This window comes from Psychrobacillus sp. FSL H8-0484, assembly GCF_038005325.1.
Classification (GTDB): domain Bacteria; phylum Bacillota; class Bacilli; order Bacillales_A; family Planococcaceae; genus Psychrobacillus.
Genome location: NZ_JBBOSZ010000001.1, coordinates 328,187 through 558,872, shown reverse-complemented (window position 1 = coordinate 558,872; position 230,686 = coordinate 328,187). Strand labels below are relative to the sequence as shown.

At 37.2% G+C, this 230,686-nt stretch carries 185 protein-coding genes, 5 tRNA genes, 9 rRNA genes, 1 other RNA gene, 3 pseudogenes and 2 other annotated features (2 of these 205 cut by a window edge); of the genes and pseudogenes, 77 read left to right on the top strand and 126 right to left on the bottom strand.

Annotated features, from left to right (window positions below; all coding sequences use genetic code 11):
* Nucleotides 1-848, top strand: partial view of a methionine biosynthesis PLP-dependent protein gene (locus MHH81_RS02665; protein WP_340917564.1) — the 3' portion only. Its footprint begins 271 nt before the window's first position; 848 of the gene's 1,119 nt are visible here — the last part of the coding sequence; its start codon lies off the left edge, out of view; it ends in the stop codon at nucleotides 846-848.
* A complete protein-coding gene (metC, locus tag MHH81_RS02660) occupies nucleotides 848-2,035 on the top strand; it encodes a cystathionine beta-lyase (RefSeq protein WP_340917562.1) in 1,188 nt (395 codons plus the stop codon). The genes MHH81_RS02665 and metC overlap by 1 nt, the downstream gene beginning before the upstream one ends.
* A 197-nt stretch (nucleotides 2,036-2,232) precedes the next feature.
* Here metC and MHH81_RS02655 read toward each other — a convergent pair whose 3' ends face one another.
* The 6 genes from MHH81_RS02655 to MHH81_RS02630 form a co-directional block, all read right to left on the bottom strand.
* Nucleotides 2,233-3,507 (bottom strand): sensor domain-containing diguanylate cyclase, encoded by a 1,275-nt coding sequence (locus tag MHH81_RS02655; RefSeq protein ID WP_340917560.1) that lies wholly within the window; start codon nucleotides 3,505-3,507, stop codon nucleotides 2,233-2,235.
* A 47-nt stretch (nucleotides 3,508-3,554) separates the two neighbouring features.
* Nucleotides 3,555-4,163 carry a flavin reductase family protein gene (locus MHH81_RS02650; protein WP_340917558.1) on the bottom strand — a complete coding sequence of 203 codons (609 nt, stop codon included), beginning with the start codon at nucleotides 4,161-4,163 and terminating at the stop codon, nucleotides 3,555-3,557.
* A gap of 17 nt (nucleotides 4,164-4,180) precedes the next feature.
* Nucleotides 4,181-5,116 (bottom strand): ring-cleaving dioxygenase, encoded by a 936-nt coding sequence (locus MHH81_RS02645; protein WP_340917556.1) that lies wholly within the window; start codon nucleotides 5,114-5,116, stop codon nucleotides 4,181-4,183.
* A gap of 13 nt (nucleotides 5,117-5,129) precedes the next feature.
* Entirely contained in the window at nucleotides 5,130-5,750 is a 621-nt protein-coding gene (locus MHH81_RS02640; protein WP_340917554.1) for a nitroreductase family protein, read from the bottom strand.
* A 3-nt stretch (nucleotides 5,751-5,753) separates the two neighbouring features.
* On the bottom strand, nucleotides 5,754-6,176 hold the full coding sequence (locus tag MHH81_RS02635; RefSeq protein WP_340917552.1) for a MarR family winged helix-turn-helix transcriptional regulator: 423 nt from the start codon (nucleotides 6,174-6,176) through the stop codon (nucleotides 5,754-5,756).
* A 400-nt stretch (nucleotides 6,177-6,576) separates the two neighbouring features.
* Nucleotides 6,577-7,194 (bottom strand): NADPH-dependent FMN reductase, encoded by a 618-nt coding sequence (locus MHH81_RS02630; RefSeq protein WP_340917550.1) that lies wholly within the window; start codon nucleotides 7,192-7,194, stop codon nucleotides 6,577-6,579.
* Nucleotides 7,195-7,738: 544 nt separating this feature from the next.
* Between MHH81_RS02630 and MHH81_RS02625 the strand changes: the two genes are divergently transcribed.
* On the top strand, nucleotides 7,739-8,473 hold the full coding sequence (locus MHH81_RS02625) for a polysaccharide deacetylase family protein (RefSeq protein ID WP_340917548.1): 735 nt from the start codon (nucleotides 7,739-7,741) through the stop codon (nucleotides 8,471-8,473).
* A gap of 156 nt (nucleotides 8,474-8,629) precedes the next feature.
* Here MHH81_RS02625 and MHH81_RS02620 read toward each other — a convergent pair whose 3' ends face one another.
* The 3 genes from MHH81_RS02620 to dacB all read right to left on the bottom strand — a co-directional run bounded on the left by MHH81_RS02620 (nucleotide 8,630) and on the right by dacB (nucleotide 13,031).
* A complete protein-coding gene (locus MHH81_RS02620) occupies nucleotides 8,630-10,723 on the bottom strand; it encodes an MMPL family transporter (protein ID WP_445678063.1) in 2,094 nt (697 codons plus the stop codon).
* Between the two features lie 107 nt (nucleotides 10,724-10,830).
* On the bottom strand, nucleotides 10,831-11,406 hold the full coding sequence (locus tag MHH81_RS02615) for a TetR/AcrR family transcriptional regulator (RefSeq protein WP_340917546.1): 576 nt from the start codon (nucleotides 11,404-11,406) through the stop codon (nucleotides 10,831-10,833).
* Between the two features lie 140 nt (nucleotides 11,407-11,546).
* A complete protein-coding gene (dacB, locus tag MHH81_RS02610) occupies nucleotides 11,547-13,031 on the bottom strand; it encodes a D-alanyl-D-alanine carboxypeptidase/D-alanyl-D-alanine endopeptidase (RefSeq protein ID WP_340917544.1) in 1,485 nt (494 codons plus the stop codon).
* A gap of 371 nt (nucleotides 13,032-13,402) precedes the next feature.
* On the opposite strand from dacB, the gene MHH81_RS02605 reads away from it, so the two are divergent.
* Entirely contained in the window at nucleotides 13,403-15,649 is a 2,247-nt protein-coding gene (locus MHH81_RS02605) for an S-layer homology domain-containing protein (RefSeq protein ID WP_340917541.1), read from the top strand.
* 97 nt (nucleotides 15,650-15,746) lie between these two features.
* Here MHH81_RS02605 and MHH81_RS02600 read toward each other — a convergent pair whose 3' ends face one another.
* Entirely contained in the window at nucleotides 15,747-17,000 is a 1,254-nt protein-coding gene (locus tag MHH81_RS02600; RefSeq protein ID WP_340917539.1) for an erythromycin esterase family protein, read from the bottom strand.
* A gap of 85 nt (nucleotides 17,001-17,085) precedes the next feature.
* Nucleotides 17,086-17,345, top strand: a binding site (T-box leader).
* A gap of 59 nt (nucleotides 17,346-17,404) precedes the next feature.
* Between MHH81_RS02600 and MHH81_RS02595 the strand changes: the two genes are divergently transcribed.
* On the top strand, nucleotides 17,405-18,628 hold the full coding sequence (locus tag MHH81_RS02595; RefSeq protein WP_340917537.1) for an MFS transporter: 1,224 nt from the start codon (nucleotides 17,405-17,407) through the stop codon (nucleotides 18,626-18,628).
* Nucleotides 18,629-18,867: 239 nt separating this feature from the next.
* On the opposite strand, the gene MHH81_RS02590 is transcribed toward MHH81_RS02595, so the two are convergent.
* A complete protein-coding gene (locus MHH81_RS02590; RefSeq protein ID WP_340917535.1) occupies nucleotides 18,868-19,608 on the bottom strand; it encodes a class I SAM-dependent DNA methyltransferase in 741 nt (246 codons plus the stop codon).
* 141 nt (nucleotides 19,609-19,749) lie between these two features.
* On the opposite strand from MHH81_RS02590, the gene MHH81_RS02585 reads away from it, so the two are divergent.
* Nucleotides 19,750-20,445, top strand: coding sequence for a TVP38/TMEM64 family protein (locus MHH81_RS02585; RefSeq protein WP_340917533.1), 696 nt, complete (start codon nucleotides 19,750-19,752; stop codon nucleotides 20,443-20,445).
* 448 nt (nucleotides 20,446-20,893) lie between these two features.
* Here the strand turns inward: MHH81_RS02585 and MHH81_RS02580 are convergent, their stop codons facing one another.
* Nucleotides 20,894-21,289 carry a VOC family protein gene (locus tag MHH81_RS02580; RefSeq protein ID WP_340917531.1) on the bottom strand — a complete coding sequence of 132 codons (396 nt, stop codon included), beginning with the start codon at nucleotides 21,287-21,289 and terminating at the stop codon, nucleotides 20,894-20,896.
* A gap of 153 nt (nucleotides 21,290-21,442) precedes the next feature.
* Nucleotides 21,443-21,940, bottom strand: coding sequence for a flavin reductase family protein (locus tag MHH81_RS02575; protein WP_340917529.1), 498 nt, complete (start codon nucleotides 21,938-21,940; stop codon nucleotides 21,443-21,445).
* Nucleotides 21,941-22,076: 136 nt separating this feature from the next.
* Here MHH81_RS02575 and MHH81_RS02570 point away from each other — a divergent pair, with 136 nt between their 5' ends.
* The gene (locus MHH81_RS02570) at nucleotides 22,077-22,406 is read left to right on the top strand and encodes a general stress protein (protein WP_340917527.1); all 330 of its coding nucleotides are present in this window, start codon (nucleotides 22,077-22,079) and stop codon (nucleotides 22,404-22,406) included.
* A gap of 276 nt (nucleotides 22,407-22,682) precedes the next feature.
* Here MHH81_RS02570 and MHH81_RS02565 read toward each other — a convergent pair whose 3' ends face one another.
* Complete coding sequence (locus tag MHH81_RS02565) at nucleotides 22,683-24,068, bottom strand: UDP-N-acetylmuramoyl-tripeptide--D-alanyl-D-alanine ligase (protein ID WP_340917524.1); 1,386 nt, start codon at nucleotides 24,066-24,068, stop codon at nucleotides 22,683-22,685.
* A 307-nt stretch (nucleotides 24,069-24,375) separates the two neighbouring features.
* Here MHH81_RS02565 and MHH81_RS02560 point away from each other — a divergent pair, with 307 nt between their 5' ends.
* Nucleotides 24,376-26,520 carry a type IA DNA topoisomerase gene (locus tag MHH81_RS02560; RefSeq protein WP_340917522.1) on the top strand — a complete coding sequence of 715 codons (2,145 nt, stop codon included), beginning with the start codon at nucleotides 24,376-24,378 and terminating at the stop codon, nucleotides 26,518-26,520.
* A 255-nt stretch (nucleotides 26,521-26,775) separates the two neighbouring features.
* On the opposite strand, the gene MHH81_RS02555 is transcribed toward MHH81_RS02560, so the two are convergent.
* From MHH81_RS02555 to MHH81_RS02505, 11 genes are all read right to left on the bottom strand, one after another.
* Nucleotides 26,776-27,594, bottom strand: coding sequence for a M55 family metallopeptidase (locus MHH81_RS02555; RefSeq protein WP_340917520.1), 819 nt, complete (start codon nucleotides 27,592-27,594; stop codon nucleotides 26,776-26,778).
* Nucleotides 27,595-27,686: 92 nt separating this feature from the next.
* Nucleotides 27,687-28,517, bottom strand: a complete 831-nt coding sequence (gene dat, locus MHH81_RS02550) for a D-amino-acid transaminase (protein WP_340917518.1) — start codon at nucleotides 28,515-28,517, stop codon at nucleotides 27,687-27,689.
* A 73-nt stretch (nucleotides 28,518-28,590) separates the two neighbouring features.
* On the bottom strand, nucleotides 28,591-29,595 hold the full coding sequence (locus tag MHH81_RS02545; RefSeq protein ID WP_340917516.1) for a winged-helix domain-containing protein: 1,005 nt from the start codon (nucleotides 29,593-29,595) through the stop codon (nucleotides 28,591-28,593).
* Entirely contained in the window at nucleotides 29,585-30,565 is a 981-nt protein-coding gene (locus tag MHH81_RS02540) for an ABC transporter ATP-binding protein (RefSeq protein WP_340917514.1), read from the bottom strand. Before MHH81_RS02540 ends, MHH81_RS02545 begins: the two co-directional genes overlap by 11 nt.
* A complete protein-coding gene (locus tag MHH81_RS02535; protein WP_340917512.1) occupies nucleotides 30,531-31,544 on the bottom strand; it encodes an ABC transporter ATP-binding protein in 1,014 nt (337 codons plus the stop codon). The genes MHH81_RS02540 and MHH81_RS02535 overlap by 35 nt, the downstream gene beginning before the upstream one ends.
* Nucleotides 31,545-31,567: 23 nt before the next feature.
* The gene (locus tag MHH81_RS02530; protein ID WP_340917509.1) at nucleotides 31,568-32,473 is read right to left on the bottom strand and encodes an ABC transporter permease subunit; all 906 of its coding nucleotides are present in this window, start codon (nucleotides 32,471-32,473) and stop codon (nucleotides 31,568-31,570) included.
* A gap of 11 nt (nucleotides 32,474-32,484) precedes the next feature.
* Nucleotides 32,485-33,405: a glutathione ABC transporter permease GsiC gene (gene gsiC, locus MHH81_RS02525; RefSeq protein ID WP_340917507.1), complete on the bottom strand. Its 921-nt coding sequence runs from the start codon at nucleotides 33,403-33,405 to the stop codon at nucleotides 32,485-32,487.
* A 65-nt stretch (nucleotides 33,406-33,470) separates the two neighbouring features.
* Nucleotides 33,471-35,060, bottom strand: a complete 1,590-nt coding sequence (locus tag MHH81_RS02520) for a glutathione ABC transporter substrate-binding protein (RefSeq protein ID WP_340917504.1) — start codon at nucleotides 35,058-35,060, stop codon at nucleotides 33,471-33,473.
* 13 nt (nucleotides 35,061-35,073) lie between these two features.
* Complete coding sequence (locus MHH81_RS02515) at nucleotides 35,074-36,111, bottom strand: asparaginase (RefSeq protein ID WP_340917502.1); 1,038 nt, start codon at nucleotides 36,109-36,111, stop codon at nucleotides 35,074-35,076.
* Nucleotides 36,112-36,706: 595 nt separating this feature from the next.
* Nucleotides 36,707-37,771, bottom strand: a complete 1,065-nt coding sequence (locus MHH81_RS02510; protein WP_340917500.1) for a DmpA family aminopeptidase — start codon at nucleotides 37,769-37,771, stop codon at nucleotides 36,707-36,709.
* Entirely contained in the window at nucleotides 37,768-39,165 is a 1,398-nt protein-coding gene (locus MHH81_RS02505) for a bifunctional metallophosphatase/5'-nucleotidase (protein WP_340917499.1), read from the bottom strand. Before MHH81_RS02505 ends, MHH81_RS02510 begins: the two co-directional genes overlap by 4 nt.
* Nucleotides 39,166-39,547: 382 nt before the next feature.
* Here MHH81_RS02505 and MHH81_RS02500 point away from each other — a divergent pair, with 382 nt between their 5' ends.
* Nucleotides 39,548-39,997, top strand: coding sequence for a hypothetical protein (locus MHH81_RS02500; protein WP_340917498.1), 450 nt, complete (start codon nucleotides 39,548-39,550; stop codon nucleotides 39,995-39,997).
* Nucleotides 39,998-40,165: 168 nt separating this feature from the next.
* On the opposite strand, the gene MHH81_RS02495 is transcribed toward MHH81_RS02500, so the two are convergent.
* Nucleotides 40,166-40,336, bottom strand: coding sequence for a hypothetical protein (locus MHH81_RS02495; protein WP_340917496.1), 171 nt, complete (start codon nucleotides 40,334-40,336; stop codon nucleotides 40,166-40,168).
* Nucleotides 40,337-40,445: 109 nt separating this feature from the next.
* Nucleotides 40,446-40,644, top strand: a binding site (T-box leader).
* 44 nt (nucleotides 40,645-40,688) lie between these two features.
* On the opposite strand from MHH81_RS02495, the gene argS reads away from it, so the two are divergent.
* Entirely contained in the window at nucleotides 40,689-42,353 is a 1,665-nt protein-coding gene (gene argS / locus MHH81_RS02490; RefSeq protein ID WP_340917494.1) for an arginine--tRNA ligase, read from the top strand.
* A gap of 591 nt (nucleotides 42,354-42,944) precedes the next feature.
* Here argS and MHH81_RS02485 read toward each other — a convergent pair.
* From MHH81_RS02485 to MHH81_RS02460, 6 genes are all read right to left on the bottom strand, one after another.
* Nucleotides 42,945-44,630 (bottom strand): methyl-accepting chemotaxis protein, encoded by a 1,686-nt coding sequence (locus MHH81_RS02485; protein ID WP_340917491.1) that lies wholly within the window; start codon nucleotides 44,628-44,630, stop codon nucleotides 42,945-42,947.
* A gap of 273 nt (nucleotides 44,631-44,903) precedes the next feature.
* Nucleotides 44,904-45,818, bottom strand: a complete 915-nt coding sequence (locus tag MHH81_RS02480) for an exonuclease domain-containing protein (RefSeq protein WP_340917489.1) — start codon at nucleotides 45,816-45,818, stop codon at nucleotides 44,904-44,906.
* Between the two features lie 143 nt (nucleotides 45,819-45,961).
* Nucleotides 45,962-46,390 carry a general stress protein gene (locus tag MHH81_RS02475; RefSeq protein WP_340917487.1) on the bottom strand — a complete coding sequence of 143 codons (429 nt, stop codon included), beginning with the start codon at nucleotides 46,388-46,390 and terminating at the stop codon, nucleotides 45,962-45,964.
* A gap of 122 nt (nucleotides 46,391-46,512) precedes the next feature.
* Complete coding sequence (locus MHH81_RS02470) at nucleotides 46,513-47,511, bottom strand: HAAS signaling domain-containing protein (RefSeq protein WP_340917485.1); 999 nt, start codon at nucleotides 47,509-47,511, stop codon at nucleotides 46,513-46,515.
* The gene (locus tag MHH81_RS02465; protein ID WP_340917482.1) at nucleotides 47,498-47,845 is read right to left on the bottom strand and encodes a PadR family transcriptional regulator; all 348 of its coding nucleotides are present in this window, start codon (nucleotides 47,843-47,845) and stop codon (nucleotides 47,498-47,500) included. The genes MHH81_RS02470 and MHH81_RS02465 overlap by 14 nt, the downstream gene beginning before the upstream one ends.
* 392 nt (nucleotides 47,846-48,237) lie before the next feature.
* On the bottom strand, nucleotides 48,238-48,675 hold the full coding sequence (locus tag MHH81_RS02460; protein WP_340917480.1) for a YusW family protein: 438 nt from the start codon (nucleotides 48,673-48,675) through the stop codon (nucleotides 48,238-48,240).
* Between the two features lie 438 nt (nucleotides 48,676-49,113).
* Here MHH81_RS02460 and MHH81_RS02455 point away from each other — a divergent pair.
* A pseudogene (locus MHH81_RS02455) lies at nucleotides 49,114-50,469 on the top strand (IS3 family transposase).
* Between the two features lie 76 nt (nucleotides 50,470-50,545).
* On the opposite strand, the gene MHH81_RS02450 reads toward MHH81_RS02455, so the two are convergent.
* The 8 genes from MHH81_RS02450 to MHH81_RS02415 all read right to left on the bottom strand — a co-directional run bounded on the left by MHH81_RS02450 (nucleotide 50,546) and on the right by MHH81_RS02415 (nucleotide 58,920).
* The gene (locus MHH81_RS02450; RefSeq protein WP_340917476.1) at nucleotides 50,546-51,544 is read right to left on the bottom strand and encodes a YecA family protein; all 999 of its coding nucleotides are present in this window, start codon (nucleotides 51,542-51,544) and stop codon (nucleotides 50,546-50,548) included.
* Between the two features lie 617 nt (nucleotides 51,545-52,161).
* A complete protein-coding gene (locus MHH81_RS02445) occupies nucleotides 52,162-53,478 on the bottom strand; it encodes a hypothetical protein (protein ID WP_340917474.1) in 1,317 nt (438 codons plus the stop codon).
* Nucleotides 53,475-54,182 (bottom strand): DNA-binding response regulator, encoded by a 708-nt coding sequence (locus MHH81_RS02440; RefSeq protein WP_340917473.1) that lies wholly within the window; start codon nucleotides 54,180-54,182, stop codon nucleotides 53,475-53,477. Before MHH81_RS02440 ends, MHH81_RS02445 begins: the two co-directional genes overlap by 4 nt.
* Before the next feature lie 43 nt (nucleotides 54,183-54,225).
* Nucleotides 54,226-54,978, bottom strand: a complete 753-nt coding sequence (locus tag MHH81_RS02435; RefSeq protein ID WP_340917471.1) for a sensor histidine kinase — start codon at nucleotides 54,976-54,978, stop codon at nucleotides 54,226-54,228.
* Nucleotides 54,979-55,059: 81 nt separating this feature from the next.
* Entirely contained in the window at nucleotides 55,060-56,061 is a 1,002-nt protein-coding gene (locus tag MHH81_RS02430) for an ABC transporter ATP-binding protein (RefSeq protein WP_340917469.1), read from the bottom strand.
* Entirely contained in the window at nucleotides 56,058-57,071 is a 1,014-nt protein-coding gene (locus tag MHH81_RS02425; protein ID WP_340917467.1) for an ABC transporter ATP-binding protein, read from the bottom strand. Before MHH81_RS02425 ends, MHH81_RS02430 begins: the two co-directional genes overlap by 4 nt.
* A gap of 12 nt (nucleotides 57,072-57,083) precedes the next feature.
* On the bottom strand, nucleotides 57,084-58,004 hold the full coding sequence (gene nikB, locus MHH81_RS02420) for a nickel ABC transporter permease (RefSeq protein WP_340917465.1): 921 nt from the start codon (nucleotides 58,002-58,004) through the stop codon (nucleotides 57,084-57,086).
* A gap of 13 nt (nucleotides 58,005-58,017) precedes the next feature.
* Nucleotides 58,018-58,920, bottom strand: coding sequence for an ABC transporter permease (locus tag MHH81_RS02415; RefSeq protein WP_340917463.1), 903 nt, complete (start codon nucleotides 58,918-58,920; stop codon nucleotides 58,018-58,020).
* Between the two features lie 200 nt (nucleotides 58,921-59,120).
* Here MHH81_RS02415 and MHH81_RS02410 point away from each other — a divergent pair, with 200 nt between their 5' ends.
* The 7 genes from MHH81_RS02410 to MHH81_RS02380 all read left to right on the top strand — a co-directional run bounded on the left by MHH81_RS02410 (nucleotide 59,121) and on the right by MHH81_RS02380 (nucleotide 68,144).
* Nucleotides 59,121-60,695 carry a glutathione ABC transporter substrate-binding protein gene (locus MHH81_RS02410; protein ID WP_340917460.1) on the top strand — a complete coding sequence of 525 codons (1,575 nt, stop codon included), beginning with the start codon at nucleotides 59,121-59,123 and terminating at the stop codon, nucleotides 60,693-60,695.
* Nucleotides 60,696-60,758: 63 nt separating this feature from the next.
* On the top strand, nucleotides 60,759-62,000 hold the full coding sequence (locus MHH81_RS02405; RefSeq protein WP_340917458.1) for an amidohydrolase family protein: 1,242 nt from the start codon (nucleotides 60,759-60,761) through the stop codon (nucleotides 61,998-62,000).
* Nucleotides 61,997-63,211: an amidohydrolase gene (locus MHH81_RS02400; RefSeq protein WP_340917456.1), complete on the top strand. Its 1,215-nt coding sequence runs from the start codon at nucleotides 61,997-61,999 to the stop codon at nucleotides 63,209-63,211. Before MHH81_RS02405 ends, MHH81_RS02400 begins: the two co-directional genes overlap by 4 nt.
* Before the next feature lie 462 nt (nucleotides 63,212-63,673).
* Nucleotides 63,674-64,558: a DMT family transporter gene (locus MHH81_RS02395; protein ID WP_340917454.1), complete on the top strand. Its 885-nt coding sequence runs from the start codon at nucleotides 63,674-63,676 to the stop codon at nucleotides 64,556-64,558.
* Between the two features lie 195 nt (nucleotides 64,559-64,753).
* Nucleotides 64,754-65,599, top strand: coding sequence for a class I SAM-dependent methyltransferase (locus MHH81_RS02390; protein ID WP_340917452.1), 846 nt, complete (start codon nucleotides 64,754-64,756; stop codon nucleotides 65,597-65,599).
* 9 nt (nucleotides 65,600-65,608) lie between these two features.
* Nucleotides 65,609-65,914 carry a nucleotide pyrophosphohydrolase gene (locus tag MHH81_RS02385; protein ID WP_340917449.1) on the top strand — a complete coding sequence of 102 codons (306 nt, stop codon included), beginning with the start codon at nucleotides 65,609-65,611 and terminating at the stop codon, nucleotides 65,912-65,914.
* Nucleotides 65,915-66,311: 397 nt separating this feature from the next.
* Complete coding sequence (locus tag MHH81_RS02380; protein ID WP_340917447.1) at nucleotides 66,312-68,144, top strand: DL-endopeptidase inhibitor IseA family protein; 1,833 nt, start codon at nucleotides 66,312-66,314, stop codon at nucleotides 68,142-68,144.
* A 78-nt stretch (nucleotides 68,145-68,222) separates the two neighbouring features.
* Here MHH81_RS02380 and MHH81_RS02375 read toward each other — a convergent pair whose 3' ends face one another.
* A complete protein-coding gene (locus tag MHH81_RS02375) occupies nucleotides 68,223-69,560 on the bottom strand; it encodes a DUF4179 domain-containing protein (RefSeq protein ID WP_340917445.1) in 1,338 nt (445 codons plus the stop codon).
* Nucleotides 69,553-70,074, bottom strand: a complete 522-nt coding sequence (locus tag MHH81_RS02370; RefSeq protein ID WP_340917442.1) for a sigma-70 family RNA polymerase sigma factor — start codon at nucleotides 70,072-70,074, stop codon at nucleotides 69,553-69,555. Before MHH81_RS02370 ends, MHH81_RS02375 begins: the two co-directional genes overlap by 8 nt.
* A 529-nt stretch (nucleotides 70,075-70,603) precedes the next feature.
* Here MHH81_RS02370 and MHH81_RS02365 point away from each other — a divergent pair.
* From MHH81_RS02365 to MHH81_RS02350, 4 genes are all read left to right on the top strand, one after another.
* Nucleotides 70,604-71,038 carry a hypothetical protein gene (locus MHH81_RS02365; RefSeq protein WP_340917440.1) on the top strand — a complete coding sequence of 145 codons (435 nt, stop codon included), beginning with the start codon at nucleotides 70,604-70,606 and terminating at the stop codon, nucleotides 71,036-71,038.
* A 563-nt stretch (nucleotides 71,039-71,601) separates the two neighbouring features.
* Nucleotides 71,602-72,414, top strand: a complete 813-nt coding sequence (locus MHH81_RS02360) for a HAMP domain-containing sensor histidine kinase (RefSeq protein ID WP_340917437.1) — start codon at nucleotides 71,602-71,604, stop codon at nucleotides 72,412-72,414.
* 141 nt (nucleotides 72,415-72,555) lie between these two features.
* The gene (locus MHH81_RS02355) at nucleotides 72,556-73,767 is read left to right on the top strand and encodes an ATP-binding protein (RefSeq protein ID WP_340917435.1); all 1,212 of its coding nucleotides are present in this window, start codon (nucleotides 72,556-72,558) and stop codon (nucleotides 73,765-73,767) included.
* Between the two features lie 123 nt (nucleotides 73,768-73,890).
* Nucleotides 73,891-74,058 (top strand): YfhD family protein, encoded by a 168-nt coding sequence (locus MHH81_RS02350; protein WP_340917433.1) that lies wholly within the window; start codon nucleotides 73,891-73,893, stop codon nucleotides 74,056-74,058.
* Between the two features lie 363 nt (nucleotides 74,059-74,421).
* On the opposite strand, the gene MHH81_RS02345 is transcribed toward MHH81_RS02350, so the two are convergent.
* Genes MHH81_RS02345 through MHH81_RS02335 form a run of 3 tightly spaced genes read right to left on the bottom strand, consistent with a single transcriptional unit; the run spans nucleotide 74,422 to nucleotide 78,100 of the window.
* Complete coding sequence (locus MHH81_RS02345; RefSeq protein ID WP_340917431.1) at nucleotides 74,422-75,534, bottom strand: Ger(x)C family spore germination protein; 1,113 nt, start codon at nucleotides 75,532-75,534, stop codon at nucleotides 74,422-74,424.
* Nucleotides 75,531-76,610, bottom strand: coding sequence for a GerAB/ArcD/ProY family transporter (locus MHH81_RS02340; RefSeq protein WP_340917429.1), 1,080 nt, complete (start codon nucleotides 76,608-76,610; stop codon nucleotides 75,531-75,533). Before MHH81_RS02340 ends, MHH81_RS02345 begins: the two co-directional genes overlap by 4 nt.
* Nucleotides 76,611-76,633: 23 nt before the next feature.
* Entirely contained in the window at nucleotides 76,634-78,100 is a 1,467-nt protein-coding gene (locus MHH81_RS02335) for a spore germination protein (protein WP_340917427.1), read from the bottom strand.
* A 225-nt stretch (nucleotides 78,101-78,325) separates the two neighbouring features.
* Between MHH81_RS02335 and MHH81_RS02330 the strand changes: the two genes are divergently transcribed.
* Nucleotides 78,326-79,141, top strand: a complete 816-nt coding sequence (locus MHH81_RS02330) for an EcsC family protein (protein ID WP_340917425.1) — start codon at nucleotides 78,326-78,328, stop codon at nucleotides 79,139-79,141.
* Between the two features lie 18 nt (nucleotides 79,142-79,159).
* Here MHH81_RS02330 and MHH81_RS02325 read toward each other — a convergent pair whose 3' ends face one another.
* The 3 genes from MHH81_RS02325 to MHH81_RS02315 all read right to left on the bottom strand — a co-directional run bounded on the left by MHH81_RS02325 (nucleotide 79,160) and on the right by MHH81_RS02315 (nucleotide 81,288).
* The gene (locus MHH81_RS02325; protein ID WP_340917423.1) at nucleotides 79,160-79,771 is read right to left on the bottom strand and encodes a protein kinase family protein; all 612 of its coding nucleotides are present in this window, start codon (nucleotides 79,769-79,771) and stop codon (nucleotides 79,160-79,162) included.
* A 144-nt stretch (nucleotides 79,772-79,915) separates the two neighbouring features.
* A complete protein-coding gene (locus MHH81_RS02320) occupies nucleotides 79,916-80,335 on the bottom strand; it encodes a pyridoxamine 5'-phosphate oxidase family protein (RefSeq protein WP_340917421.1) in 420 nt (139 codons plus the stop codon).
* An 80-nt stretch (nucleotides 80,336-80,415) separates the two neighbouring features.
* Nucleotides 80,416-81,288: a patatin-like phospholipase family protein gene (locus MHH81_RS02315; protein WP_340917419.1), complete on the bottom strand. Its 873-nt coding sequence runs from the start codon at nucleotides 81,286-81,288 to the stop codon at nucleotides 80,416-80,418.
* A 242-nt stretch (nucleotides 81,289-81,530) separates the two neighbouring features.
* On the opposite strand from MHH81_RS02315, the gene MHH81_RS02310 reads away from it, so the two are divergent.
* The gene (locus MHH81_RS02310; protein ID WP_340917417.1) at nucleotides 81,531-82,805 is read left to right on the top strand and encodes an Nramp family divalent metal transporter; all 1,275 of its coding nucleotides are present in this window, start codon (nucleotides 81,531-81,533) and stop codon (nucleotides 82,803-82,805) included.
* A 957-nt stretch (nucleotides 82,806-83,762) separates the two neighbouring features.
* Here the strand turns inward: MHH81_RS02310 and MHH81_RS02305 are convergent.
* Both MHH81_RS02305 and MHH81_RS02300 read right to left on the bottom strand, forming a co-directional pair.
* The gene (locus MHH81_RS02305) at nucleotides 83,763-83,942 is read right to left on the bottom strand and encodes a hypothetical protein (protein WP_340917415.1); all 180 of its coding nucleotides are present in this window, start codon (nucleotides 83,940-83,942) and stop codon (nucleotides 83,763-83,765) included.
* A 77-nt stretch (nucleotides 83,943-84,019) separates the two neighbouring features.
* A complete protein-coding gene (locus tag MHH81_RS02300) occupies nucleotides 84,020-85,117 on the bottom strand; it encodes a threonine aldolase family protein (protein WP_340917413.1) in 1,098 nt (365 codons plus the stop codon).
* Between the two features lie 155 nt (nucleotides 85,118-85,272).
* Between MHH81_RS02300 and MHH81_RS02295 the strand changes: the two genes are divergently transcribed.
* Complete coding sequence (locus MHH81_RS02295; protein ID WP_340917411.1) at nucleotides 85,273-86,154, top strand: SDR family oxidoreductase; 882 nt, start codon at nucleotides 85,273-85,275, stop codon at nucleotides 86,152-86,154.
* 150 nt (nucleotides 86,155-86,304) lie between these two features.
* On the opposite strand, the gene MHH81_RS02290 is transcribed toward MHH81_RS02295, so the two are convergent.
* The 3 genes from MHH81_RS02290 to MHH81_RS02280 form a co-directional block, all read right to left on the bottom strand.
* Entirely contained in the window at nucleotides 86,305-87,702 is a 1,398-nt protein-coding gene (locus MHH81_RS02290) for a SpoVR family protein (protein WP_340917410.1), read from the bottom strand.
* A 19-nt stretch (nucleotides 87,703-87,721) separates the two neighbouring features.
* Nucleotides 87,722-88,876 (bottom strand): sporulation protein YhbH, encoded by a 1,155-nt coding sequence (yhbH, locus tag MHH81_RS02285; protein ID WP_340917408.1) that lies wholly within the window; start codon nucleotides 88,874-88,876, stop codon nucleotides 87,722-87,724.
* A 108-nt stretch (nucleotides 88,877-88,984) separates the two neighbouring features.
* Nucleotides 88,985-90,880: a PrkA family serine protein kinase gene (locus tag MHH81_RS02280; protein WP_340917406.1), complete on the bottom strand. Its 1,896-nt coding sequence runs from the start codon at nucleotides 90,878-90,880 to the stop codon at nucleotides 88,985-88,987.
* A gap of 405 nt (nucleotides 90,881-91,285) precedes the next feature.
* On the opposite strand from MHH81_RS02280, the gene MHH81_RS02275 reads away from it, so the two are divergent.
* The gene (locus MHH81_RS02275) at nucleotides 91,286-92,656 is read left to right on the top strand and encodes a C40 family peptidase (protein WP_340917404.1); all 1,371 of its coding nucleotides are present in this window, start codon (nucleotides 91,286-91,288) and stop codon (nucleotides 92,654-92,656) included.
* A gap of 755 nt (nucleotides 92,657-93,411) precedes the next feature.
* Here the strand turns inward: MHH81_RS02275 and MHH81_RS02270 are convergent.
* From MHH81_RS02270 to MHH81_RS02250, 5 genes are all read right to left on the bottom strand, one after another.
* A complete protein-coding gene (locus MHH81_RS02270; RefSeq protein ID WP_340917402.1) occupies nucleotides 93,412-94,800 on the bottom strand; it encodes a UDP-N-acetylmuramoyl-tripeptide--D-alanyl-D-alanine ligase in 1,389 nt (462 codons plus the stop codon).
* Nucleotides 94,801-94,847: 47 nt separating this feature from the next.
* Nucleotides 94,848-95,615 (bottom strand): YheC/YheD family protein, encoded by a 768-nt coding sequence (locus tag MHH81_RS02265; RefSeq protein WP_340917400.1) that lies wholly within the window; start codon nucleotides 95,613-95,615, stop codon nucleotides 94,848-94,850.
* Between the two features lie 24 nt (nucleotides 95,616-95,639).
* Nucleotides 95,640-96,971 carry a YheC/YheD family protein gene (locus MHH81_RS02260; RefSeq protein WP_340917398.1) on the bottom strand — a complete coding sequence of 444 codons (1,332 nt, stop codon included), beginning with the start codon at nucleotides 96,969-96,971 and terminating at the stop codon, nucleotides 95,640-95,642.
* A gap of 123 nt (nucleotides 96,972-97,094) precedes the next feature.
* The gene (locus tag MHH81_RS02255; RefSeq protein ID WP_340917396.1) at nucleotides 97,095-97,535 is read right to left on the bottom strand and encodes a hypothetical protein; all 441 of its coding nucleotides are present in this window, start codon (nucleotides 97,533-97,535) and stop codon (nucleotides 97,095-97,097) included.
* A 125-nt stretch (nucleotides 97,536-97,660) separates the two neighbouring features.
* Nucleotides 97,661-99,034 carry a UDP-N-acetylmuramoyl-tripeptide--D-alanyl-D-alanine ligase gene (locus MHH81_RS02250; protein ID WP_340917394.1) on the bottom strand — a complete coding sequence of 458 codons (1,374 nt, stop codon included), beginning with the start codon at nucleotides 99,032-99,034 and terminating at the stop codon, nucleotides 97,661-97,663.
* Nucleotides 99,035-99,191: 157 nt separating this feature from the next.
* On the opposite strand from MHH81_RS02250, the gene MHH81_RS02245 reads away from it, so the two are divergent.
* Nucleotides 99,192-100,412, top strand: coding sequence for an ATP-grasp domain-containing protein (locus MHH81_RS02245; protein ID WP_340917392.1), 1,221 nt, complete (start codon nucleotides 99,192-99,194; stop codon nucleotides 100,410-100,412).
* Nucleotides 100,413-100,514: 102 nt separating this feature from the next.
* On the opposite strand, the gene MHH81_RS02240 is transcribed toward MHH81_RS02245, so the two are convergent.
* The 4 genes from MHH81_RS02240 to MHH81_RS02225 form a co-directional block, all read right to left on the bottom strand.
* Nucleotides 100,515-102,683, bottom strand: coding sequence for a YheC/YheD family protein (locus MHH81_RS02240; RefSeq protein WP_340917389.1), 2,169 nt, complete (start codon nucleotides 102,681-102,683; stop codon nucleotides 100,515-100,517).
* Nucleotides 102,684-102,822: 139 nt separating this feature from the next.
* Nucleotides 102,823-103,251 (bottom strand): CotY/CotZ family spore coat protein, encoded by a 429-nt coding sequence (locus MHH81_RS02235; protein WP_340917386.1) that lies wholly within the window; start codon nucleotides 103,249-103,251, stop codon nucleotides 102,823-102,825.
* A gap of 99 nt (nucleotides 103,252-103,350) precedes the next feature.
* Entirely contained in the window at nucleotides 103,351-104,574 is a 1,224-nt protein-coding gene (locus MHH81_RS02230) for an ATP-grasp domain-containing protein (RefSeq protein ID WP_340917383.1), read from the bottom strand.
* A 403-nt stretch (nucleotides 104,575-104,977) separates the two neighbouring features.
* Nucleotides 104,978-105,850: a DUF4349 domain-containing protein gene (locus MHH81_RS02225; RefSeq protein ID WP_340917381.1), complete on the bottom strand. Its 873-nt coding sequence runs from the start codon at nucleotides 105,848-105,850 to the stop codon at nucleotides 104,978-104,980.
* 202 nt (nucleotides 105,851-106,052) lie between these two features.
* Between MHH81_RS02225 and hutU the strand changes: the two genes are divergently transcribed.
* The 5 genes from hutU (at nucleotide 106,053) to MHH81_RS02200 (ending at nucleotide 112,288) form a co-directional block, all read left to right on the top strand.
* The gene (hutU, locus tag MHH81_RS02220; RefSeq protein WP_340917379.1) at nucleotides 106,053-107,720 is read left to right on the top strand and encodes a urocanate hydratase; all 1,668 of its coding nucleotides are present in this window, start codon (nucleotides 106,053-106,055) and stop codon (nucleotides 107,718-107,720) included.
* Between the two features lie 2 nt (nucleotides 107,721-107,722).
* The gene (gene hutI, locus MHH81_RS02215) at nucleotides 107,723-108,982 is read left to right on the top strand and encodes an imidazolonepropionase (RefSeq protein WP_340917377.1); all 1,260 of its coding nucleotides are present in this window, start codon (nucleotides 107,723-107,725) and stop codon (nucleotides 108,980-108,982) included.
* A 1-nt stretch (nucleotide 108,983) separates the two neighbouring features.
* Nucleotides 108,984-109,961 carry an agmatinase family protein gene (locus MHH81_RS02210; protein WP_340917375.1) on the top strand — a complete coding sequence of 326 codons (978 nt, stop codon included), beginning with the start codon at nucleotides 108,984-108,986 and terminating at the stop codon, nucleotides 109,959-109,961.
* Nucleotides 109,954-111,462, top strand: coding sequence for a histidine ammonia-lyase (gene hutH / locus MHH81_RS02205; protein WP_340917372.1), 1,509 nt, complete (start codon nucleotides 109,954-109,956; stop codon nucleotides 111,460-111,462). The genes MHH81_RS02210 and hutH overlap by 8 nt, the downstream gene beginning before the upstream one ends.
* A 490-nt stretch (nucleotides 111,463-111,952) precedes the next feature.
* Nucleotides 111,953-112,288: a L,D-transpeptidase gene (locus MHH81_RS02200; protein ID WP_340917370.1), complete on the top strand. Its 336-nt coding sequence runs from the start codon at nucleotides 111,953-111,955 to the stop codon at nucleotides 112,286-112,288.
* A 573-nt stretch (nucleotides 112,289-112,861) separates the two neighbouring features.
* Here the strand turns inward: MHH81_RS02200 and fabF are convergent.
* Complete coding sequence (gene fabF / locus MHH81_RS02195) at nucleotides 112,862-114,097, bottom strand: beta-ketoacyl-ACP synthase II (RefSeq protein WP_340917368.1); 1,236 nt, start codon at nucleotides 114,095-114,097, stop codon at nucleotides 112,862-112,864.
* A gap of 122 nt (nucleotides 114,098-114,219) precedes the next feature.
* On the opposite strand from fabF, the gene MHH81_RS02190 reads away from it, so the two are divergent.
* Both MHH81_RS02190 and MHH81_RS02185 read left to right on the top strand, forming a co-directional pair.
* Nucleotides 114,220-115,065 carry a helix-turn-helix transcriptional regulator gene (locus tag MHH81_RS02190; RefSeq protein WP_340917366.1) on the top strand — a complete coding sequence of 282 codons (846 nt, stop codon included), beginning with the start codon at nucleotides 114,220-114,222 and terminating at the stop codon, nucleotides 115,063-115,065.
* Between the two features lie 330 nt (nucleotides 115,066-115,395).
* Nucleotides 115,396-116,103, top strand: a complete 708-nt coding sequence (locus MHH81_RS02185) for a YwaF family protein (protein ID WP_340917364.1) — start codon at nucleotides 115,396-115,398, stop codon at nucleotides 116,101-116,103.
* 24 nt (nucleotides 116,104-116,127) lie between these two features.
* Here MHH81_RS02185 and MHH81_RS02180 read toward each other — a convergent pair whose 3' ends face one another.
* Nucleotides 116,128-117,075: a hypothetical protein gene (locus tag MHH81_RS02180; protein WP_340917362.1), complete on the bottom strand. Its 948-nt coding sequence runs from the start codon at nucleotides 117,073-117,075 to the stop codon at nucleotides 116,128-116,130.
* 382 nt (nucleotides 117,076-117,457) lie between these two features.
* Between MHH81_RS02180 and MHH81_RS02175 the strand changes: the two genes are divergently transcribed.
* The 4 genes from MHH81_RS02175 (at nucleotide 117,458) to MHH81_RS02160 (ending at nucleotide 119,583) form a co-directional block, all read left to right on the top strand.
* On the top strand, nucleotides 117,458-117,631 hold the full coding sequence (locus MHH81_RS02175; RefSeq protein ID WP_340917360.1) for a hypothetical protein: 174 nt from the start codon (nucleotides 117,458-117,460) through the stop codon (nucleotides 117,629-117,631).
* 551 nt (nucleotides 117,632-118,182) lie between these two features.
* Nucleotides 118,183-118,311, top strand: a complete 129-nt coding sequence (locus tag MHH81_RS02170) for a sporulation histidine kinase inhibitor Sda (protein WP_340917357.1) — start codon at nucleotides 118,183-118,185, stop codon at nucleotides 118,309-118,311.
* 544 nt (nucleotides 118,312-118,855) lie between these two features.
* Entirely contained in the window at nucleotides 118,856-119,305 is a 450-nt protein-coding gene (locus tag MHH81_RS02165; protein WP_340917355.1) for a hypothetical protein, read from the top strand.
* On the top strand, nucleotides 119,293-119,583 hold the full coding sequence (locus MHH81_RS02160; protein WP_340917353.1) for a YxcD family protein: 291 nt from the start codon (nucleotides 119,293-119,295) through the stop codon (nucleotides 119,581-119,583). The genes MHH81_RS02165 and MHH81_RS02160 overlap by 13 nt, the downstream gene beginning before the upstream one ends.
* Before the next feature lie 88 nt (nucleotides 119,584-119,671).
* On the opposite strand, the gene MHH81_RS02155 is transcribed toward MHH81_RS02160, so the two are convergent.
* From MHH81_RS02155 to cax, 3 genes are all read right to left on the bottom strand, one after another.
* Nucleotides 119,672-119,872 (bottom strand): alpha/beta-type small acid-soluble spore protein, encoded by a 201-nt coding sequence (locus tag MHH81_RS02155; protein WP_340917351.1) that lies wholly within the window; start codon nucleotides 119,870-119,872, stop codon nucleotides 119,672-119,674.
* Nucleotides 119,873-120,002: 130 nt separating this feature from the next.
* Nucleotides 120,003-120,797 (bottom strand): VLRF1 family aeRF1-type release factor, encoded by a 795-nt coding sequence (locus MHH81_RS02150; RefSeq protein ID WP_340917350.1) that lies wholly within the window; start codon nucleotides 120,795-120,797, stop codon nucleotides 120,003-120,005.
* Nucleotides 120,798-121,192: 395 nt separating this feature from the next.
* On the bottom strand, nucleotides 121,193-122,245 hold the full coding sequence (cax, locus tag MHH81_RS02145; protein ID WP_340917348.1) for a calcium/proton exchanger: 1,053 nt from the start codon (nucleotides 122,243-122,245) through the stop codon (nucleotides 121,193-121,195).
* Between the two features lie 233 nt (nucleotides 122,246-122,478).
* Between cax and MHH81_RS02140 the strand changes: the two genes are divergently transcribed.
* Nucleotides 122,479-122,781: a YunC family protein gene (locus tag MHH81_RS02140; protein ID WP_340917346.1), complete on the top strand. Its 303-nt coding sequence runs from the start codon at nucleotides 122,479-122,481 to the stop codon at nucleotides 122,779-122,781.
* Nucleotides 122,782-122,847: 66 nt separating this feature from the next.
* Here MHH81_RS02140 and MHH81_RS02135 read toward each other — a convergent pair whose 3' ends face one another.
* Complete coding sequence (locus MHH81_RS02135; protein ID WP_340917344.1) at nucleotides 122,848-123,411, bottom strand: hypothetical protein; 564 nt, start codon at nucleotides 123,409-123,411, stop codon at nucleotides 122,848-122,850.
* Nucleotides 123,412-124,095: 684 nt separating this feature from the next.
* Between MHH81_RS02135 and qoxA the strand changes: the two genes are divergently transcribed.
* The 4 genes from qoxA (at nucleotide 124,096) to qoxD (ending at nucleotide 127,908) form a co-directional block, all read left to right on the top strand.
* Complete coding sequence (gene qoxA, locus MHH81_RS02130) at nucleotides 124,096-125,019, top strand: cytochrome aa3 quinol oxidase subunit II (protein WP_340917342.1); 924 nt, start codon at nucleotides 124,096-124,098, stop codon at nucleotides 125,017-125,019.
* Nucleotides 125,020-125,082: 63 nt separating this feature from the next.
* Nucleotides 125,083-127,032 carry a cytochrome aa3 quinol oxidase subunit I gene (gene qoxB, locus MHH81_RS02125; RefSeq protein WP_340917340.1) on the top strand — a complete coding sequence of 650 codons (1,950 nt, stop codon included), beginning with the start codon at nucleotides 125,083-125,085 and terminating at the stop codon, nucleotides 127,030-127,032.
* On the top strand, nucleotides 127,029-127,625 hold the full coding sequence (qoxC, locus tag MHH81_RS02120) for a cytochrome aa3 quinol oxidase subunit III (protein ID WP_340917338.1): 597 nt from the start codon (nucleotides 127,029-127,031) through the stop codon (nucleotides 127,623-127,625). The genes qoxB and qoxC overlap by 4 nt, the downstream gene beginning before the upstream one ends.
* 1 nt (nucleotide 127,626) lies before the next feature.
* Nucleotides 127,627-127,908 carry a cytochrome aa3 quinol oxidase subunit IV gene (gene qoxD / locus MHH81_RS02115; protein ID WP_340917336.1) on the top strand — a complete coding sequence of 94 codons (282 nt, stop codon included), beginning with the start codon at nucleotides 127,627-127,629 and terminating at the stop codon, nucleotides 127,906-127,908.
* 26 nt (nucleotides 127,909-127,934) lie between these two features.
* Here qoxD and MHH81_RS02110 read toward each other — a convergent pair whose 3' ends face one another.
* The 13 genes from MHH81_RS02110 to ssrS all read right to left on the bottom strand — a co-directional run bounded on the left by MHH81_RS02110 (nucleotide 127,935) and on the right by ssrS (nucleotide 153,264).
* Nucleotides 127,935-128,168, bottom strand: a complete 234-nt coding sequence (locus MHH81_RS02110; RefSeq protein ID WP_340917334.1) for a hypothetical protein — start codon at nucleotides 128,166-128,168, stop codon at nucleotides 127,935-127,937.
* A 137-nt stretch (nucleotides 128,169-128,305) separates the two neighbouring features.
* Complete coding sequence (locus MHH81_RS21270; RefSeq protein ID WP_445678062.1) at nucleotides 128,306-129,709, bottom strand: hypothetical protein; 1,404 nt, start codon at nucleotides 129,707-129,709, stop codon at nucleotides 128,306-128,308.
* A gap of 154 nt (nucleotides 129,710-129,863) precedes the next feature.
* Nucleotides 129,864-134,339, bottom strand: a complete 4,476-nt coding sequence (locus tag MHH81_RS02100) for a S8 family serine peptidase (RefSeq protein ID WP_340917332.1) — start codon at nucleotides 134,337-134,339, stop codon at nucleotides 129,864-129,866.
* A 1,571-nt stretch (nucleotides 134,340-135,910) separates the two neighbouring features.
* A 5S ribosomal RNA gene (gene rrf, locus MHH81_RS02095) occupies nucleotides 135,911-136,026 on the bottom strand.
* A gap of 56 nt (nucleotides 136,027-136,082) precedes the next feature.
* A 23S ribosomal RNA gene (locus tag MHH81_RS02090) occupies nucleotides 136,083-139,011 on the bottom strand.
* A 235-nt stretch (nucleotides 139,012-139,246) separates the two neighbouring features.
* A 16S ribosomal RNA gene (locus MHH81_RS02085) occupies nucleotides 139,247-140,800 on the bottom strand.
* A 1,069-nt stretch (nucleotides 140,801-141,869) separates the two neighbouring features.
* Nucleotides 141,870-141,985, bottom strand: a 5S ribosomal RNA gene (rrf, locus tag MHH81_RS02080).
* Nucleotides 141,986-142,041: 56 nt separating this feature from the next.
* Nucleotides 142,042-144,970 (bottom strand): 23S ribosomal RNA (locus tag MHH81_RS02075).
* Between the two features lie 235 nt (nucleotides 144,971-145,205).
* Nucleotides 145,206-146,759: ribosomal RNA gene (locus tag MHH81_RS02070) — 16S ribosomal RNA — on the bottom strand.
* A gap of 990 nt (nucleotides 146,760-147,749) precedes the next feature.
* Nucleotides 147,750-147,865, bottom strand: a 5S ribosomal RNA gene (rrf, locus tag MHH81_RS02065).
* Between the two features lie 56 nt (nucleotides 147,866-147,921).
* Nucleotides 147,922-150,850: ribosomal RNA gene (locus MHH81_RS02060) — 23S ribosomal RNA — on the bottom strand.
* A 235-nt stretch (nucleotides 150,851-151,085) separates the two neighbouring features.
* A 16S ribosomal RNA gene (locus tag MHH81_RS02055) occupies nucleotides 151,086-152,639 on the bottom strand.
* Together the 16S, 23S and 5S rRNA genes form the textbook arrangement of a ribosomal RNA operon.
* 431 nt (nucleotides 152,640-153,070) lie before the next feature.
* A non-coding RNA gene (ssrS, locus tag MHH81_RS02050) (6S RNA) lies at nucleotides 153,071-153,264 on the bottom strand.
* Between the two features lie 303 nt (nucleotides 153,265-153,567).
* Between ssrS and MHH81_RS02045 the strand changes: the two genes are divergently transcribed.
* Nucleotides 153,568-154,377 carry a S1C family serine protease gene (locus MHH81_RS02045; protein WP_340917330.1) on the top strand — a complete coding sequence of 270 codons (810 nt, stop codon included), beginning with the start codon at nucleotides 153,568-153,570 and terminating at the stop codon, nucleotides 154,375-154,377.
* A 53-nt stretch (nucleotides 154,378-154,430) separates the two neighbouring features.
* Here MHH81_RS02045 and MHH81_RS02040 read toward each other — a convergent pair whose 3' ends face one another.
* The 3 genes from MHH81_RS02040 to MHH81_RS02030 all read right to left on the bottom strand — a co-directional run bounded on the left by MHH81_RS02040 (nucleotide 154,431) and on the right by MHH81_RS02030 (nucleotide 160,023).
* A complete protein-coding gene (locus MHH81_RS02040; RefSeq protein ID WP_340917328.1) occupies nucleotides 154,431-155,183 on the bottom strand; it encodes a hypothetical protein in 753 nt (250 codons plus the stop codon).
* Between the two features lie 33 nt (nucleotides 155,184-155,216).
* The gene (locus MHH81_RS02035; RefSeq protein WP_340917326.1) at nucleotides 155,217-159,029 is read right to left on the bottom strand and encodes a DEAD/DEAH box helicase; all 3,813 of its coding nucleotides are present in this window, start codon (nucleotides 159,027-159,029) and stop codon (nucleotides 155,217-155,219) included.
* A gap of 487 nt (nucleotides 159,030-159,516) precedes the next feature.
* Nucleotides 159,517-160,023 (bottom strand): YhcN/YlaJ family sporulation lipoprotein, encoded by a 507-nt coding sequence (locus tag MHH81_RS02030; RefSeq protein WP_340917324.1) that lies wholly within the window; start codon nucleotides 160,021-160,023, stop codon nucleotides 159,517-159,519.
* 215 nt (nucleotides 160,024-160,238) lie between these two features.
* On the opposite strand from MHH81_RS02030, the gene MHH81_RS02025 reads away from it, so the two are divergent.
* Complete coding sequence (locus tag MHH81_RS02025; RefSeq protein WP_340917322.1) at nucleotides 160,239-160,868, top strand: alpha/beta hydrolase; 630 nt, start codon at nucleotides 160,239-160,241, stop codon at nucleotides 160,866-160,868.
* A 361-nt stretch (nucleotides 160,869-161,229) separates the two neighbouring features.
* Nucleotides 161,230-161,898 carry a hypothetical protein gene (locus MHH81_RS02020; RefSeq protein WP_445678061.1) on the top strand — a complete coding sequence of 223 codons (669 nt, stop codon included), beginning with the start codon at nucleotides 161,230-161,232 and terminating at the stop codon, nucleotides 161,896-161,898.
* A gap of 82 nt (nucleotides 161,899-161,980) precedes the next feature.
* Here MHH81_RS02020 and MHH81_RS02015 read toward each other — a convergent pair whose 3' ends face one another.
* The 6 genes and pseudogenes from MHH81_RS02015 to MHH81_RS01990 all read right to left on the bottom strand — a co-directional run bounded on the left by MHH81_RS02015 (nucleotide 161,981) and on the right by MHH81_RS01990 (nucleotide 166,808).
* A complete protein-coding gene (locus MHH81_RS02015; RefSeq protein ID WP_340917320.1) occupies nucleotides 161,981-162,211 on the bottom strand; it encodes a hypothetical protein in 231 nt (76 codons plus the stop codon).
* A gap of 143 nt (nucleotides 162,212-162,354) precedes the next feature.
* A pseudogene (locus MHH81_RS02010) lies at nucleotides 162,355-162,471 on the bottom strand (sugar ABC transporter ATP-binding protein); the annotation flags it as partial.
* Between the two features lie 32 nt (nucleotides 162,472-162,503).
* A complete protein-coding gene (gene nagB / locus MHH81_RS02005) occupies nucleotides 162,504-163,211 on the bottom strand; it encodes a glucosamine-6-phosphate deaminase (RefSeq protein WP_340925095.1) in 708 nt (235 codons plus the stop codon).
* 10 nt (nucleotides 163,212-163,221) lie between these two features.
* Nucleotides 163,222-164,253, bottom strand: coding sequence for an N-acetylglucosamine-6-phosphate deacetylase (gene nagA, locus MHH81_RS02000; protein WP_340917318.1), 1,032 nt, complete (start codon nucleotides 164,251-164,253; stop codon nucleotides 163,222-163,224).
* Between the two features lie 429 nt (nucleotides 164,254-164,682).
* Entirely contained in the window at nucleotides 164,683-165,339 is a 657-nt protein-coding gene (locus MHH81_RS01995) for a YIP1 family protein (RefSeq protein WP_340917316.1), read from the bottom strand.
* A gap of 257 nt (nucleotides 165,340-165,596) precedes the next feature.
* Nucleotides 165,597-166,808, bottom strand: a complete 1,212-nt coding sequence (locus tag MHH81_RS01990; RefSeq protein ID WP_340917314.1) for a NupC/NupG family nucleoside CNT transporter — start codon at nucleotides 166,806-166,808, stop codon at nucleotides 165,597-165,599.
* A 581-nt stretch (nucleotides 166,809-167,389) separates the two neighbouring features.
* On the opposite strand from MHH81_RS01990, the gene MHH81_RS01985 reads away from it, so the two are divergent.
* The 6 genes from MHH81_RS01985 (at nucleotide 167,390) to MHH81_RS01960 (ending at nucleotide 173,267) form a co-directional block, all read left to right on the top strand.
* Nucleotides 167,390-168,046 carry a PIG-L deacetylase family protein gene (locus MHH81_RS01985; RefSeq protein WP_340917312.1) on the top strand — a complete coding sequence of 219 codons (657 nt, stop codon included), beginning with the start codon at nucleotides 167,390-167,392 and terminating at the stop codon, nucleotides 168,044-168,046.
* Nucleotides 168,043-169,353, top strand: coding sequence for a glycosyltransferase family 4 protein (locus MHH81_RS01980; protein ID WP_340917310.1), 1,311 nt, complete (start codon nucleotides 168,043-168,045; stop codon nucleotides 169,351-169,353). The genes MHH81_RS01985 and MHH81_RS01980 overlap by 4 nt, the downstream gene beginning before the upstream one ends.
* 11 nt (nucleotides 169,354-169,364) lie before the next feature.
* The gene (locus MHH81_RS01975) at nucleotides 169,365-170,543 is read left to right on the top strand and encodes a carboxylate--amine ligase (protein WP_340917308.1); all 1,179 of its coding nucleotides are present in this window, start codon (nucleotides 169,365-169,367) and stop codon (nucleotides 170,541-170,543) included.
* Nucleotides 170,544-170,573: 30 nt separating this feature from the next.
* Complete coding sequence (locus MHH81_RS01970) at nucleotides 170,574-171,644, top strand: phosphotransferase (RefSeq protein WP_340917306.1); 1,071 nt, start codon at nucleotides 170,574-170,576, stop codon at nucleotides 171,642-171,644.
* Nucleotides 171,645-171,756: 112 nt separating this feature from the next.
* Nucleotides 171,757-172,326, top strand: coding sequence for a kinase (locus tag MHH81_RS01965; RefSeq protein WP_340917304.1), 570 nt, complete (start codon nucleotides 171,757-171,759; stop codon nucleotides 172,324-172,326).
* A 320-nt stretch (nucleotides 172,327-172,646) separates the two neighbouring features.
* Nucleotides 172,647-173,267 (top strand): hypothetical protein, encoded by a 621-nt coding sequence (locus MHH81_RS01960; protein ID WP_340917302.1) that lies wholly within the window; start codon nucleotides 172,647-172,649, stop codon nucleotides 173,265-173,267.
* A gap of 429 nt (nucleotides 173,268-173,696) precedes the next feature.
* Here the strand turns inward: MHH81_RS01960 and MHH81_RS01955 are convergent, their stop codons facing one another.
* The 3 genes from MHH81_RS01955 to MHH81_RS01945 form a co-directional block, all read right to left on the bottom strand.
* A complete protein-coding gene (locus MHH81_RS01955; RefSeq protein ID WP_340917300.1) occupies nucleotides 173,697-175,334 on the bottom strand; it encodes a thiamine pyrophosphate-binding protein in 1,638 nt (545 codons plus the stop codon).
* Between the two features lie 220 nt (nucleotides 175,335-175,554).
* The gene (locus MHH81_RS01950) at nucleotides 175,555-178,314 is read right to left on the bottom strand and encodes a bifunctional diguanylate cyclase/phosphodiesterase (RefSeq protein ID WP_340917298.1); all 2,760 of its coding nucleotides are present in this window, start codon (nucleotides 178,312-178,314) and stop codon (nucleotides 175,555-175,557) included.
* A gap of 371 nt (nucleotides 178,315-178,685) precedes the next feature.
* Complete coding sequence (locus MHH81_RS01945) at nucleotides 178,686-179,336, bottom strand: SIMPL domain-containing protein (protein ID WP_340917296.1); 651 nt, start codon at nucleotides 179,334-179,336, stop codon at nucleotides 178,686-178,688.
* Between the two features lie 464 nt (nucleotides 179,337-179,800).
* Here MHH81_RS01945 and MHH81_RS21265 point away from each other — a divergent pair.
* The 5 genes and pseudogenes from MHH81_RS21265 to MHH81_RS01920 all read left to right on the top strand — a co-directional run.
* Nucleotides 179,801-180,198, top strand: a pseudogene (locus tag MHH81_RS21265) (transposase); the annotation flags it as partial.
* Nucleotides 180,199-180,427: 229 nt separating this feature from the next.
* Complete coding sequence (locus tag MHH81_RS01935) at nucleotides 180,428-181,129, top strand: response regulator transcription factor (RefSeq protein ID WP_340917294.1); 702 nt, start codon at nucleotides 180,428-180,430, stop codon at nucleotides 181,127-181,129.
* Entirely contained in the window at nucleotides 181,126-182,481 is a 1,356-nt protein-coding gene (locus MHH81_RS01930) for a sensor histidine kinase (protein WP_340917292.1), read from the top strand. The genes MHH81_RS01935 and MHH81_RS01930 overlap by 4 nt, the downstream gene beginning before the upstream one ends.
* A 70-nt stretch (nucleotides 182,482-182,551) precedes the next feature.
* Entirely contained in the window at nucleotides 182,552-183,277 is a 726-nt protein-coding gene (locus MHH81_RS01925; RefSeq protein WP_340917290.1) for a PepSY domain-containing protein, read from the top strand.
* Between the two features lie 383 nt (nucleotides 183,278-183,660).
* Nucleotides 183,661-184,230, top strand: coding sequence for a PepSY domain-containing protein (locus MHH81_RS01920; RefSeq protein WP_340917288.1), 570 nt, complete (start codon nucleotides 183,661-183,663; stop codon nucleotides 184,228-184,230).
* Between the two features lie 63 nt (nucleotides 184,231-184,293).
* Here the strand turns inward: MHH81_RS01920 and MHH81_RS01915 are convergent, their stop codons facing one another.
* The 6 genes from MHH81_RS01915 to MHH81_RS01890 form a co-directional block, all read right to left on the bottom strand.
* A complete protein-coding gene (locus MHH81_RS01915) occupies nucleotides 184,294-184,770 on the bottom strand; it encodes a DMT family transporter (protein ID WP_340917286.1) in 477 nt (158 codons plus the stop codon).
* A 35-nt stretch (nucleotides 184,771-184,805) separates the two neighbouring features.
* Nucleotides 184,806-185,504, bottom strand: coding sequence for a Crp/Fnr family transcriptional regulator (locus MHH81_RS01910; protein WP_340917284.1), 699 nt, complete (start codon nucleotides 185,502-185,504; stop codon nucleotides 184,806-184,808).
* Nucleotides 185,505-185,554: 50 nt separating this feature from the next.
* Nucleotides 185,555-185,980, bottom strand: a complete 426-nt coding sequence (locus MHH81_RS01905; RefSeq protein ID WP_340917282.1) for a DMT family transporter — start codon at nucleotides 185,978-185,980, stop codon at nucleotides 185,555-185,557.
* A 241-nt stretch (nucleotides 185,981-186,221) separates the two neighbouring features.
* Nucleotides 186,222-186,521 (bottom strand): hypothetical protein, encoded by a 300-nt coding sequence (locus MHH81_RS01900; protein WP_340917280.1) that lies wholly within the window; start codon nucleotides 186,519-186,521, stop codon nucleotides 186,222-186,224.
* A 245-nt stretch (nucleotides 186,522-186,766) separates the two neighbouring features.
* The gene (locus MHH81_RS01895; protein ID WP_340917278.1) at nucleotides 186,767-187,681 is read right to left on the bottom strand and encodes a LysM peptidoglycan-binding domain-containing protein; all 915 of its coding nucleotides are present in this window, start codon (nucleotides 187,679-187,681) and stop codon (nucleotides 186,767-186,769) included.
* Nucleotides 187,682-187,825: 144 nt separating this feature from the next.
* Entirely contained in the window at nucleotides 187,826-188,536 is a 711-nt protein-coding gene (locus MHH81_RS01890) for an alpha/beta fold hydrolase (protein WP_340917276.1), read from the bottom strand.
* 184 nt (nucleotides 188,537-188,720) lie between these two features.
* On the opposite strand from MHH81_RS01890, the gene MHH81_RS01885 reads away from it, so the two are divergent.
* On the top strand, nucleotides 188,721-189,098 hold the full coding sequence (locus MHH81_RS01885) for an SLAP domain-containing protein (RefSeq protein WP_340917274.1): 378 nt from the start codon (nucleotides 188,721-188,723) through the stop codon (nucleotides 189,096-189,098).
* 77 nt (nucleotides 189,099-189,175) lie between these two features.
* Nucleotides 189,176-189,355, top strand: coding sequence for a hypothetical protein (locus MHH81_RS01880; protein WP_340917271.1), 180 nt, complete (start codon nucleotides 189,176-189,178; stop codon nucleotides 189,353-189,355).
* A gap of 168 nt (nucleotides 189,356-189,523) precedes the next feature.
* On the opposite strand, the gene MHH81_RS01875 is transcribed toward MHH81_RS01880, so the two are convergent.
* The 3 genes from MHH81_RS01875 to MHH81_RS01865 all read right to left on the bottom strand — a co-directional run bounded on the left by MHH81_RS01875 (nucleotide 189,524) and on the right by MHH81_RS01865 (nucleotide 194,373).
* Nucleotides 189,524-190,777: an MFS transporter gene (locus MHH81_RS01875; RefSeq protein WP_340917269.1), complete on the bottom strand. Its 1,254-nt coding sequence runs from the start codon at nucleotides 190,775-190,777 to the stop codon at nucleotides 189,524-189,526.
* Nucleotides 190,778-191,279: 502 nt separating this feature from the next.
* A complete protein-coding gene (locus tag MHH81_RS01870) occupies nucleotides 191,280-192,656 on the bottom strand; it encodes an amino acid permease (RefSeq protein WP_340917267.1) in 1,377 nt (458 codons plus the stop codon).
* Between the two features lie 511 nt (nucleotides 192,657-193,167).
* On the bottom strand, nucleotides 193,168-194,373 hold the full coding sequence (locus MHH81_RS01865; protein ID WP_340917265.1) for an EAL-associated domain-containing protein: 1,206 nt from the start codon (nucleotides 194,371-194,373) through the stop codon (nucleotides 193,168-193,170).
* Between the two features lie 838 nt (nucleotides 194,374-195,211).
* Between MHH81_RS01865 and guaD the strand changes: the two genes are divergently transcribed.
* The 3 genes from guaD (at nucleotide 195,212) to MHH81_RS01850 (ending at nucleotide 199,121) form a co-directional block, all read left to right on the top strand.
* Nucleotides 195,212-196,579, top strand: a complete 1,368-nt coding sequence (guaD, locus tag MHH81_RS01860) for a guanine deaminase (RefSeq protein WP_340917262.1) — start codon at nucleotides 195,212-195,214, stop codon at nucleotides 196,577-196,579.
* Between the two features lie 556 nt (nucleotides 196,580-197,135).
* On the top strand, nucleotides 197,136-197,303 hold the full coding sequence (locus tag MHH81_RS01855; protein ID WP_340917260.1) for a hypothetical protein: 168 nt from the start codon (nucleotides 197,136-197,138) through the stop codon (nucleotides 197,301-197,303).
* Between the two features lie 396 nt (nucleotides 197,304-197,699).
* Nucleotides 197,700-199,121 (top strand): aldehyde dehydrogenase family protein, encoded by a 1,422-nt coding sequence (locus MHH81_RS01850; RefSeq protein ID WP_340917258.1) that lies wholly within the window; start codon nucleotides 197,700-197,702, stop codon nucleotides 199,119-199,121.
* 145 nt (nucleotides 199,122-199,266) lie between these two features.
* Here MHH81_RS01850 and MHH81_RS01845 read toward each other — a convergent pair whose 3' ends face one another.
* The 9 genes from MHH81_RS01845 to MHH81_RS01805 all read right to left on the bottom strand — a co-directional run bounded on the left by MHH81_RS01845 (nucleotide 199,267) and on the right by MHH81_RS01805 (nucleotide 208,408).
* On the bottom strand, nucleotides 199,267-199,920 hold the full coding sequence (locus MHH81_RS01845) for a vWA domain-containing protein (protein WP_340917255.1): 654 nt from the start codon (nucleotides 199,918-199,920) through the stop codon (nucleotides 199,267-199,269).
* Nucleotides 199,921-200,012: 92 nt separating this feature from the next.
* On the bottom strand, nucleotides 200,013-201,008 hold the full coding sequence (locus MHH81_RS01840) for a macro domain-containing protein (protein WP_340917253.1): 996 nt from the start codon (nucleotides 201,006-201,008) through the stop codon (nucleotides 200,013-200,015).
* Nucleotides 201,009-201,252: 244 nt separating this feature from the next.
* Entirely contained in the window at nucleotides 201,253-201,921 is a 669-nt protein-coding gene (locus tag MHH81_RS01835; protein WP_340917251.1) for a DUF2238 domain-containing protein, read from the bottom strand.
* A 420-nt stretch (nucleotides 201,922-202,341) separates the two neighbouring features.
* Nucleotides 202,342-204,054 (bottom strand): GMC family oxidoreductase, encoded by a 1,713-nt coding sequence (locus tag MHH81_RS01830; protein ID WP_340917249.1) that lies wholly within the window; start codon nucleotides 204,052-204,054, stop codon nucleotides 202,342-202,344.
* Nucleotides 204,055-204,075: 21 nt separating this feature from the next.
* Nucleotides 204,076-204,819: a gluconate 2-dehydrogenase subunit 3 family protein gene (locus MHH81_RS01825; protein ID WP_340917248.1), complete on the bottom strand. Its 744-nt coding sequence runs from the start codon at nucleotides 204,817-204,819 to the stop codon at nucleotides 204,076-204,078.
* Nucleotides 204,820-205,064: 245 nt separating this feature from the next.
* Nucleotides 205,065-205,268, bottom strand: a complete 204-nt coding sequence (tatA, locus tag MHH81_RS01820; RefSeq protein ID WP_340917246.1) for a twin-arginine translocase TatA/TatE family subunit — start codon at nucleotides 205,266-205,268, stop codon at nucleotides 205,065-205,067.
* Nucleotides 205,269-205,470: 202 nt separating this feature from the next.
* Nucleotides 205,471-206,253 (bottom strand): YqhG family protein, encoded by a 783-nt coding sequence (locus MHH81_RS01815; RefSeq protein ID WP_340917244.1) that lies wholly within the window; start codon nucleotides 206,251-206,253, stop codon nucleotides 205,471-205,473.
* Nucleotides 206,254-206,288: 35 nt separating this feature from the next.
* Complete coding sequence (locus tag MHH81_RS01810; RefSeq protein ID WP_340917243.1) at nucleotides 206,289-207,821, bottom strand: DEAD/DEAH box helicase; 1,533 nt, start codon at nucleotides 207,819-207,821, stop codon at nucleotides 206,289-206,291.
* A gap of 326 nt (nucleotides 207,822-208,147) precedes the next feature.
* Nucleotides 208,148-208,408 (bottom strand): hypothetical protein, encoded by a 261-nt coding sequence (locus tag MHH81_RS01805; RefSeq protein WP_340917240.1) that lies wholly within the window; start codon nucleotides 208,406-208,408, stop codon nucleotides 208,148-208,150.
* 169 nt (nucleotides 208,409-208,577) lie between these two features.
* On the opposite strand from MHH81_RS01805, the gene MHH81_RS01800 reads away from it, so the two are divergent.
* Nucleotides 208,578-208,802: a small, acid-soluble spore protein tlp gene (locus tag MHH81_RS01800; RefSeq protein ID WP_340917238.1), complete on the top strand. Its 225-nt coding sequence runs from the start codon at nucleotides 208,578-208,580 to the stop codon at nucleotides 208,800-208,802.
* 431 nt (nucleotides 208,803-209,233) lie between these two features.
* Here the strand turns inward: MHH81_RS01800 and MHH81_RS01795 are convergent, their stop codons facing one another.
* Complete coding sequence (locus MHH81_RS01795; protein ID WP_340917235.1) at nucleotides 209,234-209,851, bottom strand: FMN-binding negative transcriptional regulator; 618 nt, start codon at nucleotides 209,849-209,851, stop codon at nucleotides 209,234-209,236.
* A 116-nt stretch (nucleotides 209,852-209,967) separates the two neighbouring features.
* Here MHH81_RS01795 and pdxR point away from each other — a divergent pair, with 116 nt between their 5' ends.
* A complete protein-coding gene (pdxR, locus tag MHH81_RS01790; RefSeq protein WP_340917233.1) occupies nucleotides 209,968-211,347 on the top strand; it encodes a MocR-like pyridoxine biosynthesis transcription factor PdxR in 1,380 nt (459 codons plus the stop codon).
* 97 nt (nucleotides 211,348-211,444) lie between these two features.
* On the opposite strand, the gene MHH81_RS01785 is transcribed toward pdxR, so the two are convergent.
* The 8 genes from MHH81_RS01785 to MHH81_RS01750 form a co-directional block, all read right to left on the bottom strand.
* Nucleotides 211,445-212,005 (bottom strand): GNAT family N-acetyltransferase, encoded by a 561-nt coding sequence (locus tag MHH81_RS01785; RefSeq protein WP_340917231.1) that lies wholly within the window; start codon nucleotides 212,003-212,005, stop codon nucleotides 211,445-211,447.
* Nucleotides 212,006-212,131: 126 nt separating this feature from the next.
* The gene (locus MHH81_RS01780) at nucleotides 212,132-212,824 is read right to left on the bottom strand and encodes an ABC transporter permease (protein WP_340917229.1); all 693 of its coding nucleotides are present in this window, start codon (nucleotides 212,822-212,824) and stop codon (nucleotides 212,132-212,134) included.
* Entirely contained in the window at nucleotides 212,808-213,731 is a 924-nt protein-coding gene (locus MHH81_RS01775; protein ID WP_340917227.1) for an ABC transporter ATP-binding protein, read from the bottom strand. The genes MHH81_RS01780 and MHH81_RS01775 overlap by 17 nt, the downstream gene beginning before the upstream one ends.
* A 135-nt stretch (nucleotides 213,732-213,866) precedes the next feature.
* Entirely contained in the window at nucleotides 213,867-214,802 is a 936-nt protein-coding gene (locus MHH81_RS01770; protein ID WP_340917225.1) for a sensor histidine kinase, read from the bottom strand.
* A 3-nt stretch (nucleotides 214,803-214,805) separates the two neighbouring features.
* Nucleotides 214,806-215,501: a response regulator transcription factor gene (locus tag MHH81_RS01765; protein ID WP_340917224.1), complete on the bottom strand. Its 696-nt coding sequence runs from the start codon at nucleotides 215,499-215,501 to the stop codon at nucleotides 214,806-214,808.
* 126 nt (nucleotides 215,502-215,627) lie between these two features.
* On the bottom strand, nucleotides 215,628-215,942 hold the full coding sequence (locus MHH81_RS01760; RefSeq protein WP_340917222.1) for a hypothetical protein: 315 nt from the start codon (nucleotides 215,940-215,942) through the stop codon (nucleotides 215,628-215,630).
* Between the two features lie 187 nt (nucleotides 215,943-216,129).
* A complete protein-coding gene (locus MHH81_RS01755; protein WP_445678122.1) occupies nucleotides 216,130-216,660 on the bottom strand; it encodes a GNAT family N-acetyltransferase in 531 nt (176 codons plus the stop codon).
* A 203-nt stretch (nucleotides 216,661-216,863) separates the two neighbouring features.
* Entirely contained in the window at nucleotides 216,864-217,382 is a 519-nt protein-coding gene (locus MHH81_RS01750; protein WP_340925091.1) for a GNAT family N-acetyltransferase, read from the bottom strand.
* Nucleotides 217,383-217,792: 410 nt separating this feature from the next.
* Here MHH81_RS01750 and MHH81_RS01745 point away from each other — a divergent pair, with 410 nt between their 5' ends.
* Complete coding sequence (locus MHH81_RS01745) at nucleotides 217,793-218,449, top strand: CatB-related O-acetyltransferase (RefSeq protein WP_340917220.1); 657 nt, start codon at nucleotides 217,793-217,795, stop codon at nucleotides 218,447-218,449.
* 260 nt (nucleotides 218,450-218,709) lie between these two features.
* On the opposite strand, the gene MHH81_RS01740 is transcribed toward MHH81_RS01745, so the two are convergent.
* Nucleotides 218,710-219,354 (bottom strand): alpha/beta hydrolase, encoded by a 645-nt coding sequence (locus MHH81_RS01740; RefSeq protein ID WP_340925089.1) that lies wholly within the window; start codon nucleotides 219,352-219,354, stop codon nucleotides 218,710-218,712.
* 552 nt (nucleotides 219,355-219,906) lie between these two features.
* Between MHH81_RS01740 and MHH81_RS01735 the strand changes: the two genes are divergently transcribed.
* The 3 genes from MHH81_RS01735 to MHH81_RS01725 all read left to right on the top strand — a co-directional run bounded on the left by MHH81_RS01735 (nucleotide 219,907) and on the right by MHH81_RS01725 (nucleotide 222,899).
* Nucleotides 219,907-220,788: a permease gene (locus MHH81_RS01735; protein WP_340917218.1), complete on the top strand. Its 882-nt coding sequence runs from the start codon at nucleotides 219,907-219,909 to the stop codon at nucleotides 220,786-220,788.
* Nucleotides 220,789-220,806: 18 nt separating this feature from the next.
* A complete protein-coding gene (locus MHH81_RS01730; RefSeq protein WP_340917217.1) occupies nucleotides 220,807-221,643 on the top strand; it encodes a TIGR03943 family putative permease subunit in 837 nt (278 codons plus the stop codon).
* A 290-nt stretch (nucleotides 221,644-221,933) separates the two neighbouring features.
* A complete protein-coding gene (locus MHH81_RS01725) occupies nucleotides 221,934-222,899 on the top strand; it encodes a CobW family GTP-binding protein (RefSeq protein ID WP_340917215.1) in 966 nt (321 codons plus the stop codon).
* A 124-nt stretch (nucleotides 222,900-223,023) separates the two neighbouring features.
* Here the strand turns inward: MHH81_RS01725 and MHH81_RS01720 are convergent, their stop codons facing one another.
* The gene (locus tag MHH81_RS01720) at nucleotides 223,024-223,191 is read right to left on the bottom strand and encodes a hypothetical protein (RefSeq protein WP_340917213.1); all 168 of its coding nucleotides are present in this window, start codon (nucleotides 223,189-223,191) and stop codon (nucleotides 223,024-223,026) included.
* A 213-nt stretch (nucleotides 223,192-223,404) separates the two neighbouring features.
* On the opposite strand from MHH81_RS01720, the gene MHH81_RS01715 reads away from it, so the two are divergent.
* Entirely contained in the window at nucleotides 223,405-223,626 is a 222-nt protein-coding gene (locus MHH81_RS01715; protein WP_340917211.1) for a TM2 domain-containing protein, read from the top strand.
* A 596-nt stretch (nucleotides 223,627-224,222) separates the two neighbouring features.
* Here the strand turns inward: MHH81_RS01715 and tlp are convergent.
* Entirely contained in the window at nucleotides 224,223-224,462 is a 240-nt protein-coding gene (tlp, locus tag MHH81_RS01710) for a small acid-soluble spore protein Tlp (protein WP_340917209.1), read from the bottom strand.
* Between the two features lie 218 nt (nucleotides 224,463-224,680).
* On the opposite strand from tlp, the gene MHH81_RS01705 reads away from it, so the two are divergent.
* The 6 genes from MHH81_RS01705 to MHH81_RS01680 all read left to right on the top strand — a co-directional run bounded on the left by MHH81_RS01705 (nucleotide 224,681) and on the right by MHH81_RS01680 (nucleotide 226,159).
* The gene (locus MHH81_RS01705) at nucleotides 224,681-225,325 is read left to right on the top strand and encodes a hypothetical protein (RefSeq protein ID WP_340917207.1); all 645 of its coding nucleotides are present in this window, start codon (nucleotides 224,681-224,683) and stop codon (nucleotides 225,323-225,325) included.
* A 230-nt stretch (nucleotides 225,326-225,555) separates the two neighbouring features.
* Nucleotides 225,556-225,648 (top strand) — tRNA-Ser (locus tag MHH81_RS01700).
* Nucleotides 225,649-225,834: 186 nt separating this feature from the next.
* Nucleotides 225,835-225,911 (top strand) — tRNA-Met (locus MHH81_RS01695).
* A gap of 3 nt (nucleotides 225,912-225,914) precedes the next feature.
* Nucleotides 225,915-225,990: transfer RNA gene (locus MHH81_RS01690), tRNA-Asp, on the top strand.
* A gap of 16 nt (nucleotides 225,991-226,006) precedes the next feature.
* A tRNA-Gly gene (locus MHH81_RS01685) sits at nucleotides 226,007-226,080 on the top strand.
* A gap of 5 nt (nucleotides 226,081-226,085) precedes the next feature.
* Nucleotides 226,086-226,159 (top strand) — tRNA-Ile (locus MHH81_RS01680).
* 182 nt (nucleotides 226,160-226,341) lie between these two features.
* On the opposite strand, the gene MHH81_RS01675 is transcribed toward MHH81_RS01680, so the two are convergent.
* On the bottom strand, nucleotides 226,342-226,854 hold the full coding sequence (locus tag MHH81_RS01675; protein WP_340917205.1) for a GNAT family N-acetyltransferase: 513 nt from the start codon (nucleotides 226,852-226,854) through the stop codon (nucleotides 226,342-226,344).
* 365 nt (nucleotides 226,855-227,219) lie between these two features.
* On the opposite strand from MHH81_RS01675, the gene MHH81_RS01670 reads away from it, so the two are divergent.
* Both MHH81_RS01670 and MHH81_RS01665 read left to right on the top strand, forming a co-directional pair.
* Nucleotides 227,220-228,032, top strand: a complete 813-nt coding sequence (locus tag MHH81_RS01670; protein WP_340917203.1) for an aldo/keto reductase — start codon at nucleotides 227,220-227,222, stop codon at nucleotides 228,030-228,032.
* A 175-nt stretch (nucleotides 228,033-228,207) separates the two neighbouring features.
* A complete protein-coding gene (locus MHH81_RS01665) occupies nucleotides 228,208-229,083 on the top strand; it encodes a radical SAM/SPASM domain-containing protein (RefSeq protein WP_340917201.1) in 876 nt (291 codons plus the stop codon).
* A 413-nt stretch (nucleotides 229,084-229,496) separates the two neighbouring features.
* On the opposite strand, the gene MHH81_RS01660 is transcribed toward MHH81_RS01665, so the two are convergent.
* Entirely contained in the window at nucleotides 229,497-230,036 is a 540-nt protein-coding gene (locus MHH81_RS01660; RefSeq protein WP_340917198.1) for a VUT family protein, read from the bottom strand.
* Between the two features lie 45 nt (nucleotides 230,037-230,081).
* Nucleotides 230,082-230,686: the 3' portion of a 7-carboxy-7-deazaguanine synthase QueE gene (gene queE / locus MHH81_RS01655; RefSeq protein ID WP_340917196.1), read on the bottom strand. The gene runs 124 nt beyond the window's last position; only the last 605 of its 729 coding nucleotides appear in the window; its start codon lies beyond the right edge, outside the window; the stop codon is at nucleotides 230,082-230,084.

Below are 230,686 nucleotides of genomic sequence, written 5' to 3'. Positions count from 1 at the left end.
GAGATGAATTAATCGCTCCAGAAGACCTTTATGGCGGGACGTATCGCTTGTTTAATCAGTACGCAAATTCCTACAATATCCATACTACATATGCAAAGTTCGAATCCGTAGAAGAAGTGGAATCGCTACTTACTAAAAATACAAAAGCAATTTTTATTGAATCACCTACAAATCCCTTAATGCAGGAAATTGATATTCATCAATATGCAAAATTAGCTAAACAGCATCATTTATTACTCATTGTAGATAACACATTTTTAACTCCCTACTTACAACGCCCTATTGAACTAGGTGCACACATCGTCATTCATAGTGGTACGAAATATATTGGTGGGCATAACGACGTGCTTGCTGGCCTTGTTGTGACAAGTGGTGCAGAATTAAGTGAAAAGTTATTTGCAAATCATAATGCAGCTGGCGCAGTACTATCTCCATTTGATTCATGGTTATTAATTAGAGGGTTAAAGACACTTCACTTACGAATGAAACAACATGACGCAAATGCAAAAAAAATTGTAAAATTCCTACAAAACGAATCAGCAGTTAAAGATGTTCTTTATCCTGGAAAAGGCGGTATGCTTTCCTTCCGCTTACAAAAAAGTGAGTGGGTTGGGCCTTTCCTAGAAGGACTTCAATTAATCGTCTTCGCCGAAAGTCTTGGTGGAGTTGAAAGCTTCATCACATATCCAGCTACCCAAACGCACGCGGAGATTCCAGAAGAAGAACGTAATGCACGTGGTGTGGATAATAGTCTTTTACGCTTCTCGGTTGGCGTGGAGGAAGCAGAAGATTTAATGACAGATTTGAAACAAGTTTTCACAGCTCTAGAAAGTGAAGTGAAAATATAATGAAGGGCACTAATACACATTTAGAAACTAGCCTAATAACCGCTTCGACACGAGGAGATTTTGAACAAAAAACAGGTGCAGTGAATGTACCGATTTACTTATCGTCTACTTTTCATCAAGAAAATTTCGACAGTTTTGGTCCTTACGACTATAGCCGATCGGGGAATCCTACTAGAGATGCATTAGAAAAAACAATTGCGGAGCTGGAAGGTGGTACAAGAGGATTTGCCTTTGCTTCTGGTCTTGCAGCTATCTCCTCTGCTTTTATGTTGTTATCAGCTGGAGATCATATCGTCATCACGGAAGATGTATATGGTGGTACTTTCCGATTTGTCACGGAAGTATTACCTCGTTTCGGTATTGAGCATACATTTGTGGATTTATCCAATTTAGAAGATGTTAAACACGCAATTAGATCCAATACAAAATTAATATATGTAGAAACTCCATCTAACCCACGCTTAGGGATTACGGATATTTCTAGTATGGTTGATTTAGCAAAAGCACATGATTGTCTTACATTTCTAGACAACACATTTATGACACCGCTCTACCAACGTCCGTTAGATTTTGGCGTAGATATAGTATTACATAGTGCTACAAAATTTCTATCCGGTCATAGTGATATTATTGCCGGACTTGCTGTCACCAATGATGAAGCGTTAGGCAAAAGATTAGCATTTATCCAAAACTCTTTCGGTGCTATTTTGGGAGCACAGGATTCGTATTCTTTAATTCAAGGCATTAAAACAACTAGTGTTCGTTTCGAGAAATCAACGGAATCTGCTAAGAAAATGGTAGACTATTTAGTTAACCATCCATTAGTAGAAGAAGTTTTTTATCCTGGACTACCTACTCATCCAGGAAATGAAATCCATGCAAAACAATCTACAAGTTCTGGAGCAGTGCTTTCCTTCCGTCTACCAGATAAAGCTACAACTAAAGCATTTGTTGACCATGTACAAATCCCAGTATTTGCTGTAAGCCTTGGGGGCGTGGAATCTATTCTTTCTTACCCTGCAACAATGTCCCATGCTGCAATGCCACAGGAAGAACGGGAAAAACGAGGAATTACAGATGGGCTTCTTCGATTCTCTGTAGGTTTAGAACATGTAGATGATTTAATCGCAGATTTCGAGCAAGCACTTCAAGTAGCTACAGAACAAAAACAGAAAGTAAGAAGTTAACATGACAAATCAATTAACTCTAACAGCTCCATTTAAGGCAGATCATGTAGAAAGTTTTCTACGCCCCGAACGTTAGCACTCCCTCGTATTCTAATGTATGTTCCTTGCTTTTTTAAGAAAGAGACACCTGTGGAACTTTAATAGAAATAAAAACCCTAGTAGACCAAATAAATACATATTCGGCCTACTAGGGTTTTTCAAGTACTATGAAATTCGACATGATTACGCTGTTCTTTCGCTTTATAGAGCGCAATATCTGCTTTTTGCATTAATACTTTTGGACTTTCTCCGTCAACTGGATACATTGCAATCCCGATACTAGATGTGGAAAGAAGCTCTTGGTCTTTGATTAAATACGGCTGGCTAAAATGATCGTGCATTCTCTTAACTAAAGCCTCCACTTTGCCCTTATCAATATCTCTTAATAATATAAGAAACTCATCCCCGCCGATTCTTCCTACTACATCCCGATGACGAATGTTTTCTTTCATCCTTTTAGCAAACTGGATAAGTAGGGTATCTCCAATACCGTGACCAAGCGAATCATTTATCTCCTTGAATTTGTCCAAATCAATAAATAGTAATGCAAACATTTCTCCAGATATCTTTGCTTCCTCAATCGCTTTACCCAAGTCTACTAGAAATGTACTTCTATTCACCACTTCTGTCATTGGGTCATGAGTTGCCATATAAGTTAACTGATCTTCATAGTATTTTCTTACGGTAACATCCCGAAGTATAGCTTGAATAACCACTTCATGCTCATACTTAACTGGAATTGCAATGATTTCAACCCAAATTTTCTGTCCATCCAACCGGGCGAGTTGTTCTACTGTTGGTTCCATTTTTAACATTTCTTCCTGCTGGAAAATTTGAATTAAAGTACTTATAGTATCTACATGATGCGGTTCAATGAAATCCAACAGTGACTTTCCAATAATTTGATCAGGTTCATTGGCACCAAACATTTTAACTGCTTCTGGATTAGCAAAGGACATCTTACCACCACTTTGAACTATAATAGCATCTGGAGAATTATCCACTAATGTTTGATAACAGCTCTCCGCCATTCGAAGCATATGTTTTGCCATCTTTTCGTCTGTAATATCCTTATACATGGCTACTGCCAGCACATCACCTTTATTTATCGCACGATAGGATGCTAATATATCCTTTATTGTTCCATTTTTATGCTTCCGCTTTGTTTCAAAATAAGGAATACTCGTTCCACTTCTTAAAATATTGAGATGAACCTCATGCTCTTCCTGAGTGAAATCATCCATGAAAAAAGGAATTCTCGATAGATCTTCTACTTCTTCTATTGTCCAACCTAAAATATCCGTGAAAGCTGGATTTGCTTGAATAATGGAACCATCTGTTTGTAATATAAAAATAGCATCATTTGTATTTTCCCAAATTAATAAGTATTCTTCCAAAGTAGGTTGGGATTTCATTTTAGCAAATTTATTCACTGGATAGTTTACTCCCCTTCCTTTACGACTACATAAAGGTACTTACACTATTCTGGTCTTTCAATAGAAAATATTTCACCTAATTTTGCATAATTAGAGCCTGCTAGGCGGCTTACTGCCTTTAAGGAATCGTGATTAATTCTTCCTTCTTCATAAATAGACTCATCTATATGATAACGAACTATTTTCCCGATAATCAGATCCGTTCCAACTGAATCTCCTTCACCCAATTCTAAAATTTGCTCTAGTTTACATTCGAATCGTACTTTCGCTTCTTTAATACCTGGTACAGAAATACCTTCACTTGGAATAGGTGTAAGGTCCGCTAGTTCTATCTCACTCTCATTAGAAGGAAGTGGTGCTGCCGTAATATTAATCTTTTCCACATTCTCTTCATCTACAATGTGGATAACAAATTCACGTTTTCCTAAAATATTTCGTGTTGTATCCTTTCGTTCACCATTTTTCCGCTGGATTGCGAGTGAAATCATCGGAGGGTTGGACGACACAATATTAAAATAACTAAAAGGAGCGCCATTTATCGTTCCGTCTTCTGCAACACTTGTCACAAATGCAATTGGCCTAGGTATTATATTCCCAGTTAATAATTTATAATTTTCTCGTTCTGTATTATTCTTTGGATCTATTGAAAGCAAAGGTATTCCTCCTTTAGTTAGTCAAAGTTTCTTAGTTTAATCGGAATAAGTGAATCATTTAATCGTTCACGATACTGTTCATATTGAGGTGGTAACATTAAGTTCTCACCCATTGTTTCAAGTGACTCATCATGTGCAAATCCTGGTGGATCCGTTGCAATTTCAAATAAGATTTCTCCGTGCTCTCTAAAGTAGATTGCATTAAAGTAATTTCGATCCTTTACAGGTGTTACATCATATCCATTTTGTCCTACGAATTGTTGCCATTCCAACTGATCAGCGTCATCCTCTGCTCTCCATGCAATATGGTGGACCATCCCTACACCTATTTGTCCTTTTCCACTTGAAGTTGTTTTCACATCAATGACGTTTCCGATATCTGCATATGATTTAAATCGGATTAAGTCACCTTCTTCACCAATTTTTTCTAATCCCATTACTTCTTCTAATAATTCCGCTGTTTTAGCTGGTTGTGCGGAAAATAGTGTAGCCCCACCGAAGCCTTTAATCGCAACTTCTGGAGTAATGTCACCGAACGTCGTGTTGTTTTGATTGCCTTCTTCTCTTTCCACTATTTCTAATCGTAGTCCATGCGTATCTTCAAAAGATAAATATGTTTCACCAAATCGAGTTTCTTTATTAAAACTTACTCCTAGTCTCTCTAATCGTTTTTCCCAAAATGACATTGCACCAACTGGCACAACATACGAAGTTACGCCAACTTGACCGTCACCGATTTTCCCTTGATATGCTCCAACCCATGGAAAGAATGTAATGATTGTACCTGGCTTACCACCTTGATCTCCAAAATAGAGATGGTAGGTTCCTGGATCATCAAAGTTAATTGTTTTCTTCACTAATCTTAAACCTAAAATTCCCGCGTAAAAATCGACGTTTTCCTGTGGATGGCCAACAATCGCTGTAATATGATGTATTCCTGCTGTTTTTTTCATCTACTTTCTCTCCTTATACGTATGATACAAATTCACTGACTGGTTTACGGTAACCTCTAGGCTTTCTGCTTTCTACTTTTTCTTTACCCATGGTAATCATGAGTGCAATTTCAAATTGATCACTTATATTTAATACTGTCTTTACTTTATCTGGGTCAAAACCAATCATTGGACAAGTGTCCCACCCTTTTTCTTTCGCTACAAGCATGAACATCATTGCGGAAAGAGATGCATTTCGAATGGCTTCGTCTCTTTGGAAATTTTCTCCTCTTATTTCATATAAAGAAACTGTATCTTCTACCATCAAATCATATTCTTGCTTGTTAACGATACCTAGCATCAGCAATCCTTCATTAATAGCAGCTGAATTTTTATAAGCTAATTTATCACCTAAAACTAAAACAACTGCCGAAGCGGAATGTACTTTATATTGCCCATTTGCAGCTACTCTTAGCTGTTCCTTTACCTCAGGGTCTGTCACTACTATATACTTAGTATGCTGAAGGTTAAATGCAGATGGGGCAAGCTTCACCATTTCAAATATCTCACTAAATTCTTTCTGTGAAATTGGGTTATCTTTCAAAAAATTAGTTGCCGAACGTCGCTCTTTTATTAACTCTTGAAATTCTGTCAAAACTTACTCCTTCTTTCCTACTCTTTTTAACAGTCCTATTAATACCTTCTTTTCATTATCTGTAATATCTTGAAAGACATTTTCAATTACCTGTTGATGCTTCGGAAAAGTTTCCTCCATAAATTGTTTTCCTTCTTCCGTCATTTGGATATAAACAACTCGACGGTCTTCTATGCAATCCGTTCGTTCCAATAAACCCTTTGCTTCTAATTTATCCATTACATAGGTGATGGATCCCGAATTAATAAGTACCGCATCTGATATCTGTCGAACCGTTTGTTTTCCTTTACTATACAAAGCTTCTAACACTGCAAATTCAGAATTGTACATACCATAATTATTAATATCTTTTTTAATGCGTTCTTGAATTGCTTTCGATGATTTAGTCAGTACTACAAATAATTTTAATGATAAATTTTGACTCACCCTAGCAACTCCTTGTAGTGAATTTACTTTGAATTTAATTATCTTGAATTAAAGATATTATAAAACTAATTTTTAGTGTTGTCAAACTTAAACTTTGGGATGTCTATCTAATTTTCTATTAGACTCTGTTAAACGATAATGTAGTTATAAACGAAAATCCGCTCGCTTTCCGCGGACGAACCGTGGCGAATCCGTTGCTACATGGATGTGGCGAATGTAGGGTATGTTCCTACAAGCCGCTATGGGGTCTTGTTAGCCCGTTTTTCCGCAGGAGTCTCGAAGATTTTCGTCACAAAATTTATTCTTCTAAAAAACAACAGTCTAATTTAACAGGGCCATCTATTAAAAACACACAAAAAAAAGAGACCCGTGAAGATCTCTTCCAAAATTATTCTATTTATTAACGAAGTGTTTTTAAAGCACCACTCCAAGCAAGTAATTGATCTAACATTGTGTTTGCATTACCAGCATGATATTCAGCAGGTTTGAAAACGCTCATATTTTCAAAATCAGCCATTAACGAGAATGTTACCGCTGTGCGTACGTCCGCAACTTGAAGTTCACCTAAGATCAAGCGCATATTTTCATGAGCACGAGTACCACCTAAACTACCGTAACCAACAAAACCTGCTGCTTTATTGTTTACTTCAGGATTTAAGAAATCGAGTGCATTTTTAAGTGCGCCACCAATTGCATGGTTATATTCAGGTGTTACGAAGATATATCCGTCAAATGATGCCATTTTATCAGACCATGCTTTAATAGCTGCGTTTGCTACATCTTGTTTTTCTGCAGGGAGTTCTTGACCAAGGAAAGGCAATTTGTAGCTTGCAAGATCTACTAATTCGTACTCTGCATCATTACGTTTGCCAGCAAAATCGTACATCCAATTTGCAACTGCCTCCGCATTACGTCCTTGACGTACACTTCCGATAACAATACCAATTTTTAGTTTTTCTACTGTCACTGTTTTTTCCTCCTCATTACTTCTACCAAATAATTTATCTAAAAAACCCATGCTTTTTACCACCAATTCTATTATTTTTAATTGATATATCTCACATAGATATATCTTTAATTCAAAATAAATATAAACCATAAGTTATTAAGTTGTCAAACCACCTGCTTCATTTTCTCCGAATAAAATATTTTAAAAGAAGATCAATTTCATAATTCCAATTTACATATAAAAAATACGAACAATACTAATGGAAACTATAGAAATACATATTTTAAGCGAAAAGCTCAAGCGTCGTTTGTGATGTCTTATCTGTTTCACTCATCCCGCCGGAGTCGCCGCCTGCCGCTTCCATCAACGAAGTGATAAATGTCGTATTTTAATGACAAAGTACTATTTATGAAATTAACTCACCTATTATTCTATTTTGGATTTTACAACTTCTCCCTATATCGTTTACTGAAATATGGCGTAAAGTTGGAAAAGGAAATCTCGTAATAAAAGCAACAGTATAATTCCATACGCTTCGGTGAATAATAATTTGAAGGTAAAATAGCTCTAAAACAAGCTTCTGCCAAATTAGCAAGGCCAGGAGGGGTTTTTCATGAAGACTTTAGTAATTAAAGTTTTGATATTAATTATTTTCATTTTTTGTATTGCTTATGCATCCTCAGCAATGGACAAAGGGAGACCCTATTATGAAAAGAAAGGTTATGTCCTTTGGGGTATTAAAACAGATGAAAAAGTCATTGCACTCACCTTTGATGATGGACCCCATAGAGCATATACCCCGCAAATTTTAGATTTACTTGAACAATATAATGCAAAAGCAACCTTCTTTGTTATTGGCGAGCGTGCAGAAAAGTACCAAGATCTAATTTATCAAATGGGACAGGACGGTCATGAAATAGCAAACCACACGTATACACATCCTTTAAAGATCACCCCAGCTAAGCTTGAAGAAGAATTAAAAAAGACCAATGAAATTATTCATGATATAACTGGTACTTATCCAATATTTTATCGTCCTGTAGGTGGTAGCTATAATGATCGCATTATTAATACAGCTATTGATAATGGATATAAAGTAATTATGTGGTCGTGGCATCAGGATACAGAAGACTGGAAAACTCCTGGAGTAAAAAAAATTGTATCTAAAGTATTATCTGGAGCTAAGCCAGGAGATATTGTTCTATTCCATGATGCAGGTGGTGATCGAACGCAAACAGTACAAGCACTTGAGGAAATTCTTCCAGAGCTTCAAAAGCAAGGGTATAGATTTGTTACTATCTCAGAGCTTATAGAAGTCCATACGATGAGTCTAAGTGAAAATAAATAACTATACACAAATCCCGTTATATGTAGTCTGAACAACTCTTCCTAAGCATATCCACTTCTAAAAATATTGCAGGGATGTTACTGGTGCCAGGCACCAGTAACACCCCTGTAATAAAAAAGCTTGGTTATTAGAAATCTCTAATGACCAAGCGATTTTTTATTTTTTATCTTTTTCAAATAAGACAATGAGCGAAGGTAGTAAAATACCGCGGATTAAGAACGTATCCAAGATAATTCCAACTGCCACGATGAACCCAAATACAAACAGTAATTGAATTGGTTGCGTCATTAAAACTGCGAAAGTGGCTGCAAGTAAAATACCTGCGGAAGAAATTACGCCTCCTGTATGAGAAACTGCTATTTCTACTGCTTCTTTTACGGAATGTTTTTCTCTTTCTTCCATGAATCTTGAGATCAATATGATATTGTAATCTATTCCGAGTGCTACTAGGAACACAAATGAGTAAAGTGGAACTCTGTTACTCATTGTATCAATGTCAAAGAATAGGTTTGATAAGAACATCCCAAGACCAAGTGCTGCTAAGAAGGATAATAAGATCGTTCCCATCATATAAATTGGCATTTTAATTGATTTTGTAAGCACAATCAGCAGGATGAAAATAAGAATTGTTTCCAACAACACAATAACAAGTAAATCTCGATCGTTTACGGATCGATCATCTACTTGAACGGCTGTTTCCCCAGCAAAGTAAAGCTCCCCTTCCGCATCACTCTCTTTTACTATTTTGTCCGCGTCTTCCATCATTTGCTCTAAAGCGTTCATTGATTCGATTGAATAAGGACTTTCTTCAAAAGTTAATTGGTACTGAACAGCAAGGCTATCTTCGGAAACTCCCGTTGGACGAACAGAGCTAACTAAGTCTTGCTTCGATAGCTGCTCTAATAAACTAGCCTGGGTTTCCTCGGTAATTTCATTTTTGGATTCAAATAAAACCGTTGTTGGGGCAAGATCACCCTTTTTAAATTTCTCTTCAATAATTTCATATCCTACACGTGAAGGCATATCACTTGGGAAAGATTTCATTGTATCAAACTCGTATTTCATGTTGAACATATTTAACGCAGAAACCACTAAAATAACTAAAATAGAAAGTGCAGAAACAATTGGCTTTCTCACAACAAATGAACCAATTTTGCTCCATAAAGAATTCGATTTTACTTCCTTCTCTCCAAATTTCGGAATACGAGGCCAAAATGACTTACGTCCGAAGAGCGTAAAGAGTGCTGGTATGAATGTTACCGAAGCAAACATAATAACGAACATTGTCGTTCCGAATATTGGTGCAAAGTTTTTGTAATCACCGAATGTCGCAAAGAACAGTACTAGCATGGCAGCAAGAACGGTTCCACCCGCAAAGAATACAGGAATCCCTGTTTCACGCATTGCCCATTTCATGGCATCAAATTTACTTTCATAATGCTTTAATTCTTCCCGATAGCGTGAGAATACAAAAAGGGAGTAATCAATCGTCGCAGCGAACAATAAAATCGACATAATAGAAAGTGATTGACTTGCCAATTCCAATCCACTCGCACCCATAATACCGAGCAACTGATTTACAACCTGATATATAATCCCAGCTGCTAATAGCGGAATTAACGCTAGCAATGGAGAACGATAGATCACTATCAATAATATTAAAATAATACCGACTGTAGATAATAATAAAACAATATCCGCACGTTCAAATAAGTTTGTAGTATCTACTGCAATTCCAGCAGGACCTGTCATATAAACCGCTGAACCTGTCTCATCTGACACAATTTTCTTGATTTCATCTAAAGCTACTTCTAAATCTGCCGTTTCCAATGAATTGACAAAACTTAATGGAATTACTGCCGTTTCTTTGTCCTCCGAGAAAAATCCAGCTAGTGCTTGAGGAGGTAGACTGCTAAATGGGATTACTTCTTTCACCCCTTGAATATTTGCAGCACTTACCTTATCTAGGCTAACTCCAAGTGCTTTTATATCAATTTCGCCGTCTTTCGATTGCAAAACGAGAATTCCCGGAAGGCTTTCTGCGTCTTTAAAATGCTCATCCATGTTCTTTTGAGCTATAACCGATTTAGCATCCTCTGGTAAAGAAGCTACACTCGAAACCTTATGTTCACTTGCCCCTGGTGCAAAAACAGTTAGCAATACTGTTAGGGCTACCCATAATCCTATCGTCAGCCACATACCTTTTCTAGTTGTCACAAAATCTGTTATACGACCTAATATTTTCTTCAAAAATTCCACTCCCCATTTAAATATATACATAGTGACACAACTGTCACTTTGATTAAAAAAAACATAACTGTCATTCATATTATGTTTAATCGTGACAGTTATGTCAATTAGTCTTTATCGAACATTCCATAACTTAATATTTCTTTTATCGAAGTAACCCAATCCGCTTGAGGAATACCGTAATGATTAGGAATGGCAATTATTTGAAAAATCATTCCTAATATTACACTAGTCGGTAAATGACTTTTTATCACTTTTTCTTTTCTACCTAACTCGATAAATCCTTGGAACTGCTCATACATATCAACATGGTATTCGCTTAGCTTTGATTTGTTATTTTCCACTCTTTTTGTTGTATTTCCTGGAATTTGATTGATGATTTCTACTACTTCGTATATGTTACTATGCTCAAAAATAAAATCTATTAAATCATTAAATTGCATTTGGAAATCGCCTGTTTTCTCAAGATTATTAAAATTAGTTAGAAAACGATTCATCTCAAACATAAGAAACTCGGAAATTAGTTCATCTTTATTTTCATAATACTTATATATGCTGCCTCTAGATACTTGTAAGATAGCAGCTAATTTACTAAAAGTGAATGCTTCATACCCCTCACTAATAATCAGTTGTTTCGTCACTTGAAACAGACGCTCATCTGTAAATTTTCGTTCGCGCGCCATCTTCATCACCTCACTACATCATTAAGTATAGTACATGACAACTCATACTTAAAGAATTCCTAGAAAATATTATAAGTCACAAAGGTGTTACTGGTGCCAGGCACCTGTAACACACTTTTGTAATATCACTTCTAACATCATCACTTGTGGTTGGTGATGGTTATAGCAATTTGATCGATGACTGGAATGGTACTTGTTTTGTTATTTTCCGTTAGAACTGTAAAAATTAAGGTTTCACCATTTTTCGTATATGCATAGCCGGCAAGCGATTTAATATTTTCTAAGCTACCTGTTTTCGCCATCACATTACCCTTTGCTGGAGGCATTTTTAATCGATTTCGAAGTGTTCCCCCAATGAATCGATCAGATAATCCAGCGATTGGAAGGCTTTTACTATATGTGCTATACCAAGGTTCAGAGCGGACAACATATAGTAATTGAGACATTTGTTTTGAAGTGATTTTATTGGAATAAGACATTCCCGATGCATCTTCGAAATTCCACTTTCTACTATCCAGTCCAATGGAATCCGCATATTCGCGCATCACTTTTAGACCAGCATCCCAACTACCTTCTCCGTATACAACTTTCCCCATCTCTTTAGCTAATATTTCTGCATGTGTATTATTACTCAACTTCATAAATGGAATGATTAAATCTTTCAAGGGCATGGATTTTCTTGATACTAGAGATTTTGCAGTTTTTGGTGTCTTCCCCTGAACAACTTTTGAAGAAGATTCGAATGTAACACCCTTTTCTGACAATGATTTTTTAAAAACATCCAGCGCATAAAGGGTTGGGTTTGTCACAGATATCCACTCTTTTTTCCCGAAGGTCCCAATTGGTGAGTTTCCTGTAATTATTACTTTATTCGAACCAACTTGACGGGTTATTTTCAACGTATTTTTATATCCTTTAGGAACAGTTTTCGATTTATTGACCACTTGCAATACGTTCGTCTCAGGAGTTAACGTCACTTTAGTAGAATTTCCATTACTAGCAGGTTTCGCTTCCACAATAACAGATCCTGCATCAAAATCTTCATTTGGTGAAAGAGTCAATGCAGAAATTGCTGCTGCATAATAGTAAGGCTCATCCTCTGCTAAAATTCCCGCAGACAATCGAACCGAGTCAAACCACGTATCATCTCCAACTAAATTTCCCGATATTTTTTTTATACCTTGCTTCACTAATCCATCTGCAAAATTATCGAAGTGTATTTTTAATAAAGTAGGATCCCCTTGACCTCGTAAATATAAATTTCCTTTCAATGTTCCTTTTTGCACCTTTCCATCTGTTAACACAGCAGTAGAGAAACGATAATTCTCCCCAAGTGTCTCCAGAGCAGCTGCACCAGTTAATAATTTTAGTGAAGATGCAGGTGTTATACTTCTGTCTCCGTAGTATTCATATACTACCTCTCCTGTAGATGCCTTTCTTATTGTCACACTGGAGGAGGCGTTTTTCATTCTACTATCCAACATAATATTATCTATTTTATTTTTCAAACTTACATAAGAAGTAGCAGCTTCCACACTAGAATCGTCTGTAATTGGAATAAACACTGAACCACTTATCATAAAAACAGCAACAATACTTATAAATAATTTCTTCAGAATTTCCACTATTTACCTCCCAATTATTTCATGTTAATATTGGTAGTGTACCACTAAATTATCAGATAATAAGGAAATTTTTAAGAATTTATAAAAAAATGGCCCATTTTCTTAGGGAATTTTAGGAATATTCCCCAAAGATAAAATCCATATCGGCGAGATAAAATTATCCTAATCTGTTCCATATGAAAGAAGGAAGAAATCAATTGATTCTGTGTGAATCTATTAAGAAGTTAAATTAACTTGCTAAATGCTGCTCAGTTTTTGATCTGTATTAATTCAGCCACGTTCACCTCACTTTTTTTATCACATTTTTCCACAATCTAATTTCTTCAAAGTCTACAAATATTTATCTGAGCAATAATAAGGAGGAAATTGGTTTGTTTAAGACATTTAAGGTATTTATTATTTTATTTCTTTTACTTTCTATTGATTTACTTTCTGTCAGTAACAAAGCAGAAGGAAGTACACTGTTTCCGGATGTAAAGAGTTATCGTAATGAGATTATTTTTCTGACGGATCGCAAAATTATTAACGGGTATCAAAACGGAAATTTTGGACCAGAGGATCCGATCAAACGGATTCAAGCCGTTCAAATGATCTTGAGAGAATTGGGTGTTAAAACAGGTGATGCACCTAATCCTCAATTTAAAGATGTTCGGCCTGGCAGCAATGGATATAATGAGATTGCAAAAGCTGCTCAACTTGGGATTATCTCAGGTAAAGATGACGGTACATTTGACCCAAATGGAAAGTTAACAAGAGGTCAGATGGCGACCATCCTTGTGAATGCCTACAAACTAAAAGGTACATATTATTCTGATTTTAAGGATATCAGCAATAAAGGAAAGATCTATCCATTTATCCAGGCTTTAGCAGCTCACAATATCACAACAGGTTATCCTGACGGAACCTTCCGTCCGAATGAAACCTTAAAAAGAGCACATTTCGCTGCTTTCATGGCGCGCTTTTTAAATGAAGATTTTAAACCGAATGATATGGCGAAAGCACCTGCCCGTAGCACAGAACAGATTGTAAATAATGAACAAAGTGTTGTAGTCATTGAGCTGTACGATGAGGACGATGAACTGGTATCACAAGGGAGCGGTTTTATCGTTGCGAATCAGCTTGTAGCCACAAACTTCCATGTGATCAGCGGGGGTACTAGAGCAGTGGCCATTACAGAAAGCGGTGAGGAGATAGAACTTGAAGGAGTAGTTGCTTATGACGACTACCTAGATGTAGCTATCTTGAAGCCTGAAAAAAGAATTGGTTTTCCTTCCTTGCCGCTGACTAGCTTCAGTTCGGTGAAAAAGGGTGAAAAAGTAGTGGCAATAGGCAGCCCGTTTGGATTGATGAATACCGTTACAGAAGGTATTGTATCAGGAACGCATACCTTCGAGGACGAAATGGGCACTCTAAAGGCAATTCAAACGACAGCGGAAATTAATTTTGGAAGCTCGGGCGGTCCGCTTCTAAATAAGAAAGGTTTTGTTGTTGGGATTAATTCTTTCATTTTTGAGGACATTAATTTCGCTATATCATCCGATTATGTAAATCAATTTTTGGCAGATTACAACAAAGTAGATTTTAAAAAGATTCATACAGAAAGCTTTATCGACATGCCAATTATTGATTTTGAGGAAGATATATGGGGTGAGGATAGTGAAGATCTCCTGGAGACGATTGATTTAGAGCCTCTTCAAGGTACGAAACAAACTCTTTCCGATATCTTCCTGGATGCAGTTCATGACCCTGAACTCCCGGTTGTATATGGTATTAATGAAAATGGAGAACTGATTTCATTTAACTATGAGACAAAAAGCATTAACAGACTCCCATTCAGCAACCCAGCAGAAACAATCTTCTATAATAACGGTGAGCTTTATGTCACCCTGGTAAAAGGAGAACATAGTTCTTATTGGTTGGAAGAAACACAAGAAGGTGCCGTTGCAATTGTGGACCCTTCTACGTTTAAAATAAAGAAGCTATTCGATATAAAAATAGACCCTTACGATATTGTAGCGGATAAAAATTATTTCTACGTTTCATCAGGATCGGGACAATGGACGGACTTAAAAAGCTTTGATAAAGAAACAGGCACTGAAGTGTCAACACAAACGATCAGACAGCAAAGTAACATCTTCCTCCATCCTAACAAGGATCGGATTTACGCCGTAGACTCTGATAGCAGCCCAAGGGACATGGAAGCATTCCCAATTAATAATGGCGTTATTTCACAAGGATACGATTCACCTTACGAAGGAGATTACGATCTAGTACCATACATGATGATCTCTCCAGATGGCAGATATATCTTTAATCCTGCTGGCTCAATTTTCAGAGCGAGCCCTTTAAAGAAGACTGACATGCAATTTATTACCGATCTTAAAACTGAATTCTATGATGTAGCCTTTAATAACAAATTAACGAAATTTTATCTAGCGATTGCTGATAGAATTTATGTTTATGATTATGAAAACTTTACACCTGTAAAAACATACAGCTTGGACGGAGAAGGTTATTTCCTTTTTAACCATAAAGGCAGTCTAGTGGTTTTAGGAGAAGAATTATCACCAAAAACAGGAATTGTTAAGACTTTTATTCTCAATACAGCTATGCAATAAGAAATGATTTCAGTCATTAATTGAAGTAAATAGACTAGAGAAAAAGAGTTATTGCTGCGGCAGTAGCTCTTTTTTTTGTGCCTTTGTTTCTCTATTCTTATATGTATAGAGGTGAAAGGGCTTTGGTTTGGTCCAGATAAATAAATGCATCATAACGGCTTCCTATTTTGGAAGGGACATAATTTCCATATGCTTCAAAATTAGGATGATACACTACGCCTATTGCTCGATGACCAATCCAATTGCTAAATAAGGGACGGTTTTCTTCATTAAAAATAATCAGTTTATCAAATGCACCAGCGTTATGTAGTGCATCTTCCCAGGAGTCTGTTCTCGCGGGTGGTACGTCTATCTTTTTATATGGGACTCCCCATTCATTCGCTGCAATTACCGTTCCCCTATGTGTACCAAATCCAACGGTATAAACATTTTCCTTTCTATTTTGTAAACGAATAATCTGCCCGACATTCACCATTCCCGATGCTTCCATATCCGTAGCCGAGGCATCACCAATATGTGTGTTATGTTCCCAGATAATCATTTTCGATTCTGTTCCATGGTAGTCCATTATTTCATTGATTGCCTCAACCATATGCTCATCACGAACGTTCCATGACAACTCATCACTCCGAACCATTGCACGATAGTATTCTTCCGCATTCCTCGCAATTATTGCATTTATTTTTAAGTTTAAGTCGGCTTCTTTTTCATCTTGATAATTATCTACATGGGTACGAATAGAAGCCAATAACTTTGAAACTTCATCCACACACGCTTCCGAGATGTTAGTAGAAGAAATTGCATAGGTTTCAGGGTGTCTGTTAAATGGTTCAAAACAAGAGAATGCTTTTTTCGCGAACGCCAAATCTATGCCATTTGGATTTGTTTTACTTAAATATGTAATCACTTCATCTAAAGATTCCCACAAACTATATACATCTATTCCGTAAAAACCTACTTTCTTCTTTACCTCTATTTGGCTGTTGTGCAACTTTACCCACGTGACAAATTCAGCAATCTCTTCGTTTGCCCACATCCAAGTCGGCCATCGTTCAAATGCTTTCAATACATCACGGACATCCATTTGCTCATTGTCGTAAGCTTTAATAAACCTATTTACATGTTGAGTTGAGGGCCAGTCTCCCTCCACTGCAATTAAGGTAAACCCTTTCTCTTCAATTAACCGTTTGGACAATTCTGCCCGAACTGTGTAAAACTCAGAAGTGCCGTGACTCGCTTCTCCCAATAGAACAATCTTTGCATCACCAATTGCTTGTAGAAGAGATGTTAGATCATCGGTGGATTCGTATGATAAAGCATATTTCTTAATGGCTTCTTCCAGAGGCTTCATGAAAATCACTCCTTTTCCCTTATAGTTTGAGATAAATCTATTTCTTTTATGCATATCTAACATATGTATGATATGATGTTGAAAATATAAAGCTATGAAGAGAAGAGTAAGTAATCCTATTTTTTATAGAGAGCCCTGGTAGCTGCAAAGGGGTAAGAATACGGTTACTGAAACAAGCCTCTGAGCTTCACATGGGACTTGCAAATTTGCAAGAGATTGTGTGACAGGTGCTCCTGTTATCGAGCTAAAGTATAAGCATGTATGCATGCCGTACTTGAAAAGGCACTAATGGTGACATTAGAGCAAACTGGGGTGGCACCACGACATGTTAATCTCGTCCCCAAGACAATTGTCTTGGGGGTGGGATTTTTTTTGTTCAACTAAACATGTCGGAGGTAGATTAAATGAATTTATTAAAATGGAAGTTTCCTGCTTTATACTTAAGTGCCGTTGGGATTGCTAATATTGGTGGATGGATCTATTTACTAGCTCTTAACTTAATCATTTTTGACAGGACGGGATCTGCTCTTGCAGTTGCAGGTCTGTATATGATTAAACCTTTTGCCAATATGTTAGTTGGATTTTGGGCGGGTAGTGTTATTGACCGTGTCTCAACTAAACATTTAATGATTACTTTAGATGGGCTAAGAGTGATATTAGTAGTGCTTATTCCTTTTCTTGATTCCATCTGGTTCATCTATACACTTGTATTACTTATACAAATGGCAGGCGCGATGTTTGAACCAGCATCTTTTACGTATATGACATTATTGTTACCCGAACAAGACCGTAATCGGTTTAACGCTTTGCTTAGTTTTGTGCACTCCGGAGCTTTTGTGACTGGTCCACTCATTGCTGGGATTTTATTTATGATAGGTAGTCTTGAAAATGCTTTATTTGTGAACGTGGGGATTTTTATATTATCTGCTACATTGACACTTCTGCTCCCTAAATTAAGTAATAGAGATACTACTGAAAGTACTAGCATAACCTGGCGAGATGTTCGAACAGATTGGAAATTGGTATGGGATTTCAGTAAAAAGGCAATTCCTTTTGTGGTGATGTATATGGGATTTCAAGGGGTTATGTTACTGACAGCTGCGCTAGATTCAATGGAAGTCGCATTTGCAAAGGAGGTCCTACACTTATCTGACGCAACTTATGGGTCACTTGTAAGTGTGGCGGGTATTGGATTCTTAATGGGTGCTGTATGTACAAATGTCCTTGTTAAATTTGCTTCTGCTAACCTTTTAATGAGTATGGGAACACTCCTAGTTTCAATCGGCTATGTTATTTACAGTTTTTCAACCTCATACTTGTTGGCCAGTATCGGGTTTTTCGTACTTTCATTTTTCCTTTCCCTTGCAAATACAGGATTCATGACATTAATACAAAAAAAAGTCCCGATTGATATGATGGGACGAATTTCAAGCTTGTATAAAATGGCATCTAGCTTTATTCAAATACTTACTGTTTTGTTTTTAGGGTTTGCCGCGCAAATGCTTTCCGTAAAAGAAGTCGTAATTGGTGGATCTTTATTAATGTTTGCAGTTGCATGCTACTTAGCATTCCTTATAGGAAGATATTCTAACTTATCTACTAAAATAATAGGCTCTATTAAACGATAATGTTATTACCTGCCGAAAATCCGCTCGCTTTCCGTGGACGAACTGCCAAGCCTCCTCGGGGCAACAGGATGTTGGTCACGAATCCGTTGCCACATGGATGTGGCAAATTTAGGATTTGTTCCGATAAGCTCACTGCGGGGTCTTGGTACAGGACTCTCGCGGATTTACGTCACAAAATATGCTTCTAAAAAAACAACAGCCTAATTAAACAGATACAAATAATAAAATAGAAGAACTTGTCACTTTATCTCTTTCACACAAGCAAAAGCTAATACGACGGGAATTCTTTGTCTTCTTTTAAATTCTTCTTCATTACTAAAGTGTTCACGTTTTGGTGTACCTTCCCGCAAATCTAATATAGAGAAGCCTTCTTTTCTTAGTGTGGTGAAATACTGCTCGATTGTTCGGTGATACTTAACTACTACTTGGTCAATCCATGGTTCTTTTCTTTCACCGTCCAAAAAATAATCGTCCACAATCCAATTCTCACGTCTATCTCCTGATTGCTTGCTTGCAAAAGAAGAAGTCGTGAGTGGATGTTGGACACTAAACACAAACTTGCCACCTTGCTTTAATGCATGCTGTACATTGTTGAACAGCTTACAGATATCTTCTACATAGTGAATGGCAAATCGAGATGTTATGATATCAAATTCGTTTAACGGAAAATGAAAAGACTCCATCGTGTTCAAATAGACATACCCAGTTAAATTAGATAAATTCATATTTGCAGCAGCGGCCATTTGTTCTGAACCCTCTACACCCGCGTAGTAATCTGCTCCGGTTTCAAGTAATTCTTTTCCAAAAACAGCATCCCCACAACCTAAATCTAATATGTGCTTATTCTTGTAATCACCAATCAGTTCGTACATAATTGGTCCTTCTATCGCATTGTTTGGACTATCCTGTCTGCCTCTTCTTATCATATAATTAGAAAAAAAATCAGCTTGATCATAAACACTTGCACCTTTAAATTCCAATTAACCCACCCCTTATTACCCATTTTATTCTTATCAATTTAAGATAGCAACGCTCAAAAGTTTTTTCAAAGTTTAAACAATGGTACGATTAAATAATAAATCACTTTCAGTTGTAAAATAGTAAGAAAGAACAGGTGACTAATGAAAAAGATACAAAATAAGTTATCAAATAAACATTGGGTGATATTAAGTGGTGTGCTTTTCCTTTTATTATTTTTTATTTTAAATCTAGACTTAATAAAACTGCTCCTTGATGGGGATGTAGAAGCAATTCGTGCTTTTTTAGACAGAAATATGGGCTATGCATTATTCTTTATGTCTTTAGTTATGCTTATTCAACATTCGTTTACAGTATTTCCGCTAATCTTAGTTATTACCATTAACATTACGTTATTTGGTTTTATAAGTGGATTTTTGTGGAGCTGGTTCACAAGTATTATTGCTTCTATTATCGTTTTTTATGGAGTTCGCTATGTTTTTCAAGGAATGATTATTAAAAAATTTAACTCAAAATTAATTGAAAAAATGGACGCAAATGGATTTACCTACGTATTTCAAGCACGGCTCTTCCCACTTGTACCTACAAGTTTAATTAACATTTTAGCTGGACTAAGTACGATTCGTATCATACCTTTTACCGTTGCAACGACCATAGGAAATTTTCTATATTTCTTTGTGCTTGCTCTTATACCAGCAGGAATATTATCCACAGAATTAGACGAGTATGTTATTATGTTTATCATCTTAGCTACAGTCCTCCTTTATTATTTCATTAAGTTAATACGGCATAAAAGAAAATCTGTAGTCGAAACGGATCACAATGATTTTCCTAACTAATTAATATGTATTCCTTATAAGCAATAATTAAATATCAATACAATTCACATGCAAAAAGGTTGTCCTGCAATACAAGGACAACTTTTTTAAATAGAGACTTTCCACTCTAGTGATACCTCCTCTATTGTTTAAACGTTATTGGGACGAATTTACTTCTCTTTCTTATTCCACTGGATGGTTTTTATATTTCTTCCTCAGCAATGGTATTCCTGACAGAAACAATAAAAGCAACGTGATAATTAATGCACTGTAAAATATGTCCAACCATTTGACACAGATAGTAAATAATTTAAATCCCCATCAAGACCATTTTAAATATCGGTCTCATCTATATCTTCTCTCGAAAGTTAAAACTGATTAAAGCAAATGATTATAAATTAGATTTTGAATAAGTGAATAGTGCCAGGTATCCGAACTATCCCTAGTGTCGGTTCCTGGCACCCAAAACTTATTTGGCATTCTCATCTGGTTGGTGAATACCAATAATATTTCCTTCTGAATCCGTAAAATATCCTTGCCAAGCCATTCCTGGTAATGCATGTTTAGGAACGGAAACTGTGCCGCCATGAGCTATAATTGCTGTTTCTGTCGCATCATAATCTTCCACTTGCATCGTGCAGACAAATGCATTCATACTTTGTCCACTTTCAGGTGATGGTGTTCTCCGCTGCATTAAAGCACCATCAATTCCCGTTTCCTCTTTGTTCCCTGTAATAGCTCCGAAATAGGGTGTTCCTACAAAGTCGCTCCAATCTTCAAACCGCCAACCAAAAACTTCCCCATAAAATTTCTTAGCTCGTTCCATCTCATCTACATGAATTTCAAAATGTACAACTCTACCCATCTAAGAACCTCTTTTCTAAAATTATTAGAATCACATACTATTTGATTATGCCATATTTTCTGAATTTTCACGAAGTATATTTCATCAAATAAATTTTGAATAATAAAAGACTGCCTTCTAAGCTAGAAAATACTTAGGAGGAAGTCTTTATTCTTAATGATAAAATTCTTCTGGTATCGCACCAATTGTCCGGCGATGGTATAGAAGCGGTTCTTTATCTTCATTTTGGATATTTACCACTTCCCCAATAATCGTCGTGTGGTCACCAGCATCAATTCGGCTAAATACTTTGCATTGTAAAGTAGCTAACGTACCTGCAAGTACTGGTAAATCTAATTCCGACTTTATCCAGACACACTTACTGAAACGATCTTCTATTTTGCTTGAGAATAATGTACATAGATCACCTTGATCCGCTGCTAAAATGTTTACAGTAAATTTGTCTACTTTAAAAAATTCTTCGTACGAATACACACGCTTATCAATAGACCATAATATAAGTAGTGGTTCTAGAGAAACCGATGCAAAAGAATTTACTGTCAGCCCCATCGGCTTCCCTTCTTGGTTAAATGCTGTTACAACCGTAACACCTGTAGGATAATTGCCCATTGCCGCTTTAAAACTCGCTACTTGTTCGATTTTATTTTCCATATGAGCACCTTCCGTTCTCTTTTTCTTTCATCATAACAAACACATCTCATTCTTTCACACTTTTGGATTTTTATTTTGTTTAAAACATCACGTTTTGGGGTAAAGATAAATGTATCACAAAACTGGAGGGATTTTAATGACAGTCAAATTAACTGTAGAAAATGCCGTACAGGCGAAACAAGAAATCGAGAAACTAGAGACGCAAGGATATTCAAAAGATCACATCCATATCTTCGCTCATTTTAAAGAACGAGCTGACGACATCAACGATGCTTTGGATACTTCAGATGTCGGAATAATGGAACAAGGATTTCTTCAATCTATGAAAAATATGTTCACTTCTCGTGGAGACGAACTTCGCAACAAAATGGAAGCTGCGGGACTTACCAAACAAGAAGCTGCAGCTGCAGAAGAAGAACTTGATAAAGGCAAATTAATTATTATTGCCCATAACAAAAAAACGTAACTAGTACCATTTCCCATTCCCCTTTCTTGAGGGAATGGGATTTTTAATTGTATTTTCCACACACTTCATGCACAATTATAAGAACGAATGTTTTATTATGTGAATAATAGACCTACTTTTCCAGAAGGTGCCTTGAACGCAATTCATGCATGATTATGTCTATCAATGGTAAGAATTGTGGCCGAGAAAGGCCGTTATATGTAACAGCCAAGTGAGTCAGTCCCCCATTGAATTATAGCGTTGGAGGACTGATCTTACATGGACCAAGAAAGTAACTTAGATAATCTTGCGACGCTTTAACCTGGTTTTCAAATTAATAATAGAATGATTCATTGCAGAACATTTGATAAGCAATATACTATTCTCATCCAATATCTTCTCTAAAAATAAATAAACTCCATGGATGTCAGGAAAAGAGTAGACTTCACCAGATAGTCCTTCCTTTTGAGCTTGTTTTCCCATCTCGGCTGCCAAAGAACCAACTGTAATTAATACGTCTACTCCATTTTCCGCAATCATCTCACCTACTTGACGATGAAGATCAAGGCTTAGTTCACCTAAAGCATTAATATCGCCAATAAGGGCAATCCTTTTTCTCCCCCGTGATATCCCATTCAATACCTGAAATGCAGCCTTTAGAGAAATAGGATTTGAATTCCAAGTATCATCCACAATGATACATTTTCCCATTCCTATGCTACATTCAAGATGAGCAGGTAAGTTGCGAAAAGACTTTATCCGTTTTACTACTTCTTCTATACTAATTCCCATTTCATATACTGCTGCAAAGGCAGCCAGTGCATTTAGAACTTGATGCTGCCCATAACCGGGCACAAAAGCGGGATAAGTTTTTTCTCTAAATGTAAGTACAAACTCCATTCCGTTATTGCCGTATTGAACATTAGTTGCTCTAAAATCTGCACGATGAGTTATACCAAAAGTCAGCACCTTTCCTTGTAAATTCTCTAATCCAATTTTTTGTGTATTCTCATCATCAGCGTTAATGATAAGAGTGCCTTTTTGCCCTACTGCTTGAACCATTTCCGCTTTTGCTTGAAGATAAGCTTCCGGTGTTTTGCATCCATCAAGATGAGTAACGCCTATATTTGTGATAATACCAATCGTTGGCTTAAAGTACCGTGAAGCGAGCAGCACATCTCCTGGGCTCCCTACTGCCGATTCAAACACAGCAGCATCTGTGTTTTTATTAATAGATAGCAAATAGGTTAGATGCTGGGTCCTTGAGTTTGCTGATGTTTTGGTACCAGTGACATTACGGTCAAAAGCAAGGATATGTTTAATCATATCCTTCGTTGTCGTTTTTCCGCTTGTCCCTGTTACAGAAACAACGGGAATAGAAAATTGGTTTCTATAAAACTTAACGAACATCCAAAATGCCTTCTCGATGTCTTGAACCTTGATAACAGTACACTTTTCAATATTCTTTAATCTATCATAAGCTTCATCTGTTACGACTACGCAAGGTACTGACTGGGCGATTTTCTCCCAATCAATTTGCCATTTCTGTTTTAAGAAAAGTAGTTTATTAGGCCCCATCTTTTGATAGAGATGAATAATATCGTTAACCATGAAGTCATCCGATCCTTGAATTAATTGTCCTCTCACAATTTGTCGTATATTTTTCACTGACATTGGCTTCATTCTTTGTTTCCTCCAATTCTTTTAATAACTTTATATTATGTCGAATATGAGCTTTTTGCTTGTGTATAAGCCTTCACTACAGGACTCAAACATAATAAAGTTAATAAGAACTCTCAGAAATCAGAAATAGAAGCTGTTTTGAATCTCCGTTGCTAGACAACTTGAAATTTGATTTATAAACATCACTCCAGAAGTGTAAAGTACCTACCAGCGTTGCATAGACGTATGTTTGGAACCACTCTACATTTATGCGATAATAGAAGTATAAGAATGATATTTTTTTCGCACGAACGAAAGAGGTGGCATCATGAAACCAGTAATCCTAGCCGAAAAACCTAGCCAGGCAAAAGCTTATGCCGATGCTTTTTCTGTTAAACGCCATGAAGGTTACATAGAAATACTACCTTCTCCTACTTTCCCGGAAGGCGCCTATATTACTTGGGGGATTGGACATCTAGTAGAGTTAAAAGAACCAAAAACTTACGATCCGAAGTGGAATAAATGGTCTCTTACTAGCTTGCCAATCTTGCCAGATCGATATGAATTTCAGATTGCAAAGGGAAAGTTCAAACAGTTTAGCATTGTAAAGAATCTGATGAAGAGTACAGATACAATCATTAATGCATGTGACGTGGACCGTGAAGGATCGAATATCTTCTATAGTATATACAACCAAACAGGTGCAAGAGGACAAACGATTAAACGACTGTGGATAAATTCTTTGGAAGTTGAAGAAGTGAGAAAAGGATTTGCTAATTTACAAGATAATAGAAAAGATCTCCTATTGTATGAGGAAGCAAAAGCACGACAAATTAGCGATTGGCTTGTTGGTATGAATGGTTCACGCTTGTATTCTCTTTTATTGCAAGGACAGGGAATTAAAGAAGTTTTTCCTATTGGTCGTGTGCAGTCACCGACTATTTATCTTATTTATGAACGTCAAATGGAGATCGAAACCTTTGTTTCGGAGCCTTTCTTTGAAATTGAAGCAACATTTACAGCAGAAAAAGGGACTTATAATGGAAAAGCGAAAGCGAAGGAGTCAAAAAGGGAAATCATTCAAGCGCTTCTCGCTAAACATGTGATTCAACCAAATTCACCTGGGGTGATTACCTCTCTAGAGAAGTTGGATAAACGGATTCCTCCTCCACAACTTCACTCTTTATCGACTTTGCAGGCAACTGCAAATAGACTATGGAAAACGAGTCCGGCGGATGTATTGAAGACGATGCAAGGTCTTTATGAAAAGAAGCTTGTTTCTTACCCACGTACCGATTCTCGATATATAACACCAAGTGAGTTTTCTTATATCGCTGGACAAGTAGGAGATTATCAGCAGCTTATTAATCACCCTTTCCCTGTTGCTTCACTTGCTCCCAAAAAGCGATACGTTGACAGTTCAAAGGTTCAAGAGCATTACGCAATTATACCGACGAAAAAAATTCCATCACAAGCTGTACTCACTAAGCTGTCGAGTATCGAAAGAAATCTCTATGAAGAAGTTGTCCGAACGACACTTGCTATGTTTCATTCCGATTATTTATATACTGAAACGAAAGTAACGACCGACGTAAATGGACTACCTTTCTTCACAACTGGCAAGACCGAACGCGATAAAGGTTGGAAAGCATTATTTGTCCGTTCTTCTATAGAAAAGGAAAAAGATGAACCTTCTCTTCCACCTTTATTGGAACAGGAAAAAGTCGAGAGTGATATTAGGATTAAGGAAGGAAAAACAGTTCCTCCTAAACCTTATACAGAAGGTCAACTCATTGCCATGATGAAAACATGTGGAAAACTTGTGGAGGATAAAGGCGAGACAGAGATTCTTAAAGAAATAGAAGGACTTGGGACAGAAGCAACCCGAAGTGGAATTATTGAAACAATAAAACGTCATGAGTATATACAAGTGAACAAAAATATTGTGTCTATTACCGATAAAGGTCGTGTTCTTTGCCAAGCAATTGAAGGAAATCTTCTAGCTAGCCCATCTATGACTGCAAAATGGGAAACTTATTTGCGTAAAATTGGCAATGGCGAAGGATCCCAAGAGCGTTTTCTCGGAAGCATTGCAAAGTTCCTTCATAGTTTAATAGAAGAGGTTCCCAATCAATTAAAAACTAAAAATATTAATATACAGCTACCTCCAAAAGCAGCTAGTTCAAAGTATGCGAAATACAAACAAGAGCCAATTGCACCTTGTCCAAAATGTGGACAAGGCTCTATAGTTGCAAGAAAAAATTTCTATGGATGCACGAATTATAAAAATGGATGCACTCAAACGTTTAATGGCTTCTTTTTAAAGAAAAAAATTACCCCGAGTCAGATTAAACTTCTCTGTACAAAGGGTAAAACGAATACTATTAAAGGCTTTGAAGCTGAAAATGGACAGAAATTTGATGCTAGTCTAGCACTAGAAGAAGGAAAATTGAAGTTAGAGTTTAAAGAGTGAAACATTTCCAATAATATCAATTCTATACCATTACTTGCGATTTAAAATATTGATCTTGTGATTCGATGTAACTATCTTGCGATTTGAGCTGTTGACCTTGCGATTCTGGTTCTCTATCTTGCGATTTACCTAGTTTTATTTGCGATTCAATGAAAATCTCTCCCCCAAAAAACAAAGCTGTCCTTTAGCTAAAAAGGACAGCTTGTTTCATTCAAACGGGTAAGCATGAACAACTGTGTCCATGCCATAAGCTTTTCAGCCAGCCGAACCTCCTAGCATTATTGAACTTCGGATTAAACGATAACACTCTATGATATCATTACTGTTAAAGGAAATAGTAAGAGGTTCAATTCTTTTAACAAAAGGCAATATCTCAACAACATCAGCAAGCCCAGTATGTAAAAATTCTACTTTTACTGTATAAGGGGGCTCTATTGAGAAAGGTTTAATTTGCTCATAATGTAAGATTGCTTTTTTTGTACCTTCTTTAATTAACTCTCTTGCTTCAACCGGATGTAAATTTAAAGCTGTGGTACGATTAATCGTTTGCTTAACAATTGAATGATTAATATTAGGTATACATTCTTCCGCTTCTTTAATAGCTAGATTACATCCTGAAACAAAAATAACGGGAACATTGAAATATCCCGCAACAAGGGCATTTAACCCAAACTCGCCAAATTCTATCCCATTTATTTCTATCGACTTTACAATTTTACCATTAAAAGTATGATTTAGAATCCCATTTTGGCCCATTTTCGTATGATAACCGATAAAAAGTGCAGCATCAAATTCAGAACTTATCCCTTCCATCATAGCTAACTTTTTAGGGGAACCTAGAATAAGTTCAGATTTAGGATGTAATTTTTCATGATAAATATTACGCATCGTTCCGTGGGAGTCATTTACTACTACTCTCTTAGCCCCCACTTCCAATGCTCCGACAATGCAAGCATTTACTTCCTCAGTCATTAACAACCTAGCATAATCATGTTCTTTTCCATCGCGTGATGTATGCTCACTATGTACTACCCCTGAAACTCCTTCAATGTCAGCTGAAATATAAATATTCATCTTTTCTCCTTATCTTCAATTTTTTCTTAGTACAATTTATTCACCCATACACTTTTCATTTCAAGTATAAAAGTTAACTTAGTAATAAGAAGTTAAATAAATTGCTTAAATTTTTCATACAAAGCTAAACTTAGTTCTCCTGAATATCCATCATTTATTTTTGTTCCATCTACATTCACAATGGGCAAGATTTCATTAGTAGTACTGGTTATGAAAACTTCATCCGCTTGTAATAATTCGGTAGATGTAATATGTTTTTCTATAAAATCAATTTGAAGTAAACTTGCAATTTTTTTTACCGCAGCACGCGTGATACCAGGCAATATTTGCTTTGAAAGTGGAGTAGTATAAATTTTTTTATCGATAATTATATACACATTGGAACTGGTTCCTTCCGTTACGAATCCATTCCTAATTAGAATTGCCTCATAGCAGCCAGATTCATGTGCAGTTTGCTTTGCTAGAATATTGGGAAGAAGATTTAATGATTTTATATGGCAGTTTAGCCATCGTTCATCTTCGTGAAATATTGCATTTACACCCATTTTTCGGACTGTATCCTCCATAACTTTCATAGGTCTAACTGTCATGGAAATGGAGACTGGTGTATCTGGAAATAAATGCTTTCTAGTAGCAATTCCTCTAGTCATTTGAAAATATATATCAAAGTCAAACATATCAGTATTTTCAATTGCTTTCGTAATGATATCTTCAATATCTTCCAAAGATTTATTAACATTTAGTTTAATAGAACTGGCACTGCTTAATAATCTTTGTATATGCTCTTTCAACATGAATGGCTTCCGGTTATACACCCTAATTACTTCATAAACCCCGTCTCCGAATTGATGACCTCTCTCATCAATTAGAATAACTGCTTTATCGACAGGAATAAATTCACCATTAAAATATCCAATACTCATTTTGCATTCTCCTATGATAAATTATTACTGCTAAACCTTTCGTTACGATTCCTGTGTAATTATCACAGAGTATTCAAATATTGTTGTGATGCTTCAAAAAAACTTCTCCTTTATCTGACAGCTTAGCTCCTCCTCTTCCTTGTCGAGCATTTATTAATCCTAATTCTTGTAATACCTCTATACGGAGTCTTATCTGCTGATCAGATAAATGGATTCCTTTACTACGCAATTTCATATTCACTTTTGTCCGACCAAAAGATTCAAAATTTTTCTTTCCTTCATTATAAATAGTTAAAATTTCCATACTTTCTTCTAAAAAACCATGTTCTTCAATTTTATCAATGATGGATATAATCTCCTGATCAGTTAAACTTAATTCATTATCCAATCGATTATTGTCGTTTAAATAATTATTTTTCTGTTGCATTAATGATTTTTCATAGTGAAAATTTTGCTTGGCATATAACTTTTCTGCTAAGGATAATTGGGACTTTATAAATCTATTCATTAATGCATACGTATCACTATCCATATTTAAGAGACTGGCTATTTTTAAAACTGTTTGGAAGTCCAATGTTCTTGGACCGATATCAATTACACTTTCAAATTGTTTAGGAACTAGCTCCATTTCTCCTGGAGTGACAATAACATCCATGTCAGAGGGAAAAGATTGCACCAAATCGTATGCAATATACTCATGTTCGAAATAAATATTTTCTAGTGAGATTGCTGTTTCTTCCGCATGCTCAGCAGTATCGTTAATCACGAGAATTTGGCGTCCCTTTGGAAGTTTAAGCAACTCTTTTGTACCTACTATATTTACTTCTCTTTTCGCTACAATAATCGGACAAGAGGTTGGAATAAATGGTCTAGTAATACCTTTTAAGTCGTCCTTGGATAAAACTACAATATCTTGTTCGGAAATAATATTCATTGTTAATTGTTGTATAGTCAGTGCCGATAACTCTATCTTGTCGCCAAGAATCTCCAACAATTGATAGGCGATTATATTTAAATAACTCTCTTGCCTAGAGATAACGTGGACTTTTCTTTTCAATTTATCCATTTTAAATACCATGCAATTCTTCTGCAAAATGACAAGCTACAAAATGTCCTTCTTCGACTTCTCTGAACTCAGGAACACGCTCTTTACATTCTTGTTGTGCAAATGGACATCGAGTGTGAAATGTACACCCGGAAGGTGGATTAGCCGGACTTGGTATATCCCCTTTTAAAATAATTCTTTCTCTTTTTAAAGAGGGATCAGGAATTGGTACGGCACTTAATAATGCTTTTGTATATGGATGCAAAGGATCTGTAAACAATTTGTCTCTGCTTGCCAGCTCTACAAACCTGCCTAAATACATGACTCCTACTCTATCAGAGATATGTTCAACCACACTTAAATCATGAGCAATGAACACGTAGGTTAATTTGAATTGATCCTGCAAATCTTTTAACAAGTTAAGTATTTGGGATTGAATAGAAACATCAAGAGCCGAAACAGGTTCATCAGCAATAATCAGCTTCGGATGCACAGCAAGAGCTCTAGCAATACCTATCCGCTGGCGTTGCCCCCCACTAAACTCATGTGGATAACGATCTGAATGGTATTTATTTAATCCTACTACTTCAAGTAATTCTTCTATCCTTTCAGCTCGCTTTTCTTTACTATAGTTATGTACGATTAGCGGCTCTTCAATTATTTCTTTTATTGTTAGACGAGGATTAAGAGAGGCATATGGATCTTGGAATATCATCTGAAACTCTTTTCGATAAGGACGAATCTGATCATCATTTAAATCAGTAATATCTTTTCCTTCAAATAAGATTCTACCTTCAGTTGGTTCTAGTAACTTCATTAATACTCTGCCAGTTGTTGATTTTCCACATCCGCTTTCTCCAACAATACTAAGAGTTTCTCCCTCTTTTACAAAGAATGATACTCCATCAACTGCTTTGACAAATTCTTGTTCTTTTTTAAATAGACTCTTCTTTAGAGGAAAATACTTCTTAACGTTCTGCACTTCTAACAAGTTCTGTGTCATTTTGAGAAACCCCCTCATTTAGCCAACATTTAGAAGAATGTTTAAATGAAACTTCTTTTAACTCAGGCTCTTTTTCCCAACATATATCCATTGCAAATTTACACCTAGGAGCAAACTTACAGCCCTCAGGCATCTGAGACGGAATAGGAACGTTTCCTGGAATAGACTGTAAACGGTCCATTCTTACTCCAATCTTCGGAATAGATTCCAATAGGCCTTGTGTATATGGATGTTTAGGATTTGTAAATATGGAATGAACGTCACTTTCTTCTACTGCACGGCCTGCGTACATAACAACAACCCGATCACACATTTCTGCTACTACTCCTAAATCATGTGTAATTAGCAGAATTGCAGTGTCAGATCTCTTTGATAAGTTTCTCATTAAATCTAAAATTTGCGCTTGTATTGTCACATCTAGTGCAGTAGTAGGCTCATCTGCTATCAAAACTTTGGGATTACAGGCCATAGCCATAGCGATCATTACCCGTTGCCTCATTCCACCTGAAAGTTGATGAGGATATTCATGTACTATCTTTTCAGGCCTTGAAATCCCTACAGATGTCAACATTTCAATAGCACGTTCTCTTGCTTGTTTTTTTGAAAACTTTAAATGTAAAATAATCGCTTCTTCCAATTGACGTCCAATTTTATATACAGGATTCAATGAAGTCATCGGTTCTTGAAATATCATTGCAATGTCGTTTCCACGAATTTTGCGCATTTCATTTTCACTAGCTTTTGCAAGATCTTTGCCCTCATACAGAATTTCTCCACCTGCAATTTTCCCAGATGTGTCTTTAAATAATCCCATAATAGATAAAGACGTTACACTTTTACCACTTCCAGATTCGCCAACGATTCCAAGAGTTTCTCCTTTGGCAACCTCAAATGAAACTCCATCTACCGCTTTAACTACGCCAGAATCACTTGTAAAGTGAGTTTGCAAATTATTTACTTTAAGTATTGCTTGTTCCATTAAGCCAACTCCTCTCCAAACAGTTAATCTTTTAATTTTGGATCGAGAGCATCTCGCAATCCATCCCCTAGTAAATTAAAGGCAAGCACTGTAATAAAAATAGCTAATCCTGGAAATATAGTTACATGAGGTGCGATATTTAAATAATCCCTACCTCCACTTAACATTGCTCCCCATTCTGGTGAAGGCGGTTGTGCTCCTAATCCAAGAAAGCTTAAACTTGCTGCAGTTAATATGGCTGAACCAATTCTCATTGTAAAATAAACTATCACGCTTGAAAGAGTACCAGGAAAAATATGTTTCCAAATAATACGTTTTGGTTTTGCTCCAATAGACTTCGTTGCCTCTACGTATAATGTCGACTTCACAGCAAGTGTGGAGCTTCTTACAATTCGTGCAAAGACTGGGATACTGAAAATTGCTACTGCAATAATAACGTTGCCTAATCCTGGACCTAATATTGCAATAATTCCAATTGCCAATAAAATCCCAGGAAAAGCAAATAATACATCACAAATTCTCATGATTATACGGTCAATCCATTTGCCATAATATCCTGCTATTATTCCTAAAAAAGTACCTCCAATTGCTCCTAATAACACGGAAGTTAACCCGACATATAAGGATATTTGTGTACCTGCTATAATTCGACTAAATATATCCCGTCCATAAGCATCTGTTCCGGCCCAATGTGTTGCAGAAGGCCCCGATAGAACATTTTCATAATCAGGCTCTGCAATATCGTAAGGGACAATGAACGGTCCGATAAGAGCTAATAATATAAGAAAGATAACAAAAAAGAATGAGATGAACGCAAGCTTTTGCTTTTTGAATTTTCTCCAAAACTCTGAAATGGGTGTTCTTACCGCACTTTTTTCCAAAGTCCTTTGTAAATATTCTTCTTTTTTTGACAGTTTTACTTCAACCATTTTGACCCCCCTTACTCATAACGAATTTGTGGATTTAAGATACCGTACAACAAATCAACAATTAAATTTATTAATATGAATTCTAAAGCAAAGATGAGCATTTCCGCTTGGATTACTGGGTAGTCACGATATGCAACTGAATCAATTAATAATTTCCCAAGACCAGGCCAACTAAAGACTGTCTCAATAACTACTGATCCACCTAGGAGAAAGCCAAATTGTAAACCAGTCATGGTAACAACAGGTATCATTGCATTCCGTAGGCCATGGCCCCATGTAACTTTATGTTCACTAAGCCCTTTAGATCTTCCCGTTCTAATATAATCCTCTTTCAAAACATCCATAAGGGAGGATCTTGTAAAACGAGCTACTACTGCAGCAACCCCTGTTCCCAAGGTGAATGCAGGTAAAATATAACTTTTCCACGATTCAATCCCTCCCGTAGGGAACCAGCCTAATGTAACTGCAAATAGCTGAATAAGCATTAAACCAAGCCAAAAGGAAGGTAAGGATAACCCAGATACTGCACCAAACATCCCCAAATAATCTTGCCATTTATTTCTTTTAGTTGCGGATATAACTCCAATCAATAACCCAATCGCAACTGCCCAGACCATACTCCATAGAGTTAACCAGAAGGTAGGCATAAATCTTTCACCAATTTCTTCACTCACTGGTCTATTAGTCTTTAACGATGTTCCTAAATCTCCTTGGAACAAGTTTGTTATATAAGAAACGTATTGCTCTATCATTGGCTTATCTAAACCTAATTCTTTTCTTACCATTTCAACATCTTCAATGGTTGCATCTGGACCTGCAACAAGTCGTGCCGGATCTCCCGGTATCATATGTACAAATAGAAAAATAAAGATAGATACTAAAAACAATATCGGAATTATTTCGAGTATTCTTTTTATAAGGAAACCAAACAATCTATCCACCCCTTTGTGAAAAATAGAGCGCTATATTTTAAATATAGCGCTCTATTCGGTATTTTTTACTCAATCTCAATATCTGTAACACTTAGAGAACCATCTGGTAACAGATAAACTCCCTTTAAATAATTTTTCTTTCCAGCCATCGTATTATCTGCAGATAGAAAAACCCAAGGAGCATCTTTCCAAATCTTTTCTTGCGCTACCTTATATGCTTCTGCACGTTTCTCGGAATCTGCAGTTTGTAACGCTACTTGAATCTGATCGTTTACTTCTTCATTGTTAAAGTAAGAGATATTATAAGAAGCCGGAGGGAATGCTTCTTCACCGCCTAACAGTGGACGAATTCCCCAATCAGCATCACCTGTTGATGGAGACCAACCGCCATAGTACAGCTCTAGTTCAGCATCATCTGCATTTTGTACAGACCAAATTTTGTCTGATAAAGTACCTGATTCCATAGGAACAACTTCTACTTCCACATTAACCGCCGCCAATTGTTGTTGAATGAATTCCATGGCCTTTATTGCACTTGAACTGTTACCGCCCCATAACTTCGCTTTAAAACCGTTTTCGTATCCAGCTTCTTTAAGCAAGCTTTTCGCTTTCTCCACATCATATGAATAGAGGTCTTGTTTTTCATAATACTGAACATTAGGAGCAATAATTGAATCTAATATATTTCCGTGATTATTCATTACCACTTTAATAAAAGCTTCTTTGTTGATAGCATAGTTTAATGCTTCTCTCACTTTTATATTGTCATATGGTGCTTTTAATGTATTCATAGCCATATATCGAACAATAATAGAAGGTTTACTTTCTACTTCAATACCATTCTTGCCATTTATACTATCCGCTTGTTCAGTTGGAACTGGGAAGATAAAGTCCGCCTCTCCTGTTTGGAGCATAGCAATTCTTGAGCCATTTTCTGATACAGGTTTAAAAGTGATAGAGTCTACTTTTGGTAACCCTTCTTGCCAATACTCTTCGTTCTTTACAACTTCTAAACCTTCACTAGGTTTCCATTCGACGAATTTAAATGGTCCAGTACCAACTGGATTTCTAGCAACCTCATCCCCAAACTCCTCTAATGCTTTTGGGCTATGAATTAGTCCAGCAGGATGAGCAAACGTATTTATCATTGCCCCAAATGGCTCTGATAAAGTAAACTTGACTTCAAACTCGCTGATAACTTCTGTTTTTTCGATTAAACTATAAAGACTATGTCTTTTTAAACCACTATCCGGATCTGCAAGTCTATCAAAATTTATTTTTACTGCTTCTGCATTAAATGGAGTACCATCATGAAATTTAACGTTTTGACGTAGTTTAAATATAAACTCCGTAGCAGCGTCATTTGCCGAATACTCTTCTGCTAATACCGGGATAACTTTCATGTCTTTATCAAAACCAACGAGCCCTTCAAGCATGGTCTTTTGAGCCGACCCTGACAAAGTGTCATTAGTATCATGTGGATCCATTCCAGTAAAATTGTCCGCTACTGCTATAACAATATCTTTACCTTCTTTTGTTGCTTTTTCCGAACCTTTCCCTTTATCATCTTGTCCACTTGAATCACTAGAGCATCCAACTAAAGCTAATACCATTGTCAAAACAAGTAAAGATAGTAAACGATGTACTTTTTTCATTCATTATTCCCCCTCAAGAATATTTTGATGATAAAATATGTTTTACATTTTCCAATGTAAAACATGGTCGTAACTGGCCAATGACTTCTTGTCTTGCATTCTTCAATTTTGGGTAGTGATAATCTTGTAATAGTTCACTTTGTTTCTCATCTAAGAGATTAAGTTGTTTTAGAACTTCAACTGCAACTGATGAAGTAGCCCTGCCATTACCGTCTTCAATTTTTAAAGCAATGCCTATTCCTGTTTCAATATCCCCTATGCAATAAACTCCTTCAGCACCAGCTTTTCCAAACATTCTTCCTTCTTCTATCCTCATAAAATCAGTACAAAAGCGGTCTGTCCCTCCAACCATCTCTGGTTCTGCCATCATTGCAGAAGTAATTCGTTTAATCGCTGTTTTTCGTTTATCAGGTAATGCTGATGGATTTGCTAACTTAGCGAATCCTAACGCTAGTTTTTTCAATGGAATGCCGTGTACAGGAACTCCACACCCGTCAATACCAATTTCTACCTCATCCACTGGAATTTCACACAGATCACTGATTACTTCTATTATTCTTTTTTGAACAGGATGATCTGTCTTATAGTAATCTTCTAAACTCTCTTCCATAAATTTTGCTGTCGTCAACATTCCACTATGTTTCCCAGAGCAATTATTATATTCGGCTGAAACTTCTTTTCCAGACTTCATTAACTCCTCATATTTTTCTTGCCATCTTGGCGGATGAGTCCCGCACTTTAGACTGTCAGTCGTTAAATCAAGCGTTTTCAAGATTGTTCTCACTCGATTGGTATGCTGATCCTCTCCATTATGTGAAGCACAAGCTAACGATAGATCCGCCGGACTTAATTTATAAAAATCAGCTGCACCTGTTTCCACAATGGGAATCGCCTGTAATGGTTTCATGGATGAGCGGGCAAATGTTACCCTGTTAGGGTCACCACTCGAGTAAATTAGCTCACCTTCACTATTCACTACAGCAATGTGTCCCCAATGTTCACTTTCAACAATTCCACCCCTTATTACATCAACTAAACGTTCTGCATCCATTACTCCATCCTCCGTTATCTGTATTTTCTAATAATATAACCCACATTAGAACCTATTTCAACACTTTTTAAAATTTTCTGCATATTATAAATTATTTTGTTATTTCGACTAATGTGTAAAATGCGCTTGTAGTATAAAGTATTTGTAAATAGTGTAATTAAATTAATCGGGTGTATTGAGTTAAATAGTGTTAGGAGATTATTAAATGTAAGGTGGGAATATCAATTACTTTTGTGCCAGGTACTCAATTTATTATTAAAGGAGGCTGAAAATGGACAGAAATTTGATGCTAGTCTAGTACTAGAAGAAGGAAAATTGAAGTTAGAATTTAAATGAAGTAAACATTTTTGAAAAGAGGTTGACCCAAAGGTTGTTAAAACAACTTTGTGGGTCAACCTCTTTTAGATGCATAATAACTCCACTCGTTGTGGGATTTTAAGTTAGAAAATGGCTAAACGAGACCAATTTGGTTGTGAGCGAGACCATTTCACTCGAAACCGCAACCATTTGCCATAGAACCGAGACAGAATCCCACACTACAAAGACCAAATGCAAAAAGGCTATCTATTTAACTAATAGAATACTTTTTTGAACTTCATTCAAATGGATAAGCATATGCTACTTCTCCCATGCGACCTACTGTAGTAACTGCTTGGGACAATGAATTTAATATGGCTTCTTCTGTCACTTCCACTGCTCCAAGGAAAAGGTCATTCATAATTGCATGATCATCCCTCAGTTGCTTTCTAGTCTCCATACTTTTCTCTGAAAAATGGGCAATCCTCTGAGCTGTAGAAAAAGCAATAACAATATCACCGCTACCATTACTGAAATGGCTCCCCGTTCTTCCAAGCCCTATACCACATCTTTTAGCCAGCCTCTTTAACTGTCTACTACTAAGTGGAGCGTCCGTTGCCAACACAATGATAATGGAACCGTCTGCTGGCTTTGGAAAAGTAGGAACCTCTTTCTGTTTCACAACTTTATAGAGAATACTTTGAAAATCTTCTTTTCTCCCAAAATTACTAAGAACTAAACAACCTATTGTATAGGTAGCACCACTCTCTTCCTCCCGGACAATGCGTGAAGAAGATCCTATGCCACCCTTGTATCCAAAACAAATCATTCCTTTGCCTGCTCCTACTGCACCTTCCGGAGATATGTCTGATGAAGCTTTTTCAATGCACTTTATCGCATCATTTGGCTGAACTGGAAGTTTGCGAATCGAGTTTAACCTACTATCATTGCATTCACCTACTACTAAATTAATCGTTCCAGTAGTATCTCCTATCTCAGGATTGCCCTCAAGCATATATTCTAATGTGCCCTGGGTAACTGCTGGAATTGCAAACGTATTTGTCAGCATAATTGGTGATTCAATCAAACCTAGTTCATCCACTTGAACAAGTCCAGTAGTTTTACCAAATCCATTTAATACATAACTTGCCCCTACTACTTTTTGCTGAAATAGATTATCCCCATGTGGCAATATAGAAGTAACCCCGGTGCAAGCATATTCCCCTTCACCAAGAGGATTATCGAGCGTAACATGACCTACTTTTACACCTTCAACATCTGTTATACAATTCTTTTTTCCGACAGGAAGACGACCGATTATGATTCCTCTTTGTCTAATTTTTTTTGGATCAGTTTGCTTCAATATACTTCCCCCACTTTAGAAAATTCTTTCCATCTATTAATATACGCTTGCTCGTTAAATTCCGGTTTATTTGCATATACACGAATAACATCTTTGATTTCTTCTGCTAAATACTTTTCATTTCGATTGTTTGCAAGGCTTTCATATCCTGATCCTCTTTGTAAATAATCAGAGCTAGCAACTGTATACCAGGTTTCATCTTCTAGTACTCGTTCATTCACATAAACAGCATGTACTTTTTTCCCATCGTGCTCGATTTTTGCTCCAGAGACATGTAATCGACCTACAAACCTCCCTCTAAACCCTGGTCCACGTCCATCCGCTAAGCAGATTTGTGCATCAAGTGATTGTTCCAAAGCTTGTTTAATATACTTCCCTTGCATTTCAAAAGAAGTTGGGTTTAAAGGAGAAGGACAGACTTCGATTAGTTTTTTATTCGATAGTTCGTTAAAAACACCCGCATTGCAAATACCGCTATTAATTAGACCAATGTCGCAGTTGAGCATATCTTTCAATCCATCTGCGATTAAATTGGTTAATGGATTTTCTTCTATCACATCATGCCATAACGATTGCGCAAGTGGATAAAGCGGCTGTCCCAATACTTCAATTGCTTTTTCTTTATTTATTTTTAATAAAGATAGAATTTGTTCATCTTTTTCCACATCCATGGAGGAAATCGTTGTAGAATGGAGCAGCTTCACTTCTCCCTCATTGATTTCAAGTTCGAGTATTCCTAAATGCTCTCCGTAATTTCCTGCACTATTCATAATCGTATTATTTATCACTTTTGCTTCGTTAAATAGTTTATGGTCATGTGCTGAAATAATGATATCAATTTCTGGGATATCGATAGTAAGAGGTTCATCCGCTAATGTTCCAACATGACTCAAAAGGAGGCAAATATCGTATTTCCCTTCATTTCGTTTAATTTCTTCTATAATGGCTTCTTTATAATCCGTCATATAAATTCCAAGTCCATCATTAAATTCTCCCATATGAGGAGAGGATCCAGTAATTAGGATTCGGAGCCCATTTTTATTTAGAATAGCGCTTTTGAAAACACCATTAATCTCTGTTTTATTCTTTTTATATAAATTATTGCTAATGAAAGGAAAAGGACTTTTACCCGCCATATACTCAAGTGTTTCAATACCATTAAACATTTCATTGTTTCCTATAGTAAGCGCATCATAACTAATAGCTTCTAATAATTCAATCGCAGCTAATCCTCTTGTACCTTGTAGCTCGATGCTTTTGAAGTCGGCAAAATCTCCACCATCCAGAATAATTGTATCCTCATCTTTATGTTGCTTGATCAGCGTGGCAACTTTTGCGAAGTTTTCAAAATTACTATGTACGTCATTTGTATGTAGAATCTTTAATCTCATCATTACCTCCGAAAATTCTTCTATTTAATGCTCTCATTATATCATGTTCTGACAATTCTATTAAATCGAGTAAATAATACTTCAACAATCTGAAATTGAAAAATATTGCTTTCTTTGATACTAAACAGAAGCAAATTACAACAGGATTCGAAGACCACTTCATTATCGTTACAGAAGGTAAGAAACCTACCGTTGAAGGTGCTTACTACGACGCTAAATCAAAGAAGTGGAAATTCAAGAATATAAAATAAGTAACCCAAAATACTTCGATTAAGCAAATGCATAGTCGAAGTATTTTAATTATTCTTGTAAAAAGAACTGAACAATTAAGAATTTTTGTTATAATTACTTAGCATGTATTTAATTTTTTAGGGGGATTATGAGAATGGAGAACAACAAAATTTCAATGATGGATGCTTTTTTGATAGAAACCCTACGAAGCAATGGCGTTTCAAATGATGATATTCTTACAAAACTAGAACAAAATGATCTTAGAACGTGGGAAAATGAATATCCTAATAATAGATTCAGTGCACTTATCACATTGTTTAAAGAAGACAAAACTAAATTTAAGTCAATTTTATTGGACGGATACTCAGTGAAGTTCATTACTATGAACGGGCTTAAAAACTTATTGAAATTGAAGTACGATAAAATTGCTGAACGTGATTATCAGCTTCACGAAAACGGAATGGATTTTTTAGATATCGATGAGCAACAGCTTTCTTCTTTGAAACAACTTCTTTCAATTAACTGGATTATTCAAGAACAGCCACGGGAAAACAACAAGCCTACTTCAAAATTAGTTAATATTGTAGCTGCAGTTACAATTTAATCACTACCTGAAAATGTTCAATACATTTTCAGGTAGTTTTTTTTAATAGTATTACAGTTATTTTACAAGTGCCTGGCACCAAGACAACTTCAACACAATTCTGAATATGAATGAATGGGAAAACTCAATGTGTTGCTTCATGAATCCCCAGTTCAAGATCTTCCCTCATTATTTCTTTACTCTTGATGCAGCAGAATAATACTCCGCACGCAAAATATTATGAAAGATAGCCAAGCTCATAGGTGACCATTCCGGTGGTGCAAGTAAAATAGAGACACTAGCTTCTTTAATGACTGTTATGAAAACTAGTATCGATCCTGCAGCAATACCTGGAAGCATAAGAGGGCCAATAATCGTATAGTAACCGTAAGTGGCGTCGCACCTAAATTAATTGCAGCTTCTTCTATATAGAAATTGACATTAACTTTTCTATTTGGTACATTCAATTACAATATCTTAGATAAAGAGAGTAACAACATCGGAAAATCAAGCGAGCTAGGGATGGTGTAAGCCTAGTTAAGAAGAGTTGTGAACCGCACTTTAGAGATGCTTTTTATAATAAAGCCGGAGACTCACCGTTATGGAGAAAGTGGCCTAAAATAGGCAAATTGAGTGGTACCGCGGAAGTTCAAGCTTTCGTCTCATTTTTATAATGAGACGAGGGCTTTTTTATTTTTAGGGAGGAATTTAAATGAAGCAGACTGTTTTAAACATTCTTCAAAATTTCACTACGGAATTAATCGAGGAGCATATGATTGAGGTGCCTGCATATGCACATTTAGGAGACTATGCACTCCCCTGCTTTTCATTTGCAAAAAAACAAAGAAAGTCACCTAGTTTAATCGCGCAAGAACTCGCTACTAGTATCCAGGACGAAAACATTGAAAAAGTAGAAGCAGTTGGAGGTTATGTGAATATTTTCATGAAACGAACAAAATTTACGACATCTGTATTGAATACCATTTACAAGGAAGGAAATCAATATGGTTCTTCGAATGTAGGGGGCGGTGGTGTTGTTACAATTGATATGTCCTCACCAAACATTGCAAAGCCCTTTTCTATGGGGCATTTAAGATCCACTGTTATTGGAAATTCCATTGCTTTATTACACGAAAAAAATGGATACCAACCGATTAAAATTAATCATCTAGGTGACTGGGGTACACAATTTGGGAAATTGCTAGTAGCTTATCGATTATGGGGCGATGAAAAGAAAGTCCAAGCAGCTCCTATTCAATCATTACTATCTCTTTACATTCGTTTTCATGAGGAAGCTGAAATTGATGACACGCTAAATGACAAAGGAAGAGCCGCATTTAAATCGTTAGAAGACGGTGATTCCGAAGCTTTGGAGCTTTGGGAAGGCTTTCGAACAGAATCGTTAAAAGAATTTCAAAAAATATATGACCTACTTGGCGTAGCTTTTGATTCTTTTCAAGGCGAGGCTTATTATAATGACAAAATGGATCCAATTGTAGAAGAGTTACAACAAAAAAATCTCCTAATTGAATCGGATGGTGCACTTGTCGTTGATGTTGGCGAAAACATGCCTCCTTGTTTAATTAAAAAATCAGATGGTGCGACCTTATATGCGACAAGAGACATCACAGCTGCCATTCATAGAAAAAAGAACTATCATTTCGAAAAATCTTTGTATGTTGTCGGAAATGAACAAAGCTTACATTTTTCGCAATTAAAGATTGTATTGAATAAAATGGACTATGATTGGTCGGAAACTATGCATCATGTTCCTTTTGGATTGATATTGAAAGATGGAAAAAAATTATCCACTCGGAAAGGAAAAATTATTTTATTAGAAGAAGTGTTGAACGAGGCAATTCTACTAGCTGAAACAACGATAGAAGAAAAAAATCCTTTATTAGTTAATAAAAAAGAAGTAGCAAAAGAAGTAGGCGTCGGTGCAATCATCTTTAGTGATTTAAAACAACACCGGAAGCATGACATCGAATTTGACTTGAAAAAAATGCTCCAAACTGAGGGAGAAACGGGACCTTATATCCAATATACTTATGCAAGAGCATGTTCTATTTTAAGAAAAGTGCATGAAGTTGACATGTTTGAAGTTACAGACGTGAATAATTATGAGTGGGAAGTCATTAAATCACTACAACAATTTCCAAACATTATTAAACGTGCGACTGATGAGTTTGATCCATCTTTAGTAGCAAAATATGCGATTGATTTAGCACAATCATTCAACTCTTTTTACGGAAATGTTCAAGTAGTGAGTGATTCAAGCCAGTTACCTTATCGCATTACACTTGTCCAGTCCGTCGTTATTGTATTAGAAGAAGCATTACGCTTGCTTGGAATTAAAGCACCAAGTGAAATGTAACACTTTAAAGAGAAGCAATTTTACTATTATGCTCTTATCGATGACATACCTGATTACACGGGGACAAACGTTATAAGTTATTAACACGATTACCGAAAAAAATGCGGAGGGATGCGACTTTGTCGCATCCCTCCGCATCAAGAAATCCAGGTAATGGTGTAAAACTCGTTCAGTTCCAAGCAATCCAAAAGCACCTATACATAGTATGCCTAGTGTGTTATTACCATTTTAAAAAGCAATTTACTGGGTACTTTTGGTTAATCAACACTTGTGTAAATGCATATACTTCCAAAAAACTTCCTACTAGTTTAAATGACTAGTAGGAAGTTTTGTAGATCAAATACGTCTCGGCGTATTTGCTTCCGCTTTTCTTCGTTCAGCTCCGCAGAAGTTATTGCTCCTGCGCAAGCTCGTCGCAGAAAACAGTGCGCCCAGATTTTTATCGAGCTTGCTCGATAAAAATCTGTGGAATCCGCCGGAGGCTTTGGGCCGACAGGATGTTGGTCACTTAGGCGTTGCCGCAAGACGCGGCAATCTTAGCCAGAGTTCCTCGATATTCAGTTGGGGTTTGTGGACCCCTGCTGGATAAAGTTAAATTTTAAATCGATGCACCATATCGTTCAATGCATCAGAAATAGTTGTTAACGATTGAGCAGCTGTTTGAATTTCTTCCATGGACGCTAATTGCTCCTCTGTAGCTGCTGCAATTTCATGGGTACTTTCAGAGTTCTCCTTGAATAGCCCAGAAACTTCTTCATATTTTTGTGCAACCATCGTGAAATCCGTTGTTAGTTGTTCTGTTGACGCAGCTATTTCTTGTGTTTTTCCAGATACTTGTGAGATAGATTGGATGATTTCCTTGAATTGGACAGAAGTAACAGATGTTAAGTGAATTCCACTATCCACATTCGCTTTAACCACTTCTATGGTATTGACGGTTTCAGTTGTCGTCCCTTGAATACGAGTGATTAATGTTCGAATTTGATTGGCTGATTGGCTTGATTGTTCCGCTAATTTACGTACCTCTTCGGCTACAATAGCAAATCCTTTTCCATGTTCTCCAGCTCTTGCTGCTTCAATTGCAGCATTTAAAGCTAGCAGATTGGTCTGATCTGAAATCTCGTTAATGATCGCTGTAATCTCACCGATTTTAACTGCATCAGCAGCCAATGAATTAATATTTTTGTCGGTTTCACCTACGGATTGATGAATCACTTCCATAGAAGAAACAATTTCCCGAACGGATTTTTCCCCGTTATCTGCTTGAATACTAACTTCACTCGTCTCTTCAGATACCTGTGCTGTATGAAGTGTCATGCTTTGTAATCTGTGCAGAGATTGCTCGACGGCAGTAGTACTTTCACTCAAAATTTGCAATTGTTCATTCATACTTACAGAGACATTGTGGACATTCTCTGCAATTTGATTGGATGTTAGTTTTGATTGCTCTGCACTAGCTAAAAATTCTTCCGAAGTTGCTGCCGTTTGTCCTGATGAAAAACTAATTTGCTTAATCATTTCTCTTAAAGAGGTTAGGAACTGGTTAAACGAAGTGGCTACTTCCCCCAACTCATCTTTGTTTTTCACATGAATGATTTTAGTCAAATCGCCGTCGCCATTAGCTATATCATTCATTTGCTCTTTTAATTGGCGCAAAGGAACTAATATGGCTTTCAGAAGGATAGAACTTAATATTAGACCAAACACTACCGCTACGACAGAAATTCCTATTAGAATCCCTTGACTTAATTTTGATTGAGACTCCAAACTTTCATTTGTCTCTGCAGTATTTTTATCTAATTGGTCAATAAATCCCTCAAAAGCTGGATCTAATACTTCTTTACGAATTCTTCGTTCTTCTCCAAAATGAATTTCTTCCGACTTCGCTCGATTAATTGTACTATTTTGAATAACTAGCTGACTTTGGCTCCAAAATTGCTCGTAATCTATCTTGATATCATTAATCATTTGTTGAGCCGAAGATGTGCTAGATAACTCCCCTAATTTATCGAATTGTTCTTTAATATCTGCTGACTTTTCTTCCATTTGCTTGGCATAAGTGTTATCGCCTGTAAGAAGTAATGCTCTCTCGTCATTAGAAAGACCGGCAAGACGATATTGAATTTGTTTAGCTACCGTTTGCATTTCCATCAGCTTATTCAACTCGTTATTTTTCGTAACAGTATGAGATAAACTCCATATAGCAAATCCACCAACTACAATAATTGATAAAACTAAAATGGAAGTAACAAGAATAAGCCTTGTTTTAATGCGCATAATTTTCTCCTTTAACATTAGAAATTTTTTCATTCTAAAGTATAACAGAGAAAAACAGTAAATAGTTCCACCACACGGGTTGATTGCCTAAAATTAACGATTAATTTACTTGTTAATTTTGTGATAAAAGACTAGGTACTTTCTGTATAGGTGCTTTGGATTGCTTTGGACTGAACGAATTCTACACCATTACCTAAATTTCTAGATGTGATGAAAGTGTCATTAAAATTAAATAACAGTCAAGTCGAAATTTCCCGACTTGACTGTTTTCATTTAAAACTTTACTAATCTTAGAAAATCTTGTTCCCCTACAATTTCAATTGGGTATCCTTGTCCAATTAGATTTTCGACTCTTTGCATCTTCGCACTTTTAATCCCTTGCACATATTTCTGCAAAGCCTGATCCCCTACTACTAAGAAGTTTGTATCTAAATCTACTTGGCCTATACATTTTGCACCACAATTGGCAGCATATTGGGCAGCTAACATTCTCGTCATCGAAATCATTCTGCCTGTAAACACAATATTCGCTCCATAAAACGGATGCTTCGGATTCGGTGCATTATTTTGCGACACAACTGATTGGAGAGAAGCATCTTGCGTACTTTTTCTTGAACGAGTAGTTGGTTTACTAAGAGTGGAAGAACTACCTAGCTTTATCTTATGTAGGCTAGTCAGTTCTTGAATGGACCTCATTTGTGTTTTTTTCATCGCTTCTAGTGTAATTAATGCAGAAGCACGGGCATCTTCCAGCGCGTCATGGTGCCGTAAATTAATATTTAAGTATTTTGCAATTGTAGAAAGCTTATGATTAAATAAATTCGGCCAAACTTTTCTTGCAATTCTATAGGAGCAAGAATAATCATATTCAGGTTGTTTTTCATGAAATCGTCCTAACGATTCTCGAAGAACTCCGATATCAAAGCTTGCATTATGGGCAATTAATGTTTGATTTTCGATATACCCTTTCAAGTTTGGCCAAAATTCTTCAAATGTTGGAGCATCTTGGACCATATATTCTGTAATGCCATGTATTTTCGTATTGTAGAAATTAAATTCACTTAATGGATTAATCAATGTATGTGTTTCTTCTTGAATTTTCCCATTTTTTACTTTTACAATTCCAATTGAGCATACGCTAGATCGTAAGCTATTTGCTGTTTCAAAATCAATTGCAACAAAATCCATATTCATTTCCACCTCGCTAATCTTGAACACTCTCATTATCTCATAGATGGCTGCACAGACAAAACCCCTCGCATCATGGAGATTACATTGCGAGGGGAAACACTACTATTCATTTAATAAAGACGTTGTGTGGGTACCTTCGCCTATAACTTCTTTTGTCTTTCTAGTCTTTCTTCGTATTGCTCTGGGGTAAGCACTTCCTCATTTTCTAATTCATCATTATGGATGGGATCATCGGCATGTGTTAATAAATCTGTATACAGGATAATACTGCCCCCTGCTACTTCCCGTGCATAACGTTCTCTTTCCATACCATTTAAATCTAATTTTCGTAATCCTTCTGTTACTGCACTTTCACCAGTAAACCATGACTTAAACGTATCCATAAATGTTCCAGCCTCGTGTGTGGATACTTCGGAATGACGATTTAATGTATTTAAGTTTGCATTTTCTTTCGATATCACATGGATATTACTTTCCGCGTATCCTTGTGCTTGCAGGAGTTCCAATTTTTCATACATCTCTTCCTCGGTACGAGCTACTTCAATTCGTCGATTCGATTTTATGTTCATTGTTCATCCTCCTAGTATTTCATTATTTTTTAAACTTGCTTACTAATGAAATACCCGGATTCCCACCCCCTCTAAACTCCTTTATTCATATTTATTCTATTTGTAATAAAAGACATTTAACCTTATTTTTTACCTATATTCGCTTTTCGAAAGCCATGAATTACATCGATCACTGCAAAAATAATATAAAGTATAATTCCTAGCATGATAGGTACCTTTAGTTCAAGGGAAATATTAAATATATCTTCCAAATACGCAATGAAGTTTGGATTAAACAAACTAGTATTACTAAATATAATAATAAATACAATGGAAGATACAACATTACGAACGAAGTTAAATATGGCTACATTTTTAGTCCACTGACCAACAATAAGCTTATAGAATACTAATGCAACTTCAACAGCGATAGCAACTAAAACTATTATCCAATAAGAATGTAATACTACTTGGTTAAAGGTTGGCATTATTATTACTAGTTTACCTTGTATCTTTTCATACACACCAATTAGATGAACTGCATTAAAATATACAGCTGCAAAAATTGCAATTCCTAACGAACTACCAAAAATAGACCCTTTCGAAATTTTCTTTTCAGTTAATATAAACGGAATATGGTTTAAGTCATCTGGTGTCCATTCTTTCAAACTGGTTGTGAGTGGCGATTTATCCTTCGAATTATCCGTTCGTTCTAAAATCGCAAAGGTTAAAGTAATCCAAAAGAATGTTTGGATTGAAGTACTTAATATTTCCCATATACCCTTCCCAATACTCGCGAGAATTGTATTTATCACGGCTTGTTCTCCACTATGAGAGAAAATAATTTCAGCAATTAATACAATTAGCGAGATAGAAGCAGCAATCGGTATAATCATTTTCAATAAAGTTACATACATATCGAAGTATCTCGGTCCTATCAAATACATAGGTCGATCTGAATAACCACTTGCAAGTGTTACTGGACTTCCAAGCTTAACTAAGACTTCCTTTACTTCTTCCTCAGTATATTTTTCAGGTAACATATCCTCAATTGTTGATCGAAGCTCAAGTGCAATATCTTCTCGATTCTTTTCGGGAAGTCTGCGAGTAACTTCCTGGATATAAATATCAATTAGGCGCATTCCCTTCTTCTCCTTTCAATAAAGTGTAAAGCTCTCTTGACGATTGCTCCCATTCTTCTTTCAACTGCTCGAAAATTTCTATCCCATACTCACTTAATACATAATATTTGCGTGGTCTACTTTCAGAAGTGTCCCAGCTACTTACAACTAACTCTTGTTTTTCTAAACGACGAAGTAATGGATACAGAGTACTTTGATCTATTACAACGTTTGATTTCTCCAATAATTGAACAAGTGAGTAGCCATATTGTGGAGTTCGCAGCTGACTCAATACAGCTAATGTCAAAGTTCCTCTTCTTAATTCTATAATGAGGGAATTTAATAATTTGTTCACACTTCATCTCACCTCCTTTTACTGTATAACGTACACTATATATTATACTATGCATCATACACTATTTTGGTTCACACATTAATATTTATACAACCAAAAAGGGGCTGTCCCTAAAGTCATATAGTGACTGAGAGATGGTCCCTTTTCCAATGTATTGATTTCCGTTCCAGACGGACGCTTTCCGCGGGCATGGCTTCAGTCTCCTCGTCGCTTCGCTTTCGGCGCAGAAAACATCTGCTATTCCGGCTGGAGTCGCCGTCTTCCACTACTATTAAATGCCTATAAAAAATGGTAGTTTAATAAAAAGTATACAAAAAACAGGTGTAGAAAAAGACTCGTTTTTCTACACCTGCTTCAATTTATGAGCTTATTGGACAGCCACTTATTTTTTATTATTTTTTATCATTGTAATCTTTATATTCTCCATCCGAGTATTCAACTTCTAATTCAAATTCTGTATAGTCTTCTACACCAAAAGCCTTGGTAACTTTTTCAATCACTTCATCCTTACTCATATCTTTTGTTAGAGCTAAGTCTTTAAAAATCGGTTCCAATTCAGCATACGCCTTGTCACCTGATAACTTAACAGGTTCTATTCGGTTCACATATTCCGCTTCTGTATCCGATACATCTACATCAAACGAAGCTTCAATTGCATCTTTATGATCAGGTGTATCTATGTCTAGATCAAAAGAATGAAATCCAAATTGTTTTTTTGCTGCATCTGCAGTTGGGGGATCTTTCACCTCGTCTTTATCCGCACAGGCTCCTAAAAGTAAAGCAGTTGAAAATAACACACTTCCGATTATTGAATATTTTTTAATTCTCATATAGTATCTCCTCTCATGATTAACTATGCCTAGTTATAACCAAGAAATAATTTACTAAACATTTGACTCTGTTAGATGATCATATTGATACCTGTCGAAATCCGCTCGCTTTGCGCGGACGAACTGCAAAGCCTCCTTGGGGCAACACGATGTTGGTCACGAATCTGTTGCCACATGGATGTGGCGAACTCAGGATTTGGGATTGAAGCGGTAGGCGGCGACTCCAGCGGGATGAGTGAGGCAGATAAGACATCACAAACGACGCGTAGCGGCGGTGATGGCTTATCGCTCAACCCGCGGAAAGCGTCCGCCTATAGCGGAAATCAATTGCCTACAAAAAATAGTAGTTTTAATAAAAAGTATACAAAAAACAGGTGTAGAAAAAGTGAACTGCCCCGTAAAAGTTAGACACCAATCTAACTTTTACGAGGGTTTTTTATGGCAAAAGTAAGGGCTGAACAACGTATTCAAGCAGTTCAACGATACTTAAATGGAAATGAATCTATGATTAAATCGCAAAAGATATCGGAGTGACAGATCGGGTTGTAAATGAATGGGTTCGCCGCTATCAAAAAATGGTGTAGAGACTTTCTTAAGGTCCTATACAAAATATTCAGCTGACTATAAAATGAATGTACTTAATTATATGAACGAGACAGGTACATCTTCGATTAATACAGCTGCACTATTTAATATTTCATCTCCTGGCATGATTCGGAATTGGAAAATGAATTTTGAGGTTGGTGGTTATGATGCCCTTGTTTCTAAGAAAAAGGGGCGTCCATCCATGAAAAAAGAAACAAATAGAACAACGAAACCAACACCAATTGAAGGATCTGTTGAGGCATTAGAGGCACGTATTAAACAATTAGAAATGGAGAATGCGTACTTAAAAAAGTTGAATACTTTAGTTCAAATGCAAGAAAAATTACCAATCAAATCAAAGCGCAAGTAATTTATGAACTAAAGGAAATCTATGAAGTAGTGGAATTAATCAAAGTCGCTGATATTCCACGTAGTACGTATTATTACTGGGAAAAGCGTTTGAATCGTACTGATAAATACGCTGAAGTGAAAGTCGCAATTCAGTCCATTTATCTTGAACATAAGGGACGTTATGGTTATCGTAGGATTGCCAAAGAACTGAAAAAATACGGCTTTCATTATGATCCTAAAACGATTAATTATTTGATGAATGCCATTGGCATAAAATGTGAAGTCCGCATGAAGAAATACCGTTCGTATAAAGGAAACGTCGGAAAAATTGCCCCAAACATATTACAACGCGATTTTACAGCGAAAAAAATGAACGAGAAATGGGTAACAGACGTGACAGAGTTCCATCTATTTGGTGAGAAACGCTATTTATCACCCGTCCTTGATTTATGCAATGGCGAAATCATTGCATACACAGTAATGAGTCGTCCAGTGTACAAACTAGTCCATGATATGCTAGAACAAGCATTGGAGCGCCTTCAATCAAGTGATCAAGTCATTCTTCATTCGGATCAAGGTTGGCACTATCAAATGAAAAAGTATCGACAAACATTAAAACAACATGGGATAATGCAGAGTATGTCCCGTAAGGGCAATTGTTTGGACAACGCAGTCATTGAAAATTTCTTTGGCTTATTAAAATCTGAACTCCTGTATCTACAAGAGTTTGAATCCATGGCACATTTTGAACAGGAACTCAAAGACTATATTCACTATTACAATCACAAACGAATGAAGGAAAAATTAAAAGACCTAAGCCCGGTGGAGTACCGAACTCAGGTCTTAGAAGTTGCTTAACTAAATATGTCTAACTTTTTTGGGTCAGATCACCTGCTTCAATTTATGGGCTTATTGGACAGCCCCGTTTTCTATTTTACTTAGAAGACTTTGTACCTTCATAATAAACATTTAAATCATTGTAGTATTTGTTTAATGATGAAGTGGATACACTAAACGACTCTGCAATTTCTTTTACTGTTATTTCTAATGGTTCAAATAGACCGTTTTCCTGCCCAAATCGAATAGCTCCAGCAGCAATCGCTACTTCTTTACGCGCCTTTGGTTGTTGCTCAAATAAATAATCTTCCACTATTTCTATTAGTTCCTTATAGGTACGATTATTCTTTTCTAGGAAATCCATAGCTACTTGTAAAACACCTGCTTCAAAGTGCGTATACTCACCGCCCTCATAGCCATTTTCTCCAAGTAAGCTCCAAAATGTCGTCCCATTCTCTTTTAGAAACTCTTGTGCTGTTAGTTCATTTTGTGTCTCAAATCGCTTCACAAAATTGTCGAATACATTTTTATGATCTGTTGGGAAGAAGATTAGGCTGGAAACTGCCAAGTAATGATTTTCTTTGAAGGTTCCATCCTCCAATATGAAGCAAAACAAATGCATACCCACTGGTACTGGCTTTTCACTTTCGCGTCTTAGTTGGATGATTTCATTCGTCAAAATGTTTTTAGCAGTTAAATATTGCTCTTCCACTTCCACTACTTCACCAACAAATACTCGCGGACTATTCCACTGTTCTAATGCTTTTAATGTGGAAGGACGCAATACTTTCTTTTGCTGTTTTTCTAGATAGCTTGCCCAAATTTCAGGTTTCTGATGGAAAAAGAATTCATCCAGCGCAATTGCTTCAATCATTTCATGTTCCAAATATTCTTTTAAATTATCGCTCCAGTGTTTCACAAGTTCTGCAAACTCTTGCATATCCTTTCTTTCTGGATATTCATCATAAAACGTTTGCAAAATACGCTCTAATTCTTCTGATTGCACATCTTTTATTGAAATAGCCTCATTAGACTCACAACATTTTTTATATTTTTTTCCACTACCACATGGACACGGATCATTTCGCCCTACCATACAAACACGTCCTTCTTTTTTATGCTGAAAGCTTATTTTAGCACGAATCACAAGGAAAATTAAGGTCTGGATGATTTGTTGGAATAAAATTACTAAACAGAATAAATATGTTAGTAAATAATTCCGTTTTTTCAAAAAGGAAGATCACACACCGTTTTCGGGTAAAAAGAACTCTTGAAGTAAAATATCACTACTCCAAGAGTTCTCTCTACTTGCAATTTAACCGCCATCTACTATATATTCTTCTCCCCTCAACAGGCCTTTTTGCTTTTTCATTTTAGTGTCTCTCATTATCCTTTTCCCCTTCATGAACGACGTTATTTTCAGAGAATTATTCTATTAAAATACTATAAGTAATTTACAATAGATTCAGAAGTGAGTAATTTCATAAATAGTACTTTGTCATTAAAATGCGAACTGTTATCACTTTGTTGATTGAAGCGGCAGGCGGCGACTCCAGCGGGCTGAGTGAGACAGATAAGCCATCACAAACGACGCGTGAGCGGCGGTGATGGCTTATCGCTCACCCCGCGGAAAGCGTCCGCCTATAGCGGAAATCAACTATACTTTATTCCGTGTAAAATATATATTTCTTTATCTTCCTTTTACTAAAAGTGCTATTTCCAAGTGGAAGATTCTGAAATTAACTCGACTTCTGCAAAGAGCATGGTAAAAACGGAAAAAGCCCCGGATAAAAGAAAACTTAACCAAATTGTTTGCAATGATGTTAAACCTCCAAATAACGTTACACTTAACAACCATCCAACAACAATCGAATAGGGCATTAATCTTGATATCTTACGTTTGGATAAAACGATAAATAACATTACTGGGATAGAAGCTGCATAGAGATGGCCATAGAAAAATAGGAAATCTAATAAACTAAATTTTACAAAATGAGTAATAACTAATATAGAAAATAATAATATTCCAGAAAAAATATACGATTCTTTCCTCATCTGCTTATCTGACATAGTCTTCTTAAACGGAAGACGTATATGCTTAATAAAGTGAATCGTCGTAGCATGAACCTCTCCGTTAATTGTTGTAGATAAAGCACCAAAACAGAATAAAAAGAATAAAACAGATAGAAATATAGGGTTTATTTTTGTAATTAGTTGAAATAAAAGCGTATAAGTTTCTCCAAAAGGCCCTTCAAATATTACGATCATGAGCATTGCAGACAGTGCTATCGGTACAGTGCTCCATACAAAAGCTGTTGACCAAAAAGTAAGTCGAACTTTTTTGGGTTCAATCATATAAAGCCTTTGCCAAGTCGTTCGATCCGTTAATACTTGTCCAAAACCTACTATCATAAACGTTGCAATAAAGGCAAAAGCTTCTTGGTTTTTTGCAAACAATAAATAAGGATGATATAAGCGAATACCATCATAAACTTTAAAAGAACCCTCTTGTATGAAAAAATATAGTGGGATAAAAATAATGGCAGCAAAAATAAAAAATATAGAGATGCCTTCAATCCTATGTATCCACTTCATCCCTCCAAGCCCCGCTATAGCAAAACAATAGAGGAAGAAGATAAATAGAGAGATCGTATATGGAATATTAAATATTAAATCAAATAAAACGGCTGCCCCAATTGCTTGCATGAACAATGAATCTAACCCTAAAAAAAGAATGACAATGGTCATGAACAAATAGCCATCTTTTCGTAGCCGCTTCTGAAACACATCTCCTATTGTTTCAATTTCAGGAAATCTTTTTCTAATTTTATTTGCAAATACACCGAACATAAATATAGAAAATGCTCCAACTAAAGAGTAACCAATTCCTCCTAGCAATCCGTATTTCACTAATGATTCCGGAGAAGATAGAATTGTATTTCCTGTAATCCATCGAGCTAATAGACTAATCATTCCTGTTGAAACACCAAAAATTATAGAACCCGTAATATAGTGACGATACGTTTTCATATCCCTAATCCTTTAGTTTTTTTCGGATTTGCTCGATACTCGGATGGAGTTATCCCAAATTGTTTTTTAAACATAGCACTAAAATAGTGTTGGCTATTAAAGCCTGCTTTTTCTGAAACAACAGCCATACTCATATCCTTATGATCTAATAATAGCTTTTTAGCCATTTCCAATCGATAGACATTTAAATAATCAGCAAAACCAATTCCCACTTCTTCATAAAATTTACGACTTAAATAAGTAGAATTCATATGTATGCGATTGGCTACAATGCTTAAGCTTAACTTTTCATTAAATTCTTCTCGAATTATTCGTATTACTTCTTGAATGGAATCATTCTGAGAGCTCCATTTTCGATACTTTTCAAGCAACCCTAACAGTTCTTCTTCTACTATGGGTTTAGTTAAATAATCGTTTACTCCTATTCGTAAGGAAGATTGTGCATACTCAAATGATTGATAGGCTGTAACCATAATAATATCTATTTCATAGTTCTTCTTTAATTCTTTAGCTAGCTCCAAGCCGCTCTTTCCAGGCATTTGAATATCTAAAAATGCTAAAGATATATTAACCTTTCCAGCTATTTGAAGAGCTATAGATGCATCTTGGGCTTTGTAGAACGTCCAATTAGGAAACTGGGGTTTCATAATATACTCCAGCTGTTCTAATTCCAGAGCTTCATCGTCCACAAGTAAGATATTCATATTTTCTCCTTTCTACCGCTTCTATTAAGAGACGGGAACATTTTTATTTAGATAATGGAAATTTTACTTTAACTAGGGTTTCGTTTTCAATGTATGTCATATGGAGATAGTGAACTTGTTCTGGAAATAACAAATCTAATCTCTTTTGGATATTTCGAATTCCGTAACCTTCTTCTTCCGGGCTATAATCTTTCTTTTCAATAAGCTGTTCAATATGATATGTATTCCATACTTCTATGTACATAAAATCATTTGAGTGATAGACGTATATTTTCAATCTTGCAGGACCCACATTTTTCTCAAAGCCATGTTTAAAAGCATTTTCAACAATAGTTTGTATCATAAACGGAGGCAATAGTGCATCTTCACATAAGGCTTCTATTTTTTGAATTACTTCCAGCCGTTCTCCAAAACGCAATCTTTGAATTTCTAAATAATTATTCACATAGGCTATTTCATCTTTCACTTTTATAAGGGAAGAATGCGTAATATATTTAAACTTAAAAAACTTCGCCATTACTTCCAACCCTTTTATCAATTCTTCTTTTCGGTCAAGGCGCGCTAAACTTAACATCGTATTAAGCGTATTGAAGAAAAAATGTGGTTGTATTTGCTGATTTAACTGATCGTAATTTGCATGCTGCAACTCTTTTTCTAATGCGAGTTTTGACGCTTCTTTTTGAAGATTATCTATATGTCGCTCAAAAACCATTACAAATGAAAGTGTAAAAGCTCCTACAAGAGGAGCTAATACACAGATCAAGACGTATAATGAAAAAGATTCCAAGGTCATCATTATGCATACGTCCTTTCTCAAATATCCTTGTTCTTTATAGTATCTTGATAATAATGAATAGTAAATCATTTATAGGGCGATTTATGATGTAAATAATTCCTCCGCAAAATGACAAGCGACTGAATGAGTTGCACTTAATTCTCTTAGCAAAGGCTCCTCTTGTGAGCAACGTTCTGTTGCAAAAGGACAACGGGTATGAAATCTACATCCTGTAGGTGGGTTCAAAGGAGATGGAACATCGCCCTTCAAAATAATTCTTTCGCCCCTCTTCGTTTCATCTATTACTGGAATAGCGGAAAGAAGAGCTTTCGTGTATGGATGCATTGGCTTATTAAATAAGGAAGATTTATCGGCTATTTCTACCACTTTCCCTAAATACATAACCATCACACGATCCGAAATATGTCGAACTACACTTAAATCATGCGAAATAAATAAAAACGTTAGATCGAATTCCTTTTGAAGCTTCTTTAGTAAGTTTAATATTTGAGCTTGAATCGATACATCAAGTGCAGAAACTGCTTCATCACAAATAATGATTTCTGGATTTACCGCTAGCGCTCTTGCTATCCCAATTCGTTGTCTTTGCCCACCTGAAAACTCATGTGGATATCTTTCTAAGTATTCTGGTCGCAAACCAACATGGTTCATAAGCTCTAACATTCGAGCCTCTCGCTTATTTGGAGGGAGAACTTTTTGAATGGCCATTGCTTCTTCTAACATTTGGCGTATCGTTCGTCTTGGATTTAAAGAAGCATATGGATCTTGGAATATCACTTGAATATTTCCTCTTATGCTTCGTAGCTCTTTTTTGTTCATTTGCAGAAGAGATTGACCTTTAAATAATACGTCCCCACTGGTTGGTTCATCTAATCGTAAGATAGATCTTCCTGTTGTCGATTTACCACAGCCTGATTCGCCTACGATACTTAATGTTTCCCCAGGATACAGGTCAAAATCAATTCCATCGACCGCTTTTACAACCTGTTTCGGTTGGAATATCACTTCTTTTTTCAATTCAAAGTGCTGCTTTAGTTCTGAGACTTGTAATAATGGACTTTTCTCTTGGAAGACATTACTCATGGTGCTACCACCTCTTTTGCTAAACTATCTTGCCATTCATCTGAATACTTCCAACATCTTACTTTGCTATTTTCATCAAATTGGATTAAATTTGGCTGCTTTTGAATACAAATATCTTGTGCAAATGGACATCTTTCCGCAAATCGACAACCCTCTGGATAGTCATATGGACTCGGCACAGTTCCTTCAATGATTTGGAGTTCTTCTTGATCTTCATATAGCTTCGGCAAGGATCCGATTAGCCCTTGTGTGTATGGATGCAAAGGATTATTAAATAGATTTTTTGCTTCTTGGTGCTCTACAATTTGTCCTGCATACATGACACCAACTTGATCACACATCTCGGCAACAACACCTAAATCATGCGTGATAAAAATAATCCCCATGCCAATTTTCTTCTGTAAATCTTTCATGATTTCTAAAATTTGTGCTTGAATGGTAACATCTAACGCTGTAGTTGGTTCATCCGCAATTAGAACCTCTGGAGTACAAGCTAACGCCATGGCAATCATGATTCGTTGTCTCATACCGCCACTAAGCTGAAATGGTTCCTGCTTTGCTCTCTTTTCAGGGGATGGAATACCAACCAAACCAATCATTTCAACAGATCGATCCCATGCTTGTTTTTTAGACAAGCCTTGGTGTAATCGTAATGCCTCTGCAATTTGCTCCCCTACAGGAATAACTGGGTTTAAACTTGTCATTGGTTCTTGGAAAATCATCGAAATTCGATTTCCTCTAATTTTTCTTAACTCCTCGTCAGACATTTTTACTAAATCCTGACCTTTCAATAGAACTTGCCCGTCTACGATTTTCCCAGGTGGAGAAGGTATCAATCGAAGAATGGATAACGAAGTCATTGATTTACCACATCCGGATTCTCCAACGATCCCTAGCGTTTCTCCTTTTCTTAAAACAAAATCTATGCCATCGACAGCTTTTGCTGTACCTTTATTGGAAATAAAATGTGTCTTTAAGTTTTTTACTTCTAAAACAACTTCCTTTTCCATTTTTTATCCCCCCTAGTTCAAATCAATTCGTTTATTGAAAACTCTATACATAACGTCTACTAGTAAATTCACGAATACGAAAACTAAAGAAGCTACTAATACGCCACCTTGAACCATTGGAATATCTCGTGTGCGTATGGAATCTACTATCATTCTACCTATACCATTTATGGCAAATACAGATTCTACTAGAACAGTTCCGCCTAGTAAGCTACCAAATTGTAATCCTACAACTGTAATAACAGGTATTAAGGCATTTCTTAACGCATGTTTATAAATAATGACATGCCCTTTTAGTCCTTTGGCTTTTGCAGTTCGAATATAATCTTGTCCAACAACTTCAAGCATGCTTGAACGAGTCATACGAGCAACAATTGCTGCTCCCCCCGCCCCTAGAGTAATGGCTGGCAAAATAATATGTGCCGTACTGTCCCAACCAGCTACAGGTAACCACTGTAATTTTACAGAGAAGACATACATTAATAGAAGACCTAACCAAAAGCTTGGTAATGATATACCGATTAACGCTACTACCATTACACTAATGTCTGAGAAGGAATATGGTCGTACAGCTGATATGATTCCCGCTATTAACCCAAGGACAATGGTGATCATAATACTAAAGAAAGCTAGCTCCATCGTAATAGGTAAACGAACCATGATTTCATCCATTACAGGTTGGTTATTTTTCAATGAGTTTCCTAAATCCCCTTGAAAAACATTGCCGATATATGAAAGATACTGTTCATGAAGTGGTCTGTTCAAACCTAAATCTTCTCTTAGTTCATTAATTGTTTCCTTTGATGCTCCTTCACCGGCCATAATAACCGCAGGATCACCTGGTACCATTTGCATAATTAAAAATACAACTAATGTGACACCTAAAATAACAGGTACTATTTGCACTAAACGTTTTAAAATAAATAAAAACATAAGAAACCCCCCTTTATTTTTTCGATCTAGGATCTAAAGCATCACGTAAACCGTCGCCAAATAAATTAAACCCTAGTACTAAAATCGCTATCATAAGACCTGGAAAAATGGCCATATAAGGTGCACTGAAAATGAAATCTCTTCCACTAGACAACATTGCTCCCCATTCCGGAGATGGTGGTTGTGCACCTAATCCTAAGAAAGATAATCCTGCTGCTGACAAGATAGCAGTCGCAAGTCGCAACGAACCTTGTACAATGATTGGTGACAATATATTAGGTAAAATATGACGGAAAATAATGATAAAATCATTTGCTCCTAACGTTCTAATAGCATCTATATATTCTAGTTTTTTCACTTCCATCGTTGAACCTCGAACGATTCTAGCAAATAGCGGTATGGAGAAAACTCCTACAGCGATTGTTACATTTATAAGACTTGGTCCAAGTGCACTAATGATTGCTAGTGCTAATAGAATTCCTGGGAAAGCAAGCATTACGTCTAAGCAACGGCTAATGATTGTATCCACCCATTTCCCGTAATAGCCAGCAATCAATCCTAATACTATTCCAAAGAATGCTCCGAAAGCCACTGAAGAAAAACCTACACCCAGAGATAATCTAGAGCCGTATAAAATTCTACTTAATATATCTCGCCCTTTATCATCAGTCCCCATCCAATGCGCCAAAGATGGAGATTGTAACTTATCTTGTAGATTAATCTCATATGGATCATACGGAGCTAATATAGGTGCTAAAAATGTGAGTGATATATATAGGAGAATTATCACCCCACCTACCACCGCTGCTTTATTCTTTCCTATTGACGAAAAAAACATTTTCCATTTTTCTCTTCGAAGTTTCTTTCTCGCTAAAATCAAATTTACTGACTCTACTTCCGCACTATTAATCGTCATTTTACAAACCCCCTCGTTCTTCTTCCTTTTCGTAATAAGGTATCATCACGATATATAAGAAAAGAGATATTGTAAATAGACATAAAAAGAATAGTCAAAATTCTTTAAAAAATAGTAAATATTTTAAAAATATTATTAATTCTTTTATTTATAATTGGGAACTAGCAACAAAAATAAGAAACAGATAGAGGGGAAACAGAATGAAGAAATTTAAATGGATTCAAATGATCGCATTTGTTTCTGTTTTAGTACTTCTTTTACAAGGGTGCTCAACAGGAAATTCAGCGGAAAAAGAAAATAAAAGTGGGAAAGAAACAGCAAGTGGCGATAAAACAGGTGGAGAACTAGTTGTTGTCCGCTTATCAGATGCTACTGGTCTTGACCCACATTTTATTACAGATATACCTTCTGCAAATGTGGTTCACGGAAAAGTATATGAAACGTTACTTGCATTCGATAAAGATAGAAATTTTGTTCCTTTACTTGCAACTGAATGGAAGCAAGTAGATGATTTAACGTGGGATTTCACATTAAGAGAAGGTGTTAAATTCCATGATGGCACTCCTTTTAATGGTGAAGCGGTAAAAGCTACATTTGATCGATTACTAGACCCTGCAACAGGATCACCTCAAAAAGATAAATTAGGAATGATTTCTGAAGTAGTAGTAGTTGATGACACTCATATAACAATTAAATTATCTACACCATATGCTCCATTGCTTTCTATTTTAGCAAGTAATGAAGGCAGCATACTAAGTCCTAAAATGATTCAAGAAACACCTGACGAATTAGCAACACATCCAGTAGGTACTGGACCTTTTGTATTTGATTCATGGAAATCAGGTCAAGCAATCACTCTAAATAAAAACAATGATTATTGGGGAGAAAAAGCGAAAGTTGATAGTGTAGTATTTAAAGTAGTGCCAGAAGATGCTACTCGTCTTGCAATGATTGAAAGTGGAGAAGCACATATTTCTGATCAGGTTCCTGTTACTGAAATTGAGCGAATTGAAAATTCTGATAAGATGAGCCTTTTCAGAACAGATGGTTTAGCTGTTGAATACTTAGGATTTAACACGACAGTAGCTCCTTTTGACAACGTGAAAGTCCGTCAAGCAATTAGTTATGCAATTGAAAGAGAAGCTATTATTTCAGGGGTTTACAATAACGTTGGAACACTTGCAAACGTTGCGATGAGTCCACAAGTATTTGGATATAGCGCAGATGTTAAAGCTTATCCATATGATGTAAACAAAGCAAAAGAATTATTACAAGAAGCTGGTTTCGATAAAGGTATTAAAGTTAAGCTATTAACAAGTGACCGTAAAGAACGAATTAATATGGCTGAAGTTATTCAATCTCAACTTAAAGGCATTGGTGTAGATGTAGAAATTCAAGTAATGGAATACGGTTCATATATTCAACAAATCGAAAATTCAGAACACCAAATGCTTATTGGTGGATGGGGTAACGCTACTGGTGACGGGGACTACAATCAATACAACCTGTTCCACTCAGCATCTGTTGGTGCACCAGGAAATCATTTTTATTACCAAAATCCTGTAGTAGATAATCTTATCGAACAAGCTCGTGTAGAAACTGAACCGAGGAAACGAGAAGAAATCTATAAAGAAGCAATGCAAATAGAAATGGACGACGCTGTGTATGTTCCAATTAGAAACTACGAGCTTTTAGCTGTTTATAGTAATAATGTAGATAACTTTTGGTTAGACGCTTCAAATTACCTAATGCTAAAAGACGTAACTGTAAAATAATACACTTTAAAGAGACTGGTAGTTAGCTATTCCAGTCTCTTTGAACTATTGGGAGGATAAAAAATGAAATCGCTACTTATTAAAAATGCGCGCCTTGAAACTGGCTTTGCATATGAAAATGGACGTATCGTTCAAACAAATACAGAGCTTTTCGATGTGCTAATTCAGGATGGGAAAATTTGTGAAATGGAACAAAATATACAAGAAACTGGCTATGAAACTATCGATGCTAACGGAAAATTATTAATGCCTTCCTTCCGAGAAATGCATATTCATGTAGATAAAACATATTTCAGCGGACCATGGAAGGCATGTAAACCAATTACAAACGGTATTTTAACGAGAATTGAAGAAGAGCAAGAATTACTACCAGCTCAACTTCCATCTGCTTTAAACCGAGCGGAAAACATGATCGAGTGGCTAATCTCTCAAGGTCATACACATATTCGCTCTCATTGCAATGTAGATCCTCAAATTGGAACGAAGCATATTGAAATTACAAAAGAAGCTTTCAAAAAGTTTGAAGACCAAGTGACTTATGACATTGTTGCTTTCCCGCAACACGGCCTATTACGTTCAAAGGTAGAACCTTTGATGCGCGAAGCGATGAAAATGGGAGGAACATTAGTTGGTGGTGTCGATCCAGCTACTATTGACCGTGATATAGACCGTTCCCTTAACCTTACAATGGATATTGCCGTAGAATCTGGTCATGGAATAGACATTCATATTCATGATCCAAACTCCCTTGGTGCTTTCCAATTTTACAAGCTAGCCGAGTTAACAAAACAAGCTAAAAAACAAGGTCAAGTGACAATTAGCCATGCAATTGCCTTGGGTGATCTTCATGGGAAAGAATTAGAAGAGTTAGTGTCTGTTTTAGCAGAAACAACAATTGACGTTACGTCAACTGTTCCAACTAACCGCCCTACTATACCTATACCTTACTTATATGAAAATGGCGTAACTGTTTCCGTTGGTCATGATAGTTTAACGGATCATTGGTCCCCTTTTGGAACAGGTGATACAGTTGCAAAACTAAGTACTTTAGCAGAAAGATTCAAGTTCATCGATGAATACTCCTTAAACCGTTGTTGGAAATACGCATCAGGTGGAATTACTCCTCTTAACGATGCCGGAAGTCGAGTTTGGCCCCAAAAAGGAGATGCAGCAAACGTGCTTCTTCTCGATGCGGTATGTTCTGCACAAGCAGTAGCTAGAAGACGTCCTATTACACATGTTATTTCAAAAGGAAATATTGCTTATACAAATGAGGAAGCTTTAGCGAAGGAGATTACAAAATGAGTAAAGTTAAATGGCTTTCTAATGTGAAATTAGAAACTGGAGAAAAATTACTAGCTAATGGAACAGTTGAAACAGAAACTGCTTTATTCCATCTAAAAATAGAAGATGGAAAAATTGTAGATCAATTAACAGCAAATGAAGTAATCCCAGCTGGACATGAAGTGATGGATATGCATGGGAAACTGGCCTTGCCTACTTTTAAGGAAATGCATAATCATTTAGATAAAACGTATATGACATTAGACTGGAAAGCTTGTACTCCAGTTGCAAACCTTAAAGAGCGTTTAGATTTCGAAGCAAAAGAATTATCTATTTTAGCGGATAGTGCGGAGCAAAGAGCAACGAAAATGATTGAGACTCTTCTTCAATATGGATCTACGCATATTCGCACGCATGTGAATATCGATCCGTATATTGGGTTAAAAAATTTAGAAGGCGTTATTGCTGCACTAGATTCATTTAAAGGCAAAGTAACTGCTGATATCATTGCATTCCCACAACACGGACTGTTACGTGAATCCGTTCCCCAATTAATGCGTGAAGCTATGAGAAGTGGTGCAACAATGGTTGGTGGGTTAGATCCTGCAGGAATCGATAATGCCATCGAGAAATCACTATATGAAGTGATGGATATCGCAACGGAATTTAACGCGGATGTGGACATCCACTTACATGATGGCGGCTTCGTCGGTTATTACACAGCAGATAAGTGGATTGATATTGTGGAGGAAGCAAAATATCAAGGAAGAACAGCTTTGAGCCACTCCTTCTGCCTTGGGGATATCCCTGTTCCTCAACAAATAGTTGTTGCCAACCGTCTTGCAGAAGCAGATGTAGCCATTATGTCTACTGTCCCGATTACGATTAATCGAGTAATCCCTCCGATCGATCTGTTAGATGCGCACGGAGTAAAAGTACACTTCGGCTGCGATGGTTTTTATGATTCATGGAGTCCATATGGAACTGGTGATGTATTAGAAAAAGCGACTCGTTTTAGTGAACTCACTCGTAAGATTGATGAAAAATCACTAAGAAACGCACTTAAATGGGTAACTGGTGGAGTATTAGCCCTAAACGAAGAGGGTCAAAAAGTTTGGCCAGAAATCAAAGATGATGCAAGCTTTGTGTTTTTTGACGCTGCTTCTTCTGCAGAAGTTGTTGCTCGAAAACCAAAAAACCGTCTAGTAATGGTAAAAGGTGAATTAGTATAAGAAAAGCGCAAATCGCGCACATAAAAGCCAAACCTGTTGCACTTGTTTCAGAAGTGCTTTGGACTGACTTTCACTACATCATTACCGTAGGGTAGCTAGATGGGAGGAAAGTGACTGGCGTCACTTTCCTCCCATCTTTTTTCGGTAATTTTGTGGCGTTCGTCTTTCCTTCGCACTTCTACAACTTTAGACAACATGTTAGTGTTCCTCTGGTTAATGAGAAAATTAATACTTTCCTATTCGTAAATTTAGCTCCCGAAGATGCAATTTCGGGAGCACCGCTTTATATGATATGATGGATGCTTACTATTTTTGCTGTCATTTGCTCTTTTTACACGTTTGAGAAATCAGGGAGAAATACTTTAAATAACTGTATATCAGTGCATAACAAATAGAGAAAGAGTCTCCCCCCTCTTTCTCTATTTAACTTCATCCGAGCGAAAGAAAGGAACAAAACTAAACATGAATAAACAATGGATTACTTACTTAATACTTTTAGGATGCGTCATTGCTTGGGGAAGTAACTTTGTTTTTGGATCTATTTTAGTTGCTGTATTTGATCCTAGCATTATCGCGTTTTTCCGACTAATATTTATACTTATTTTCCTTTTCTTCATGACATACAAAGATGTTAAAACTCAGAAACTAACCGTACAAGACTACATATGGCTAGCGGTAGCTGGATTTGTAGGAGTTTCTTTGAACCAATGGAGCTTTTACGCTAGCCTTCAATATACAGAGCCTGTCACTGCTGCATTAATTCTAGCTTTATCACCGATAGTTACTGCACTACTCTCCTCCTATTATTTCAGAGAGAGAAAAACTCTCCCATTTTGGCTTGGTTCTTTTTTAGCTTTGCTTGGTGTTTGGCTAGTAATAACAAAGGGTTCATTACTTGTACCGAACTTTGGTAAAGGGGAAATCTTAATTAGTTTAACAATGATATCCTTTTCTATATTCTTGATTTTTGTTCAACATTTATCTAAATCTATACACCCTTCTACCATTACTTTGTACAGCAATATATTCGGTCTTTTAGGGCTACTTCCTTTCGTCCCTTGGAATAAAACCCACCTTGTTTTTTCTGTACCATTTTCTTATTGGTTGTTACTTATCATTACAGCAATTATTATGCATGGATTATGTACATACTTGTGGAATAATTCCATCTATAAAGTTGGAGCATCAAAAGCAGCACTTTTATTAAACCTGGAACCTTTTGTTGCAATGATATTTGGACTACTCCTATTAGGAATTGGTATTGACCTCCTTCAATTATTAGGTGCTTTTGTTATTGTAATAGGTGTAACCATATCGCTTCGAACAAGATCACACAGTAAACCTTAAACAAGCTCATTTTACATTAGAGGTGCTCCTTCATATTTGCTAACTCATTTAAAATGCCCCTACTTTTAGAAAAATTGTAGGAGCTTTTTTCATTTACAGCACCCTATAAAATAAAATGAATTATTTATTTTCTCTAATAATTCATATAACTAATTCCTCTTCTCCGTGTAAAATACATGTATAAGGGGTGAAGGTATGAATACTCGAAATATAGAAGAAATTGTTAAGTGTATGCCACCAAACGAATTCGATCCAACTATTCAAAAAGTGCAAACAGAGCATCGAATGAAGCTAGTGGATTTTTGGAATATTAAAGCTGGCAGCAAAGTATTAGAGATTGGCTGTGGGCAGGGCGATACTACTGCTGTTTTAGCATATATCGTTGGAGATGAAGGTTATATTCATGGAATTGATATAGCTTCACCTGATTATGGAAGCCCTGTTACTTTAGGGGATTCTATCAACTTTTTGAAAAATTCACAGGTAGGTAATCGAATACGGGTTGATTTTGAAACAAATGTACTCTCAAACGAAGTAGAATTTCCAGAAAAGTCCTTTGACTACATTGTTTTATCTCATTGTTCTTGGTACTTGAAAACCCCCGAAGAACTACATGACATACTGAAGAAAATAAAAAAATGGGGGAACATATTATGCTTTGCTGAATGGGACACGAGAATTCAGACAAATGATCAACTTCCCCACTTCTTATCGGTACTAATCCAAGCACAATATGAATGTTTTAAAGAAAGTAGCCTTTCCAATGTTCGAACACTCTTCACACCTAAGGACCTGCAAAATATTGCTGAAAGAGCAGGATGGCAAATTACTGCTGAAACAACCCTTGACTCTTCTCAGCTTCAAGATGGAAAATGGGAAATAGAGTATACACTAGCTGAATATAAAAAAGAGCTGAATTTAGTTGATCATTTACCCTCTAAATTTACTGCTTTGCTCCATTCAGAAATATTTTTATTGGAATCTGCAAGGAATCACGGTAATGTTAAATCGATGTCTACTTATACTTTTTTAGCAAAGTGAGGAATCAACATGAAAGAATTGACAGCAGAAATATTAAAGTTTCGAGATGATCGAGGCTGGGGTGGAAATCATGACGCGCGAAGCCTCGCTATTTCCGTTTCTTTAGAAGCAAGTGAACTTTTAGAACACTTTCAATGGGTTTCTGCAGAGGAAGCCATTCAAAAAGACAAGCAAGCAATCGTAGATGAAGCAGCAGATGTTTTTATTTACCTTTTACAATTGGCAAATGTGTTAGACATTGATTTAAAAGAAGCGGCACAGCAAAAAATGTTAAAAAATGCTCTGAAGTATCCAGTACCTGTTTCTGTGGAATAGCATTTAGATTAATCCAAATAACTGAAATAAGAAACCATTTTGGACATATAATAATAGGATAACTGCAGCAATACTCGAGTAATTCGAGTGGCTGCAGTTTTTTTTACGAATAATTCCTATCAATACATACTATTAATAGTAGGGTGAGTTAATTTCATAAATAGTACTTTGTCATTTAAATTCGAACATTTATCACTTTGTTGATTGAAGCGTCCACCTATAGCGGAAATCAACTATATTTATTCCGTTATATTCCTTTAGTATTGTTCATGCTTTTTCATGTAATTTAGAAATATGAAATTGACTCTGGTGAAAATTTTTTTAGTTGTAACGGAACTGTATTCTTTACGTCTAACTAAATGTTAACAATAAAAACAATTTATGGAGGTTTTATTTAATGATTGGAATTTTTAAGAAGGTTTTGATTACTGGATTAACTGTTATCTTATTATGCATTCCATTTTCACAAAATGCTCATGTGTTAGCAAAAGAACACTCGAAAGAGGAACATAAGGGAAAACAAAAGAATGAATTAACTACAAAAGAAGCAATTAATCTGGCAATTGAATTGAATAAAATATCCAATTATGTACAGCGTGGTGGTGAGTATAAGAAAAATGAGTATAAAGCATTTTCACATAATGATAAAACATATCGCTATTTATCTAGCTCTATAGATACAAAAAAAGAGTTAAAAAGATACTTGGAAAAGGTTTTAGTTCCTTCAGAAGCAGAACAATTTATGAATAGTCGAGGAATTATTGAGTATAGGGGCAAACTAGCACAAGTCGAAGAAGCGGATGGCGGTTCTTTATTGCAATGGGAAAGAGCTTCTGCTCAGTATATGAAAACAGAAAAGAATACTTTCTACTATCGATTAACTGTTCCTGTTTGGAGTACAAGTGAAAATCAAGACTTCATAGTCGAGTATCAATATTCCAACAAAGATGGATGGAAAATTAGTAAAGAACCTAAACAAGAGAAAGCCGCGGCTATTTCAAATAAACTAGCTGTCGAACTGGCTGCGAAATTTGAAGCAGCTTCAAGCTATGTTCAAACTGGTGGAGAGTATGGACGCGGTGAATACAAAACATTTTTCTACAATGGATACACATATCACTACCTATCTAGCAAAATCGATACAAAAACTAAGTTGTTGAACTATTTAACACAATCGATGACACAAGCTGCTGCCGAGCAGTTTATCAAAGACCGCGGAATTATCGAATACAATGGAAAACTAGCACAAATTGAAGCAGACGGTGGATCTTTAGCACAATGGTCAAAAGCTACCGCGGAATTTATGAAGACAGATAATAATACAACGGTTTATCGAGTAACTGTTCCAATTGGAAACACAAAGGAAAATCAAACGTATATAGTAGAATATCAATATGTTGATAGAGCTGGATGGAGAGTTAGCAAAGAGCCTCAACTAGAAAAAAGTACAGCAATCACAGACAAAATAGCTGTAGAACTTGCAGCTAAGTATAAAGCAGCCTCAAGCTACGTTGAAGCCGGCGGAGAATATGGACCTGGTGAATATAAAACATTTTTCTACAATGGATACACGTACCGCTATCTAGCAAGCAAAATCGATACAAAGACTAAGTTGTTGAACTATTTAACACAATCGATGACACAGGCTGCTGCCGAGCAGTTTATTAAAGACCGCGGCATCATCGAATACAATGGGAAACTTGTACAGATTGAAGCAGACGGTGGTTCAATGGCGCAATGGTCAAAAGCTACCGCTGAATTTATAAAGACAGATAATAATACAACGTTCTATAGAGTAACTGTTCCGATTGGAAACACGAACGAAAAACAAATGTACATTGTGGAATATCAATATGTTGACAAAGCAGGTTGGAGAGTTAGTAAAGAGCCTTATTGGAATTTAGATATTCCTAGCAATATTAATCCTATTTCAACGCTATTCAATTATTTACTCAGTGACTCAAAAGTAGCACAAAACCAGTTCCTTCCCTACTCTTCATTTCAAGTGACAGAATTTAAAAAAGGAATAAAAAAAGTGGAATTGACTAAATTAAAGGAAATCGGAAGAAACAATTCACAAGTAGAATTTATTGCGTATTTTAACGTCGAGCTAGAAAATAATTATAGAGGTCTACTAAAGAATGGAGAAAACAAAATGTATTTCACTGTTCAATCGACTGGTTCGATGGAATTTAAAATAGACCGAGTGGGCATTGTTAATATGTATTAAATAAACATAACAAAATATCGATAAATAAAAACGAGGTTCTTGAACAATGAAATATTGTTTAAGAACCTCATCTTATTGTTACTTTATTTCTACCTCTACGTCTTCTTCTATCCAGGATGGGTAAAAATCGAGGTCTAGTCTTAACGGGTTCGAAAAAGATTCAGTAGGAAGTTCAAATTCGAGTCTCTTTTCCTCTTTTGCCGTATCAGTTAATGAACCATTTACATACTTAGAACTAAATGGCATACTTTCATATTTTATTAAAAATCCTTTCCCATCTGCATCCGTAAATTTCGGAAAAGAAACAGGAGCATATTCCTCATTAACCTGTATTGTAAAACTAACCTTTCCATTCTCAATTTTCAAATTTGAGAAAATCGATTCCGAAGGTTGTTTCAAAAACTTCTTTGATTCAGTATCGATTAAGATATAAGCTTCATCTTTATCCATCGCTGCAACTTTCCCAAATGTTAGGAACAATTTCTCCGGTTCATAAAAGTAAAAACTCTCCCTAATGGCCACTTCCCATTCATCACCATTCCAATAATAAGTACCTGGAAGAGCAGACCATGTCCTACCTAATTCGTCTTCAAGTGTTAATTCGTCAAATGCATTTAACAGAAGTTTCTTTCTGTTATTTGGATCTGTCTCTAACTTAACAACCACACGTATTGGATCAACTATCAATTCCTTTATTTTAATACGTTGACCTTCAATCGTCACATTTTTATTCACAATAATATTCTTACTCTCTACATCCATTTTTTTATAAGTAAATGGTATTTTGAAATGCTCTATTTTAGTTCCATTTATCAAACCTATTGCAAAATTAAGATCTTTCTTACCTTTAAATCTCTCTATATGCATGCTTGAACTAAAAAGATTTGTATCTTGTTTCGACTTCAAAGGCACTCCCCCATTCACATGTAATTGATATCCTGACCTTAATTGAAGATACTTTAATTCTAGTGACTTTACATCGACTTCTTTCGTATGGACGGAGTAAAAAATCACCATTCCTTTATTGTCCGCAATTACTCCATCAAGCGTCACTGTAATGCCATTCTTTTGTTGAGACAGATTTATAGGTTGATAGAAGTCATTTTCTACCGCTGCGGTTAAACCTCTATCTTGCTTTATAAGAGAAACAATCTTATCCAGACCAGGAATCGAAGCTACTTTACTTGCGAATACAGGAGATACAGAGATAGATGTAACAAATGAGATGAGAAGGATGGCAGCTATCGCTATCGACCAAGTACTTCGTTTTCTAATCATCCTTCTTTTTAGTGTTCGTTCTTTTTTTGCTTTCTCAAACCCACTTCGTACAGCAAAATGCAGCTTGTCCATTGGCACAGCAATGTTATCAAACAATCTCTTCCTCTGCTCCAATTTCTTTTTTTCTTCCTCAAACACGTTTTATCTCCCCTTTCTCTTCAAAATTATGTCTAAGTGCTCGCAACGCCTTATGTAGTCTCGTTTTAATCGTTCCTTCTGGTGTATTCCACATAACAGCGATGTCCTTTATTTTGACATCTTCAAAATATTTCAAGTGTAGTAATTCTCTTTCGTAATCAGATAGATTGGAAAGGGCTTCTTCTAGTTCTAAAAAAGTGAAATCTTCACTCACTCCTTGCATGCCAAGTATTCTATCTTCTGGCACTTCCCTCTTACTTTTCTTTAAGACATCCTGGCAATAATTCATCATTATTCGGATGAGCCATGTCTTAAAGTAAGTAGGCTCCTTCACTGTTTTTAAACTGCGATAAGCCCTATATGTCACTTCCTGGACTGCTTCTAGTGCATCTCCTTCGTTTTTTAAATAAGATATTGCTGTTCGATACAATGCTTCTTGATAGGAATGGATTAGTTCTAAAAACGCATCTTCATTACCTTTAATCGCTTTCTCCACCAATTTCTTTTCGCTCAAGACTTCACCTCATTTATTTGCCCTTATCTATTAGACACGCAACTACGAAAAAAGTTTTAGAAATTAAATACACCTTTTTTTTCCAGGTGGATGAGTATTTGATCGCATGCAATTGTTAATTTCACCTATCTTCAACTATATCTGAGTCTACAGGAGGAAGTATAAAAATTTCAGCAAATATAATAAGTTATCGTTAAATAAAAGACGAGGATTGTGAACAATTTTAAATTGTTCACAATCCTCGTCTTTTTATAATATAGGTAGTTAAAATTAATTAATCTTTCTATAGACACACATACAAAATTTATTACTATACGAAAAACGGGCTACCAAGATCCCGGAAAGCGAGCGAATTATCGGCAGGTAACAACATGATTGTTTTAACGGAGCCTTGTATTAAACTTCTTTATTACGTAAAAAGCAATAATTTTCTCATTTATTAAGAAAGTATTCCCAAAATTAAAGATATTACTTGCAAAATGGGGTATACTTATAGTATTAGTCCGTGTACAAGTAGAGGAGGTACTATATGTCTGTCGCTAGTGAAGCATCCCAAGTAAACCTGGATTTTCTAATAAATGATTTAGGTCTTAGTCAAGTATCTAACACTGCCCTATTTCGTAAGGGAAATATCTTTGTTATTTCACCATCTGTTCAAAATAAATCCAACACGTTTGAATTAGGTGAATCACTGATGAAGAAATTTAATCCTGAGACCGATGAAGGTTATTTACTTATTCGAATAAAAGAAAAGTTCCTAATGGCAAAACTTCATTCTTTCCAAAGAAAAATGATGACCCCAGAAACGGAAAAAAGCACAAAAAGCAAGCCCTCATTTTGGAAATTCAACGTTATTGAATCCATTATTCCACGTATAGAAAATAGTGGAGATAGAGAGTTAACGTTTAAAATTCAAGCCCCAACTCAAAAGCAGTTAGTTTCTTTTTTTAACAAAGAAAAGTAAATAACATGCACCCAGGCATATACCGATCATGTATATACCTGGTTTTTTTTGTTTAATTTAAATAAATTTTCAAAATAATAAATATAAACTATTGAATATTACTTTTCCTCTAGTTACTATTAACCTATAAACAATTGGGAAGAGGTATACCAGTGGGAACTATAACGATGCACTTTCTATTCAATCTTTCCTTATTAATAATCTTGTTTTTCCTTTGTTTTTCTATATTCAGGAGATCCGGTAGTATTCTTTTACACAAAAGAACTGCGCTATTATATTTTACTGTGTCATTGGCTCTTTGCAACATATTTACCTATCCATTCGGTGACGAATTTGTATTAGATTTAAGAATAATACCATTTTTAATTGGGGGACTTTATCTAAGGCTAAGTCCTGCTTTGGGTTTATTGGTCATTTTCATGCGTGGATTTCACGGAATTGATTTTGGTTTTATGGTAGCATGCGTCATTTACACGACTTTCAGCTTTTACTTATGGGTTATTTCCCCGTGGTTTATGAGGCTCACTTCAAACCATCGAATTCTTTTTTCTATGGGACATGCTTTGTTTCTGAGTGTCGGTATCCTAATCCTTGTGTTAAAAATTGCACCATCTAATGTTATACCTGATTTGTTTTTTGCTTATTTAGTTGTCCCTCCTCTTGGGGTAGTGATAATTGCATATATAATAGAAATGATTGAAAAAAACATTCTGTTACGCCATCAGTTAATTATTGCTGAAAAATTAGAAGCAATTGAACAAATGGGTGCTGCTATCTCACATGAAATTCGCAATCCATTAACAACAGCACTTGGTTTTGTCGAACTGCTATATAAAGACACGCATGACATGGAAAAAAGAACACAATACCTTGCTATCCTAAAAGATGAATTGGATTCTGCCGAAAGAATTATCCAAGATTATCTATCCTATTCCAAACCAATACTTGAATCAGTAGAGCCATTAAATGTACAGGAAGAACTAACGCACGTTATTAAGTTATTACAGCCGTTAGCTAACTATCATTCTGTTAAATTATCCACTAACTTCTCTTCGACTAGATTAATGGAAGGAGACCGTTCTAAGTTTCAACAATGCTTTATAAATATTATTAAAAATTCTATTGAATCTAGACCAAACGGTGGTACATTACTAATAGAAGCAGTAGAAACGACAACTCATATAGTCATTACTATACAAGATAATGAAACAAGCATTTGTAGCGAACAATTAAAACAAAAGGACTTCTCTATGACACTTTCTTTCAGTATCGTGCGTGCGATGAAAGGGACGATTGATGAAGTAAAAAAGGAGAATGGAAAAGGGAAATTTTTGAAATTTTCTTTTAAACCGATAAAACCTCATTTGAAGCGTTGAATAAACTAACACATTTTTAGACAGTATCTGCCCATTCTGTTGTTGAAGAGAGGTAATACGTTGGAATTGACTAAACACTTTTTTTTTAACCTATCTTTGTTAATAGTATTACTTTTTTTAGGTTTGTTATGGGTTGAAAGGTTGAATATTACAAGGTCTATTAAAATAGTAGCCTTCTTTTATCTTGTTATTAGTTTCTTCATCTGTCTCGCATTTAGCTATCCTATACACGAAGGCTTCTATTTAGATTTACGAAATATTCCTATTATTATTGGTGGTCTCTATATGGGACTAGGCCCTTTATTGGGGTTAGTAACCATTGGGATTAGGGGAATGTACGGTATTGACTTCGATTTTTGGCTTACTGCAATATTCTATAGCGCTATTTCTTTCTCGTTATGGAGGCTTTCTCCATTTTTTTTAAAACAATCATCTAATCAACGAATCTTATTTTCAGTTGGATTTACATTTTTGCTTAGTTTAATACAAACAGTTTTGGAATTTGTACATCTTCCTTACCCTTTGTTCGATGTATATTTTGCTTTTTTATTCATCCAACCATTAGGAGTTGGTATGATTGCATACTATATCGAGGAAACAAGAAAATCCGCCATTTTGAGCGAACGACTATTAAAAGTAAACAGGCAGGAAGTAATCGAGAAAATGGGTGCTGCTATTTCTCATGAAATAAGGAATCCATTGACAGCAGCAATCGGCTTTGTCCAGCTTTTGCAAAGTGAGAATATTTCTGATGAAAATCGATTGCAATACCTTTCCATTTTAAGAAGAGAGCTTAAATCAGCGGAAAGAGTCATTCAAGATTATTTGAATTTATCTAAACCTGAAATAAAGTTGGTCGAATCCCTTATCGTCCAAGAGGAAATACAACGAGTTATCCAATTACTGCAACCTTCTGCAAATCGGAATTCCGTTCAAGTAATAACTTACTTTTCACATGAGGCAACTATTGAGGGTGACCGGCAGAAATTCCATCAATGCTTAGTGAATATAATGAAAAATGCCATCGAAGCAATGCCGAATGGTGGAATATTAAAGGTTGAGACACACTCCACACAAACAAATGTGAGAATAACAATTGGGGATACAGGGTCTGGTATGACATCTGAACAAGTAGTTCGGTTAGGAGAACCTTATTATTCAACAAAAGGCGATAAAGGAACGGGCCTTGGTATGATTGTTGTTTTCAGCTTTATCCGTGCAATGAATGGAACTATACATGTAGAAAGTGAACTAGGTGTAGGTACGACATTTGAAATTATGTTTAGTTCATCTTCTATTTCCGTTGCACAAACAGAAACGAAGAATACAACGAGTGAATTGGTTTTGAGATAAAATTCCATATATACCTTAAAACACTGGGAAAAAAATCCTCAGTGTTTATTTATATTTTATGAGTAGAAACAAACCTTCCATGCCATATTAGTTAGGTACGTAATATACGAAAGGAGGATTTACATGGGTAGAGATAATAAACAAGGCAAAAGTCAGAACAAAGATACGCTCCCTCAAACGCCTAAAAATCAAAAAATTAAACCAAATGAAATTCAAGAAGAATTTGCTCGAGAATTTGGTGAACTGAAACATAACGAATCGTTTAAAAAACGAAATAATAAAAAGAAATAAATTTAACGGGACAATAATTATACAAATCCTCCCCCACTTTGATTATTTCTAGTGGGGTTTTAAATTTCAGGTTATTTTGCAGTAGACACTGAAGTATTAAAAAAAGATGTCTCTGGTAAATTAGGCTCTTTATTTTTAGAAGCATATATTTTGTGTTGAAAATCCACGAGACTCCTACGGAAAACAGGCTGCCAAGACCCCAGAGCGGGCTTGCGAGTGTGGAGGTTTGGCAGTTCGTCCGCGGAAAGTGAGCGGATTTTAGTCCATAACAACACCATCGTTTAACAGAGCCAAAAAGATAAGTAAGTAGAACCTTTTAATAAAGTAGCTGTAAAGCCTCCAGCTACCTACTGTTTTCTAAATTCACCTTAAGGTACCTGTACTAACAATTGACGTTTCAACGTGAATGTCCCATTGTAATTTACTTATTGTTTCTCTCGTTATAGTTTTATCCCAATCTCCATGGTAGTGCATGCGAAATTTTTCGGTTAAACCTATTGGATCAACCTTTAGTTCTTTTAAAGTCTCCAAAAATTTACTGATGTCTTTTTCAATTTCTTTGTTTATATCTTCTTCAAGTTTTAATATTTCCTCGTGTGTGCTCAGATGACCTTCCCTTTCCCCTTTATACTCCACAAGTGTACCTTCAATTTTCAAAGAAACAGTTAATTTTGGTGAATCCATACTTTTATTACCTTTCATCCTCACCTTACTGTTAATTAAATCGAGCATCATCTTTTCTTCTTTATTATTATCATTCAAATTTATATATAATGGAGCAAGTTTTTTACGCCCTTGTAACGCTTGAATGATGAGAGCATCATCTTTCGATAAACTTCTTAGCATTTTATCTCCTTTAAATAGAGCAATTCCATTTATCTCTATTTTACCTTCTTTTTTTTCTAGTAAAGGAACGATCGAGTCAAGTACTGGATTTGTTTGTGTATATATAAAATCATGGATATTGGTGTTCGGATTAAATGCAGTATTAATACTTGGTTGTAATAAATCATTTAAATAAAAGTTAATATTAGGCTTATCAGGATATTCCTCTTTTAATATTTCTTCACCACTCTCTTTAACGACTGCAATTAGCACCTTATTACCAACTTCAGCATTTCTAAATAAATGCTTTATAATTCCTCTAGCTTTTCCATGCCGTACAAACTCTTCATTGAGAAGGACAACCCGTAATTGGTTCAATACTACCTTTTTATCAGAAAGTGCTTCTATATCGACAATTCCTTGTGACACTAATTCTGTGGTCACGGAGAAAATTTGGGTATGTTCCTTCGCTTCAGGCGAATATTGAGGAATCGCCACTGTTAACTTCAACGAGTTTTCATCAATATAGTCAATTGCCATAACCCCAACCATCCCTACATCTTCCAAAGGAATTTTCTTTTCTTTTGCTGTACAACCTGTTAAAAATGCCATAGCAAGAATAATAGCAAGTATTATAAATTTTACGTTCATTGTTGCACCTGCTTTTTTCTAAGTATATGGACAACACTTAAAAATATCGGCCAGACTAAAAGTAAATAACCAACATAATGACTTACCTCAAATAATTTCTTCTGAGATTCCTGAGGTATTGGCATTACCACGACAGCAAAAATCACGATAGTTATTAAATATACATGATATTTCTTTTTTTTCGATCGAAGGGAATCTAGACCTTTCTTAGCACTCCATAAATATCCAGCTGAAGTAGATAAAATTAAAAATATCCACAATGTGATACCAATAATATCAATTCTCTCAATAAAGGAAAATTCGCCTGCCTTAAACAAATGCAAAACAGTAAATTCAATATTTTCCAATTGCCATTCTGAGTAGTATATAACACTCACTAAAGTTGTTATAAAGCAAAGAAAAATACTTATCCAAATTCCAACAAGAGCATGTTTATATGCTTTCTTTTGATTCACAATATACGGGAAATAAAACATGATAACCTCATATCCCAGTATAGATAAATATCCTTTTCTCAAAGCTTCAAAAAATTCATGTCCATTGTAATTAAATAAAGGGAATAAATGACTCATTTCACCTTTCTCAATTGCCCAACGTAAAAAGTACAACATTGGTATAGTGATGAAAAATGCCATGATACAAAACCTTGCAACGGATTTTATTCCACCATTTACAATGTAGGTAAGTAACAGCAAGAAAAATAGTACGGGGATCGTCAAAGTCTGTTCAGGAAGCGCTGTAGTTTGTATAAGATTCATATAACTACTAATAATTGCGGCTAAAAAAAGAGTAAATTGAAGAACTATAAATAAATTGATACTTTTACCTATCCACTTCCCTAACAATATTTCATTTATTCTAAACAAATTTTCATTTTTATACTTTGAGTTAATCCAAATCATTGGCCAAATCGACAGACTTGCAATGACACCAAACAATAATGGGAAAAGTGCTTGACTATACCCTAGAGAACTCAGTCTCTGAGGGAGTGAGAGGACTCCAGTACCAAACATTGTACTTTGTACCAAAAAAACAACATGATATCTATTCAAAAGTTTCCGCTTGTTTGTACTCACTCCAACACCTCCCCCAAGACATTCTACTTTTTCTGTGACCTTGAGATTCCCATTTTCTCTTTTAGATTAGCTATTGGAAACCTAACAATACTATCCATTAAATCTGACGCTTTTCGTGGAATGACCGGTGTCATAAAAGGAGTTCCTAAAGAATTTAATCTTAATAAGTGAGTAATTAGCCAAGCAAAAGCTAGCATTTGTCCAAACAACCCAAATAACCCTGCAGATAGAATAAAAATATATCGAACAAATCTACTCGTATTACTCATTAAAAATATAGGAGGCAAAAAAGAAAGTAACGCGGAGGTTGCAACTAAGACAACTAAAATGTTACTAATGAGACCCGCCTCAACTGCTGCCGTTCCAATTACAATACCTCCTACGATACCAATGGTTTGCCCTACTTTTGCAGGCATTCGAGACCCAGCTTCCCTTAAGACTTCTATAATTAGTTCAATAAACAGCACTTCAAAAAGCGGTGGAAAAGGTACTTTACTTCTTGACTCCTGCAAATTCAATAAAAGTTCATAAGGAAGAATTTCCGGATGAAATGTTAAAGCTGATATGTACATTGGTGTTATCATGATTGTTAAGAAAAATCCAAAAAAACGGAGCATTCGAAGTAAAGATGCGGTAGTCCATCGATTATAGTAATCTTCTATGGAAATGAACATTTCCAAAAAAGAGGTCGGACAAACAAGGGCATCTTGACTATTATCCATAAAAACAACCATTCTTCCATCGAGAAGATAATAAGATACAGTGTCAGGTCTTACCGTCATATAGTATTGTGGAAAAGGAGATAAAGGGTTATCTTCGATTAGCTGCTTTAATACGGAAATATCGAAGTATGCTGGATAATCAATATGATCAATTCGACTCCTTAGTCTTTCTAAATTTTCATGATTTACAATATTATCTATATATAATATCGAAATTTTCGTATTCGTTTCTTTTCCTATAGTACGTTCTTCATTTTTCAACATTGGATTTTGGATACGTCTTTTTACTAAAGATATATTTGTTTCCAGCGATTCCGTAAAAGCATCTTGTGGACCAATAACTGTCGACTCTGTTTCAGTATTTGTTATGGAACGAGTAGGTGCACTGTATGTATCAATGCTTAATAATAAATTTGACTGGTGGAAGTACAGAAGTGTTTGACCGGAAATGAGCTTTGATGAAATTCCATTGACATCTGTCGTTTTTATCACTTCGGCTACTTGGTGAATTTGATTCAAATGATTTGCTAAGGGAATAAATATCATTAATTGCATAGTTATTTTATCTACAAGTGAACTGGAATAAATGACTGTTACAACACTTTCACTTGTAGGTATTTTTTTGAAAATAACATCATTCATTTTACTTGTATGGTTTTTTAAGTCTTTAATAAACTGCTCTGCTTTTGTACTATTCCCTACTTCCGATTGTGCTTTTTTTTGGTACTTCACACCAATTGTGGAACGAACGAATTTTAGGTTTTTCATAAGTACCACATGCCTTCCCTTTTTATTCATTTAGTTTGTCCATTTTAAAAAATAGTATTCAAATGAACCATCGCAAAGGTGCAACAGAAGAAAAGCGTATATGTACGTTTCTATGCAGGTAAGATGGTATCATAGCCGCAAAGAAGCACTTCTAAACTTGATCATAACAATTGAACTTTATTCATCGAATTTCGTTTGAATTAATAAGCAAAGAAAGAGGCGATTATGCAAGTGACAGATTCGAAGCAATGGTTAACAGAAGAATTAAAAAAAGTCGAGGTTTGGGAAAAAGACCAAAGTGATTTATGGTTTTGGGAAAAGCTTGGACGTTTACCATTTAAATTCATTGATAAATGGACACCTACATTTATCCAAAATAAAATCGGAACACTATTGGATGAGCTTGGACAATACATTCAATCAGGAGGTAGCTATTTAAGTTCCTCTTCAAAAATCCCTTCTTATTATCCTAAATTAGAGGTTCAAACATTAGAAGATGTGAAACAACTCCCTATTTCCAAAATGGACAATGCTGTAGAAGGTCTTACAAAAAACAGAAAAAAAATTGCTACATTACAAGGTGCTAGTACTGGAATTGGTGGTATTTTTACATTTTCAATTGATATTCCACTTCTTTTAGGATTACAGATAAAAACCTTACAGGACATCGCTATTTGCTACGGCTATGATCCTAATGATAAAAAAGAGCGTTTATTTATCGTCAAATGCCTACAATTCATTTCTGCTGACATTGTTGGAAAGCAAACAATTCTTACCCAATTATCTATGTTTGATATTCAGGACGAAGCTGTTAACCGAGAGGTGATATCTGAAGTCCAAGGATGGCGTGAAGTCGTTTTCGCCTATCGCGATCAGTTGGGTTGGAAAAAACTTTTTCAAATGATCCCAATTGCCGGACTGGTCTTTGGTGCATTTATTAATCGTTCCGCTGTAAATGATATTGCAGAAGCTGGGATGATGCTTTATCGAAAGAGAAGGATTGTTGAAAGACTCGGCAACAGCGCTGACCCTATTATTTAGAATTTTCCAATTAACGCCTTATCCTCTATAAGTGGGGATAAGGCTTTTTTTGTATAAGAAGGCCAAAATATTTAAAGAGAAGACAGGAATTTTCTGTGGAAAGAAACGTTTTCGGTAAAGCTGATGGTAGGATTTTTTTAAATGAGTCCATTGCATACAGTCTTTGGTTTGTCTAAATCGTGCAACATCAATTATCCTTATCTCTCCATTAGATGTAATAATAATATTTTTTAAATGAATATCAGAAGGATTTAATCCCCGTTCTGAAGCCAATGATAATGCATAATCAATTTCATTGATGTGAACGGATGTTATTAGCTTTCCATTAGTCAAACACTCAAAAAGTGTTTGACCATCAATGTAGTCCATCACAATATAATTCGAGCCAAGCTTATAAACGGAAGGATAATAATGAATAGTTTGAAGTGCATCATAAATTTCACCTTCTATTTTTGCAAGGTGCTCAAAATTAGAGAAAAATACTTTCATAGCTTTATTAGTTTTCTTTAATTTAAAAACAAAAGCACTTCTTCCCGCCCCAATAAGATTTAAAGATTCATCGTAGCTAATGAGGCGATTTTTTTTATTAATGATTACTGTGCTTGCAAGTTTTTGATATGAGTCCACCATTTAACCTCCAATCTAGTATTAGGAACGATTCTTTATTCCTAACGATTCTAATATAGAAAAGACCTTACCAAATTAATAGGCAAGGTCACACAAACATCTTTTGTTTCCAACAAAGTAGAGGGATTCGATGGCAAAATCATTAGCCTACAATTCAACGATCTGTGGTTCAAGACCCTTTGTATTCATGACACGAATATGTGTAGGCGTTATTTTTAAAATGATGAGGGTAGGATCTTCTGGTCCATCGAACCACCCTTTTAAAGCTTTATTCCATACTTTTTCCTTCATCGTCTCATCATCTGAAACTGTTACAGTTCCTTCAATTTCTAAAAAAGCGTCTCCAAATCCTTTTCCGTCGTAACCTAATAAAATATGGGTATTTGGATTTTTTTGAACTTCTTCGACTTTATGTGTGTTATTACTAGTAGCTGTATATAGAGTGAAGTCATCATTAAAAAAAGTCATATAACGGGAGTGCGGTTTATTTTGCTGAATCGTTGCCATCGTACCAACCATATTATTGTTTAAAATTTTTAGTGCTTGCTCTTTTGCAGTTTTCGTCATGAATAATCGTCTCCTTTATTAACGCTCTCCCTTCTAGTATTCCTTTGCTAAGAGGAATTAAACATATGCGATTCACTTAATTACCACGTTTTTAAAAATTGGGTAGCACTCTTTCGCCCTTTTAATAACAGTTCGGCTTTCATCTCATCACTCAGATCAAACTGAGTAGCACTGTATTCATCGACAGGAATAAAGATTACATTCTTTTCAATTTTGCGTGAAATATATCTATCATCATGTGCATTTTTCATTGTAGAAAAGAGCGCTTCAAATAAATTTAAGCCATTTTTTATTTTACGCGGTTCTATTTCTTCTGAACTACCGCTCAACTTAAGGCCAACTATAGGGCGCTCTTTTTGTCCGTTATCAAAAATCCACATTGGAAAATTACTTAATACACCACCATCTACGACGATCGTATCCCCTGAACTTACCTTTAATCTCACTGGTTCAAAGAAAAAGGGAATGCCACAGCTCATGCGTAACGCTCGACTTACAAGAAACTTATCTGGAGATAAACCATACTTGACTAAATCATCCGGAAGAACCATCATTTTTCCGTTCGTTAAATCCGAAGCCACAAGCTTCAAAGTTCCCGGTGCTATATCCGAAAATGTATAAACCCCTTTTTTCGCAAGCTTTTCGAGAAACCAGTTTTCTAATGCCTTTCCTTGATATAAACCTAGACCCCAATACAGATTTAACCACTTCATAAAAGGAACCGGAATGACTGTCTTACGAGGATCTAAGAGGGCTTGAAAGTTTTGATTGACCATCAATTCTTCTATTTCCTTGCTTGTAAATCCAGCTGCTATAAAACACGCAAGAATCGCCCCTGCACTTGTTCCTGCCACACGTTTAAAACGATAGCCCTTTTCTTCTAGCACTTGATAAGCACCTACTAATCCAATCCCTTTCATTCCACCGCCTGAAAACACCCCATCTATTAACATACATGACCTTCTCCCTTTTTCATGTCGTTATATCAATGTAGGAAAAAGGGTTGGTTATTAGAACAAAATCCGACAATTAAATTGATATTAATCTAATATATTTAAAAATTTTGATTGCAATAATAAATCTGTCTAGTTATAATAAGTTAAATTCATTATTCGTACACAAGTACGAATATCGTACAATTTTAAATGTAAGGGGTTTCATCTTTTATTTAAGATGCAATATAGGGGGATAATTTATGACAATGGAGATTAATCAACAACTACTTCCACCAAAAACATTTGGTGAAAAACTTAGAAATATTGGTCCGGGAATTGTTGTTGCAGCCACTGGAGCAGGGACAGCGGATTTAATAACTTCACTCGTAATAGGTACACAATTCGGGATGACATTTGTTTGGGCAATCATTGTAGGTTCTGTTTTAAAATATTTTTTAAATGAGGGCGTTGGAAGATGGTATTTAGCAACAGGACAAACTATATTAGAGGGCTGGCATCAACTAGGTAAATGGGCTACGGGCTATTTCGGCGTATATTCGATTATTTGGGGATTCGTATATGGGGCTGCCGCAGCCTCCACATCAGGGATGGCCATGCATGCTATGTTCCCTATCATGCCAATTTGGGCATGGGCAATTGTCCATTCAGTTATCGGATTTATATTAATCTGGGTAGGACGCTATCTCTTATTCGAAAAAGTAATGGCTATACTAATCGGAATTATGTTCGTGACAATTATTGGTACAGCAGCTTTATTCTTACCGAGTATCGGTGAATTCACCTATGGATTAGTTCCACGAATTCCTCAAGGGTCATTTATTCTAATGCTCGGACTAGTTGGGGGCGTTGGGGGAACTATCACAATGGCATCCTATGGTTATTGGTTAACTGAAAAAGGATGGAAAGGAAAGCAATGGATTGCTGCTATGCGTACGGATGCAAAAATTGCTTACCTACTTACTGGACTCTTTACTTTAGCAGGACTAATTATTGGTGCACAGTTTTTAATGGGTTCTGGTGTCAGTATTCGGGATGATGAAGGTTTAGTAAAGTTAGCGCACATGCTTGGAGCAGAGTTCGGTACTCCAATGAGATGGATGTTCCTAGTGGCTTTTTGGTCTGCTGCTTTTTCTTCACTTCTAGGCGTTTGGAATGGAGTCCCTTATCTGTTTGCTGACTTCGTTAAAACAGTGCGTAAAAAGAAACTACCAGGAAAACAAGAAGTATCTGTAAAAGATCCTGCGTATCGCTTTTACTTATGCTGGCTTACATTCCCACCAATGATTTTGTTTTACTTTGGTAAACCAGTTGAACTTATTATCCTGTATGGTGCTTTAGGGGCATTATTTATGCCATTTTTAGCTGCGTCTTTACTTTTACTATTAAACTCTAAAAAGGTAGAAATAGAAGCGAGAAACAAATGGGTTCCTAATGCTGTGTTAGTAAGTTGTCTCATTATGTTTGGTTACCTTGGAATACAAGAACTAGTTAAAGTTTTTGATAAATTCCTTTAATTAAGCTCTGTTAAATGAGGCCATGAGAAACACTTATGTTTTTAAAACAGTAAATTCTTTTTAAACAAAAATCCGGCACTTCTTGTTCAAGTTTGAGCAGGAAGTGCCGGATTTCTTTGGTGAATTTCTTCTTTGTTTGAATCAATTTTTATAATTCCAATTTACATGAAAAAAACACACGATCAAATATTAAAGGAAACTAAAGAAATATATATTTTACACGGATTAAAGTATAGTTGATTTCCGCTATAGGCGGACGCTTTCCGCTTCAATCTACAAAGTGATAAATGTTCATATTTTAATGACAAAGTATTACTTATGAAATTAACTCGATTGTATAAATTAAATTAATGCCCCACCGGTCATCTGCATTATCTTTTGGCACGATAAAATCGTACAGTGCCATGTAAGGACTTAATTGGAGGAATTCTTAATTTGAAATCATTGGGCATACCACTTAAATTAGTTCCTTCTATTAAATAGGAAACACGCTACTCTCTTAGTTTAAAGCGCATTTATTTTATGGTGATGAGAGTGGAAGGCGGCGACTTCAGCGGGAAAAGCGCGTCAGGTGAGACCCCGCAGGAGCGCACATAGGAACAAAGGCTAAGAACGCCACCTCAAATGGAAGGCAATCTAAGTTCGCCGCGTCCTGCGGCAACGATTGCATGACCCACATCCTGTGGGCCTCAACGCCTTCGTGACCAACATCCTGTCGGCCTGAGGAGGCTCACGGACCGCCCGCGGAAAGCGTCCGCCTGGAACGGAATCACCTAGATGTTATATTTAATCAAAAAGCGGGTTCTGCCACGATACTCCTGCGGAAAAACGGGCTGCCAAGACCCCGCAATTTTCGTCCATAACAAAATGATCGTTTAACAGAGCAAAAATTAAAGTGCCCGTATGCGAACAATTAGTCATTGGTCGCATACGGGCACTTTTACATTCAAAATACTATTAGATATTTAATCTTGAGGGGCTATCTTTCTTTGAGGGTTTACCTTTATTTTCATTATCGTTATTTTTCTTCGCATTTTGATTTTGACCAATTACATCCAAATCATCTGGACTAAGATCGTGTCCGAAACCATATTCTTCTCGGTCTAATGATTTCCTCACATTTTTATCTTTTGGCATAAACATTCACCTCCATGAAGAGTAATTTGTGCAAATGGTCAGGTTTTATTCATAGTTGACATGTTTTTTGAAAAGAATTAGTATCCAGAACTCTTCATTTTCTCATCAAGCAACTGGAAGACATGTTTCACTTTTTCTTTAAGTAGTTTGGCATACTGATCTCCAATACTTACTTCGTAAGAACATGTATCCTTCGTTACTTCCCTTAAGTATCCTGTTAAACCAATACTTGTTTCCTTATATATCTCTACTAGCAAAGATTCCATTTGCTCTTTCGGTGCATGAAAATGAACATGAAACATATTTGAAACGGGTTCAATCGGTATTGTTGAAACTGCATGACAAGAGTTGAAGAATTTAGCCAGCTCTTTCGCATCTTCGTAGTACTTCTCCATTTTTGAAGATCTTTCATCAAAATAATAATTTGCGCTAACGATATATGGATACAAGCTAATTAAATCTCCACCGTGCCGTCTTTTCCATACTTTCGACTTCTCTGTAAACTCTTTATCACCTGCAAGAATTGCTCCCGCAATTCCACCGATTCCTTTGTAAAAGGAAATATATACGCTATCAAAAAGTCTACAAATTTCCGCAGCTGTTTTTTTATAATATGGAAGTACCTCCAGAAGTCGTGCTCCATCTAAATGCAACTTAATGCCTCTTTGACGGCAATAGTTAGAAATGGATTCCAGCGTTTCAAAATCTGCTAACTGTCCACCTATCTCGCGTTGAGGTAATTCAAGTAGTATGGATGCAACTTCCTCTTTCATACTCAACACATCATCCAATTCTATTAATCTGCTTTTATCTGCGAACAAAATAGACTCGATGTGATGTAATTCCTTTAAGCCATCTTCCTCGTGGATCTCTAAATGGCATAATGGATGATAAGCAACTTTTTTCAAGCCTTTTTCATCACACCATATACGTAGCGCGATTTGCTGCGCCATTGTACCACTTGGGAAAAATACAGCTGTTTCTTTTCCTAAATACGTAGCCATTTTCACTTGAAAGTCTTCGATAATCTGCCCATTGCCATATACATCGCTTTCTTGCTGCCCATCAACCTCTTGCAAAGCTTCTTTTAGAATTTGGACGTTTCTCTTTCCGTGGCCTGCTAGTTGATCGTTGGTTTGTTTAAATGCTTCTAGTAAAAAATTAGTTTCACTCATTTTATCTATCTCCTATTATTTTTCGAGTACTTACAATAATCTTAATTGTAAATCATTTTATCTTGGAAAGGTAATAAGATCTAAATCCCTTTTCATAGTTTGTTTTCGTCCAGGAAGGGAAGAATAGGATAAGTGACTATTAAAGGAGGATTTCCATGACGCCAGATAAATATAAAAAAATCCATAACGAGGTTTCAGGACAAACCCAAAACCAACAACCGGGTATCGAAGAAGAAATGTCACCTGCTCCTATTTTTGATGATAAAAACTATAAAGGTTCTGGTAAGCTGACGAAAAAAGTGGCGCTTGTTACAGGTGGTGACAGTGGAATTGGTCGAGCTGTTTCTATTGCTTTTGCAAAAGAGGGGGCGAATGTCGCTATTGTTTATTTGGATCCAAACGAACAGGAAGACGCTGAGAAAACAGTGATACTCATAGAAGAATTCGGAGTGAAGGCAATCAAAATTGAAACTGATTTGAGCGATGATGAAAACTGTCGAAGTGCCGTGGATCAAGTAATTCAAAATTTTGGCCACATAAATATAGTAGTCAACAATGCCGGAAAACAATTTCCTCAGAAAGACTTTTTGCAGATCACTCCTGATCAATTACAAGAAACTTTTTCAACGAATATTTATTCTATGTTTTATTTAACACAGGCAGCTCTTCCTCATATGTCAAAAGGTGATACGATAGTAAATACCTCTTCTGTTACTGCATATAAAGGAGCTCCGGAGCTTATTGATTATTCAGCTACAAAAGGAGCAATTACCCCCTTCACAAGGTCCCTTGCACTAAATTTAGTTGAGAAGGGAATTCGTGTAAATGCTGTTGCACCGGGACCGATATGGACTCCGCTAATTCCTGCAACTTTCGATAAAGATAAAGTGAAGAAACACGGTGATGACACCCCAATAGGCAGACGTGGGCAACCCGCTGAAAATGCAGCTGCTTATGTGTTTTTAGCTTCCTCCGATTCAAGCTACATGACCGGACAAACCATCCATGTCGATGGTGGGGACTTTGTCGGTTCTTAAATACGGGTAAAGCAGTCAACTTGAAAAAGAAGCTTTTCGCTTATGCAAAGAGCTTCTTTTTCTGGTCGTCTTTTCGAAGGTGTGTTTGAAGCGTTCGGACTGCAAATATATCATTCCTTCATTTTCGTCCAACTATACGGTCCATTTTACTCAAATGAAACTGCGTGAGGCTTTTTTTCCATCATAGGAATAGAGGGTTAGTTTATTCTCTACATATGTTTCCAAATGCACAGTACGCCCCCAAAGTTGATAAATATAAGGGAGCACATTTTCTAAATAGCGAGAATCCAGTTCCGTTCCCTCATACCCATGTTTTAAATATAGTTCTCCGTTACGCGAGTAATCTCCATCTTCCACTACAATATATGGAAAACTTCCATTGACTCGCATGGAAACGAGTTGGTCTCTTACATGCTCGTAATCTTTATCTGTTATTTGATAGTTTCCGTTCTTTTTTTCAAACAAATACAGGTCTTCTTTCTTCATCAAGTCTTTTGTTAAATAGTTTCGAATAAAGGAAATATCCGATTCAATTTCTCTTACTTCGAACATTTTTTCTCGGCCAGAGTTAGGCTTTATCCCTATTCTTTTCATTTCTTCATTAGGATGATCATATCTCTTTTCGATGTCTTCAAAAATTTTCAACCCTAAATAATATGGATTTATAGTTGTTTGAGATGGCTGAACAACATTTGCATTTAATTTCGCAAATTCTATCGTTTCATCAGATGTTAAATCCATTTCCCTTAAGATTCGTTGATGCCAATAGGAGGCCCAACCCTCATTCATTATTTTCGTTTCTAGTTGTGGCCAAAAGTAAAGCATCTCCTCTCGCAACATTGTTAAGATATCACGTTGCCATTCCTCTAATTCACGACTGTACTCTTGGATAAACAACAATAAATCTTTTTCGGGATTTGGAGGAAATTTTTTTCTTTTTGGAACAGTTGACTTCTTATCATTTGCTGGTTGATCAATGTTCCATAGATCATCATAGGCTGTTTTACGTACTGTCTCTACTTCTTCCTCCTCCAAATTATAGTCTGGCAGTTTAGGCCTAATAATGGAGGGATCGATATGCTCTTGAATAGCTAAGACAGCATCTAAAAAGCTTTCTATCTCTTCTTTACCATGAAGCATTTCATAATCCGCAATTCGTTCAGCTGTTGCCGTCATACTTTCAACCATGTCTCTTCTCGTATTGGAAAAACGAACATTATTTTTAAAAAAATCACAGTGAGCAAGTACATGAGCAATAATGAGTTTATTTTGAATAAGACTATTGGTATCCAGCAAAAACGCATAACAAGGATTTGAGTTAATGACAAGCTCGTATATTTGACTTAGTCCAAAGTCATATTGCATCTTCATCTTGTGAAATTGCTTTCCAAAACTCCAATGAGTAAAGCGTGTTGGCATTCCATACGCGCCAAATGTATAAATAATATCAGCAGGGCAAATTTCATAACGCATAGGGAAATAATCAAGTCCAAAACCTGATGCAATTTCCGTAATCTCTGCTATTGCATGATGAAGCTTCTTATCCATCAACTTACCCCCTTTCAACTCAAACTGTAGCTTTAAAAAGGCTTTTCAATGCTTCGTATACGTCACGATTTCCCTTCAATACATAATGACGAAATTTCGGATTATCCAATTTTTTATATGTGTTCATTAGAGTAGAATATCGACTATGTGCATTCACTTCTCCGTATCCAAACATACTAGAAACTTCCATTAGTTCATTAACAAGCTTTAAACATTTCTCATTATCACTTGTCATATTTTCTCCGTCTGAAAAGTGAACGGGATAAATATTGAAGCGGGTTGGATTGTACTTTTGAGCTATAAGCTCTAATGCTTTTTGATATGCAGAGGAACAAATAGTTCCACCACTTTCGCCTTTCGAAAAGAATGCTTCTTCTGTCACGACTTTTGCCTCTGTATGATGAGCAATAAATTCAATTTCGACTGTTTCATATTTGGAGCGTAAAAATCTTGTCATCCAGAAAAAGAAACTTCTTGCGCAATACTTTTCAAATGCCCCCATGGAGCCACTTGTATCCATCATTGCAAGCACAACTGCCTTAGATTCGGGTTTTGTCACTTCATCCCATGTTTTGAAACGCAAATCATCATTATTCAGAGGGGAAATTTCCGCTTTTCCTTTCATTGCATTTCGTTTGATAGCTGTAATAATTGTCCGCTTTTTATCGATATTTCCCATTAGCCCTTTTTTACGTATATCATTAAATTCCACTTTATCGGTTGTAATGTCTGCTTGTTCTTTTTGCTGTAAATTTGGTAATTCCATCTCTTTGAATAAAACATTTTCTAGTTCAGCAATAGTGACTTCTGCTTCATAATAATCTTGCCCAGCTTTATCTCCAGCTTGCTTCCCTTGACCTGATCCACTTTCTCCGTCTTCAGTACCACGAGCAATGACATCCCCTACTTGACTATCGCCATCCCCTTGACCTACATGTTTTGTTTTATCATAATTGTAACGAATTTTATATTCATCTAGAGAGCGAATGGGTATTTTAATCACATCTCGTCCATTCGACATAATAATACTTTCTTCGCTTATTAATTCTGGTAAGTTATCCCTAATGGCTTCTTTTACTTTATCCACATGACGTTCCTGATCTTGATACCCTTTTCGATGCAAGGACCAATTTTCCTGTGAGATGACAAATTGTTTTTCTTCTTTTTCGCTCACTCTCATCAACACCTACCTATTTTTTATCTTATGCCAGGTATACAAAGTTATTGCCAATGTATATAAAAAAACAAGACTAATGAAAAGTAATCAGTCTTGTTTTTTTCTCTATCGATTGAGCAGGCTACCTACGTAACGTAATAATTCGTTTGCTGAAGTGGAGTTATATCCATGTTCATCTATTAATCTAGCCACTACTTCATTAACCTTTTTAAGATGTGCTTCATCCGGTGTTTTGGAAGAAGTAGTTATTTTGACAACATCCTTTAAATCTGCGAAGAGTTTCTTTTGAATCGCTTCACGTAAACGTTCATGGGAGTTATATTCAAATCGAATTCCTTTTCTAGCATAAGCTGAGAGACGAATTAGAATTTCTTCTCTAAACGCTTTCTTCGCATTTTCAGATATACCAATTTGTTCTTCAATCGAACGCATCAGTTTTTCATCTGGATTCATTTCTTCACCGGTAAGTGGATCTCTCATTTTGTTTTTATTACAATATGCCTCCACATTATCTAAGTAGTTATTCATTAACGAAATAGCGGACTCTTCATAAGAATACACAAAAGCTTTTTGAACTTCTTTCTTCGCAATTTCATCGTATTCTTTTCGAGCAATAGCGATATAATTCATGTATTTATCTCGGTCCTCTTGGGATATGGATGCGTGTTGGTCAAGCCCATCTTTCAATGCACGTAAAACATCCAGTGCATTGATTGATGGCACTTCTTTGCGAATGATAGCGGAAGAAATTCTATTAATCACATACCGAGGATCTATCCCTTTCATCCCTTCGTTAAGGGATTCTTTTTTCAATTCTTCCACGTCAATTTCATTAAATCCTTCTACGCTTTCTCCGTCATATAGGCGCATTTTCTTCACAATATCAATTCCTTGTTTTTTAGGAACTTCTAGCCTTGTCAAAATGGAAAAGATTGCAGCGGCTCTTAATGCATGCGGTGCAATATGAACATGTGTCATATCACTTTCCTTAATCATTTTTTCATATATACGTTCTTCCTGACTTACTTTTAAGTTATAAGGAATTGGCATTACGATAATTCTCGAGTGTAGTGCTTCATTCTTTTTATTGGAAATAAAAGAACGGTACTCCGTTTCGTTCGTATGCGCTACGATCAGTTCATCGGCACTAATTAAAGCAAATCTACCTGCTTTAAAATTTCCTTCTTGCGTCAAGGATAATAAATGCCAAAGAAACTTCTCATCTAATTTGAGCATCTCTTGAAATTCCATCATCCCACGATTCGCTTTATTTAATTCACCATCGAAACGGTAAGCACGAGGGTCTGACTCTGAACCAAATTCTGCAATAGTTGAAAAATCAATACTACCTGTTAGATCTGCGATATCTTGCGATTTAGGGTCAGAAGGTGTAAATGTTCCGATTCCTACTCGTTTGTCTTCCGAGAAAAAAATCCTCTCTATTACTACACGTTCTATGCGATCTTCATACTCCTTTTCAAGCCGCATCGTGTTTAGTGGTGACAAACTACCTTCTATACGAATTCCATACTCTTCTGTAAAATCCTCACGCAAATGATGTGGAATCAAGTGCAGAGGATCCTCATGCATTGGACAACCTTTTATTGCGTAAACCGCTCCTTCATCTGTCCTTGAATACTGTTCAAGACCACGTTTTAACAGCGTCACAATAGATGATTTCCCTCCACTAACCGGCCCCATTAACAAAAGAATTCGTTTACGAACATCTAATCTTTTGGCAGCGGGATGAAAATATTCTTCCACTAGTCGTTCAATCGCCGTTTCCAGTCCAAATATTTCTTTTCCGAAGAAACGGTACATCTTAAGCCCATCTCTTTCCGTTAACCCCGAGCTTTTAATCATATTATATACACGTGAGTGTGCCGTTTGCGCAACTTCTGGTCTATCCTTCACAATAGCTAAATACTCCTCGAACGAGCCTTCCCACTTAAGTTTGTTCTCTTCTTCACGGTAGCTTTTGACCTTGTTTAAAATATCCATCTTTTCCCTCCATCTAGGGGCTTTCTTTTATACATAGTATGAAAGGAGTGAATTTATGATACCAATTACTTTTGTGAATCATGTACAAACATTTATTATTTTTTTAGGATTGGAACTGGTGAAAACGAATAACAATTTAAAAGAAAATTAGAACATGTAAAAAAAAATAATATGGATTGAGGGCTTTAGGAGACACTTGTTACAGGTTTTCTATAAGTAATAAGCTCCACACTTTAATACATTTGAAACGTTTGTAATCAAATTGTAAACTTCCCTTAGGAATCCTTTAGTTGCAATGCTTAAAGTCTTCTCTCACACACTGTGGAAGGATTTCCCTTAAATTATTCCACTTGCACATGCTAGAATCGGTGTAGGCAAGAAATAATAAACTTTTGGAGGTATACGATGAAAAAACGATTCGTCGCAACTACATTATCAGTTGTAATTGGTTTTAGTACATTGGGGGTTGCTCCTGCCGCTATTCATCCGGTTACAGCCTCAGCAGCAACAATAAATGCACAAAATAACCAACAAGCAGTAGAAACAAAAGCTAATCAATTAATACAAACAGCGAAAAGCTTAATAGGTCAGGCTACTTACAGTAATACAGAATACAAGGGAACTTACCCATACAAATTTTCATGCGCGACTTTTCTTATGTACATTTTCGAGAAAAATGGGGTACACCTCGGTACGTATAATGAAGATTATATGATGAAACAAGGAACTTATGTGAGCAGAGATCAACTACAAAAAGGGGATTTACTATTCTTTGATAGTAGTGGTGGTAATGTACCAAATCACGTTGCCATGTATATTGGAGACAATAAAGTTATTCATATGGCTGACCCTAAACAAAAAATTGTCATTACGGATTTAGATAGCAAGCCATATTATAAAGACAATTATATAACTGCACGAAGAGTCTTACCTACATTCCTTCCTGCCAATCCAGCAACTAAAGGAGATAACATTGTTGAAAAAGCCTATAGTTTAATAGATAAAGTTACCATGGGTAGTGTCAATAATGAATCTACATTACGTTTTACTCCCACTGGGTTTGTTGACTATGTGTATAAAACAAATGGGGTAAAATTAGGGACGACAAATTTAAAAGAGCTAATGAATAAAGGGACAACAGTTTCCAAAACAAACTTAAAGAAAGGTGATTTGATTTTCTTTAATAGTGTTATAGGATCAAATACACCATCTATGATAGCAATCTACGCAGGAGATCATCGTATTATTATTCCGAATTCAAACGGAGTTTTATCAAGAGTTCTATTTGTAGACTATTATGATCAACATTACATTACTGCAAAACGTGTTGTTTCAGGAAGTACTTCGGCTACTCCACCCAACACTAATGTAACACCACCCAAAGAAACTACTACATTGCCTGCAGACAAAGTAGTCAATTTAGCTACTAGTCTTATTGGGAAAGCAAAATTTGGATATGGATACAATGAAAGCAACTTAACTTTTACTAGTGCCGGATTTACGTATTATGTCTACAATAAGCAAGGTATTAATTTAAATAGTAAATTAGCTAGTGAGCAAGCAAAAGTAGGAAAGACAGTTCAAAAAAGTAGCTTGCAAAAAGGGGATCTTATTTTCTTCTCCTCTAATAATGGAGGAACTAAAATTACACAAACTGCCATTTATATAGGAGCCAATCAATATATTAGTCTAAAAACTAATGGCAGCGTAGTAAAAGAGAGCTTAAGCTCTACTTGGGCTAATCAAAACTACGTGACAGCTCGTCGTGTTCTTTAAGAAATGCCATTTCTAAGAAAAGCGCAAGAGCCCTCTAAGTACAAAACCTGTTTTGTATCGTTTTCGGAGGTCTTTGGACAGACTTATTGCTATATCATTACCGATTGATTTTTAAGAGGCTGGTCGTGACTTACGTCACGACCAGCCTCTCTTTTCTCGGTAATCTTTTGGTGTTTGTCTGTCCGTCGCCCTCCTTTAACAGTACGAATAAGATTAAGATCTTTTTGGATAATGAGTGAAAAGATACTTTCCACCTCATATAGGAAGCACCCGAAGATGCAATTTCGGGTGCTCTAGTGCTCCTCTATACAATAGATGCTAACTATTTTTTGGTCATATACTCTTTTACCAGTAGAAGGAAATTACCAGAAATGCTCTTCTTAAAGATTCTTGCTAGCTAACAGGTCCATCCAACCTACTTTCCTTGTATACAATCCACTGCATTTTCCTATCGTTCAAAGTACCGGTGACTTTATTAACCCAAAAACTATATGCTTCTTTATCTTTTAGTTGCCCTTTCTTTTATGATTGATTTGAAAACATTTACTTGATTGTAGTGGAAGGCGGTGATGGCTCATCGCTCACCCCGCGGAAAGCGTCCGCCTGTAACGGAAATCAACAGTAGTATTGAATCGATCTTTTTCTCCAAAATATCTGAAACACTGGATTTATGGAACGGAAAATTATATACTTTCTTATTCTTCAAAAAAGAAGCATTCAACGCATATTGCGCGAATGCTTCTTTTTTCGTGTATTCACTTATTTTCTTTTAAACTATTTGCAAAATCAATCATGGATCGGCTAGACATTGGACCTTTTATTAGCAAAATTGCATGACTATCGAGCATAGGTTTTAGCACATTCATTACACCTGTGACATCTTTAAAAACATGGACATTTGCCTTCGTTCCATCTTCCATTGCTTGTTTTGCTATTTCTTCTGCCTTACTTCCGATGGTAATAAGTGTATGAATATTTCTTTCCGCTACCAGGCTGCCAATTTCACGATGATATTTCTTTTCAAAATTACCTAATCGATTAATATCCCCAAGTACAAGAATGACATTTTTACTTACTCCGATTGAATCGAGAACCTTTAATGCTGCCTCAACAGAAGTAGGGTTATTTGTCCACGTATCATCTATAATCGTACTTCCACCTATTCCACTTGAAAATTCCAAGTGTCTGGACATGTTTTTATATGTCGCTATACGGGAAATAGCTTCCTGAATATTCATTCCCATTTCGTTTACGGCAGCTAGAGCAGCTAGAGCATTATATACTTGATGTTCACCAAATCCAGGAATAAAGGCTTTATACCTTTTTTTAGAAAGATGAACGTTAAAATCCATTCCGTTTTTAGTAAATCGAATATTGGAAGCTCTAAAATCCGACATTTTATTTACTCCGAAATAGATAATCTTTCCTTTAAATGAATGCAAGGGAACTTTTTTTGTATTTGCATCATCTGCATTCAAGATTAACGTGCCATTTGGCTTTATTCCATCCACTATTTCTGACTTTGCTTTAATATATCCTTCCAAATTTCCACAGCCATCTAAATGATGAACGCCAATATTTGTAATAATTCCGATTGTAGGCTGATAAATCATGCATTGATGTTTAATATTCCCCGAATTACCCAATCCAAGTTCGAAGACAGCCGCTTTCGTATTTTGATCGATGCCAGTCAAATATGGTAACGATTGACGCGGCTCATTCTTGCTGCTTATAGACGCCTGAACATTCCAATCCTTCATTAAAATATGTTTGATCATTTCTTTTGTAGTTGTTTTACCACATGTTCCTGTGATTGAAACGACCGGTATTTGAAAAAGGTTTCGATAGTAGTCCATGAATTTCCAGTATGCTTGCACTAGACTTCTCACTTTTATGACAGTAGTATCCGATAGAGCATTTTTCAATTCTGAGGAAGGCTTATCAGAAATCACAAGAGAAGGTCCCTTAGTATTAATTTCATGCCAATTGACAGAATCACTTCTGCTAACAAACATTAGCGTATTTCGTTTCGTAAGACCATGCCGATTATAATATATAGCATTTCTTACATTCCAAAGTTCAGAACCACTTATTAATTCACCTTGAAGTAACTTCCGAATATCTTTCACCTGTATAGGTTTCATATTTAACTCCTCCCCTAGTTATTGTATGAAATGCACTCAATGATGGGTCATTCTCCATTTTGTAATTTCCTAATTTCCACAATTCTTTTCCAAATGGATTTATCTGCAATTGCAAATCCGCTGATTCCTGGAGTTGAATTTACTTCGAATAAAATTGGTTTTCCTTCTGCATTTAAACCAAAATCCATACCGTATTCCCTATTAGGAAATTGTGCGGCTATCCCCTTAGATACTGAGATAGAAACTTCCTTTAAACAAGTAACAATTTCTTTCTTTTCCGTTTCATTCATTTGCCAATGTAAAGACAATAATTCATCAATCGTTATTATTACAACACCTCTATGGTAGTTAAGAATACCATTACCATTATTACCCAACGTTCCGACACCGGCATTTATTCCACCAATAACCCATTTTCCTTTTAGAAGTTGAACATGAACTCGAATGCACACAGGCATTCCATTAGGAGTAAAACTTTGAATACCTTCCTGAATAATATAGTTCCCTTGTCTACCGAATTTCTCAAATGGATGTAGGACTTTGTGGAAATCCTCAATTGCTGTAACACATTTATTGATTGGTTCGCCTTGGATGTTATAGCCATCAAAACAATAGGTGCCCTCTTTTTGGTAAACTTTAAAAATTGCTCTTCCTTGCCCGGATGTATCGTGTTTCACATATACATAATCATAGCGACTGATAAAGTCCAATAGATTTGTAACACTGTAAATAGTAGTTTCTGGAATACTTTTAGCTGTTAAGGGATTTTGACTCAACAACAAATGTTGTTGCCATTTCCCTAGTTTATTTTTCAAGAAATCCACCTCATTCGTATTTTTTTATTTATTCAAGGAATGAATAGATTTAAAATTTAGTTTTTTGATTTCCAACATATTCATATACACCTGCTGGTCTTCGTGTTCTTTGAACATAGTAAGGTCGGGTATATAATTCCCTTCAATAATCCATATATCTCCATGATCTGTAATACCAACGTCAAAGCCAATAATTGATAGTTCCATATTTTTTTCATCCAGTTTTTTTGCAGCAGATATACAAATTCCTTCTATTTTGGCTTCTAAAATTTCATACATTTTATTTGAAATAGTGGATTCTTGAATGGCATTCTCTAGAGTTAGTAGTTTCTGAGCCGCATTCGTAATGATAAAATTTTCTCCTGCTATTTTAACCATTTTGCCAGTTACACTCCATGTGGAATCAACTTTTTGAGTAATTACCCTTACGTCTATTGGACAGTCATATATCGTTGCCAGCTGTACTCTTTGCTGAACGATATAATCCTTCTTAGAAAGGAAGGTTTCTTTAATGTAACTATAAGCTTCTTCAAGATTCGGTTTTGTGATTTTCCTTATTCCATAGTGAATTTCATAAGTAAAGGAATCTTTTCTTTTTATTTGTACTACTCCTATTCCATGCTGACCGATACAAGGCTTAATGATAATTTCGTTAAATCTCTTTAATAAATCGCTAAAGGATGTATGTGTGAGTAAATCCGTCTTTGGTACATAAGATAAAATTGTCCTGCTCGTTCGAAGTGTTTGGTATTGATCCCACTTACTAATAGAAAAATGAAGGCTTGTGTCATAAATCCATATGCCTTTTGTAAAGTCAGACATGATTTCGATTACAATTGTGTTACAACTGGGAAATGATCTTCCCAGTTTTTCAGCTGCTAGAATAGGTATGCTCCTGATTTTTTTTAATAAATACTTTTGAAAAAACTGTCTAAGATGAGAGTAATAGTCGTTATCCGTTATGGAAACTATTCGCCACTTGGCTGAAGATGACTTTCGATGAACAGTAACGAAGGAGCGATAAGGGTTTTGAAAAATACTGGAAGTAAGTTTTTGGGCCTGAACAATATAGTATTTTTGTTTTATTTCATACAGATTTATATACTCATACATTTCCTCCATGTTATTAACTGTCACTATTTTCCTTTGCGATTTAATTTTGTATTTATTATTTTCTAAAGAGATCATGATATCACCAGGACCAAAAGAAGGCTTAAGAACAACCGCTTTATGCTTTTCTAAAAGAGCGAATAGTGATTCTTTCGAGAATAACACTGTTTCAACTAGATAATTACGTAATTTTTTTTCATCCTGTAATATTTTATATTGACTAAGTCTTCCCCTACTGGTCTTCAATTTGCACACCTCCCTTAAATGTTCCTTTTATATTCTATTCAGCCAAACAACTTTTCTCTGGATATATTGTTAGAGATTCAATAAAAAAACTCTCGGTATTGAATACCGAGAGTTTCTTTATCATTACATTTCCTGACAACCTAAAGCTATGATTGAACCTTGTTCAACTGGTGCAGCACCATTTTGGTCAAAGAAACCAGTTATTACGAAGCTTTGTACATTATCATTTGCCGCTGATGCTACTTGATCTCTAAATACCGCTACAAAATCAAGTTTATCACCGTCAATAGTTCCAGTACCTGTCACTGTAACAACGCAGTTCTGTCCCTCCTGATTACATTCAACAGATGTTATCTCGTTTGCTGTAAATGTAAAGTCGTTTAGGCCAGGAGTTTCCGTGTCTTCAAAGTCTAATGATAGAGTTGAAGTAGCAAGTGTAGTAATACACACTTCCGCCATATACGTTAAGTTTCCTTCGATCGTACCATTCTGCCCTTCAAATTTAACATTATTATCTTCAGAAAAAGCATCAACGGACACACCACATGGACACATTGTTCCCATTTTTCATCCCTCCTTTCTAGTAGAATATTGTAAGATATTATAAAGAGTAGTAATGTGGCACAGTTGTTTGTCCATATTATCAATATATTTTTGCGTACTTAATCAATTATTATGGGTTATTACAGCTATCTCCGTAGTTTAGAAGCTAATTCGATGATGGCCTTACTATACATATCACCCTTTATGAGAATTATGGTATCAGAATCAACTATCTTATCTAACAAATCATAGACAAGCGTATTATTGTTAAATGTATAGACAGGTGAGTTAAAGCCTAATTTCACTGCATAGTCCGCAATTATTCGTGCATGCAGACCAATCGTAATTAGCACATCTACACCAATTTGATAGACTAATTCTCCAGCTTGTTCATGTATAACATATCCCCAAGATCCTAAGTCCGTAATAGTACCTATAATTGCAATCTTCTTTTTCGTTTTTCCCACTTCATTCAGCACTTTTAAAGCGGCTTCTAATGAAGTCGTTGTAATACTCCATGTATCATCCAGAATTTCAGAGCCATTGATTCCATCTACCAATTGAAGCTGCTTTTTATACTTCTGAAAAGATTTTAAATGCTTTGCTGCCTCTGGAATACTTACCCCTATTTCATGAACAGCAGCAATTGCACAAAGAGCATTATAAACCTGATGCTCTCCTAACCCAGGAACAAATATTTGATAATTTCGATTCTTGTGTTGAAGACTAAATTGCATACCATCTAAACTATATTGAATGTTACTCGCTCTAAAGTGGCACGACCAATGACATCCAATTTTAATGATTTTCCCAGGAAAGCTTTTTACATCGATTTTTCTCGTATTGCTATCTTCTGGATTTATAATCAATACACCTGACGATTCAACAATTTGAAGCATTTCTCCTTTTGCTTTAATATAACCTTCCAAAGTTTTGCAATAATTTAAGTGATGAGATCCTATATTTGTAATAATTCCAATCGTAGGTTTGAAATACTCTCCTGCTTTTAATATATCTCCAGGGGCACCGACAGCAGTCTCAAAGATAGCCGCTTCCGTATCCTCCTCTATGTTTAGGAGATATTGCAAATAGGCCGTTCGGGAGTTACTGCTAAGATTCGTGGCCGCTACTTTACGATCAATAGATAGGATATGCCTAATCATTTCTTTGGTCGTTGTTTTTCCAGAAGTCCCCGTAATAGCAATCACAGGAATTTCAAACAAGCTTCGGTAGTAACGTACAAATTTCCAATAAGCTTCTTCTACATTCAGAACTTGGATAATAGTTATATGTTCAGGGATTTCTTGTAAATTATAATCCCTGTCTGTAGCAAGAACTAAAGGGAAATATTCCCTTAATCCTTTCCAATCTACTATTCTCCTACTTGTAAAAAGGATCGTATTCTGATTTTTAATTTGTTTTAATCGGTATGCACCATAATGAACATTCAATTCATCCGTCCCTTGTACCAATTCACCGGAAATGACAGTTCTTATCGTACCAACTGTATGTGGCTTCATTTTTTTCACACTCCCTTCACTTACATAATATGTTTTTTTACTAAAGTTGATTGTACGAAGATATGTAAATTGTATGATATCTAACCATACCATTTTTTTTTTGCGTCATACATATATAAAGTACATTAAAAAATGATTGTATAAGGACGTGAAAGGATTGAGAGCTATTGTTTTTATCAGTACAAATAAATCCGGATCCAGCAGAGAGGCTATTAAAGCAGCGGAGAGGTTGGGTTACTTTACCATTTTATTTACAAAAAACGAAAAGCAACTACAGCAAAGGGAGGAGTATACAGATGTTCACAAAATGATTCTTATAAACACAGATAATCTTGAGGATATGAGAGAAGAAATTAGAAAACTACAGTCAAAAGGGATGAATATAAAAACAATCGTCAGTTTTATTGATCCGTTTGTTCATATCGCATCCATTCTTTGTGATGAATTCTGTCACAATAATACTTCCTCAAAAGCTATTGAAATAATGGAAGACAAGGAGAAGACACGACTGTTTCTAAAAGATCAACCTTATACCCCTAAATTTATCTCGATTCAGGCAAACGAATCGATGTCTACTAAAAAGATATGTGCTCAGTTAGATTTCCCGATTATTGTGAAATCACCAAAATCAACAGGCTCCAAAGACGTACTCTTAGCAAAAGGAAAAAAACAGCTGGAAAAACATTTTGAAAATCTTCGGAATAGGAACCCAGATGAAACAATTATGATTGAAGAATATATAGACGGCGATCAGTATCTGGTTGAGGCGCTCGTTTATAATAACAATGCGCATATTATAGGAATTATTGAACAGGAAATTACAAAGGGCAAGAGGTTTATTATTACTGGTTATGGAGTGCTTGCTTCTGTTCCCGAAACGATCAAATCTGGAATTGAAGAGGTTCTGAATTCAATCATTGCAGCATTTGAGATTGTAAATGGAGCGCTGCATTTGGAAATCCGTTTAACTAAAAAAGGTTGGAAACTCATTGAGATCAATCCAAGGATATCTGGAGGGGCAATGAATAAAATGATTCAAGCTGCATTTGGGTTTAGTTTAGTGGAAGAAACGCTTAAATTATTTTTAGGAGAACGCCCTGTCATTTTACCGAAACATAAGAAGTATGTCTTCACCAAATACGTTATTGTTAAAAATAAAGGTATATTAGAAAAAGTGACTGGAAAAGGGAGAGCTAAAAAGTCGCCAGGAGTCCTTGAAGTTTACGTGAAGCCTAAAAAAGGAACGCTTTTAATTCCACCATTATCCATGGGTCATCGATATGCTTATGTAATTGCAGAAGGAAGTAGTTTAGAAGAGGCTAAAGATTGTGCAAATACTGCAGCAAAAGAGATTACATTCCATCTAAAAGAAGAATAAAAAATCAGAACACCTTGTAGGTGCTCTTTTTTTTGCCCTTTATTTGAAAAAAATAAAACCCGAATAATAGCCCTAAGAAGAGCTTGTTATCCAGGGTTTGTATTATTCTTTAAAAGTTTGATCTAAAAACTCGACAGTATCAAACATATTCGTTTTACTAGCTCCTTTGACTAAAATGGTATCATCTTTTTTTACTATCTTTTTCAATAACTCATGTAACTCTTCCTTCTTGATGAAATGATAAATATTTGTAGCCGAAAATCCTTTTACTGCTGCTCTATTACCAATTTCCTCCGTCCGATATCCGTAGGTGATCAAGATATCAATTCCTTTTTCATACACGTATTCGCCAACTTTGCAATATTCTTGCTCCCTTAGCTCCCCTAGTTCTCTCATTTGTCCGATAATAGCTATTTTTCGATGCTTTCCTATATTAGAGAGAACATCAAGTGCTGCCCGCACTCCTTGAGGGTGAGAGTGAACGGTGTCGTCGATAACAGTAATGTTATCTCGGCAGTTATAGATCGTTAATCTTCTTGGTGGCTTTCTAAAAATTAGACCTGCTTTAATTTCCATCGGTGTGAATCCTAGGTGATCAGCAACAGCAATTGCATTTAAGGCATTATATACATGATGCTCCCCTAAAATAGGAATAAACAGCTGAATTTCTTGTCCTTGTAGCTTCATCTTGAAACTCATCCCATTATCTTCATATTGAATGTCATTTGCTCTGTAGTTTGCTGGCGATTTAATACCAACAGTCATTATTTTTCCTTTGAATTTCTGAGTCTCCAAATACTTAGAGTTTTCATCGTCTTTGTTTACAATGAGAATACCTTGTTGATCCATCCCATGGATTAATTCTGATTTTGCATGCGCAACTTTTTTGATATCACTGTCAAAGTTTCCAACATGTGCAAGTCCGATGTTCGTTACTATACTAATAGTAGGCTGAATAATACTACAATGTTCCGTAATGACCCCAGGATAAGCCATTCCATACTCTAATACTACTGCTTCATGTTTATTATTAATTTCTTCAGCATGTTTTTTTGTATGCTCAGTAGTATTCCAATAATCTTTAGACTCAAAAATATTCCATTTTTTCGATAGTATTGATGCAAGGAATGCCTTAGACGTTGTTTTGCCAGCACTTCCCGTTATTGCAACGATAGGTATTTCACCTTTTTCTTCAATTTTTTTATTCTTTATTATTCTTATTTCTCTTTTTATTTTTGCTTGGTTTTCTGCTACGTACTTCGCATATTGAATAGAATGGATCACTACATCCAATTCCAAATAAAAGGCTGGAGGACACCCTGGGCGCCAGTTTACTTCATAAATCCAAATTTTAAAATTTTCATCCATCCCAACGTCTACACCAATTTCATCTATTACTTCTCCGAATTGGACCATTTGTATTTCATCTAAGTGACTCGCTAATGACAAAGAAAAGTGCTCCAGTGTACGTCTAATATTAAACGCTTCCTCTTTAAATTCCTGTTGTAAAAATGGATCTAAGTAATTAGTGAATCCTCCATTATTTATGTTTGGAATGATGGATCCTTTTGGTGCAATTCGTGGATATATAGTAGTAATCACCCATTTTCCTTCTCCATTTTTTTGAACATGCAACCTATAATCATATACTTGACCGGATCTAGTGATGGATTGTATATAAGGCTGAACAATAAAGTTTCCTGTAGATAGCTTATCCGTCAGAAACTCGTTCAGTTGTTGCTTTGAATAGAAGCTATTGTTAGAATCCTTTCTTACCTCATAACCATCTTTTATTTTTGAAATAAAGTAGATTCCTTTTCCCTTTCTTCCATCAGTCGGTTTAAAAACAACTTTTTGAAATGAATTGATATACTTGAAAAAGGTTTCACCGTTTCTCACAATTTCTGAAGGAATCAGGTAGTTTGAAAATTCCTTTGCTTCCATTAATCGTTCATTTATACTCCACTTATTACCAATAGAGTTCGTAGTAAATGGAATTTCACTTTTCAACCTTTCAATAATTTTTTTGGATTTTGCTAATTTTTCTGGACTTCCCGCGTTATAAATAACATCTGGAAACGGCATAATTCTCTCCTGCCATTTTCCATTCTCATAAACTTTCCCTTTAATGGAACGGTTCACAAAATTCACTGTGGCAGGTGAAAAATAAAAAAAATTAAGTCCCTCAGCCTTAGCTACGGCTGCATAGGCATAAGACTTTATAACAGTTTCGGGATCTTTACGATGATGTAACATACCTATTATTGTCATTTAATATTCTCCTTTAATATTCTTACGATCATACTTTTATTAAATTCATCCACTCTGCTTTGCATATGGACAAATGTTCAGTTTTATAAAACTTCAATAAAAAACACCTTAAGCAGATCTTAAGGTGAAGATGTGTCAACTACCATTTTGGCTCTATAATAATTTTTCTAGTTAACAATTCGGTATCTAACAGTTGGATAGCACAGATACAAGATAAATCAACGACTTTACAATTAGACGTTTTTTCTAATCTAAACACATCGCAAAAAGAATTAGTAAGCTTGCCCTCAATATCTAGAGGTCGCAGTAAAGAAATTGTAGTACAGCACTTTTCTAGGGAAGTGGACTCGATACGAAGAAAGCTTGTTTCAAAGCACTCATCCAAATTGTTGAAAACTAAAGGTGTTCCTTTTTTAGTTATTAAAAAGAAGGGGATCGTATCAGTTCCTACTATTTTGGAAAGTAAATGACCAAAGTATTTAGTGGGGGTATTTGCTAATATATCCTGGAGTAATTTCAATTCAACCAGGGCTTCACATATACTATTGTTTGTTATCTTTACGCTCATTATTTAATTTCAGCTCCCTCCTTACAGTTTTTCTAATATTATATTAAGTTTTAAAAAGTGTGTACGGGCCAAAATTTTTCCTATTCACTAAAATTGGCATCAAAAGGGTTCTAAATAAAATTTAATTTCTCTGGCAGCTGCTAACGCTATTTCTTTCGCTCGTTCCTCCGAATCTGAGGTAGCAACGACGCATGCATATCGATTACCCATGGAATATGGATTGGTTAAAATTTTTCCTAGGAGAGGTTTTATATAAACGTACTTGACTCCTTCATGCGTTAAAGCCAATTCTTTACCGGTTACTTTGAGAAGTCTACCACTCGATCCTATCGTTAAATATCTGGCGTACACATGCTTTTTTTTCGTTTCAATTAATGTGGGCTCCTCCCCTAAATTTACCTTTAATATTTCTTTGATCAGATTAATTCCTGTTCCTTCCTCAATTATTTGATTCATCACTCCACCTGACATCCTCGGATTGATTTCAATCATTTTCCATTCACCATTAACAAACTTCATTTCTAAATGACAGGAACCGGTTGAAAGACCAGTTTGTTCTACTATGCTTGAAACACATTCATAGAGGTTTTTATATTCATCCATACTTATCATCGCTGGAAATTTATATCCAATAACAATAAATCTGCCATTATATAATACTTCCTGCTCAATTACTCCAACGACCTTTATGTCATTGTTGTAAACTAAAATCTCCAATAAATATTGAGGACCTAGCAAAAACTCTTCTATTAATAATGGGCTGTTTGGATACTTTTGATGTAAATGCTTTAAAGCTTTTTCAAACTTCTCTACATTTCCCACAAATAACACATCTTTGGAACCATTTGAAATAGGTGGTTTTATTATGATGGGGTAAAATGATTTACACTTCTTTTCAACCTCTTTTAAAGAGTCACCAGGATGAAAAACTGTGTAAAACGGGGTAATCGGAAGGTTATTTAGTCTTTCTCTGACCGTTACTTTATTTTCCATTAGTAATAGTGATTCTACTGAAATTTGTGCCAAACCAAGATGCATAGATATTCTCGCAGCATAAGAAATGTATGGATCAATAAAACTAACGCATGCATCTATTTGTTTACCCTTTTCCTTCAATTTTAAAATTTCTTCCATAACACAACTTTCATCCAATAAGTTTTTCATGACAACAATCTGACTCACTTCCGACAATTCATGATTAATTTTTGTGTAGCTGGTCTTTTCCGTTAATAAAACAACGTAATACCCCATTTTCTTTGCTGTGATCAGTGCTTCTTTACTAGTCCCGAACTTATTGCATTCAATAAAAACAATCGTTTTCATCTAGGCATCCATCCATTCAAACACATTTGTATTAATAAAGTATGCATAAAAAATAATATGACAAACAATATTGCGTAACTTTGTTGATTGAAGCGGCAGGTGGCGACTCCAGCGGGATGAGTGAGACAGATAAGCCATCACAAACGACGCGTGAGCTGTGGTGATGGCTTATCGCTCACCCCGCGGAAAGCGTCCGCCTAAAGCGGAAATCAACCATACTTTATTCCATGTAAAATATATATTTCTTTAGTTTCCTTTCGTATTGTTCGTGTTTTTTCATGTAAATTGGAATGATGAAATTGAATCAACTAACTCATTTTTTTAGATTCCTATTATGTAATAAGACTATTAAAGGCATCCTGCTAAAAAGACAAGACACCCTTAATAGTATCCGCAATATTTTCTATTTATTTCTTTTTCTTCGTTTGATAATCCAATACACAGTAGATGAAATAACACCTAAAATTATAAGCACTGGCATATTCCCAATAAAAAACACAATAATAGCAGATCCTGCAGCCAAGAGACCGTTCATACTTGTCACAAATTGTTTCTTCGTTTTTTCCCAAGTATTTAATTCTTCACTATCTAGACCAGGAACAATTACTCGATTTTCATACATAGTTAGTTCGATTGTTGCAAAAGTTGTTTGGTTTTCTAGATATTTCATCTTCCCAACAGTTACTTCAATTTCTTCTTGTACCTTTGCTAAATCGGATGAAATTTTTAACAGGTCTTCCGTTTTTTCCGCTGCGCTCATAAATGCAAGTAAACGTTCTTCAACTACTCGCTTGGATTTAATTCGAGAGGCTAAATCTACATATTGCTCTGTCACATCCTGTCCTGTGACATTGCGTTCTAACACTTTGGACGCTTCCTCTTCTGCGTCTGACAAAAATGTTTCAAAATGCTTCTCTGGAATTCGAACAATTATGTTTCCGCTACTTCTCTGGTCATCTTCTTGATACACATTGGACTCCACAATATAGCCACCATACTTTTTAACCTTCTGTTCGATGTTACTCTGCGCCTTTGCAAGTTCTTTCACATTTGTCCTAATGATAGCTTTGTGAATGATCATACGCTCAGTATTCACCTCAGAAGGAGCTTCTGCACTGGTCTCCCCTTCTGCATCTGCCGTACTCTTTTCTTCTTCAAACGAGTAGTTTGCAGAGTCATTTGCAACCTCCATTTTGCTCTCCTCATCACTCGCACTACAAGCAGTAAGCAACAAAAATACACTTGAAACTAGCAAACAGTATATTATTTTTTTCATTACCAATTGTCCCCCTGTCTTTGCATATACAGACGTTTGAAAAATAAAGAAGGTTACATATTTACTGAAAATTCATTTAATTAATACTCTATCATGCTAATAAAACACCTAATTAGCATATGAGAAATTTTTACTTTTTTCTGAAAAACACTTAATTTACAAGAATATTTAGATAGAATATAGGTAGAGGGAGGGATTTTCAATGGGAAAAGCAAGTGAGAAAGTTGTTCGATACCGAGGGTCAGAGTTAAATACAAAAGGGTGGCTACAAGAAGCTGCACTACGCATGCTCATGAACAATTTAGATGCAGAGGTGGCAGAACATCCTGATGAGTTAGTCGTATACGGCGGGATTGGAAAAGCTGCCCGTAACTGGGAGGCGTTTGACGCCATTGTACATTCGCTAAAAGAATTGGAAAATGATGAAACATTATTGGTGCAATCAGGAAAGCCAGTTGCTGTCTTTAAATCACATGCAGATGCACCGCGTGTACTTATTGCAAACTCTAATTTAGTCCCTGCATTTGCTACATGGGATCATTTTCACGAACTCGATAAAAAAGGTCTTATGATGTATGGCCAAATGACTGCAGGTAGTTGGATTTACATCGGCTCACAAGGAATCGTACAAGGCACGTATGAAACATTTTCGGAGTTAGCCAAACAACATTTTAACGGTTCTTTGAAGCATACTATTACACTTACAGCGGGCCTTGGTGGAATGGGCGGTGCTCAACCTCTTGCAGTTACGATGAATGGTGGAGTATGTATCGGTATTGATATAGATGAGACACGTGTTGATCGTCGAATTGAAACACGCTACACAGACGTGAAAACGCATTCATTAGATGAAGCGATTCGATTAGCAGAAGAGGCTAAACAAGAAGGTAAGGCTCTATCGATTGGACTTGTTGGAAATGCATCCGATATTTTACCAGAAATGATTACACGTGGTTTTATTCCAGATGTACTAACCGATCAAACATCTGCTCATGATCCTTTAAATGGCTATATCCCTTCTCATATGTCTTTGGAAGAAGCGGCTTCTTTACGAAATAGCGATCCTGTAGAGTATGTGAAACGTTCAAAAGCGTCTATGGCACAGCATGTTCGTTCAATGGTAGACATGATGGACAAAGGCTCAGTGACATTCGACTACGGTAATAATATTCGCCAAGTGGCTAAAGATGAGGGATTTGAACGTGCATTCGACTTCCCTGGATTCGTACCTGCTTATATTCGCCCTCAGTTTTGTGAAGGTAAAGGACCTTTCCGTTGGGTCGCATTATCTGGTGATCCGGAGGATATTTATAAAACGGACGAAGTGATTCTTCGCGAGTTTAGCTACAATACTCATTTATGCAATTGGATCAAAATGGCTAGAGAGAGAATTCAATTTCAAGGTCTCCCTTCCCGTATTTGCTGGTTAGGATATGGAGAACGTGCACGCTTCGGAAAAATTATTAATGATATGGTAGCTTCTGGTGAATTAAAAGCTCCGATCGTAATCGGACGTGATCATCTGGACTCTGGGTCCGTTGCCTCCCCTAACCGAGAAACGGAAGCTATGAAAGACGGTTCAGATGCAGTAGCAGATTGGCCAATATTGAATGCGATGATTAACGCTGTTGGCGGTGCAACTTGGGTTTCTGTTCACCATGGCGGCGGAGTTGGAATGGGTTATTCCCTTCATGCAGGGATGGTAATTGTTGCAGACGGAACGAAGGAAGCTGAAGCGAGACTTGAACGTGTACTAACTTCAGACCCTGGTATGGGAATTGTACGCCATTTTGATGCCGGTTATGAGCTTGCAGAGAAAACAGCGCGTGAAAAAGGCGTTCATATTCCAATGATGAAACAGGAGGACTGAGCATGGTAAAACCCGTTTGGATTAAGCATGCGTCCCAGCTTGCCACATTAGTGCATGAAAAAGCAGGGCCTCGTGTAAAGGAAGCAATGCGCGAGTTAGGGATCATTGAAGACGGTAGTGTATGGCTGGAGAATGGAATTATCAAAGCGGTAGGCACAACGAATGAGCTTCAAACAAAGTATGCGGATCGTGCGACAGAAGCAGACATCATTGATGCAACAGGTCATCTCGTAACACCTGGACTAGTAGATCCACATACTCATGTTGCATTTGGCGGAAGCCGTGAGCGAGAATTTGAAATGCGTCTTGAAGGTGCAACATATATGGAAATCATGAATGCTGGAGGCGGAATTCACGCGACAACAAGTATGACTCGAGCGGCAACAGAAGATGAACTTGTTATTCAAACTTCTAAAAGGTTAGATTCTTTTTTATCACACGGTGTTACGACTGTGGAAGGAAAAAGTGGATATGGTTTAGATCTCGAGACAGAGTTAAAACAGCTTCGGGTGATGAAACGATTACAAATGGAACATCCTGTGGATATTGTCCCGACGTTTATGGGAGCTCACGCTGTTCCAACAGAATATAAAGCACGGGAAGAAGAGTACGTCGATTTGATTGTAAATGAAATGATTCCAATAGTTGGAAAAGAAAAACTCGCTAAATTTAATGATGTATTTTGTGAAGTAGGTGTCTTTACTCCAGAACAATCCGAGCGCATTTTAGAAGCAGGAAAACTGCACGGACTTATTCCGAAAATACATGCGGATGAAATTGAGCCTTATGAAGGAGCAGAGCTTGCTGCAAAAGTTGGTGCTATTTCTGCTGAGCATTTATTAAAAGCATCGGATAAAGGTATCCAAGCAATGGCCGAACAAGGAGTTATCGCATGTTTATTGCCAGCGACTGCTTTGTATTTACGAGAAACAGCAGCACGAGGTCGAATGATGATTGATGCAGGAGTACCTGTCGCAATTTCCACAGATTGCAATCCTGGCTCATCCCCCACGACCTCTATGCCACTCGTGATGAATCTAGCCTGTATTTCGATGCGTTTAACACCTGCGGAAAGCTTATGTGCTGCAACTTTTAATGCTGCATGTGCCATTCAAATGGAGGATAAAGTTGGCTCTCTAGAGGTAGGAAAGCAGGCTGATCTCGTGCTTTGGAACATTAAAAACTATCAAGAACTACAATACTTATTTGGGGTAAATCATGTGAAAACTGTTTGGAAAAAAGGGGTAAAGGTGGTTGGTTAGCATGGGGCTTATACAACCTGATTGGCAATGGAAAAAAGAAGAAGGTTCTGGTGTACATCAATGGATCGAACAAAATCCATTCCCAGTAAATCCGGATGTTGTCCTATTTGCCGCTCCCCTTTCCCGTTCCTCGATTAGCGTTTCTGGAGCATCTCTTTATCCAGATACATTTAGACAAGGCTGGAAAGGATTTAGCGTTTACAATCTCGATGAACATATTGATTTGTCTAGTCTACATGTGGCTGATTTAGGAGACGTTCCGATGCATACGACCGATATTAAAGAGTCACATCGTCGAATCGAAGTTGCAGCTGCACAAGTGGCTTCTACCTTTTCAAACAGTTACACATGTTTAATAGGAGGAGATCATTCGATTACTGCCTGTTCCATTCGAGGAATTCAAAAGGCTAATCCAAATGAGCGAATCGGCATTATTCAGTTTGATACACATTTGGATGTTCGAAATCCCGATGTACTCGGACCAGCAAACGGGACACCTATTCGGCAGCTTATTGAAGGTGGTGTTGTAAATGGAAGCAATATTTATAACATTGGACTACACGGCTTTTTTAATGCACCAGATCTTGTTCAATATGCAGTCTCTCAAGGTATCCATATGATTACCTTACGCACTGCACGTGAGAAAGGTATCATTCCAACTATTCGTGAGGTACTTAGTGCACTTAATGAATCTGTTGACCGCATTTACGTGACTGTAGACATGGATGTACTCGATATATCCGTTGCACAAGGAGTCCCTGCATCTACACCAGGCGGAATGACTGCATATGAACTTTTTGACGCACTTTGTGAGGTCGGAAAAGCAGACAAAGCCAAGCACATTGACTTTGTCTGCCTAGATCCCACGAAAGATACACTCGCACAAGCAACCGTCAAAACAGGCATATACGCATTTTTACAATGGCTTACTGGAATTCAAATACAACGACAATTAAGGAACGTGATTAGTAATGATTAACTTAAGAGGAAATGGGCTCACTTTGGAAGATATGCGTGCTATCTTATATCAAAATAAACTAGTGACACTTGATAACCAAGCGATAGAAGAAGTCCAAAAAAGTAGAAAAGCCGTTGAAGCTATTGTGAAAGAAGGGAAAATAGTTTACGGCATTAACACAGGGTTTGGAAAGTTTAGCGATGTGAGCATTGAAGAAGCAGATGTTCACGCGCTCCAACTTCATCTTATACGGTCACACGCTTGCGGCATGGGTGTGCCGTTTGATGAAATCGTTTCCCGTGCAATGGTAGTTCTTCGATTAAATGCATTGTTAAAAGGATTTTCAGGCATTCGTCTGGAAGTTTTAGAGAGACTTTCATTCATGGTAAACAATCGTATTCACCCAGTAATTCCGCAGCAAGGATCACTAGGGGCTTCTGGAGATTTAGCTCCCCTCTCTCATTTAGCACTAGTACTCATTGGCGAAGGTTTTGTTTGGATGGATGAGAAGCATGTACCTTCCATTGAAATTTGGAAGAAGCATGGTTTAAAACCCATCGTATTAGAAGCAAAGGAAGGTCTAGCACTTATTAATGGAACGCAAGCCATGACTGCACAGGGGGTTGTAAACTGGTTAGAATCAGAAACACTTGCCTATCAATGCGAGTGGATTGCCGCTATGACAATGGAAGCTCTTCATGGAATTACAGACGCATTTCATCCTGCAGTCCACGAAGCACGAGGCTACCCTGAGCAAGTAGGAGTTGCTCAACGAATGCTCGAATGGCTGGAAGACAGTCAGCTCGTTACAAAACAAGGTGAGAAAAGGGTGCAAGATGCTTATTCATTGCGATGCATTCCCCAGATTCACGGAGCTAGTTGGCAAGTACTCGCATACGTCAAAGAGAAACTAGAAATTGAGATGAACGCTGCAACAGATAATCCACTCATTTTCGAGAATGGGAAAGTTGTCATATCAGGTGGTAACTTTCATGGCCAGCCAATTGCCTTTGCAATGGACTTTTTAAAGATTGGTATCGCAGAGCTTGCTAGCGTTTCGGAACGACGAATTGAGCGATTAGTCAATCCACAATTAAACGAAGGATTACCACCCTTTTTAAGTCCACAACCTGGTTTACAATCCGGGGCAATGATTTTGCAATATGCAGCTGCAAGCCTTGTATCTGAAAATAAAACTCTTGCACATCCAGCATCCGTAGATTCAATACCTTCCTCTGCAAATCAAGAGGATCATGTCAGCATGGGGACAATAGGTGCAAGACATGCATTTCAAATTATCCAAAACGCTCGTCGCGTAGTTGCAATCGAAGCCATTTGCGCTTTGCAAGGAGTGGAACATCGCGGAACACACCTCATGTCACCAGCTCTATTGGAAAAGTGGCATGAGATAAGATTATTTATCCCGTCTATAAAAGAAGATCGCATCTTTAGCGAGGATATAGAGAAAATGAATAATTATTTAATAAAAGAGACTGCAGGTAAGAAAGTTTTACAAGTATAAAAAATTGTTGCCCTCTCGTAGTTTATTTAACGAGAGGGCAACTTTTTTTGGTCTTTCAAATTGTCTTTTCTTGTTACAGAAGTGTTACTGGTGCCAGGCACTAGTAACACTTCTGTAACAAGAATCTTATCGGTTTATGTTTACGTTTATGTCCAAGTAATTTAGGGGTAAACACAAAATAGAACACTAAAAATGGAAAAAGACCGAGAATAGTCATTAAAAAAACCGCCGATTTCGGCGGTTTTTTTATTTACCACATTTGCAAACTCCAGAACCAGTTTTTTTACATTGTTTACATTTCTTAGCCAATCACATCACTCCTTCATTCGATTGATATAGGATATGAGGGTGTGTGATTGTCCTATGCACAGAAAATATAAGCAATTTCACTAAGGATTTATACAAAATTTTTTCACCATCATTAAAAGATTGTCACGTACCAATTCTTTTCCATATATATAAGGTAAGAATTATTTGGGGAGCTGGTACTGTGACTCTTTGGATTGATGTATCGGTAAGTAAATTACAACTTAAACTGTATAATGCAAGTCTGTTACTGAAGACGTATTCAATCTCTGTAGGAAAAATACTGACTCCTACCCCAAACGGGAATTATATCATTATAAACAAAGAACTTAATCCTGGAGGACCTTTTGGTGTGTTATGGATGGGATTATCTAAGCCACATTACGGCATTCATGGAACCAACAATCCAGCATCTATAGGAAAAAAGGTTTCACACGGATGCATTCGTATGCATAACGATGACGTGCTCGAGCTTTCTTCTATTGTGCCAATAAGTACAAATGTATATATTCACAAGTGAACATCTATAAGGAAGACGCGCCCAAGTTAGATAGGGCACTGAAAAACTAGAATTAGGATGTAGGAACTATTTGCTGTAATTAATTTAAGAGAATTTAGCGCGAAGCATGAGACTCCTGCGGGAAAGCGAGACAGACGAGACCCCGCACGAAGCGTTAAAGAGGAAGGAAGGCTAAGTGCGCCTCGTCAAATGGAAGGCAATCTAAGTTCGCCGCGTCCTGCGGCAACGATTGCATGACCCACATCCTGTGGGCCTCAACGCCTTCATGACCAACATCGTGTTGGCCCGAGGAGGCTCGTCGCTCGCCCTCGGAAAACGAATGGCAAAACGCTAAATTCTCTTAGCGGCTATTTGATAGAGAATTTACTTGAATGATACTTTTTCAGTGCCCTCAAGTTAGAGCGTGTCTTTTGTTAAGTAACCATAAAGTTGTATAATTTACAATAAAGTCGTATAAAAGATAATAAAGTTGTTTAAAAAACGCCATTCCTTCTATTCAACAATCGGGACATTTAATTGAATAAATCTAACCGTTTCTAGAGGAAAAGGTTAGATTGACGAGAGAAAGTTTGTTCACTCGTATTTTTTTAAAACAATAGCCGCATTATGACCTCCGAAACCAAATGAGTTAGATAGCCCTGTATTTATTTTCACTTGGCGAGCTACCGAAGATACATAATCTAGATCACATAATGGATCAGGATTTTCTAAGTTAATTGTTGGAGGAACTATCTGTTCCTTTATGCTCATTGCTAAAGCAATTGCTTCAACTCCACCAGCTGCCCCTAACATATGACCAAGCATAGATTTATTAGCTGTTATTGGAATCTGATAAGCTTGCTTTCCAAACAGCTGCTTAATAGCCATCGTTTCAGAGATGTCCCCCACTTTTGTACTTGTTGCATGGGCACTAATAACATTAATTTCTTCAGGAGAAATATTGGCATTTTTTAAAGCTGATCTCATTGCAAGATATGCCCCTTTACCTTCAGGATGTGTAGCTACCATATGGTGTGCATCTGAACTTGCACCATATCCAATGACTTCTGCATAAATCTTTGCCTTTCTACGTAAAGCATGAGATAAGGATTCTAAGATTAGAATACCAGCTCCTTCTGACATGACAAATCCATCTCGATTTTCATCAAATGGACGACTAGCTTTAGTTGGATCATCATTTCTTGTTGATAATGCTGTAGCATTACCAAAGCTTGCTATTGATAAGTCTGTTATAGCTGCCTCTGTTCCACCCGCAAACATAACGTCAACTTCTCCAGAACGGATTAGTCTAAAGGCTTCTCCGATAGCTGTATTTCCAATTGCACAAGCGGAAACAGGAGACATAGAAGGTCCCATGGCGTTCCATTTGATACTAATTTGTGCAGCAGCAGCATTAGAAATCATGGCAGGTACTAGAGTTGGGCTGACTCTTCTTGGTCCCTTCTGTCTAAGCGCATCAATATTTTCAATTAAGGTTTCAAGTCCCCCTATACCTGAACCTACGTATACGCCTAACCTTTCTCCGTCTATACGTTTGAGATCTAACTCAGAGTCTGTCCAAGCTTGTTCGGCTGCAGCCAAAGAAAATTGTGAAAAGCGATCTAAACGTCTTGCTTCATTCTTTCCTAAAATTTCATCTGCATCAAAATCTCGTATGATACCTGCAATTTTTGCCTTGTGATTAGTAACATCAAATGTATCGATAAGGGATATACCAGACTCCCCGTTAACCAGATTGTTCCAAAATGTTTTGAGGTTTATTCCTATAGGAGATACTACTCCCATACCTGTAATCACAACTCTTTCCACTTTTCATCACTCCAAATCAATAATATACTTGTATTTTACAGCCATTTTATCCTATTACAAGTAATCGTTTATCCTAGTATAATTACCACTAGGTTAAATTCGTATGGTGAGGAGTTATAAAAATGAATGATAAAACTAGGCTTGAAGCTTTGTCGACATTCTTAAAAGCTAAGCGTGCCCAAATTAATCCAGAGTCAATTGGTTTGCCTTTAGGAACCCGGAGAAGGACACCTGGGTTACGAAGAGAAGAGGTTGCACAACTAGCAGGTGTAAGTACCACTTGGTATACATGGCTAGAGCAGGGAAGAGATATAAAAGTTTCTTCAATTGTACTTGGTTGTATTTCTTCAGCTTTGCAATTAAACAATGATGAAAGAGACTACTTATATGACCTGGCATTAGAAGTAAAATCGGAAATTACAAATCCAAAAAAGGATCAATTAGAGCTTAGCCCTTCTTTAAAACGGATACTAGCTGAATTAACATATTGTCCGACTATCATTACGGATCGACATTGCCATATTGTGGGCTGGAATCCTGCAGCTGCTCATATTTTATTAGATTTTGAACAAATACCGAATGATCAAAGAAATTTGATTCGTTTAGTGTTCACCAGAAAAGAATTAAGATCATTGGCCGCCAATTGGGAACATTTTGCCAAAGGTTTTCTTGCCATTTTCCGTACCTATTATGGACACTATTTAGGTGATGAATGGTACAACCAATTCATTAAAGAAATGAGTCATTCTCATCCAGAATTCCAAGATTTATGGCTAGAAAGTCAAGTGAGTAAGGCTCCAGAAATGATAATTGAATTCAGACATGCTAAGGTAGGCAAAATGTTGTTTAATTTAACTTCTCTCCAAGTTCAAGGTGATATTGATTTAAGGTGCAGTATCTATACACCAGTTGAGGAAACAGATACAGAAAATAAATTAATGCGATTAATGAAGAGGGTTTCCGTTTAAAATTAATCAAGTAATTTCGTTATTTCATTATAGGGGCGCGATAATGGAATAACATATAGATTTAAACGTCTTTATTGGTTATATTTTTAAGTTCAGTGAAGTAACTTCCATCAAAAATTAAACAACTATATTTTAACCCCGTCCTTACTTAGACCGGGGTTATGCCTGTTTGAGATATTAAAATTAAATAACTTTATTGTCACTTTACATCTTTTTATTCATTTATTATTTCTCTTCTTCATTACTTTGGTATTTTATACACATGTGGACAAAGCCATTTTTTCCGTATTCAACATATTAATAAAAGAAAAGATGAATTGGAGAAAAGAAATGAAAGCAAATAGTGTAAACACTTTTACCATGTTTTCAACGGAACATTTATCAGCAATTGGTGTGCTTTTCTTATGTTTATTTATCTTATATTTCTTGAATAAGAATGGCTTTTTACAAAATAAACATTCCCTGCTTTTTGATCGTCTTTTTGCCCTTTCTTTATTAGCAATGGAAATTGCCTATCATCTTGTGCTAGTGCAAGCTAGAGACTGGACTTTAAGCGAGTCTATACCGATTCACCTTTGCAGCATTAGTTTATATTTTTCGTTCATCGTTTTATGGACTGGTACAAAACGATTTCATCATTTTGTCTTTTTTGCAGGTATTGGTGGTGCACTTCAAGCTGTACTTACCCCATCATTAGAAGTAAATTTTCCAGACTTTCTATTCATTCAATTCTTTTATATTCACATAGGAATTATCGTAACAGGCTTTTACATTCTTTTGGCAAAAGGATATCGCCCAACTTTTAAAGGAATCATTCAAACAATGATTACATTAAATGTACTATTTCCTTTCATTTTTGCAGTAAATATTCTTGTGCAAGGCAACTATATGTTTTTAAGAGAGAAGCCGGTAAACGGTAGTCTTTTAGATTTCTTAGGGCCATATCCTTGGTATATCGTTTCACTTGAATTCGTAGCATTCCTTTTGTTTATTCCTCAATGGCTAGTTTTCAGGAAGTGGAATAATCCACAAAAATAACTTTTTAGGAAACTGCCAATCTTACTACTCTAATATTTGTTCTATACTACTTTTAATCTCTGCTAGCTTCTTTATCCTAGCTTCTTGTGTCTCTATTAAGTGTTCATAAATTCTATTTAAGCCACTAAGTGTATTTTCGATTCGATCGATGGACGAATGAATTTTCGAATGAATGGACCATGCCGAGAATATATCATCGAAAAAGTAATCTGCAAACGTGACAAAACTATCCCTGTCTATCTTTAATGATCTGGTATCGATTTCTTGGATATCTAATAGTTCTGTTTGAAATCTTTGTAGAGCTAATTGAGCATCATGTATGGCATTCTCCGATTCGTCTAACTCGCTATGTTTTAGTGCCGTAGCTAGTAAACCACCACCTAAATAAGTATCCCACGTCGAAAATCCTTCTGCACTTTCAAGTGATCTTAATGCTCTCTTTAATGCTTTTTTTGCTTCGTTACATGCATAAACCGCTTCTTTTAGTTCACGAATATATGTCTCTTCAGCTGTCTTCACTTCATATAGAGTTTCTAGTTGTCTTGCCTCTTCTTCATTATTTTGAAATATCCATTGCTCTTTTTCTATTCTTAAATGGTCCCACTCAACATCAAGTGATTGCCACTCTATCTTTTGCAATTGTATGTCATTACTTCGAATATCGCTTTCTAAATCGGTTATCATTTTTTCTACTTCCCGAAATTTTGCTTCCACAGCAGCAAGCTCCAATAATTCTTTTTCTCTTTTTTCATCCTGCTTGCCTGTCCAAGTTCTAACTAGATTTAAAATAGAAAAACGATCTAAATCATCAACATCTTTTTGTTCACCTTTCAATTCTAGTAAGTAACTTTGTTTTCTTTGCACTGCATTTTTTAACTGTTCTTCTATTGCTTGTTGCTTTCTTAGTACTTTATCTCTTTTAAATATCTCCGTTCTCAAAATCTCTTGGCGCACCTGTAATTTTTCCCACATAGCTATCCCCTCCTAGCTTGAATACGACTGATCGCAAAGAAAGTTTCAATTTATACCTAATCGAATCAATTTCATAATTTCAATTTACATGAAAAAACACGAACAATACTGCTATAGGCGGACGCTTTCCGCGGGGTGAGCGATAAGCCATCACCGCCGCTCCGCGTCGTTTGTGATGTCTTATCTGTCTCACTCATCCCGCTGGAGTCGCCGCCTGCCGCTTCAATCAAAGAAGTGATGAATGTTCGTATTTTAATGACAAAGTACTATTTATGAAAATAACTCATTAAAAAAATCTATTAAATAGGTTTATATATACGTAAAGTAGGGGTAATTACTTAATAGCAAGCTAATAATAACTAATTATTGGGAGGAATTAAAAATGACGACGAATTCAATTGCAGGACAAAAATGGTGGAAAATCGGAGCAGCAGCATTTCTTTCAGTAGGTTTGTTAGCAGCATGTGGAGACGGTGAAAATGAATCGGATGTAGACGATAACCTTGAGCAAGATGTAGAACAAGAACTTGATGAAGAAGATAAAGACGGAGAATAAGAAAGATCAGCCACCTTTTTGGTGGTTTTTTCTTTACCTTCTTATAAATATAGTATTTATCTAAATAAAGAACTGTGGATAAAGTTATACACAGATAAATCACTAATATATTTGGAATTAACATGTATTTTCAATATTAATCCACATATTATCCACCTATTTTTGTGGATAAACTTAAGTTATTCACAAGTAATTTTAAAATAAATAAAATATTTAAACTACAAAATATTTACTTCTTATTTACATAGTATAAAACACCTAATATATGCCTACTTAAACCATTTTAGAAGCATTGAAACAGTACTTTTTTACAAAATGTTTCGACAAAATTCGCAAAAATATTCAATGTGGATAAAGTTGTGCACAATACCCACACTACAGGTAATAGAAATCAATACTATTATCAACAAGTTATTAACAACTTATCCCTAATCTACTGTGGATAAAGGAACGGTTGTTCTAAAGTAGACTATTTGGTAAATTAAATGTACAGCTAATTGATTCTTAGTATATACAATATAAATTCCACGTATTAAACGGAGGTGAAAGAAATGAGTAAAATGTCGGATGAATTATTAATTGAATCTTATCTTACTGCGAAAGAATTAAAATTGTGTCCTGATTTTTTAGCTCTTTTAGAAAAGGAAATTCTTCGCCGATCTTTAAAGTTTAATTTATAAACACACGTGTTGATTAACCAAAAGTACCCAGTAAATTGCTTATTCAAATGGTGATAACACACTAGGCACTCTGTATAGGTGCTTTTGGAGTGCTTGGAACTGAACGAGTTCTACACCATTATCGATATTTCTTAATGCAGAGGGATGCGACTTTGTCGCATCCCTCTGCATTTTTTCAATAATCGTGTGGTAGTCGCTCGTCTGTCACTCTCCATAGCTACTTGTAATAGAAGTGCCAAAGCTTTTGGAAATGAAAGAATAGCCAATTTCCTATTTATACAGTAAGCATAGCCCTCGGTAATGATGTAGTGATCATTTCGTCCAAAGGGAATCAAAAACGTACAAGTGCAAAACGGGATACTTGCGCATTTCTTGTGAAATTTTAATGGTGTTAATTGGATAATCAACTGCCTTCCAGCCTTGATTTATAAATATACTTAATTAAAAGTGAAACTTTCTTTCCATTAAAACGTATATAGTATATGGTAAGATGGTATGTACTTACTTGGATTATCTAATACTAAATATACGGAGGTTTTATAAATTGAAAAAATTGGTAGCAGCTTTACTTACTGTAACACTTGTATTTTCATCTGTCGGAAGCTTTGTATTTAACGACGATACGATTACTGCCGAAGCGAAAAAGTATAAATCTGGAAAGAAAAGTTTTAACTCTAATACGAATACAAACACCACTAATTCAAATATCAAAAAAAACAATGAGGATTCTACAAAAGCTACAAGCAAATCCACTACTAATACGAAAACTAAAGGTGGATTTAAATCAGGTGGTTTGATGAAAGGTCTCTTTGTAGGTGGGCTTGCTGGACTATTATTCGGTAGCATGTTTGCCAACATGGGTATGCTCGGTTCTCTTCTTGGGTTTGCAATTAACGCTGCGGCGATAATTTTAATCGTTGTTTTGATACGCAAAATCTTTGGCATATTTAAAGAAAAGAAGAAAAAAGAGGATGCTAATTCATGGAGAAACTAATAATTCCCGAACAGAACATTATTAATGCAGTTTGTGTATATATCGGTCGCCAAAATAATGTTGCTCCAGAAGAAGTGGAAGTAGAGCTTATGTACGATGACGATTCTGGTTTTTCCGCTGAAGCTAATATAAATGGACAAACACACATACTTACGACATTAAATTTAATTGAAGCACTTCGTCAAACTATTAAGGAATTTTTAAACCTGGATCCAAATGCCACAGGAATAGAATTAATTTTAGATGATGAAGAAGGCATTATTGCCGCTGTCCGATAATAAAACAAAAAGTCGAGGGATATTCCTCGGCTTTTTATTATGATTGGGCATAATAAAACCGGTGGCAAAATTGCCACCGGCCAAATATTTAGTTATTATTTTGTGTTCCACTCATTTGTGATTGGGCTTGAGCTACTAAACGCTTTGTAATTTCTCCGCCAACGGAACCGTTAGCACGCGCTGTAGCATCTGGTCCAAGTTGAACACTGAATTCTTGAGCAATTTCATATTTCATTTGATCAATTGCTTGTTTAACTCCTGGTACAACTAGTTTATTGTTATTTGGCATGTCTCTCACCTCCTTGTGAAATTAGAATGTGCAGATTTACAACAGATATGCACAAATACAATAAGGTGAATAATGTAAATTAGGAAAAGGAAAACTTAAAGCGCTTGTTTAGTGCTCTTTGAGCATCCATTTATTTTTCTAATACCTGATGGACTACCTCTTCTGCGTTACTGTTATTTAAGTTTTTGTAGATGCAGCTTGCAGGTAAATCCCTTAAACTTTCTGCAAATGCATTTGCCATTTCAGCTTCTCCTGCTACATGAAACTCTCGCCAACCTCGTTTTTTCTTTAATTGTTCAATGGTCTCCCGCATTCCTCTATAAAAACTACTTTTATTTACTTTATATCGTGTGTCTAATTTAGCGGTTTTATCTTTCAAAGCTTCACGCCTGTTACTTATATCAACCTTTTCACTTTCTTTCCATTGCTCAGACACTAAATCAAATCTATACGTTATATCATCTCGAACGAATCCCAATGCAGTATCCAATACTCGAACTTCTCCGAAGCTTGGCATGATAATTCCCGCTTCTGGATATGCTTTATACATATACTCCAGTTGCTCAACTACCGGATGATTTTCCCAGTAAAAATTTGTTTTAACCGGGACTTGAACATAATTCACATACCATAAATCACCGTCAGCAGTAGCAAATATTACTACGCCTTTATGAAGTTCTAATTTATTTTCTTCCATTTCCTTAATAATTTTATTCTTTATTTCATCGAGATCTTTTATTTCTTTTTCATCTCCAGAAGCTTTTAAATACTCTCCAATTCGCTTTAATCCACTTTTTAAATGAATTTTCCAAGCACCATTTAATTGCTCTGGATCCCCGGGATTCGTATTTAAATAAACGCTTAACACACATCGATCACTAGAGCTATACGCTTTTAATTCTTCAAGTTCTTTACTTATCGTCATGTATCTTTCCGCCTCCTTTTTTAATACATGCTTAGCATTTCCCTCAAGTGGATTGATTAATCAGAGGTTAAAGTGTTATGTTTTGGGTGAAAATAAAAAAAGTAAAGCACTTTCCAAAAAAAAATGGAATAATAACTTTACTCTTCTTATCAAGAACCATTATTGTTAATAACTGAGGTAACCGTCACGATTTTGTATTTTTCTATTAATGGTACTGTACGCTCTTTCTTCTATCCAATGCGCTTCAAGATCTTCTCCTCTTTCCTATACCCTATAAGTTTAATTGCATTTTTTTAAAATACAAATAGAGGCTTGCTAATTGTCTCTACGTATATTTATGTGAAAAATATTAAACTTACCTATATTAAAGGAGATAGCACATACTTCTAACTTTATTAAAGAAAATAAAACCCAATACCAATGACTAAATATGCAGCAAAGAGCGTAAGGCCTTCAAACCAATTAGATTCACCATCATTGGAAAGATTAATAACAAGAAGTGTTGCCGTAATCATTGCTACAAGTTCAGGTAATGTGAACACAAGCGCCATGGATTGTGGTGTGAATAGAGAAATAATGACGAGGATTGGAGCCACGAACATAGCTATCTGCAACGTCGATCCAACTGCAATCTCCACCGACAACTCCATTTTATTTTTATACGCCATCGTGATGGCTGAAAAGTGCTCCGCAGCATTCCCCACAATTGCGACAATTATGACACCTATGAACAGCTCGGTCCAACCAAATTGTTCACCTAATGTCTCAAATGTGTGGACAAGTTGTTCAGACACAAAAGCAACTGCTCCAGTCGCTAGTATCAGGATTAATATCGATTTACCTTTTGTCCACTCTGGCTCTTCTGTTTCGACCTCTGGTTCATCCGATGATGTAAAAATACCTCGGTGGGTGACAAGCTTGAAAAATAACCCCGCCAGATAAAGAACGATTAAAACAACCGAAATACCAATACTCAAGTTCAATGTTTTTTCAGCATTCATGGACATAGAAAATACTTCTGGGATGACAAACGCAACAATAACAGCAAAAATGAGTAAGCCCGAATTGTACCTAGCATCATGAACACTAAATTTTTGTCGTTTAAATTTGATACCACCTACAAAAAATGAAAGCCCTAAGACGAGTAGCAAGTTACCAAGTACTGACCCAGTTAGAGAAGCCAATACTATTCCAACCATACCAGCCTTCAAAGTAAAAATAGAAATAATAAGTTCCACAGCATTACCAAATGTAGCGTTTAGTAAGCCTCCAATTCGTGGACCGCTCACAATCGCAAGACTTTCCGTTGCTCGTCCGATGAATGCCGAAAGTGCAATAATACTAAGACAACATAAAAAAAACATGACCATCTGTGCCCACTCAAGAAATGCCCCCACAATAACAAGTGGAACACCAACAAATGCAAGAATAGCAAACAACTTATTCACAAAACCCACCTCTTTATTTAAAATATGTCACGTCTCCTCCTTATCTTTCCCATATACGAAAAATAAAAAACATTCCTTGTATATGAAATGACCGTTTCAGAACGGAAACAGTTCGAATCTGTATTATATTTAGAAAAGCTGCCCAATGAACCATTTATCCATTTCTTAGAAGTGAAATAAACACGCTTTTCCTTCTACTCACATAAATTGTAGAAAAGGAGTGATGTAGTAAAATGATTAACCTTCATCCAATTGATATTGAAGGAAATACTTTCATAGCAGTTTCCGTTTTGTTACCAAAAACAAATTTACTTACTGTATCCAACGATAAAGGATATATTATGTGCGGTGCACTAGACGTTGGGTTATTAAATGAAAAATTAAAGGACCGGAAAATAATTGCAGGCAGAGCTGTTGGTGTGAAGACAATTGACCAGCTTTTAGATGCACCATTAGAATCGGTCACATATGAAGCAGAGGAACTTGGGATTACTCGTGGAATGATCGGTAGAGAAGCACTCTTAAAGATGATCTAGTGGAAAGAAGAGTCTGCAACGCAGACTCTTCTTTGACTTTATTAGGTTAGTAATATAGTAGATCTATTATTTGTCCTCTACATATACAAGAGGAATGTTCAAAAATCTTACTTTTGAATTCAATCCTTGTTGTATATCTGTAACATATTTATTTTGCTTAATTGTAAGCTTTTCGCCATCTTTAAAATAAAATTCATAATAGGACAAGTCCTTGTCTTCAGGTAACTTCTCATAGTACAGAACCTGATCGAGCTCCTCCCAATCATAGTTTTTCTTCTCCTGTGAAAATAACTTACGATAAGAAATTTCCTCATCTGATAACGTCACATAAGATAACGACACGTAATAAAAAACAACACCACTAGCTATCAAACAAGTAATTGCTAATGCAATCGATGCCTTACGTATATCTAGCAACCAAAGTAAAGGACATGCAAGAACAACCAAAAATAAACTGAATCCATACGCCAAATAATTTTCACCCGGTGCATACAAAATCCAAATGTCTCTCTGATAATATAGTGTATTAATTAAAGCTAAAGGCATAAGCAAGATCAAGACTGGTGAAATTAACGCAATACAAGCTCCAATCGCTAAGAAAATATGCCTCGTATCATATCTCCTATCCATCTCATTTCCCCCTTTTAATTTGTAGTTCTCCCCTGCATATATAATACCCTTTCTCTACCAAACAATATAATGATTGCTAATTTCCAAATTAATATAGGTACTCTTAAATAGCCAACCTGTTTACTCTCGTTTTCCGATGCGCTTTGCACTGATTATTACTACATCATTTCCTACCTTCTATTTTTTCGGTAACTTTGCGGCTGTCTTCTGTCCGTCCCCCACCAGAAACTTTAGATAACTTAATACTTTCCTATTCGCGAATGTATCTATCCAGGATGCAATTTCAGGAGCTCTAGTACCGCTTTATTAGATGTATGCTAACTATTTTTCTGTCATTCCGCTCTGTTCAAAAATAGGATAATCCTTCTCTAATGGCATTTCTTTAAGTCAAAACACCTTGAACTTTGGGTTTACGGCAAGAAGAAAATCACATTCAAATTCACAGAAAATGCATTGAAATTACTACCATTTCTATCCACATTAGAGTCGATTTCTCAACATTCCCAACAATTTTGTTACCGACTTTTTATTTTGTACATATCTTCATGAACTTTTTGTGACGGCTATTTCTTTTCATTGTTTTTTTAAAATACGGTACTAAGATAGAGACTAAGAATAAAAAATGCTTTAAACACATTTGACTTACATTTATACAACTTCAATAAATTTGAAAGGGGTACAACTATGAAATTAAAAATGAAATGGGCATTATTCACAATGATTTTCACTATTGCCACTGTGCTAACTGGTTGTGAGCCACTATTAGTTTTAGATCCAAAAGGACCTCAGGCAAAAACGCAGGCTGATGATATCATGCTTTCCATTTGGCTTATGTCAGCTATTGTCCTCGTCGTTTTCGCCATATTAATATTTGTGTTAATTAAATACCGTGCTTCTAAACAGAGTGAAGATTATGAGCCTCCTCATATTGAAGGAAGCCCCATTGTAGAAGCAATCTGTGTTGGAATTCCTATTATTATTGTTGTTTTTCTTTCCATAGTTTCTGTTAAAAGTAACTACGAAGTAGAGGCAATTCCCGCTGCATATGAAGATCAAGAACCATTAGTTATTTATGCTTCCTCTTCCAACTGGAAGTGGCATTTTAGTTATCCAGAAGAGGATATCGAGACAGTTAACTACTTATATATCCCTGCAAACCGTCCGATTGAATTTAAATTATATTCTTACGGACCTATCACTAGTTTTTGGATTCCACAACTAGGTGGCCAAAAATACGCGATGTCTGATATGGTCAATACTTTACACTTAGCTGCTGACCTTCCTGGGGAATTCATGGGAAGAAACGCAAACTTCAGTGGTGCAGGATTCGCGGAAAATACATTTGAAGTGACTGCAATGTCCCAAGCCGACTATGACGAATGGGTTGAGGAAGTGCATGAAACTGCCGCACCTCTGACAGAAGAAACGTTCGAGGAGTTATTAGAGCCTGGACATCTTGGCCGATCCACATACACTGGAACACATTTAGAATTCTCCCCTGCACCTGATCATGACCATGGGTCAACTAATTCGGACGCAGAAGAATCTGAGCACGAAAATCATGGATCAACTAGTTCGGATGAGCAATCCACTCACGCTCATCATTGATACAAAATTTACAAGCTAAAGTATCGTAACAAACAATAGATTCTCGAAAGGAGTTACAAAAGTATGGATTTCTTTGAACGCTTTGCCGTACCACATCCAAGCTTTTTAATATACGGAGCAATGGTTAGTATTGGTCTAACCATGATTGCTATCGTCGTAGGTATTACCTATTTTAAAAAATGGGGTTACCTTTGGCGCGAGTGGATAACCACTGTTGACCATAAACGAATCGGTATTATGTATTTGCTCACTGCTTTACTCATGCTATTTCGTGGGGGTGTAGATGCTATCATGTTACGTTATCAGCTATCTATGCCTGATAACAAGTTTCTAGAATCCCAGCATTATAATGAAATCTTCAGTACACATGGGGTTGTGATGATCCTGTTTATGGCTATGCCATTCATCACGTTCTTCTTTAACTACCTTATACCGTTACAAATTGGTGCACGTGATGTAGCATTTCCACGCTTAAACGCACTAAGTTTTTGGTTATTCTTTATGGGGATGGGGTTATTCAACATCTCCTTCATCATCGGTGGATCACCTGATGCAGGTTGGACTTCTTATTTCCCACTTGCAGGTAATGAATTTAGTACGTCTGTAGGTACGAATTATTATATGATTGCGATCCAAATCGCTGGTATTGGTACGTTAATAACTGGTATTAACTTTATCACGACTATTCTTAAAATGAGAGCACCTGGGATGACATTGATGAAAATGCCTATGTTCACATGGTCTGCTTTTATCGCCAACGTCATCGTTGTATTTGCTTTCCCTGTTTTAACCGTAACACTTGCCATGGGAACCATGGATCGACTGTTTGGAACAAATTTCTTTACAACCGTTAATGGCGGGATGGATATGCTTTGGGCGAACTTGTTCTGGGTTTGGGGACATCCGGAGGTATATATCTTAATCTTACCGGCGTTTGGTCTTTATAGTGAGATCATTTCCACTTTTGCACGTCGAAATTTATATGGGTATAAATCGATGGTCGCATCGATGGTCGCTATTTCTTTACTTTCCTTCCTTGTATGGGCGCATCATTTCTTTACGATGGGTCAAGGAGCACTTACTAATAGTTTTTTCTCCATTACAACGATGATTATTGCTGTTCCAACCGGGGTTAAAATCTTTAACTGGTTGTTCACGCTTTGGAAAGGGAAAATTGAATTTACTACACCTATGTTATATTCGATGCTTTTCATTCCACTGTTTACATTAGGTGGAGTTACAGGGGTAATGCTTGCGATGTCCGCAGCAGACTACCAATATCATAATACGATGTTCTTAGTAGCTCACTTCCATAACGTTATTATTCCTGGGGTAGTTTTCGCCATGCTAGCAGGTCTCACGTACTATTGGCCAAAAATGTTCGGCTTTATGTTAAATGAGAAACTTGGAAAATGGACCGCATGGTTACTTTCTGTCGGCTTTGTCTTAGCCTTCATTCCAATGTACATTACTGGATTAGACGGCCAAGCACGTCGTATGTACACGTACTCTGAATCCACTGGATTCGGCATGTGGAATATGGTTTCATTTGTCGGTGCGGCTATTATGGCATTTGCCTTTGTCTTACTTGTCTACAATATCTACTATAGTATTCGGTATTCTCCTAGAGATATCGGTAGTGACCCGTGGGATGCACGTTCGCTTGAATGGGCTACACACACGCCAGTACCAGAGTACAATTTTGCTATTACACCAAAAGCTGCATCAACTCAAGCGTTTTGGGATGCGAAGAAAAATGGACATGAATTATTCCCAGGAAAATTGGAAAAAATTCATATGCCAAATAACAGCGGCTGGCCATTTATCATGAGTTGTATCTTCTTCGCGTTTGGATTTGGGATGGTATTCAGCATATGGCCGCTTGCGATTATCTCGTTAATTGGTATTTTAGGTTGTTTGACTTACCGTTCATTCGAGAAAGATCACGGACGCTACATTTCTGTTAAAGAAATTGAAGAAACAGAAGCAAAATTGCGAGGTGCTAAAAAATGAAGGTAAACAACTCACTTCCACTTGAATATAGTACGGAAGAAAATAGTTTGAAAATCTTAGGGTTTTGGATCTTCCTTGGTGCGGAAATTATGCTTTTCGCCACACTTTTCACATCGTATTTCACTTTAGTGAATCGAACTGGTGATGGACTTACTGGAGCAGAAATATTTGAAATTACACCAGTATTAGTCGAAACCATCTTGCTTTTAACAAGTAGTTTTACAATTGGTCTAGGAATCCACGCGATGCGTCTAGGAAACAAAAAAGCAATGATGACATTCTTCTCCATCACTTTGCTTCTCGGTGCAGGATTCTTAGGGTTCGAAGTTTTTGAGTTTGTTCATTATATCCATGAAGGCTTGACTCTACAAACGAGTGCTTTCTCTGCCATTTTACTAACCACACTAGGAACACATGGATTGCATGTTACAGTTGGATTCTTTTGGGGATTATTCATCCTGTTACAAATCAAAAAACGAGGCTTGACTCCTGAGACAGCCAATAAATCTTTCATCTTTTCGCTTTATTGGCATTTCTTAGATGTTGTTTGGATCTTCATCTTTAGCTTCATCTACTTGAAAGGAATGATGTAACATGAAAGAATTATTCCCTCTTAAGCAAGTAATGGGCTTTGTATGTTCGTTGATCCTTACCGCAGTGGCACTTTTGGTATACTTCATGGATATGTCATTTTCTATTGGTATGACGGTTCTTCTCCTAACAGCATTTATACAAGCTGGACTTCAATTAGTTGTATTCATGCATGCCGGAGAAACAAATGATAAAAAATCTATCTATGCAAACATCTATTATGGATTAATCATCGCCTTGATAACCATTTTTGGTACACTGTTAGCAATGATTTGGGATATGTAAATAATCGTTTCAAAGAGAGCGTCTCTTCAGGCGCTCTCTTTTTTACATTTTCTAGAGTTTATAATCATTTCTTCTGAAGCAACTAGAATAAGTCCAATTAAAAAAATAAAAACTGCTCCCATTACCGTTCCAATACCTACCCCTAAAACATTACTATAATCGCTTACGAAAGCTCCGTACAAGAAAATAGCAATTCCAATAGTAAGCACTGTACCAGCTACGTACCTTGTTGCATTTAACATCTTCATATATGATTCCATTTCATACACCCTCTCTTTCTTTATATTATTCACTTCGTTCACAAAATTGTCAATTTTTCTTTTTTGTAATACTTTATATAATAAAAAAGAACTGCTTCATCGTCTAATGACTCTGTAGCAATTCTAATCTTCATAACTCAGTTAGACTTTAAATCTTCCCCAAAGATAGATACAGTTTGTCGATCTGGTACGAAATCATGTCCGTTCCATTTCAATACATTTTGCACATATCCTATCCCATCGGCATGGTATCTCCCTGCGATTTTTTGTATGGCAGTTAGCTCATAAGTACCATCCCTTGCAAAGTCGATTGGATACAGGCCACTGACTGGGTCTACCCAACCCTCAATTGGCTCTTTCAGCGTTCCATCTTCATTATAAATCTCCGATAAATATTCCTTCCCTTTATACATTAAATCCACTGTGTACTTCTTCTTTGGATTAGAGCTTATCACCGCTACTTTATATTGGTTTTGATAATTCACTTCATACTTAGATTGTTCATTATATTCCTCTACATCGAACACTTGACGCATTTGTCCTTCCAAAGATGAAAAAACATATGCGTAAATGATGCCGCCGCTTCCTCCCGTATCTATGACGATTAATATGTCATCCACTAGGTCTCCTGTAAAATCACCAAGAAATATTGTTGGGTTGTAGCCCACATTTTCTTTGAGAGAAATTCTTTCGTACATATTGGTTTTTCCATTAAGTATATTTAGCGATATGTTTTGCCAGAACGGACTTCCCTGAGTCTTATCGCCTGTAAGGTAAACGGTGTCCATGAAGCCATCACCGGTCACGTCCCCTCTTTTCAAATCTATTACCTCTTGACCAGTAGAACTTAAGCGACTTAAAACCTGTTGTCTTTTGTCTAATACTTCTTCTCTTGATGTTGGATACGGCGAACGAAATGAAAGTCCTTTATCATTGGAAGCTAATTTTTGTTCCAAATCTCCGGCCTTCTTCTGAGCGTAATAGGCTTCTACTTTTCTAAAGTAATACGGATAGACATCTCTTGCTATATCTAGTCTACCTTCACTAAAGCGATATACATCTACTTTGTAAGCCTCACCAGTATCATGTATCCAAACAGCAAGCTCGTATTGCCCATCCTCTCCATATTCCCCAGGCATATCTTCTACTTCTAATTTACTGTAAACAATATTATTAGTAGGCAATCGTACAAACCCACTATTTGTCCATTGCAATAAATCTAATTCTGCCCACACGTTACCTATTTGCCAACCCACAACTAAGGTACTAACCCAACTATCCGTAATTGGTGCTACTATTAAATCTGATATACCGTATCCATTTCCTTTTATATGGATTAAAGGAAGCCATTGATCATTGATCATTTTTAATATCAAAATATAATTCTGCTCTTCATACTTGTAAGCTCCAATTAATTCGTTGAAATGATCGCCGTCGATATCTGCCAGTAATATAGCAAGTTTCTCTTGGGGCTTTGGTAATTCTAAAATCGTAGCATTTGGCGGTAAAAAGTTCTTTAGCACATCCACATAATTGTTCATGGTACACCCCTCTCAAATTATCATATGCTTAGAAATGAAAGGATTGAACATTTTTTGTAACGACATAACACTTACTATATTTGTAAAAAAATAAAAAGAAGCCAAAGAGGACTTTCATACTCTTTGGCTTCTTCGTTTCTATTCAACCTCCATATTATTCTGCAGGATTTTCAATAGGAGCATCTACTGGTGCTTCTTCTGATTCCTTAGCTGGTTCTTCTGCTGGCTGTTCAGCAGATGGTTGGGCTGATGGTGCCGCTACGTTGATATACAGTTTACCGGCAGCTAATTGGCGTGTTTCATTGTTGAAACTGTCAAGAGCTTTTACTTCGATTTGTGCACCGTCTGCTACTGTTCCGTATGGTACTGTCCAGTAACCAACGTAATGACCTGTGCTTTGCTCCATCATTGGTAATTCAGTTGCATTTTGAACTTGTCCACCTACATTTGTTAGTGGCATGTGGATAACGAATGTCGCTTTCAATCCAGGCTCACTATCAAATTCGATTTTGACGCTTCTACCTGTTGTAAGGTAAAGGTCTCCTGCAGGTTTCAAGTTCCCAATGACTGGTGCATCGAAGTCTGCTTGAACTGTGATTTTTGTCGAGATACGATTGTTTGCCTTGTCGCGTGCAACAACTGTTATTTCATTTGCACCGTTTTCAAGGATAATACGCTTTGAATATTTTCCGTTGACGACTAGAGCATCTTGACCGTTAACTCGTACCCAGTCAAGGTTTGCGTCTGTAACTGTTCCTTCGACTGTAACTGTTTCACGGTTTGTTTTGTCGCCGTTTTTCGGACTTGTAATTGTCAAATCAGGTTTCAACGTGTCTAAGATGACTGTGACAGGAGCTGATTCACCTGTTACTTTGCCATTTAATTTAGAAACTGCTGTGAATTCATTGTCACCTTCTACTAATGTAGCAGGGATTGCGAATTTACCGTCGTTACCTACGACGATAGATGCTACTTCTGCACCATTTTGTTTTAACTGGAGTGTCGTTGTTGGTGATGCAGTACCTTCAATTGTAATAGCTGCTTCACTTGTTGTTACATTAGCCGCTGGTGAAGTGATTACCGGCGCATTTACTTCATAGCTTACGCGAGCACGGATCATGTAGTTTCCTTCAGCTGTCGGTGATGGAGACCATACCCCAGATACGCCTTGGTAGCTTCTTCCCGCGTTCGTACCGTCTTCATCCGTTGCAAGACCAGGAGTATTTGGATTTGCAAATGTTTGACGGTATACCATGAAGAAATCGCCATTTACGACGATGTTGTGATCAGTTAAGTCCACAACTGTCCACTGACCGTTACGTAATGCTGTTGCATTGACAGGACCCGCAAGCATTTTACCAGGAGTTCCGTCCGCGCCCGTTGCATCCCATACTTCGACTGCGAATGCAGTTCCACCAGGGACAGGCCATTCAGTTGTCCAGAAGCGGAATACGCCATCTGTTACAATACCACTTTCTTTTCCTTCTGGAAGTGACATTTTCACTGCCCATGCATTTCCTGCAGCGTTGAAAGCACGTGCGTTTTCAGGTGTACCATCGTCATAACCGATTTCTCCACCTGGAACTGTGTAGAATGGCTCAAGCGTGATGTTTTGCGTTGTTGCTTCATCACCGATTATCACTGCTACTTCTTGGCCATGGTAGCCGCGAGCGATAACTTTCAATGTGTAGTCGCCTTCGTATGCAGTGATGGAGTAGTTACCAGCTGCATCTGTTGTCACAGGTGAGATATTTGCATCTTCCACAAGTAGAAGAGTTGCTCCTTCAATGCCTTCACCCGTTGATTGGTCAGTAATTGTACCACTCACAGTATTTTGAGCTACTTCATCCAAAGTGAAATTGGCAGTTGTTGTGCCATCTGCTTCGATTGTGACAGCTTGTTCTTCCGAAGTAAATCCGTAAGCTTCTGCTTTCACTGTGAATGTTCCTGCCCCGTGTGTTAATGAATAGGAACCGTCAGCTGGGTTTGAATAAACTGAACGTCCAGATTCTAGTACACTAACTTGAGCACCTAAAGGTAGAAGTGTTGGATTATTAATTATTTCTACTACTGGTGATGCTTCTTTTACAGGTAAAACAGGTTTAATTGATTTTGGGTCGATTGTTTCTTTTAATGCATCTTTATCTTTACCATTTCCGTTATTACCTTTATTTCCATTGTTTACACTGTTTTTATTGTTACCGTTGTTACCATTTTTGTTGCCTTTTCCTTTTGAAACTTTGCCAGTTTGTGAAATGTCAGTTAGAGCAACATCATCAATATACCAGCCGTCTCTTTGTACACTACCATCAGAGAATGCATTGAATCCAATATAGATACGTTGACCTGCATATGCAGACAAATCAACTTCTGCACTAATCCAACCATTGGATAGACCTTGAACCATTAGTAATTGTGTCCAGTTTTGCTGATCTGTAGAAACGAATACGTGACCGTAATCCCAAGCTCTTCCCGAAGAAGACTGCTCGAAGTTATGCCACTGTTTGAACTGCAAGAAAGAATTTCCTTCTGGCAGGTCGATTGGAGGTGCAACAAGTGTTGCGTTCATACGGTTTGCGTAAAGCCCAGATAAGTTTGTAGCGTATACCTTATCTCCAGATGCGGCATTTCCTGGGCCAGATGTTGGTACGCCCCAATCCCAACTGTTTTGATCTCCAAAGGAATACCAACCAATTGGCTGTGCTTCGAAGTTTTCAAAGTATCCAACGGTAATACCTGGTTTTACTTGAATGACATATTCTTCACTACTTACTTCATTGTTACCAAAGTCATTGATTGTCCATTTGTACTTGAATGAGTTACCTGAGATTAAATCACCTGGAATCTCAACTCCGAACACACCAGATTTGTAATCGCCAGATTTGCGTCCAGCTTCGATTGCTTGCCAAGCACCATTTGCATCCTTGTAATTTAGTACAACAGATGCAACGCTGATGTTATCACTAACTGTAATTGACAAATCTAAATCCATTCCTGCATATATTTCACGAGGTGCTGTATGCTCGAATACCGGGGCTTCACTATCATCACCTTGTTTTGTTACTTGACCTTCCAATGTTCCAAGTCCAGTGATGATAGAAGATACAGCCTCATAAGCATCTACTAGTCCATAGCCATATCCATGGTTAGGAACTGTTGTATATTGAGCATCTGTTAATGGATTTGCTGTGTTGAGTAGGATTTCTTCCATTTCATCCACTGTTAGGTTTGCGTCAACTTGTCGAAGGAGTGCCGCAACGCCCGAAACAGCTGGTCCTGCCATAGATGTCCCGTTCCAACCACCTTCATACCCACCACCTGGTATAGATGAACGAATGTTCACGCCTGGTGCTGAGATGTCTGGTTTAATTTCAGCGTATGGTGAAGGTCCACGAAGGGAGAAGCTTCCCACTTTGTTATTAATGTCAGTTGCTCCTGTTGCAAATGACTCAGGATAATTTGCTGGTGCCGCTACAGATCCAGCACCACCTGGATTTGAAAGCGTTGTGTTTCCTGCAGAGAATTCAGGGAAAATTTCTGCTGCGCGCCAGTTGACGACAACGTCTCGGTACCATTCATCAAGACCAGGTCCGCCTCCCCAGGAGTTATTGACAACGTCTGGAGCCATGTCAACGCGTGCATTTCCATTGGCATCAGTCGGTGCTAAAATCCATTGTGCAGCTTCCAGTAGATCTGTGTCTGTTCCCCCGTTTGCTGTAAATGCCTTTACTGCGATAAATTTAGCTCCAGGAGCAACACCAATTTGATTCGTTCCATTTGGTTCACTACCAACCATAGTTCCCGTTACATGCGTACCGTGTTCAATATCGTCATACGGCGTAGCTCGTCCAGCTGTTGCATCAAACCAGTTAAAGTTATGAGAGACTTGACCATTTGCTGCATTGTAGCCTCGGTACTTTTCTTTTAATGCCGGGTGATCCCATTGAACCCCAGTATCAATGCTAGCTACAACAGTTCCTGCTCCGTCAATACCCATTGCCCAAACTTCTGGAGCTTTGACACGTTCAATGCTCCACTCTATGTTCGCGATTTCTGCTTTAGGAGCAACGGCATTCTCAGTTTTTGTTGTAAATAACTGACGAGTTTCATTCGGTAAAATCTTTTCAACTTCAGGGAACGTTGCTAGTTTCTCAGCAACTTCTTTTGTTGCCGTTACTGCCATCCCATTCACAATATAATATGACTCGATATCTTTTGCATTTCCCTTAGCTACTTCTTGTTCTAGAAATTGTTTAACTGTTTCTTGTGACTCAAGAGAAGTTATCTTCAATTCGCTTACTACTGAGGAGCGCTGAAGAAGTTTCGCATTGTGCGCAGATAAGTTTGCAGCATCCGCACCTTTTCGAGCTTCCGTAGCCACTTCTTGTACATCTGCTTTTTCTTTAAATTTGATTAAGAAAGTAACTTTATCATCTTCTTTAAAGTTTGCTAGTAAACGGCTACTTAACTTATCTTTTACGAGAATCGTGCTGGGACTTGAATCTCTAAAAGATTGGTGAAGCTTACTAGTGGTTTCCGCACTAACTACATTCGGAGCAATTAATGAAAATGTTAAAAGTAAAGATGCTGTAATACTAAGTGCCTTAGTTGAACTGTTTCTCCTTCTCAACTTCCATTCCTCCCTTGAATTTTACTAAGATTTTATTACTGTACGAGAAACTAATGGTCTTTTACATTAATCTATAAAGACCGCAAAAAAACACCTTCTCCCCCTTTCCTAAAAAGTCATTTAGGTAAACAGAATCAATGGTGTGGATCAAGAATCTCTGGTTGTTAACAAAACTATATATGAATAGAAATAGAAATTTTGTCGAATTAAGTCGTTATTTTTCATATTTTTCAGAAATAATAGTTTATTACTATTTTATGCTATTTATTTTATAGGTAATAAGTGATGCACACAATACTTTTGGAAATATAAAGAAGATATTAGAATCGTTGGTATGATTAGTAAATCGAATATAATCAATTTCCTATCAATATAATTTAATTTTCTTGCTTTTTAAAAAAATAATTATTTAAACCTACTTTTTTTAAGTAGGATATTTCACTAATTTTTATCTTCAACATAACTAGTACTTTATTCCTCTCTAAATAGATTTAGTTCCTTTTTACTTTTTATTTATAAAACCCTTTAAATAAACGATCATTCTAATAAATTTTGATTTTTATTTTTCACTATTATGGTTAATTAATCACTATATTTATCTACATGTCTTTGTAACCAATTAATGATTAATAAAAATATAGTCCATCTCAAAGCAATGATTATTAAATGAACAACGAAGATTACTTTACTCAAGCTTAGTAGTAATTTTATTTATTAAATTAGTTAAATTCGAGATTGACCCAGAAGAAATTTCCTTTCTTCAGCACTTAGTTTCTGTGTTCGGAATAGGAAAGCAGATTTCTTCGTCAGCTGCAGTCGTTCGGTTCTCACGTATGTTATATGCTCCGAGCCTCTCTTCTTTGCTTCCTTGAACTCTTTGCCCATCCACTTTCTCGCATGCTTTTCTATAAATAAAATACATGTTACCTTCGGATTTTTTTCCTGACAAAAAAAGCCGCTACCGATTTCTCGGTAACGACTTCTTGGTGCCCAGCGATGTCCTACTCTCCAGGGGGAACCCCCCAACTACCATCGGCGCAAGAGCTTTACTTCCGTGTTCGGGCTTCGAAAGCAGATGGGCGGCAGATTTCTTCGTCAGCCGTAGTCGTTCGGTTCTCACGTATGTTATACGTTCTGAGTCTCTCTTCTTTGCTTTCTCGAACTCTTTGCCCCTCCACTTTCTCGCACACTTCTCTATAAATTAAGTATATGTTGCCTTTGGTCTTCTTTTTCGAATAAAAAAAAGCCGCCACCGATTTCTCGGTAACGACTTCTTGGTGCCCAGCGACGTCCTACTCTGCAGGGGGAAACCCCCAACTACCATCGGCGCAAGAGCTTTACTTCCGTGTTCGGGCTGCGAAAGTAGATGGGCGGCAGATTTCTTCGTCAGCCGCAGTCGTTCAGTTCTCACGTATGTTATACGTTCCGAGCCTCTCTTCTTTGCTTCCTAGAACTCTTTGCCCCTCCACTTTCTTGCACACTTCTCTATAAATAAAGTATATGTTGCCTTCGGTCTTCTTTTTCGAATACAAAAAAAGCCGCCACCGATTACTCGGTAACGACTTCTTAGTGCCCAGCGACGTCCTACTCTTGCAGGGGGAAACCCCCAACTACCATCGGCGCTGAAGAGCTTAACTTCCGTGTTCGGTATGGGAACGGGTGTGACCTCTTCGCCATCATCACTAGACCTTGAGTTGTTCACTCAAAACTGGATAAAAGACATTGAATTCTTCAAATTCTATTTTGGTTAAGTCCTCGATCGATTAGTATTCGTCAGCTGCACGTGTCGCCACGCTTCCACCCCGAACCTATCTACCTCATCGTCTTTGAGGGATCTTACTTACTTGCGTAATGGGAAATCTCATCTTGAGGGGGGCTTCGTGCTTAGATGCTTTCAGCACTTATCCCGTCCACACATAGCTACCCAGCGATGCTCTTGGCAGAACAACTGGTACACCAGCGGTGTGTCCATCCCGGTCCTCTCGTACTAAGGACAGCTCCTCTCAAATTTCCTACGCCCACGACGGATAGGGACCGAACTGTCTCACGACGTTCTGAACCCAGCTCGCGTACCGCTTTAATGGGCGAACAGCCCAACCCTTGGGACCGACTACAGCCCCAGGATGCGATGAGCCGACATCGAGGTGCCAAACCTCCCCGTCGATGTGGACTCTTGGGGGAGATAAGCCTGTTATCCCCGGGGTAGCTTTTATCCGTTGAGCGATGGCCCTTCCATGCGGAACCACCGGATCACTAAGCCCGTCTTTCGACCCTGCTCGACTTGTAGGTCTCGCAGTCAAGCTCCCTTCTGCCTTTACACTCTTCGAATGATTTCCAACCATTCTGAGGGAACCTTTGGGCGCCTCCGTTACACTTTAGGAGGCGACCGCCCCAGTCAAACTACCCGCCTGACACTGTCTCCTACCCGGGTTACGGGTATGGGTTAGAATTTCAATACAACCAGGGCAGTATCCCACCGACGCCTCCTCCGAAGCTGGCGCTCCGGGCTCTAAGGCTCCTGCCTATCCTGTACAAGTTGCACCAAAATTCAATATCAAGCTATAGTAAAGCTCCACGGGGTCTTTCCGTCCTGTCGCGGGTAACCTGCATCTTCACAGGTACTATAATTTCACCGAGTCTCTCGTTGAGACAGTGCCCAGATCGTTACGCCTTTCGTGCGGGTCGGAACTTACCCGACAAGGAATTTCGCTACCTTAGGACCGTTATAGTTACGGCCGCCGTTTACTGGGGCTTCAATTCGCACCTTCGCTTGCGCTAAGCACTCCTCTTAACCTTCCAGCACCGGGCAGGCGTCAGCCCCTATACTTCACCTTACGGTTTTGCAGAGACCTGTGTTTTTGCTAAACAGTCGCCTGGGCCTATTCACTGCGGCTCTTCTAGGCTATTCACCCAAAAGAGCACCCCTTCTCCCGAAGTTACGGGGTCATTTTGCCGAGTTCCTTAACGAGAGTTCTCTCGCTCACCTTAGGATTCTCTCCTCGACTACCTGTGTCGGTTTGCGGTACGGGCACCTATCACCTCGCTAGAGGCTTTTCTTGGCAGTGTGAAATCAGGAACTTCGGACTAAGTCCTCGCCATCACAGCTCAATGTTATAGAATGCGGATTTTCCTACATTCACACCTTACTGCTTGGACGTGCATAACCAACAGCACGCTTACCCTATCCTTCTGCGTCCCCCCATTACTCAAACGGTGGTTTGGTGGTACAGGAATATCAACCTGTTGTCCATCGTCTACGCCTATCGGCCTCGACTTAGGTCCCGACTAACCCTGAGCGGACGAGCCTTCCTCAGGAAACCTTAGTCATACGGTGGACGGGATTCTCACCCGTCTTTCGCTACTCATACCGGCATTCTCACTTCTAAGCGCTCCACCAGTCCTTCCGGTCTGACTTCAACGCCCTTAGAACGCTCTCCTACCACTGATACCAAAGGTATCAATCCACAGCTTCGGTGATTTGTTTAGCCCCGATACATTTTCGGCGCAGCGTCACTCGACCAGTGAGCTATTACGCACTCTTTAAATGATGGCTGCTTCTAAGCCAACATCCTGGTTGTCTAAGCAACGCCACATCCTTTTCCACTTAACAAATACTTTGGGACCTTAGCTGGTGGTCTGGGCTGTTTCCCTCTTGACTACGGATCTTATCACTCGCAGTCTGACTCCCAAACATAAATCATTGGCATTCGGAGTTTGTCTGAATTCGGTAACCCGGGATGGGCCCCTAGTCCAAACAGTGCTCTACCTCCAAGATTCTTAACGTTTGAGGCTAGCCCTAAAGCTATTTCGGAGAGAACCAGCTATCTCCAGGTTCGATTGGAATTTCTCCGCTACCCACACCTCATCCCCGCACTTTTCAACGTGCGTGGGTTCGGACCTCCAGTAAGTGTTACCTTACCTTCATCCTGGACATGGGTAGATCACCTGGTTTCGGGTCTACGACCACATACTCATTCGCCCTATTCAGACTCGCTTTCGCTGCGGCTCCGTCTTCTCAACTTAACCTTGCATGTAATCGTAACTCGCCGGTTCATTCTACAAAAGGCACGCTATCACCCATTAACGGGCTCTAACTACTTGTAGGCACACGGTTTCAGGATCTATTTCACTCCCCTTCCGGGGTGCTTTTCACCTTTCCCTCACGGTACTGGTTCACTATCGGTCACTAGGTAGTATTTAGCCTTGGGAGATGGTCCTCCCAGATTCCGACGGAATTTCACGTGTTCCGCCGTACTCAGGATACACTCAAGAGAGAATGAACTTTTGACTACGGGGCTTTTACCCTATCCTGCGGACCTTTCCAGATCGCTTCGTCTAGCTCATTCCTTTGTAACTCTATGTAGAGTGTCCTACAACCCCAAGAGGCAAGCCTCTTGGTTTGGGCTATTCCCGTTTCGCTCGCCGCTACTCAGGGAATCGATTTTTCTTTCTCTTCCTCCAGGTACTTAGATGTTTCAGTTCCCTGGGTGTGCCACAGATACGCTATGTATTCACGTAAATGTACTGCTCCATTACGAACAGTGGGTTTCCCCATTCGGAAATCTCCGGATCAAAGCTCACTTACAGCTCCCCGAAGCATATCGGTGTTAGTGCCGTCCTTCTTCGGCTCCTAGTGCCAAGGCATTCACCGTGCGCCCTTATTAACTTAACCTAATATGGCTTCCAATTACTTGGAGTCCATTCAAAATTAGTAGTTAAAAGTACTACACAATCTATAATCACCGAAGTGATTATAAATCGAATTTCTTGAATTTATTTCTTTCAATGTCGTTTTATCCAGTTTTCAAAGAACAAGTTTTCAAATGCTCATAAAAATGAACATTCAAAACTGAACTGCAAAACGTTAAGATACAGATAAAAATCTGTATTCCGTAATATATCCTTAGAAAGGAGGTGATCCAGCCGCACCTTCCGATACGGCTACCTTGTTACGACTTCACCCCAATCATCTGTCCCACCTTCGGCGGCTGGCTCCCGTAAGGGTTACCCCACCGACTTCGGGTGTTACAAACTCTCGTGGTGTGACGGGCGGTGTGTACAAGGCCCGGGAACGTATTCACCGTGGCATGCTGATCCACGATTACTAGCGATTCCGGCTTCATGTAGGCGAGTTGCAGCCTACAATCCGAACTGAGAACGGTTTTATGGGATTAGCTCACCCTCGCGGGGTTGCGACCCTCTGTACCGTCCATTGTAGCACGTGTGTAGCCCAGGTCATAAGGGGCATGATGATTTGACGTCATCCCCACCTTCCTCCGGTTTATCACCGGCAGTCACCTTAGAGTGCCCAACTGAATGCTGGCAACTAAGATCAAGGGTTGCGCTCGTTGCGGGACTTAACCCAACATCTCACGACACGAGCTGACGACAACCATGCACCACCTGTCACCGCTGTCCCCGAAGGGAAAGATCTATCTCTAGAACGGTCAGCGGGATGTCAAGACCTGGTAAGGTTCTTCGCGTTGCTTCGAATTAAACCACATGCTCCACCGCTTGTGCGGGCCCCCGTCAATTCCTTTGAGTTTCAGTCTTGCGACCGTACTCCCCAGGCGGAGTGCTTAATGCGTTAGCTGCAGCACTAAGGGGCGGAAACCCCCTAACACTTAGCACTCATCGTTTACGGCGTGGACTACCAGGGTATCTAATCCTGTTTGCTCCCCACGCTTTCGCGCCTCAGCGTCAGTTACAGACCAGAAAGCCGCCTTCGCCACTGGTGTTCCTCCAAATCTCTACGCATTTCACCGCTACACTTGGAATTCCGCTTTCCTCTTCTGTACTCAAGTCCCCCAGTTTCCAATGACCTTCCACGGTTGAGCCGTGGGATTTCACATCAGACTTAAAGGACCGCCTGCGCGCGCTTTACGCCCAATAATTCCGGACAACGCTTGCCACCTACGTATTACCGCGGCTGCTGGCACGTAGTTAGCCGTGGCTTTCTAATAAGGTACCGTCAAGGTACGAGCAGTTACTCTCGTACTTGTTCTTCCCTTACAACAGAGTTTTACGATCCGAAAACCTTCTTCACTCACGCGGCATTGCTCCATCAGACTTTCGTCCATTGTGGAAGATTCCCTACTGCTGCCTCCCGTAGGAGTCTGGGCCGTGTCTCAGTCCCAGTGTGGCCGATCACCCTCTCAGGTCGGCTACGCATCGTCGCCTTGGTAGGCCGTTACCCTACCAACTAGCTAATGCGCCGCGGGCCCATCCTGTAGTGACAGCCGAAACCGTCTTTTAACATTTCCACATGTGAGGAAATGGATTATTTGGTATTAGCCCCGGTTTCCCGGAGTTATCCCAATCTACAGGGCAGGTTGCCCACGTGTTACTCACCCGTCCGCCGCTAAATCAGAAGAAGCAAGCTTCTTCGTCATTCGCTCGACTTGCATGTATTAGGCATGCCGCCAGCGTTCGTCCTGAGCCAGGATCAAACTCTCCATAATAGAGAACTTAAAAAGCTCATTTGTTTTGCTGGCATCATCATTAAATGATGTCAAAAATTGTTGCTATCAAACTAACAGATGTTAGTCCTTCAAGCTATATGTCTTAACGTTTTGCATGTTCAGTTTTCAATGTTCATGTTGTTGTCTCGTTTTGACGACTTTTATATCATAACAAACTTCGTTATTAATGTCAATAACTTTTTTAATTTGTTTTTTCTAGGAAAGTCATTAATTAAAAAGAGAACTTTATTAATATACCACCCTTCGAATGCATTAGCAAGCCTTTTTTACAATAACTTTAAAATACTTTCAAGATACCTAAATGACACAGTATATAGGGGGATTTATTAAGCGAGATACTACTAGTAGAACCTAATAATTTCTTATATCAAGTGTGTAAAGGTCACTCTAGACATCTATTCTTTCAACCCTTGGATAATTCAATACATAATCTACTAAAACATTTGCTAACGTTATATCCTCGAAGACTTCGTCCTCTGCTTTCAAGTTGACCTATGTTGTCAACATTAGACTGCACTTCCCGTTACGCATGTAATTAGCTGAAAGAATAACTTTTCACCTTCTGACTTAATTCGTAGTAGACAACCTTTAAGTAATATACTTTCTGTGTAGTAGCTCATTTACAACATCTTCATACTTTCGTAACAGCTACTAATTAGAAGGAAGACGAGACCAAATCATGTTTAACCGAGATCACTTCACCTGCAACTAAACAAAAAAAGCCGTTACCGATTTCTCGGTAACGACTTCTTAATGCCCAGCGACGTCCTACTCTTGCAGGGGGAAACCCCCAACTACCATCAGCGCAAGAGCTTAACTTCCGTGTTCAGGCTACGAAAGCAGATGGACGGTAGATTCCTTCATCGTCCGTAGTCATTCGGTTCTCACGTAGGCTATACGTTCCGAGCCTCTCTTCTTTGCTTCCTAGAACTCTTTGCCCCTCCACTTTCTTGCACACTTCTCTATAAATAAAGTATATGTTGCCTTCGGTCTTCTTTTTCGAATACAAAAAAAGCCGCCACCGATTACTCGGTAACGACTTCTTAGTGCCCAGCGACGTCCTACTCTTGCAGGGGGAAACCCCCAACTACCATCGGCGCTGAAGAGCTTAACTTCCGTGTTCGGTATGGGAACGGGTGTGACCTCTTCGCCATCATCACTAGACCTTGAGTTGTTCACTCAAAACTGGATAAAAGACATTGAATTCTTCAAATTCTATTTTGGTTAAGTCCTCGATCGATTAGTATTCGTCAGCTGCACGTGTCGCCACGCTTCCACCCCGAACCTATCTACCTCATCGTCTTTGAGGGATCTTACTTACTTGCGTAATGGGAAATCTCATCTTGAGGGGGGCTTCGTGCTTAGATGCTTTCAGCACTTATCCCGTCCACACATAGCTACCCAGCGATGCTCTTGGCAGAACAACTGGTACACCAGCGGTGTGTCCATCCCGGTCCTCTCGTACTAAGGACAGCTCCTCTCAAATTTCCTACGCCCACGACGGATAGGGACCGAACTGTCTCACGACGTTCTGAACCCAGCTCGCGTACCGCTTTAATGGGCGAACAGCCCAACCCTTGGGACCGACTACAGCCCCAGGATGCGATGAGCCGACATCGAGGTGCCAAACCTCCCCGTCGATGTGGACTCTTGGGGGAGATAAGCCTGTTATCCCCGGGGTAGCTTTTATCCGTTGAGCGATGGCCCTTCCATGCGGAACCACCGGATCACTAAGCCCGTCTTTCGACCCTGCTCGACTTGTAGGTCTCGCAGTCAAGCTCCCTTCTGCCTTTACACTCTTCGAATGATTTCCAACCATTCTGAGGGAACCTTTGGGCGCCTCCGTTACACTTTAGGAGGCGACCGCCCCAGTCAAACTACCCGCCTGACACTGTCTCCTACCCGGGTTACGGGTATGGGTTAGAATTTCAATACAACCAGGGCAGTATCCCACCGACGCCTCCTCCGAAGCTGGCGCTCCGGGCTCTAAGGCTCCTGCCTATCCTGTACAAGTTGCACCAAAATTCAATATCAAGCTATAGTAAAGCTCCACGGGGTCTTTCCGTCCTGTCGCGGGTAACCTGCATCTTCACAGGTACTATAATTTCACCGAGTCTCTCGTTGAGACAGTGCCCAGATCGTTACGCCTTTCGTGCGGGTCGGAACTTACCCGACAAGGAATTTCGCTACCTTAGGACCGTTATAGTTACGGCCGCCGTTTACTGGGGCTTCAATTCGCACCTTCGCTTGCGCTAAGCACTCCTCTTAACCTTCCAGCACCGGGCAGGCGTCAGCCCCTATACTTCACCTTACGGTTTTGCAGAGACCTGTGTTTTTGCTAAACAGTCGCCTGGGCCTATTCACTGCGGCTCTTCTAGGCTATTCACCCAAAAGAGCACCCCTTCTCCCGAAGTTACGGGGTCATTTTGCCGAGTTCCTTAACGAGAGTTCTCTCGCTCACCTTAGGATTCTCTCCTCGACTACCTGTGTCGGTTTGCGGTACGGGCACCTATCACCTCGCTAGAGGCTTTTCTTGGCAGTGTGAAATCAGGAACTTCGGACTAAGTCCTCGCCATCACAGCTCAATGTTATAGAATGCGGATTTTCCTACATTCACACCTTACTGCTTGGACGTGCATAACCAACAGCACGCTTACCCTATCCTTCTGCGTCCCCCCATTACTCAAACGGTGGTTTGGTGGTACAGGAATATCAACCTGTTGTCCATCGTCTACGCCTATCGGCCTCGACTTAGGTCCCGACTAACCCTGAGCGGACGAGCCTTCCTCAGGAAACCTTAGTCATACGGTGGACGGGATTCTCACCCGTCTTTCGCTACTCATACCGGCATTCTCACTTCTAAGCGCTCCACCAGTCCTTCCGGTCTGACTTCAACGCCCTTAGAACGCTCTCCTACCACTGATACCAAAGGTATCAATCCACAGCTTCGGTGATTTGTTTAGCCCCGATACATTTTCGGCGCAGCGTCACTCGACCAGTGAGCTATTACGCACTCTTTAAATGATGGCTGCTTCTAAGCCAACATCCTGGTTGTCTAAGCAACGCCACATCCTTTTCCACTTAACAAATACTTTGGGACCTTAGCTGGTGGTCTGGGCTGTTTCCCTCTTGACTACGGATCTTATCACTCGCAGTCTGACTCCCAAACATAAATCATTGGCATTCGGAGTTTGTCTGAATTCGGTAACCCGGGATGGGCCCCTAGTCCAAACAGTGCTCTACCTCCAAGATTCTTAACGTTTGAGGCTAGCCCTAAAGCTATTTCGGAGAGAACCAGCTATCTCCAGGTTCGATTGGAATTTCTCCGCTACCCACACCTCATCCCCGCACTTTTCAACGTGCGTGGGTTCGGACCTCCAGTAAGTGTTACCTTACCTTCATCCTGGACATGGGTAGATCACCTGGTTTCGGGTCTACGACCACATACTCATTCGCCCTATTCAGACTCGCTTTCGCTGCGGCTCCGTCTTCTCAACTTAACCTTGCATGTAATCGTAACTCGCCGGTTCATTCTACAAAAGGCACGCTATCACCCATTAACGGGCTCTAACTACTTGTAGGCACACGGTTTCAGGATCTATTTCACTCCCCTTCCGGGGTGCTTTTCACCTTTCCCTCACGGTACTGGTTCACTATCGGTCACTAGGTAGTATTTAGCCTTGGGAGATGGTCCTCCCAGATTCCGACGGAATTTCACGTGTTCCGCCGTACTCAGGATACACTCAAGAGAGAATGAACTTTTGACTACGGGGCTTTTACCCTATCCTGCGGACCTTTCCAGATCGCTTCGTCTAGCTCATTCCTTTGTAACTCTATGTAGAGTGTCCTACAACCCCAAGAGGCAAGCCTCTTGGTTTGGGCTATTCCCGTTTCGCTCGCCGCTACTCAGGGAATCGATTTTTCTTTCTCTTCCTCCAGGTACTTAGATGTTTCAGTTCCCTGGGTGTGCCACAGATACGCTATGTATTCACGTAAATGTACTGCTCCATTACGAACAGTGGGTTTCCCCATTCGGAAATCTCCGGATCAAAGCTCACTTACAGCTCCCCGAAGCATATCGGTGTTAGTGCCGTCCTTCTTCGGCTCCTAGTGCCAAGGCATTCACCGTGCGCCCTTATTAACTTAACCTAATATGGCTTCCAATTACTTGGAGTCCATTCAAAATTAGTAGTTAAAAGTACTACACAATCTATAATCACCGAAGTGATTATAAATCGAATTTCTTGAATTTATTTCTTTCAATGTCGTTTTATCCAGTTTTCAAAGAACAAGTTTTCAAATGCTCATAAAAATGAACATTCAAAACTGAACTGCAAAACGTTAAGATACAGATAAAAATCTGTATTCCGTAATATATCCTTAGAAAGGAGGTGATCCAGCCGCACCTTCCGATACGGCTACCTTGTTACGACTTCACCCCAATCATCTGTCCCACCTTCGGCGGCTGGCTCCCGTAAGGGTTACCCCACCGACTTCGGGTGTTACAAACTCTCGTGGTGTGACGGGCGGTGTGTACAAGGCCCGGGAACGTATTCACCGTGGCATGCTGATCCACGATTACTAGCGATTCCGGCTTCATGTAGGCGAGTTGCAGCCTACAATCCGAACTGAGAACGGTTTTATGGGATTAGCTCACCCTCGCGGGGTTGCGACCCTCTGTACCGTCCATTGTAGCACGTGTGTAGCCCAGGTCATAAGGGGCATGATGATTTGACGTCATCCCCACCTTCCTCCGGTTTATCACCGGCAGTCACCTTAGAGTGCCCAACTGAATGCTGGCAACTAAGATCAAGGGTTGCGCTCGTTGCGGGACTTAACCCAACATCTCACGACACGAGCTGACGACAACCATGCACCACCTGTCACCGCTGTCCCCGAAGGGAAAGATCTATCTCTAGAACGGTCAGCGGGATGTCAAGACCTGGTAAGGTTCTTCGCGTTGCTTCGAATTAAACCACATGCTCCACCGCTTGTGCGGGCCCCCGTCAATTCCTTTGAGTTTCAGTCTTGCGACCGTACTCCCCAGGCGGAGTGCTTAATGCGTTAGCTGCAGCACTAAGGGGCGGAAACCCCCTAACACTTAGCACTCATCGTTTACGGCGTGGACTACCAGGGTATCTAATCCTGTTTGCTCCCCACGCTTTCGCGCCTCAGCGTCAGTTACAGACCAGAAAGCCGCCTTCGCCACTGGTGTTCCTCCAAATCTCTACGCATTTCACCGCTACACTTGGAATTCCGCTTTCCTCTTCTGTACTCAAGTCCCCCAGTTTCCAATGACCTTCCACGGTTGAGCCGTGGGATTTCACATCAGACTTAAAGGACCGCCTGCGCGCGCTTTACGCCCAATAATTCCGGACAACGCTTGCCACCTACGTATTACCGCGGCTGCTGGCACGTAGTTAGCCGTGGCTTTCTAATAAGGTACCGTCAAGGTACGAGCAGTTACTCTCGTACTTGTTCTTCCCTTACAACAGAGTTTTACGATCCGAAAACCTTCTTCACTCACGCGGCATTGCTCCATCAGACTTTCGTCCATTGTGGAAGATTCCCTACTGCTGCCTCCCGTAGGAGTCTGGGCCGTGTCTCAGTCCCAGTGTGGCCGATCACCCTCTCAGGTCGGCTACGCATCGTCGCCTTGGTAGGCCGTTACCCTACCAACTAGCTAATGCGCCGCGGGCCCATCCTGTAGTGACAGCCGAAACCGTCTTTTAACATTTCCACATGTGAGGAAATGGATTATTTGGTATTAGCCCCGGTTTCCCGGAGTTATCCCAATCTACAGGGCAGGTTGCCCACGTGTTACTCACCCGTCCGCCGCTAAATCAGAAGAAGCAAGCTTCTTCGTCATTCGCTCGACTTGCATGTATTAGGCATGCCGCCAGCGTTCGTCCTGAGCCAGGATCAAACTCTCCATAATAGAGAACTTAAAAAGCTCATTTGTTTTGCTGGCATCATCATTAAATGATGTCAAAAATTGTTGCTATCAAACTAACAGATGTTAGTCTTTCAAGCTATATGTCTTAACGTTTTGCATGTTCAGTTTTCAATGTTCATGTTGTTGTTGTCTCGTTTTGACGACTTTTATATCATAACAAATTTTGTTATTAATGTCAATAACTTTTTTAATTTGTTTTTTCTAGGAAAGTCATTAATTAAAAAGAGAACTTTATTAATATACCACCCTTCGAATGCATTAGCAAGCCTTTTTTACAATAACTTTAAAATACTTTCAAGATACCTAACTGAAACACAGTATATAGGGGAATTTATTAAAGCGAGATACTACTAGTAGAACCTTATTATTTCTTATATCAAGTATGTAAAGGTCACTCTAGACATCTTTTCTTTCAACTGTTGGATAATTCAATACATAATCTACTATAACATTTGCTAACGTTATATCCTCGAAGACTTCGTCCTCTACTTTCAAGTTCACCTATGTTGTCAACATTAGACTGCACTTCCCGTTACGCATGTAATTAGCTGAAAGAATAACTTTTCACCTTCTGGCTTATTGGAAGGAAGACGAGACCAAATCATGTTTAACCGAGATCACTTCACCTGCAACTAAACAAAAAAAAGCCGCTACCGATTACTCGGTAACGACTTCTTGGTGCCCAGCGACGTCCTACTCTTGCAGGGGGAAACCCCCAACTACCATCGGCGCAAGAGCTTAACTTCCGTGTTCGGGCTGCGAAAGCAGATGGGCGGCAGATTTCTTCGTCAACCGCAGTCTTTCGGTTCTCACGTATGTTATACGTTCCGAGCCTCTCTTCTTTGCTTCCTCGAACTCTTTGCCCCTCCACTTTCTCGTACACTTCTCTATAAATAAAGTATATGTTGCCTTCGGTCTTCTTTTTCGAATAAAAAAAAGCCGCCACCGATTTCTCGGTAACGACTTCTTGGTGCCCAGCGACGTCCTACTCTTGCAGGGGGAAACCCCCAACTACCATCGGCGCTGAAGAGCTTAACTTCCGTGTTCGGTATGGGAACGGGTGTGACCTCTTCGCCATCATCACTAGACCTTGAGTTGTTCACTCAAAACTGGATAAAAGACATTGAATTCTTCAAATTCTATTTTGGTTAAGTCCTCGATCGATTAGTATTCGTCAGCTGCACGTGTCGCCACGCTTCCACCCCGAACCTATCTACCTCATCGTCTTTGAGGGATCTTACTTACTTGCGTAATGGGAAATCTCATCTTGAGGGGGGCTTCGTGCTTAGATGCTTTCAGCACTTATCCCGTCCACACATAGCTACCCAGCGATGCTCTTGGCAGAACAACTGGTACACCAGCGGTGTGTCCATCCCGGTCCTCTCGTACTAAGGACAGCTCCTCTCAAATTTCCTACGCCCACGACGGATAGGGACCGAACTGTCTCACGACGTTCTGAACCCAGCTCGCGTACCGCTTTAATGGGCGAACAGCCCAACCCTTGGGACCGACTACAGCCCCAGGATGCGATGAGCCGACATCGAGGTGCCAAACCTCCCCGTCGATGTGGACTCTTGGGGGAGATAAGCCTGTTATCCCCGGGGTAGCTTTTATCCGTTGAGCGATGGCCCTTCCATGCGGAACCACCGGATCACTAAGCCCGTCTTTCGACCCTGCTCGACTTGTAGGTCTCGCAGTCAAGCTCCCTTCTGCCTTTACACTCTTCGAATGATTTCCAACCATTCTGAGGGAACCTTTGGGCGCCTCCGTTACACTTTAGGAGGCGACCGCCCCAGTCAAACTACCCGCCTGACACTGTCTCCTACCCGGGTTACGGGTATGGGTTAGAATTTCAATACAACCAGGGCAGTATCCCACCGACGCCTCCTCCGAAGCTGGCGCTCCGGGCTCTAAGGCTCCTGCCTATCCTGTACAAGTTGCACCAAAATTCAATATCAAGCTATAGTAAAGCTCCACGGGGTCTTTCCGTCCTGTCGCGGGTAACCTGCATCTTCACAGGTACTATAATTTCACCGAGTCTCTCGTTGAGACAGTGCCCAGATCGTTACGCCTTTCGTGCGGGTCGGAACTTACCCGACAAGGAATTTCGCTACCTTAGGACCGTTATAGTTACGGCCGCCGTTTACTGGGGCTTCAATTCGCACCTTCGCTTGCGCTAAGCACTCCTCTTAACCTTCCAGCACCGGGCAGGCGTCAGCCCCTATACTTCACCTTACGGTTTTGCAGAGACCTGTGTTTTTGCTAAACAGTCGCCTGGGCCTATTCACTGCGGCTCTTCTAGGCTATTCACCCAAAAGAGCACCCCTTCTCCCGAAGTTACGGGGTCATTTTGCCGAGTTCCTTAACGAGAGTTCTCTCGCTCACCTTAGGATTCTCTCCTCGACTACCTGTGTCGGTTTGCGGTACGGGCACCTATCACCTCGCTAGAGGCTTTTCTTGGCAGTGTGAAATCAGGAACTTCGGACTAAGTCCTCGCCATCACAGCTCAATGTTATAGAATGCGGATTTTCCTACATTCACACCTTACTGCTTGGACGTGCATAACCAACAGCACGCTTACCCTATCCTTCTGCGTCCCCCCATTACTCAAACGGTGGTTTGGTGGTACAGGAATATCAACCTGTTGTCCATCGTCTACGCCTATCGGCCTCGACTTAGGTCCCGACTAACCCTGAGCGGACGAGCCTTCCTCAGGAAACCTTAGTCATACGGTGGACGGGATTCTCACCCGTCTTTCGCTACTCATACCGGCATTCTCACTTCTAAGCGCTCCACCAGTCCTTCCGGTCTGACTTCAACGCCCTTAGAACGCTCTCCTACCACTGATACCAAAGGTATCAATCCACAGCTTCGGTGATTTGTTTAGCCCCGATACATTTTCGGCGCAGCGTCACTCGACCAGTGAGCTATTACGCACTCTTTAAATGATGGCTGCTTCTAAGCCAACATCCTGGTTGTCTAAGCAACGCCACATCCTTTTCCACTTAACAAATACTTTGGGACCTTAGCTGGTGGTCTGGGCTGTTTCCCTCTTGACTACGGATCTTATCACTCGCAGTCTGACTCCCAAACATAAATCATTGGCATTCGGAGTTTGTCTGAATTCGGTAACCCGGGATGGGCCCCTAGTCCAAACAGTGCTCTACCTCCAAGATTCTTAACGTTTGAGGCTAGCCCTAAAGCTATTTCGGAGAGAACCAGCTATCTCCAGGTTCGATTGGAATTTCTCCGCTACCCACACCTCATCCCCGCACTTTTCAACGTGCGTGGGTTCGGACCTCCAGTAAGTGTTACCTTACCTTCATCCTGGACATGGGTAGATCACCTGGTTTCGGGTCTACGACCACATACTCATTCGCCCTATTCAGACTCGCTTTCGCTGCGGCTCCGTCTTCTCAACTTAACCTTGCATGTAATCGTAACTCGCCGGTTCATTCTACAAAAGGCACGCTATCACCCATTAACGGGCTCTAACTACTTGTAGGCACACGGTTTCAGGATCTATTTCACTCCCCTTCCGGGGTGCTTTTCACCTTTCCCTCACGGTACTGGTTCACTATCGGTCACTAGGTAGTATTTAGCCTTGGGAGATGGTCCTCCCAGATTCCGACGGAATTTCACGTGTTCCGCCGTACTCAGGATACACTCAAGAGAGAATGAACTTTTGACTACGGGGCTTTTACCCTATCCTGCGGACCTTTCCAGATCGCTTCGTCTAGCTCATTCCTTTGTAACTCTATGTAGAGTGTCCTACAACCCCAAGAGGCAAGCCTCTTGGTTTGGGCTATTCCCGTTTCGCTCGCCGCTACTCAGGGAATCGATTTTTCTTTCTCTTCCTCCAGGTACTTAGATGTTTCAGTTCCCTGGGTGTGCCACAGATACGCTATGTATTCACGTAAATGTACTGCTCCATTACGAACAGTGGGTTTCCCCATTCGGAAATCTCCGGATCAAAGCTCACTTACAGCTCCCCGAAGCATATCGGTGTTAGTGCCGTCCTTCTTCGGCTCCTAGTGCCAAGGCATTCACCGTGCGCCCTTATTAACTTAACCTAATATGGCTTCCAATTACTTGGAGTCCATTCAAAATTAGTAGTTAAAAGTACTACACAACATATAATCACCGAAGTGATTACAAATTGAATTTCTTGAATTTATTTCTTTCAATGTCGTTTTATCCAGTTTTCAAAGAACAAGTTTTCAAATGCTCATAAAAATGAACATTCAAAACTGAACTGCAAAACGTTAAGATACAGATAAAGATCTGTATTCCGTAATATATCCTTAGAAAGGAGGTGATCCAGCCGCACCTTCCGATACGGCTACCTTGTTACGACTTCACCCCAATCATCTGTCCCACCTTCGGCGGCTGGCTCCCGTAAGGGTTACCCCACCGACTTCGGGTGTTACAAACTCTCGTGGTGTGACGGGCGGTGTGTACAAGGCCCGGGAACGTATTCACCGTGGCATGCTGATCCACGATTACTAGCGATTCCGGCTTCATGTAGGCGAGTTGCAGCCTACAATCCGAACTGAGAACGGTTTTATGGGATTAGCTCACCCTCGCGGGGTTGCGACCCTCTGTACCGTCCATTGTAGCACGTGTGTAGCCCAGGTCATAAGGGGCATGATGATTTGACGTCATCCCCACCTTCCTCCGGTTTATCACCGGCAGTCACCTTAGAGTGCCCAACTAAATGCTGGCAACTAAGATCAAGGGTTGCGCTCGTTGCGGGACTTAACCCAACATCTCACGACACGAGCTGACGACAACCATGCACCACCTGTCACCGCTGTCCCCGAAGGGAAAGATCTATCTCTAGAACGGTCAGCGGGATGTCAAGACCTGGTAAGGTTCTTCGCGTTGCTTCGAATTAAACCACATGCTCCACCGCTTGTGCGGGCCCCCGTCAATTCCTTTGAGTTTCAGTCTTGCGACCGTACTCCCCAGGCGGAGTGCTTAATGCGTTAGCTGCAGCACTAAGGGGCGGAAACCCCCTAACACTTAGCACTCATCGTTTACGGCGTGGACTACCAGGGTATCTAATCCTGTTTGCTCCCCACGCTTTCGCGCCTCAGCGTCAGTTACAGACCAGAAAGCCGCCTTCGCCACTGGTGTTCCTCCAAATCTCTACGCATTTCACCGCTACACTTGGAATTCCGCTTTCCTCTTCTGTACTCAAGTCCCCCAGTTTCCAATGACCTTCCACGGTTGAGCCGTGGGATTTCACATCAGACTTAAAGGACCGCCTGCGCGCGCTTTACGCCCAATAATTCCGGACAACGCTTGCCACCTACGTATTACCGCGGCTGCTGGCACGTAGTTAGCCGTGGCTTTCTAATAAGGTACCGTCAAGGTACGAGCAGTTACTCTCGTACTTGTTCTTCCCTTACAACAGAGTTTTACGATCCGAAAACCTTCTTCACTCACGCGGCATTGCTCCATCAGACTTTCGTCCATTGTGGAAGATTCCCTACTGCTGCCTCCCGTAGGAGTCTGGGCCGTGTCTCAGTCCCAGTGTGGCCGATCACCCTCTCAGGTCGGCTACGCATCGTCGCCTTGGTAGGCCGTTACCCTACCAACTAGCTAATGCGCCGCGGGCCCATCCTGTAGTGACAGCCGAAACCGTCTTTTAACATTTCCACATGTGAGGAAATGGATTATTTGGTATTAGCCCCGGTTTCCCGGAGTTATCCCAATCTACAGGGCAGGTTGCCCACGTGTTACTCACCCGTCCGCCGCTAAATCAGAAGAAGCAAGCTTCTTCGTCATTCGCTCGACTTGCATGTATTAGGCATGCCGCCAGCGTTCGTCCTGAGCCAGGATCAAACTCTCCATAATAGAGAACTTAAAAAGCTCATTTGTTTTGCTGGCATCATCATTAAATGATGTCAAAAATTGTTGCTATCAAACTAACAGATGTTAGTCTTTCAAGCTATATGTCTTAACGTTTTGCATGTTCAGTTTTCAATGTTCATGTTGTTGTCTCGTTTTGACGACTTTTATATCATAACAAATTTCGTTATTAATGTCAATAATTTTTTTAATTTGTTTTTTCTAGGAAAGTCATTAATTAAAAAGACAGCTAAAATAATATATCATCCTTTGAAGACATTTACAAGTATTTTTCTACTATAATTTTAAAAAGTTTTCAAGATGAATAAGCAACACATTATTTAGAGAATGGAAAAGGCGAGCAAATACTAATAGAACTTATCATATCAAACAAAAAACCGGTCTCCATTTGGAAACCGGTTTAAAATAATAAAATTTAGTAAGCCGCTTTTGCCGTACTTTATAAGAAAGTTTTAAACCACCACTCCTCAAAGTGGGTGTTCGCAGAAACTATCTTGCATGTCCTCATTGTCAAAAGAGAATAAGGCTTGTCATTCCAGCATCTATATAAAACTCCCTGTTACAGCATAAAGGTTAAAACTTAATATCCATACGTACAATGCAGCTTATATTGATATATTAAACCCATTTCGGATTTAATTCAAGGAAAATGATTTTACTCAACAATCATTACATTAATCGTTTTTGCAAAGTAGAGCATGCTTCTCTTTCCGTCATTAAATTATAGCAACTAGATGATTTCCCTTTAACAGAGCTGCTTTTTCCACGCTCGGACATTTAGTTCAACCCTCATCCCCCCTTTTTGTCATTTATAAATTTCTAACTAAATTACACCTTATCTATCATGAAGAACTCGATAACATTTATGTATAATAAGAAATAACATTATCTATATAAGTGAGGATGTGTGTGCATGGATCCGAATGAGCGTCGAGATATTGATATGGACGAAGAAATAGACGATGAAGAACTGCAGCAACTTGTATTAGAGGCACAGCGAGAAGCACTTCTTAATGAACCACGTGAAAAAACAGGACGCACAATAAAGAGGCCTTTTCCTAAATGGATATTCTGGCTAATGGCTATGGTTTTGTTTATTAATACATTTGCTGTGATTTTTCAAATTTACTCCATCCCCGCGATTGAATTTATAAAAACGTCTGCAAGATTATCGACCCAAGAAGACATCGCGCTCTATAAGGAGTCTGTTGTAGTTGTTTTAACAGAGGATGGAAAAGGAACAGGTTTTTCTATATCCAGTGATGGAACTATCCTAACTAACTATCATGTCATCGAAGGAAATGGTACTGTAACAGTTGAATTCCCCGAGGACGGGCGCTTTAAAGCAAATGTTGTGAACACGTATCCATCCGTTGATCTTGCTGTATTAAAAGTGGAAGGAGAAGATTTCCCTTTTTTAGAGCTCGCAGAACAAACTACTTATATAGAAGGAGACCATATTTCTTTTATCGGTAATCCGTTAAGTTTTACAGGAATAGCTAATGAAGGTACCATCATAAATTATTTTCAATTAAGCGATTGGGATGTCCCTGTTATGATGATGAAGGCACCGGTTTACCGTGGCAATAGTGGCAGTCCTGTATTGAATGAAAAAGGGCAAGTAATCGGCGTTGTGTTCGCTACATTAGACCATGATGAGTATGGAAAGGTTGGATTATTCATCCCTATTGATGAATACAATAAACAACAAAACTTTGAATAGAAAAAAACACCCCATCCAAGTCAATGACCGTATGTGGGGTGTTTCAGCTTAAATTACAAGTATTTTTCTTTCCAGTTCACACGCTCTTTTTCATTTAACTCATTTTCAAGCGTTTCATCCCACTTCTCTAGCAAAGTATTCCACACCCGAGCGTACAAGAGGTCCTCCTCTTCGTTATACAGGATAAACTCTAAGCATGGGACATCATCTATATAGAGCTCTGATGTAGAGACTATTTTGGATACAACGGTTTGGACGTCTCCTTCTTCTGCTTCCACACCACTAGTTCGAAGTGCATCTATTACCTGCAAATCCTCAAACTTTAATTTAACGCTCTCTTCCTTTGCATACCGATAAATCTCTAATTCTTCTTCTCCATCTAAAGCAGGTTTGATTTCACCTTGTAAAAAGTCTTCATGGCAAGGGCTATAGAGTAAAGTATAGGTCTTCGTTTCTTGCTCCTCTTCAAATATCCCATTTTCAAGTTGGCGGAGCCCTCTATCTGTTAAAGCAAATACACTCTCTCTCTTTTCAATTAATCCAGTTCTCCCCATAATGTTAAGTAAATCCTCAAGAAATAGCTGCTCCACTAGTAATAAATCACTTAATTGATCTGCTTTGGCAATTTTCGCTTTTTGAAAAGTAAGTAGCATCATTTTCATGAGTACATCCATCTTCATCCGTTTTATCGGCTTGAACTCCACTTCAATAGAATGAACTGCAATGCTCCATGAAGCAGAATCTATCAATTTCACTTTTATATTCTGTTGCAGTTCCTTTTTTAAACGCTTCTCCAAGTCACGCATTTTCCTATACCCCTAAGCTACACTTATTATTTTCTAGTTCCCTTTATGGTCTCGGAAACCATTTTGACCTTTAACAATACGAAGCAAGCGTTCATACATCTCTCTAGAATCCCTCTGCTTCGCACGTTTTGTGAACATCTCTGCACTTCCCACAAGTACTAGCAACTCTCTCGCTCGTGATAACGCTACATTTAATCGACGATAATCATTAGCAAATCCGATGTCCCCACTCTTATCTTGATTATTACGAACCATACTTAATAGGATTACATCCATTTCCATCCCCTGAAATTTGTCGACAGTTCCTGTTCTAAAGTTTAAGTGCTTCAAGCTAATTTCTTGTTGAATTAGGCGATCTATCCGCTTCACCTGTTCACCGTAAAAACTAATAACACCTATACTCTTTCTTTCCTCTGGTTTCATTCTACCTTCTTTTTTCGCAGTTTCCGTAGCTTTATCCAAATCAATTAGAACTTCTCGAATGGTATTTAATTCTCCTTGATTGAATCGGCTCTTACCGTCCTTCATGCGCTCTTCAAAGTAAGTTTTTTCATTTGGCATATTAAGCCACAAGAGATGATCGTTTCTTTTGACATAGTGAGATTCAAGTAAATGGTCACGCATAGTATCTGAATCCGTTAAACCACATTGCAGACGATAATTTTCTTCTTCATAAAATGGCGTAATAGTTTCCATGATACTTTCATGCATACGATATTGGATGGCTAGCATCGTTTTATTGCTCTTCGGTAGGTTTTTAAATAGACGCTCGAATAAAGACTCTTTTAATAGCTTCTTCAATTCTTCCTTCTCTTCAAAATCGTTACTTTCTTCCAGTATCGCTTTAAGTGTTTCATCCAATGTATCTTCCCCAACAAGAGGAGGAAGCTGATGATGATCTCCAACTAGAATAATCTTTTTACCCTTTAACATTGGCAAAAGTAGTTCGGGTGGTGTTGCTTTGGATACTTCATCGATAATAACCACATCGAAGGTTGGATAATTCTCCATAAATTCTTTTCTGGCAGATGCAACACAGGTTGTCCCAATAACGTTTGCGTGCCGTACATAGAGTTTCCGGATCTCATCTAAATCATGGTCATTTGCATCTTGCAGTAATGAAAACCATTCGTTCTGCAGGGATTGAGTGATTGGTAAGCGATCTTTTTCTTGTTGAAGGGATATGTTTTTCTCCGACAGAAAGGTTATTTCGCTTCTAGTTCTTTCACGCTCTTCCTCGGGGTTTCGCTGCAATATTTCGTCTAGCGTTTTTAATTGTCTTTCCTGCTCCAAACCTTCCGAATTCACTCGCTTACTTTCCTTCTCTTTTTCTTGGAGAGCTTTTGCGTACACTTCAATTTGTTCAACCATACCTTTAACTTTGTTCTTTTTCAGCTCTAATTGATTTACATAATTTGTGAGCGTTACTTCTATATTCTTTAAATTAGTTAGTGCGTCCTCCTTCTCGCGTACATCTGTTTGCAATAGATGTAGTGAGGGTATGTCATGAACAGGACCTATTTCCCTCTGTAGTTGGTCTACTCGCCCCTGGAGGTGCTGTTGCTGTTCGTTTTGAGTAATTCCGTTATTTTTTAGCTCATTTATAGTCTGCTCCATCGTCATTTTGGTTTGCTTTACTTGCTCAACCATTTGCTGCTTAACCGTTTGAAACATCTTAGTCGAATTAATCTTCGCCTGTTGAAAAATAGCCCCCTGCTTCCATACGAAGTTCTTACGGACATATAGTCCTTCTAAATAGATTGCTAGTTTTTCCATATTCACTTCTTCGTTATGGGAAGTTAACATTTTCTTCATTATATCGATAAACTGATGAATCTCTTTCACCGTGTAAGAAGAATGAAAGACAGTCCCGCTTCTACCAATATTATTTTTCACGTTTTCCACTGGAAAGTTATCCTTCCGCAGTAAGCGCTCCAAATAATCAATCGCAGATAACAATCGAGCATTTACATCTTGCCACTCAGTAAATGATTTGATCTTCTCTATTAACTGATCAAGCTCGATCAATTGCTGCTGTAAAATAGGAGAGAGCTCAATCCCAGAGTCATTCACTCTGCTTCTTAATATCTCTAACTTGCGAATAGATTCCATTTCACTTAGTAATTCTTCTATGCTTTTTATTTTTATCTGTGCAACTTGATATTTCCGTCTAGTTGTCACTAGTATCTCTTCCATCTTTTGTAACGACCCTGTTGCTTCATGATAGAGTATTTCATGACGAATCTGATTCATTTCCAAATTCAATTGATCGATTTTCCCTATCAATTGTTGCTTCGTTGGATTAGACTCGATGTACTGCTCCATCTGGTGGATTTCTTTCGATAGTTCGTCAGATGTCTTCTGCAAAGTTTGTAGACTATTTTCAAGCTCTTCTCGTTCTTTCTTCAATTGAACTAAGCTCTTTTTAAGCTGTTTAATTCCATTACTTATTTCTATATGCTGCTCTCGAGCAGCTTCCTTTTGCTTTATGCTTTCTTCTAACAAAGTAAGTTGGTTTTCAAGCAACTGTATTCGCTCTTCACAATTAGTTAGCTCACCTGTTAGTTGACCTTCCTTGAAGGAATGGGAATCAATTTCATTTTGTAAGTCACTCAATGTTTGATCTTTCCAATATTGCCCTACATTTTCTTCTATAAACTTTTTACCTTCTTCTTCAATGCTTTCCGTACGTCCAAAGCGTAAAATCCGAATGTCTTTATTCGAAAGTAAACGACTTAACGCATTATCTACCGCTAAGTTGGATTGGGAAGCAACTAAAGTTCGAAGCCCAGCTTTTGCGTTCTGCTGACATATTTCTGAAATTACCGTAGTCTTTCCTGTTCCTGGTGGTCCTTGAATGACATAAAGATCCTCTGCAGACATAGCCCCAATGACAGCCTCTTGCTGAAACTCATTGAGTTGATTATGAAATTCTAATTTCTCTTGCTTACTTGTAATACGTATAGTCGGACGATCTTCAAATAATATTTTTTCTAAGTTAGCATTTTCTGCAAGGCCATTTTGTAAGTCTTCAAATCCTTTTCGAAGGCGTCTAATTTGGCTAAGGGTAGCAAAATTACTAAATACAGCTTCTTTCAATTTTGGATGCAACTGATTTCGTCTTGCCATTTCTCGAAACTTGGGCTTGATTTCGATTTCGATCGTCTTCTTATTTCGATCTACTTTCAGCACTTCACCCACGTCATTTTGAAATCCTTTCAAAGTAACACTTAGACCCTTTAATTTATTCCATTCATTATTGTTCACATTACTACCGATTAGTGTCATTCTACTGAAGTCTTCGTTTAATAGTAGCTTGGAGTAAGCTGTTGTAATATCCGCAATGTCCGCATTGCGTTCTTGAATTTTCAAATACCCTTCCCAACTGGAAATTCGTTTTTTTACGTATTCTGAACGTTCTTCCGCTACAGGTAATTCTCGAATCTTTGTATGTAATTGAATTGGCATTCCTGCACCATTATTACGGGCAGTAACAAAAGTTAAATCTACCGAAAGGCGTCTATTCGTTCGTACTGGAACTTTCATGCCACGTACGTGAAAACCAGTAGCAAGAAAACCGTCATTTTGTAGTACACACTCCATTACCGCCACTCTTCCAGTTAACTTTTCTGCCAACACTGTATTCGTTGCATTATCAAAGTAAAGAGAAAGAGAGATATTACCATGCGAATTGACTGGTCGCTTTTCAATATGCACTTCAAAAGATTTTTGTATGTTAAAAAAGGCATGTTCATCAGTTGACCATTCCTGAATTCCTTTGCGTGCTTTATTCGTCATCATTAGGTTACACCGCATCGTGTTTACTAGGGTTGCCGCTTGTCTCATGAACAGGCCTCCTTTTATTTTTAGCTATGATGATATTGAGGAAATCCACTCGTTTTCCGCTGACGAACTTTTAAGCCTCCTCAGGGCAATAGGATATCGGTTACGAATCCGTTGCCACACGGATGTGGCGAATGCAGGATTTGTTCCTATAAGCTCGTTGCGTGGTTTTGGTAGCCCGTTTTTCCGCAGTACTGGCGGATTTTATTCACATATATATTCTTCCAAAAACTATAATCTTATTTTACAGTGCCTTATATTTAATTAAACCCAACTTATATATCCTAGCATTTTTCGAAGAAATCGTGAATTACTGTACATTTGAGAAAATTAAATCGACGTTTATTAGAATAAAAATACATCCTTGAAAAATTGTGTACGCTGATATTCCAACTAATAACTTACTTTTCAAGACAAAAAAACCGGCTCCCTTTGGAAACCGGTTCCTTCAAAATTTGGATTGATAAGCTGAGCTCACTTTTACAAGCAATTAATGTGCATCAGGGAATACTCTTTTTACAGTGTCAGAAAATTCTTCAAAAAATCCTTCTACAGGCTCATTTGCTCTAATTTTTTCGCCATATTCGGTAAATTGCTTAGCAAAGTCTGGGTTCGTTGACACATACACATTGGCAAAATTAGCATTCGTCGCTCTTGCTTCATCCGCAATTTTCTTGTCGAGCTCTTCAGTCGAGCTTACTCCTTCTTTCAACATGACCCCTACATATGCGTTATTATCCGTTACAATTACATTTGCACTTTCCACTTCTTCTAGTTTTGTAATTTTATCAGCAACATCATCCGCTAATTCAAGCTTGTGGTCGCTCGTTTGATTCACATCGTTAGTAGTGGTTCCCTCAGTCGTTGTCTCTTTATTTACTTCCGAATCTGTAGATGTATTGACATTGTCCTTCTGATCATCCTTATTATTAGTTCCACAGCCTACCAATGAACTTACGAGAAGTAAAGTCATAGGTATTGTTAATATTTTACGCAATAAAAGCTCCTCCTTTATATTTGCAAGTGATGTTAGTATGTGAATTTTAGTCAGTATTATTCATCCATAAAATTTAAAAATATTGAAATGGCAAAAAACGCTTGGTGTTAGCGCAACAAACGCTTCGACGGAAGTTTCTTAGGATGACACACGTATAACAAGGTAATCTCCTATGATAAAATGGATATACTTTAACCTGAAGGGAAGATCAACGAATGAAATCACCTTTTACTTTTAAACATACTGCGCCTCAGTCAAATGGCGAAAAGCAACCTTCGATATTTTTATTGCACGGCATGGGCAGTAATGAAGAAGACTTACCACAGCTTGTAGAGGATTTAGAGAATACTCATCATATATTCAGCTTACGTGGTCCGATTGTTTCGAATCCAGGATACGCTTTTTTTACCATTGAAGAAGCAGGCAAACCAATCCGTGATGTATTCGATAAAGTAGTAACGTATATTCAAGCATTTATCCGAGAGGCGATTGTAGAATATGAGCTAGATCCCACTAACATTACAGTACTCGGCTTTAGCCAAGGAGCGGTGCTTGCACAAACTTTAGCACTAACTTTGGGAAATGAAATTAGTCGAGCAGTGGCGTTGAGTGGGTATATTCCTAAATTTGTAAAAGAAGAGTATAGCAAACGCCCGGTAGACCATTTGAACATCTTTATTTCACACGGTGACTATGATTACGTTATTCCATCTCAGTGGGGTGCAAACAGCAGAGATTTCTTTGTGGAGCAAGAAGCAAACGTGATATTTAAAACTTACAGTGACGGGCACGGTGTGACGCCTGAAAATCACCAAGATCTAATTTCATTTTTAAAAGGAATTTGATACATAAAAGAAAAATGCAAGCTCCCTGGTCTTCACTTGATCGTAATCGGGTTCGCTTTGGACGAAGCCAAAGCACACCATTACCTTGAGTTTGGCGTGGAGAGAAGTGAGTCTGCCACTTTTCTCCACGCTTTTTTCGTTAATCTTCGCTTAGTCCAAAGACATCCAAAAACAACGAGAAACAAAGTAAATATATGTATATTCATTTTCAAGAGAAGGTGGTTAAAATGAAGGAATCTGGATATTTAATCGAGGAAAAATTAATTTATTGATAACCTTCTATCTTTTCTAATCACATTAACGAGTTAATAGGAGTATCCTAGCTTATAGCCTTTTAAGAAAAATAGGGAGTGGATGTAAAGTGTACCCTTACTCAAATGAATTTTTCTCTTTTCCTCATGGACCTGTATGCGGGACTCCGTACTTGTATTGTAGTGATACAGTAAGATACTTTCCGTATCAGATGCCTTTCTTTTATGAGCACTCTTGCATTAGTAAAGCAGAGGTTGATTTAAAAAATTTAAACCGCCTACTTTGGGAACAGCACGTCTACTGGACAAGAATGACGATAACCAGCTTAGTATTTAACTTGCCTGATCTTCAGCCAGTGCAAGAACGACTCTTAAGAAATGCCCCGGATATGGGCAATAGTATCCGACCTTTTTATGGTGATCAAATTGCTGATCGATATACCGCGCTCATAAAGGAGCATTTAATAATTGCTGCCGAATTAGTGACAGCTGCTATAAAAGGTGATACAAAAACAGCAGAGGAAAAAGAGAAAGAATGGTATAGAAATGCAGACGATATTGTAAAATTCCTTAGTAGTATTAATCCGTATATAAATAGAGAAGAATTAAAGAAAATGTTTTATTCCCATTTAGCTTTAACAAAAAACGAAGCTGTTAATATGATTCAGAAAAATTATAAAGGCAGCATAGATGTCTTTGATAGGATTGAGAAAGAGGCTTTGGAAATGGCCGATATGATCTCGAAAGCGATAATCATGCAATTCCCTCAGAGTTTTTAGAGCATTGAAGATGAAGAAAAATAGATGGATGAAACCTAATCATACTAATTAAGGTACTGGGTGGAAACAGTAAATAACTGTTTTAACCCAGTACCTTTTTACTTTTATCAATTCTGTGGTATTCAGATATTTGAATCACCCGAACATCTTGGGTGTTCAGTTCGTGATAGATATCTCTGCTATCTCGAAATGAAATATATTGATCCCGCTCACTTTGAATCAACTCTTCAGCCTTTTCTTGAGATTCCATATAGATGAATCGTCTAATGTAATAGTTTTCATCAAAGAAGTAAGTTACTTTAAATTCTTTCACTACTTTTTTCTCCTAACATATTGTAATTTTCATTAGGATATCCAAATCACAATGTTTTAAGCGAGTGACTGGCAAAGTAGAAATGAGTTGTTCATAACACACAAATGCTTTAGTGAATCCTATTTTCCGTATTGGGATCGAACCGATGGACCTACAAATACAATGAATTCTTTATCTTGAATATGAAGATTAAAGTCTTTAACAGCTAAGACACCTTTATCATATTCCTTTGTTAGATTCACTAATTTTAATTCCGCCATACGACTTCTTCTCCTAAACTGTTATTAACTATTCATTTTCCATAAATTATTGTTACGTTTGGATGTTCCTTTAAACAACTTGCAGGAAAATCTTCTGACATACCATCTTGCTGTATTCGTTTAATTGACGCCACTTTATGTTCTCCAAAAGCAAGCAACACAATTTGTTTTGCTTGCATGATAGTTTCAATTCCCATCGTGATTGCGTATCTAGGTACTTCTTGTTTTGTATGAAAGTATTTCGAGTTCTCTATTCTTGTCTCTTCTGCCAATGTCACGATATGTGTTGCTGATTGGAATGAAGTACCTGGTTCATTGAAGCCTATATGACCATTTACACCAATTCCAAGCAACTGTAAATCAATACCACCATTTTGCTGAATTAATTGTTCATAATGAGCGCATTCCGCCAGTAAATCCTTCGCTAAACCATTCGGTAAATGGATGTTGTCTGGGGAGATATCAATTTGGCTGAACAGATTCTCTTCCATGTAGTTGTGATAACTAGTCGACTCATTAGACGCTAGCCCAACATACTCATCTAAATTGAATGTTTTAACTTCGGAAAAAGAAAAGTCGCCTTGCTTATATTTCCGCACTAGTTCTTCATAAAATCCAATTGGAGTTCCACCCGTTGCTAAACCTAAGACACTATCAGGTTTCCGAAGTAGTTGCTGTTCAAATAGCGATGCAGCTTGCCGGCTCATTTCTTGGTAGTCATTCACTTCAATCCAACGTATTTGCTTTGAATTAATCATCAGAATATCTCAACCTACCTTTACAAAAAGTGTAACGTCCATCGAATTCATGATTGAGTAAAACAATATCTGCGTCTTTTCCAACTGTTATACTTCCTTTTCTATCGTAAACACCAAGTCTTTTCGCAGCATTCTTCGATGTCATTTTTACTAAATCTTCTACCGTAGATGCGGATAGATTTCGTATTTTTTTAAAAGCATCAATCATTTTCAACAAACTCCCTGCTAGCGTTCCATTCTCTAAAGTTGCTTTAGAACCAACTACCTGTACATTTTGATCGGCTAATGTGTAGTTTCCATCTGGTAATCCCTTTGCACGCATCGAATCCGTAATAAGTATTAATCGCTCTGGACCGATCACTTTCACGATTAGCTTTAACATATCATCGGATAAATGAATTCCATCAGCAATAACCTCGCAAAAAAGCTGATCGTTCATTAAACCTACTCCTACCACTCCTATTTCCCTGTGATGTAAACCACTCATAGCATTTGTAAAATGGGTTAAATGTGATAATCCATGTTGAACAGCTTGTTCAATATCTGCATATGTTCCTTTTGTATGACCAGCAGATGAAATCACACTGTTCTTCTGAAGGAATTGAATCATTTCAAAGTTTGTATCATGCTCTGGCGCTAACGTAACTATTTTTTGATGGGTCAATTGATCGCCGAACCACTCTTTTATTAACTTAACGGAAGGTTCACGAATAAATTCTAACGGCTGAGCTTCTGCTTGTTCTGCATGAATAAAAGGACCTTCTAAGTGAATACCTAACATTTCAGCACCTTCATAATTCATCGAATCAGACAGAAATCTGGAATTCACTTTTACTGATTTCTGAATTCGCTGAGGGGAATGAGTAAGAGTTGTTGCTAAAAAAGATGTTGTCCCCTCTTGAGGTAAATATGCCGCAATTCTAATGGTCGCTTCTTCCACGCCATCCATAAAATCAGCACCAACTGCCCCATGAATATGAATGTCGATAAAACCTGGAAGCGCTAAACACCCTTGACCATCCAATTGCTGTCCCGAAAGTCATATAGTGAATGAGAGATGGTCCCTTTTCCAATTTATTGATTTCCGTTCCAGACGGACGCTTTCCGCGGGCATGGCTTCAGTCTCCTCAGGCCAACACGATGTTGGTCACGAAGGCGTTGCCACACGAGGTGGCGTTCTTAGCCTTCGTTCCTTTGTTCGCTCCTGCGGGGCCTTCAGCTCACGCTATTCCCGCTGGAGTCGCCGTCTTTCACTACAATCAATTGCCTACAAAAAATAGTAGTTTAATAAAAAGTATACAAAAAACAGGTGTAGAAAAAGACTCGTTTTTCTACACCTGCTTCAATTTATGGGCTTATTGGACAGCCCCTTTTTTTACGAAAAGGATCTGTTAAACGGTCATGTTGTTACCTGCGAAAATCCGCCCGCTTTCTGCGGACGAAAAGGAGATATTTAGTAAGTAGTCATCCCAATAAAAGAGAAGATGATGATAAAAGCAATTATAAACACTATTATACCTATTATAATAGAAGGGATGATTAACGTTGCAAATCCTTTCCAACTAGAAAACTGATGCACTTCCCCAATGGCTTTACTTTGAATCACGATCATCCAAACAGAAGATGTAATAGTTATCAGGATAGAAAAAAACAACCAAAAAATTGCTCCTGAGGTAATTTCCAATGGATTCATGATAAATAAATTATTGCGAACGAAAATGAAGGATAAAATCCAATATGGAGTCAACCAAATACTTGGAATTATTACGATACCCATCGCCTGAGCCATTTCTTTATACGTTCCAGAGCCACCAAACCATTTCCCTACCCATGTGTAAATAACCGTTCCAAAACCTAAACCGATTAATCCAAGTATTGGGCCAAGCACTACAATTCCCATTATTAACAACCACAACGAGATATCAAAATTCTTACTCCACTCACTTGCTCCACTTATTCCAGTCGGTATCCCGGATATCGCTGCTAGTGTCAGGGAATACTTTAAATCCTTATGATCCAACACATAGCGCACCGTTTCCCTAGTGGATAGCCAAATAGAAAAAAACGGGTTTAATTTCTCGACTTTTTCCTGTTTTAATTCATGTGTCACATAATCCCTCCAACCTCTTACTAGCATATTTTATAAATAAAGAAATATGAATAGTTTTTTATTTAATCTCTCGTTATTCATTCGACATCAACCTACTGTTCCCTCTTTTTATTATTTTTCTATAGCTCTAATCTCTCGTTGCCATATGTTTTGGAATCTCTACAGTTTCAGTACTTACTGCATGATTCATGGGATAATAAATAAAAAAAAACGACTGAGCTATTAACTCAGATCGTTTTTATTATCATTCACTTTTATTAAATAAACATTCCTGCAATTGCAGCACTTAATAAGGACGCTAACATCCCTGCAATAACTGCTCGGAATCCCAAACGTGCAATATCAGGACGACGATCTGGTGCCATTGATCCTAAGCCACCTAACAAAATAGCCATCGAACTTAGGTTTGCAAATCCACATAATGCGAAGCTGACTACAATGACCGTTTTCGGTGATAGATTTGGAATATCTGGGGCAAAAGCAGAGTAAGCAACAAATTCATTTAACACGAGCTTTTGCCCAATGTAGGAACCAGCCTGAACTGCTTCCGCCCAAGGAACACCAATAGCAAATGCCAATGGAGAAAAAATGATACCTAAAATACCCTCTAGCGATAACCCCTCAAAACCAAATAGACCACCTAATCCACCAAGTAGTCCATTTATCAGCGCGATAATTGCGATAAACGCTAGTAACATTGCCCCAACGTTTGCTGCAAGTTTCATTCCATCACTTGCCCCGCGTGCTGCTGCATCAATCACATTAGCAGATTCATTATCTTTTTCCAGCGAGAAGCTTTCTTCGTTTACAACTTCTGTTTCAGGAATCATAATTTTTGCTAAAACCAAACCTGCTGGAGCAGCCATAAAGCTTGCTGCAAGTAAATATTCTAATGGAACACCTAGTAATGCATACCCAACCAAAACAGAACCTGCAACAGAAGCAAGACCTCCTGTCATAACAGCAAAAAGCTCAGATTTTGTCATTTTCGAGATAAAAGGTCGAATAACAAGAGGAGCCTCTGTTTGTCCAACAAAAATATTTGCTGCAGCTGATACAGACTCAGCTCTACTTGTTCCAAGAAGCTTTGAAAGTCCTCCACCAATGATTCGGATAAAAAACTGCATTATTCCTAAATAGTAAAGAACGGAAATTAACGCAGAAAAGAAAATAATAACGGTTAGCACTTGAAACGCAAAAACGAAACCGAAATTTTCTATATCAGCAGCAGGTCCGAATAAGAAAGAAATCCCTTCGTTCGCATACGATATTAAATTTTGAACACCATTAGAAAAGGCAACAAGCCCCTCACGACCGGTTTCCCATTTTAAAACAATAAATGCAAACAAAATTTGAATCGTTAAACCGGCAAGAATTGTTCGGACATTAATCGATTTTTTTGCACTTGAAAGTAGAAAAGCTATACCTAAAACAACAATTATACCGACAATACCCCATAACACGTTCATAGTAGACACCTTCTTAGTATGTAATAGGAAGAAAACGCTTCCTTTAGTTAAAAACCATTTTAAGACGTCTGATGACAGACGACGTTAAGGAAGCTTAACAAAAAATAAAAGTAATGTAAAATAAAAGTGAATTCAAATTCTTCGCCTAAATTCCACTTTTCGTTATGGTTGTTGATTTAAAAATGTCCAGTTCAATCCTTAATTATCTTTACCCTTAAGCTAGAGAATACGCACATAAAATAAATAAATAAATAAAAAACACGAAGAACAACTTCTCCGTGTTTCTCTCTTTATTTTCTCACCTTCCTATTTTTTTAAATATTTCATTTTTATGTATTTTTTGTAGAATCAAAGATGCCATTCTACTGGGAAAAAAGCCAAGAGCAATTTTGCTTTAGCACATATGATATATAACTTCACATACCAGCAATCGATTGACTTACTATCCTTCAGTCACCAGTGGTCTGATACGTAATCTAACAGAATTCCGTTACTTAGTTTTTTTACAAAATGCACTTTGAGTCGATTCAGATACACAAAAAAGTAACATGAATCATTAATGAACTTGAGAGGTGGATAAAATGAATGGAAATGCATTAGTAATTGCGGCACACCCTGACGATGAGCTCCTCGGAAGCGGCGGAACTTTAAAGAAACTAATAAACCATGGCTATAAAGTTATTACTGTTATTTTTGCAAAGGGACGTATAGAAGCGGAGCAAAACATGAAGCAAAATGTAGAATTAGCAAATAAATACTTAGGAATAGAAGAGACTATTTTTTTGGAATATCCGAATCTACTATTAGAAACATATCCATTACATGTCATCAATAAAGAGATTGAATTCTTAGTAGCAAAGTATGAACCTTCTATCATTTTTACTCATCATTACGGCGACATCAATATCGACCATCAAATTCTGTTTCAAGCCGTACTAACCGCAATACGCCCGTTACCTGGAAAAAAGGCTATAGAACTCCTTTGTTTTGAAACGGTTTCTTCCAGTGAATGGAGTCAGCAGACGAATGATAAATCTTTTAAACCAAATTATTATGTTGATATTACAGATACGATCGACATAAAATTAGAATCTCTTCAGTTCTATGATGTAGAAATGAGGCCATTTCCTCATCCTCGTTCCTATAAAGGAGTAGAACATTTAGCCCGAGTACGAGGTATGACCATTGGCGTTGAATATGCGGAGGCTTTTGAAATAATAAGGAGGATATGGAAATGAAAAAAAAAGTTAAAAAAAAATCTTCCTCACTGTCTATTCCATATCCTTATTTGGTTTCCGCAACAGATCAATACTATGGTGTAACTCCTTCCTATGAAAATACACAGATGGTTAAGAAGAAACAGTCCATTCTTCATGTGCCATCTAATAAAAAGTTACGAATACTAATAACCACATTTTGGGATTACCCAGCTGTTGGCGGACTTCAAAACTATATTTCTACACTCAAGGTCGGCTTGGAAAAGCTAGGTCATATGGTCGATATAATAGCTCCCAACCAATTTCCAAGTGATAAAGTAAAAGGAATAGAAAAGAAAGTTTTCAAAAAAACGAAACGATTCTATTATAAGCGCTATGGTAGTTTTAGTAACGAAATAGTAAAACAAAATGTACGTCTAACTAGTTACGAAATGATGTTAAGGAATATGAATCTAGAGAAATATGATATTTTCCACGCACAAGATCGGTTTACGTGCAATATTTTAGGTAGGTTAAACCACCGATATCAAAAACCACTATTGTTTACCCCGCACGGTTTTATGACGCATCGTCGACTTCAATTAAATCTCTTAGAAAAAGATTCTTTAGAAGAAACCTACTTTCTTTCCATGGATCAAATTGCCGCTGCAAGTTCCCACCACATGATTATCTTATGTGATGCCTTTCGTCCCATTCTAAAAAAAATTGGGGTTGAAGCTAGCAAAATGACAACTATCTATACCGGTATTGATTTTAACTCAGAGTATATTGTGAAACCTAAAAAATCACCAGAAGACAAAATAATTATTACTTGTATTTCACGCCTTCGACCTCGTAAAGGACATCAATACTTGTTGGAAGCCCTAGCTCTAATGAAAAATGAAACTAATAATGTAGATATATGGTTCGTAGGAGACGGAGAGATGAGAGAGCAACTAGAAAAGCAGGTTCACGAATTACAATTAAACAATGTCTCCATTTTAGGATCGAGAAATGATATACCTGAATTGTTGAGCCAATCCGATATCTTTGTCCTACCGACTACTAGCGATACGTTGCCCATTGCTATTATTGAAGCAATGTTTGCCGGAAAGGCCATTATTACAACAAATTGTGGCGGAATATTAGAAATCATTCAGGACTATCATTCTGGATTAATCGTTGAACAAAAAAATGCTCAACAATTATCCGAGAAATTGTCGCTATTAATACGAGATCTATCTTTAAGGGAATCCCTAGCTCAAAATGCGCAAATGTTTGCAAATAAGCATTTAACAAGTACGAGTATGGTTAAAAGAATTGAGGAAATCTATCAATCTTTTCAATAAGGAGAAAAAAGATGCGCCATGATATTTCTGCTGTTGTATTAGATTTAAGTGCCACAGGGATTGGTATCGCTCGAAGTTTGAGAGAAAAAGGAATTAACGTTTTTGCATTTGATATAAAAGGAAAATATGAAATCGGAAAAACTCGTCATGCAACTTGTGGAATTTGTCCTAATCCCATTTCTGAAGAAAAAAAATTGCTTCAATTTCTAACTGCTTTTGGAACAAAGCATACCATTAAACCGGTTCTTTATGCGGGATCGGATGACTTTGTCCATTTTATATCCAAGAATAGATCCATCTTATATCGAAACTTTCGCTTCTTATTACCTGTACACTCACTAGTTGAAGCTGTGTTAGATAAATCATTAACGTATGAATTGGCCTTAACCCACAACATACCATGCCCCAAAACTTTTGCTATTCCTAATGAGACTCAGCTTGAACAAATTATCAATGAAATTACATTCCCTTGTATATTAAAGCCTGTCTATTCATCCGATTTCCGTAAGCGAATCGATCATCAACTGTATAAAAAAGCAATTATGGTAGAACAGGAATCTGAATTACGAAAAGAGTACCTCATTTATCGTCCGTTCGGTGAACTAATGCTCCAAGAAGTGATCCCCGGAGATGAGACATGTATTTATTCGGTCAAAACACTTTTTGATGAAAAAATGAATTTGACAGGCATTTGGATGAACCAAAAAATCCATCAGTTCCCTCCCGATTTTGGATCCTCTGCTATGGTCATTAGCAAACGAGATGAAGAAGTAATTCAACAGACTGTATCCTTTCTATCAGAGTTAAAATTCAAAGGATTGGCTATTACGGAATTCAAAAGGGATCAAAGAGATGGAAAGTTGAAGTTTATTGAAATAAACCCGAGAATCGGACTCACACAAAGATTATCAACTGCAGTTGGTGTTAACTTAGCGTACTTATATTATTTGTTAGTAACCGATCAAAATCCATCACCTATAACGAATCAAAAAGAAGGAATCAAATGGGTTTATCTTGTCCGTGATTATATTTCTTTTGTACAAAAACGAAGAAATGGAAAGACGAATATTAGTAAATGGTTAAAGGATCTATCAGGAAAAAAAGTAGAAGCTCTTTTTGCATGGGATGATCCACTTCCATTTATTCGAAGCTTTATATCTCACTTGAGAAATTTATGGAGGAGACATTAAAAATTTTGTGAAAAAGAGGTGAATGTTCCTTTGAGCAACAACAATGAAATTATTAAACAATGGAGGCTTTTTGATTGGAAAGACAAGTTTGTAGATGTGCTCGGTAAAGATGTTGAACTAGTAGGCTCGCAAATAGAATGTCTTAAAAATTCTCGCGAAAAAACGAGTATATGGAAACTGGTAATTACTAATAAAGTTAAATCAATTCCAGTAGTGCTTAAAATTTACAAGCCTCCACTAAATGAAAATCATACTGTCGAAATAAATATGTATCAAAAAGGTAATAGCATACTCTCTGAATTTATGCCGCAAGTCTTTTGGATCGAATCTAATGTTAATAGCGGTGAAATTTGGATGTTCATTGAGTATGTGGAGCCATTACGCGGGCAAATAAAACTCGCCCCAAAACATTATGATCAAATCATTCCAACTATAGCAAAATTCCACGCACAGACTTTTGAGCATCGAATTTTGCAGAATGGAGACGTGTTTGATTTATGGCTCCCCAATTATTATTTGAACTCAATGGTTAAGGAACGAAATAAGCATATCAAAAAGACGAAGGAATATCTCGATCGGGCAATGAAGGATCCCGAATTAAAAAAAGTAGTGTCACCTAGCTATAAGATCATTCAACAAATATTAAAAAAAGGCCCTCTCTTTTTCCCTGAAATTATGGAAAATGGACAGAGTCTCATCCATGGAGATCTCCATATTCACAATATTAGCTGTCAGAATGCAAAAAAAGATCAAGACTGGCAAATTCGAATGGTTGATTGGGAATCTGCAAAATATGCACCCGTTTGGTTTGATCTTGTCGTTCTTGTCGAAATATTAGTCGATTTTCGAACAGATTGGCATAAAGATGCTGACGAGATTCGGAAGCATTGCGTTCATTTATACAGTGAAGAAATGAAAAAGCATGGGATTACATTCCAGACAGATCCACTGCAGCTTTTTAAAATGACTTATTTACAGAGAACTTTAGAAAAAAAGCTACTTAATCACTTGCGCAGAGTGTTAAGGGGAGAAAAAAGTGTACTTCTACCAAGGTACTTGGAGAAAATTTTGATTTGGGGGAAAGAACTCGGATTATATTAATGCTTCCTGTAGCTAGATGTAGATATTTTTATGTCCGTTCCTGTTCCTTATTACTTCATATGTTGAGACTACCGTAAACCAATATATCGAATTTAAAGGAGGTGGTTGAGTAATGGAAAAATTCAAGGCGATAATAGCCAAGAATAAAGGGAATGTCCGTCTCAAAGATTTAAAGACATATAAACTGATTGGAAAAGGTGCTGATGGATCCGTCTTTTTATTGACACCTGACCGTTGCGTTAAAATTTTTGAAAAGGAACAAACAAAAAGACTGGAACTGAAAGCACTGCAAGTAGGACAATCATCACCAGTTATTCCACGACTTTATGAGGATGGTCCAAACTATATAATCATGGAATATGTAAAAGGAATTTCTCTTCCTCAATATCTAAAAAAAGAGAAGCAACTTCCCGAACCAATAGTGGAGAAGATTCTAGCTTTGCTAGTTGAATTGAAAAAAGTAGGATTTAATAGGTGTGATACAGAAGTTCGCCATATTTTGTTTAACGAAGATATGGAAATAAAAGTAATAGATCTAAAGAGGGCATTCAATTCGGTTAGATCTAACCCTACAAAATTAATAAAGGGATTAAAAAAGAAAGGATATATAGAAGAATTTATGCAACACGTTCATCATCTTAGTCCAACCCTTTATGCGGAATGGAAAAGCATTATTAATTGAATTCAGTTAGATAAATTTTGATTTAATTACTTTGGAGTAAAAAGACTTCCCACCCATTTATACAAATGAAAGGAAGTCTTCTTTCGTATACTCTATATTCTAAAACGATACACCATCTCATTATGGGAATCGGAAAAAGACGTTAATTATTGCGCAGCAGTTTGAACTTCTTCCATGGAAGCAAGCTAGCTGCTCCCACGGAACTAATCTTACTTTTTTCTATTACGACTTTATTTACACCTTTATAGGAAATTATTACAATCTGCGATACAATTAGATGAATAAATTGGTAATAGTATGCCTTGGAGGGAATAATAAATATGAAAAGCATAGAAGTGATGGATAAATACATTAGCACTTATGGTGAACAGATTAGCGCCGCTAAGATTTTCAATGTTGTTTCTGAAATTTTCGGAATTAATTTAGATAAAGTAAGTATTTTAGATAAAAAAAATGCAGAGTCATTACAAGTTCCTACTAACATTGACACATCTATAACGTCTCCGTCTAGATTAGCAATCGATATGCGCCTATCTCATTTGAAAAAGGAAATTACAGGTGAAGAGGTTCGTAAAATATTAAATCAAACGTTTGGTATTAACCTAGATGGAATCGCGTCATTAGAACGGCAAAGAATTTCTTTATTTTCTAAAGGGCAATGGATTCTTCAAAATGACAAAGATCTAATTATAGTACATACGGGAATAGAAGACGTAGATGTAAAGATTATACCTACCGATTTCTTTACTAAACAAACCGGATTAGAAGAATTGCCAATAGACTTACAACATTCATTATCCCGTCTCGGCTATCGCTATGATGAACAGATAAGAGGTTATTTTTACGCCGATCCCGATGGTCAACCAATCCCTGATAACTTTAAAGGACAATCATTAGGCGCTATCATAGAGGTAATTCAAAAATTATATGCACATGTATAATGCAGATGCCTTTTGAATCCTTAAAAAAAGATGGGGCTGTCCCTAAAGTCAAACATTGACTGAGAGATGGTCCCTTTTCCAACGTATTGATTTCCGTTCCAGACGGACGCTTTCCGCGGGCATGGCTTCAGTCTCCTCAGGCCAACACGATGTTGGTCACGAAGGCGTTGCCACACGAGGTGGCGTTCTTAGCCTTCGTTCCTTTGTTCGCTCCTGCGGGGCCTTCAGCTCATGCACCTGCCGCTTCGCTTTCGGTGCAGAAAACATCTGCTATTCCCGCTGGAGTCGCTATCTTTCACTACAATCAATTGCCTACAAAAAATAGTAGTTTTAATAAAAAGTATACAAAAAACAGGTGTAGAAAAAGACTCGTTTTTCTACACCTGCTTCAATTTATGGGCTTATTGGACAGCCCCATCTTTGACTATTTTATTTTCCAAAAGAGGATAGAAACTTAACGCGATCTCCCATAGGTGGCACGTTATTATCTATTAAAGCAACCTCTAAAATTGCTGGGCCATTTAAATTAGTTAAACGATGAATGACATCTTGATTTAGATCTTCCATTTTATTCACTCTAAAGCTTGGAATATTCATTGCTGCAGCCATTCCTGCGATATTAATGGGCTCCTGCTCAAATGTAGGATGCGTACGCTTATATTGCAATGCATGCCCATGATAAACCATCCCTAATCGAGCATTATTCATCACAACAAATAAAATGGGTAAATTATATTCTTTTGCCGTTAACACTTCCATCCCGTGCATAAAAAAGCAACCATCGCCTGTGATTGCTACAACTGGACGCTCTGGTTCTGCTAGTTTCGAACCAATTGCCGAACCAATTCCGCTACCCATAGCTCCGAAATGCACATTAATGTTAAACGTATCAAAGTCTAAGACTTTCATATGATGAATGACATACGCCATAAATTCACCAATATCAATGGAGTACCTAGTGGATACTGGCAAATATTCCTGTAGTTTGCGTAAGACATTTTTAGTGTTATATTCTTCTGTATTCCCTAAATCATTATGTTTATCTATTTGCGTTGGAACTGTTCTCGATATTTCAAGCTCGTTTAATTCTTCTATTAAAGAAATTAAACTTAATTGAATATCACCTAAAACAGGGATATCAATTTCATATTTCCGATTGAATACCGTGGAGTCAAAGTCCATTTGAACGGTAAAACGATTTTTTGTAAGGTTTTCATTATAATTATTTGTTGCTGTTTCCCCTAAGCTTGTCCCAATAATTAATAATGTTTTAGCATTTCCTTCATTTATTAGATTCGAAGCAAACTCATTTCCAGCAAAGCCGAAAACTCCAGCTAAAAGAGGATGCTCATCTGGAATAAGCCCTTTTGCTTGAGGAGTTGTTATGATTGGCCAATCTAGCATTTCTGCTAACTCTATTAATTGCTTTACAGAATTCCTTACTCCCTGGCCCACAAAAATATAACCACTCTCTTTTTCTACTAAAACTTTTGCTACTTTTTTAATTGTATGAACATCAGGAATTATTTCTTCTCTTTTTTGAAACACAGGTATTTCTGTATCTCCTCCATCACCTTGTTGAATATCAATTGGCATTGCAATATGGACAGGACCCGGCACACCAGAAATCGCTATGTTAGTTGCTTTGACTATTTCATGGAGTAATTCTTTGGAATCTGTGACCGTTACACTATATTTTGTAACTGATTTAAAGATCTTTTCAGCATCCAATTCCTGAGAAGCGTTTAAACCCATGGTGTTAACAGGAACAGCACCTGTTAAAAATAAAACAGGTAAATGTTCTCGCATTGCATCAGCGGCACCTGTTACCAAATTTGTTCCACCAGGACCACTACTTCCTATGCATACACTTAGCTGATTAGCGTACTTAGCATAGGAAGCTGCCATATATCCTGCTGCTCCTTCATGCTTTGTTACAATAGGCATTATCTCAGGAGTGTCATATAGTTCATTAAAAAATGCATTTACAGATCCCGCTGGAATACCAAATACATGTTTTACTCCAATACCTTTTAAATATTGTACTACTGAATGAATAGCTTTCATTTTAAATCCTCCTAATAAAATTTAGTAACCTACTAGTATTAAGTAGGCTCTGCTATATGTTATGGAGAAAATCCGTTGCCACATAGCTGTGGCGAATGTAGGATTTGTTCCTATAAGCTCGTTTCGGGGTCTTGGAAGCCCCTTTTTCCGCAGAAGTCTCGCGGATTTTCGTTATAAAATAAAATCTTCTAAAAAACAACAACCTAAATTAACAGAGCCATTAAGAAAAATATTTCTTAGCAAGTTCTTCAGCCTTAATTGGCTTACTAAAGTAATATCCTTGCATGATAGAACAACTTTTAGATAGTAGAAAATCTAGTTGTTCTTTCGTCTCAACACCTTCAGCAATCACATTTAAATTCAAGTTTTGAGCTAGAGTAATAATGGTATTTGTAATAGCAGCATTATTGTCAGCTTTTCCTAAGTCTTTAATAAATGATCTATCAATCTTTAATGCATCAATGGGAAAATTTTTCAAGTATCCCAATGAGGAATAACCAGTTCCGAAATCATCAATAGCTATGCTTACTCCCAGATCTTTTATTTGCTTCATTTTCTCTATGGTTATCTCTGTATTTTTGATAATTTGATTTTCAGTAAGTTCTATATTTAATAATTCTGGAGGTAGATTTACTTCCTCTAAGATGTCTTTGATTATAGTAACTAAATTATCTTCTTCAAACTGACGTCCCGATAAGTTAACAGACACATTCATGTCGGAATGTCCTTGCATCTGCCACTCCTTCATTTGTTTACAAGCATTCATAAGAACCCATTTCCCAATTGGAACAATTAATCCAGTTTCTTCAGCAATCGGAATAAATTCTGTAGGAGAAATCATGCCTTCTGTTGGATGATTCCACCTTAGCAAAGCTTCCGCACCTATAATTTTATTTGTTTTACCATCTACTTGAGGCTGATAATAAATGGCTAGTTCATCCTGTTCTAACGCCTTATATAAAGCATTCTCTAGCTTAATACTTTCAAGAGTTCTATCATTCATTTCACTTTTAAAAAAGTGATAATAAGTACCTGATGTTTCTTTAGACTTATACATAGCTGCATCTGCATTCTTTATTAAAACTTCAGCAGTATCACCGTCATCAGGAAATAAACTAATCCCAATACTCGTTTTAATATAAATTTCATTTCCTTTTAACAAATAATGTTTAGAAAACGAATCGGTTACTTGTTCAACAACCTTTAATACTTCTTTTTTATTTTGAACATTTGGTAAAACAATTGTAAATTCGTCTCCTCCTTGTCGCGATACGATAGCATTTGTTGGAATACTAACTCTTAATCGATTTGCTACCTCTCGCAACAAAAGGTCCCCATAGCTATGCCCTAAACTATCATTTATTAATTTAAAACGATCTAAATCTAAATACATTACGGCAATCTTTTCTGTCTTACCCTTTGCATCCATTAATGCTTGATTTAACATGTCATTCAAACGTACTCTATTAGGTAAATCTGTTAAACTATCATAATATGCTAGGTATTTAATTTCTTTTTCTAATTGCTTCCGATCTGTTATATCTTTAAATGTCACTACTTCTCCTAGAATTGCATCACCATCTTTTATCAATGAAATGACACATTCAACAGTGAAGCTAGAATTGTCTTTTTTAATAAATTTCTGATTTCCCTCAAAATAAGTTGATTGAGAACGTTGGAGATTATTTCTTTCAAAGATTATTTTGTAGGATTTCCCTATTAGTTCGCCTCTATCATATCCCAACATGGATTCACTGGCTGGATTACAAAATGTAATTTTTCCATCCAAGTCTAAACCAAAAATTCCTTCTCCTGCTGAGTTCAAAATCAATTCCTTTTCACGACTTAAATTCTTTAATTCTAAAACAACTCGTTCAAGTTCCTTATTTTTCACTCTAATTTCCGAAGTTCTCTCTTCTATGATGACCTCTTGTTTTTCCATATATAACAGGTTTGATAAGGTGGAAGCAGTAGCATCTGCAATAGATTGTGCAAACTGTATATCCGATTCAGAAAAGGTCATGACTTTTTCCCCAAGCTCTACAATAGCTATCGCTCCTAAAACTTCTCCCATGGAAACTAGTGGAAGCATAAACATTCCCTTTATCCCAAAATTCCTACAGATCTCATGATTAGGTCTTTCATCTAAAAAAACATCTGGAATAAGTAAAGGTTTTTTTGTTCTAATTACCTCTTGAAACACAGCATCATTGGTTTGATCAATATGTAGTTTATTGTGTGTCTTCATCCAACTTTCTTCTGACCAATCACTATCCTTACTTAAACTTGCTGGTTTAATTCTGTTCTCAGCTATAGGGTCTAATAAGTGAACAGCAACATTATAGTTTTTTAACACTTTTCCTACGTAATAAAAACAGGTGTCTAGTACCTCTTGCATCGAGGAACGCATAGATAATTCACGCGTAAGATCTAATAACAATTGCTTTTCTGCAATCAAATTCTCTTTACGAGTCAAATCTGTCGCATTTCGAATAGCAACACCAGCCATATTTACATAGGCTTCAACGGTCTGAATTTCTTCTTCTGTTAAGTTCATAGGAATTCCATAATCAAATAAAAAAACAAGCCCAAATAATTCATTCTCATATGAAATAGGAAGAACCAATAATGATTTAATTTTAAAAGCTTCTACAGACCTAGGATCAGGACGATCATCGTTTGATGTATCTGGTATGTAAATCGTCTGTTGAGTTTCTATTACTTCTTTTGCCAGTAAATCAAAATCCGTATCAATTACTTGCATATCCAGTGTCATTCCATTGATGACTTCCGGTTTACCTACATACCCCCTGAATTTCCCGTTACTCTGTGGTAAATAAATACCGACAGAATCACATTGAACTATTTCTTCCGATATTGCAGTAATTACATGTCCCAATACTTCTCTTAATTCCAATTTCGTATTGATTAGTTTTGTTATTTGGGCAAGACGAGAGTATCTCGTTACTTCTTTTACCATTTAATTTCCTCCACTTTTAATACTTTTAACCTATTAATTAACAACTATCGGTTTACTGTCATTACCTAATACTTATTAGTTGATAGTTATATTTAAATAATTCATACCATTTTCCTTACATTCATTTTCTTATGGTTAGTACATTCTTCTCTATATTATCATCTTAACCCTTTATATTTTATATTTTTTTCTAAATCATTACAAAATCTTTAGAATAAAAAATTTCATTAACCATTTCCCCCATTAAAAGACCGTTTGATGTCTTCGCATCAAACGGTCTAACTTTTTATTAGAAACAACTAATTAAAATACTATATAGAAAAGTTATGCTCTTTTTTAAAGACTAAAGGTCGAAACACACGAGAAATACATCAGTATTGAAATTTAACCCTAACAGCTGCACTAATCGTGATTTTACCTTGTTCAATTGGTGTAACTTGTGACTGATCAGCCATTGCAACCGATTTAAACGGTACAGCTTGAGCTTCACGCTCTTCTACTATCTCTATCGGTTGTGGGTGCAAAGTTAGTTTCATTGTCTCGGCTATTGTTTTTGCTTTCGTTTGTGCATCTTTTAGAGCTAAACGGAGGGCTTGTTGATAAGATGCATCTGGATTTTCAATTCCAAACTGAATAGATGAAATTCGATTTGCACCATTTTGTACCGCTGTATCAATTACTATTCCGACTTGACTTATATCTTTTACTTTTACAGTAATAGCATTTGTAACTTCATATCCTCTAAAAACTTGTTTCCCTTCAATATAATCATAATTAGCTGTTACATTATATGCGACAGTTTGGATATCCTCTTTTGGAATGTTTAGCGCTAAAATGGAATGTATGACGCTATTCATGATAATTGCATTTTGTTGCTGAGCTTCACTTACATCTTTTCCTTCTGTACTCACTTCGAATCGAAGTTGCACATAGTCCGGTTGAGTAGCTACCTTTCCATTACCAGTCACTGTGATTACACGTAAAGGAGAAGATGATAGCTGATGCTCTTTTGAATTATTCATTGAATTCCACCTTCCGTATGATTCATACCTATTATCTTATGCTCTTTATCATAAAAAATTGAAATTCTTATGAATAGGCGTCCATAAACTACCTTGTGTTACTAGGTGGAATCCACTTACTTTCCGTGGCAAACCGACAAGCCTCCTCGGCTAAGGAGGGCACTGAAAAAGACTAGTATTATTCATTTCTTAGCGAGTTCTTGAACGGCAAGTTGGTCAAGAACTCGCTTTTTTTGATTAAATTAAACATCTAGGTGATTCCGTTGCAGGCAGACGCTTTCCGCGGGCGGTCCGTGAGCTCCTCAGGCCAACAGGATGTTGGTCACAAAGGCGTTGCCACACGAGGTGGCGTTCTTAGCCTTTGTTCCTATGTGCGCTCCTGCGGGGTCTCACCTGGACGCGCTTTTCCCGCTGGAGTCGCCGCCTTCCACTCCAATCGCCATAAAATAAATACTCTTTAAACAAAACCGGCATCAAATGAAATAGAGGAAGAATTAGAATATTGTCGTCAAGTAGTGGAAGTCGTTGAAACACAATCGAACTTGGCACATATGTCCCCTGTACAGGAAAAGTCAATGTATTAAAAGAAGTCATTGAAGATTAAGAAACGCAATTAAGCTATTCAACAGATCCATATGCCCGTGTCGGGCATAAGACAGCGGATTCTGCTTTCTTTGGCTTTAAAACACATATCGCGATGATCGATGAACGTATTATTACAGCAGCAGTGGTGACAACAGGCGAAAAAAGTGAAGCGCAATATCTACAAGAATTAATTGAAAAAAGTAAGGTAACGTGCATGGAAGTGGAAACGCTTATTGGCGATACAACCTACTCAGGAATAGACAATTTAATCATCACTTTGTTGATTGAAACGGCAGGCGGCGACTCCAGCGGGATGAGTGAGGCAGATAAGTCATCACAAACGACGCGTTGCGGCGGTGATGGCTTATCGCTCACCCCGCGGAAAGCGTCCGCCTATAGTGGAAATCAACTATACATTATATTGGAATACCCCATCTTCTTTCTAAAATTCATTGGAGTCATGTAGAATAAAAGACAAGGAAAAATAACGAGAGGTGGAATGACTATTGGCTAAAGAATCCATTTTAATCGTCGAAGATGAAGAGAAAATTTTAAGACTGCTGGAAATCGAGTTAGGATATGAAGGATATGAATTAGGGAAAGCTACAAATGGAATAGATGCGCTAGAAATATATCTGTCCCAAAAATGGGACTTAATATTATTAGATATAATGCTCCCAGGGATGAGTGGAATTGAGTTGCTTCGACGCATACGAGGAAAAGATTCGTCGATTCCTGTTATTTTGTTAACAGCAAAGGATTCGATTGAAGATAAAGTATCGGGTCTCGACCTCGGCGCTAATGACTATATTACCAAACCTTTTCGAATGGAAGAATTACTCGCTAGAATTCGAGCTGTCTTACGGATGAAGCAAATTGCATCTTCTCCAATTGTGGAAGGTGATCTGTGGCTCCATGCAGGTGATTTGAAGCTAAACGAGAAAACCCGAGAAGTCATGCGAAAAGAACATGATATTGACCTAACACCAAAGGAATATGATTTACTTTTATATTTATTGAGAAATAAGCGCCAGGTTTTAGATCGAGACCAGATTCTCGAGGCCGTTTGGGGATACGATTATGACGGCGAAACGAAAATAGTGGATGTGTATATCCGATACCTGAGAAAAAAAGTTGATGCCAACTTTGAACAGGCATTAATTCATACCGTTAGAGGTGTTGGTTATGTCTTAAAGGATGTAACATGAAACTTCGTAATAAAATTAATTTATATACTTCGGTGTTATTTATTTTTTTATTAATACTCATGAACACTTCGATTTATTTTCTTTCCAACTATCTATTGATGTCAAATGAACTTGATCGAGCTACTGCAGAAGTTGAAAAAATCGTATCGGATATCGGTAGTGCAATTGATCAAATTCCTCCTAGCCAGCTTCTACTAGCCTATGTGCCAGTAGAAGGGATGATACAAGTGTTGAAAGAGGATTTAACAAGTGAAGCGAAGATTACCACTCCTTCAGAGGACACACTAGAGTCCCGCACAAGTAGCTATTCCCCTGGTGAAGTGAGTGAAATTATCTCATATAAAAATAAGCAGTATGTATTTGTCTCCTATCCGGTCGTTTGGAAGGATGGAAATGTTGTAAATCTTCAAGTGACAAGCAGTATTCAAGCAACGGACGAGATGATCAGAATGCTGCGCATCGTGTTAATTGCGGTAACGACCATCGCCATGATTCCTGTTATTCTCTCGAGTAGAATTTTGAGTAATTTCATTTTACAACCGATTAGATCGATGATTAATACAATGAAAGACATCCAAAAAAGCGGACAATTCAAGCGTTTGGAATTGGAAAACACTTCGGAGAGCGAGCTCGTGGAGATGGGAGAAACCTTTAATCATATGATTGATTTGCTTCAAACGAACTTTGAAAAACAAGAACAATTCGCATCAAATGCTTCCCATGAATTAAGAACCCCTTTAACGATTATTGAAAACTACTCGGATCTTTTAAAACGAAGAGGACTTGAACGTCCGGATTTATTTGAAGAATCCGTAGAGGCGATCCACTCAGAAGCTGTGCGGATGAGAGAAATGACAGAACAGTTATTGCTACTGGCGAGACAGCAGGAACAATGGAATATTAAGTTAGAACAAATAAATGTAACAGAACTCGTAATGGAAACAGCAAACGCATTCCAAAACACGTACCAACGAGATATTTCAGTTCAGGACACCGAAACAACGACTGGGTATACGGACTTTCAAAAACTAAAACAGCTACTCTTTATATTTTTAGATAACGCTCTAAAGTATAGCGAGGAACGCATTACCATTAATGTTGGTCACACATCAAATGAAACATATATCCAAATCGAGGACAAAGGAATTGGAATACCGAAGGATGAATTGACTAAAGTGTTCGATCGATTTTACCGAGTGGACCAAGCAAGGGGCAGAAAACAAGGTGGATCCGGCTTAGGACTTACAATGGCAAAGCAAATAGCTGGGGCGATTGGTGTTCGAATTGAATTGGACAGCATAGAAAACCACGGAACGACAGCTACTCTTTTTTTCAAGACAAAAGATGTATAAAATTCTTACCGTTTTCTTACTTTCCGATTATATAATAAGCTCATCAAACTGTTACGTGAGGTGATAAACGATGAAGAAAAAGAAATGGACGTGGACAGTTGGAGTTATTCTCCTTGTTTTATTGTTAATCGTAGGGTTTCGATGTTTTTCTCCTACCTTCTCTGCGCAGAACTTAACAGCAGAAGAAGCGAAAACGGCAGTGCTTGAAAAATACCCAGGTGATATCGTAAAAACAACAAAGAATGAAGATGAATATCAGATTGAAATGCGGTTAGAAACTGGGTTATATATTATAAAGATTGATGCAAAAACTGGGGATGTTCTCTCCTTAGAACGACTACAAAAAGGAGAAAACTCTTCGAAAGAGGAGCCTCAAACAAAACTACAGCTATCACAAAAAGAAATTGAGGAGAAACTCACTACTCAAGGGGAGCTACAATCAATCGAAATGATTCAAAAAAATGACAACTACTATTATGAGGCAATTGTCACTAAAGACAACGAAAAACTAAAGCTAAAGGTTGATCCATTTACAGGTGAAATCCTCGATTCGATGGTTTTACCTACTCCTACAATTACGGAAAATACAGTAATTACGGTACAAGAGGCTATTGTAATCGCAGCAAACCACTTAAAAGGAAAAGCAGATGATGACGTAACATTTCATCAACCTTCTGGCTCCCCTCCCTATTACCTAGTCGAAGTTGAATTGGAAAACGGCGAGGATGATCGGGAAGCCACCGTCCAAGTCGATGCTTACACAGGAGAAGTAAAGTCGGTTAATTGGGATGAGTAACTACAAAGCATACCCTCTGATAGAAATTTGAATCATGTAGAAAAGTGACAGACCCTTCAAGTACCACATGGACCTGTCACTTTTTTTGACGCCGATATATTCTACTGTTGTTTTTAGCATATAATTTGTGGTAGAATCCGCGCAGAATCCTGACTTAAAGCGAGGCAGACGAGAACCCGCAGGTGTAGCCAATGTAGCTTGTCGGTTCGCCAGCGGAGAGCAAGCGGATTCTACCAAATGAAAACCATGTGTTTTAACAGCGCCTTTTTTTAAAAAGACCTAAACCTTTTCTCTCCAAATTTTAACCTTTCTTTCCCCGTCCTTTTGTTTTCACTGTATATAGTATGAAGTGTAAGGTAAATGATAACGAGGAGGAACAAATAATGAAAAAAATAGTAATTGGTTCATTAGCAACCGTACTTGCAATAAGTGGTGCAATCGGTATTAACGCGTTTGCAGAGGATGACGTAAAGATTAGCACAGAACAAAGCAAAAAGTTAATCGGAATTGAAAAAGCAATAGAAGTTGCATTAAAGAAAGCTAATGGAACCGTCGAAAGCGTAGAGTTAGAAACAGAACACAGTAATATGTATTATGAAGTAGATATTGATGGGGATAAGAATAAAGAATATGAAGTAAAAGTGGATGCATATACAGCTAAGGTTATAAATGTTCGAGAAAGCCTCGATGACGATGAGAATGATATCAACGACGATAAAGCTCTTGCCCAAGCTAAATCTGCAAAATCCCTCATCACAGAAAAAAAAGCTATTGCCATTGCTAAAAAACAAATGAATGGTGATGTGAAATCAATTGAATTAGACTCTGATGATGGAACATATGAGTACGAAATAAAGCTTCAAACAAAAAAAGGCGAAGCTGAAATAACGATCAATGCAAGTACTGGTACGGTATTAGAGGTAGAATTTGATGACAATAATGAAGACGACTGAGTCTTACTAACAGGAAAAGGTGCTTGACTAGGAGGAAATTCCCCAGTCTAGTACCTTTCTTTTTTATTTTATAGCTTCAGGTTGAGTCCCTTCCACTATTACTCTTCTACCGCCAAATTTAAAAACAATAACTCCACCAATAATAATTATTACCCCTAATAATTGCTGGTAAGTAAAGGGCACTTGTTTTAGACCCAACCAACCTAGCGAATCCCATAACAATGCAAATAAAAGCTGTGAAGTAAGTACAATGGAAATTGCAAATGTTGGTCCAAGCAACTTGATACTCTGGATTAAACAAGTAACTACGCCTACTCCTATAATACCGCTAAACCAATACCATGTTTTCATATTCTCAAAAATAAAAATGCGTTCTCCTTCTACCATGAAGCCAATCGTAAGTGAAGCTAAGAATCCCATTCCTAATATAAGTGTCGTCGCGGCCCAAGAGCCTGTATGCTCATTTACTTTGCTATTAAATATATTTTGTAAGCTTAAAAAAACACCGCCAATCAGTGCCATGGATAATCCCAAAAGCATAACAATACCCCCCTATTAAATTTTTAGTTCCAAATTCATTCATAAATATTGTGATTAGCAAGCGTGCTCAACCCGATTCGATTTTTTACGATGATAAACTCTTTGTTACGTTCAATTAATCCCTCTTTGCATAACTGTTGGATGACACGATTAAGATGTCTATAACTTGTTCCAATTAACCCAGCGGCATCTTTTAAATTACTTACGCTCAGTTGTCCTTTAAAATCGGTATTGGATTCATCAAAGGATATAGATAACAAATAACTCGCTAGACGTACTTCAACTGGATACATCAAATTAAAAACAAAAGAATTATTTTTAATATGAAACTTTCTCGTAATAATTTTAAGTAAAAACTGAAGAAGCGGAGGATAATCACTTCCATATTTGTTTAACCAATTACAGTGAATTCGAATCATGCAAACAGGTGTGACAGCTTCAACTGTATTGATCATTTCAATATTTTGGATGAATTCAATATCTCCTACTATTTCAAGAGGAGTCTTAAAAGCAAGAATTAACTTATTCCCTTCCGAAGAAGTTGTAAAGATTTTAATCTTTCCTTTAACAAGTATATATAAATGGCTACGGGGTTCTCCCTGTTCACAAATAATTTCACCTTCATCAAACGTATGTAACGATAAATGCTGTAATAACGCTTCGTTAAATACAGATTCAATTTGGTGAACATGCAAATAGTATTGTAGTTGCTCTTGATCCTCAATTGACTTCATGCATCTTCCCCCTCCCCTTTTAGCTTTAACGCATAAAACATACACTACCCTCAAATTCCCAAAATCACAACACCAAGTACCATCAATCCCATCCCGATAAACTGAGGTAGCTTCATCTGTTGCTTCACTACGCCAAACCATCCTTTTATATCAATCAAAAAGGTCAAACTAAGTTGAGCGATAAGAACTGCTGATATCGTAAGCGTAACGCCAATTTGATGAATAGCTGTAATATTACTAAAAATAATGACTGCAGCAAATGCACCACCGGTTAAATATAGCGGTTTTACTTTTTTAAACATCGTCCAATTACCATCTCGTACGAACAAAACTATAACCAATGCTAGGATGAATCCAGTGAACTGTGTAAGGCTTGCCGCCTGCCACGCCCCAATATCTTGACTAATTCGCGAATTAGCTACCCCTTGCAAAGTTATAAAGGCACCACCAAGTACAGCAAACAAGATTCCTCTCATTTTTACGCCTCCATTCACGTTGTTTTCTCTATTAAAAGATAAATAGACACCATTTGGAAAGGACATATGTCCCTAGTTTTAATATTTAGGTGAAACAGGTAAGTAGAGTCATGCAGATATGGCCGCAGGATGCAGCGAACTGTGTCTTCCTTCCTTTAAAATTGAACAGGTGTGAGCTAAACATCCTTTTAAACAAATAGAAATCCAGCAAAATTGGAATTTGCTGGATTTCTATTTTAAGTTAACATAATTCGCAATACAAATTGTATTCTGTATTAATCGCCATACTGTGAAAAGTTTGCTCTAGCTTCCTTAACTCTGTATCTTCAGCTGCGCTTTTCATTAATTCCTCAAATTTAGTTAAATTTTCAAATCTAATAATAGCAAATATACGGAGAACATTTCCTGTAGCTGGTGAATACACTTCTAAGTCCGCATTATGTCTTTCCCGAAACAGTTTGGATATTTTCACTATTATGTCATTCACTTCTGTAAGACTTTCTCGTGACAACTCAATGTCCATTACATAACTATAAGCCATTTAAAACTTCCCCTAATTTATACAAGTTCCTAAAAAGACATATGGTCTCTGTCATTGCTTACTTCTCTTTTCTGCTATTTCAATCCCCAATTATTCTAGATTGATATTTACTTCTTAAACTAGACACTAGAAATTAGGTTTTTGACTAAGAAGTGCAATGCTTTTGGAAACTAGACAGTCACTATGTAGAAATAGGTGAGAGGTGCCCATCCCTTGTATTTTGAGCCCCTTTATTCCATACTCTCTTAATCTAAAATTTTTACTTTTACTGTTTTGCGACCCCAATTAATCGCATCTTCTTTGGATTGCATATAAATATCAATTTTATTTCCTTTAATGGAACCGCCAGTATCTCCAGCAATCGCTTCACCATAACCTTCCACCCATACACGTGAACCTAGTGGAATGACTGTTGGATCTACAGAAATGACTTTTTGGTTAGGATTTGCATTTAAATCGATACCGGTCGATGTTATACCCGAGCAGCCATCACAAGAAGCTGTATAAGCTGTTGAAGCTACGGATATTTCTTTTACAGTAGATGCAGTTGGTGGAGATGTATTAGTTGATGCTTTAGCTGTTGTGTTAGTTGTTGTTTTAGCTGTTGTATTAGCTGTTGTATTAGCTGTTGCGTTAGCTGTTGTGTTTACTGTTGTTTTAGCTGTTGCGTTAGCTGTTGTGTTTACTGTTGTTTTAGCTGTTGCGTTAGTTGATGCTTTAGTTGTTGTATTAGCTGTTGTGTTAGTTGTTGTTTTAGGTGTACTCGTAGAAGGCTGCGAAACAGAACTTCCTTTAACTTGCATAGCCCTTGTGCCTTCAAGCACTATTTTATCTCCCGGGAATATTAAATCACTTGTAAGCTGATTTTGCTCCATTAATTCATCCACAGAAAGACCATGTTTTTGGGCAATGTGGGAAAGTGTATCTCCTAAAACGACGGTATGTGTTTCCACTACTTTTAATTTTTGAGATGGATATATAATTGTTGAGTTAAGTCCGTTCCATTCTTGTAAATCTTGAACACTTACGTTCATCTCTTTTGAAATGTCCCAAAGTGTATCTCCTTTTTCTACCGTATGAACAGTTGATGCAGATGCTTGACCTGCCGCTCCTACTGATAGTACTGCAATTGCGGTTAGTGCAGCAATGTGTTTTTTCATAATATGAATTTCCTCCCTTTCACTAACGAGACTTATCTTAACACGGTAAGATGACAGTACCATTGCAAAACCATGAGAAGGAGATATCAATATTATGACAAGATCCATCATTACGTTACATTTGTAATAATTGCTAATTAAAAGTCATTTAGATTTTTCGATAAATTCTTCTAATATATGAGTATATATTTCAGGTTGATCTGCATGCACTAGATGGCCAGCAAACGGAATAATGGCAACATGAATATGTTCATTTGATTTAGGATAGAGAGCTGCACCAATCGTTTCACGCTCATTTTTTTCTCCAACCATATAAAGAACAGGAAAACGAAACTCACTTAGTGCCTTTACATCTTCAAATGGATACCATTCTTTCTCTTTCGCCATATAAATAAATTGTTTCCAGTCAGATGTATGCAATTGGTCGAAATAACTCGTAGCCACTTTGTTATCTAGTAAACTCTCTTGAATTTCCACATCTTGTTCATGAAGCTCCAACCAATTATCCGGTTCAACTGGCATAACCCCTGAAATGGACAATGTGTGAATTCGTTCTGGATACATTTGAGCAAATTTGATAGCCACTAACGCTCCTAAAGAACAACTTGCTAAGTGGATTTTTTTCAAATCATAATGGTCAATTGTTTCCAATAAATCTACTGCGGAATCTTCAAAGAAATTTTGAATATCATTTGTATTGGATTGCCCATGACCTCTCAAATCTGGAGAGAAAACTTTGTAGTTATTGCTAAAGTACTCCCTTTGAAACTCAAAATCTGTCATACCTGTTTGCAATCCTGTATGCAGAAATACTAATGGTTCTCCATTTCCTATAATATTTGTATGTAGTATCAAGCATCTCGCCCCTTTATTTATGAAAATATCACTATCTCTTTTCTGCTAATTATATTTTATCATTTAATTTAACTAAAAAATCAGTTTATTTTCAAAAATTTTAAAAAGAACAATTGCTCAATAAATACAATTTGTGGCTATCTCAAACACGAGGGTTTAAAATATTTCCGAGGAGGTTACGCAGATGCAAAAACTCGAGTTTGAATCATCTTGGGCAAAGGCCTTGTCCAGTAAGGACAGGGAAGAGATTGAGAAGACTTTTCTCGAAACTAGTAATACGGAAAATCATGACCTTCTTCTCTCACCAATATGGCAAGCAATAAACCATAAAGGAGAATTACTAATTACTGTACTTGTCCATAATTTTACTCAGCAAGTAATTACTTTTAACCAAACAAGATTGGCATATATAGAAAATAATAAAATAATTGCACAGTCTACTTTTACACTTCCGACATTGAGTATTCCACCAAGCATTAGTATGCCATGGACTTTTATTTTTTCTGTTGATAGCTTGAAAAGTCCGGCAAAACTTAATAGTGGTTCTTTAGAAATCGTGTGAATTAATTTTTTTCATACATTATTACTTATTTTTGAACCATGTTAAGGAGGTACTAAATAGTTGGAAGGAGTTTTTTTATGACAAATACTAATCATCATCAAGGAGCTAGTAATAATAAAGGTTCTATGGCTAAAAATCCAACGAGCAAGAAGGAAGAGATTTCTCTAGAGTTAGCTGAATTAGGTAATTTAAAGCCTAAACAGGAGCCAATGACTCCAAATCATCGAGAAAAAAGTCAAAGAGAAAAATCTTACTAAGAAAAGTTATATCAGGATCGGACGCATCTCAGCATTGCGTCCGATCCTGTACTATACATAGTTTACCTTTTAAGTATTCCCGTTAAGAATAGAAGTTATTTATTATGTTTAAAAAAGACTCTTCGCTTGGTCGACTCGAATGAGGACATCGATAAAATACCTTTCATATTAAATTACTATGCTTGATTTTTGCTTTTTAATCAAAATGACAAATAAACTAGCCAATACACAAAAGATTCCTGCAAGGAAAAATGCCCATGTGTATGAGTCAAATATGTTATACATAAAGCCCCCACCGTATGCAGCTACTGCTGCTCCAGCTTGATGAGAGGCAAATATCCAGCCGTAAATAATACCACTTCTCTTTATTCCAAAGATTTGTCTTGAAATGCTAATCGTTGGCGGTACTGTTGCAATCCAATCTAAACCATAAAACACAGAAAAAATGATTAACAGTGTAAGGGAGCCTTCTTGTAGTGCAAATGGAAGTAATACAAGAGAAGCCCCTCTTAAAAGATAATACCAAAACAGCAACCACCGATTATCGAAGCGATCCGATAACCAACCGGATATTGTTGTACCGACTAGATCAAAGACCCCCATAAAAGAAAGCATAGAAGCTGCAGCTACAACTGGGATTCCGTAACTAATACAATAAGAGATAAAATGTGTTCCAATTAATCCACTTGTTGAAAGCCCACATATAAAAAAACTTCCTGCCAACAACCAAAATTCTTTTACTTTCACAGCTTCTACTAATGATTGGAAAGCCATCGCTATTGGATTTTTCTTTTGCACTTCACTAGACTCTTGAGGTTCCTCTTCAAGTCCATATGGGAGTATTCCAATTTCCTTCGGCGAATTTTTCATAAATAATAGAATAATTATTAGCATGATCACACTGAGGATTAGAATCAACCCAATAGCCCAACGCCAAGAATAATTATCTACTAGAATGGCTAGCACTGGGAGCAACACTAACTGCCCAGTTGCCGTACTAGCTGTTAAAATCCCAACCGCAAGACCTCGTCTCTTCTCAAACCAACGATTCGCTACGTATGTACTTAATACAGTCAGAAACACACCGGATCCTAATCCGATGATGATTCCCCAAATGACAATGAGTTGCCAGGCTTGGTCCATAAAATAAGTAAGCACAAGCCCTACCAATAAAGTAGACATGGCATAAATCATCATCTTTTTTAATCCTAACACTTCGATAAGTGCTGCCATAAATGGGCCCGACAATCCATAAAGAAAAAGACCAACTGCAAAAGCTAAAGAAATAACGGACCGATCCCATCCAAACTCATTTTCAAAAGGTACAATAAATACCCCTGAAGAGGATCGAACAATCCCAGCTACAATAATAGAAAAAAAGGCGATAATTAACACAAACCAACTATAATGGAGACGCTTCAATTCCTCACCTACATTCTTAAAAATTTGATGAAACGAATAAATTTAACATTCTATTAATTCGATATATTGTACGATAAAAGCATTACATTTTACAATAGTAGATCCATATGGAATATATTCTTTCAGAAGAGAAAAGACGGGGCTGTCCCTAAAGTCATACATTGACTGAGAGATGTTCCCTCTTCCAATGTATTGATTTCCGTTCCAGACGGACGCTTTCCGCGGGCATGACTTCAGTCTCCTCAGGCCAACACGATGTTGGTCACAAAGGCGTTGCCACACGAGGTGGCGTTCTTAGCCTTTGTTCCTTTGTTCGCTCCTCCGGGGCCTTCAGCTCACGCTATTCCCGCTGGAGTCGCCGTCTTTCACTACAATTAATTGCCTACAAAAAATAGTAGTTCTAATAAAAAGTATACAAAAAACAGGTGTAGAAAAAGACTCGTTTTTCTACACCTGCTTCAATTTAGGGGCTTATTGGACAGCCCCGTCAAATATCATACAATTATTCATCTATTTTAGTATCTAGCGGTACTCGCTTACCTATTTTTAAAATATAAAAACTTGCTATGACAATAGCTAAGAAAATGATTCCTACAATAAGAGAAATGCGAGTCTCATCATTAAAGCCCATACCGACTAATACCATAAGTAAAAATGCAATCGTTAAGTAGTTTGTAACAGGTGCAAACGGCATTTTGAATGGATGGTTATCGAGTTCTGCTCCTTTAGCTTTTCTAAATCGAATTTGACTAATAAGGATAACAAACCATGGAACCATACCAGGAAGCACACTCGCACTGTACACATACACAAATAAATTGGCTGGTGCAATGTAACTTAAAACAACCCCTACCGCTAAACCAATTAATACACCGATTGTTCCAAATAAAGGAACACCATTATTAGATATCTTTGCAAAGTACTTTGGTGCTTGTCCATTTACACCTAATGTATACAGCATACGTCCTGCACTGTAAATACCACTATTACAACCTGACATTGCTGCTGTGATAACAACAAAGTTAATAATTCCAGCTGCCGCTGTAATACCCACTTTCGCAAAAGTAGCAACAAACGGGCTTCCAAGTGTGTCTAGTTGATCCCAAGGATATACCGTCACAATAACAAAAATCGCACCAATATAGAAAATTAATATACGCCAAATAATACTATCTATTGCTTTTGTTAATGTTTTTTGCGGATCCTTAGCTTCTCCGGCTGTAATCCCAATTAGTTCTACGCCTTGATACGCTGCAATAACAAGAGATAGTGCAAAGAAGAATCCGGTCCAACCCCCTGCAAAGAAACCACCATGTTCCCACAGATTCGATATTCCTATTGCGCCTCCTCCGTTACCAAATCCAAAGAAAATCAAACCTATCCCCGCAATAATCATCAATACAATTGTCACGATTTTAATCATTGCAAACCAAAATTCAAGTTCACCAAATGATTTAACGGAGATTAAGTTTGCAGCACCAAGAATAGCCATTGCGATTAAACCTGGAATCCAAGCAGGTAGGCCTGGGAACCAGTATTGCATATACGTTCCAACAGCTATGATTTCTGCCATCCCAACGATTACCCACTGGAACCAGTTACTCCAAGCAGTAATATAACCTGCTAATGGATGAATATACTTATGACCAAATGTCGCAAATGAACCTGTACTCGGCTCTACATAGAGCATTTCGCCCATTGCACGCATTATAAAATATATGAAAATCCCACATATTGCATACGCAAGCAATACGGATGGGCCTGTCCATTTAATAGTACTAGCAGAACCCATAAACAATCCGACACCAATCGTACCACCTAAAGCAATCATTTGAATATGACGTGCCTCAAGTCCTCTCTTTAACTCTTTGTTTGACATGTTTAATTTCCCCCAAATACGAATTAGTAACTTTAGTATGAAATAATAAAGTTATCCTTACACTAACTGATTCTCCATATAGTATTCAAAAAATACTAAATAGAGTGATTATTTACTTTAATCTTAGGTATCGTTTTAAAGAATGCAAACTTAACTTTACTATTATTATAATAATAAAAATAAAGTCAAAATACAAATGTATTATAAGGAAAAACACAACAAGTATAGATATGCCATATACTTCCAAAGTATCTCCAGTTTATATTTAAATATTTTTTAATATTCCAAAAAAATATTTTAATAGTAATAAATGCATAAAAAAATTCCAGGTTCAAAACGATTAATATCGTCTCAAAACCTGGAACTAGATGAAATTAAAAGGGACGACGAATCATTTTGGATTCACCGTCCTTTTTGTGTTATCAGATTGTAATGACACCTAGTAAGAGCGCAGCAACCGTCATAACTATAACGGTACCAAAAGCCCATTTCAGCGCAAATCGGCAAATTTTCATCTGAAAATATTATGTTTATATAAGTAATCATAGGAAATATCAATAAATAAATATTCATTGTCACTAACCGAAATAGAGAAAGTACGCGTCATTTCCCCTGTATCGATATCGCTGTATAAATCAGACAACACGCCGCTTTGGTCGTTACGCATTTCAATAATTGTTTTTAAAAAGTATGGACGCCAACTCCAATTTTTATTAATTGCTTCTTCTTGAATATTCCATTTCTTATCAATACGCATTATATTCGGTGATGTTTGAAAACCCTCTTCATCACACATATAAAGACGGAAAGAATATTCCTCAAGCTCTTCGGCAAGCACGAGTAGTTTCTCCGTGTTTTGACTGCCTAGTTTCATACGTTGCACCGATTTCTCCAATGTAATCTGCAAGACTTTTAAAGCATTGTAATTTTCCTCAAGCATACGCTTTTCTGTTGTGATGAACTGCCGACATCTCTCTTTAAAACTTGTCTTTAACTGATCACGTGCAATTAATGTTGTATGAGCTGCCGCTAAGTGCTTCCCTTGATAAAAACGCCCACCATTTTTCCATGCAAATTGAAGCTGATGCACACTATCGATGCCTTCAAACAACATATTTGCGCCAATCTTGTGCGCTAATGTTCCAAGTGATGTAAATAAATCACTCTGCGCACCCCAAGATTCATAACTTAATTGCTCAATATTCAACTTCAAAATATTAGGAGACAGCATTTTGATATAGTCTAAATGACTTTCAGAACCAACTTGGTTAATAGCAATTTTCATACCGTACGTACGGAAATAACGAAGGATATTATTCAATTTATTAAATTCGCCTCTAAAGTTATGTTCTGAGATCATGAGAACAACACGCGTTAGTTCTTCCTCCGAAATATATTTTCTTATAATATCGAAATAACTTTCCCCATAATCCAGTATCAGTAAATTGGCATTGCATGGTAAATAAATATCGAAATCCTTTGCTTCCTCCTCCAGTTGAGAAAGGGCTAAATGCAAAATTCTATGCTCCACATCGACTCGATACTCATCTGGAACATCGTCATCGTATGCAAATGCATTTAAACTTATAAGTTCTTCATCGTTATTAAGCTTGCCAGAGATTTCGTAAGCAACGACAACATGCTCATCTGCACTAAAAATCGGCTGAAAATACGCCTTCATTTTTTCCAAATTAGTTAGTACTTCCATTGCATCCATACTTAAAACCTCCTAAAACGATTGAAAGTCGTTGCTTTATGAAACGATTTTCTTTGTTTATAAAATATTAATCTCTATCTTCATGATAAGTCGTCAAAGAAAAATACGCAAATAAGCATCTTGTATAATTATAAATAAATTAGAATCATTATTCGTTTTTTTGTAAATCCCATTACCATTAATGAACTTACTAATTATCTTTTAATCCATTAATTAATTCGCGTCTCCAATAAAGATATATCGCTTGAAACTCAATAAATAAAAGGGGTGTGACATACTCCCAAATTCCACTTGACCTATTGTGTATATGTATTATCTTATGCTCTTCATCTTAAGAACGTGTAGGTTGCTCGCCATTCTGTTGCAAGAGATTATATACACAAGAACGAATATTACACACATACCCCCTCCCTTTATGCTAATATAATCCCTTCAATTAGAAATATTTTTTCCATTTATCACCATCAAATGATCTTGATCGTTAGTTTACTATTTTGAATGTTACATTCATCTATTTCTTTATAAAAGGCTCTGTTAGATTCGGCTGTTGTAAGAATATATTTTGTGACTAATGTCTGTGAGACTCCTGCGGAAAAAGGCTGCTAAGACCCCGAAACAAGGTTGCGAATCAGAAGGCTTGGCGATCGTCCGCGAAAAGCGAGCGGATTTTAGTCCATTACAACATGATGGTTTAACAAAGCCTATTAAAAAAATATTACAGAATACAAACATCATTAATCTTAAAATTTTAATTATTCATATTTTGTATAGACTTAATGTATAACCCACTCTATAATAGCAAATATAATTCAAATATACGAACATTGAGGTGCGAAATATGACAGAATATACGGAAATATTTTTAGGAACTGCTTTTTCTAGCAATTCTCCAAAAGAGTTAAACATTTTAGAGGAGCATATTTTCTGTATCAATAAAGACGGGATGATTGAAAAAATCGTTTCGCCAGAAGAAACCGAGTATCAACATTTACTAGATGTTTATTCAGGAAAAGAAAACTTTCATCGTTTAGCGGAAGGTCAATATTTCTTACCCGGTTTTGTTGATTTGCATGTCCATGCGCCGCAATGGGCTCAATCTGGAACAGCATTAGATATTCCACTTTATGATTGGTTGAATACCTATACTTTCCCACTTGAATCTAGATTTTCGGATTTGTCATTTGCAGAAAATGTTTATCAAGATGTAGTCAACACCTTACTAGCAAACGGAACAACAACGGCACTATATTTTGCAACGGTTCATAAAGAAGCAAGTCTATTGCTAGCTGAAATATGTGCTAAAAAAGGACAACGCGGTTTAGTTGGGAAAGTTGTGATGGATAATCCTGAACAAAATCCTGACTATTATCGAGACGCTGATACACAAACTGCACTAGCAGATACGGAAGAATTTATTTTAGCTGTCAAAGAATTAGCAAAATCCACCAAACAAGGCGTGTATCCAGTAGTTACACCGCGTTTTATTCCGAGCTGTACCGATGATGCTTTAAAAGGTTTAGGGGAATTGGCTGCTAAGTATGATACGCATGTTCAATCCCACTGCAGTGAAAGTGATTGGGAACATGGCTATGTACAAGATCGATTCGAAAAGAACGACGCCTTTGCCTTACACGATTTTGGACTATTACGTGAAAAATCTGTGATGGCACATTGTAACTTTTTAAATGATGACGATGCAGATTTATTTGCTGAAACGGGAACTGCCGTTAGCCATTGTCCAATCTCCAATGCTTACTTTGCAAATAGCGTTATTCCAATTGCTCATTTGCATGAAAAAGGTGTAGAGATAGGCTTAGGATGCGATCTTTCTGGAGGCTTTTCACCTAGTCTTTTCGATAATGCTAGACAAGCAGTAATGTCTTCCAGAATGTTAGAAGATGGTGTGGATACGAACCTTCCAGCTGAACAACGCGGTGTACCAGCATCTCGCATCACGATCAATGAAGCATTCTATTTTGCAACAGCTGGCGGAGGGGAAAGTTTAAGCTTACCAATCGGGCGTTTGGCAGAAAACTATGCATGGGATGTACAAATTATTGATACTAAATTAGCATCTGCAAAACTACCTATTTTTGATATGAGTGAAGATTTAAACGATGTCTTCCAGAAAATTATGTACCTCGTTCGACCTGAAAATATACAAGAAGTTTGGGTTCAAGGAGAAAAAGTCCATACACGTATGTAATCAAAAATAAAATAAACTTTTAAGGTGTTCATGAACAACGACAATGTCATCAAATATATATTCAGTTCACCTATTGCAACAGCTGCGATAGCTGCAATTTTGTTGTATAAATTATTACCAAGAGGAATTAAAGGTTAAAAGAGAGTGTGGGCTTTTGTCCACACTCTCTTTGTTTAACCGAACAACCGTAATTACACTTTCCACCTCTAATATTCCAAAGGGAACAATTAAAGGAAATATTATATATTCACATATGAGTTAATTTCATAAATAGTACTTTGTCATTAAAATGCGAACAGTTATCACTTTGTTGATTGAAGCGGCAGGCGGCGACTCCGGGGGGATGAGTGAGAAAGATAAGACATCACAAATGACGCGTAGCGGCAGTGATGGCTTATCGCTCACCCCGCGGAAAGCGTCCGCCTATAGTGGAAATCAACTATACTTTATTGTTCCTACTTTTTCCTGTAAATTGGAATTATGAAATTGATTCATATAGCAACTTTATGGTCTACCAACTGTTCTTGCAGCATACATCGTATTATTCGGTGACGTATTGCAAACGAAAGCTTTAGTTGAAGACGGTGCAGCTGCACGTCCAGATGGAAAAGTGGAATATAGCCCAAGCCGTGCACACTTAATTTTCGGTATGCATAACAGTGTAATGAGTATTTTAGGTCCATACCTAACAATGAGTGGACCTTTATGTCTGCAATGCCAGTAGTAATGATCGAACGCTTCAAAAAAGGTAAAGCAATGGATTCCATTTTCAGGAGTAGGTTCATTCCGTTGGGGTACAAATAACGGTTTATTATTACTACCAATTGTAAGTTTAGTAGAACCAATTTTAGGTGTAGCTTTAGCTTTAACAAAGTTAATTCAAGGGTATGTAAGTGTAAAAGTCGGTATACTGGAATCACGAAGTCAACTTGATTTAGGAATCGCCGGTATTATCGATGCGGTACTTTGTATTAAGGGTGCTGCTTGGGCATTCGCAGTAGGTCTTTTATTATGCTTCTTAATATATGGTAAAGACTTCTTCAAAGGTGAAATAGACAATACATTTCTAAAAGACAGAAAAGTAAATTCAGAGGAAGAATAAATACGAGAGGATGATTAGATGGAAAAGCAATTTTATGTAGGTGGTGAATGGAAGTCTGCGAAAGATTTTGCAGAACTCCAATCCCCTCATACGAAAGAAGTCATTGCAAAAATCCCACAAGCGACTCGTGAAGAAGTGGAACAAGCAATCGACGTTGCATTTGATGCCAGAAAACAAATGGCTGAACTGACTGCATACGAGCGTGCAGCAATTTTAGAACATATTACACAATTATTTATCGATAACCGCAAAAAAGCAGCTGAAATTATCTCATTAGAAGCAGCAAAGCCAATTAAGTATGCACTAGGGGAAATTGATCGCACAATCGAAACATATAAATTTGCAGCAGAAGAAGCAAAACGATTAACCGGTGAATTGATCCCGATGGACGCTGCAAAAAATGGAGCGAATCGGTTCGGTTACACGATTGAACAGCCAATTGGTGTGATCGGTGCCATCACACCGTTCAACTTCCCACAAAATTTAGTTGCGCATAAAGTAGGACCTGCGATAGCAGCTGGTAATACAATCGTACTTAAGCCAGCATCACAAACACCGCTTTCTGCACTATTTTTAGCGGAACTTATCGATCAAACTGCTTTACCTAAAGGTGCATTCAGCGTAGTTACTGGAAGTGGTAAAACGGTTGGAGATGCACTAGTAGAGAGCGACAAAGTGAAAATGATTACATTTACAGGTAGCCCTGCTGTCGGAAAAGGTATACGCGATAAAGCAGGTCTGAAAAAAGTTGCTCTTGAACTAGGATCCAACGCTGGCCTAATCATCGACAAAAATGTCGATTTATCACAAATCGTACCAAAATGCGTTATGGGTGCATTTTCAAATCAAGGCCAAGTGTGCATTTCATTACAACGTACGTATGTAATAGATGAATTGTTTGAGGAATTTGTCAACCAATTTTCATCAATGACAAAGCAACTTGTGATTGGGAGTCCATCAGATGAAACGACAGACATATCCGCAATGATTAATCCTAGTGAACAAGAACGAGCGTTAAGTTGGGTACATGAAGCAGTTGAGCATGGCGCAGAAATTATTGCGGGAGGTACAACAGAAAATGGTGTTTTCATGCCTACCATTTTAACGAATGTGTCTTCCACTTCAAAAGTTTCTTGTCAGGAAGTCTTTGCACCAATCGTTGTAGTGAACCGCATTTCTTCTATTGAAGAGGGCATTGCTGCAATCAACGATTCAACCTATGGTTTACAAGCAGGGATATTCACAAATGATATCCAAACAGCTTTCCATGCTTCTAAACACTTAGAAGTGGGAGGTGTCATGATCAACGATATTCCAACATACCGGATCGACCAAATGCCATACGGTGGTGTGAAAGAAAGCGGTACTGGTAAAGAGGGATTAAAATATGCTATTCATGAAATGACAGAAACGAAACTTGTCGTTTGGAATAACCAATAAGGAGTGTCAGTAATGTCTGAAAAAATTACATTTCAGCATTTGACGGCGTAATCATAGAAAAATAATAAATAGTAAAAGCCGAAGAAATCAGCCATTTGCATACATAGCTGATTTCTTTTAGCTTGTTGTTAATCCTGAAATAACATTAATTTCGAGACTGACGACTTTCAAAATCTGCTTCAATGTCTTTCTTCCACGTTCGGTCTATTTTTTTGCCTTTTCGAAATGAAGTAACTGCCTCATTAAGTGTTTGGTAATTTAGCTCGGTTCCTTTGTTATCTGCGTGATACTCTACGGCAAATTCCTCATCGATTCCGAATTTTGCTGCCGTAGAGATGGCGTCGATATTAGCACCAAGGAATATAAACTCCCAGCCGAATGTTTCTTTTTGGTGGGCAACCATCGATTGAATTTTAGCGTAGTTATATTCACAGCTCGCATTTTCCATACCATCTGTCGTGATGACAAATAACACTTTCCCAGCACGTTCCTCTTCCTTCGTTCTTTTTTGCGCATTACCGATTTTCTGAATCGTCGAACCAATGGCGTCCAACAATGCTGTCGTCCCTCCAACCTCGTAGTCCTTATCCGTTATGGGCGCAATGCCTCTCACATTGATACGGTCGTGTAACAATTCATATTTATGATTAAATAATACGGTTGTTACAGTAGCTTCTCCGTCTTCTTTTTTCTGCTTGGTAAGCATTGCATTGTATCCACCAATCGTGTCTGTCTCCAGTCCAGCCATGGAGCCACTTTTATCCAAGATAAAGACTAATTCTGTTGCATTCGTTTTCATATTCGTTATCCTCCTTTAGTTGGTTGCCTATCTTCTTTACAAATTAAGGATAACAATTTACTCCAACGAATAGGTCGCTTCGAAAGCGACAATTAAGCCCCTAGTAAAACTTGATCAAAAGCAAACAATGCCTCATTAATTTCATGAATGTTAAAATTTTCATCTTCAATAAAGTATTCAATAATAAGATCGAATTTATTGCTATGTGACAATGTATAACCCGCTTTGGATAGCAAATCTTTCGTCTGATCCAGATTTAATTCCAGGGCAATCGCAAAGGCGATGACCGTTTTTTTGAGAGGTGTATAATCAACCGAACTGCGGATTTTCGAAAAGAGGCGACGGTCAATATTCGCTTTTTTATATGTTTCAACATCTGTCATTCCTTTTTCATCAATTAAACGCAGCAGCCTCTCAGAAAAGGATTCATCCAAGTGATTCAATACTTCCTCTAACCTTCTTTTTTTCCTCTTTAACGGAGCTTCCTCCATAATCATCTGGGACTCGAGAACTTCGTGTAGTTCCTGTCGATTACGAAGGAAGCGTACGTCGTGTTCTTCTACATAGTGTTCATCTATATATTCATGAATGGATGTAAACAATTTCTCACTTAGCCCGAATGCCTGCTTGTCATAAACGACCAAATATACAATCATTTCATGTTTCAACAAAAAAGCACTGATTGTAGAAATGGCAATTTTTAATGCCTGCTCCTTTGGATAACCATATATACCAGATGCAATAAGCGGAAAGGCAATGGACTGACAATCATGAGAAGTAGCGAGTGCTAATGAATTTTCATAGCAGGCTGTAAGAAGCACTTCTTCGTGATGCGTCCCCCCTCTCCAAACTGGTCCCACTGTATGAATAATATGTTTCGCTTGTAATTGAAAACCGTCCGTGATCACAGCCTGACCAACAGTACATTCCCCAATTTCGTTGCACGCCGTTTGCAACTGCTCGGCACCAGCTGCGCTAAAAATAGCACCACATACTCCTCCTCCCATTTGGAGTGCTGTATTCGCCGCATTTATTATGACATCCACTTTCATTTTTGTAATATCATTTCTTACGATTTCTAATGGCATAACCACTAGTCTCCTTTCCCATCCATCTTTACGTTTTCTATTTCTTCTAACTATATCCACTAAAGAGCATACTTCTAACTTTCAAATACCCTTTTCAAACGTTTAAATGTTTTTATATCCATTTTAATAGAGAAAAAAAAGATGATTAAGACAAACCAACGTTAATGAATACGCTTCAAATGTCACTTACATTCTAATAGAAGATTATATATGTAACAAATAATAAAAAGACCGTTTGATGTTTTTACATCAAACGGCCAAATATTAAAGGCTTTAGTTGTTTTCGGCTCTTCAATATATTTTTTAACAACTTGTCATGTAATTTTGAAAAAATGAGTAACGCGAGGATGGTACCTACTAAAGCTAAAGACATATCCCATTGGGCATCCCATTTATCTCCTTGCATTCCTAAAAAGTCTTTAGATACTTCTCCACCTTTTGATATTTTTGTACTCAACCATTCGATGATTTCATATATGGCGGCAACTGCAAGCACTATACTAGTCGTGATACCAAACAACCAAGCTCCTTTGGTTAGTTGCGTATGTCGTAACAACAATTCTCTTACCACAATCGCTGATAAACCTTTTAGCAAATGACCAAAACGATCATAGTTATTTCGTTTTAAATCAAATGCATCTTTAATCCAATTAAATAGAGGTACTTCTGAGTAAGTGTAATGACCGCCGATAAACGTTAGAATGGACAAAAGAGCGATGATGAAATAGGAAAGAGTAGTAAAACGAAACTTGTTATAAGTTGCAATGACAATGATTAATACGACTACCGCCGGACTAACTTCTGCTAGCCAATCCAAATAGGTTGCGGGCTTGATCACAGACCATATAAAAACGATGATAACAACCAATAACAGTGCAAAATGTAGCTTTTTTGAACCCTTATCTAAACCCACCTTGTTCACCCCTGCTCCAAACTGTATATAATTCCACTCGATACATGTAGCTTTCCCCAAAAACTTTCAATATATAAATCAACTTGAGTGAGTGAATTAAGTTTTCGAAAAAAAGAAAAATAAAACCTGGAGCACATGACGTGGCTCCAGGTATTTTTGATTGCAAGATATATTTATTCTGCTAAATCCCAGTTTTGAAGGCTATGATGGTAACCAAAGTATGATGGTTCGCCCACTATTACTTTTTCCGAAACAGCTACGAAGTTCATTAGAAGCACAAAAATAACTGTTTAAAAAGAAAAGAGCCATTTCAAAATCTCATTTTGGAGAAATTTGAAACAGATCTTTTATTCATTTTCGACTTCGGGTCCAATAAGGATGCTTAAAGATTAATAGAAATTTACGCTAAAAAAATCCAACTTAAACGAGTGAACCGCCTGTTTTACTATATTTTATTATTGCATCCGCACTCTGATAAGCTAGTGCGGCTACTGTTCCAGTAGGATTATAGCCACCATTATGAGGAAAATTCCCTGCACCGATTACAAATAAATTCTCTGCATCCCAATGCTGCAAATACTTATTCACGACACTGTTATCAGGACTGCTTCCCATAATGGTTCCACCAGTATTATGAGTCGTTTGGTAACCCACAATATCGTAATCCGTTATAACATTTTTACCTTCTACAGTTTTTGCTCCCATCTCTTTCATTATGTTTGTGCATACTTCCGTTATATACTTATGCAAAGCTCTATCTTGGTCCGTAAAATTATAGGTCATTTGAAGAAGCGGTAGACCGTATGCATCCTTGTAATTACTATCCAAAGAAAGAAAATTCTCTTTATGTGGCATGGATGCACCTTGGGTTCCAATTCCTAATGTACGAGTAAAATTGTAAATCGAATTCTTTTTGAATTCTGCTCCCCATGTTGGCGTATCACGTTGAATTGGATTCGTTTCAATAGGTCTTGATCCCGTTTGCGTAAGAGAAATACTACCACCATGAATAAAATCTAAATCACTATGATCAAAGTTGTCCCCATTATAATCATCAATCGTCATGCCAAGTGCTCCTGCACCCATGAACGTGTTCATCTGTTCTTCAAAATAACCTGTTGCCCCAGGGAGTATTTGGTAACAATAATTTTTCCCTAATGTCCCTCTACCTGTATCAGGATTATATTGTTCCCCGATGTTAGAAACCATAAGAAGTTTTGCGTTATTCATAACGTAGCTAGTCAAAACTACTACTTCTGCTGGTTGAATAAATTCCTCTCCACTAAGAGTATCCAAATATTTTACGCCTGTTACTTTATTTCCTTTTTTTATTACTTCCACTACATTGGAACGAAACCTTGCTTCAAAGTTCCCTGTCTTTATAGCAGTTGGGACGACGGTTATTTCAGGTGAAGTCTTCGCACCATATTCACAACCGAATCGCTCACAAAAACCACAATATTGACAAGCATTTATCGCTTGCCCATCAGGATTTGTATAGGGTTCTGAAAGATTTGCGGAAGGTAACATAAATGGCGTATATCCTAATTTTTGGGTTGCACTTTCAAATTTCTTTAATATCGGTGTCTTTTTCATCGGTGGAGTAGGGAATGGTTGCGCTCTTTTTCCCCAAAACGGATTAGTATCTTCACCAGAAATTCCAGCAGTCTGTTCGAACTTATAAAAGTATGGTTCTAATTCGTCGTAAGTAACTCCCCAATCTTGCAACAAATAGTCCTTTGACAATTTATTAGGACCATACTTTTCATCTGTCATCGTTTTTATTTGAAAGTCATAAGGTAAAAATCTCCAGTTATGACCATTCCAGTGGGTTCCAGATCCCCCTAATCCCAAACCAAGTAAAAAAGAACTCATCTGACGCATAGGTAATGCAGGCATTTTCCGATGGTTTCTTATCGTAATCGTCTCTTTCGATAAGTTTTGCATTAATTCATATCGAACTGCATAACGGTATTCATCATGTACTTTTTGATAATCCTCTGTCCCTCGCTTTTCCCCTCTCTCTAAACCAATAACTTTCAATCCAGCTTTTGCACATTCTGCTGCAACAATGCCGCCTACCCAACCTATCCCTACTGTAACAACATCTACTTTTGGTAATGTAGTAGCCATAAATAATACCCCTCTCTCTTCTTACATTTGTCCAAGCGACATTGGCTTAATTTTTTGGAATTTATCACTTTCAATTACATTAGCATAAGCCATTTGATGGCCAGGGAATCCCTTCATTCTCCATCCATCCATATTTCTATTTCCACCATACATAGGGTCAGAAAATGCACCTTCTAATGTCGAAGTTCGTAGCAAACGAAAGAAAAATGAAGAGGTAGTTCCTACCATCGCTACTTCATCATTTTGAAAAGCAGTTAATATCTCATCCATTTGCTTTCCTTCCAGTTCAAGGAATCCTTTTTTAAATCTACTATTAGCTTCTTCTTCCAATTTCGCTATTCCTTGCTTAAAGAGTTCCGCTCGGCTCAAGCGACTTTGATATCCTTGCGTCGGAGCACCTACGGCAAACGGACCTTGCATATATTCTTTCGTATTACTTCCATATTGCCCTGCTAATTGGTGATCAATAAAATAACCAACCCCTAAATCAATTGCGCCTGGTCCTAAATCATCTTTCGGAAAAATCCGTTCTGTAGCATTTGAAAGGATGTCAAAATCTTTCTTATTTTGGAAGAACTGAAACCCTTGACTCACTTGCATCGTATGCTTTTCTGGAGTCGCAACATTTGACAAACCTTGATCTGTCTTATTTGCATTAAACCCAACTAATCCGCCAATTACTCCCCCACCAATTAAAGCACCGGTAGCAATCCCTGTCGTTTTTAAAAAGTCTCTTCGTGTATAGTTTTTCTGTTTTTCCGTCATATACATCGTCTCCTAAAAAATAATGATATTCATGTATCCATTTTCATACCGTCAAGTTCTAAAAAAAGGATATACATATTTAATCAATTTTAGTCATTCAACTTATATATTTTAGAGAGATTGAAGTTTCTTTATAATATTTGAAGATCATTCACTTAAAACGTGCATGCTATAAACCAAATTCCAATACCAATTCATGAACAAAATAAAAGCCAACTATCATATACAATAGTTGGCTTCTCATATTATTTTTTCTTTTTAGTTTCTGCATTTTTGTCATCTAGTTTAAATTCTTCCGCCACTTCGTCCATAATTTCTTTTGTTGAGTTTTTAAATTCTGCTAATGTTTGTCCAACTGCTTTTCCTAATTGAGGTAGTTTAGATGGGCCGAAGACGATTAAAGCAATGATAAGAATAATTATTAAACCTGGTACACCGATGTTTGGCATAGTTTCCTCCTTTAAACTGTTTTAATGGCAAATAGGCAGTAGTTACTTTTATTACAATAAAATCTAAGTTGTATTGTATTGGTTACACATTATAACCCTTCGTTACGAGTTCTAAACAAGTGATATTGATACTACTCCCACTAGCGTTGTATTAACTCCACATGAAAAATTTTGTGCTAAATCACAGGTGCAAACATCAAATTCATTTCATATAAAATAATCCACCATTTATAACTTCAATTTTAATTCTTGCCGCATATTGTTCTTCCAATGCTTTTTTCTCCATCTCGTAGCATTCTGGCTTGTTTTCTACGCCTTCATAAAAGTATTCTAATACTTCCAGGTCCTTTTGCCATCTTCTTTTTGCTTCTTCTGCCCATGTATGATCATCTTGTTGTACGATGTTTTCAATTGCAGTATCTAATCGCTCTAGGGCACGAATGGGCTTTATTATATATGGTAAATGAAATACATATTCTGACCTGATGGATACCAAATCCACTCTGCTTAACAATTCCTGAAAATCATCTGTTAAATGACCTGTCATTAAGTTAATCCCTAGAGAATAGAGCATTTCTTTCGTTTGATCGCTGTAGTACGATATTTTATAATTCACACCTAGCCAAGGAGTTAAAATGGGTCTTGATTCAAACTTATCTGATACCCTTTCAAACATTTGCACAAATGCGCCAAGTTCTTTCGTTGCTTGAAACAGTTGATTAAGTCGAGGAGAACCAAAATGGATTACTTCCCCTTTAATGGCTCCATCTAGTTTATTTTGATCAGTGATGAAAGTTAACTGCGCTGGATCTGGAACACCATCTGTGCTTTCTAAATATCTCCAATAAAATGGACGGTTCATAATTTTTTTATCCATATCAACTGTTAGTTGGACGGTAATGTAGTGGTCCGTGTTAGTCAAAATAGGACAATTGTTTTCATTAAAAAATTTTAGTAAATAACCATGAACTTGGTTCGGGAACATGTACATCCTCCTCTGAAAGCCCCTATTGCTTCTGATCAGATAGTTTTCTTATAAGTTGATAAGATATCGTCTAAATCACCCACTACTTTTTCGAAAACATCGATTTTTACGTAAAGCAAGTCCAAAATATCCTTTTCAATGGTGTTATCGATAGCTAAATTGTAAATATGAACATCATGTTCTTGCCCTAACCGGTGAACACGTCCAATTCGTTGTTCCAATTTCATTGGATTCCATGGTAAATCATAGTTGATGACATGGTGACAAAATTGGAGGTTAATTCCTTCCCCTCCCGATTCTGTTGCAATTAACACCTGGGCCTGTTCTTTAAATAAACGCTTCATCCAATCTCGTTTATTTTTGTTAAATTTTCCGTTAAAGAGAACGCTGGTAATTCCTTTAGAATTTAAATACCTCTGCAAATAGGTTTGACTGGCTCGATATTCTGTAAAGATAATAACCTTATCATTTGCTTGAGAAATAATTTCATAAGCCATTTCTGCTTTTGAATTTATTTCTAGCCCCATCAATTTCTGTATAATTTCATTAACGTGATCCATCTCATCTGGATTCTCACATTTTTCACGCATCTTCTCTAAAGTCAAGGCAGTTGCTTCTTTACTGCTGCACATTTCCTTTTGTAGTGTAATCATAGAGAAGGCCCCCGAAAAAACAGGCGAAATATTCTTAAGATCTAAAATCAAATCGTACACTTCTTTTTCCGCTTCCGAAAATTGGATTGGGATTATTTGAACACGACGATTTGTCCACTCAATTCCAGTATCCTGTCTTCTATTTCTGACCATCACCTGATTAACCAATTCCCTTAAATATTCATCGTGTTCTAAATTGTGTTTACTGGCAGAAAACGAGGATTGAAAAGTCTCGTAATTACCTAAGTGCCCTGGTTTTAATAAAGAGATAAGATAAAATAGCTCAAACACATCATTTTGAACCGGAGTAGCAGTTAACAACAGACAAAACTTTTTCTTTAAACTTTGAACAAACTCATAAATTTTGGTTTTATGGTTTTTTAGTTTGTGTGCCTCATCAATGATGATCATGTCATAATCTTGCGCATATATGAGTTCTTTATGTGGGCTTTTTTTTGCCGTATCCATACTCATTACTACTACATCGTAATGGTCTAATTGGTAGTTTTTTTTATAAGGAATAGCAGGAATATAAAATTTGTAGTTCAATTCTTCGACCCACTGATTGATAAGAGAAGCCGGAGCCAAAATTAACGCTTTTTTTACAAGCCCTCGAATGAGGTATTCTTTCAATATCAACCCTGCTTCAATGGTTTTACCAAGACCCACCTCGTCTGCAAGAATTGCTTTTCCATTCATCCTTTCGATGACCGTTTCAGCCACTTCCAATTGATGACTAAGAGGAGTAAGGTTTGGTAAGTATTTAGGAGACTGAAGACCAGAAAATTCGGTAATCAGGTTATCATTCACTATTTCATAACACATCTTATAAAGCGTCCAATTATCCCATGGTTCGATATTTTCTAATCTATTCACGAGACCTTCTTTCCACTCAGTTGACCTTTCAATTATCATGAAAATCACCTCATGCATCTTTTTCTATTTTAGGTTGCCCAAAAAAGAAGGAGCTATGATTATGTAATGAAATTATTACTAATAGCTCTAAAGACGGGTTATTTAGTATGTTTTAATAACTCATACTAGTTTAGGATACAATAATAAAAATGAGCCCAATTCAATTAAGAATTAAGCTCATTTTTAGGTGCACTTAAACGACAAAAATCCACTCGCTTTCCGCGGGAGTTTCGCGGATATTGTACAAAATATATGCTTCTAAGAAACAAGTGCTTAATTGAACAGAGCCTACTTTTAAAACCGTTCATAGGAATTATATATCTAAACTAATGCACTGTGTTTAGTTTCTCTTTGCTTTGATTCAACTGCTCCTGAAGTGAACTAATAGGCTCCAATTCCCCTCTACTCTCGAGAGCCATGATGACCGAGCGCTCTGCACGTTCGATCATATTGTGTGCATTTTGAATAGACTGCTCTGTGGGATTCGTTAGAGCTTGCCCTACAGCCATCGTGACATTATCCACAGAATTGTGCAATTGAGAAATGACATTATCTTCTTTCCAACTCATTTGTGTGTGGTCTACCACTGCAAAGTCCTCCTTAGATTCTAGAAATCAATACGACCTTACTATGGTAAATGCACACCATTTTTATTCATTGGAAAGGTGCAGTTAGAAATATAATCCTTCAATAGTTTTAATGATCTTGGGAACAATATTTCATGAAAGATTTTAATCATTTGAAGGAGGAAAAATAATGTCTATTCACGCACCAGGACCAAATGATTCGGCGGATAATAAAGAAAGACTAAAGAAAACCATCCGGAATATGGAAGCAGCAGAAGCAGCAATGGAATTCGCAGAAGGGGAAGAACTTGCTGCAATACAAGAGAAAAATGAACGACGTAAAAAGAGCATTGAAAATTTGCAAGAAGAAATAATTGCAGAATCTAAATCGCGGATAAATGGATATATTAGGTAATAAAGAAGAGTTTAATGCAAATTAGAGAGATGGTCCCTTTTCCAATGTATTGATTTCCGTTCCAGACGGACGCTTTCCGCGGGCATGGCTTCAGTCTCCTCGTCGCTTTCAGTGCAGAAAACATTTGCTATTCCCGCTGGAGTCGCCGTCTTCCACTACAATCAATTTCCTACAAAAAATAGTAGTTTAATGAAAAGTATACAAAAAACAGGTGTAGAAAAAGACTCGTTTTTCTACACCTGCTTCAATTTATGGGCTTATTAGACAGCCCCATCAAAAAGAACGTGTCACTGATTTGCTGACCCGTTTAGTTCTCTGGCACAAAATCGAAATTAAACACATTGCTTTAACAGAACTAGGTCCTCATTTTTAAATTGTACGATAACCTGGTACCCTAAAATGAACTCTTATGTTATTAAGCACGATTATCCTTAGCTTTTTAATCTCTTTTCCATCACTTTTCCCATCTGTTGAGAGTTTATATCTTCTTCCTCATGGAGTTTATCAACGATGTTAAGATAATCCTTCTCATTACGATTCTGACTTAATTTATAGACGGCTTGAATTTCTTTCACTTTAATTTTAAATCCAACGATGCCTTTCATTTCTTTTTCTAAAACTTGTGGGGAAAGTTTTTCCCACAAAACAGGATTCTCACGATGTTTTTCATATTTTTGTAGCATCATTGTAAGTTCTTGTTGCAACTCTTCTTCAGTCAAAATACTAGCTCTCCCATATACATGCACAGCCTGATAATTCCATGTTGGAACATTTTCATGCTCGTACCAAGAAGACGAAATGTAAGCATGTGGTCCCTGGTACATAACGAGAACATCCTCACAGGTTTCGAATGTTCGCCATTGAGGGTTCCCATAAGCCATATGCCCGGTTATATAGTAATCATCCTCTTTTTTACTAAAACTCAAAGGTAAATGAGTCGCAATTGGTTTGCCTTGTTTGGTTGTAACTATCGTTCCAAATGAGTTATTTTGAACAAATTCTCTAATTTCATCTGCATCTGTCACTTTATAATATTTAGGAATATACATGATTGTGCTCCTCCCTGATTTGTAATATTGTGTACGATCTGAGTTAATAGTATTATACAGACTGACATTCAAAAAGGTACAATTATAAATAATTAAACATGTCAAAGGAGGTCTTCATGAAAAACATCATTTTTCCTTTTAAGGATGACTCCCCAAAATACAAACAAATCTACGAGCAGCTTAAATTACTTATTGAGCGAGGCGACATACCAACTGATGAACAGTTACCCTCCATTCGTCAGCTTGCAGAATCTCTTCATATAAGTCGTAATACAACATTAACGGCTTATGATCTGCTTGTAGCGGAAGGCTATATTCGCGGAGAGGGGAGAAGAGGTTATTTTGTAAATGAAATAGAGCCGGTTTCATTTCAAGAACCGTTAATCTATCCTAATAAAAAGCAAAAAGAGGCGATGGCACCTGTCCTCATTGACTTTCGAGCAGGAGCCGTAGATCAAGCACACTTCCCTTTAAAAACTTGGAGGAGAATTACCAATCAAGTATTAACGTTACAGGAAAGCTTTCTATATGGGGACCCCTTCGGTGAGATGTGCCTACGTGAACAAATTGCTACATACTTACTCCAATCTCGTGGGGTGAAAACAGATCCAAATGCCATAATTATCGGTAGCAGTACCCAACAAATGCTTATCCAACTTGGGCATATACTGAAGGATGATTTCCAAAGCGTTATCGTAGAAGATCCTGGGTATGATGGATCCAGGGAAGCATTTCAATTCCATCGCTTTGCACTTGAAACTTTACCAGTTGATGAAACAGGTGCTGATTTTTCACAATTAGAACAAATGAAATCACAGGTCATCTATGTAACACCTTCCCATCAAAGTCCAATCGGGGTAAGTATGTCCATTCAACAACGGCAAACGCTTATTAATTGGGCTAACAAGAAGAATGGATATATTATCGAAGACGATTACGATAGTGAATTTCGCTATACGCAAAAACCATTTCCAGCTCTCGCTTCCATTGATTCAGCAAGAGTCATTTATCTAGGGAATTTCTCAAAGGCCTTCCTTCCAGGGATCCGTTTAAGCTATATGGTGTTGCCACAGACACTATTAAATCGTTATATAAACCAATTTCTTCATTTTGAAAGCACCACTTCACTCTTTGGCCAACTTGCAATGGCTAAATTTATGGAAGATGGCGAATGGATTCGTCATATTAAACGCATGCGTCTTGTTTATAAACGAAAAATGCAGCACTTAGTATCAGCTCTAATTGAGCAATTCGATCAACATATATCCATTATTGGCGAACAGTCTGGTTTATATATTTTGGTAAAAGTACATATGAGGCATTCAGAAGAATGGCTAATCGAGCGTGCTTCCTTTTATCGAGTGAAAGTGTATCCTACCTCACTCTACTTCATTAAAAACAATACCGATGAACCAATTATTAAACTTGGATTTAGTAATCTTTCTGTTGATGAAATCCAGCTTGGTGTGGAGCTCTTAAAAAAGGCTTGGACATAAAAAAATCCCCCTTTAGATAATCAAATCAAAGGGGTGAAACGATGCAAATTTTCTATCTAGATTTAAACTTTAAATGTTGTTGGAAATTCCCTCTTATTTAATAGAGATAACCTAGAAAATCTAAGTCCCCTTCAGTCCATTCATTCATACCAATTTTCTTAATCATCAATTCACTACTTTCTTCATAGCCTATGCCCAGTATAGTTTGATTTCTGTCATCGATTTTCAACCATTTACATTTGTTCTTAACAGATTTGTAGCCGTTCTTTAAATACAATGTCTTATTGTCGGCAAATAAAAGTAAAAAATCAATATCCTTCTTTTCACAGTATTTATCAATTTCTTCTAGTAAAAGTGAAGCTATTCCTTTAGCATGAGATTCTCGTGAAACACATAAGTCAATTATCCCAAGCACTTTTATAAGTTTTCCACTAAGATTCATAACTCGATAATCTAACCCAACCTGTGCAAGAAGGTGTTTCTCCTCGTTAAAAGCTAAGAATCTAAAATGAGGCACTTGTTTAAAATAAATCCTATTATTTGGGTACATATTCTGAAAACTCTCAGTCAATAACTCTTGAATATTTTCAGTCAGTTCATTATCAATTTCGCACTCTATAACCTTTATTATCTTCAAATTCGCTTCATTCTTTATCATAAATAAAAAATCCTTTCTTTAACTATCCTTCTTTTAGTAAACTAACCTGCCTTGTTAGTTCAATAAGGTTCACAAACTTCTCTTAATGTTATTAGAATGCTACCAAAGATTAATAGCTATCCCTACCTACAGATCCCCTACTTTATCAACCAGTTTAATTGAAAGATAGACACTAGCTGCTCCAAGGAGACAAAGCCCTACATTCACCATATCAAGATTAAGGTCAATATTCAAAAGGTAGTAGAAATTTTGAAATTGCATTAGAAATAGTGCACAAAGGACTGCCGGGATTGTTGCTCTTTTCCATACTCCAAAGAAGTAAAGTGGGATTAAACTAATTAATGTAATCATGAAAGAATGACCAATCATCTTACTAAAATACGTTGTTAGATCCGCAATAGTTGGCTGCCCATCAATAATATGAAAGATCTGATCTAGTAAATAGGTTGTTATTCCGGTAAGGAAAAAGGAGACAATCGTACAACCGAAAACAAACAGTGAGATAAAAAGAACTTTCGCAGTTACTAATTTTTTTCGGCTTATTGGATATCCGAATGAAAGTGAGATCGTTTTATTTTTATATTCATCTATTACAACCTGATTAATAAGTGAGGCCCCAAAAAGAACAAATCCCATCTGGATAGATAACATAAGTTGTATGATCGTGGAATAGCTTTCACCGAAATCTGTACTGATCATTTTAATAAAAAATATTGGCAAAAACATTAGAATCCCCCAATAAATAACCAGTTCACCAATAACCGTTTTTTGTTTTAATTTTTTCCATTCCAGCATCATTAATTTACCCAACTTTGCCACCTCCATGAATTTGTTGATAAAAATAGTCTTCTAATGTACTAATATGTTTTTGAATCTCCTCAATCTCAATATCATGTAGAAACAATGTTTTTGATATTTCACTTTGTGGCAAAGTAAGATCATATATCCGAATTCGATTGTCTTTTATAATTTTTACATTAGAAATTTGAAGTTCAGAATCCAGTACAAATACTGATTTTTGAACATCCTTTGTTACAATTTCAATATACTCCGTTCGTTGTTTACTGATATCAGCTAACGTCACTTCATTAACGAGTTTTCCATCCTTTATGACACCAATTCTGTCAGCAACCTGTTCGATTTCCCCTAAAATATGACTGGATAGAAGAAAAGTAATGCCATATTCACTATTTAACATCCGAATCAAGTCTCTCATATCTTTTATTCCAATTGGATCAAGGCCATTTGTAGGTTCATCTAAAATAATCAGTTCTGGCTTCGTTATAATTGCACGTACTATCCCAAGTCGTTGCTTCATGCCAAGAGAAAATTCCTTTACAATCTTACCTTCAACCCCTGTTAAATGAACCATATCCAAAGCCTGTTTAATGGCCTTTTGATCATAATACCCCAAATATTTACAGTGAAGATGAAGATTCTCCATAGCAGTTAAATGCTCGAAGAAGATTGGATATTCAATAATGCTTCCAACCCGTTTCAGACTCGATTTTGAAGTCTCTGTCAGTTTCTGATTAAATAAAGCAATCTCGCCTGCAGTAGGACTAATTAATCCTGTGAGCATCTTCATAATTGTTGTTTTTCCAGCTCCATTTTGGCCAAGGAAGCCATATATTTCACCCTTTTTTATATGAAGATTTACATTAGATACGAGCACTTTATCTTTTACTTTTTTTGTTAATCCATTTGTACGAACAATATATTCCATCAATCTGCCCCCTTATTTCTTTCTACTTCTATCATAAGCAGAGTTCATATCTTTTTTCTTTCTCATTCCTTACATGTTTCTTAAGTTTAAAAAAAGAGCTGTTCCATTCCACAAGAACATCTCTCTCAAGAAGCTTTAATATGTAATCTGTTTAAAAATACAAGTAAAGGTCGTCTTTTCAAAGGGTTTACTATTTAAATGAATGGATCCTTTCATGGATTCTATTAAGCGTTTAGAAATGCTAAGACCTAGACCTCTTCCTAGAAATTGTGGATTTCTAGCATCATCTAATGTATATAATCGTTCAAACACTCGATCTTGATGGATCTCCGCAATCCCCTTTCCCTTATCCCAAATCTCTACACTAATCGTTCCTTCACTTTCTCTAAGTGTTAGACCAAAAACTCCTCCATCGCAGCCATAACGAATGGAATTCGAGATTAGATTGTCAAATATCCGATTTAAGGCATCCTCATTCCCCAAAATGTATAAATGTTGATCTGGAATATCAATCTCTACTTGGAGGCCTTTTGAATGCAGCAAATTATAAAATTCCAACACATTCTTCCTACATATTTCATTGAGACATATCTTACTTAATGGGATCAAATAATCTTCTGATTCGATTTTCACTAGGTCAAAAAATTGGTTAAGTAGGGAGATTAAGTTTAATACTTTTTCATGTAGACGTAATCTAATAGTACCTTTTTCTTCTTCAGTTATCTGTTCATCCATTTTCAATTTTTCCACATACCCTAAAATAACTGTCAGTGGTGTCCTCAAATCATGGGACATATTTGATATCATTTTCCTTAAACTATCTTTTGTTTTTGCATAATCCGCAAAGACCTTTTGGTTATAATCCAAAAGACGATTAATCTGAATGAGTAAAAGCTGGATGGCGTGTTGATCTGTTTGTATTAATACTTTTTCAGACGTCTCATTTTCCATAATTTCGGCCAAACTTTCACTCATCTCATGTAAGGTTTGTTTGATCTTCCTTCGTGAACGATATTGTAATACATTTATAATAGTTAAAATAAAAATCAATAAATATAGTACTAGTATCATGATTCACTCACCTAATTTATATCCAATTCCCCAAATGGTTCTAATATACTGTGGATTGGAAGGATTCTCTTCAATTTTTTCACGCAGCCTTCTTATGTGCACGTTTATTACATTTTCATTTCCATAATAATCATCTTCCCAAATGAAATGATAAATTTGTTCCTTTGTGAACACTCTGCTTTGATTAGTCATAAACAATTTTAAAATATTAAATTCTTTTGATGTAAGCTGTACTGTCTTGCCTCTAACCTGTACAGTAAATGAATGTAAGTCAAGGGTGAAGTCTTTATAATGAAGAAAATTAGGATTAGAGTTTTTTTCGGGAGGAAGGTATTGTGTAGCCCTACGAATAGCAGCATGGACTCTTGCTGTTAGTTCAATCATGGAAAATGGCTTACTTATATAATCATCAGCACCAAAACCTAGACCCAACGCTTTTTCTAGGTCACTTCCTTTTGCTGAAATAATTAAAACAGGAAGCATGCTTTTTTCTCTTATTCGTTTTAATACTTCCATACCACTCATTTTGGGTAGCATTAAATCCAGTAAAAGTAAATCAGGTTTTTTTTCATCAAAAAGAGCTAATGCCTCTTCTCCATCAAATACAGGAAATACTTTAAAATTCTCTTGTTCGAGCGAATTCATAATTAATTGACTAATTTCCATGTCATCTTCAACAAGCAGAATTCTTTTTTGCATACATTTTCACATCCGATCATTCATTTATAAGTTGATAAATAATTCCATTTATCTTTACTTTATTTCTATATTTAAGTTTATAATTCCTTCTTCAACCTAAAGCCCCCGTTACTATAAGTAGACCTCCTACTTTGCTGTTCTGTCACGATATACAATCAGAGTAATTGTATTTAAAATGTTGGTAACAATGAGAAGTACTGCTCCGATAAACACCACAGCCTCTGTTGTGTCCGCAAGAGCAGACCAATCCTTAATTTTTACCAGATGATGATTATAGAAAATCTGGAAACATAGCGAAATAGCACAAGCACTAATGCTCAAAACAGAAAGAGCGACCCAATTCCTATGGCCATGTTTTTTAAATTGCATGATTATAACAACAGGAAGTATCCAAGCGATTAGTCCAAGTACTAGACTGCCAAGATTAAGCAAACCAACCATATCAAATCCTCCTTTGTATTTTGACTTCTTCATTCTTGTTCAATAATACTTGAAGGAAAATTATGGTATAAGTTTCAAATTAAGAGTAATCTTGTTCAACTAACCTTCCCCGGTAGCACAATAAGAAAAAAGAGCCGTCTAAGCAGCTCATAGATCTTGAACTAACGCACTCGTTGGTTTAAAAAGGTTAAACCAATTTATACATAAGAATGTCATCTACATATAAGTCCTCGCTAAACTTAACTTCTTTTATTTTACGTCCTTCCTCTACAAATCCTACACTTTTGTATAAGGCAATTGCCCTCTGATTTGTTGATAAAACCCCTAAACTTACTTTCTCAATTAAAGAGTTCTGTTCTGTCCAGTTTAAAAGTTCTTTAATAAGGAGTTTTCCAATACCCATATCTCGATAATCTTTCTTTACCATAGTCGTAAAATAACCAGTATGAGCAATCCTTTTGGTATTTTTTGACCGAAATACAATCAAACCAATAACTTTCCCTTTAATTTCTGCCACAATTATTGTTTCTCTTTTATTTTCTAAAATTTTCTGTATCCAACTTCTTTGTTGCTCCGTTGTCTCTTCAAATTCTTCTAAAACAGAAATCATAAATTCGTTTTCTGAAACAACTTCCCTTTGAATTTCTAACACGGCTTCTGCATCATCTAAATCTCCTGTTCTTAGGGAGACTTGAATATTATCTTTTATCATCATTATTAACCCCTTTACCCTTATATTTATTAATAATAATTCCACAAATAGTATTAAATACCTTTTTCACTAACCCACCCCTTTAGTTTAATAAGAAAAAAGAGCAACTTATGTAGCTCAATACTCTTCAAGTAAAGCCACCGTTAGTCATCCATGAAGCCCTGCTTCACCACAGAATATGGAAGAAAATTACGTTCTTCCATGGTAGTTCAAGAAGACGAAATATTCAATGCATAATAAACGAAACTTAACCTCTGACCATTCATTTCGAATTCTTCGCTACTAGTACCTATTCTCTCAAATCCATTTTTCTCTAAAATTCTTTGGGATGCTATGTTATTAGTTGTTGTTTTGGCTTTGATCTGTTTTACGTCTTCGTTAGTTACTGTTTCTACTAATATTTTCAATGCTTTATTAGCAATTCCTTTACCAGTATGTGCTTGCCCCACCCTATAACCGAGATAACCGATTTTTTGAGATTCATCAATATCCACTAAATTTATTCTTCCTAGAATTGAACTATCTTTATCTTTAATTAAATAGAAATATGAACCTCCTTTAACTTGTTCTTCAAGTAAAGTTTCATGTCTTTTTTTAAAAGTCTCAGGGTTATAGTATTCATCTCCACGCGTCGGAACCATTTCCTCGAAAAAAGTTCTGTTTTCAAGTTCAAAATTAAACAAATCTTCTGCGTCTGTAACATCTAATTTTTCAATAAATATATTCATTTGTACAAACCACCATTCAATTTTAATAGATTTCTTCTTCAACTAACCTGCCCCGTTAGTCTGACTCCAACGATCTCGGTGCATCACAGACTGTCGCGCCCTATATGGGTAGCACTTATGGGATATTAATCCTTTTTGATTGGTTGCACTAGCCTTGCCTTTCTTTTATAGATTATTAGGGTTTTTAATTTTCATGGGAGTTGAAAAGTAACTTCTCTTCTATTGCACATTATGATCGGACTGTTCAGTAAAGTTTGACGAACAGATGATTCATTTGTTACAATCTCCTCATCAAAAAGGAAAAGGATGAGGACGATGGTTCGTCGTTTGAAACGGTTTAAGAATGTTGCTACGGCATTAAGCTTCTAAGTAAAAAAATGATTTATACTACTTAGAAGCGAGGGAAAAAAATGAAACAACATCGATTTAACCACTGGTCTGAAATTAAGTATTTAAAAGATATTGTCACCAACCCAATGATTGAAGTAGGGGAATACTCCTACTACTCTGGTTATTACGATAATCATGATTTTGAAGACGGGTGCGTTAGATACTTATGGGGAGATGAAAAATCAAGAAAGTTATTTAACCCCATAGAAGACCATGGTTGGCATTTAGATAAGTTGATAATAGGAAATTACGTATGCATTGCAAGTGGTGTAATTATTTTAATGGGTGGAAATCACAATCATCATTCTGAATGGATTACCGTCTATCCGTTTGTGGAGCAAATTGAAACTTCTTACGAACCAAAAGGGGATACAATCATCGAAAATGATGCCTGGATTGGCATGAATGCAATGATTATGCCCGGTGTGACAATAGGTGAAGGTGCCATTGTTGCGGCTGGATCGGTTGTTGCAAAAGATGTCCCACCATATACGATAGTAGGCGGCAACCCTGCTAAAGAGATAAAGAAACGATTTACAGCCACAGAAATCGAAAAGTTGAAGGAAATGCGTTGGTTCGATTGGGAACGTGAGGAAATTGAACGAGCAAGTCATATCTTGTCCAGTTCTTCTATTAACCAATTATACGACTTTTATCAAAGGGAAATTAAACCTTAATAGATTAATTTTAGATCGTCTCATCGAATAAATACGAATAAGTTTAATAAGCCATAGCCTCTTCTTAATAGCTAATTAAGAAGGGGCTATTTTTAAAGTGAAAACTCATCACTGCACAGTTTATGTCAAATGCGACATGAAAGAAGGGAATTTCATTCCTCTTCATCCACTAAACTGTGCCTTTAGTTCAATACATTCAACAAAAAATGCGTTCATTCTTCTTGGAACAACGCATTTGAAATAGCTACTAAATAACCTTTTTAATAAATTGAAAAATTATTTAAAATATCCATTGTTTCACTCAAACTTTTTATAGATGCAGAAGTATTGAATGGCTCAACATCTAAAGAATGATTAGCATTATTGATTTTTTTAATCATTAAGTTTGGTTTCTCTTTAAGTTTAGTTATTTTATTTTGCACATAGTGAGCATCATTCTTCCCAATAACCAAAAATGTTTCATTGATACTTTCCAATATTCCCTCATAAAACATATCTATTTTTAATAACGGTGTTAATAATATTACCTTTGAATTTGAATAGTTATTATCCTTTCCATACTTAGCGATTATTGGGATAGTTCCAATTGATTTCCCCAAGAATATTGTTTCACTATAATCTCCCTTTTCTAAAACATCTCTTACTACTGAATCGACATCTTCCACCATCAATTTGGTAAATTCATTTATTGGCAAATTGCGTTCATTTTCACCGTACGAATAATGAACATGAACAACATCAATTTTATTTTTAAGTATAACCATCGTTGAATAATAGAATAAAGGCTTATCGTATGTATATCCTGCACCAGAGAACATAAAACAAATAGCTTTTGACCCTTTTTCAATATGGGTATATTGAATTTCTTTGTTTGATTCCGTTAATGAAGTCTTTTTTTCAATCATCATTTTCTTCCTCTCCTCAAAATAATAAATTAAAACGACTCATTTATTCAATTTCTTATTCAACTTGCCTGCCCCGTTAGAAAATATTTATAGTTTTACTGTTCTATTAAAATGGCAATAATTCCTCTATATAATAAAATTTTAGGAGTAATACAATTGCTATTGTCAAAAACATTTCTTTATTGTTTATTTCTGATATCGCTGCTTTAAGATACATGTGTGATAGAATTGCCGGAATGAAAGAGGAGATACTTGTTGATTTTTTTCTTTCTAATTAAATATTCTCTGAAACGCGTCTCCCCTCTAAGAAAAATATTTATTGAAGATGCGTAAAAGAATGGAAGTATCTATTCATCCTAGTTTGTAGTAATTGTTTTTTTTAGTATTATTGCGATTTCATACATTCTTTTTACTTCTCCATTCTAATGTATAAATTAAACAAAAATTTGGACATGGAATGCATTGTAATTTCTTACAATGATAGCTGTTTGTAATAAAAATTAAGTTATATTAATCTATCTATATTCAAGTTTTTCAGTAGGAGTCTAGAAAATGAATAGTCAATTATTTTTACAGTTTAATACCATTTTCATTAGTATATTAATTGAATCTTTACCTTTTATCTTATTAGCGGTAATTGTTTCGGCTTTGATTCAAGTATTTGTGACAGATGAAATGCTTGCTAAAGTTATTCCTAAAAATAGATTCCTTTCTGTTTTATCCGCTAGTGCGCTCGGTGCGATTTTCCCTGCATGTGAATGTGGGATTATTCCTATCGCTCGGCGATTAATGGCAAAGGGAGTCCCACTCCATGCAGCTATTGCGTTCATGCTTACGGGACCAATTATTAATCCAGTTGTTTTATTCTCCACATATGTGGCTTTTGGGAACAGTTGGAAAATGGTGCTATATCGAGGTGGTCTTTCATTTGTTGTGGCCTTTATAGTAGGAATAATTCTTTCCTATCAATTTAAGGAATCACAGTTGAAGCATACGTTCATACATCAAGTTTCCCCTAAAAATATAACGGTGAAAGGAAAAGTGCTCGGAAGTTTAAAACATATGGTGGATGAGTTTTTCTCTGTTGGGAAGTATTTGATATTCGGCGCCATAATTGCTGCAGCTGTGCAAACATACATGAAAACATCCACCCTAACATCCATTGGACATGGGGATTACTCTTCTTCACTTGTCATGATGGGCTTAGCGTTTATTATGTCACTCTGTTCATCTGCTGATGCATTTGTTGCTGCTTCGTTTAGAAGTACATTTTCAACTGGAGCAATAATTGCGTTTCTCGTTTTTGGTGCAAAGTTTGATATAAAAAACACATTAATGATGCTAGGTGTGTTCAAAACAAAATTCGTTTTTTTCTTATTCATTTATACAGCAATTCTAGTATTTCTTGGATCTCTGTTAATTACGAACTTATAGAAAAGGAGTGGATTCATAATGTTTCGTTGCTGGATTTTGCTAGGGTTATCATTTCTCTTTTTGCATTTACATGCATCGGGAGATATTTCTAAATACATCAATTTGAAATATTCATCTTTTTCCTTTCTCGCTATTTTTGTACTGTTTTTCTTTATGCTAATCCAAATGTATTTCACTTTGAAAAAAGACGGAAATGAAGATGAATTGATCGATATATGCGATTGTGGAATAGATCATTCTAAAGAGGGGAAGTCATGGAAGGAATGGATCAGCTACCCTATTTTCATCTTTCCCATTTTGACAGCTTTTTTTCTTCCCGTTGCGACTTTAGACTCAAATATTGTAGCTGCGAAGGGATTTAACTTTGAAGTTTATAACGATAAAGATCCTTACGGCTTCCATCAATTCCTTGAACCCGATACAAGCATATTTTATGGGCAGGATGGCTATGAGGAGGTAATGGAAGAAGCACTAGGAAAGTATTCTAACAAGGACAAAGTGATTTTAAATGATCAAGATTTTCTCTATGGAATGGAAACAATATACAAAAATCCTGGCTATTTTTCGGGTAAAACAATAGGTTTTAAAGGCTTTACTTACGTTGACAAGGAAACAGGGAATGTCTTTTTATTCCGCTTTGGATTGATTCATTGTGTTGCAGATTCTGGAGTATTCGGGATGCTACTAGAACTTCCTAAGGACACTACATTCCAGAATGATGAGTGGATTGAAGTGGAGGGGACGATGGATACCATCTACTATCAACCGTTCAAAAAAACAATCCCTATTCTAAAAGTGGAGAAAATAAATAAAATTGAAGAGCCTGAAGAACCATATGTTTATAGAAGTTATTAAGATTCCAGTCTCTCAGTTCGTTGTGAAAAATAAATAGTCTCCACACGTATAATGAAAAGGCACTCAATACAAGAAGGAATAGCATGATTTATTTTAATCATGCTTTTTTTTAATATTTATATAAATACTTTTTTGTTTTCAACAAGCTTCTTCGGCACTATTTTCTGATTGACGAAAAAGAATAAAAGAAGTAGAATAAAACCCCTAAACTGTAGTGATTACGATTTAAAGTGGATAAGCAATGCTTTCGATGTTTTATAAAATTAATTGCAGTAGATAGGAGAGGTTTAATGGATAACAAAACAAAAATTCCGGTATACATTTTGAGTGGATTTCTTGGAAGCGGCAAGACTACTGTTCTATTGAACATGCTGGAACATTGCAAGAATAAAGGCCAACACCCAGGAATTATTCTAAATGAATTAGGTCAAGAAAACGTAGAAGGACATTTGTTTGAAGATAAAAAAGTAGTTGAGCTACTAAATGGTTGTATTTGCTGCACTATTCAAGATGATTTAAAAGAAACCATGGATAACTTGATTGCAGAAATGGATAGCAACCCTTTGGATGTTTTATTCATTGAAGGAACTGGAGTGGCAAACCCATTAGAAATACAAGAATCACTATTGAGTAAGCCATATATAGATCAGTTTGAAATAATGTCTATTATTACAGTTCTTGATGCTAGTCATTATTTAGAATATCAAAGTGTCTTCTCAAGTTCTGCTGAAGTTCGGAAACTGATGAAAGAACAAATGGTTTGTGGAAGCCTTTTACTATTAAATAAGACAGATCTTATCCGATCAGAACAACTTGACAAAGTGATTCATAAAATCACTAAAATAGCTGGAGTTGAAACGGAAATAATCAAGTGTACGTATGGCCAAATTGAAGCTGGAATGCTTTTCGAAAAGCGTTTTCAATCAATTTCTATTGGGAAACAGCATTCGGATATTGATCACCATCATCACTCCGCTGTACAAGCGATTAAGTTGGAGGATTTTCCGGCATTTCAACAAAAAGCATTTGAAAAATGGCTTAATCAGCTACCAAACAACGTTCTGCGAGGAAAAGGATATGTCGAAATCGAAAACTCTAATCAACTTTACAGTTTTCAATATGCTTCAAAGAAGGTAACATTCACACCTGTACCTCCCACTTTAATTAAAAAAAATATTATTATTTTGATTGGCACAGGCCTTAATAATGAGGCGATGAATAATCATTGTAAGCAACTATTAGAGGGAATATTGTAAAAGTTTATAGCTTAAATTATTTGAATAAGAATGGTTATAATTTTTTAGGGGATTGGAGGATAAAACACTTCCATCCCAACTACGCTCAATTCCATCTATGCTATCCACCGTTTTTCTCCACTCCTTAAACTTCTCGATTTGTCACAGCATCTGTGTGTTCCATTTTAAATGTAAAGATAAGTAATTTAAAATCCTCTTGTTTTGATTTGAATTTAGTGACACCAATCTTACCGTATTCCTCATCACTTATTGAAGAAACTTTCGTTTCAATTGATTTGGCGTCCGTCCGCATATTTAATTTCCTTCTTCAACTAACCTTCTCTTCTTTTACACATTATGTTCGAAGTGCTTAAGTATCTTAATACTTCTAAAATTTTTGAGCCGTGCAAAATTGCAACGACCTTTAACCCTACTCACACTATCAATTGTTAAATATTTCTTATATTTATATGTACTAACCTATGTTACTGTAATATTCGATTGCAAGTGAAAGGAGGAATATATTATGTCAGAAAACACTAATTCAGAAAAGAATTTTGTGGCAGCTTTACTACTTTGTTTCTTTTTAGGTTCTTTAGGTGTTCATAGATTTTATACTGGTAAAATAGGAACAGGAATTTTAATGTTGCTTACACTAGGTGGACTAGGAATTTGGAGCTTAATTGATTTTATTATAATTGCTGTTGGGAAATTTAAGGATAGTAATGGGAAATTAATTAAAGCGTAATAATGAAATTTGCTCTAACTATCTCTACTTCCCGCATTACAGTTTTAGACCTAAATAGTCATTACTTCTAACTTGAAATTATTTTATATTTATTACCGAAGTGAATGATATCCTAAGGCGTCGTCCCACAGAGTCAAAAGACAATGGCCAAAGATGACGCTCTAAGGGACATAATAATTGAAGTTTAAACTTAATATTGGATGTAGAGATAGATCTTTGCCATTAACATTCCTGTAGTGGACATGGATATGTGTTAGTACGGCGGTGTCCATTAATCTTACTCTTTTACAAAAAAATGAATGCTCTGAAATTTTTCAAATAGTTCAACATAAAAAAGAGCCTTTTTAGCAGCTCCATGCTCTTCAAGTAATGCCCTCGTTAGTTCTTCTTTGTAACTCCTTTTAAAGAAGCCCACTGGATACAAATAGTCCTCTTCAACATCTACATCTTGGTTCTTAGTAAAAACTGACTCAAACTCATGATATATAAAAAAAGCACTGCTAAAAGCAATGCTAATTTGGACTTTAATATTGTGTTAATTGTTTTGATATTTAAGTTGTTATTTAAGGTTTTGTACCACTCAACTGAACGTATTACTAATTTGGAGAGCTACCTCTTTTTCGTGCTGCAGCCTCATCTAAAATTTCTTTACGAAAACCTTCGAGACTTTCTTTCCGACGTTCATTTTTCTGTCTGATTGCCTCTCGTTCATTACCATCCGTATATATCATTGTTTCTTCAGCCGCTTCCATATTTCCAATTGTATTTTTCACCATATCTTGAAGCTTTTCCACATTATCTGATCGATCATCAGGCTTTGAATTATTTTTGGTCATTTTTTTATTCCTCCTTCTTTTTAATTGTCACACAAGATTTATCGTCCCCAATCTAAACAAAACTATTCAGTGAAATAAATTGCTTCTTCCATAAGAATGTTTTCTTGTACTCCTTTTTTGAAAAAATGAAATCAAGGATAAATACCTTGAAAGAAATGTAACAAATTTGGTTATGATAAAAAAAGGAAAGAGAAAAAAGAAAAAGAGGCGGTAATGATATGTCTATGGAATGGTTTAACAGAGTAACTGGTGAGCTTCAGGAACATTTGGAATCAATTTGTGAAGAATATGACAAAAACGGTCATATGAATATTAATCGAGGTTCCAAACATCCACGAATTGAATTTTTTGTTGGTACGGAAAATGACGGAAGAGATTACTTTTGCACTCTCCTCTTTGACCCCTATAATGAAGAATTTTACGTAGAAAGTTTTGACATTACTCTCCAACAACCTACAAGAATTATTTTGGATGATATTACCGATGTCGTTGAAGCTGTTCATGAAAGCTTTCATGAATTTATGGATGATGAAAGTGAATTCTATTATGTAGATGATGAAGAGGAATACGTAGTTCTAGATGATGAAATTACTCTTGAAGAAATTGATGTGGAATGGGAAACACCAGAAGTCACCGCTTTCCAAATCGATAATAATATTGAAGTAACTTATCAGTTTGGATTAGATAATGCAAATGGAGACGGTGTTATCCGAAGAGTCAGCCGACTCTGGACAGAAGACGGGGAACTCTTCGAAGACGAAAGTACTTTTTCCTTTAAAAAAGAAGAGGCAAGTACCATGATTGCCATGATTGCAAGCCATATGGATACAATGTCTGGATATGACGAAATGATAGACCAATAAAGAAGCTTACTTTCCAACGTAGCAGTTAACCAAATAAAATAGTCTAAGTATTAACCCATCTAAGTTCCAACTTAATGATGGGTTATTTTTTGTTGTAAAAGGTCTGTATTTCTCTCTTTTTATATTTTTTATAAAAAAGCATTGCTTTTCTTATAGAAAGTGTTTTATAATATATCAGGTCTTGAATAATATTTTTGTAGTTAGCCATCCAGGTCTAACAAACATATTACGGAGGAATACCCAAGTCTGGCTGAAGGGATCGGTCTTGAAAACCGACAGGCGGGTCATACCGCGCGGGGGTTCGAATCCCTCTTCCTCCTCCATTTTTTAAAAGTTGTTAATAGTAGTAATAAATTAACCAAAAGTATTTAGTAACATCTATAATATTGTCGCGGGGTGGAGCAAATCGCTTCACGAAGAAAGCGATTAACGTCGACGCAAGCGAAGCGTGGAAGACGTAAAACTCACTTAAATGCGTAGTTGAAATAATATTCAACGCTTAATATTATCGCGGGGTGGAGCAGTTCGGTAGCTCGTCGGGCTCATAACCCGAAGGTCACAGGTTCAAATCCTGTCCCCGCAACCAAATGGTCCCGTGGTGTAGCGGTTAACATGCCTGCCTGTCACGCAGGAGATCGCCGGTTCGATCCCGGTCGGGACCGCCATTTTTAAAATTCTAATGCGGGTGTAGTTTAGTGGTAAAACCTCAGCCTTCCAAGCTGATGATGAGAGTTCGATTCTCTTCACCCGCTCCAATAATGGGCCTATAGCTCAGCTGGTTAGAGCGCACGCCTGATAAGCGTGAGGTCGATGGTTCGAGTCCATTTAGGCCCATCAATAGTCAATCCCCTCAAAAGAATTGACTTACAAACAGAAATACCCCATCTGAGGTCTACACTCAGATGGGGTATTTTTTTAGGTTAAATAATACAGTAAATACAGCGAATTTAATCTATCTTCCCTTAATTCGAAAAGGAGCGAACGACTATCCTTTAAATTATTTTAAACAAAGAAAACTAGTTCAAATCAAATCGATAGCATTTGGCTCCCATACCACCGAGTTTATTTTCTTCTTCTAAATCTCTTACAAAGCCAAAATATTCATATAATCGAATGGCTTTTACCATTGGATCTCCCGTAAACAAATAGATACTTTTCGCCTCTTTTTGTTTCGCATAGTCTACACAAGCATTTAATAGTTTTTGTGCAACGCCACGTCCTCTTGCATTCGGATGAACGCCCAATAATCGAATGAAGGGTGCATAAATTTCAACTGTCTGCCCTGAATATGCTTTTTCTGCCGTTTCAAAAAGCTGTACAGTCCCTAAAATTTCCTTATCGTCTCTCGCAACTAATATTTTATCTACATCTGTATTATCAACGGAAGCAATGATATCTTCTAAGTAGTGCTCCCAAAATTTCGGATCGTCAAAACCATTTTCATATTGTTGATAACTATCCACTAATAATTTCCGAACGCTTTCTTTATCTGTTTCTACTAGTTCTTCTACCACGATTTCCGTAATCATTAAAACCCTCCTCATTTCTAACATGCATCAATTGAAAAAAATCATCCAATAATTCCTTATACAAAAGAAGAAACATACATTTTAGTTATAGTAATATGAATAGATTTTTTGGCAGTATATACTTCATAATCTACGTTCATTTCAACTTACAGCTTTATTAACCCGTTAACCAAGTTAACAGGTATGATTTATTATATTTAAGAATATCACCAAACTAATACAATGACAACGTATTATCTAATAGAAAAAAGCGCACCATTGATAGGATTTTTCTATCATTTTGATTTTCTAAATACTTAATAATTTGAGTATTTGGGTTCTCTTTGAGAAGATTGGTAAGATAAATGCACAGAGGAGAGATACATATGGATTTTATTACACTAAGTAATGGCACAAAAATACCCCAGATCGGTTTTGGTGTGTATCTAGTTGATAATGATACGGAAGCGCCAGGTGCAGTTGAAGAAGCACTACGCATAGGCTATCGCCACATTGATACGGCTGCTATTTATAAAAACGAGGAAGGTGTCGCAAAGGGTATCGCCGCTTCTGGTGTAGCACGTGCAGACATATTCCTAACGTCTAAAATTTGGAACGACGACATCCGTGCTGGTCGTACGAAAGAGGCATTTCAAGAATCGCTCGACCGTTTGAATACTGATTACCTAGACCTATGCTTAATACACTGGCCAGTCGATGGGATTGTAGAAGCGTGGCGTTCACTTGTAGAGTTATATGAAGAAGGTAAAGCGAAGGCAATTGGCGTGTCTAACTTCAAGCAGCATCACTTGGAACAGTTGAAGGAAGCCGGTTTAATGACCCCAATGGTCAACCAAATCGAGTTACACCCTCAGTTGCCTCAAAAAGATTTTGCGGATTATTTAAAAGGCGAAGGTATTCACATACAAGCCTGGAGCCCATTGATGCAAGGAAAATTCATGGAGATTGACTTGTTCCATGAATTGGCGAATAAATACGAAAAAACGCCATCCCAAATTGTACTTCGCTGGCATTTACAAACGGGACACGTCGCATTACCAAAATCTGTGACACCAAGCCGTATTCAAGAAAACTTAAACGTATTCGACTTCCAATTATCATCGGAAGACATGGCCGCAATCGATGCAATTGCGACAAACGAGCGAATCGGCCCAGACCCAGACAAAATCGAATTTTAATATCTAATGAGTAGACCTGCCCTCTTTTGGAGACAGGTCTTTTTTAACTCGAGTTTATACCGTGTCGCTGAAGTCATTCAGAAGGAAAATCTAGTACCCGTATTTGATGAACAATTAAATTCTGTTAAAATGAGTATAGTTATTAATAAATCAGAACTGGAATGGTGAATAAACCTTGAAAACATTTAAAAAAATGTATATCGAAATTACCAGTGTATGCAACCTTGCTTGTAGCTTCTGTCCCCCAACAAGTCGAAAGGCAAATATTATTAAACTAGATGCTTTTAACAATATACTAGATCAAATTAAAGACCATACAAAATATATTTACCTTCACGTCAAAGGGGAACCGCTTCTCCACGCGAGAATCGATCAACTGTTGGATGCTGCTCATGCCAAAGGATTTAAAGTAAATATCACAACGAATGGGACGCTTATTAAAAAGAATCGTGAAAAATTATTAGGTAAACCGGCATTACGCCAAATCAACTTCTCCCTACATAGCTTCGATGGTCATGAAGGATCTGAAAATCGCGAAAAGTACTTAGGAGATATTCTAGAATTTGTTCGCGATTCCAGGGAACATAATACCATTATTTCGTATCGATTATGGAATTTACAAAAAGAAGCAACAACTGAATTAGCGCAGAGAAGAAACCGCGAAACGTTAGAAATCTTAGAAAATGAATATAACTTAGATTACAAAATAGAAGAAAAAGTACAACCAGGTAAAGGCTTAAAAATCGCGCAAAACGTTTATCTAAACCAAGACCATGAATTCCAATGGCCAAGCTTACAGGCGCCAGAGGATGATGGCAAAGGATTCTGTCATGCCCTTCGTAGCCAAGCGGCCATTCTTGTCGATGGAACGGTTGTGCCTTGCTGTTTAGACGGGGAAGGCGTGATCAATTTAGGTAATATCAATAAAACCCCGTTCTCAGAAATAATTGAAAGCGATCGAGCAAACGCTCTTTATGACGGGTTTACGCGAAGAGAAGCTGTGGAAGAAATGTGTAGGAAGTGCGGATATAGACAGAGATTTGGAGTGTAAACTTTTTTAGAATAGGCTCTGTTAAACGATCATGTTGTTGACGAAAATCCGCTCGCTTTCCGCGGATTTTCGTCAAAATATATATTCTCCTAAAAAACCACCGCCTACAGAATAAAGTAATGAAATCCTTATAAATAGCCCACCAATCGATCGAAAACGCACGATTGGTGGGCTATTTTTTATTATTATACTCTAGAACTTAGAACTATTCTTGCATTATGCGAGCACCTATACAATTAAATTTCCAATATAATCCTGAACGAGACAAAACGCTCCATGAACACGACAAACAACACATCGAACGCAACAAAACACCTTACGAACACGACAAACGCACAGCCCAAAGCGACAAATCATCAAAAAGAGGAGGTTGTCTCCAAAGAAAACCTTTTGAGACAACCTCCTTCATATAATTATTCTGATACAAGACGTTTTTTCTGAATTACATGAATTTGACTCAAAATCAGTGCGCCGAACATTTGAATAATAGTTTTCACGATAATTTGTCCCAAAATAGCGAATGGTACAGCTTCCCAAGGTAGAAAATTGGCACCAAGTGGACTCAAGCCAATTACTACGAAAATAGCAGAATCAAGCAATCCTCCAACAATTCCGCTGTAGAACACTCTCCAAGCCATTGGTAGTTTCAATCTAGTATAGATCTCTGTATCAGCTGTTTCAGCGACAACAAATGAAAGAGCCGATGCCACCACTATCAACAGTGTATCCCCAAGCATAAATGAAACGAATGCGGATAAGGCTAAAGCTATAATAATAAATAAATATGTCTTTGGTCTTCCGTATTTATTTTGTACAAGATCTCGGAAAATAAAGGTCGCTCCGATCAGAAAAGTTCCCATAGGAACGATAAACATTCCAAGCTGTAATGGTGCAAATGCTGCTGTTACCACATTAGCGGTGACAATAGATAATAAATAGAATAATATTCTCATGATGTACTCCTCAATTATATTTAGATACAGTTTTGTAGTTGCCCACTACACGCCTCTTTTATTACCCCAAACAAGAGCATGCAGCTGTGGCAGTACTTTGACATCTCTTAATTCCTCATCCGCAATGACCGTGTCGATCAGCGATTCGTACTTCTCCAATAAATGGGTGATCAACCGCGAATTGTCCGTCGTCGTGATATCATCATTTCCGACCTGGAGATAAAAAGGAATCGTCGGATATCGAAGGTGAACTTGCTTGGCATAATCATAATCCGCTTGATTAAAAACAACTATTTTGAGGGATATATGCTGCTCGCTGTTTCGATTTTTAAGTTTCCCTAAGATATCAGTTAGCACAAAAAAGTCCGTAGTCATTCCGGAACTAGGTGGCTTTGGTGAAATCGTTAGTTCATCGATATCATACAGCCATTCCTGCCATTTGCTTCCCTGTGTCTCCACTCCGATTTTTATCTCATTTTCTTTTAATATTGCAATGAGTGCTTCCAAATTTCGAAGGAGTGCCGGATTGCCACCCGAAATCGTGACAAATGAAAAACCATTGCCTCCAAGACGTTTCAACTCGGACCAAATCTCTTCTGCTGTCATTTGGACAATAAGATGCTTGCCACTGCCATCCCATGTAAACGATG

What these genes read in the sequence shown, in the direction of transcription:
- metC (WP_340917562.1), top strand. Translation starts at nt 848, where the DNA reads ATGAAGGGCACTAATACACATTTAGAAACTAGCCTAATAACCGCTTCG.
- MHH81_RS02645 (WP_340917556.1), bottom strand. Translation starts at nt 5,116, where the DNA reads ATGAAAAAAACAGCAGGAATACATCATATTACAGCGATTGTTGGCCAT.
- MHH81_RS02630 (WP_340917550.1), bottom strand. Translation starts at nt 7,194, where the DNA reads ATGGGTTTTTTAGATAAATTATTTGGTAGAAGTAATGAGGAGGAAAAA.
- MHH81_RS02625 (WP_340917548.1), top strand. Translation starts at nt 7,739, where the DNA reads ATGAAGACTTTAGTAATTAAAGTTTTGATATTAATTATTTTCATTTTT.
- MHH81_RS02615 (WP_340917546.1), bottom strand. Translation starts at nt 11,406, where the DNA reads ATGGCGCGCGAACGAAAATTTACAGATGAGCGTCTGTTTCAAGTGACG.
- MHH81_RS02600 (WP_340917539.1), bottom strand. Translation starts at nt 17,000, where the DNA reads ATGAAGCCTCTGGAAGAAGCCATTAAGAAATATGCTTTATCATACGAA.
- MHH81_RS02595 (WP_340917537.1), top strand. Translation starts at nt 17,405, where the DNA reads ATGAATTTATTAAAATGGAAGTTTCCTGCTTTATACTTAAGTGCCGTT.
- MHH81_RS02585 (WP_340917533.1), top strand. Translation starts at nt 19,750, where the DNA reads ATGAAAAAGATACAAAATAAGTTATCAAATAAACATTGGGTGATATTA.
- MHH81_RS02580 (WP_340917531.1), bottom strand. Translation starts at nt 21,289, where the DNA reads ATGGGTAGAGTTGTACATTTTGAAATTCATGTAGATGAGATGGAACGA.
- MHH81_RS02575 (WP_340917529.1), bottom strand. Translation starts at nt 21,940, where the DNA reads ATGGAAAATAAAATCGAACAAGTAGCGAGTTTTAAAGCGGCAATGGGC.
- MHH81_RS02570 (WP_340917527.1), top strand. Translation starts at nt 22,077, where the DNA reads ATGACAGTCAAATTAACTGTAGAAAATGCCGTACAGGCGAAACAAGAA.
- MHH81_RS02565 (WP_340917524.1), bottom strand. Translation starts at nt 24,068, where the DNA reads ATGAAGCCAATGTCAGTGAAAAATATACGACAAATTGTGAGAGGACAA.
- MHH81_RS02560 (WP_340917522.1), top strand. Translation starts at nt 24,376, where the DNA reads ATGAAACCAGTAATCCTAGCCGAAAAACCTAGCCAGGCAAAAGCTTAT.
- MHH81_RS02555 (WP_340917520.1), bottom strand. Translation starts at nt 27,594, where the DNA reads ATGAATATTTATATTTCAGCTGACATTGAAGGAGTTTCAGGGGTAGTA.
- dat (WP_340917518.1), bottom strand. Translation starts at nt 28,517, where the DNA reads ATGAGTATTGGATATTTTAATGGTGAATTTATTCCTGTCGATAAAGCA.
- MHH81_RS02545 (WP_340917516.1), bottom strand. Translation starts at nt 29,595, where the DNA reads ATGGTATTTAAAATGGATAAATTGAAAAGAAAAGTCCACGTTATCTCT.
- MHH81_RS02540 (WP_340917514.1), bottom strand. Translation starts at nt 30,565, where the DNA reads ATGACACAGAACTTGTTAGAAGTGCAGAACGTTAAGAAGTATTTTCCT.
- MHH81_RS02535 (WP_340917512.1), bottom strand. Translation starts at nt 31,544, where the DNA reads ATGGAACAAGCAATACTTAAAGTAAATAATTTGCAAACTCACTTTACA.
- MHH81_RS02530 (WP_340917509.1), bottom strand. Translation starts at nt 32,473, where the DNA reads ATGGTTGAAGTAAAACTGTCAAAAAAAGAAGAATATTTACAAAGGACT.
- MHH81_RS02520 (WP_340917504.1), bottom strand. Translation starts at nt 35,060, where the DNA reads ATGAAAAAAGTACATCGTTTACTATCTTTACTTGTTTTGACAATGGTA.
- MHH81_RS02515 (WP_340917502.1), bottom strand. Translation starts at nt 36,111, where the DNA reads ATGGATGCAGAACGTTTAGTTGATGTAATAAGGGGTGGAATTGTTGAA.
- MHH81_RS02505 (WP_340917499.1), bottom strand. Translation starts at nt 39,165, where the DNA reads ATGATGAGATTAAAGATTCTACATACAAATGACGTACATAGTAATTTT.
- MHH81_RS02500 (WP_340917498.1), top strand. Translation starts at nt 39,548, where the DNA reads ATGGAGAACAACAAAATTTCAATGATGGATGCTTTTTTGATAGAAACC.
- MHH81_RS02495 (WP_340917496.1), bottom strand. Translation starts at nt 40,336, where the DNA reads ATGCTTCCAGGTATTGCTGCAGGATCGATACTAGTTTTCATAACAGTC.
- argS (WP_340917494.1), top strand. Translation starts at nt 40,689, where the DNA reads ATGAAGCAGACTGTTTTAAACATTCTTCAAAATTTCACTACGGAATTA.
- MHH81_RS02485 (WP_340917491.1), bottom strand. Translation starts at nt 44,630, where the DNA reads ATGCGCATTAAAACAAGGCTTATTCTTGTTACTTCCATTTTAGTTTTA.
- MHH81_RS02480 (WP_340917489.1), bottom strand. Translation starts at nt 45,818, where the DNA reads ATGGATTTTGTTGCAATTGATTTTGAAACAGCAAATAGCTTACGATCT.
- MHH81_RS02475 (WP_340917487.1), bottom strand. Translation starts at nt 46,390, where the DNA reads ATGAACATAAAATCGAATCGACGAATTGAAGTAGCTCGTACCGAGGAA.
- MHH81_RS02470 (WP_340917485.1), bottom strand. Translation starts at nt 47,511, where the DNA reads ATGCGCCTAATTGATATTTATATCCAGGAAGTTACTCGCAGACTTCCC.
- MHH81_RS02460 (WP_340917480.1), bottom strand. Translation starts at nt 48,675, where the DNA reads ATGAGAATTAAAAAATATTCAATAATCGGAAGTGTGTTATTTTCAACT.
- MHH81_RS02450 (WP_340917476.1), bottom strand. Translation starts at nt 51,544, where the DNA reads ATGGTAGGGCGAAATGATCCGTGTCCATGTGGTAGTGGAAAAAAATAT.
- MHH81_RS02445 (WP_340917474.1), bottom strand. Translation starts at nt 53,478, where the DNA reads ATGAAAACGTATCGTCACTATATTACGGGTTCTATAATTTTTGGTGTT.
- MHH81_RS02440 (WP_340917473.1), bottom strand. Translation starts at nt 54,182, where the DNA reads ATGAATATCTTACTTGTGGACGATGAAGCTCTGGAATTAGAACAGCTG.
- MHH81_RS02435 (WP_340917471.1), bottom strand. Translation starts at nt 54,978, where the DNA reads ATGATGACCTTGGAATCTTTTTCATTATACGTCTTGATCTGTGTATTA.
- MHH81_RS02430 (WP_340917469.1), bottom strand. Translation starts at nt 56,061, where the DNA reads ATGAGTAATGTCTTCCAAGAGAAAAGTCCATTATTACAAGTCTCAGAA.
- MHH81_RS02425 (WP_340917467.1), bottom strand. Translation starts at nt 57,071, where the DNA reads ATGGAAAAGGAAGTTGTTTTAGAAGTAAAAAACTTAAAGACACATTTT.
- nikB (WP_340917465.1), bottom strand. Translation starts at nt 58,004, where the DNA reads ATGTTTTTATTTATTTTAAAACGTTTAGTGCAAATAGTACCTGTTATT.
- MHH81_RS02415 (WP_340917463.1), bottom strand. Translation starts at nt 58,920, where the DNA reads ATGACGATTAATAGTGCGGAAGTAGAGTCAGTAAATTTGATTTTAGCG.
- MHH81_RS02410 (WP_340917460.1), top strand. Translation starts at nt 59,121, where the DNA reads ATGAAGAAATTTAAATGGATTCAAATGATCGCATTTGTTTCTGTTTTA.
- MHH81_RS02405 (WP_340917458.1), top strand. Translation starts at nt 60,759, where the DNA reads ATGAAATCGCTACTTATTAAAAATGCGCGCCTTGAAACTGGCTTTGCA.
- MHH81_RS02400 (WP_340917456.1), top strand. Translation starts at nt 61,997, where the DNA reads ATGAGTAAAGTTAAATGGCTTTCTAATGTGAAATTAGAAACTGGAGAA.
- MHH81_RS02395 (WP_340917454.1), top strand. Translation starts at nt 63,674, where the DNA reads ATGAATAAACAATGGATTACTTACTTAATACTTTTAGGATGCGTCATT.
- MHH81_RS02390 (WP_340917452.1), top strand. Translation starts at nt 64,754, where the DNA reads ATGAATACTCGAAATATAGAAGAAATTGTTAAGTGTATGCCACCAAAC.
- MHH81_RS02385 (WP_340917449.1), top strand. Translation starts at nt 65,609, where the DNA reads ATGAAAGAATTGACAGCAGAAATATTAAAGTTTCGAGATGATCGAGGC.
- MHH81_RS02380 (WP_340917447.1), top strand. Translation starts at nt 66,312, where the DNA reads ATGATTGGAATTTTTAAGAAGGTTTTGATTACTGGATTAACTGTTATC.
- MHH81_RS02365 (WP_340917440.1), top strand. Translation starts at nt 70,604, where the DNA reads ATGTCTGTCGCTAGTGAAGCATCCCAAGTAAACCTGGATTTTCTAATA.
- MHH81_RS02350 (WP_340917433.1), top strand. Translation starts at nt 73,891, where the DNA reads ATGGGTAGAGATAATAAACAAGGCAAAAGTCAGAACAAAGATACGCTC.
- MHH81_RS02345 (WP_340917431.1), bottom strand. Translation starts at nt 75,534, where the DNA reads ATGAACGTAAAATTTATAATACTTGCTATTATTCTTGCTATGGCATTT.
- MHH81_RS02335 (WP_340917427.1), bottom strand. Translation starts at nt 78,100, where the DNA reads ATGAAAAACCTAAAATTCGTTCGTTCCACAATTGGTGTGAAGTACCAA.
- MHH81_RS02330 (WP_340917425.1), top strand. Translation starts at nt 78,326, where the DNA reads ATGCAAGTGACAGATTCGAAGCAATGGTTAACAGAAGAATTAAAAAAA.
- MHH81_RS02325 (WP_340917423.1), bottom strand. Translation starts at nt 79,771, where the DNA reads ATGGTGGACTCATATCAAAAACTTGCAAGCACAGTAATCATTAATAAA.
- MHH81_RS02320 (WP_340917421.1), bottom strand. Translation starts at nt 80,335, where the DNA reads ATGACGAAAACTGCAAAAGAGCAAGCACTAAAAATTTTAAACAATAAT.
- MHH81_RS02315 (WP_340917419.1), bottom strand. Translation starts at nt 81,288, where the DNA reads ATGTTAATAGATGGGGTGTTTTCAGGCGGTGGAATGAAAGGGATTGGA.
- MHH81_RS02310 (WP_340917417.1), top strand. Translation starts at nt 81,531, where the DNA reads ATGACAATGGAGATTAATCAACAACTACTTCCACCAAAAACATTTGGT.
- MHH81_RS02305 (WP_340917415.1), bottom strand. Translation starts at nt 83,942, where the DNA reads ATGCCAAAAGATAAAAATGTGAGGAAATCATTAGACCGAGAAGAATAT.
- MHH81_RS02300 (WP_340917413.1), bottom strand. Translation starts at nt 85,117, where the DNA reads ATGAGTGAAACTAATTTTTTACTAGAAGCATTTAAACAAACCAACGAT.
- MHH81_RS02295 (WP_340917411.1), top strand. Translation starts at nt 85,273, where the DNA reads ATGACGCCAGATAAATATAAAAAAATCCATAACGAGGTTTCAGGACAA.
- MHH81_RS02290 (WP_340917410.1), bottom strand. Translation starts at nt 87,702, where the DNA reads ATGGATAAGAAGCTTCATCATGCAATAGCAGAGATTACGGAAATTGCA.
- MHH81_RS02280 (WP_340917406.1), bottom strand. Translation starts at nt 90,880, where the DNA reads ATGGATATTTTAAACAAGGTCAAAAGCTACCGTGAAGAAGAGAACAAA.
- MHH81_RS02275 (WP_340917404.1), top strand. Translation starts at nt 91,286, where the DNA reads ATGAAAAAACGATTCGTCGCAACTACATTATCAGTTGTAATTGGTTTT.
- MHH81_RS02270 (WP_340917402.1), bottom strand. Translation starts at nt 94,800, where the DNA reads ATGAAACCTATACAGGTGAAAGATATTCGGAAGTTACTTCAAGGTGAA.
- MHH81_RS02255 (WP_340917396.1), bottom strand. Translation starts at nt 97,535, where the DNA reads ATGGGAACAATGTGTCCATGTGGTGTGTCCGTTGATGCTTTTTCTGAA.
- MHH81_RS02250 (WP_340917394.1), bottom strand. Translation starts at nt 99,034, where the DNA reads ATGAAGCCACATACAGTTGGTACGATAAGAACTGTCATTTCCGGTGAA.
- MHH81_RS02240 (WP_340917389.1), bottom strand. Translation starts at nt 102,683, where the DNA reads ATGACAATAATAGGTATGTTACATCATCGTAAAGATCCCGAAACTGTT.
- MHH81_RS02235 (WP_340917386.1), bottom strand. Translation starts at nt 103,251, where the DNA reads ATGAGCGTAAAGATAACAAACAATAGTATATGTGAAGCCCTGGTTGAA.
- MHH81_RS02230 (WP_340917383.1), bottom strand. Translation starts at nt 104,574, where the DNA reads ATGAAAACGATTGTTTTTATTGAATGCAATAAGTTCGGGACTAGTAAA.
- MHH81_RS02225 (WP_340917381.1), bottom strand. Translation starts at nt 105,850, where the DNA reads ATGAAAAAAATAATATACTGTTTGCTAGTTTCAAGTGTATTTTTGTTG.
- hutU (WP_340917379.1), top strand. Translation starts at nt 106,053, where the DNA reads ATGGGAAAAGCAAGTGAGAAAGTTGTTCGATACCGAGGGTCAGAGTTA.
- hutI (WP_340917377.1), top strand. Translation starts at nt 107,723, where the DNA reads ATGGTAAAACCCGTTTGGATTAAGCATGCGTCCCAGCTTGCCACATTA.
- MHH81_RS02210 (WP_340917375.1), top strand. Translation starts at nt 108,984, where the DNA reads ATGGGGCTTATACAACCTGATTGGCAATGGAAAAAAGAAGAAGGTTCT.
- hutH (WP_340917372.1), top strand. Translation starts at nt 109,954, where the DNA reads ATGATTAACTTAAGAGGAAATGGGCTCACTTTGGAAGATATGCGTGCT.
- MHH81_RS02190 (WP_340917366.1), top strand. Translation starts at nt 114,220, where the DNA reads ATGAATGATAAAACTAGGCTTGAAGCTTTGTCGACATTCTTAAAAGCT.
- MHH81_RS02185 (WP_340917364.1), top strand. Translation starts at nt 115,396, where the DNA reads ATGAAAGCAAATAGTGTAAACACTTTTACCATGTTTTCAACGGAACAT.
- MHH81_RS02180 (WP_340917362.1), bottom strand. Translation starts at nt 117,075, where the DNA reads ATGTGGGAAAAATTACAGGTGCGCCAAGAGATTTTGAGAACGGAGATA.
- MHH81_RS02175 (WP_340917360.1), top strand. Translation starts at nt 117,458, where the DNA reads ATGACGACGAATTCAATTGCAGGACAAAAATGGTGGAAAATCGGAGCA.
- MHH81_RS02170 (WP_340917357.1), top strand. Translation starts at nt 118,183, where the DNA reads ATGAGTAAAATGTCGGATGAATTATTAATTGAATCTTATCTTACTGCG.
- MHH81_RS02160 (WP_340917353.1), top strand. Translation starts at nt 119,293, where the DNA reads ATGGAGAAACTAATAATTCCCGAACAGAACATTATTAATGCAGTTTGT.
- MHH81_RS02155 (WP_340917351.1), bottom strand. Translation starts at nt 119,872, where the DNA reads ATGCCAAATAACAATAAACTAGTTGTACCAGGAGTTAAACAAGCAATT.
- MHH81_RS02150 (WP_340917350.1), bottom strand. Translation starts at nt 120,797, where the DNA reads ATGACGATAAGTAAAGAACTTGAAGAATTAAAAGCGTATAGCTCTAGT.
- MHH81_RS02140 (WP_340917346.1), top strand. Translation starts at nt 122,479, where the DNA reads ATGATTAACCTTCATCCAATTGATATTGAAGGAAATACTTTCATAGCA.
- MHH81_RS02135 (WP_340917344.1), bottom strand. Translation starts at nt 123,411, where the DNA reads ATGGATAGGAGATATGATACGAGGCATATTTTCTTAGCGATTGGAGCT.
- qoxA (WP_340917342.1), top strand. Translation starts at nt 124,096, where the DNA reads ATGAAATTAAAAATGAAATGGGCATTATTCACAATGATTTTCACTATT.
- qoxB (WP_340917340.1), top strand. Translation starts at nt 125,083, where the DNA reads ATGGATTTCTTTGAACGCTTTGCCGTACCACATCCAAGCTTTTTAATA.
- qoxC (WP_340917338.1), top strand. Translation starts at nt 127,029, where the DNA reads ATGAAGGTAAACAACTCACTTCCACTTGAATATAGTACGGAAGAAAAT.
- qoxD (WP_340917336.1), top strand. Translation starts at nt 127,627, where the DNA reads ATGAAAGAATTATTCCCTCTTAAGCAAGTAATGGGCTTTGTATGTTCG.
- MHH81_RS02110 (WP_340917334.1), bottom strand. Translation starts at nt 128,168, where the DNA reads ATGGAATCATATATGAAGATGTTAAATGCAACAAGGTACGTAGCTGGT.
- MHH81_RS21270 (WP_445678062.1), bottom strand. Translation starts at nt 129,709, where the DNA reads ATGAACAATTATGTGGATGTGCTAAAGAACTTTTTACCGCCAAATGCT.
- MHH81_RS02045 (WP_340917330.1), top strand. Translation starts at nt 153,568, where the DNA reads ATGGATCCGAATGAGCGTCGAGATATTGATATGGACGAAGAAATAGAC.
- MHH81_RS02040 (WP_340917328.1), bottom strand. Translation starts at nt 155,183, where the DNA reads ATGCGTGACTTGGAGAAGCGTTTAAAAAAGGAACTGCAACAGAATATA.
- MHH81_RS02035 (WP_340917326.1), bottom strand. Translation starts at nt 159,029, where the DNA reads ATGAGACAAGCGGCAACCCTAGTAAACACGATGCGGTGTAACCTAATG.
- MHH81_RS02025 (WP_340917322.1), top strand. Translation starts at nt 160,239, where the DNA reads ATGAAATCACCTTTTACTTTTAAACATACTGCGCCTCAGTCAAATGGC.
- MHH81_RS01990 (WP_340917314.1), bottom strand. Translation starts at nt 166,808, where the DNA reads ATGAACGTGTTATGGGGTATTGTCGGTATAATTGTTGTTTTAGGTATA.
- MHH81_RS01985 (WP_340917312.1), top strand. Translation starts at nt 167,390, where the DNA reads ATGAATGGAAATGCATTAGTAATTGCGGCACACCCTGACGATGAGCTC.
- MHH81_RS01980 (WP_340917310.1), top strand. Translation starts at nt 168,043, where the DNA reads ATGAAAAAAAAAGTTAAAAAAAAATCTTCCTCACTGTCTATTCCATAT.
- MHH81_RS01975 (WP_340917308.1), top strand. Translation starts at nt 169,365, where the DNA reads ATGCGCCATGATATTTCTGCTGTTGTATTAGATTTAAGTGCCACAGGG.
- MHH81_RS01965 (WP_340917304.1), top strand. Translation starts at nt 171,757, where the DNA reads ATGGAAAAATTCAAGGCGATAATAGCCAAGAATAAAGGGAATGTCCGT.
- MHH81_RS01960 (WP_340917302.1), top strand. Translation starts at nt 172,647, where the DNA reads ATGAAAAGCATAGAAGTGATGGATAAATACATTAGCACTTATGGTGAA.
- MHH81_RS01955 (WP_340917300.1), bottom strand. Translation starts at nt 175,334, where the DNA reads ATGAAAGCTATTCATTCAGTAGTACAATATTTAAAAGGTATTGGAGTA.
- MHH81_RS01950 (WP_340917298.1), bottom strand. Translation starts at nt 178,314, where the DNA reads ATGGTAAAAGAAGTAACGAGATACTCTCGTCTTGCCCAAATAACAAAA.
- MHH81_RS01945 (WP_340917296.1), bottom strand. Translation starts at nt 179,336, where the DNA reads ATGAATAATTCAAAAGAGCATCAGCTATCATCTTCTCCTTTACGTGTA.
- MHH81_RS01930 (WP_340917292.1), top strand. Translation starts at nt 181,126, where the DNA reads ATGAAACTTCGTAATAAAATTAATTTATATACTTCGGTGTTATTTATT.
- MHH81_RS01925 (WP_340917290.1), top strand. Translation starts at nt 182,552, where the DNA reads ATGAAGAAAAAGAAATGGACGTGGACAGTTGGAGTTATTCTCCTTGTT.
- MHH81_RS01920 (WP_340917288.1), top strand. Translation starts at nt 183,661, where the DNA reads ATGAAAAAAATAGTAATTGGTTCATTAGCAACCGTACTTGCAATAAGT.
- MHH81_RS01915 (WP_340917286.1), bottom strand. Translation starts at nt 184,770, where the DNA reads ATGCTTTTGGGATTATCCATGGCACTGATTGGCGGTGTTTTTTTAAGC.
- MHH81_RS01910 (WP_340917284.1), bottom strand. Translation starts at nt 185,504, where the DNA reads ATGAAGTCAATTGAGGATCAAGAGCAACTACAATACTATTTGCATGTT.
- MHH81_RS01905 (WP_340917282.1), bottom strand. Translation starts at nt 185,980, where the DNA reads ATGAGAGGAATCTTGTTTGCTGTACTTGGTGGTGCCTTTATAACTTTG.
- MHH81_RS01900 (WP_340917280.1), bottom strand. Translation starts at nt 186,521, where the DNA reads ATGGCTTATAGTTATGTAATGGACATTGAGTTGTCACGAGAAAGTCTT.
- MHH81_RS01895 (WP_340917278.1), bottom strand. Translation starts at nt 187,681, where the DNA reads ATGAAAAAACACATTGCTGCACTAACCGCAATTGCAGTACTATCAGTA.
- MHH81_RS01885 (WP_340917274.1), top strand. Translation starts at nt 188,721, where the DNA reads ATGCAAAAACTCGAGTTTGAATCATCTTGGGCAAAGGCCTTGTCCAGT.
- MHH81_RS01880 (WP_340917271.1), top strand. Translation starts at nt 189,176, where the DNA reads ATGACAAATACTAATCATCATCAAGGAGCTAGTAATAATAAAGGTTCT.
- MHH81_RS01870 (WP_340917267.1), bottom strand. Translation starts at nt 192,656, where the DNA reads ATGTCAAACAAAGAGTTAAAGAGAGGACTTGAGGCACGTCATATTCAA.
- MHH81_RS01865 (WP_340917265.1), bottom strand. Translation starts at nt 194,373, where the DNA reads ATGGATGCAATGGAAGTACTAACTAATTTGGAAAAAATGAAGGCGTAT.
- guaD (WP_340917262.1), top strand. Translation starts at nt 195,212, where the DNA reads ATGACAGAATATACGGAAATATTTTTAGGAACTGCTTTTTCTAGCAAT.
- MHH81_RS01850 (WP_340917258.1), top strand. Translation starts at nt 197,700, where the DNA reads ATGGAAAAGCAATTTTATGTAGGTGGTGAATGGAAGTCTGCGAAAGAT.
- MHH81_RS01845 (WP_340917255.1), bottom strand. Translation starts at nt 199,920, where the DNA reads ATGAAAACGAATGCAACAGAATTAGTCTTTATCTTGGATAAAAGTGGC.
- MHH81_RS01840 (WP_340917253.1), bottom strand. Translation starts at nt 201,008, where the DNA reads ATGCCATTAGAAATCGTAAGAAATGATATTACAAAAATGAAAGTGGAT.
- MHH81_RS01830 (WP_340917249.1), bottom strand. Translation starts at nt 204,054, where the DNA reads ATGGCTACTACATTACCAAAAGTAGATGTTGTTACAGTAGGGATAGGT.
- MHH81_RS01825 (WP_340917248.1), bottom strand. Translation starts at nt 204,819, where the DNA reads ATGACGGAAAAACAGAAAAACTATACACGAAGAGACTTTTTAAAAACG.
- tatA (WP_340917246.1), bottom strand. Translation starts at nt 205,268, where the DNA reads ATGCCAAACATCGGTGTACCAGGTTTAATAATTATTCTTATCATTGCT.
- MHH81_RS01815 (WP_340917244.1), bottom strand. Translation starts at nt 206,253, where the DNA reads ATGTTCCCGAACCAAGTTCATGGTTATTTACTAAAATTTTTTAATGAA.
- MHH81_RS01810 (WP_340917243.1), bottom strand. Translation starts at nt 207,821, where the DNA reads ATGATAATTGAAAGGTCAACTGAGTGGAAAGAAGGTCTCGTGAATAGA.
- MHH81_RS01800 (WP_340917238.1), top strand. Translation starts at nt 208,578, where the DNA reads ATGTCTATTCACGCACCAGGACCAAATGATTCGGCGGATAATAAAGAA.
- MHH81_RS01795 (WP_340917235.1), bottom strand. Translation starts at nt 209,851, where the DNA reads ATGTATATTCCTAAATATTATAAAGTGACAGATGCAGATGAAATTAGA.
- pdxR (WP_340917233.1), top strand. Translation starts at nt 209,968, where the DNA reads ATGAAAAACATCATTTTTCCTTTTAAGGATGACTCCCCAAAATACAAA.
- MHH81_RS01785 (WP_340917231.1), bottom strand. Translation starts at nt 212,005, where the DNA reads ATGATAAAGAATGAAGCGAATTTGAAGATAATAAAGGTTATAGAGTGC.
- MHH81_RS01775 (WP_340917227.1), bottom strand. Translation starts at nt 213,731, where the DNA reads ATGGAATATATTGTTCGTACAAATGGATTAACAAAAAAAGTAAAAGAT.
- MHH81_RS01770 (WP_340917225.1), bottom strand. Translation starts at nt 214,802, where the DNA reads ATGATACTAGTACTATATTTATTGATTTTTATTTTAACTATTATAAAT.
- MHH81_RS01765 (WP_340917224.1), bottom strand. Translation starts at nt 215,501, where the DNA reads ATGCAAAAAAGAATTCTGCTTGTTGAAGATGACATGGAAATTAGTCAA.
- MHH81_RS01760 (WP_340917222.1), bottom strand. Translation starts at nt 215,942, where the DNA reads ATGGTTGGTTTGCTTAATCTTGGCAGTCTAGTACTTGGACTAATCGCT.
- MHH81_RS01750 (WP_340925091.1), bottom strand. Translation starts at nt 217,382, where the DNA reads ATGAATATATTTATTGAAAAATTAGATGTTACAGACGCAGAAGATTTG.
- MHH81_RS01745 (WP_340917220.1), top strand. Translation starts at nt 217,793, where the DNA reads ATGAAACAACATCGATTTAACCACTGGTCTGAAATTAAGTATTTAAAA.
- MHH81_RS01740 (WP_340925089.1), bottom strand. Translation starts at nt 219,354, where the DNA reads ATGATTGAAAAAAAGACTTCATTAACGGAATCAAACAAAGAAATTCAA.
- MHH81_RS01735 (WP_340917218.1), top strand. Translation starts at nt 219,907, where the DNA reads ATGAATAGTCAATTATTTTTACAGTTTAATACCATTTTCATTAGTATA.
- MHH81_RS01730 (WP_340917217.1), top strand. Translation starts at nt 220,807, where the DNA reads ATGTTTCGTTGCTGGATTTTGCTAGGGTTATCATTTCTCTTTTTGCAT.
- MHH81_RS01725 (WP_340917215.1), top strand. Translation starts at nt 221,934, where the DNA reads ATGGATAACAAAACAAAAATTCCGGTATACATTTTGAGTGGATTTCTT.
- MHH81_RS01720 (WP_340917213.1), bottom strand. Translation starts at nt 223,191, where the DNA reads ATGCGGACGGACGCCAAATCAATTGAAACGAAAGTTTCTTCAATAAGT.
- MHH81_RS01715 (WP_340917211.1), top strand. Translation starts at nt 223,405, where the DNA reads ATGTCAGAAAACACTAATTCAGAAAAGAATTTTGTGGCAGCTTTACTA.
- tlp (WP_340917209.1), bottom strand. Translation starts at nt 224,462, where the DNA reads ATGACCAAAAATAATTCAAAGCCTGATGATCGATCAGATAATGTGGAA.
- MHH81_RS01705 (WP_340917207.1), top strand. Translation starts at nt 224,681, where the DNA reads ATGTCTATGGAATGGTTTAACAGAGTAACTGGTGAGCTTCAGGAACAT.
- MHH81_RS01675 (WP_340917205.1), bottom strand. Translation starts at nt 226,854, where the DNA reads ATGATTACGGAAATCGTGGTAGAAGAACTAGTAGAAACAGATAAAGAA.
- MHH81_RS01670 (WP_340917203.1), top strand. Translation starts at nt 227,220, where the DNA reads ATGGATTTTATTACACTAAGTAATGGCACAAAAATACCCCAGATCGGT.
- MHH81_RS01660 (WP_340917198.1), bottom strand. Translation starts at nt 230,036, where the DNA reads ATGAGAATATTATTCTATTTATTATCTATTGTCACCGCTAATGTGGTA.